This window comes from Rhodococcus sp. 11-3, assembly GCF_023704055.1.
Classification (GTDB): Bacteria; Actinomycetota; Actinomycetes; order Mycobacteriales; family Mycobacteriaceae; genus Rhodococcus; species Rhodococcus aetherivorans.
On record NZ_CP080406.1, the window covers coordinates 3,868,840 to 4,097,324 of the forward strand.

General features: G+C 72.0%; 218 protein-coding genes, 4 pseudogenes and 2 riboswitches (2 of these 224 only partly in view). Of the genes and pseudogenes, 87 read left to right on the forward strand and 135 right to left on the reverse strand.

Annotation, left to right across the window (positions count from 1 at the left end; translation table 11 throughout):
• Positions 1-197, reverse strand: the start of a protein-coding gene (locus KZJ41_RS18100) for an SDR family NAD(P)-dependent oxidoreductase (RefSeq protein ID WP_161996282.1). It extends 646 nt beyond the left edge of the window; 197 of the gene's 843 nt are visible here — the first part of the coding sequence; its start codon is at positions 195-197; its stop codon lies beyond the left edge, outside the window.
• Positions 198-300: 103 nt separating this feature from the next.
• Here KZJ41_RS18100 and KZJ41_RS18105 point away from each other — a divergent pair, with 103 nt between their 5' ends.
• Entirely contained in the window at positions 301-912 is a 612-nt protein-coding gene (locus KZJ41_RS18105; RefSeq protein ID WP_081705051.1) for a TetR/AcrR family transcriptional regulator, read from the forward strand.
• Between the two features lie 5 nt (positions 913-917).
• Here the strand turns inward: KZJ41_RS18105 and nudC are convergent, their stop codons facing one another.
• A complete protein-coding gene (nudC, locus tag KZJ41_RS18110; protein ID WP_050035451.1) occupies positions 918-1,820 on the reverse strand; it encodes an NAD(+) diphosphatase in 903 nt (300 codons plus the stop codon).
• A gap of 26 nt (positions 1,821-1,846) precedes the next feature.
• Positions 1,847-2,914 (reverse strand): TrkA family potassium uptake protein, encoded by a 1,068-nt coding sequence (locus tag KZJ41_RS18115; RefSeq protein WP_006942770.1) that lies wholly within the window; start codon positions 2,912-2,914, stop codon positions 1,847-1,849.
• Between the two features lie 103 nt (positions 2,915-3,017).
• On the opposite strand from KZJ41_RS18115, the gene KZJ41_RS18120 reads away from it, so the two are divergent.
• Positions 3,018-3,410 (forward strand): MauE/DoxX family redox-associated membrane protein, encoded by a 393-nt coding sequence (locus tag KZJ41_RS18120; RefSeq protein ID WP_029544562.1) that lies wholly within the window; start codon positions 3,018-3,020, stop codon positions 3,408-3,410.
• 6 nt (positions 3,411-3,416) lie between these two features.
• Here the strand turns inward: KZJ41_RS18120 and KZJ41_RS18125 are convergent, their stop codons facing one another.
• From KZJ41_RS18125 to KZJ41_RS18135, 3 genes are all read right to left on the reverse strand, one after another.
• The gene (locus KZJ41_RS18125) at positions 3,417-6,767 is read right to left on the reverse strand and encodes an ATP-dependent DNA helicase (RefSeq protein WP_043797081.1); all 3,351 of its coding nucleotides are present in this window, start codon (positions 6,765-6,767) and stop codon (positions 3,417-3,419) included.
• 14 nt (positions 6,768-6,781) lie between these two features.
• Positions 6,782-10,105: an ATP-dependent DNA helicase gene (locus tag KZJ41_RS18130; RefSeq protein WP_029544567.1), complete on the reverse strand. Its 3,324-nt coding sequence runs from the start codon at positions 10,103-10,105 to the stop codon at positions 6,782-6,784.
• A 146-nt stretch (positions 10,106-10,251) separates the two neighbouring features.
• Entirely contained in the window at positions 10,252-10,662 is a 411-nt protein-coding gene (locus KZJ41_RS18135) for a PaaI family thioesterase (RefSeq protein ID WP_029544569.1), read from the reverse strand.
• Positions 10,663-10,714: 52 nt separating this feature from the next.
• On the opposite strand from KZJ41_RS18135, the gene KZJ41_RS18140 reads away from it, so the two are divergent.
• The 3 genes from KZJ41_RS18140 to KZJ41_RS18150 are packed head-to-tail and all read left to right on the forward strand — an operon-like array spanning position 10,715 to position 12,327.
• Positions 10,715-11,257 carry a helix-turn-helix domain-containing protein gene (locus KZJ41_RS18140; RefSeq protein WP_185712830.1) on the forward strand — a complete coding sequence of 181 codons (543 nt, stop codon included), beginning with the start codon at positions 10,715-10,717 and terminating at the stop codon, positions 11,255-11,257.
• Positions 11,254-12,030, forward strand: a complete 777-nt coding sequence (locus tag KZJ41_RS18145) for an alpha/beta fold hydrolase (protein WP_161995522.1) — start codon at positions 11,254-11,256, stop codon at positions 12,028-12,030. Before KZJ41_RS18140 ends, KZJ41_RS18145 begins: the two co-directional genes overlap by 4 nt.
• Positions 12,031-12,327 carry an MGMT family protein gene (locus KZJ41_RS18150; RefSeq protein ID WP_006942757.1) on the forward strand — a complete coding sequence of 99 codons (297 nt, stop codon included), beginning with the start codon at positions 12,031-12,033 and terminating at the stop codon, positions 12,325-12,327. It abuts the gene before it with no gap.
• A gap of 6 nt (positions 12,328-12,333) precedes the next feature.
• On the opposite strand, the gene KZJ41_RS18155 is transcribed toward KZJ41_RS18150, so the two are convergent.
• Complete coding sequence (locus KZJ41_RS18155; protein WP_029544575.1) at positions 12,334-13,770, reverse strand: PLP-dependent aminotransferase family protein; 1,437 nt, start codon at positions 13,768-13,770, stop codon at positions 12,334-12,336.
• Positions 13,771-13,831: 61 nt separating this feature from the next.
• Here KZJ41_RS18155 and KZJ41_RS28470 point away from each other — a divergent pair, with 61 nt between their 5' ends.
• The gene (locus tag KZJ41_RS28470; protein WP_006942753.1) at positions 13,832-13,960 is read left to right on the forward strand and encodes a hypothetical protein; all 129 of its coding nucleotides are present in this window, start codon (positions 13,832-13,834) and stop codon (positions 13,958-13,960) included.
• Positions 13,961-14,005: 45 nt separating this feature from the next.
• Positions 14,006-15,742 (forward strand): NTP transferase domain-containing protein, encoded by a 1,737-nt coding sequence (locus tag KZJ41_RS18160; RefSeq protein ID WP_251549376.1) that lies wholly within the window; start codon positions 14,006-14,008, stop codon positions 15,740-15,742.
• A gap of 12 nt (positions 15,743-15,754) precedes the next feature.
• On the opposite strand, the gene KZJ41_RS18165 is transcribed toward KZJ41_RS18160, so the two are convergent.
• From KZJ41_RS18165 to KZJ41_RS18195, 7 genes are all read right to left on the reverse strand, one after another.
• Positions 15,755-17,257, reverse strand: a complete 1,503-nt coding sequence (locus KZJ41_RS18165; protein WP_210432840.1) for an FUSC family protein — start codon at positions 17,255-17,257, stop codon at positions 15,755-15,757.
• A gap of 152 nt (positions 17,258-17,409) precedes the next feature.
• Positions 17,410-18,114: a sirohydrochlorin chelatase gene (locus KZJ41_RS18170; protein ID WP_006942747.1), complete on the reverse strand. Its 705-nt coding sequence runs from the start codon at positions 18,112-18,114 to the stop codon at positions 17,410-17,412.
• A 46-nt stretch (positions 18,115-18,160) separates the two neighbouring features.
• Positions 18,161-19,318 carry a uroporphyrinogen-III synthase gene (locus tag KZJ41_RS18175; RefSeq protein ID WP_006942745.1) on the reverse strand — a complete coding sequence of 386 codons (1,158 nt, stop codon included), beginning with the start codon at positions 19,316-19,318 and terminating at the stop codon, positions 18,161-18,163.
• Positions 19,315-19,737, reverse strand: coding sequence for a nitrite reductase small subunit NirD (gene nirD, locus KZJ41_RS18180; protein ID WP_006942743.1), 423 nt, complete (start codon positions 19,735-19,737; stop codon positions 19,315-19,317). Before nirD ends, KZJ41_RS18175 begins: the two co-directional genes overlap by 4 nt.
• A 56-nt stretch (positions 19,738-19,793) precedes the next feature.
• The gene (nirB, locus tag KZJ41_RS18185; protein WP_065922412.1) at positions 19,794-22,307 is read right to left on the reverse strand and encodes a nitrite reductase large subunit NirB; all 2,514 of its coding nucleotides are present in this window, start codon (positions 22,305-22,307) and stop codon (positions 19,794-19,796) included.
• Between the two features lie 45 nt (positions 22,308-22,352).
• Positions 22,353-23,822, reverse strand: a complete 1,470-nt coding sequence (locus KZJ41_RS18190) for a NarK/NasA family nitrate transporter (RefSeq protein WP_029544583.1) — start codon at positions 23,820-23,822, stop codon at positions 22,353-22,355.
• 96 nt (positions 23,823-23,918) lie between these two features.
• Complete coding sequence (locus KZJ41_RS18195; RefSeq protein ID WP_251549379.1) at positions 23,919-25,220, reverse strand: MFS transporter; 1,302 nt, start codon at positions 25,218-25,220, stop codon at positions 23,919-23,921.
• Positions 25,221-25,275: 55 nt separating this feature from the next.
• On the opposite strand from KZJ41_RS18195, the gene KZJ41_RS18200 reads away from it, so the two are divergent.
• Positions 25,276-25,941 carry a FadR/GntR family transcriptional regulator gene (locus tag KZJ41_RS18200; RefSeq protein WP_006942737.1) on the forward strand — a complete coding sequence of 222 codons (666 nt, stop codon included), beginning with the start codon at positions 25,276-25,278 and terminating at the stop codon, positions 25,939-25,941.
• Here KZJ41_RS18200 and KZJ41_RS18205 read toward each other — a convergent pair.
• The 3 genes from KZJ41_RS18205 to KZJ41_RS18215 all read right to left on the reverse strand — a co-directional run bounded on the left by KZJ41_RS18205 (position 25,938) and on the right by KZJ41_RS18215 (position 29,160).
• Positions 25,938-26,792 (reverse strand): TIGR02569 family protein, encoded by an 855-nt coding sequence (locus KZJ41_RS18205; protein ID WP_006942736.1) that lies wholly within the window; start codon positions 26,790-26,792, stop codon positions 25,938-25,940. The genes KZJ41_RS18200 and KZJ41_RS18205 overlap by 4 nt on opposite strands.
• Before the next feature lie 96 nt (positions 26,793-26,888).
• Complete coding sequence (gene moeZ, locus KZJ41_RS18210) at positions 26,889-28,064, reverse strand: adenylyltransferase/sulfurtransferase MoeZ (protein ID WP_006942735.1); 1,176 nt, start codon at positions 28,062-28,064, stop codon at positions 26,889-26,891.
• 49 nt (positions 28,065-28,113) lie between these two features.
• Positions 28,114-29,160: a DUF3152 domain-containing protein gene (locus tag KZJ41_RS18215; RefSeq protein WP_373566439.1), complete on the reverse strand. Its 1,047-nt coding sequence runs from the start codon at positions 29,158-29,160 to the stop codon at positions 28,114-28,116.
• A 226-nt stretch (positions 29,161-29,386) separates the two neighbouring features.
• Between KZJ41_RS18215 and KZJ41_RS18220 the strand changes: the two genes are divergently transcribed.
• Positions 29,387-30,064 carry a TetR/AcrR family transcriptional regulator gene (locus KZJ41_RS18220; protein ID WP_006942732.1) on the forward strand — a complete coding sequence of 226 codons (678 nt, stop codon included), beginning with the start codon at positions 29,387-29,389 and terminating at the stop codon, positions 30,062-30,064.
• Between the two features lie 106 nt (positions 30,065-30,170).
• Here KZJ41_RS18220 and KZJ41_RS18225 read toward each other — a convergent pair whose 3' ends face one another.
• The gene (locus tag KZJ41_RS18225; protein ID WP_006942731.1) at positions 30,171-30,401 is read right to left on the reverse strand and encodes a DUF3107 domain-containing protein; all 231 of its coding nucleotides are present in this window, start codon (positions 30,399-30,401) and stop codon (positions 30,171-30,173) included.
• A 46-nt stretch (positions 30,402-30,447) separates the two neighbouring features.
• The gene (locus tag KZJ41_RS18230) at positions 30,448-31,152 is read right to left on the reverse strand and encodes a ferritin-like fold-containing protein (RefSeq protein ID WP_029544591.1); all 705 of its coding nucleotides are present in this window, start codon (positions 31,150-31,152) and stop codon (positions 30,448-30,450) included.
• 205 nt (positions 31,153-31,357) lie between these two features.
• On the opposite strand from KZJ41_RS18230, the gene KZJ41_RS18235 reads away from it, so the two are divergent.
• Positions 31,358-32,962 carry a DEAD/DEAH box helicase gene (locus KZJ41_RS18235; RefSeq protein WP_006942724.1) on the forward strand — a complete coding sequence of 535 codons (1,605 nt, stop codon included), beginning with the start codon at positions 31,358-31,360 and terminating at the stop codon, positions 32,960-32,962.
• Between the two features lie 9 nt (positions 32,963-32,971).
• On the forward strand, positions 32,972-34,189 hold the full coding sequence (locus KZJ41_RS18240) for a hypothetical protein (protein WP_006942723.1): 1,218 nt from the start codon (positions 32,972-32,974) through the stop codon (positions 34,187-34,189).
• A 25-nt stretch (positions 34,190-34,214) separates the two neighbouring features.
• Here KZJ41_RS18240 and KZJ41_RS18245 read toward each other — a convergent pair whose 3' ends face one another.
• The gene (locus KZJ41_RS18245; protein WP_006942721.1) at positions 34,215-35,003 is read right to left on the reverse strand and encodes a ParA family protein; all 789 of its coding nucleotides are present in this window, start codon (positions 35,001-35,003) and stop codon (positions 34,215-34,217) included.
• Positions 35,004-35,040: 37 nt separating this feature from the next.
• Here KZJ41_RS18245 and KZJ41_RS18250 point away from each other — a divergent pair, with 37 nt between their 5' ends.
• Entirely contained in the window at positions 35,041-35,598 is a 558-nt protein-coding gene (locus KZJ41_RS18250; RefSeq protein WP_256997144.1) for a GNAT family N-acetyltransferase, read from the forward strand.
• Here KZJ41_RS18250 and KZJ41_RS18255 read toward each other — a convergent pair.
• Complete coding sequence (locus KZJ41_RS18255) at positions 35,568-35,996, reverse strand: hypothetical protein (protein ID WP_006942719.1); 429 nt, start codon at positions 35,994-35,996, stop codon at positions 35,568-35,570. The two genes, KZJ41_RS18250 and KZJ41_RS18255, sit on opposite strands and share 31 nt — an antisense overlap.
• A gap of 47 nt (positions 35,997-36,043) precedes the next feature.
• On the opposite strand from KZJ41_RS18255, the gene KZJ41_RS18260 reads away from it, so the two are divergent.
• On the forward strand, positions 36,044-37,006 hold the full coding sequence (locus KZJ41_RS18260; protein ID WP_006942718.1) for a diacylglycerol kinase family protein: 963 nt from the start codon (positions 36,044-36,046) through the stop codon (positions 37,004-37,006).
• A 226-nt stretch (positions 37,007-37,232) separates the two neighbouring features.
• The gene (locus KZJ41_RS18265) at positions 37,233-37,487 is read left to right on the forward strand and encodes a WhiB family transcriptional regulator (RefSeq protein WP_006550236.1); all 255 of its coding nucleotides are present in this window, start codon (positions 37,233-37,235) and stop codon (positions 37,485-37,487) included.
• A gap of 211 nt (positions 37,488-37,698) precedes the next feature.
• Here the strand turns inward: KZJ41_RS18265 and KZJ41_RS18270 are convergent, their stop codons facing one another.
• Together KZJ41_RS18270 and KZJ41_RS18275 are read right to left on the reverse strand one after the other, a co-directional pair.
• The gene (locus tag KZJ41_RS18270; RefSeq protein WP_006942716.1) at positions 37,699-39,177 is read right to left on the reverse strand and encodes a sensor histidine kinase; all 1,479 of its coding nucleotides are present in this window, start codon (positions 39,175-39,177) and stop codon (positions 37,699-37,701) included.
• 17 nt (positions 39,178-39,194) lie between these two features.
• Complete coding sequence (locus KZJ41_RS18275) at positions 39,195-39,410, reverse strand: biotin/lipoyl-binding carrier protein (protein ID WP_003939128.1); 216 nt, start codon at positions 39,408-39,410, stop codon at positions 39,195-39,197.
• Positions 39,411-39,506: 96 nt separating this feature from the next.
• On the opposite strand from KZJ41_RS18275, the gene KZJ41_RS28610 reads away from it, so the two are divergent.
• Positions 39,507-39,581: a 50S ribosomal protein bL37 gene (locus tag KZJ41_RS28610; protein WP_022597109.1), complete on the forward strand. Its 75-nt coding sequence runs from the start codon at positions 39,507-39,509 to the stop codon at positions 39,579-39,581.
• Positions 39,582-39,645: 64 nt separating this feature from the next.
• Here KZJ41_RS28610 and rsrA read toward each other — a convergent pair whose 3' ends face one another.
• Positions 39,646-39,930, reverse strand: coding sequence for a mycothiol system anti-sigma-R factor (gene rsrA / locus KZJ41_RS18280; RefSeq protein ID WP_006942706.1), 285 nt, complete (start codon positions 39,928-39,930; stop codon positions 39,646-39,648).
• Entirely contained in the window at positions 39,927-40,556 is a 630-nt protein-coding gene (locus KZJ41_RS18285; RefSeq protein WP_037200997.1) for a sigma-70 family RNA polymerase sigma factor, read from the reverse strand. The genes rsrA and KZJ41_RS18285 overlap by 4 nt, the downstream gene beginning before the upstream one ends.
• A 162-nt stretch (positions 40,557-40,718) precedes the next feature.
• Between KZJ41_RS18285 and ybaK the strand changes: the two genes are divergently transcribed.
• On the forward strand, positions 40,719-41,216 hold the full coding sequence (gene ybaK, locus KZJ41_RS18290; RefSeq protein WP_231772686.1) for a Cys-tRNA(Pro) deacylase: 498 nt from the start codon (positions 40,719-40,721) through the stop codon (positions 41,214-41,216).
• 14 nt (positions 41,217-41,230) lie between these two features.
• Here ybaK and KZJ41_RS18295 read toward each other — a convergent pair whose 3' ends face one another.
• Entirely contained in the window at positions 41,231-41,506 is a 276-nt protein-coding gene (locus KZJ41_RS18295; protein ID WP_231385917.1) for an SOS response-associated peptidase, read from the reverse strand.
• Positions 41,507-41,550: 44 nt separating this feature from the next.
• Positions 41,551-41,658, reverse strand: a pseudogene (locus KZJ41_RS28615) (SOS response-associated peptidase); the annotation flags it as partial.
• 74 nt (positions 41,659-41,732) lie between these two features.
• Here KZJ41_RS28615 and aroA point away from each other — a divergent pair.
• Positions 41,733-43,019, forward strand: coding sequence for a 3-phosphoshikimate 1-carboxyvinyltransferase (aroA, locus tag KZJ41_RS18300; RefSeq protein WP_037200999.1), 1,287 nt, complete (start codon positions 41,733-41,735; stop codon positions 43,017-43,019).
• Positions 42,986-44,005: a ribosome small subunit-dependent GTPase A gene (gene rsgA, locus KZJ41_RS18305; protein ID WP_006942701.1), complete on the forward strand. Its 1,020-nt coding sequence runs from the start codon at positions 42,986-42,988 to the stop codon at positions 44,003-44,005. Before aroA ends, rsgA begins: the two co-directional genes overlap by 34 nt.
• 79 nt (positions 44,006-44,084) lie before the next feature.
• Here rsgA and KZJ41_RS18310 read toward each other — a convergent pair whose 3' ends face one another.
• From KZJ41_RS18310 to KZJ41_RS18335, 6 genes are all read right to left on the reverse strand, one after another.
• A complete protein-coding gene (locus KZJ41_RS18310) occupies positions 44,085-45,320 on the reverse strand; it encodes a fatty acid desaturase (protein WP_006942700.1) in 1,236 nt (411 codons plus the stop codon).
• Between the two features lie 61 nt (positions 45,321-45,381).
• Positions 45,382-46,614, reverse strand: coding sequence for an acyl-CoA desaturase (locus tag KZJ41_RS18315; RefSeq protein ID WP_006942699.1), 1,233 nt, complete (start codon positions 46,612-46,614; stop codon positions 45,382-45,384).
• A 35-nt stretch (positions 46,615-46,649) separates the two neighbouring features.
• Entirely contained in the window at positions 46,650-47,780 is a 1,131-nt protein-coding gene (locus KZJ41_RS18320) for a ferredoxin reductase (RefSeq protein ID WP_050035462.1), read from the reverse strand.
• A 106-nt stretch (positions 47,781-47,886) separates the two neighbouring features.
• The gene (locus tag KZJ41_RS18325) at positions 47,887-48,399 is read right to left on the reverse strand and encodes a hypothetical protein (RefSeq protein WP_006942694.1); all 513 of its coding nucleotides are present in this window, start codon (positions 48,397-48,399) and stop codon (positions 47,887-47,889) included.
• Between the two features lie 3 nt (positions 48,400-48,402).
• A complete protein-coding gene (locus tag KZJ41_RS18330; RefSeq protein WP_029544608.1) occupies positions 48,403-49,815 on the reverse strand; it encodes a wax ester/triacylglycerol synthase family O-acyltransferase in 1,413 nt (470 codons plus the stop codon).
• Positions 49,812-50,261, reverse strand: coding sequence for an HAD-IA family hydrolase (locus KZJ41_RS18335; RefSeq protein ID WP_006942692.1), 450 nt, complete (start codon positions 50,259-50,261; stop codon positions 49,812-49,814). Before KZJ41_RS18335 ends, KZJ41_RS18330 begins: the two co-directional genes overlap by 4 nt.
• Before the next feature lie 196 nt (positions 50,262-50,457).
• Here KZJ41_RS18335 and KZJ41_RS18340 point away from each other — a divergent pair, with 196 nt between their 5' ends.
• Positions 50,458-50,961, forward strand: coding sequence for an Rv3235 family protein (locus KZJ41_RS18340; RefSeq protein WP_037201793.1), 504 nt, complete (start codon positions 50,458-50,460; stop codon positions 50,959-50,961).
• A 38-nt stretch (positions 50,962-50,999) separates the two neighbouring features.
• Here the strand turns inward: KZJ41_RS18340 and secA are convergent, their stop codons facing one another.
• The 14 genes from secA to KZJ41_RS18410 all read right to left on the reverse strand — a co-directional run bounded on the left by secA (position 51,000) and on the right by KZJ41_RS18410 (position 68,740).
• Positions 51,000-53,831, reverse strand: a complete 2,832-nt coding sequence (gene secA, locus KZJ41_RS18345; protein ID WP_029544610.1) for a preprotein translocase subunit SecA — start codon at positions 53,829-53,831, stop codon at positions 51,000-51,002.
• 167 nt (positions 53,832-53,998) lie between these two features.
• Complete coding sequence (gene hpf / locus KZJ41_RS18350) at positions 53,999-54,673, reverse strand: ribosome hibernation-promoting factor, HPF/YfiA family (RefSeq protein WP_006942687.1); 675 nt, start codon at positions 54,671-54,673, stop codon at positions 53,999-54,001.
• 255 nt (positions 54,674-54,928) lie between these two features.
• Positions 54,929-55,576, reverse strand: a complete 648-nt coding sequence (locus KZJ41_RS18355; protein WP_006942685.1) for a ComF family protein — start codon at positions 55,574-55,576, stop codon at positions 54,929-54,931.
• A gap of 43 nt (positions 55,577-55,619) precedes the next feature.
• On the reverse strand, positions 55,620-57,392 hold the full coding sequence (gene lpqB, locus KZJ41_RS18360; protein ID WP_006942676.1) for an MtrAB system accessory lipoprotein LpqB: 1,773 nt from the start codon (positions 57,390-57,392) through the stop codon (positions 55,620-55,622).
• A complete protein-coding gene (mtrB, locus tag KZJ41_RS18365; RefSeq protein WP_251549381.1) occupies positions 57,389-59,140 on the reverse strand; it encodes an MtrAB system histidine kinase MtrB in 1,752 nt (583 codons plus the stop codon). The genes lpqB and mtrB overlap by 4 nt, the downstream gene beginning before the upstream one ends.
• Complete coding sequence (gene mtrA / locus KZJ41_RS18370; RefSeq protein WP_006942670.1) at positions 59,137-59,814, reverse strand: MtrAB system response regulator MtrA; 678 nt, start codon at positions 59,812-59,814, stop codon at positions 59,137-59,139. The genes mtrB and mtrA overlap by 4 nt, the downstream gene beginning before the upstream one ends.
• A 5-nt stretch (positions 59,815-59,819) precedes the next feature.
• Complete coding sequence (locus KZJ41_RS18375) at positions 59,820-60,485, reverse strand: dTMP kinase (RefSeq protein ID WP_006942663.1); 666 nt, start codon at positions 60,483-60,485, stop codon at positions 59,820-59,822.
• A 31-nt stretch (positions 60,486-60,516) separates the two neighbouring features.
• Positions 60,517-62,004, reverse strand: coding sequence for an adenosylhomocysteinase (gene ahcY / locus KZJ41_RS18380; RefSeq protein WP_006942661.1), 1,488 nt, complete (start codon positions 62,002-62,004; stop codon positions 60,517-60,519).
• A 58-nt stretch (positions 62,005-62,062) separates the two neighbouring features.
• Positions 62,063-62,725 carry a TetR/AcrR family transcriptional regulator gene (locus KZJ41_RS18385; protein WP_029544617.1) on the reverse strand — a complete coding sequence of 221 codons (663 nt, stop codon included), beginning with the start codon at positions 62,723-62,725 and terminating at the stop codon, positions 62,063-62,065.
• 46 nt (positions 62,726-62,771) lie between these two features.
• Positions 62,772-64,256, reverse strand: coding sequence for an amino acid permease (locus KZJ41_RS18390; RefSeq protein ID WP_006942659.1), 1,485 nt, complete (start codon positions 64,254-64,256; stop codon positions 62,772-62,774).
• A gap of 209 nt (positions 64,257-64,465) precedes the next feature.
• Entirely contained in the window at positions 64,466-65,737 is a 1,272-nt protein-coding gene (gene manA, locus KZJ41_RS18395; protein WP_050035464.1) for a mannose-6-phosphate isomerase, class I, read from the reverse strand.
• A complete protein-coding gene (locus tag KZJ41_RS18400; RefSeq protein WP_006942656.1) occupies positions 65,737-66,822 on the reverse strand; it encodes a hypothetical protein in 1,086 nt (361 codons plus the stop codon). Before KZJ41_RS18400 ends, manA begins: the two co-directional genes overlap by 1 nt.
• A gap of 82 nt (positions 66,823-66,904) precedes the next feature.
• On the reverse strand, positions 66,905-68,272 hold the full coding sequence (locus KZJ41_RS18405; protein WP_065922401.1) for a phosphomannomutase/phosphoglucomutase: 1,368 nt from the start codon (positions 68,270-68,272) through the stop codon (positions 66,905-66,907).
• 72 nt (positions 68,273-68,344) lie between these two features.
• Positions 68,345-68,740, reverse strand: coding sequence for a DUF3499 domain-containing protein (locus KZJ41_RS18410; RefSeq protein ID WP_170914101.1), 396 nt, complete (start codon positions 68,738-68,740; stop codon positions 68,345-68,347).
• A gap of 88 nt (positions 68,741-68,828) precedes the next feature.
• On the opposite strand from KZJ41_RS18410, the gene KZJ41_RS18415 reads away from it, so the two are divergent.
• Positions 68,829-69,323: a metallopeptidase family protein gene (locus KZJ41_RS18415; protein WP_037201001.1), complete on the forward strand. Its 495-nt coding sequence runs from the start codon at positions 68,829-68,831 to the stop codon at positions 69,321-69,323.
• A gap of 5 nt (positions 69,324-69,328) precedes the next feature.
• Here the strand turns inward: KZJ41_RS18415 and KZJ41_RS18420 are convergent, their stop codons facing one another.
• Complete coding sequence (locus KZJ41_RS18420) at positions 69,329-69,592, reverse strand: WhiB family transcriptional regulator (RefSeq protein ID WP_170914112.1); 264 nt, start codon at positions 69,590-69,592, stop codon at positions 69,329-69,331.
• 403 nt (positions 69,593-69,995) lie between these two features.
• On the opposite strand from KZJ41_RS18420, the gene cofD reads away from it, so the two are divergent.
• The 3 genes and pseudogenes from cofD to KZJ41_RS18435 form a co-directional block, all read left to right on the forward strand.
• The gene (gene cofD / locus KZJ41_RS18425) at positions 69,996-70,985 is read left to right on the forward strand and encodes a 2-phospho-L-lactate transferase (protein ID WP_029544620.1); all 990 of its coding nucleotides are present in this window, start codon (positions 69,996-69,998) and stop codon (positions 70,983-70,985) included.
• A gap of 2 nt (positions 70,986-70,987) precedes the next feature.
• Positions 70,988-72,364: a coenzyme F420-0:L-glutamate ligase gene (locus KZJ41_RS18430; RefSeq protein ID WP_037201795.1), complete on the forward strand. Its 1,377-nt coding sequence runs from the start codon at positions 70,988-70,990 to the stop codon at positions 72,362-72,364.
• Between the two features lies 1 nt (position 72,365).
• Positions 72,366-72,911: pseudogene (locus KZJ41_RS18435) on the forward strand (NUDIX hydrolase); the annotation flags it as partial.
• A 134-nt stretch (positions 72,912-73,045) separates the two neighbouring features.
• Here the strand turns inward: KZJ41_RS18435 and KZJ41_RS18440 are convergent.
• Genes KZJ41_RS18440 through rfbD form a run of 4 tightly spaced genes read right to left on the reverse strand, consistent with a single transcriptional unit; the run spans position 73,046 to position 76,703 of the window.
• Positions 73,046-73,801, reverse strand: a complete 756-nt coding sequence (locus KZJ41_RS18440) for an SGNH/GDSL hydrolase family protein (protein ID WP_006942636.1) — start codon at positions 73,799-73,801, stop codon at positions 73,046-73,048.
• A 17-nt stretch (positions 73,802-73,818) separates the two neighbouring features.
• A complete protein-coding gene (locus tag KZJ41_RS18445) occupies positions 73,819-74,904 on the reverse strand; it encodes a sugar phosphate nucleotidyltransferase (protein ID WP_006942634.1) in 1,086 nt (361 codons plus the stop codon).
• A complete protein-coding gene (locus KZJ41_RS18450) occupies positions 74,901-75,806 on the reverse strand; it encodes a glycosyltransferase family 2 protein (protein ID WP_006942633.1) in 906 nt (301 codons plus the stop codon). The genes KZJ41_RS18445 and KZJ41_RS18450 overlap by 4 nt, the downstream gene beginning before the upstream one ends.
• Before the next feature lie 36 nt (positions 75,807-75,842).
• Positions 75,843-76,703 (reverse strand): dTDP-4-dehydrorhamnose reductase, encoded by an 861-nt coding sequence (gene rfbD, locus KZJ41_RS18455; RefSeq protein WP_029544624.1) that lies wholly within the window; start codon positions 76,701-76,703, stop codon positions 75,843-75,845.
• A gap of 247 nt (positions 76,704-76,950) precedes the next feature.
• Between rfbD and KZJ41_RS18460 the strand changes: the two genes are divergently transcribed.
• Positions 76,951-78,486, forward strand: a complete 1,536-nt coding sequence (locus KZJ41_RS18460) for an LCP family protein (protein WP_081637050.1) — start codon at positions 76,951-76,953, stop codon at positions 78,484-78,486.
• Positions 78,487-78,500: 14 nt separating this feature from the next.
• On the forward strand, positions 78,501-79,208 hold the full coding sequence (locus KZJ41_RS18465; RefSeq protein WP_043801451.1) for a TIGR03089 family protein: 708 nt from the start codon (positions 78,501-78,503) through the stop codon (positions 79,206-79,208).
• A gap of 12 nt (positions 79,209-79,220) precedes the next feature.
• On the opposite strand, the gene KZJ41_RS18470 is transcribed toward KZJ41_RS18465, so the two are convergent.
• From KZJ41_RS18470 to KZJ41_RS18500, 7 genes are all read right to left on the reverse strand, one after another.
• Positions 79,221-79,607: a hypothetical protein gene (locus KZJ41_RS18470; protein ID WP_373566440.1), complete on the reverse strand. Its 387-nt coding sequence runs from the start codon at positions 79,605-79,607 to the stop codon at positions 79,221-79,223.
• 10 nt (positions 79,608-79,617) lie between these two features.
• Positions 79,618-82,086: an FtsX-like permease family protein gene (locus KZJ41_RS18475; protein ID WP_102799817.1), complete on the reverse strand. Its 2,469-nt coding sequence runs from the start codon at positions 82,084-82,086 to the stop codon at positions 79,618-79,620.
• Entirely contained in the window at positions 82,086-82,850 is a 765-nt protein-coding gene (locus tag KZJ41_RS18480) for an ABC transporter ATP-binding protein (RefSeq protein WP_006939554.1), read from the reverse strand. Before KZJ41_RS18480 ends, KZJ41_RS18475 begins: the two co-directional genes overlap by 1 nt.
• A gap of 142 nt (positions 82,851-82,992) precedes the next feature.
• Entirely contained in the window at positions 82,993-83,715 is a 723-nt protein-coding gene (locus KZJ41_RS18485; protein WP_029544636.1) for a response regulator transcription factor, read from the reverse strand.
• A 13-nt stretch (positions 83,716-83,728) separates the two neighbouring features.
• A complete protein-coding gene (locus KZJ41_RS18490; RefSeq protein WP_065922395.1) occupies positions 83,729-84,910 on the reverse strand; it encodes a sensor histidine kinase in 1,182 nt (393 codons plus the stop codon).
• A gap of 10 nt (positions 84,911-84,920) precedes the next feature.
• Positions 84,921-85,424, reverse strand: a complete 504-nt coding sequence (gene purE, locus KZJ41_RS18495) for a 5-(carboxyamino)imidazole ribonucleotide mutase (protein WP_006939559.1) — start codon at positions 85,422-85,424, stop codon at positions 84,921-84,923.
• Positions 85,417-86,619, reverse strand: a complete 1,203-nt coding sequence (locus KZJ41_RS18500) for a 5-(carboxyamino)imidazole ribonucleotide synthase (RefSeq protein ID WP_202917709.1) — start codon at positions 86,617-86,619, stop codon at positions 85,417-85,419. Before KZJ41_RS18500 ends, purE begins: the two co-directional genes overlap by 8 nt.
• 228 nt (positions 86,620-86,847) lie before the next feature.
• Between KZJ41_RS18500 and KZJ41_RS18505 the strand changes: the two genes are divergently transcribed.
• Positions 86,848-87,396, forward strand: a complete 549-nt coding sequence (locus tag KZJ41_RS18505; protein WP_044476112.1) for a GtrA family protein — start codon at positions 86,848-86,850, stop codon at positions 87,394-87,396.
• Between the two features lie 82 nt (positions 87,397-87,478).
• On the opposite strand, the gene KZJ41_RS18510 is transcribed toward KZJ41_RS18505, so the two are convergent.
• The 4 genes from KZJ41_RS18510 to KZJ41_RS18525 are packed head-to-tail and all read right to left on the reverse strand — an operon-like array spanning position 87,479 to position 90,973.
• Positions 87,479-88,783, reverse strand: coding sequence for a HAMP domain-containing sensor histidine kinase (locus KZJ41_RS18510; protein WP_006939562.1), 1,305 nt, complete (start codon positions 88,781-88,783; stop codon positions 87,479-87,481).
• Positions 88,784-88,793: 10 nt separating this feature from the next.
• A complete protein-coding gene (locus tag KZJ41_RS18515; RefSeq protein ID WP_006939563.1) occupies positions 88,794-89,477 on the reverse strand; it encodes a response regulator transcription factor in 684 nt (227 codons plus the stop codon).
• 38 nt (positions 89,478-89,515) lie between these two features.
• A complete protein-coding gene (locus KZJ41_RS18520; RefSeq protein ID WP_006939564.1) occupies positions 89,516-90,061 on the reverse strand; it encodes a PH domain-containing protein in 546 nt (181 codons plus the stop codon).
• Positions 90,062-90,106: 45 nt separating this feature from the next.
• Entirely contained in the window at positions 90,107-90,973 is an 867-nt protein-coding gene (locus KZJ41_RS18525; RefSeq protein WP_065922394.1) for a biotin--[acetyl-CoA-carboxylase] ligase, read from the reverse strand.
• 117 nt (positions 90,974-91,090) lie between these two features.
• Between KZJ41_RS18525 and KZJ41_RS18530 the strand changes: the two genes are divergently transcribed.
• From KZJ41_RS18530 to KZJ41_RS18550, 5 genes are all read left to right on the forward strand, one after another.
• A complete protein-coding gene (locus KZJ41_RS18530; protein WP_006939566.1) occupies positions 91,091-92,731 on the forward strand; it encodes an acyl-CoA carboxylase subunit beta in 1,641 nt (546 codons plus the stop codon).
• 152 nt (positions 92,732-92,883) lie between these two features.
• On the forward strand, positions 92,884-93,192 hold the full coding sequence (locus KZJ41_RS18535; RefSeq protein WP_065922393.1) for an acyl-CoA carboxylase subunit epsilon: 309 nt from the start codon (positions 92,884-92,886) through the stop codon (positions 93,190-93,192).
• A 2-nt stretch (positions 93,193-93,194) separates the two neighbouring features.
• Entirely contained in the window at positions 93,195-93,851 is a 657-nt protein-coding gene (locus tag KZJ41_RS18540; RefSeq protein WP_029544651.1) for a nucleoside triphosphate pyrophosphatase, read from the forward strand.
• 25 nt (positions 93,852-93,876) lie between these two features.
• Positions 93,877-94,674, forward strand: coding sequence for a class I SAM-dependent methyltransferase (locus KZJ41_RS18545; RefSeq protein WP_065922392.1), 798 nt, complete (start codon positions 93,877-93,879; stop codon positions 94,672-94,674).
• 9 nt (positions 94,675-94,683) lie between these two features.
• A complete protein-coding gene (locus tag KZJ41_RS18550) occupies positions 94,684-95,046 on the forward strand; it encodes a cupin domain-containing protein (RefSeq protein ID WP_006939570.1) in 363 nt (120 codons plus the stop codon).
• Here KZJ41_RS18550 and KZJ41_RS18555 read toward each other — a convergent pair.
• A complete protein-coding gene (locus tag KZJ41_RS18555; RefSeq protein WP_029544655.1) occupies positions 95,012-95,413 on the reverse strand; it encodes a group III truncated hemoglobin in 402 nt (133 codons plus the stop codon). The genes KZJ41_RS18550 and KZJ41_RS18555 overlap by 35 nt on opposite strands.
• Positions 95,414-95,506: 93 nt before the next feature.
• Between KZJ41_RS18555 and KZJ41_RS18560 the strand changes: the two genes are divergently transcribed.
• From KZJ41_RS18560 to KZJ41_RS18595, 8 genes are all read left to right on the forward strand, one after another.
• A complete protein-coding gene (locus tag KZJ41_RS18560; protein WP_029544657.1) occupies positions 95,507-96,400 on the forward strand; it encodes a sulfurtransferase in 894 nt (297 codons plus the stop codon).
• A complete protein-coding gene (locus KZJ41_RS18565; RefSeq protein ID WP_006939577.1) occupies positions 96,397-96,810 on the forward strand; it encodes a SufE family protein in 414 nt (137 codons plus the stop codon). The genes KZJ41_RS18560 and KZJ41_RS18565 overlap by 4 nt, the downstream gene beginning before the upstream one ends.
• 6 nt (positions 96,811-96,816) lie before the next feature.
• On the forward strand, positions 96,817-98,259 hold the full coding sequence (locus KZJ41_RS18570) for a condensation domain-containing protein (protein ID WP_231772678.1): 1,443 nt from the start codon (positions 96,817-96,819) through the stop codon (positions 98,257-98,259).
• Between the two features lie 120 nt (positions 98,260-98,379).
• Positions 98,380-100,176 (forward strand): acetyl/propionyl/methylcrotonyl-CoA carboxylase subunit alpha, encoded by a 1,797-nt coding sequence (locus KZJ41_RS18575; RefSeq protein WP_006939582.1) that lies wholly within the window; start codon positions 98,380-98,382, stop codon positions 100,174-100,176.
• Positions 100,177-100,259: 83 nt separating this feature from the next.
• The gene (locus KZJ41_RS18580) at positions 100,260-100,871 is read left to right on the forward strand and encodes a DUF1707 domain-containing protein (RefSeq protein WP_251549384.1); all 612 of its coding nucleotides are present in this window, start codon (positions 100,260-100,262) and stop codon (positions 100,869-100,871) included.
• A 20-nt stretch (positions 100,872-100,891) separates the two neighbouring features.
• The gene (locus KZJ41_RS18585; RefSeq protein WP_043801426.1) at positions 100,892-101,272 is read left to right on the forward strand and encodes a DUF1707 domain-containing protein; all 381 of its coding nucleotides are present in this window, start codon (positions 100,892-100,894) and stop codon (positions 101,270-101,272) included.
• On the forward strand, positions 101,273-101,533 hold the full coding sequence (locus KZJ41_RS18590) for a hypothetical protein (protein ID WP_006939587.1): 261 nt from the start codon (positions 101,273-101,275) through the stop codon (positions 101,531-101,533).
• Positions 101,530-101,871: a VanZ family protein gene (locus tag KZJ41_RS18595; protein ID WP_251549386.1), complete on the forward strand. Its 342-nt coding sequence runs from the start codon at positions 101,530-101,532 to the stop codon at positions 101,869-101,871. Before KZJ41_RS18590 ends, KZJ41_RS18595 begins: the two co-directional genes overlap by 4 nt.
• Positions 101,872-101,905: 34 nt before the next feature.
• On the opposite strand, the gene KZJ41_RS18600 is transcribed toward KZJ41_RS18595, so the two are convergent.
• On the reverse strand, positions 101,906-102,739 hold the full coding sequence (locus KZJ41_RS18600) for a tyrosine-protein phosphatase (protein WP_029544664.1): 834 nt from the start codon (positions 102,737-102,739) through the stop codon (positions 101,906-101,908).
• Positions 102,740-103,232: 493 nt separating this feature from the next.
• On the opposite strand from KZJ41_RS18600, the gene KZJ41_RS18605 reads away from it, so the two are divergent.
• A complete protein-coding gene (locus KZJ41_RS18605; RefSeq protein WP_251549388.1) occupies positions 103,233-105,062 on the forward strand; it encodes an ATP-binding protein in 1,830 nt (609 codons plus the stop codon).
• Between the two features lie 39 nt (positions 105,063-105,101).
• On the opposite strand, the gene lat is transcribed toward KZJ41_RS18605, so the two are convergent.
• Together lat and KZJ41_RS18615 are read right to left on the reverse strand one after the other, a co-directional pair.
• Positions 105,102-106,445, reverse strand: a complete 1,344-nt coding sequence (gene lat, locus KZJ41_RS18610) for an L-lysine 6-transaminase (protein WP_029544666.1) — start codon at positions 106,443-106,445, stop codon at positions 105,102-105,104.
• 66 nt (positions 106,446-106,511) lie between these two features.
• Positions 106,512-106,961 carry an Lrp/AsnC family transcriptional regulator gene (locus tag KZJ41_RS18615; RefSeq protein ID WP_006939604.1) on the reverse strand — a complete coding sequence of 150 codons (450 nt, stop codon included), beginning with the start codon at positions 106,959-106,961 and terminating at the stop codon, positions 106,512-106,514.
• A 36-nt stretch (positions 106,962-106,997) separates the two neighbouring features.
• Here KZJ41_RS18615 and KZJ41_RS18620 point away from each other — a divergent pair, with 36 nt between their 5' ends.
• Positions 106,998-108,503 carry an aldehyde dehydrogenase family protein gene (locus tag KZJ41_RS18620; RefSeq protein WP_161995057.1) on the forward strand — a complete coding sequence of 502 codons (1,506 nt, stop codon included), beginning with the start codon at positions 106,998-107,000 and terminating at the stop codon, positions 108,501-108,503.
• Complete coding sequence (locus tag KZJ41_RS18625) at positions 108,500-109,660, forward strand: hypothetical protein (RefSeq protein WP_251549390.1); 1,161 nt, start codon at positions 108,500-108,502, stop codon at positions 109,658-109,660. Before KZJ41_RS18620 ends, KZJ41_RS18625 begins: the two co-directional genes overlap by 4 nt.
• Positions 109,661-109,670: 10 nt before the next feature.
• Here KZJ41_RS18625 and KZJ41_RS18630 read toward each other — a convergent pair whose 3' ends face one another.
• From KZJ41_RS18630 to KZJ41_RS18640, 3 genes are read right to left on the reverse strand one after another with little or no spacing between them, the layout of a single operon-like run.
• Positions 109,671-110,105, reverse strand: a complete 435-nt coding sequence (locus tag KZJ41_RS18630) for a pyridoxamine 5'-phosphate oxidase family protein (RefSeq protein ID WP_251549392.1) — start codon at positions 110,103-110,105, stop codon at positions 109,671-109,673.
• Positions 110,102-110,479: a hypothetical protein gene (locus tag KZJ41_RS18635; RefSeq protein WP_006939610.1), complete on the reverse strand. Its 378-nt coding sequence runs from the start codon at positions 110,477-110,479 to the stop codon at positions 110,102-110,104. Before KZJ41_RS18635 ends, KZJ41_RS18630 begins: the two co-directional genes overlap by 4 nt.
• 22 nt (positions 110,480-110,501) lie before the next feature.
• Positions 110,502-111,470: a hypothetical protein gene (locus KZJ41_RS18640; protein ID WP_251549394.1), complete on the reverse strand. Its 969-nt coding sequence runs from the start codon at positions 111,468-111,470 to the stop codon at positions 110,502-110,504.
• Positions 111,471-111,609: 139 nt separating this feature from the next.
• Here KZJ41_RS18640 and KZJ41_RS18645 point away from each other — a divergent pair, with 139 nt between their 5' ends.
• From KZJ41_RS18645 to KZJ41_RS18665, 5 genes are all read left to right on the forward strand, one after another.
• Entirely contained in the window at positions 111,610-113,154 is a 1,545-nt protein-coding gene (locus KZJ41_RS18645) for an AMP-binding protein (RefSeq protein ID WP_251549396.1), read from the forward strand.
• Positions 113,151-114,521 (forward strand): FAD-binding oxidoreductase, encoded by a 1,371-nt coding sequence (locus tag KZJ41_RS18650; RefSeq protein ID WP_029547231.1) that lies wholly within the window; start codon positions 113,151-113,153, stop codon positions 114,519-114,521. The genes KZJ41_RS18645 and KZJ41_RS18650 overlap by 4 nt, the downstream gene beginning before the upstream one ends.
• A 44-nt stretch (positions 114,522-114,565) precedes the next feature.
• Positions 114,566-115,129 (forward strand): hypothetical protein, encoded by a 564-nt coding sequence (locus KZJ41_RS18655; RefSeq protein WP_102799826.1) that lies wholly within the window; start codon positions 114,566-114,568, stop codon positions 115,127-115,129.
• Positions 115,130-115,224: 95 nt separating this feature from the next.
• On the forward strand, positions 115,225-119,742 hold the full coding sequence (locus KZJ41_RS18660; RefSeq protein WP_251549398.1) for an ATP-dependent helicase: 4,518 nt from the start codon (positions 115,225-115,227) through the stop codon (positions 119,740-119,742).
• Positions 119,742-120,536, forward strand: a complete 795-nt coding sequence (locus tag KZJ41_RS18665) for a DNA-formamidopyrimidine glycosylase family protein (RefSeq protein WP_006939617.1) — start codon at positions 119,742-119,744, stop codon at positions 120,534-120,536. The genes KZJ41_RS18660 and KZJ41_RS18665 overlap by 1 nt, the downstream gene beginning before the upstream one ends.
• An 83-nt stretch (positions 120,537-120,619) precedes the next feature.
• Here the strand turns inward: KZJ41_RS18665 and KZJ41_RS18670 are convergent, their stop codons facing one another.
• Together KZJ41_RS18670 and KZJ41_RS18675 are read right to left on the reverse strand one after the other, a co-directional pair.
• Positions 120,620-120,877, reverse strand: coding sequence for a Rho termination factor N-terminal domain-containing protein (locus tag KZJ41_RS18670; RefSeq protein WP_029544682.1), 258 nt, complete (start codon positions 120,875-120,877; stop codon positions 120,620-120,622).
• A gap of 69 nt (positions 120,878-120,946) precedes the next feature.
• Positions 120,947-121,498 (reverse strand): annotated as a pseudogene (locus tag KZJ41_RS18675) (TetR/AcrR family transcriptional regulator); the annotation flags it as partial.
• 151 nt (positions 121,499-121,649) lie between these two features.
• Between KZJ41_RS18675 and KZJ41_RS18680 the strand changes: the two are divergent.
• A complete protein-coding gene (locus tag KZJ41_RS18680; RefSeq protein ID WP_006939619.1) occupies positions 121,650-122,186 on the forward strand; it encodes a hypothetical protein in 537 nt (178 codons plus the stop codon).
• A gap of 60 nt (positions 122,187-122,246) precedes the next feature.
• Here KZJ41_RS18680 and glpD read toward each other — a convergent pair whose 3' ends face one another.
• Complete coding sequence (glpD, locus tag KZJ41_RS18685; RefSeq protein ID WP_006939620.1) at positions 122,247-123,980, reverse strand: glycerol-3-phosphate dehydrogenase; 1,734 nt, start codon at positions 123,978-123,980, stop codon at positions 122,247-122,249.
• Between the two features lie 95 nt (positions 123,981-124,075).
• On the opposite strand from glpD, the gene glpK reads away from it, so the two are divergent.
• Positions 124,076-125,590: a glycerol kinase GlpK gene (gene glpK / locus KZJ41_RS18690; protein WP_006939621.1), complete on the forward strand. Its 1,515-nt coding sequence runs from the start codon at positions 124,076-124,078 to the stop codon at positions 125,588-125,590.
• Positions 125,591-125,596: 6 nt separating this feature from the next.
• On the opposite strand, the gene KZJ41_RS18695 is transcribed toward glpK, so the two are convergent.
• The 4 genes from KZJ41_RS18695 to KZJ41_RS18710 form a co-directional block, all read right to left on the reverse strand.
• Positions 125,597-126,802, reverse strand: a complete 1,206-nt coding sequence (locus KZJ41_RS18695; protein WP_251549400.1) for a PLP-dependent aminotransferase family protein — start codon at positions 126,800-126,802, stop codon at positions 125,597-125,599.
• 223 nt (positions 126,803-127,025) lie between these two features.
• A complete protein-coding gene (locus KZJ41_RS18700) occupies positions 127,026-127,826 on the reverse strand; it encodes a MerR family transcriptional regulator (protein WP_251549402.1) in 801 nt (266 codons plus the stop codon).
• Positions 127,823-128,242 carry a VOC family protein gene (locus KZJ41_RS18705; RefSeq protein ID WP_029544686.1) on the reverse strand — a complete coding sequence of 140 codons (420 nt, stop codon included), beginning with the start codon at positions 128,240-128,242 and terminating at the stop codon, positions 127,823-127,825. Before KZJ41_RS18705 ends, KZJ41_RS18700 begins: the two co-directional genes overlap by 4 nt.
• A 61-nt stretch (positions 128,243-128,303) precedes the next feature.
• A complete protein-coding gene (locus KZJ41_RS18710; RefSeq protein WP_006939626.1) occupies positions 128,304-129,704 on the reverse strand; it encodes an NAD(P)H-quinone dehydrogenase in 1,401 nt (466 codons plus the stop codon).
• Positions 129,705-129,881: 177 nt separating this feature from the next.
• On the opposite strand from KZJ41_RS18710, the gene KZJ41_RS18715 reads away from it, so the two are divergent.
• Entirely contained in the window at positions 129,882-130,352 is a 471-nt protein-coding gene (locus KZJ41_RS18715) for a gamma-glutamylcyclotransferase (protein WP_006939627.1), read from the forward strand.
• Here KZJ41_RS18715 and KZJ41_RS18720 read toward each other — a convergent pair.
• The 6 genes from KZJ41_RS18720 to KZJ41_RS18745 all read right to left on the reverse strand — a co-directional run bounded on the left by KZJ41_RS18720 (position 130,349) and on the right by KZJ41_RS18745 (position 137,090).
• The gene (locus tag KZJ41_RS18720) at positions 130,349-131,395 is read right to left on the reverse strand and encodes an ABC transporter ATP-binding protein (protein ID WP_043801417.1); all 1,047 of its coding nucleotides are present in this window, start codon (positions 131,393-131,395) and stop codon (positions 130,349-130,351) included. The two genes, KZJ41_RS18715 and KZJ41_RS18720, sit on opposite strands and share 4 nt — an antisense overlap.
• Entirely contained in the window at positions 131,392-132,879 is a 1,488-nt protein-coding gene (locus KZJ41_RS18725) for an iron ABC transporter permease (RefSeq protein WP_050035484.1), read from the reverse strand. Before KZJ41_RS18725 ends, KZJ41_RS18720 begins: the two co-directional genes overlap by 4 nt.
• Before the next feature lie 71 nt (positions 132,880-132,950).
• Complete coding sequence (locus KZJ41_RS18730) at positions 132,951-133,991, reverse strand: iron ABC transporter substrate-binding protein (protein ID WP_006939636.1); 1,041 nt, start codon at positions 133,989-133,991, stop codon at positions 132,951-132,953.
• A gap of 54 nt (positions 133,992-134,045) precedes the next feature.
• Complete coding sequence (locus tag KZJ41_RS18735) at positions 134,046-135,200, reverse strand: M20 family metallopeptidase (protein ID WP_006939637.1); 1,155 nt, start codon at positions 135,198-135,200, stop codon at positions 134,046-134,048.
• A complete protein-coding gene (locus KZJ41_RS18740; protein WP_065923430.1) occupies positions 135,197-136,357 on the reverse strand; it encodes a M20 family metallopeptidase in 1,161 nt (386 codons plus the stop codon). The genes KZJ41_RS18735 and KZJ41_RS18740 overlap by 4 nt, the downstream gene beginning before the upstream one ends.
• A 34-nt stretch (positions 136,358-136,391) precedes the next feature.
• Positions 136,392-137,090: an enoyl-CoA hydratase/isomerase family protein gene (locus KZJ41_RS18745; protein WP_029544693.1), complete on the reverse strand. Its 699-nt coding sequence runs from the start codon at positions 137,088-137,090 to the stop codon at positions 136,392-136,394.
• A gap of 65 nt (positions 137,091-137,155) precedes the next feature.
• Here KZJ41_RS18745 and KZJ41_RS18750 point away from each other — a divergent pair, with 65 nt between their 5' ends.
• Together KZJ41_RS18750 and KZJ41_RS18755 are read left to right on the forward strand one after the other, a co-directional pair.
• Positions 137,156-137,968: a purine-nucleoside phosphorylase gene (locus KZJ41_RS18750; protein WP_006939640.1), complete on the forward strand. Its 813-nt coding sequence runs from the start codon at positions 137,156-137,158 to the stop codon at positions 137,966-137,968.
• On the forward strand, positions 137,965-139,440 hold the full coding sequence (locus KZJ41_RS18755) for a phospho-sugar mutase (RefSeq protein WP_161995066.1): 1,476 nt from the start codon (positions 137,965-137,967) through the stop codon (positions 139,438-139,440). Before KZJ41_RS18750 ends, KZJ41_RS18755 begins: the two co-directional genes overlap by 4 nt.
• Positions 139,441-139,508: 68 nt before the next feature.
• Here KZJ41_RS18755 and KZJ41_RS18760 read toward each other — a convergent pair whose 3' ends face one another.
• Positions 139,509-140,204 carry an MspA family porin gene (locus tag KZJ41_RS18760; protein WP_006939646.1) on the reverse strand — a complete coding sequence of 232 codons (696 nt, stop codon included), beginning with the start codon at positions 140,202-140,204 and terminating at the stop codon, positions 139,509-139,511.
• A gap of 379 nt (positions 140,205-140,583) precedes the next feature.
• Positions 140,584-141,207 carry a uracil phosphoribosyltransferase gene (gene upp / locus KZJ41_RS18765; RefSeq protein WP_050035488.1) on the reverse strand — a complete coding sequence of 208 codons (624 nt, stop codon included), beginning with the start codon at positions 141,205-141,207 and terminating at the stop codon, positions 140,584-140,586.
• 188 nt (positions 141,208-141,395) lie between these two features.
• Between upp and KZJ41_RS18770 the strand changes: the two genes are divergently transcribed.
• The 5 genes from KZJ41_RS18770 to KZJ41_RS18790 are packed head-to-tail and all read left to right on the forward strand — an operon-like array spanning position 141,396 to position 146,576.
• A complete protein-coding gene (locus tag KZJ41_RS18770) occupies positions 141,396-142,040 on the forward strand; it encodes an ABC transporter permease (RefSeq protein WP_029544703.1) in 645 nt (214 codons plus the stop codon).
• A complete protein-coding gene (locus KZJ41_RS18775; RefSeq protein ID WP_251549404.1) occupies positions 142,037-143,227 on the forward strand; it encodes an ABC transporter ATP-binding protein in 1,191 nt (396 codons plus the stop codon). The genes KZJ41_RS18770 and KZJ41_RS18775 overlap by 4 nt, the downstream gene beginning before the upstream one ends.
• Entirely contained in the window at positions 143,224-144,030 is an 807-nt protein-coding gene (locus KZJ41_RS18780; protein WP_251549406.1) for an ABC transporter permease, read from the forward strand. The genes KZJ41_RS18775 and KZJ41_RS18780 overlap by 4 nt, the downstream gene beginning before the upstream one ends.
• Positions 144,027-145,004: a glycine betaine ABC transporter substrate-binding protein gene (locus KZJ41_RS18785; protein ID WP_006939655.1), complete on the forward strand. Its 978-nt coding sequence runs from the start codon at positions 144,027-144,029 to the stop codon at positions 145,002-145,004. The genes KZJ41_RS18780 and KZJ41_RS18785 overlap by 4 nt, the downstream gene beginning before the upstream one ends.
• 15 nt (positions 145,005-145,019) lie before the next feature.
• Positions 145,020-146,576, forward strand: a complete 1,557-nt coding sequence (locus KZJ41_RS18790) for an MFS transporter (protein ID WP_251549408.1) — start codon at positions 145,020-145,022, stop codon at positions 146,574-146,576.
• 102 nt (positions 146,577-146,678) lie between these two features.
• On the opposite strand, the gene KZJ41_RS18795 is transcribed toward KZJ41_RS18790, so the two are convergent.
• A complete protein-coding gene (locus tag KZJ41_RS18795) occupies positions 146,679-146,993 on the reverse strand; it encodes a multidrug efflux SMR transporter (RefSeq protein WP_006939659.1) in 315 nt (104 codons plus the stop codon).
• A 10-nt stretch (positions 146,994-147,003) separates the two neighbouring features.
• Positions 147,004-147,071: riboswitch (guanidine-III (ykkC-III) riboswitch) on the reverse strand.
• Positions 147,072-147,242: 171 nt separating this feature from the next.
• Here KZJ41_RS18795 and KZJ41_RS18800 point away from each other — a divergent pair.
• The 5 genes from KZJ41_RS18800 to KZJ41_RS18820 are packed head-to-tail and all read left to right on the forward strand — an operon-like array spanning position 147,243 to position 150,543.
• Complete coding sequence (locus KZJ41_RS18800; RefSeq protein WP_029544711.1) at positions 147,243-147,587, forward strand: hypothetical protein; 345 nt, start codon at positions 147,243-147,245, stop codon at positions 147,585-147,587.
• On the forward strand, positions 147,584-148,567 hold the full coding sequence (locus KZJ41_RS18805) for a C40 family peptidase (protein WP_029544713.1): 984 nt from the start codon (positions 147,584-147,586) through the stop codon (positions 148,565-148,567). Before KZJ41_RS18800 ends, KZJ41_RS18805 begins: the two co-directional genes overlap by 4 nt.
• A 39-nt stretch (positions 148,568-148,606) precedes the next feature.
• Complete coding sequence (locus KZJ41_RS18810; protein WP_006939671.1) at positions 148,607-148,939, forward strand: hypothetical protein; 333 nt, start codon at positions 148,607-148,609, stop codon at positions 148,937-148,939.
• A 5-nt stretch (positions 148,940-148,944) separates the two neighbouring features.
• The gene (locus KZJ41_RS18815; protein ID WP_006939673.1) at positions 148,945-149,250 is read left to right on the forward strand and encodes a YbaB/EbfC family nucleoid-associated protein; all 306 of its coding nucleotides are present in this window, start codon (positions 148,945-148,947) and stop codon (positions 149,248-149,250) included.
• Between the two features lie 60 nt (positions 149,251-149,310).
• Positions 149,311-150,543, forward strand: a complete 1,233-nt coding sequence (locus KZJ41_RS18820; protein ID WP_006939675.1) for a hypothetical protein — start codon at positions 149,311-149,313, stop codon at positions 150,541-150,543.
• On the opposite strand, the gene KZJ41_RS18825 is transcribed toward KZJ41_RS18820, so the two are convergent.
• The 5 genes from KZJ41_RS18825 to KZJ41_RS18845 form a co-directional block, all read right to left on the reverse strand.
• Complete coding sequence (locus KZJ41_RS18825) at positions 150,476-151,864, reverse strand: NAD(P)/FAD-dependent oxidoreductase (protein WP_029544717.1); 1,389 nt, start codon at positions 151,862-151,864, stop codon at positions 150,476-150,478. The genes KZJ41_RS18820 and KZJ41_RS18825 overlap by 68 nt on opposite strands.
• A gap of 82 nt (positions 151,865-151,946) precedes the next feature.
• On the reverse strand, positions 151,947-154,037 hold the full coding sequence (locus tag KZJ41_RS18830; protein ID WP_231772669.1) for an ATP-binding protein: 2,091 nt from the start codon (positions 154,035-154,037) through the stop codon (positions 151,947-151,949).
• 54 nt (positions 154,038-154,091) lie between these two features.
• Entirely contained in the window at positions 154,092-155,192 is a 1,101-nt protein-coding gene (locus KZJ41_RS18835) for an adenosine deaminase (protein WP_006939677.1), read from the reverse strand.
• A 17-nt stretch (positions 155,193-155,209) separates the two neighbouring features.
• On the reverse strand, positions 155,210-156,493 hold the full coding sequence (locus KZJ41_RS18840; protein WP_029544721.1) for a thymidine phosphorylase: 1,284 nt from the start codon (positions 156,491-156,493) through the stop codon (positions 155,210-155,212).
• Entirely contained in the window at positions 156,486-156,908 is a 423-nt protein-coding gene (locus tag KZJ41_RS18845) for a cytidine deaminase (protein WP_029544723.1), read from the reverse strand. Before KZJ41_RS18845 ends, KZJ41_RS18840 begins: the two co-directional genes overlap by 8 nt.
• Positions 156,909-157,161: 253 nt before the next feature.
• Between KZJ41_RS18845 and sdhC the strand changes: the two genes are divergently transcribed.
• Genes sdhC through KZJ41_RS18865 form a run of 4 tightly spaced genes read left to right on the forward strand, consistent with a single transcriptional unit; the run spans position 157,162 to position 160,583 of the window.
• Positions 157,162-157,566: a succinate dehydrogenase, cytochrome b556 subunit gene (gene sdhC / locus KZJ41_RS18850; RefSeq protein ID WP_072635622.1), complete on the forward strand. Its 405-nt coding sequence runs from the start codon at positions 157,162-157,164 to the stop codon at positions 157,564-157,566.
• Between the two features lie 33 nt (positions 157,567-157,599).
• Complete coding sequence (locus KZJ41_RS18855; protein ID WP_029544728.1) at positions 157,600-158,040, forward strand: succinate dehydrogenase hydrophobic membrane anchor subunit; 441 nt, start codon at positions 157,600-157,602, stop codon at positions 158,038-158,040.
• Between the two features lie 15 nt (positions 158,041-158,055).
• The gene (gene sdhA, locus KZJ41_RS18860; protein WP_006939688.1) at positions 158,056-159,807 is read left to right on the forward strand and encodes a succinate dehydrogenase flavoprotein subunit; all 1,752 of its coding nucleotides are present in this window, start codon (positions 158,056-158,058) and stop codon (positions 159,805-159,807) included.
• On the forward strand, positions 159,807-160,583 hold the full coding sequence (locus KZJ41_RS18865) for a succinate dehydrogenase iron-sulfur subunit (RefSeq protein ID WP_003935736.1): 777 nt from the start codon (positions 159,807-159,809) through the stop codon (positions 160,581-160,583). The genes sdhA and KZJ41_RS18865 overlap by 1 nt, the downstream gene beginning before the upstream one ends.
• A gap of 69 nt (positions 160,584-160,652) precedes the next feature.
• On the opposite strand, the gene KZJ41_RS18870 is transcribed toward KZJ41_RS18865, so the two are convergent.
• On the reverse strand, positions 160,653-161,690 hold the full coding sequence (locus tag KZJ41_RS18870) for an NAD(P)-dependent alcohol dehydrogenase (RefSeq protein WP_050035496.1): 1,038 nt from the start codon (positions 161,688-161,690) through the stop codon (positions 160,653-160,655).
• An 89-nt stretch (positions 161,691-161,779) separates the two neighbouring features.
• Positions 161,780-162,787: an NADP-dependent oxidoreductase gene (locus tag KZJ41_RS18875; RefSeq protein WP_072635623.1), complete on the reverse strand. Its 1,008-nt coding sequence runs from the start codon at positions 162,785-162,787 to the stop codon at positions 161,780-161,782.
• Between the two features lie 124 nt (positions 162,788-162,911).
• Between KZJ41_RS18875 and KZJ41_RS18880 the strand changes: the two genes are divergently transcribed.
• Complete coding sequence (locus KZJ41_RS18880) at positions 162,912-163,508, forward strand: TetR/AcrR family transcriptional regulator (RefSeq protein ID WP_231772668.1); 597 nt, start codon at positions 162,912-162,914, stop codon at positions 163,506-163,508.
• Here the strand turns inward: KZJ41_RS18880 and yhjD are convergent.
• The 4 genes from yhjD to KZJ41_RS18900 all read right to left on the reverse strand — a co-directional run bounded on the left by yhjD (position 163,453) and on the right by KZJ41_RS18900 (position 167,796).
• Entirely contained in the window at positions 163,453-164,517 is a 1,065-nt protein-coding gene (yhjD, locus tag KZJ41_RS18885) for an inner membrane protein YhjD (protein WP_043801408.1), read from the reverse strand. The genes KZJ41_RS18880 and yhjD overlap by 56 nt on opposite strands.
• Positions 164,518-164,576: 59 nt before the next feature.
• On the reverse strand, positions 164,577-165,617 hold the full coding sequence (gene trpS / locus KZJ41_RS18890; RefSeq protein ID WP_251549410.1) for a tryptophan--tRNA ligase: 1,041 nt from the start codon (positions 165,615-165,617) through the stop codon (positions 164,577-164,579).
• A 72-nt stretch (positions 165,618-165,689) separates the two neighbouring features.
• Entirely contained in the window at positions 165,690-166,493 is an 804-nt protein-coding gene (locus KZJ41_RS18895; RefSeq protein WP_251549412.1) for an exodeoxyribonuclease III, read from the reverse strand.
• An 85-nt stretch (positions 166,494-166,578) separates the two neighbouring features.
• On the reverse strand, positions 166,579-167,796 hold the full coding sequence (locus KZJ41_RS18900; RefSeq protein ID WP_006939696.1) for an NADP-dependent isocitrate dehydrogenase: 1,218 nt from the start codon (positions 167,794-167,796) through the stop codon (positions 166,579-166,581).
• A gap of 266 nt (positions 167,797-168,062) precedes the next feature.
• Positions 168,063-168,178: riboswitch (SAM riboswitch) on the forward strand.
• A gap of 85 nt (positions 168,179-168,263) precedes the next feature.
• Here KZJ41_RS18900 and KZJ41_RS18905 point away from each other — a divergent pair.
• The gene (locus KZJ41_RS18905) at positions 168,264-169,589 is read left to right on the forward strand and encodes a bifunctional o-acetylhomoserine/o-acetylserine sulfhydrylase (protein WP_231772666.1); all 1,326 of its coding nucleotides are present in this window, start codon (positions 168,264-168,266) and stop codon (positions 169,587-169,589) included.
• Positions 169,586-170,713 carry a homoserine O-acetyltransferase gene (locus KZJ41_RS18910; RefSeq protein WP_029544736.1) on the forward strand — a complete coding sequence of 376 codons (1,128 nt, stop codon included), beginning with the start codon at positions 169,586-169,588 and terminating at the stop codon, positions 170,711-170,713. The genes KZJ41_RS18905 and KZJ41_RS18910 overlap by 4 nt, the downstream gene beginning before the upstream one ends.
• Before the next feature lie 36 nt (positions 170,714-170,749).
• Here the strand turns inward: KZJ41_RS18910 and KZJ41_RS18915 are convergent, their stop codons facing one another.
• Both KZJ41_RS18915 and KZJ41_RS18920 read right to left on the reverse strand, forming a co-directional pair.
• The gene (locus KZJ41_RS18915; protein WP_029544738.1) at positions 170,750-171,052 is read right to left on the reverse strand and encodes a DUF3017 domain-containing protein; all 303 of its coding nucleotides are present in this window, start codon (positions 171,050-171,052) and stop codon (positions 170,750-170,752) included.
• A 4-nt stretch (positions 171,053-171,056) separates the two neighbouring features.
• Positions 171,057-171,911, reverse strand: a complete 855-nt coding sequence (locus KZJ41_RS18920; protein WP_198163403.1) for a bifunctional methylenetetrahydrofolate dehydrogenase/methenyltetrahydrofolate cyclohydrolase — start codon at positions 171,909-171,911, stop codon at positions 171,057-171,059.
• A 175-nt stretch (positions 171,912-172,086) separates the two neighbouring features.
• On the opposite strand from KZJ41_RS18920, the gene KZJ41_RS18925 reads away from it, so the two are divergent.
• Both KZJ41_RS18925 and idi read left to right on the forward strand, forming a co-directional pair.
• Positions 172,087-172,551, forward strand: coding sequence for a tRNA (cytidine(34)-2'-O)-methyltransferase (locus KZJ41_RS18925; RefSeq protein WP_050035501.1), 465 nt, complete (start codon positions 172,087-172,089; stop codon positions 172,549-172,551).
• A 125-nt stretch (positions 172,552-172,676) separates the two neighbouring features.
• Complete coding sequence (gene idi / locus KZJ41_RS18930; RefSeq protein WP_044476485.1) at positions 172,677-173,198, forward strand: isopentenyl-diphosphate Delta-isomerase; 522 nt, start codon at positions 172,677-172,679, stop codon at positions 173,196-173,198.
• Positions 173,199-173,202: 4 nt separating this feature from the next.
• On the opposite strand, the gene KZJ41_RS18935 is transcribed toward idi, so the two are convergent.
• A complete protein-coding gene (locus KZJ41_RS18935) occupies positions 173,203-173,757 on the reverse strand; it encodes a sigma factor (RefSeq protein WP_084648607.1) in 555 nt (184 codons plus the stop codon).
• Between the two features lie 225 nt (positions 173,758-173,982).
• On the opposite strand from KZJ41_RS18935, the gene KZJ41_RS18940 reads away from it, so the two are divergent.
• Positions 173,983-174,183 (forward strand): hypothetical protein, encoded by a 201-nt coding sequence (locus tag KZJ41_RS18940; protein WP_029544747.1) that lies wholly within the window; start codon positions 173,983-173,985, stop codon positions 174,181-174,183.
• A gap of 10 nt (positions 174,184-174,193) precedes the next feature.
• Positions 174,194-175,240, forward strand: coding sequence for a DICT sensory domain-containing protein (locus KZJ41_RS18945; protein ID WP_065922365.1), 1,047 nt, complete (start codon positions 174,194-174,196; stop codon positions 175,238-175,240).
• Between the two features lie 22 nt (positions 175,241-175,262).
• On the opposite strand, the gene KZJ41_RS18950 is transcribed toward KZJ41_RS18945, so the two are convergent.
• From KZJ41_RS18950 to KZJ41_RS18980, 7 genes and pseudogenes are all read right to left on the reverse strand, one after another.
• Positions 175,263-175,571, reverse strand: a complete 309-nt coding sequence (locus KZJ41_RS18950) for a rhodanese-like domain-containing protein (RefSeq protein WP_006945846.1) — start codon at positions 175,569-175,571, stop codon at positions 175,263-175,265.
• Positions 175,564-176,415 (reverse strand): DUF4349 domain-containing protein, encoded by an 852-nt coding sequence (locus tag KZJ41_RS18955; RefSeq protein ID WP_006945844.1) that lies wholly within the window; start codon positions 176,413-176,415, stop codon positions 175,564-175,566. Before KZJ41_RS18955 ends, KZJ41_RS18950 begins: the two co-directional genes overlap by 8 nt.
• A gap of 11 nt (positions 176,416-176,426) precedes the next feature.
• The gene (locus tag KZJ41_RS18960) at positions 176,427-179,687 is read right to left on the reverse strand and encodes an error-prone DNA polymerase (protein WP_065922364.1); all 3,261 of its coding nucleotides are present in this window, start codon (positions 179,685-179,687) and stop codon (positions 176,427-176,429) included.
• A 79-nt stretch (positions 179,688-179,766) separates the two neighbouring features.
• Positions 179,767-180,635, reverse strand: a pseudogene (locus KZJ41_RS18965) (RNA polymerase sigma-70 factor).
• Positions 180,632-181,210, reverse strand: coding sequence for a carboxymuconolactone decarboxylase family protein (locus KZJ41_RS18970; protein WP_029544755.1), 579 nt, complete (start codon positions 181,208-181,210; stop codon positions 180,632-180,634). Before KZJ41_RS18970 ends, KZJ41_RS18965 begins: the two are co-directional and overlap by 4 nt.
• A 265-nt stretch (positions 181,211-181,475) precedes the next feature.
• On the reverse strand, positions 181,476-182,525 hold the full coding sequence (locus tag KZJ41_RS18975) for a cation diffusion facilitator family transporter (RefSeq protein WP_050035505.1): 1,050 nt from the start codon (positions 182,523-182,525) through the stop codon (positions 181,476-181,478).
• A complete protein-coding gene (locus tag KZJ41_RS18980) occupies positions 182,522-182,944 on the reverse strand; it encodes a metalloregulator ArsR/SmtB family transcription factor (protein WP_029544759.1) in 423 nt (140 codons plus the stop codon). The genes KZJ41_RS18975 and KZJ41_RS18980 overlap by 4 nt, the downstream gene beginning before the upstream one ends.
• Positions 182,945-183,335: 391 nt before the next feature.
• Here KZJ41_RS18980 and KZJ41_RS18985 point away from each other — a divergent pair, with 391 nt between their 5' ends.
• The gene (locus tag KZJ41_RS18985) at positions 183,336-184,043 is read left to right on the forward strand and encodes a ScbR family autoregulator-binding transcription factor (RefSeq protein WP_251549414.1); all 708 of its coding nucleotides are present in this window, start codon (positions 183,336-183,338) and stop codon (positions 184,041-184,043) included.
• A gap of 10 nt (positions 184,044-184,053) precedes the next feature.
• Here KZJ41_RS18985 and KZJ41_RS18990 read toward each other — a convergent pair whose 3' ends face one another.
• Positions 184,054-184,650, reverse strand: coding sequence for a dihydrofolate reductase family protein (locus tag KZJ41_RS18990; protein ID WP_050035506.1), 597 nt, complete (start codon positions 184,648-184,650; stop codon positions 184,054-184,056).
• A 270-nt stretch (positions 184,651-184,920) separates the two neighbouring features.
• Between KZJ41_RS18990 and KZJ41_RS18995 the strand changes: the two genes are divergently transcribed.
• The 5 genes from KZJ41_RS18995 to KZJ41_RS19015 are packed head-to-tail and all read left to right on the forward strand — an operon-like array spanning position 184,921 to position 193,175.
• Complete coding sequence (locus tag KZJ41_RS18995; protein WP_203330115.1) at positions 184,921-186,462, forward strand: multicopper oxidase family protein; 1,542 nt, start codon at positions 184,921-184,923, stop codon at positions 186,460-186,462.
• Positions 186,463-186,472: 10 nt separating this feature from the next.
• Complete coding sequence (locus tag KZJ41_RS19000) at positions 186,473-187,390, forward strand: ABC transporter ATP-binding protein (RefSeq protein ID WP_203330114.1); 918 nt, start codon at positions 186,473-186,475, stop codon at positions 187,388-187,390.
• On the forward strand, positions 187,387-188,970 hold the full coding sequence (locus KZJ41_RS19005) for a multidrug ABC transporter permease (RefSeq protein ID WP_239010585.1): 1,584 nt from the start codon (positions 187,387-187,389) through the stop codon (positions 188,968-188,970). Before KZJ41_RS19000 ends, KZJ41_RS19005 begins: the two co-directional genes overlap by 4 nt.
• 60 nt (positions 188,971-189,030) lie before the next feature.
• On the forward strand, positions 189,031-191,154 hold the full coding sequence (locus KZJ41_RS19010; protein WP_006945823.1) for an MMPL family transporter: 2,124 nt from the start codon (positions 189,031-189,033) through the stop codon (positions 191,152-191,154).
• Between the two features lie 32 nt (positions 191,155-191,186).
• Positions 191,187-193,175 (forward strand): SDR family oxidoreductase, encoded by a 1,989-nt coding sequence (locus KZJ41_RS19015; RefSeq protein WP_203330113.1) that lies wholly within the window; start codon positions 191,187-191,189, stop codon positions 193,173-193,175.
• A gap of 60 nt (positions 193,176-193,235) precedes the next feature.
• On the opposite strand, the gene KZJ41_RS19020 is transcribed toward KZJ41_RS19015, so the two are convergent.
• The 5 genes from KZJ41_RS19020 to KZJ41_RS19040 all read right to left on the reverse strand — a co-directional run bounded on the left by KZJ41_RS19020 (position 193,236) and on the right by KZJ41_RS19040 (position 197,117).
• Complete coding sequence (locus KZJ41_RS19020) at positions 193,236-194,120, reverse strand: sucrase ferredoxin (RefSeq protein WP_006945819.1); 885 nt, start codon at positions 194,118-194,120, stop codon at positions 193,236-193,238.
• Between the two features lie 22 nt (positions 194,121-194,142).
• On the reverse strand, positions 194,143-194,718 hold the full coding sequence (locus tag KZJ41_RS19025) for a YdeI family protein (RefSeq protein ID WP_006945818.1): 576 nt from the start codon (positions 194,716-194,718) through the stop codon (positions 194,143-194,145).
• A 2-nt stretch (positions 194,719-194,720) separates the two neighbouring features.
• A complete protein-coding gene (locus KZJ41_RS19030; RefSeq protein ID WP_006945816.1) occupies positions 194,721-195,242 on the reverse strand; it encodes a hypothetical protein in 522 nt (173 codons plus the stop codon).
• 271 nt (positions 195,243-195,513) lie between these two features.
• Complete coding sequence (locus KZJ41_RS19035) at positions 195,514-195,981, reverse strand: DIP1984 family protein (protein WP_203330112.1); 468 nt, start codon at positions 195,979-195,981, stop codon at positions 195,514-195,516.
• A gap of 29 nt (positions 195,982-196,010) precedes the next feature.
• On the reverse strand, positions 196,011-197,117 hold the full coding sequence (locus KZJ41_RS19040) for an HNH endonuclease (protein WP_251549416.1): 1,107 nt from the start codon (positions 197,115-197,117) through the stop codon (positions 196,011-196,013).
• A 32-nt stretch (positions 197,118-197,149) separates the two neighbouring features.
• On the opposite strand from KZJ41_RS19040, the gene KZJ41_RS19045 reads away from it, so the two are divergent.
• Complete coding sequence (locus KZJ41_RS19045) at positions 197,150-197,452, forward strand: nucleoside triphosphate pyrophosphohydrolase (protein ID WP_006945808.1); 303 nt, start codon at positions 197,150-197,152, stop codon at positions 197,450-197,452.
• 89 nt (positions 197,453-197,541) lie between these two features.
• On the opposite strand, the gene KZJ41_RS19050 is transcribed toward KZJ41_RS19045, so the two are convergent.
• The 3 genes from KZJ41_RS19050 to KZJ41_RS19060 are packed head-to-tail and all read right to left on the reverse strand — an operon-like array spanning position 197,542 to position 200,669.
• Complete coding sequence (locus tag KZJ41_RS19050; protein ID WP_251549418.1) at positions 197,542-198,297, reverse strand: alpha/beta fold hydrolase; 756 nt, start codon at positions 198,295-198,297, stop codon at positions 197,542-197,544.
• Positions 198,298-198,312: 15 nt separating this feature from the next.
• Complete coding sequence (locus KZJ41_RS19055) at positions 198,313-199,884, reverse strand: DNA polymerase Y family protein (protein ID WP_065922359.1); 1,572 nt, start codon at positions 199,882-199,884, stop codon at positions 198,313-198,315.
• Positions 199,881-200,669, reverse strand: coding sequence for a hypothetical protein (locus KZJ41_RS19060; protein ID WP_065922358.1), 789 nt, complete (start codon positions 200,667-200,669; stop codon positions 199,881-199,883). Before KZJ41_RS19060 ends, KZJ41_RS19055 begins: the two co-directional genes overlap by 4 nt.
• 163 nt (positions 200,670-200,832) lie before the next feature.
• Between KZJ41_RS19060 and KZJ41_RS19065 the strand changes: the two genes are divergently transcribed.
• On the forward strand, positions 200,833-202,062 hold the full coding sequence (locus KZJ41_RS19065) for a serine/threonine-protein kinase (protein WP_256997114.1): 1,230 nt from the start codon (positions 200,833-200,835) through the stop codon (positions 202,060-202,062).
• A gap of 39 nt (positions 202,063-202,101) precedes the next feature.
• Positions 202,102-203,163, forward strand: coding sequence for a MerR family transcriptional regulator (locus KZJ41_RS19070; protein WP_065922357.1), 1,062 nt, complete (start codon positions 202,102-202,104; stop codon positions 203,161-203,163).
• Between the two features lie 95 nt (positions 203,164-203,258).
• Here KZJ41_RS19070 and KZJ41_RS19075 read toward each other — a convergent pair whose 3' ends face one another.
• Both KZJ41_RS19075 and KZJ41_RS19080 read right to left on the reverse strand, forming a co-directional pair.
• On the reverse strand, positions 203,259-203,921 hold the full coding sequence (locus tag KZJ41_RS19075) for a response regulator transcription factor (RefSeq protein ID WP_006934956.1): 663 nt from the start codon (positions 203,919-203,921) through the stop codon (positions 203,259-203,261).
• Positions 203,918-205,192, reverse strand: a complete 1,275-nt coding sequence (locus KZJ41_RS19080; RefSeq protein ID WP_006934957.1) for an ATP-binding protein — start codon at positions 205,190-205,192, stop codon at positions 203,918-203,920. Before KZJ41_RS19080 ends, KZJ41_RS19075 begins: the two co-directional genes overlap by 4 nt.
• A 133-nt stretch (positions 205,193-205,325) precedes the next feature.
• On the opposite strand from KZJ41_RS19080, the gene KZJ41_RS19085 reads away from it, so the two are divergent.
• Both KZJ41_RS19085 and KZJ41_RS19090 read left to right on the forward strand, forming a co-directional pair.
• A complete protein-coding gene (locus tag KZJ41_RS19085; RefSeq protein WP_050035515.1) occupies positions 205,326-206,645 on the forward strand; it encodes a PspC domain-containing protein in 1,320 nt (439 codons plus the stop codon).
• Positions 206,638-206,871 carry a hypothetical protein gene (locus tag KZJ41_RS19090; RefSeq protein WP_006934962.1) on the forward strand — a complete coding sequence of 78 codons (234 nt, stop codon included), beginning with the start codon at positions 206,638-206,640 and terminating at the stop codon, positions 206,869-206,871. The genes KZJ41_RS19085 and KZJ41_RS19090 overlap by 8 nt, the downstream gene beginning before the upstream one ends.
• A 54-nt stretch (positions 206,872-206,925) precedes the next feature.
• Here the strand turns inward: KZJ41_RS19090 and guaA are convergent, their stop codons facing one another.
• The 4 genes from guaA to guaB form a co-directional block, all read right to left on the reverse strand.
• Positions 206,926-208,497 carry a glutamine-hydrolyzing GMP synthase gene (gene guaA / locus KZJ41_RS19095; protein WP_006934964.1) on the reverse strand — a complete coding sequence of 524 codons (1,572 nt, stop codon included), beginning with the start codon at positions 208,495-208,497 and terminating at the stop codon, positions 206,926-206,928.
• Positions 208,498-208,545: 48 nt separating this feature from the next.
• Complete coding sequence (locus KZJ41_RS19100; RefSeq protein WP_029544781.1) at positions 208,546-210,279, reverse strand: FAD-dependent oxidoreductase; 1,734 nt, start codon at positions 210,277-210,279, stop codon at positions 208,546-208,548.
• Positions 210,280-210,478: 199 nt separating this feature from the next.
• Positions 210,479-211,618 carry a GuaB3 family IMP dehydrogenase-related protein gene (locus tag KZJ41_RS19105; RefSeq protein WP_050035516.1) on the reverse strand — a complete coding sequence of 380 codons (1,140 nt, stop codon included), beginning with the start codon at positions 211,616-211,618 and terminating at the stop codon, positions 210,479-210,481.
• A gap of 73 nt (positions 211,619-211,691) precedes the next feature.
• On the reverse strand, positions 211,692-213,215 hold the full coding sequence (gene guaB / locus KZJ41_RS19110; protein ID WP_029544783.1) for an IMP dehydrogenase: 1,524 nt from the start codon (positions 213,213-213,215) through the stop codon (positions 211,692-211,694).
• Positions 213,216-213,504: 289 nt separating this feature from the next.
• Here guaB and KZJ41_RS19115 point away from each other — a divergent pair, with 289 nt between their 5' ends.
• Positions 213,505-213,915: a DUF5319 domain-containing protein gene (locus tag KZJ41_RS19115; RefSeq protein ID WP_006934975.1), complete on the forward strand. Its 411-nt coding sequence runs from the start codon at positions 213,505-213,507 to the stop codon at positions 213,913-213,915.
• Positions 213,916-213,982: 67 nt separating this feature from the next.
• Here the strand turns inward: KZJ41_RS19115 and KZJ41_RS19120 are convergent, their stop codons facing one another.
• From KZJ41_RS19120 to KZJ41_RS19130, 3 genes are all read right to left on the reverse strand, one after another.
• The gene (locus tag KZJ41_RS19120) at positions 213,983-215,071 is read right to left on the reverse strand and encodes an anti-sigma-D factor RsdA (protein ID WP_043802547.1); all 1,089 of its coding nucleotides are present in this window, start codon (positions 215,069-215,071) and stop codon (positions 213,983-213,985) included.
• A complete protein-coding gene (locus KZJ41_RS19125; RefSeq protein WP_029544787.1) occupies positions 215,064-215,642 on the reverse strand; it encodes a sigma-70 family RNA polymerase sigma factor in 579 nt (192 codons plus the stop codon). Before KZJ41_RS19125 ends, KZJ41_RS19120 begins: the two co-directional genes overlap by 8 nt.
• 121 nt (positions 215,643-215,763) lie before the next feature.
• Complete coding sequence (locus KZJ41_RS19130) at positions 215,764-216,606, reverse strand: hypothetical protein (protein ID WP_006940032.1); 843 nt, start codon at positions 216,604-216,606, stop codon at positions 215,764-215,766.
• A 523-nt stretch (positions 216,607-217,129) separates the two neighbouring features.
• Between KZJ41_RS19130 and KZJ41_RS19135 the strand changes: the two genes are divergently transcribed.
• A complete protein-coding gene (locus KZJ41_RS19135; protein WP_029544792.1) occupies positions 217,130-217,423 on the forward strand; it encodes a WhiB family transcriptional regulator in 294 nt (97 codons plus the stop codon).
• A 106-nt stretch (positions 217,424-217,529) separates the two neighbouring features.
• Here the strand turns inward: KZJ41_RS19135 and groL are convergent, their stop codons facing one another.
• Positions 217,530-219,146 (reverse strand): chaperonin GroEL, encoded by a 1,617-nt coding sequence (gene groL / locus KZJ41_RS19140; RefSeq protein ID WP_006940029.1) that lies wholly within the window; start codon positions 219,144-219,146, stop codon positions 217,530-217,532.
• An 86-nt stretch (positions 219,147-219,232) separates the two neighbouring features.
• Positions 219,233-219,535: a co-chaperone GroES gene (gene groES, locus KZJ41_RS19145; protein ID WP_003938034.1), complete on the reverse strand. Its 303-nt coding sequence runs from the start codon at positions 219,533-219,535 to the stop codon at positions 219,233-219,235.
• A 697-nt stretch (positions 219,536-220,232) separates the two neighbouring features.
• Here groES and KZJ41_RS19150 point away from each other — a divergent pair.
• Positions 220,233-221,750 carry an Hsp70 family protein gene (locus tag KZJ41_RS19150; protein WP_029544794.1) on the forward strand — a complete coding sequence of 506 codons (1,518 nt, stop codon included), beginning with the start codon at positions 220,233-220,235 and terminating at the stop codon, positions 221,748-221,750.
• 31 nt (positions 221,751-221,781) lie between these two features.
• Here KZJ41_RS19150 and tsaD read toward each other — a convergent pair whose 3' ends face one another.
• The 8 genes in view from tsaD to glmS are tightly spaced (at most 59 nt apart) and all read right to left on the reverse strand, a layout consistent with a single transcriptional unit that may run on beyond the window.
• The gene (gene tsaD / locus KZJ41_RS19155; protein ID WP_006940025.1) at positions 221,782-222,822 is read right to left on the reverse strand and encodes a tRNA (adenosine(37)-N6)-threonylcarbamoyltransferase complex transferase subunit TsaD; all 1,041 of its coding nucleotides are present in this window, start codon (positions 222,820-222,822) and stop codon (positions 221,782-221,784) included.
• Positions 222,819-223,313, reverse strand: coding sequence for a ribosomal protein S18-alanine N-acetyltransferase (rimI, locus tag KZJ41_RS19160; RefSeq protein WP_006940023.1), 495 nt, complete (start codon positions 223,311-223,313; stop codon positions 222,819-222,821). Before rimI ends, tsaD begins: the two co-directional genes overlap by 4 nt.
• Entirely contained in the window at positions 223,310-223,984 is a 675-nt protein-coding gene (gene tsaB, locus KZJ41_RS19165; RefSeq protein ID WP_029544796.1) for a tRNA (adenosine(37)-N6)-threonylcarbamoyltransferase complex dimerization subunit type 1 TsaB, read from the reverse strand. The genes rimI and tsaB overlap by 4 nt, the downstream gene beginning before the upstream one ends.
• 30 nt (positions 223,985-224,014) lie before the next feature.
• Positions 224,015-224,500: a tRNA (adenosine(37)-N6)-threonylcarbamoyltransferase complex ATPase subunit type 1 TsaE gene (tsaE, locus tag KZJ41_RS19170; protein ID WP_006940019.1), complete on the reverse strand. Its 486-nt coding sequence runs from the start codon at positions 224,498-224,500 to the stop codon at positions 224,015-224,017.
• The gene (locus KZJ41_RS19175) at positions 224,493-225,551 is read right to left on the reverse strand and encodes an alpha/beta fold hydrolase (RefSeq protein WP_029544798.1); all 1,059 of its coding nucleotides are present in this window, start codon (positions 225,549-225,551) and stop codon (positions 224,493-224,495) included. The genes tsaE and KZJ41_RS19175 overlap by 8 nt, the downstream gene beginning before the upstream one ends.
• Complete coding sequence (alr, locus tag KZJ41_RS19180; RefSeq protein ID WP_029544801.1) at positions 225,548-226,732, reverse strand: alanine racemase; 1,185 nt, start codon at positions 226,730-226,732, stop codon at positions 225,548-225,550. The genes KZJ41_RS19175 and alr overlap by 4 nt, the downstream gene beginning before the upstream one ends.
• A gap of 59 nt (positions 226,733-226,791) precedes the next feature.
• On the reverse strand, positions 226,792-228,264 hold the full coding sequence (locus KZJ41_RS19185) for an NAD(P)H-hydrate dehydratase (RefSeq protein ID WP_251549420.1): 1,473 nt from the start codon (positions 228,262-228,264) through the stop codon (positions 226,792-226,794).
• A 20-nt stretch (positions 228,265-228,284) separates the two neighbouring features.
• Positions 228,285-228,485, reverse strand: the end of a protein-coding gene (gene glmS, locus KZJ41_RS19190; protein ID WP_029544805.1) for a glutamine--fructose-6-phosphate transaminase (isomerizing). 1,665 nt of this gene lie beyond the right edge of the window; 201 of the gene's 1,866 nt are visible here — the last part of the coding sequence; its start codon lies off the right edge, out of view — the gene reads right to left on this strand; its stop codon occupies positions 228,285-228,287.

The window sequence follows — 228,485 nt, forward strand, 5'->3', positions numbered from 1 at the left end:
GCCGCGAACACCGCCGACCGGTCGGTCACGTCGACGTCGACGGTGAGCACCCGCTCGTCGTCCCGGAACTCGGGCACGGCGGTTGCGGTGCAGGCAAGAGCGGCGACCCGGTCTCCTGCGGTGAGCGCCTCCCGGGTGAACGCTCGGCCTAGCCCTCGGCTTGCCCCCGTGACCAGCCATATCCGCTGCTCGACCATACCGGCGCCTCCTCGAATCTAGACGAGACGGATCGTCTCGCCATGTGAGTATGCGATCCTCGTTCCCTCTTGTCAAGACGGTCCGTCTCGTCTCGATTTGGCTATGCTGGGTTCCATGCCGCCGAGAACCACCCGCCGCAGCGACGCCGCCCGGACAGCGATCCTGACCGCCGCGGTGGAGTTGGTCGGTGAAGTGGGCTACAGCAAGTCGAGCATCGAGGCGATCGCTGCCCGAGCCGGCGTCGGGAAACAGACCATCTACCGGTGGTGGTCGTCGAAGGGATCGGTGCTGCTCGACGCCTACCTCAACGCAAACGTGGGCGGCGAACCGGAGGACCCGCAGGGCCTACCGAACACGGGCGATCTCGTCGCCGACATGAGGGCGGTGCTGCGCGCCACCGTCGACGAACTGAACGATCCCCGGTTCGAACGGCCGTTGCGCGCGCTGACCGTCGCCGTACTCGAGGACGAGTCCCTGGCCGCCGAATACTCCCGTCGTCTCGACGAGCCGACGCGGCAGATGAAGAAGGAGCGGCTGCGCGCGGCGCAGCGACAGGGTCAGCTGTCCCCCGATGTGGATCTCGACGCCGTCGTCGACACCCTCTTCGCCCCCGTCGCCCAGCGCTGGCTGCTGCGCTCCGGTCCGCTGACCTACGAATACACCGATCACCTCGTCGAGACCGTGCTCACCGGTCTGCCGAGGCCGGGGTCCTGACCGGTTCAGTTCCCCCGGACCCAGCCCTCCAGCATGCCCCGGGCGATCGAGATCGATCCCGGCAGCAACAACGGGGCGTCGGCCGGGGAGGCCCAGTCGCCGAGCGCCAGCGCGGCCCGCACCTCGTCGCGGGTGAACCAACGGGCCTCGGCGATCTCCCCGTCGAGGAAGGCCAGCGGATGCTCCGGATCGGCGACGGCGGAGAACCCGATCATCACCGACCGCGGGAACGGCCACGGCTGGCTGCCGAGGTACCGCACGTCTCGCACGTCGACGCCGACCTCCTCGCGGATCTCCCGCACGACGCAGGACTCGAGCGACTCCCCCGCCTCGACGAACCCGGCGAGCACGGAGAACCGTCGCTCCGGCCACACCGGCTGTCGCGCCAGCAGGACCCGGTCCGCGCCGTCGTGCACGAGACAGATGATCGCCGGGTCGGTACGCGGGAACTCCTCGTGACCGGTGCTGGTGCTGATCCTCGACCAGCCGGACAGGGTCGGCTCGGTCGGCGCTCCGTCCAGTGAACTGAAGCCCGCGTTGTCGTGCCAGTTGAGCAGGGCCACCGCGGTCACCATCAGACCCGCGTCGGCGTCGTCGAGCCGGTCGCCGATGCGGCGCAGGTCGGCGACCGTTCCGGTCTGGGCGAGCACCCGGATCGCCCACACGTGCCGGTCGCCGCGCACACCGAGGAACACCGCGCCGGGCACCGGCTCGGGTCCCAGCTCCACCGCCGCGGCGAACACCAGGGCGTCGCCGTCCACCGGCACCTGCCCGCGACGATCGACCCGCAGCAGATGGGCCCGGGACCAACCGTCGTGCAGGGCCGCGGCGTCGCCCCGCAACTCCTCGGCGCGGTCGACGACCGCACGGGAGAGCAGGGGGGTGTCGGACAGCTGGAAACGGCTCACGACTGCACCCTAGCGGCGGCGCGGGCTCAGCCCGACACCCGCCGGATGTAGAGCAGCTTGTCGTCCGCCTCCACGGCGTCGACCTCGGGGGACCCCACGCGCAGCAGGCGGCCGTCGCGCACGACTCCGAGCACGATGTCGGACAGGTGCCGGGGCGATCCACCCACTTCGTTCGGTTCGACGTCGCGTTCGGCGATCGCGAATCCCGCCTCCGGGGTGAGCAGATCCTCGATCATCTCCACGACGCTCGGCGTCGTGGTGGCGATGCCGAGCAACCGGCCCGCCGTCTCGGACGAGATGACCACCGAGTCCGCGCCCGATTGACGCAGCAGATGCGTGTTCTCCGATTCGCGGATGGCCGCGACGATCTTCGCCCTCGGGGCGATCTCGCGGGCGCTGAGCGTGACGAGCACCGCGGTGTCGTCGCGGTTGGCGGCGACGATGATCGCGGCGGCGTGCTGAACGCCCGCCAGGCGCAGCACATCCGACTTCGTCGCCGAGCCCTGTACCGTCACCAGCCCCTGCCCGGCGGCGGTCTCGAGTACCACCGGATCGGTGTCGACGACGACGATGTCCGACGGCGGAACCCCGTCGCCCAGCATCGCATCCACCGCGGTACGGCCCTTGGTGCCGTATCCGACGACGACGGTGTGATTACGCACGCGGCGCCTCCAACGCTGAATCTTGAACGCCTGGCGCGAACTCTCGGTCAGTGCCGAGAGCGTGGTACCGACCAGGACGATGAGGAAGAAAATCCGCAACGGCGTGACGACCAGGACGTTGATCAGTCTCGCCTCGGGTGTGAACGGGGTGATGTCGCCGTAGCCGGTGGTCGACAGCGAGACGGTCGCGTAGTAGATGCAGTCCAGCAGCGACAGTGCGTCGCCCTGGGCGTCGCGGTAGCCGTCCCGGTCGAGGTAGACCACCAGCACGGCGAATGTCAACGCCACCACCGCATATCCGACGCGGCGAGTGATGGCCCGGCTCGGGCTCGTCTGCAGCTGCGGCACCCGCAGGATGCCCACCAGCGCGAAGTCCGGGCGCTCGGTGAGCACGTCGGAACGGCTGAAGCGGGCACGCAACCTACCCGGCATGGCGGCGCTCCCGCGGTGTTCTCGGCTCCGGTGACGCGGTCACCGACGTTCTCGTTGCTGACATCGGCTCGCAGCCTACGCGTCGGCCGCTAGTGTGGCGCGCATGTCCACACTCCCGTCCCAGCGCGCGGCGCTGCGGCTGTCCGCGCTCCTCCTCGGAGCGGGCGCGGCGCACTTCGCCTCCCCCCGGCCGTTCGACCGGATCGTGCCGACGGCGCTGCCGGGCTCGCCACGCACCTATACCTACGTCTCCGGGGTGGCCGAGCTGACCGCCGGGACGGCGCTTGCGATTCCGCGGACCCGGCGGCTCGGCGGGACGCTGGCCGCGGCCCTGCTGATCGCGGTGTTCCCCGCCAACGTGCAGATGGCCGTGACATGGCTGCGCAGCGAGCGGCTCTCCCCGGCCGCGAAGGCGGTCGCGGTGGCCCGGCTGCCGCTGCAGGTGCCCCTGATCGCCCAGGCTCTCACGGCGCGGCGCAACGCCCCGCGCCGCTGACCGCCGCTACCGCTCGCCGGCCGACGGGCGGTCCGCGCCGGCGCTGCGCACCAACCGGTCCAGCCGCTCGGCGCCGGGCAGGTCCTCCGGCGCGATGGTCCGCCCGGTGCGCACGTAGTGGAATGCGGCCCGCACCTTGTCGAGAGGCGGCACGGCCGGTCGGCCCGTCGCGCGGAACGTGCGGGCGGCCATCAGCTGCGCCCAGGCCAGTCGGTACGCGGCCAGCTGCATCGCCACCGCCTCGAGCCGGTCCTCGTCGGGCTCGGCGCCGGTCTTCCAGTCGATGACCGTCCAGCCGCCGTCCGAGTCCTCGAACACCGCGTCGATCCGGCCACGGATCACCACCCCGGCCAGCGACGTCTCGAACGGAACCTCCACCTCCACCGGGCTGCGCTGCGCCCACCGCGAGCGCAGGAACGCCTCCTGGAGCCGGTCGAGTTCGGTCTCGTCGCCGCCGGCGTCGTCCGCGCCGGGCAGTTCGTCGAGGTCGAGCAGCCGCGTGGCGCCGTATCGCCGTTCGAGCCACGCGTGGAAGGCGGTGCCGCGGCGCGCCAGCGGATTCGGCCGGAACGGCAACGGACGGCGCAGCCGCGCCGCCAGCGCGGCCGGGTCCGCGGCCAGATCCACCAGCTGGCTGACCGACATCTGGGCGGGCAGCATCACCTCGGCACGCTGCTCGGCGCGCCGGGCCCGCTCGGCGAGCAGCGCGTCGACGTCCGCGGCCCAGTCGTCGGGGTCGTCGTCCGGGGTCGCCGGGGGCTCGGGTTCGGGCTCCTCGAGCATCGCGAGGACCAGGGCCGCGCCCTGCTCGACGAAGGGACGCCGCACCCCGAGGGGATCGCGCGGCCACACGGCGGTGTGCGGATCCGCGGTCATCGGGTTCTCGGTGCCCGGCTCCGGCGCCGGGGCCCAGGTCTCGATGCGGCCGAGCCCGGGTCGCGCCGCCACCAGCTCGTGCAGTTCGGACAGGAACGGGGACGGTCCCTTCGGGTCCGTTCCGGACTCGGCCCAGTGGTGCCCGGAGACGAACAGGGCCCGCTCCGTGCGGGTGAGCGCGACGTAGAACAGGCGCCGGTCCTCGTCCAGTTTCCGGCGCTTGAGGGCGTCCTTGTGCGTGTCGATGCAGTTCTCGAGCGATTTGCGGTCGTAGACCTCGTCGAGATCGAGGACGGGGACGCCGTCGCTGTTCTCGCCCGGCAGCGCCCGGTCGCCGCGCAGCGACGGCGGCAGTTCCCCGAGGGCGCCGAGCCATGTGCTGCCGGCCGTCGACGAGGGGAACACCCCGGCGGTCAGGTGCGGGACCGCCACCACCTCCCATTCGAGGCCCTTGGCCGAGTGCACGGTCAGCACCTGCACCCGTTCGGTGGCGACCTGCACCTCGCCCGGAGCGAGTCCGCCCTCGATCGCCTCGGCGGCGGAGAGGTAGGCGAGCAGGCCGGTCAGCGTCGCCGAACCGCGGCTCGCGTACCCGGCGACCACGTCCGCGAAGGCGTCGAGGTTCTCCCGGCCGACACCGCCGTCGCTGCCCGCGCGGGCCTGCGCCTCGATGCCGATGCCGAGAACCCGCTCCACCTCGGCGACGAGCTCCGTCAGCGGCTGGCCCAGCCGCTCCCGCAGGGACGCCAGCTCCTTGCCCAGCGCGACGATGCGCGCGTAACCGAACTCCGAATACCGATGCGGCGGACCGGGATCGGAGAGTGCGTCGGCGATCCCGGCCTGTTCGGACTGCTCGCCCGGCAGGGCGCTGTCGAGCGCCTCGGCGAGGGCGGCCGAGTCGGTGACCGTGCCGGCGACGCCGAAGCGGCCGCCGATGGCGAGTTCGCCGGCCCGGCGCCACAGCGCCTTCAGGTCGGCGGCGCCGAGCTGCCAGCGGGCACCGGTCAGCACCCGCACGGCCGCGCTGCCGGCCGTGGGGTCCGCGGCCAGCCGCAGCATCGCGATCACGTCCGCCACCTCGGGGGTGTGCAGCAGGCCGCCGAGACCGACCACCTCGACGGGCAGGCCGTGGGCTCGCAGCGCCTCCGCGATCGGCGCGGCGTCGGCGTTGCGGCGCACCAGCACCGCCGCTGTCGGCGGCGACGCCTCGGCGGCCCGGGCGGCCGCGTACTCGGCGGCGATCCGCCCGGCCACCCATTCCCGTTCGGCCTCCACGTCCGGATGCAGGGCGAGCCGGACGTCGCCGGGGGTCGGCTCCGGCTTCGCCCGCAGCGTGCTGACCTGGACACCCTTGTGCCGCAACGGTTCCGATGCCAGATTTGCCAGCTCCAGCGCCTCTGGGGGGTTGCGCCAGCTGGTGAGCAACTCGAGCCGGGGCGCGGGGCTGCCGTCCGGCAGCGGGAAGTCCGTCGAGAACCGGGGCAGGTTTGCCGCGGACGCGCCACGCCATCCGTAGATCGACTGCATCGGATCCCCCACCGCGGTCACCGCGGGCATCCGCTCCGAGGCGCCGCCGGACAGGGGACCGCCGAACAGCGACGACAGGAGGACACGCTGCGCGTGGCCGGTGTCCTGGTACTCGTCGAGCAGCACCACCCGGAAGCGGGCCCGCTCGGCGCGGCCGACCTCCGGGTGGTCGCGGGCCATCCGGGCGGCGAGCGACATCTGGCTGCCGAAATCCAGCGCGCCCTCGCGGCGCAGCGTCTGCGCCAAGCGCTCGACCAGGGGCAGCAACTCGATCCGGGCCTGCTGCGCGTCGAGGATGTTCAGCAGGGTCTTCGACGGTCCCCCACGCTGATTCGGGCCGGCGGGCAGCGTGTGCACGAGCTTGTCCAGCTCGGTGTGCGCGACGCGCAGGTCCTCCGGCTCGACGAGGTGCTCGGCGAGCTGCCCCGACAGGGCCAGCACGCACTCGGTGACCGACGCGGGATTGCGGTCGGTGTCGAGGTCGCCGTCCCAGGCGCTGACCACGCGGTACGCGAGCTGCCACAGCTCGGTCTCGGACAGCAGGGTCGCCGACGGTTCGATGGGCAGCAGCAGCCCGTGCTCACCGAGCAGGCGCCCGGCGTACGCGTGATAGGTGCCCACCTCCGGCTCGCCGGCGAGGATGCGGGCGCGCAGCCCGCCGGTCGGGTCGAGGTCGCGCACCAGCGCCGATCCGGCGAGCTTCGCCAGCCGCCGGCGGATCCGGGTGGTGAGCTGCTGGGCGGCCTTGCGGGTGAACGTCAGGCCCAGCACCTGTTCCGGGTCGACGAAGCCGTTCGCGACGAGCCAGACCACGCGCGCCGCCATCGTCTCGGTCTTGCCGGCGCCGGCGCCGGCGACGACGAGCGTGGGCTGCAGCGGCGCCTCGATCACCGCGGCCTGCTCGCCGGTCGGCGGGAACTGCCCGAGCGCGGCGGCCAGCTCGACCGCACTCACCGTCGGTGGTGCCACTATCCCGTCACCTGCCTGCCCTCGTCGTGCGCCGGGCAGCTCGACAGGACCGGGCAGTGCCGGCACCCGTCGTTGACCCGGGCCAGGAACTGCGGTCCGCGGGTGGCCGCGGCTGCTTCGTGGATCACGTCGCGCCAACGGTCGAGCGCCTCGGCGTCCAGCGGGGGCTGTACCCGCTGGGTGGCGCCCTCCTTGTTGTGCGGTTTGGCGACGAACACCAACCGTGCCCCGCCGGGTTCGCCGGCGGGCTGCCCGTCGATCGCGCCGGCCGCGGCGGCGACCTGGTAGGCGGCCAGCTGCGCGTGCTGCTGCGCCGCCTCCTTGGTGACCGGATGGCGCGCGGTCTTGACGTCGATGATCACGGGCCGCCCGTCGGGGTCGCGCTCGAGCCGGTCGATCCGGCCGCGCAGCCGCACCCGAGGCTCGTCCTCGGTCCGGGGTTCGAGGATGCCGTCGACGGCGATCTCGACCCCGACCTCGGTGAGCTCGCCGCGGGTGCCGCGCAGCCACGCCGAGAACGTGTCGAGCATGGCGCGGGTGCGTTCGAGCTCGCGACGGGCGTACCACTGGGAGCCGAGATCGACCGAGTCCCATGCCCGTTCGAGCGCCCGCTCCACCTGGTCGGGCGGGATCCGCCCGGCGAGCGCCTGCACCAGCGTATGCACCAGACTGCCCGCGACGGCGTGGGTGTTGTCGCCGTCGGAGCCGCCGTGCCGCTCGAACATCCACCGCAGCGGGCACGTGGTGAGCTGTTCGACCGTCGACGGCGACAACGGCACCGCGTCGGCCCCGGGGTCCCACAGTTCCTGTTGCGTGCTGGGCTCGGCGGTGCCGTACCACTGGTCCGGATGCGCGCCCCGCACACGGGCCCGGGCGAGCCGCGCGAGCTGTGCGGCCGCCCGGCGCTGCCGCTGCGGATCGTCCCGGGCCACCACGGGATCGCACACCACGCTGCGCAGCTCGGCGACGAGGGTGGGGAGGGCGAGCACCCGGGTGCGGGTCTCCTCGGGCAGCACCGAGACGTCCTCACCCGCCTCGTCGACGACGTCGTCGGAGTCCGCGCCCACCAGCTCGTCGACGAACCGGGACCGCACCATGTCGGTGTCGCCGCCCACCGATTCGACGGCGGTGACGAGCAGGGTGCGCCGCGCCCGGCTGCACGCGACAAGGAACAGGCGGCGCTCGTCGGCCAGTAGCGGCGCGGTGCGTGAGAGCCGCGTCGAGCCGTCGCCGCCGCCGTCGGCCCCGGACACCGCGTCGATCAGCGTCTCGATGCCCAGCAGGGTGCCGCGGGCGCGCAGGCTCGGCCACAGGCCCTCCTGCACGCCGGCGACCGCCACGACGTCCCACTCCCGGCCGGCCGCCGAGTGGGCACTGACGACGGTGACCGCCTCCGCCGGCGCGACCAGGCGGGTGCGGACGGTGCCCGGGATCTCCTGCTCGGTGAGGTAGTCGACGAATCCGGCGAGCTGGGCGCGCGGCAGCCGGTCGACGTAGTCGGCGGCGGCGTCGAACAGCGCCACGATGCCGTCGAGGTCGCGGTCGGCCTGCGCGCCGACCGGACCGCCGCGTTCGGACGCCGCGGCCCACTTGCGCTCGAGTCCGGTGGCCTGCCACGCCTCCCACAGCACGTCCTCGATGCCGCCGCCGCGGCGCGCGGCCTCCCGGGCCTTGCGCAGCACGGCCTGGGCCTTCTTCAGCGGCGCCGCCTCGACGTCGGTGAGTCCGCGCTCGAGCCGTTCGGCGTTTTCGCCCTCGTCGTCGACGAGCAGCAGTCGCAGCAGTTCGGCGGAGTCGCGGTCGCCCCCGGCGGCGAGCTCGACACGGCGCAGGCCGCGGCGCAGGCGGCGCAGGGCGACCGGTTCGGCTCCGCCGACGGGCCCGGACAGCAGGGCGAGCGCCTCCTCGCCGCCGAACGGCAGCCCGGACAGTGCCCGCAGTACGAGCAGCAGCCCGGCGACGCCGTGCTGGCGGGCCAGCGGCAGCTCGGAGGCGGCCGTGGTCACCGGCACGCCGGCCGCCAGCAGGGCGCGCCGCAGCGGGGCGAGCGAGCGCGGCACCGACCGCACCACGACGGCCATCCGGGACCACGGCACCCCGTCGACGAGGTGGGCGCGGCGCAGCGTGTCGGCGACGAGGGCGGCTTCCTTCGCCGGCGTCGGCAGCACCCGGACCCGCACGGTGCCCGGATCGTCCGACGGGACGGCGGGTGCGCCGCGGTGCGGCGGGAGGCCGGACAGCCGGCGGGTGATACGGCCGACGAGTTCGGCCACCTCGGGGGCGGCGCGGTGGTTGGTGCCGAGCACCACGCGGCGGCTCGGGTCGTCGTCGACCAACGCGGCGAGGAAGGCCGGGTCGGCGCCACGGAAGGTGAACACCGCCTGGTCCGGATCGCCGGCGACGGTGGTGGTGCGGGTGCCGAGCCCGACGACGCGCACCAGTTGCGCCGCCTGCGGGTCGAGATGCTGGGCGTCGTCGACGAGCAGGTGCCGGATTCGGGACCGTTCCCGTGCGAGCAGGTCGGGGTCGGTGACGAACGCGGCGAGGGCCGCCCCGACGAGTTCGGCGGCGTCGAGGGCGGGCGCGGTGGCCTCGGGCGCCTCGATGCCGACCGCGCCGCGCAGCAGCATGATCTGCTCGTACCGGGCGGCGAATTCGCCGACGGCGACCCACTCCGGCCGCGACCGCCGCTGCCCGAGCTCGATCAGGTCCTCGGGACCGAGGCCGCGTTCGTTGGCGCGCAGCATCAGGTCCCGCAGCTCCACCGCGAAGCCGGTCATGCCGAGCGCGGGCCGCAGCCGCTCGGGCCACATGCCCGCGCCGTCGTCGAGATCGCCGCGCAACAGCTCGCGCAGGACGGCGTCCTGCTCGGCGCCGGTGATCAGGCGCGGGGGCGGGTTGCCGTGCGTGGACGCCTGCAGCCGCAGCACCGCGAACGCGTACGAGTGGACGGTCCGCACCAGCGGTTCCCGCGTGGCCCGGGGACCACCGGGAACCGCCCCCACGCGGAGCAACCCGGCGGTGATCGCCTCTCGTACCTCGGTCGCGGCGCGCCGGGAATGGGTGAGCACCAGCACCGACTCCGGGTCGGCGCCGGCGGCGATCCGGGACACGGCCAGGTCCACGAGCAGCGCGGTCTTACCCGTCCCGGGGCCGCCCAGCACCTGCCACGGCCGCCACTGCGGCATGGGCGGCGAATCGGCGAACACCCGCTGCACGTCCTCGGGCCACTGTCGCTGCGGCGGCGCCTCGTCCGGCCTCGGCACCAGCCGCACCTCGGCCTGCCGGGGCCGGGCGTCGGGGCGGATGTCGGCGTCGGTCATGGGGCCATTCCAGCAGACGGGACCGACACCGCCGCGGAGCGGCGAATCCCGCACCGCCGCGGAGCGGCGAATCCCGCACCGCCGCGAAGCGGCGAATCCCGCACCGCCGCGAAGCGGCGAATCCCGCACCGCCGCGGAGCGGCGAGTCAGCCGGGCAACGGAACGTTCTGCAGCCGGACCTGACCGCGCGCCAGGGTCCTGCCGCTCTCGGTGCCGGTGACGGTGACGAGCCACAGCTGCTGGACGCGGCCCTGCTGAAGCGGTTCGGCGACGACGTCGACGCGCTCCCCCGTGCTCGAGCGCAGGAAGTCGGTGCTGTTGTGCACCCCGACCGCGAACTGGCCGCGGTCCTGGACAGCGGCGCTGGCCCCGACGCTGGCCGCGGATTCGACGGCGGTGGTGTAGACACCGCCGTGCACGACGCCCCACGGAGTGTGATGGTCCCGGCTCAGATCGATGTGTCCGGTGACCCGGGTGCCGGAGACCTCGTCGAGCACGAGGCCCGCCGCCTGCAGGAAGGCGCTGCCGGCGGGGAGATCGGTAGAGGTGGTGTCCATGGCGTCACGCTAACTTCTGAAATTACAGTTAGCAAGGGTTTAGCCTCGATGCATGCGCTGGTTGGAGACGGACACCGCGAACTGTTCCGTGCAGCGGACACTGGACGTGATCGGCGAGAAGTGGACCCTGCTCGTCCTGCGGGAGGCGTTCAACGGCGTGCGCCGGTTCGACGACATGCGGCGGCACGTCGGGGTGTCCGAGCCGATCCTGGCCGACCGCCTGCGCAAACTGGTAGCCGCGGGAATTCTGCGCCCGGTGCCGTACCGGCAGGCCGGACACCGCACCCGCAACGAGTACCGGCTCACCGACAAGGGTCTGGACCTCTTCCCCGTCCTCGTCGCCCTGCTCCAGTGGGGCGACCGCTACTGCGCCGACGAGGACGGGCCCCCCGTGGTGGTTCGCGACCGGGTGAGCGGCCGGCCCGTCGCCGCGGTGGTCGTTCCCGCCGGCACGGCCGGACTGACCGCCCGCGAGACCGAATCGACCCCGGGTCCGGGAGCCCGGCCTGTCCCCGCCGACCGGCCGCACCGGTCCCGCGCGAGCGCATCGGCTGCCACCGGAACCGGCCGCGGCCCTGACACAATCGACGGGTGAACGAACTGCACACCCATCTGTTCGGCCCCGCCGACGGTCCGCAGCTGCTCGCCCTGCACGGCCTCACCGGTCACGGCCGGCGCTGGGAGCACCTCGCGTCGGAGCACCTGCCCCAGGCCCGGGTCATCGCGCCGGACCTGCGCGGGCACGGCCGCTCCCCGTGGACGCCGCCGTGGAACTTCGAGACGCACGTGCGGGACCTGCTCGCCGTCCTCGACGCCCACGCCTCGGGTCCGGTGCTGGTGGTCGGGCATTCGTTCGGCGGCGCCCTCGCCGTGCATCTGGCGGCGACCGCCCCCGAGCGGGTGCGCGGGCTGGTGCTACTGGATCCGGCGATCGGGCTGCCGCCGGAACGCATGCTCGAGATCGCGGAGCTGACCGTGCAGCACCCCGACTACACCGACGCGGCCGAGGCCCGCGCCGACAAGACGAACGGCGCGTGGGGCGAGGTCGATCCCGCGCTGCTCGACGCCGAACTCGCCGAGCACCTGATCACCCTCGACTCGGGCCGGGTCAACTGGCGCCTGTGCGTTCCCGCCCTGGTGACGTCGTGGAGCGAGCTGGCGTGTGAGTTCGTCCTGCCACCGGCGCACCTGCCCACGATCGTCGCGCGGGCCGCGAAGGTGCAGCCGCCGTACGTGACCGACGAGTTCCGGGCCGCCCTCGCCGACCGCCTCGGCACGAACCTCACGGCGCTCGACATCGACTGCGACCACATGATCGATCAGGCACGACCGGAGGAGACCGCGGCCCTCGTCCGGAAGCTGCTGTAGATGCCGGCAACGAGCGAGGCGGACGTCGAACGCGTCCGGGAGCTGGTGGCCTCCGTCCCCGAGGGCCGCGTGACCACCTACGGCGACGTCGCCGCGGCGGCCGGCCTGTCCAGCCCGCGCACCGTGGGCTGGATCATGCGGACCGACAGCGCGGACCTGCCGTGGCACCGGGTGGTCCCGGCCTCCGGAAGGCCCGCCGCGCACCTGGCCCACCGGCAACTCGCCCGGCTCGAGCTCGAAGGCGTGCCGATCCGCGACGGCCGGGTCGATCTCGCGGCGGCGCGGCACCGCTTCTGAGCCGGCTCACACCAGCGGTGGTGCCGCTCGCCGCGGCTCGAGGACGGCCGCGCCGAGCCCGGCCAGCACGTCGACCGCGGCGAGCAGTTCCGCGACCGGCCGGGTGAACGGCAGGCGCTGATGGTCGTCGAACGCGTGGCCGGTGCCGAATCGGGTGCCCGGCAGCAGGACGAGTCCCTGCCGTTCCGCCGCGGCGACGAGGCGGGTGGAACCGATGCCGTCCGGCAGCCGGCACCACAGCGACAACCCGCCCGCGGGCGGGACGAACCGCCACCCGGGCAGGCGTGCGGCGACGGCCGCGGCGAGCGCCTCCTGACGGGCGCGCAGCCCGGCGCGGCGCTCGTCGAGGATCCGCTGCCACTGCGCGAACAACTCCACGGCGGCGAGCTGGTCGAGGATCGAGACGCCGAGCTGGCGTCGCAGCAGCACCTCCCGCACGCGCGCGACGGTCGCCCGGTCGCCGCGCACCCAGCCGATCCGGATGCCGCCCCAGACCACCTTGCTCAACGAGCCGACGTGCACGGTGGCCGCGTCCGGGACCGCCGCCCCGAACGGCTCGATGTCGTCGCCGGCGAACGACAGCTCCGCGGCGACCTCGTCGACGACGGTCAGGACGCGGTGCCGCCACAGGGTCGCGGCGAGGGACCGCCGCGCGGCCACGCTCAGGCTCGCACCGGTCGGATTGGCGTGGTCGGGCATCAGGTACGCGACGGTCGGGGCGTGCTGCCGCGCGGCGCGATCGGCCTCGTCGACGATCACGTCCGGATCGTCGACGTCGACGGGCACGGCGACGGACTGGGCTCCGGTCGCCGCGATCGTCTCGAGCGCGCCGGGATGGCTCGGATGCTGGTGCAGCACCCGTCGTCCCGCCCCGACGACGGTGTGCAGGACGGCGTCGAGTCCGTCCGCCGCGGCGGCGGTGATCAGCACCTGCTCGGGGTCGGTCGGCAGTCCGCGGGCGGTGTACCGCGCCGCGACGGCGGCACGCAGCTCGGGCAGGCCGCTCGGCGCGTACCCGTGACCGGCCAGCAGGTCGGGCAGCCGGGTCTGCGCGACCGCGTAGGCGGCGGTCAGCAGGGACGACGCCTCCGGGGCGGCGTTGCCCAGGTCCAGCACGCCGGGCACGGGGGCGCCGAGCGCGGTGCCCCACGGCTGCCGGCCGTCGGGAGCGGCAACGAACGTGCCCGCCCCGTGCCGGGTGAGCGCCCAGCCGTCGTCGCGCAGGTCGCCGTAGGCGGCGGCCACCGTGACGCGGCTGACGCCGAGCGCGTCGGCCAGCGCCCGCTCGGCGGGCAGGCGCGCGCCGACCGGGAGCCGGCCGTCGGCGATGCGGCGGCGCAGCGCGGCGGCGACGGCCCGGTACAGCGGACCGCGGTCGGCTCCGACGTCGCCGAGCAGCGCCGCGAGCCGGGCCGCGGACGGGGTGGCGGACACGTCCTTCATACAGTCCACTTTCGCACGGTGGACCGGGATCTCCGGTCCACCGGCCCGAGAGAATAGGACCATGATCTTCCTGGTCGTTCTCCTCACCGCGCTCAGCCTGGCGGCGGCCACCTGGACAGTGCTGGACACCGCGCAGGGCGGCCGGTGCGGGATCGGCGGGCCGCCGCGCAGTCACCACACGCCCGACTGACCGCCCCGGCACACCGCGCCGGCCCGCGTCGGGCAGCATGAGCTCATGAGTTCGCTGACCGACGTCGAGGCCGTCATCGTCGCGGGCGGACGCGCGACCCGCATGGGCGGCGTCGACAAGCCCGCACTCGTCGTCGGGGGCCGGCGCATGCTCGACATCGCGCTGGCCGCGGTGGCCGGGTGCCGCCGGATCACCGTCGTCGGACCACGGCGCGACGATCTCGACCCGGCGGTGGTCCAGGTCCAGGAGCAGCCCGCCGGGGCCGGGCCCGTCGCCGCCCTCGCCGCCGCGGGTCTTCACGCACCGGTGGTGCTGGTCCTCGCCGCCGACCTGCCGTTCCTCACCGCGGACACGGTCACCGCACTGGTGGAGACCCTGCGCGGCGCCCCCGGAGCCGACGCGGCGTTCGCTGTCGACGACTCGGGCCGGATCCAGTTCCTGCTCGCCGCGTGGCGTGGTCCCGCGCTCGCCGACCGCCTCGCCGCGCTGGGGACGGATCCGGCCAATCAGCCGATGAAGGCCCTGCTGCCGGAGCGCTACGTCACGGTCCCGGTGGCGGGGACCGCGGACTGCGACACCCCGCAGGAGCTCGCGCAGGCCCGCGCCGCGCGTCCCGGGCTCGTCGCGGCCGACCCCGCCGCCGCCCGCGCGGAGATCCGGCGGTCGTTGCCGCGGTTGCCGGTCCGCACCGTGGCGCCCCAGGCGGCGGAGGGTGCCACCCTCGCCGCGCCACTCGTCGCCGCCGAGGCCCTGCCGCGGGCCGCGGTGTCGGCGATGGACGGGTACGCCGTCGCCGGCGACGGTCCGTGGCTGCTGCGCGCCGAGGTCCACCGGGCCGGCGCGACCGAGCCGTTCACCCTGCACGACGGCCAGGCCGCGCGGATCGCCACCGGTGCCTACCTGCCGCCCGGCGCGACGACGGTGGTGCGCGACGAACACGTCGAGGTGACCGACGGCACCGTGACCCGGATGCCCGGCGCCCCGGTGCGCGACGACGCGCGCCGTCGCGGGGAGGACTGGGCGCCCGGTCACGTGCTCGCCGAGGCGGGCACCGCCCTGGGCCCGGCGGTGGTCTCCGCTGCGCTGAGCGGCGAGGTGACCGCCGTGCCGGTCCGCGGGCCCGTCCGGGTCCACGTGGTCGTCACCGGCGACGAGATCCGCCGCGACGGGCCGCTGCGCGACGGCCAGACCCGCGATTCTCTCGGCCCCGTCCTGCCGCGGTTCGTGCAGTGGTGCGGCGCCGCCGTCGCCGGCGAGGCGCACCTGCGCGACACCGTCGACGGGTTCGACCGGCTGCTCCGCGAAGCCACCGACGTCGACACGATCGTCGTCACCGGGGCGACCGGCGGCGGGGCCGCCGACCAGCTGCGGGCGGCGCTGGCCCGCGCCGGCGCGGCGATCGTCGTCGATCGGGTCCGGTGCAAGCCGGGCGGTTCCCAGGTGACAGCGGTGCTGCCGGACGGTCGTGTGGTGCTCGGCCTGCCCGGCAACCCGGTCGCGGCCGTCGCGACGCTGCTGGTGATGCTGCCCGCCGTCGTCGACGGGCTGACCGGACGACGGCCGGAGCCACCGTGGACCGCGCCGCTCGCCAACGCCTCGCAGGTGAGCGGCGACGTCACCCGGCTGCTGCCGGCGACACAGACCGACGACGGACTGTGGGTGTGCGACAACGCGATCCGCACCGCACACCTGGCGGGGCTGATCGGGCGACGGGCGATCGCGCTCGTGCCGCCCGGCGCGGCGGACGACGATCCGGTGGAACTGGTGCCGCTGCCACACTGACCGGCGCGCCGGTCAGGCCGGGTGCGCGAGGACCCGGTATCCGGTCTCGTGGAGCCGCCGGTGCTCCGGCCACCGGTCGCGGGTCCAGCCGGGTTCGGTGTGGGCCGCGACGATCGCGGCGGTCGTCGCGGCGTGCAGGTCGAACTCGAGGTCGCGGCGCAGTTCCGGCAGGACGGTCCGCTCCCCCGCCGTGCGCGCCTGCACGATGGTGGCGACCGTCTCCGCGACCCGCGCGTCGGCGCAGCGCAGCACGCGACGATGCGCGAACGGCAGCACGACCCACAGCACCGCGACGGCGACGAGCACGCCGATCACCGTCTCGAGCAGGCGGTCGCGGGCCACCACGGCGAAGTCGTGCGGCACCCCGGCGCCGCCGAGCAGCAGCGCGAGCGGAGTGATGAACACCATCGCCACGCCGTAGTTCCGGACCAGGTACTCCTCGGTTCCGGCGAGCAACACCGCGACCACCACGACGAGCGCGACGGCCGTCGGGGCGGCCCACACGACCGCGGCCAGCACGCCCAGACCCACGACGGTGCCGGCGAACCGGTGCAGGCCCCGGTAGCTGCCCAGCACCCGGTCGGGTCCCTGATGCAGCACCATCGCCGCCGTGATCACCGCCCAGTCCGGCCGCCCGACACCGCACGCGAGCGCCAGTGCGCCCGCGACGGGACCGGCCACGACGAGGCGGAGGACGATGGTCCAGGATCGGCTGCCGGGCCCGGCGGCCCGCGCCAGCCGGTATCGCGCCGACGGGCGCGGCAGCGGTGGTTGCGGCCGCAGATCGTCGGTCTCGGAGGCGGCACCCTCGTCGGTTCCTGCGACGACCGTCGCGAGCCGCAGGTGCGCCGCTCGGAGCGTCCGGGTCAGCGGATGCGCGCCCCCGCCCAGCCGCCCGTCGTGCAGGCACATCCACGCGGCGTGCAGCGCCCGGACCGCCTCGTGCCGCGGCCCGGTCTCCGCCGGGGCGCGCAGGCAGGCGTCGACGGCCTCCACGGCCGCCGCCACCGCGGCACGCTCGGGTGCGCGGGGCCGGGCCACCGCGCCCGACATCGACACCACCACTGCCGTGCCCGCGCCGGCCGCGGTCCACGACACGACCGCACCGACCGGCACGCCGGCGCTCGGCAGTGCCGCCGCGATCTCCAGGGTGAGCAGCGGCAGGAACGCACCGGGTGCACCGAAGCGCAGCGCGTCGACCAGGAAGGCGCCCACGGCGACGACCGCCGTCATCACCGCCACGAGCAGCAGCCACGTCCATTCCGAACCCGAATGCACGAGCGTGCCGACACCGGCGCCCAGACCGGCCAGCGCGACGAGCACCGCCGCGACGACCATCACCACCTGCCACCGCGCCCGGTAGGCGCGGCCCTCGCCGTAGACGACGGCGAACGCCCCGAGGGCGGCCGTCGCGGCGACGGGCCCGTGACCGAGCGCGAGGCCTGCCAGGCCGGGCAGCGCCACCGCGGCGGCCGCGCGCAGGGCACCGGGCCAGCGCCGGCCCCGCCGGGGCACCCCGAGCAGGAGCGTCCGCGCAGGCCCCGGCGCCGGGATCGGCGGGCTCGCCGCGTCACTCCGGGACCCGGCTCCCGGATCTGTCACCGCTTCGGACACGAGGATCGACGATACGGCGCGCACCCGCGGTCGGCGGCGCCGTGTCGGCAAGGTCACCCGCGCAGCGGGCCTCCGGCGAGCAGCGCCGTCGCCGCCGACCGGTACCGCTCGGCCACCAGGCGCACGATCGAGTCGTGCACCCCGAGCGGGGCCGCCACCCCGTCGGCGCCCGCATCGGCGAGACGCGCGTGGAACAGCCCGTCGGCGAGCAGGTACGAGGCGACGAACACCCGGCGCGCACCCGCGGCGCGCAGTCCGGCGACGACGTCCGGCACGCGCGGGGCACCCGTGGCGACGTACCCGACGCGCACGGCGACGCGCGCGAGGGCCGACAACATGTCCGCGGCCCGTCGCACGTCGCCGAGGGCGCGGGGGTCGGAGGAGCCCGCCGCGGCGAGCACCACCGCGTCACCGGGTTTCCAGCCGGCCGCGGAGAGCCGGTGCAGCAGCACCCGTGCGAGCACCGGGTCGGGTCCGAGCGCGCGGGTGACCGCCACGGCGGGATGCCCACTGTCGGCGACCTCGCGTGGCACGTCGGCGTGCACGTGGTAGCCGGAGGCGAGGAAGGCGGGCACCAGCACGGTGGGCCGGCCGGAATCGCGCAGCACCTCCGCCGGCGAGGGTCCGAGGACATCGACGAACGCGACGCGGGTGGCGCCCACGTCGCGGGAGACGGCGTCGGCGAGGGACGCGATCATCTCGACGCCGCGCGGATTGCGCGTGCCGTGAGCGACGAGCAGCAGGGCCGGGTCGATCATGGTCACAACTCCTGATCCGGAACGGGGTCGGCCGGAGACGATGCCCCTAGCCGAGCGGGTATTCCTTGTCGGCGCAGCCCACCGGGTCGACCGCGAGCCGGTAGCCACGCTTGACGACGGTCTGCACGATCGTGGGGGCGCCGAGCGCGGACCGCAGCCGCGCCACGGCGGTCTCCACGGCGTGGGTGTCGCCGCCGCCGCCGGGCAGCGCGGCGAGCAGTTCCTCACGCGAGACGACCCGGCCGGGCCGGGCGGCGAGGGTGCGCATCAGCGCCATCGCGGCGGGCGCCAGGCAGCGGATCTCGCCGTCGACCACGACGCAGCGGCCGCGGACGCTGAGGACGTGCCCCCCGGCCTCGATGCGGTGGGCGCGCCGCGGCAGCTCTTCGGCCAGGTGCCGGGCGAGGGATCCGAGCCGGGCCCGGGCCGGTGCCGAGACCGGCACCTCCAGCTCGACCAGCGGCGCGGCCGTCACGGGCCCCACGCACACCGCGGTGACCCCGGTGCGCAGCGCGCGCAGCATCAACTCGAGCATGCCGGTGGCCTTGGAACGCATCAGCAGCGACGCGACGGCCGGCGCGCTGGTGAAGCTCACCGCGTCGATGCTGTGGTCGGCGATCTGCTCGATGAGCCGGTCCAGCGCGGTGGGGTCGTCGGGCGGGGTCCACCGGTACACCGGGACCGCCACCACGTCGGCACCGGCGTCGCGCAGCACCTCGCACAGGTCCGCGCCGGGTTCCCACTCGGTGCGGGCGCCGTGCAGCTGCACCGCGATCCGCACCCCCTCCACACCCTCGGCCAGCAGGTGCTCGAGCACCTCCGCGGACGACTCCGACGCCGGCGACCACTCCTCCCGCAGGTCGGCGGCCCGGATCGCGCCGGTGACCTTCGGCCCGCGGGCCAGGATGCGGCTGCCGCCCAGGGCCTCGCCGAGCTGCTCGGCGAGGCCCCAGCCGTCCGCGGCCCCCATCCAGCCGCGGAAGCCGATCGCCGTGGTGGCCACGGTGATGTCCGGCGGGGTGTCGAGGATGTCGCGCGTCACGCGCTCGAGCTCGGCGTCGTCCGCGAGCGGGATGATGCGGATGGCGGGTGCGTGGACAACCTCCGCGCCGCGCCGGGTGAGCAGGGTGGCGAACTCGTCGGCGCGGCGTGCGGCGGTGATGCCGATCGTGAAGCCGTGCAGCGGCGCGTTGTCCTCGCTCACGAACGCTCGCCGTAACCGCGGTGCACGGGCACGAGGCTGTGGATCTGGACGACACCGGCCCACACCCGCACGTCGTACACGGGCAGGCGGACCGACGGATCGTCGAGGCAGCGTCCGTCGTCCAGCGAGAAGACCTGCTTGAGCAGCGGCGAGGCGACGGTGGGCTCGCCGCTGCGGTCGCCGACGATCCCGCGCGACATCACCGCGGCGCGGCCGAACGGGTCGAAGTTGCCCACCGCCCGCAGACTGCCGTCGTCGAGCCGGAACAGCGCGGCCTGCTCGCCGCCGCGCAACAGCACGGCGACGCCGCGGCCGGGGATGAGGTGACTGAGCGGGCACGCCGACGTCCACTCCAGACGCCCGTCGTACACGCTGGCACGCGACGCGCGCTCGGGGGTGTGCGTCTCGATGACGGTCATGAATGTCCTCCTTGGAACTACGGACGGAATTCTCCGGGGCCGGTGTTTCTCGGGCGTTAACCCGAGATTCCCTCACGGTAAGAGGGCATTCCGACCAGCACCGGCACCTTCCGCTTGCCCGAGTCGTCGAACCGCACGGTCGGGTCGGCCACCTCGGGCGCGTTGACGAACGACACGAACCGGGACAGCTTCTCGGGGTCCTCGAGCACTCCCTTCCACTCGTCCCGGTACCCGGCGACGTGCTTGGCCATCGCCGCCTCGAGCTCGTCGCCGATGCCGAGGCTGTCCTCGCACACCACCGCCCGGAGGTGCTCGAGCCCGCCCTCGAGGGACTCGAGCCAGGGCGCGGTGCGCTGCAGGCGATCGGCGGTGCGCACGTAGAACATCAGGAACCGGTCGATGTACTTGACGAGGGTCCCGTCGTCGAGACCACCGGCGAGCAGCTGCGCATGCTTGGGCGACTGGCCGCCGTTGCCGCACACGTACAGGTTCCAGCCGTTCTCCGTGGCGATCACCCCGACGTCCTTGCCGCGCGCCTCGGCGCACTCGCGGGCGCAGCCGGAAACGCCGAACTTGAGCTTGTGCGGTGAGCGCAGCCCGCGGTAGCGCAGTTCGAGGTCGACGGCCATGCCGACCGAGTCCTGCACGCCGTACCGGCACCACGTCGAGCCCACGCAGCTCTTCACGGTGCGCAGGGACTTGCCGTACGCCTGGCCGGATTCCATGCCGGCGTCGACGAGCCGCTGCCAGATGAGCGGCAGCTGCTCGACCCGCGCACCGAACAGGTCGATGCGCTGGCCGCCGGTCATCTTGACGTACAAGCCGAAGTCGCGGGCGATCTCGCCGATGACGATGAGCTGCTCGGGGGTGCACTCCCCGCCGGGCATCCGCGGCACCACCGAGTAGGTGCCGTTCTTCTGGATGTTGGCCAGGAAGTGGTCGTTGGTGTCCTGCAGCGCCGCCTGCTGCCGGCCCAGGATGTGGTCCGAGTCGGTCGAGGCGAGGATCGAGGCGACGACGGGCTTGCAGATGTCGCAGCCGGTCCCCTGGCCGTACTTGGAGATCAGTGCCGAGAACGTGCGGGTGTTCGTGGCCTGCACGATCTGGAACAGCTCGGCCCGGGACTGCTCGAAGTGCTCGCACAAGGACTTCGACATGACCACACCGGACGCCGCGAGGAGCTGCTTGACGGTGGGCAGGCAGCCGCCGCACGTGGTGCCGGCGCCGGTGCAGGCCTTGACCTGGGCGATGTCGCACGCGCCGTCCGCGATGGCACCGCAGATCGTCCCCTTGGTGACTCCGTTGCAGGAGCACACCTCGGCGTCGTCGGGCAGCGACCCGGCGCCCGGCTTCTCTCCCGCCGGGGAGATCAGCGCCGCGGGGTCGCCGGGCAGCTCCCGGCCGACGAGCGGCCGCAGCGACCCGTACGCGGAGGCGTCGCCGACGAGGATGCCGCCGAGCAGTGTCTTCGCGTCGTCCGAGACGACCAGCTTGGCGTAGGTGCCCTTCGCGGCGTCCGACAGCACGACCTCGAGGGCGCCCGGAGTGGTGGCGTGCGCGTCGCCGAAGCTCGCGACGTCGACGCCGAGCAGCTTGAGCTTCGTGGACAGGTCGGCGCCCGGGAACTCGGCGGCGCCGCCGAGGAGCCGGTCGGCCACCACCTCGGCCGTGCTGTAGCCGGGGGCGACGAGGCCGTAGCAGGTGCCCTCGACGGCCGCGCACTCGCCGATCGCGTAGACCGCGTCGTCGGTCGTGCTGCGGCAGCCGAGGTCGGTGCGGACACCGCCGCGCGGGCCCAGCTCGAGCCCCGCGTCGCGGGCCAGCCCGTCCTGGGGACGGACGCCTGCGGAGAACACGAGCAGCGCGGCGTCGATCACCGACCCGTCGGACAGTTCCACCCTCAACCCGCCGGGGCCCTCGGTGATGCCGGCGGTGCCGACGCCCGTGTGCACCGTCAGCCCGAGATCGGTGACGAGCCGGGCGAGGAGCGCACCGCCGCCCTCGTCGACCTGCAGCGGCATGAGCCGGGGGGCGAACTCGACGACGTGCGGCGTCATGCCCAGCATCCGCAGCGCGTTGGCCGCCTCGAGGCCGAGGAGCCCGCCGCCGACGACGACGCCGACCGCTCCCGGAGCGGCCCGCTCCGCGCCGGCCCGGATGCCGTCCAGGTCGTCGAGGGTCCGGTAGACGAAGCACCCGGCCAGATCCTTGCCGGGAATCGGCGGGACGAAGGGGTACGAGCCGGTGGCCAGGACGAGCGCGTCGTACCCGATCACCTCACCGGCGTCGGTGGTGACGGTGCGCCCGGCACGGTCGATCGCCGCGGCCCGGGTGCCGATCCTCAGCTCGACCAGGTCGTCGCCCTCGTACTCGTTGCCGGCGAGGGCGAGTTCCTTCGAATCCCACGAGCCGACATAGGAGGACAGTCCCACGCGGTCGTAGGCGGGCAGCGGTTCCTCGCACAGCACCGTCACCGACCAGAGGTTCTTCTCGTCGCGGGCGCGCAGCGCCTCGACGAAGCGGTGGCCCACCATGCCGTGTCCGACGACGACAACAGACTTGTGGCTCATACCGTTTCCTTCTTCCTTGCGTACGTGATGGGGGGCCGGCCGCGGTCAGACGCGGGTGGCCACCGTGTCGGCGGTGACGTCGCGCGGTGCGGGCGTCTCCGCGGGCGGGGCGGTGGGTCGGCGCAGGAACACGGCCCAGGTGACGACGATGCAGACCAGGTAGAAGGCGAGGAACACCCAGAACGCCATGGTCGCCGACTTGGCTTCGCTGCTGTAGGACGCGCGCAGCACCAGGTTGATCCCGACGCCGCCGAGTCCGCCGATGGCGCCGGCGAATCCGATCAGGGCGCCGGACATGCTGCGCGCCCATGCGGCCTTCCCGGCCCGGTCGAGCGAGTCGAGGCTCTGCGCCTTGGCCTCGAAGATGGACGGGATCATCTTGTAGACGGAGCCGTTGCCGATGCCCGAGAGCAGGAACAGGGCGATGAACCCGAGGACGAAGGTCACCATGATGCCGCCGGTGGCGGCGCCGGCGGTGGCGTCGTCGAGGGTGCCGGCGGTGACGAGCAGTCCCGCCGCGAGGGCCATTGCCGCGAACGTGTACAGCGTGATCCGGCCGCCCCCGATCCGGTCGGCCAGCTTGCCGCCGAGGGGCCGGGCGATCGAGCCGAGCAGCGGGCCGATGAACGCGATCTGCGCGGCGTGCAGGGAGGCCTCGGCGGCGGTCGCGCCCCCGGCCAGGAAGTTGATCTGCAGCACCTGCCCGAACGCGAAGCTGAAGCCGATGAAGGAGCCGAAGGTGCCGATGTAGAGGAAGCTGAGGATCCACGAGTCGCGGTACCTCAGGGATTCGCCCATCGCCCGCAGGTCGGCGCGCTGGTCACCGAGGTTGTCCATGAACAGGGCCGCGCCGAGCGCGGCGAAGGCACACAGCACCAGGTAGACGGCACACACGATCCACGGCTCGGTGTTGCCGACGGTGGCGATGACGAGCAGGCCGACGAGCTGGACCACCGGCACGCCGATGTTGCCGCCGCCCGCGTTCAGGCCCAGCGCCCAGCCCTTGAGCCGCTGCGGGTAGAAAGCGTTGATGTTGGTCATCGACGAGGCGAAGTTGCCGCCGCCGAGTCCGGCGACCGCGGCCACCACCAGGAAGGTGGTGTACGAGAAGCCGGGGTTGAGCATCAGGTACAGGGCCGCGACGGTGGGGATCAGCAGCACCAGCGCGCTGAACACCGTCCAGTTCCGACCGCCGAACCGGGCCGTGGCGACGGTGTAGGGAATGCGCAGCAGCGAGCCCACGAGGGTGGGCACCGCGACGAGGAAGAACTTGCCGGCGGGATCGATGCCGTAGACGTCGGCCGGCATGAACAGCACCATCACGGACCAGATGGACCAGACGGAGAAGCCGACGTGCTCGGCCAGGACGGACCAGATCAGGTTCCGCTTCGCGATCTCCTTGCCGCCGGCTTCCCATGCCGCCGTGTCCTCGGCGTCCCAGTGTTCGATGCGGTGCTTGCGCGCGAACTTCGCACGCAGGCCTTCGGTCGGTGATACTCCGGTCGTTGCGGCCACCCCATGCCCCTTCCTCGGGTCGGTATCGATGGACCCAAGGTAGGAAACGGGTGTTGCCGCGGTGCTGCCCTCGGTGACTGCCGCGTCAAGAGATGCTCACCTGCGGCAGGAGGCCTCCGTGAGGTCGGCGCCGCGGGTGCTCGCGGGCTGTGGACCGGCACCGGAACCGCCCCAGGTGTCCTCGACGTACCGGGGCCGGCAGGCGACCCGGCCGGCGATGAGCACCACGAGCGCCGCACACCCGAGGAACGCGAACGGCGCCGTCCAGCCGCCGGTGGCCTCGCGCAGCACACCGACCAGCACCGGGCCGAGACACGCGACGGTGTAGCCGAGACCCTGGGTGAAGCCGGACAGTGCGGCGGACGCTGCGTGGGTGCGGGTGCGCAGATTGATCAGGGTGAGCGCCATGGGGAACGTGGTCGGCCCGACGCCGATCGCCAGCACCCACAGCGCCGTGGCCGTCAGCGGCGCGAGCAGCAGACCGGTGAACCCCACCGCGTAGCACGCCACGCACACGACGACGAGCGGGAACGGATCCCGCATGCGGGCGCACGCGGCGGGAGCGACGAACGAGGCGGTCAGGCCGACGAACGAGAACAGGGCGATCATGGCGCCGCCGAGCGCCTCGCTGCCGCCGGCGTCGAGCAGCACCGCGGGGATCCAGGTGAACATCGAGTAGGTGATCAGCGAGGTCATGCCGAACATGCCGGCCATGCCCCACGCGACGGGCGAGCGCCACACCCGGCCGGGCGTGGGCTGGGAGTGCGGCGCGTCGCCGGCGGCCGGACGCGTGCCGCGGGCCCGGTACAGGACGCCGATCCACGGGATCGCCGCGGCGAACGCCCACGCCGCCCACAGCCCGATGGACCAGCGCCACCCGGCGGCCTCGGCGACGGGGACCGCCGCGAGGGCCGGCAGCACCGTCCCGATCTGGACGCCGACGATGTACACGGTGCTCACGACCGCGAGCCGGTCGGAGAAGTACCTCTTGACCAGTGGCGGGATCACCACGTTGCCGACCCCCATCCCGGCGAGCGCGAGCGCGGAGAACGCGAGCAGTGACCACGTCTCGTGGGTCAGCGCGCGCGCTGCCATGCCGAATCCGGCGGCCAGCATCGCGACGAGGGCCGTGGCCTCGAGTCCGGCCCGGCGCGCGATGACGGGGGTGAGCAGCCCGAACACCGCGAACATCGCGGTCGGCACCATGCCGAACACGCCCACCACGGCGGGCGCGAAACCGAGCTCGGCGCGGATCTGCTCGGCGAGCGGGCTGAACGAGGTCACGGCGAGGCGCAGCGTGAGCGCGGACATCACGATCGCAACGAAGACCAGGAGCCGTCCCCGCAGGAGGGACGGGGACGAGGATCCGGCACCGGTGACAGCCACGAGTGAAATCATAGGATGACCCGACGTCTATCGTCGAAGGCGTTTTCCGGATGCAGGAAGGATTCCCATGCGCACCGTGCGACGCACCAGCCTCATCGCCCAGGTCACCGAGCAGTTGCGCGACCAGATCCGCACCGGCGCCTGGGCGGTGGGCACCCGCATCCCTCCCGAACCCGCCCTGGCCGAGCTGACCGGGACGGGCCGCAACACCGTGCGCGAAGCCGTGCAGGCGCTCGTGCACTCGGGGCTGCTGGAGCGGCGGCAGGGCTCGGGCACCTACGTCGTCGCCACCTCGGAGGTGGGCAGCGCTCTCGGCACCTACTTCGCCGACGCCCACGAGCAGGACGTGCTCGAACTGCGGCAGGCGCTGGACGTCACCGCCGCAGCGCTCGCCGCCCGGCGCCGCACCGACGCGGACGCCGCGCACCTGACCGAACTGTTCGACGCGCGGATGCGCGCGTGGGCCGACCCGCGTTCGGCCGCCGCTCTCGCCGCCGACGTCGCCCTGCACCGCGCAATCGTCGAGGCCAGCCACAACGCCGTGTACCTCGAGTTCTACGACTCGCTGCTGCCCGTCATCGAGGAGACGATCCGGCGCCGCGTCGACGAGACGGGGGCGGGGTTCCACGACGAGCACCGCGAGCTGGTGCTCGCCGTCGTCGCGGGAGAGCCCGGCCGCGCCACCGCCGCCGCGCTCGCGATGTTCGGGGAGCTGCGCGGCGGCGAAGGCTAGAGGAGCAGCCGCACCAGATCCGAGGTGTGTGCCAGCCCCGGGAACGCCTCCTCCGTGGAGCGCGGATGCAGGGCGTGCACGGCGAGCCGGAACATCACCGCGCGCAACAGCATCTGCGGCCATTCCGGCAGGTCCTCCCACCGGCCGATGAGCTCGTCGTCGGCCCCGCCCCACGACAGCGCGTCGACGACGGCGACACCGGCCGCCCACGACGCGGGCCGCCAGTAGGGGGTGATGTCGGTCAGGCCCGGCGCGGCGCTGCCGGCGAAGAGCACGGTGCCGAACAGGTCACCGTGCACGAGCTGATCGGGCAGGTGGACCGGCTTGCGCAGCGTCGCGAGCTGGTTGATCAGGTCGATGCTCTTGCGTCCGTCGGGAGTGACGGTTTCCGGGGCGCCGGCGGCGCGGGCGGTGCGCAGGGGCACCGCCTCCCACGCCGCGCGGTCGGCGGCGACGAACACGTCGACGTCCTCCCACGGCGCCACGGGCGGCTGCATGAGGAAGCGCGGCCGCTCCAGCTGGGCGGTGGCCGCGTGCAGCCGCAGCGACAGGGCCACCACCTCGTCGTGCCGCGGTTCGGAGGTGCCCACGATGTAGGTGTCGGCGCGCCAACCGGAGACGACGTAGCGGCCGTCGGTGGAGCGGACGGGCCGCGCCAGTCGCACCCCGTCGACCCCGAGGGTCTCGCGCACCTTCGCCGACCACGCTGCGCGGGCATGGTCGGCGACCGGCGAGAGCACCACGTCGCCGCACCGCCAGCCACCGTCCCAGTCCGCCCCGAGCGGGACCGGTTCGACGTCGCGGAGGCCGAAGGTCGAGCGCACGTGCTGCGGGGGTTCGAGGGGACTCACGGGGCACACCGTACAGTCGGCGCCGCCCCGTTGAGGGGAAGGCACTCCGTTACCCGGGGACACCATTCCCGCATCGTTATCTTCCCCGTATTCCCCTCAGTACACGGGCAGCGAAGGGTCCACCTGCTGCGCCCACGCGAGCACCCCGCCCTGCAGATGCGTGGCGTCCGCGAAACCGGCCTCCTTCAGCACTGCGAGGGCCTCGGCCGAGCGGATCCCCGTCTTGCAGTGCAGCACGATCGGCCTGTGCTGCGGCAGCTCCGCCAGCGCCTCGCCGGAGAGGATGCGGTCCTTCGGGATCAGCCGCGCCCCCTCGATGTGGACGATGTCCCACTCGACCGGCTCGCGCACGTCGATCAGCTCGATCTCCCGGTCCGACTCGAGCAGCCGGCGCAGCTCGGTCGGGGTGATGGTGGACTCGGCGAGGGCGGCTGCGCCGTCGTCCGGCACCACACCGCAGAAGGACTCGTAGTCGACCAGCTCGGTCACCGGCACCCGGCCCGGGTCGCGGCGCAACGTCACCGTCCGGTAGCTCATCGCGAGAGCGTCATAGATCATCAGGCGTCCGAGCAGCGACTCGCCGATGCCGGTGATCAGCTTGATCGCCTCGGTGGCCATGATCGACCCGACGGACGCGCAGAGCACCCCGAGCACGCCGCCCTCGGCGCAGGACGGGACCATCCCGGGCGGCGGCGCCTCCGGGTACAGGTCCCGGTAGTTCAGCCCCCGCCCGTCCGGTGCGGCCTCCCAGAACACCGACACCTGTCCCTCGAACCGGAAGATCGACCCCCATACGTACGGCTTGCCGGCGAGGACCGCGGCGTCGTTGACGAGGTAACGGGTGGCGAAGTTGTCGGTGCCGTCGAGGATCAGGTCGTACTGCTCGAATAGTGCGACGGCGTTGCCGGGGTCCAGGCGCACCGGGTGCAGCCGCACCTCCACGTTGTCGTTGATCCCGCGGATCGTGTCGCGGGCGCTCTCCCCCTTGGGGCGGCCCACGTCGGCGATCCCGTGGATCACCTGCCGTTGCAGGTTGGACGATTCGACATCGTCGAACTCGACGATGCCGAGGGTGCCGACACCCGCCGCGGCGAGGTAGAGCAGCACCGGCGAACCCAGGCCGCCGGCGCCGATGCACAGCACCCGCGCGTTCTTCAGCCGCCGCTGCCCCACCACCCCCACCCCGGGGATGATCAGGTGCCGGCTGTAGCGGGCCACCTCCTCGCGCGTCAGGTCCGCAGCGGGTTCCACCAGAGGTGGTAATGGGCTCACGACAGCTCCTCGGCCGGCTCGATCGGGCGGTTACCCGATTGTCCCATCCTCACGCCCGCGGATACGGCCACGGGTTGAACCTGCAGGTGAGTCCGTCGCGGGGGACGAGGCCCTCGGGATCGAGGCCGGCGATGTCGTCGTTGGCGGTGCCGAAGGACTGCTGCATCATGATCGGCGCGAGGCCCCCGTCGCTGCCGCACCCCTCGTGGGCGGCGAAGCCGATGGCGTGCCCGACCTCGTGGTTGATCTGATACTGACGGTAGGAGCCGATGTCACCCTGGAATGCGACGGCGCCACGCACCCACCGCGGCTCGTTGAGCAGGACCCGGCCCAGGCCCGGGTTGTAGCACGACACCTCCAGCTCGATGTCGTACCCGCAGCCCTGCCGGATCGTCATCTGGGACGTCAGCGACACCCGGAAGTCGGGCACGCCCTGATCGACGCGACGGAACGCGAACGCCGGGTCCTGTGTCCAACTCTTCGGGTTGGCCAGGGTCTCGTCGACCATCCGGGCGAACGCCGCGTCGCCGCCGTAGCCGGTGGCGTCGACCCCGTCCTCGATCTCCACGGTGTAGGTGTAGACGCGGCCGGTGCCGACCTGACCGCTGGTCCCGGGCACCACCCGCCAGGTGCCGGCGCCGGCCACCGTGAACGGCCCGCCGTCCGGGAGCGCGCCGGACGGCAGATCGGCGGGGAACGTGCCGTCCGCGACCGGCGCGGGCACGCCCACCACGTCGCCGGATGCGGCCGCCGCGTCCCCGGCCGCCGTGGCCTCGGGCGTGCTGCCACCGGTGCGCAGCGCATCCACCAGGACGATCACCGTGAGGACCGCGAGGACGGGGATGGCGTAGGCCCGCCATCCGTAGGTCGCGACGAACCGGCCGAGCCGGGTCTGCCTGCGCACCCCGCGGTCCGGGCGCGGCGGACGAGGAACCTTCTCCCCGCCCGAGACGGGATCCCACTGAGCTCGCAGAGGCTGGTGGGAAGGGGCGCGGCTGCGTCGCCGGTCGGACGTCCGGTCCTCGGGTGTCCGGTGCGGACTGCGCACCGGGCGGCGCGGTGTGTCCGTCACGCCGGCTCCTGCTCGGTCGGTCACGGTTGCCAGACTCTCATACGGCCGTCGCCGGCCGTGCCGGGTCGCCGAGCGCGGGCGCCGACCGCCGCCACGCCGATGTGGCGCCGCGCACAGTGGGCCTTCGGCTGGGATACTCGTGGGTAGGGGTGCACGGCACCTCGAGGCCCCCCGGCCTGTAACGTGCAGAGACGATTGCACGTCGTAGTGGTAGGCATCACTTCGACGAATTTTTCGGATTGGGAGCGACATGACCGAACTCGCAGCCCGGACATCGTCCGGCCGCGCCACCAGCTCGGGCAACGGCACCGGCACTCGACGCGGCGCCCGGATGCCGCGGGACGAGCGCCGGGTCCAGCTCCTCGCTGCAGCCAGCGAAGTCTTCGTCACCCGCGGATACCACGCGGCCGGCATGGACGAGATCGCCGAGTGCGCCGGGGTCAGCAAGCCGGTGCTGTACCAGCACTTTCCCGGCAAGCTCGAACTGTACTGCGCTGTGCTGCAGAGCTACGTCGACAGCCTGATCGCCGGAGTCCGCCAGGCCCTGCGGTCGACGACCGACAACAGGCAGCGCGTCCGCGCCGCGGTGCAGGCGTTCTTCGACTTCGTCGACAACGACTCGCAGGGTTTCCGTCTGGTGTTCGAATCGGACCTGATGGGCGAGCCGCAGGTGGCCCACCGCGTGGAGCAGGCCACCGAGGCATGCGTCGACGCGGTGTTCGACCTGGTGAGCCACGACTCCGGTCTGGACCCCTACCGGGCGCGCATCCTGGCGGTCGGCCTCGTCGGCACCAGCCAGTTCACCGCCCGCTACTGGCTCGAGGCCGCCCGGCCGATTCCGAAGGAGGACGCCGTCGACACCACGGTCGCTCTCGCCTGGGGTGGACTCTCGCACGTGCCGCTGCAGCCGGAGCTGCGCAGGCGGTAACCGGAAGGCGCCGACCAGACGGCGCCGACCCCAGGGCCGGGGCCGCGCCCGCGACGACAGAAGGGCCGGGGCAGCAGCCCCGGCCCTTCGTCGTGATGCCGTCGTTCTAGGTCGCCGCGAACCCGACCTTGCGAATGTCGGCGGGGCCGATCTCGACGTAGGTGACCCGCGCCGCCTGCACGATGAGCTTGCGGCCCTTCTCGTCGACGAGTGTCAGCACGCCGTCCTTCTCGCCGGCCAGGGCTTGCGCCACGAGCGACTCGACCTCGTCGGGCGTCTGCTCGCTGATCACGGTGAGCTCGCGGGGACTGTCCGCAACACCGATCTTGACCTCCACGGTCGACCTCCGAACTCTCAGGGCTCTACAGCTGTCCCCGCCCAGGCTAGTGCAGTCCCAGCACCGCCATCCGCTCGGCGTGCTCGAGCTGCATCCGGTCGAACAACGCGGCAATGTCGGTGAGATCACCGGACGCGGCGATCACCAGATCGGTGAGGTCCTCACGCTGGGCCATCACGTACTGCGCCTGGGTGATGGCCTCGCCGAGCAGCCGCCGTCCCCACAGCATCAGCCGGTCCTTGTCGGCCGCGCTGCGCCGCACCGCCTCGCGCACCTCGTGCACCACGAACTCCGAGTGCCCGGTCTCGGCGAGGACCTCCCGCACGACCTCCGCCACCTCGGGGGCGAGGGTGCCGGCGATCTCGCGGTAGAAGTCGGCGGCGATGCCGTCGCCGACATACGCCTTGACCAGCGACTCGTGCCAGTTCGAGGGGTTCGTGGACGCGTGGTACGCGTCGAGGGCGCGCCGGTAGGGCTCCATCGCCGTGTAGATCTCCACGCCGCGCGCGGTGAGCGCGGCGTGCAGCGTCTCGAAGTGGCTCATCTCCGCGGCGGCCATGCTCGCGAACGCCACCCGCCCCTGCAGGCTCGGCGACATCCGTGCATCGTCGGCGAGGCGGTAGAAGGCCGAGATCTCACCGTAGGCGAGCACCGCGAACAACTCGGCGACGCCGGGATGATCGGCCGGGACGCGCGCCGGAGCGGCGGGTGGACGAGACTCTGCGGCGGACGGCGACGTTTCGGCTCCCATGACGACACAGCGTAGTACCCAGCCGGTGACCGCGCGGCTCACGGTACAATGGTCCTGGAAGGCCGCGCCTCGAGGCGCCGACCACCGGCCCCGCGGACTTCACCGATGATGTGCGCGCACCCGATCGCAGATCGCTGCCGCGCCTCGCAGAGCCCGTTCCGGTCGCTCTCGCTGAGGCGCAGGCCGGTCGCCTCTCCACTCGTGCGTGCGTGCCGAGACCAGGAAGGCCAGACCCCTGAGCAAGATCACTGTCGACCACGAAGACGACGCCACCGAAACCACGGTGTCGGCCCAACTCGACTCCACCCACACCCCGCCCACGTTCGGCGAGCTGGGCGTGCGGGACGAGATCGTCCGCGCTCTCGCCGAGATGGGCATCGAGCGCACCTTCGCCATCCAGGAGCTGACGCTCCCCCTCGCCCTCGCCGGCGACGACCTGATCGGACAGGCGCGCACCGGCATGGGCAAGACCTTCGGGTTCGGTGTCCCGCTGCTGCACCGCCTCACCACCACCGCGTCCGGCACCACCGCCCTCGACGGAACGCCCCGCGCCCTGGTGATCGTGCCGACGCGCGAGCTGTGCCTGCAGGTCACGCAGGACCTCGAGAACGCCGCCAAGTACCTCCGCGGCGCCGACGGACCGCTGAAGGTCCTGTCCGTCTACGGCGGGCGCCCGTACGAGACACAGGTCGACGTGCTGAAGAAGGGCGTCGACGTCGTTGTCGGGACCCCGGGCCGCCTGCTGGATCTCGCCAACCAGGGTCACCTGATCCTCGGCAAGATCGGCATCCTGGTGATGGACGAGGCGGACGAGATGCTCGACCTCGGCTTCCTCCCGGACATCGAGCGCATTCTCGGCATGGTGCCCGACCGCCGCCAGACGATGCTGTTCTCGGCGACGATGCCCGGCCCGATCATCACGCTCGCCCGCACCTTCCTCACGCGCCCGACGCACATCCGGGCCGAGGAGCCGGAGTCCTCCGCGGTGCACGAGCGCACCAACCAGCTCGTCTACCGCGCGCACGCACTCGACAAGGCGGAGCTGGTGGCGCGGGTGCTGCAGGCCGAGGGCCGGGGCGCCACGATGATCTTCACCCGCACCAAGCGCACCGCGCAGAAGGTCGCCGACGAGCTCGCCGAGCGCGGCTTCGCCGTCGGAGCCGTGCACGGCGACCTGGGGCAGATCGCCCGGGAGAAGGCCCTCGACAGGTTCCGCAAGGGCAAGATCGACGTGCTCGTCGCCACCGACGTGGCCGCCCGCGGCATCGACATCGACGACGTCACCCACGTCGTGAACTACCAGTGCCCCGAGGACGAGAAGACCTACGTCCACCGCATCGGCCGCACCGGCCGGGCGGGGCGCACCGGCATCGCCGTCACCCTGGTCGACTGGGACGACATCCCGCGCTGGCAGCTCATCGACAAGGCCCTCGACCTCGGCCTGTCCGACCCGGTCGAGACGTACTCGAGTTCGCCGCACCTGTTCGAGGAGCTGGGCATCCCCGAAGGCACGACCGGCACGGTCCGCAAGGCGCCGGCGGAGCGGCCCGCCCGCGAGGAGGCCGCCGAGGCCGCCGAGGACGCGGCACGACCCAAGCGCACCCGGGTCCGCCGGCGCACCCGCGGTGGCCGGCCCGACTCCGGAAGTGCCGAGAACACCGGACCCGAGAACACGAGCGCCGCGTCGGAGCAGGCCGAGGACTCCGGGGACGGGACGGCGGCGCCCGCACGCCGGCGCCGGCGCCGGCGCCGCGGCGGTTCCTCCGCGACGGCGAAGAGCGACACGGTCACGGCCTCGGCTGCCCAGTAGTCGGCCGCGATGCTCGCACCGGAGCGCAGAACCCGGGCGGACCTGATCGCAGCCCTCCTGCTCGCCGTCGCGGTCGTCGCGGCGGCGAGCGTCGTCTGGCTGCGGTCGGACGCACGCGGCACCGTGTCCGTCACGACCGACGCGGCACCCGAGGCGCCGGCGTCCGCGACGGCGGTGCCGTCGACGCTGACGGAGGCGTGGCGGGCCCCCAGCGGTGCGACGTCCCGTCCGATCGCGGTCGGAGGTGTCGTGGTCACCGGCGACGGCGGCACGGTCACCGGCCGCGCCCTCGACTCGGGCGCCGAGCTGTGGCGCTACGGCCGCGACATGCCGCTGTGCGGGGTCGTGGAGGACTGGCGCACCGCCGTGGCGGTGTACCGCGACCAGCGGGGATGCAGCCAGGTGACCCAGCTGGTCCCCGATTCGGGGATGCGCGGGGCGCAGCGTTCCAGCGACGCCGACGACGCAGTGACCCTCACCGCCGCCGACACCCACGTGATCTCGCGGGGCGACACCCGCCTCGAACTGTGGCGGTCGGATCTCGTGCGCACGCTCGAGTACGGGCGCGTGGACGCGCCCGTCGTGCCGGGGGCGCAACCCCGCAACGGGTGCACGCTGCGCTCGGCCGCGGCCAGCAGCACCCGGCTGGCGGTCGTCGAACGCTGCCCGGGCGAAGAGGCGGACCGGTTGACGCTGCTCGAGACGACCCCGGAGGCAGACTCCCAGCCGAAGGAGATCGCCTCGTCGGTGCTGCCGGAACTGGGGCCGGACGACATGGGTACGCGCGTCGTCGCGGTGAGCGGTGAGCGCACGGTGCTGTACCTGCCGCCCACCGCCTCGTCCGGGCCCGTTCTCGCCGGATACGACGCCGCCGGCACGCTGACCGCCCGGCACCCGCTGTCGGCCGCGGCGACGCCGGACGCGGTGTTCCCCGCCGCGGTGCAGGGTTCGTTCCTCACGTGGTGGTCGGGCACGGAGACCGTCGCCCTCGGCGGCGACGACCTGGTGCCGCGGTGGACGCTGCCCGGGACGACGGGCACCGGCGCCGCCATGGCCGGGGCCCTGCTGCTGCCGGTGCGCGACGCCCTCGCGGTGGTCGAGCCTGCCACCGGGGCGGTGCAGGGCCGGATTCCGGTCGTGCGCGACGAGGCGGGAGTGGTGAACGTGGCGGTCGCCGGGACTTCGGTGCTCGAGCAGCGCGGGCCGCAGGTCGTAGTGCTGCGATGAGCCCCCGAGGAACTCACCGCGCACCTCACGACGTGAAGGTGACCAGCTTCTTGCCGTCGCGCCAGTGGGCGAGCAGGTTCTCGGCCAGCTCGCGATAGGCCTCGGCGCCCTTGTTCTTCCGGCCGGCGAGCACCGACGCCCCCGACGCCGACGCCTCCGCGAAGCGCACGGTGCGCGGGATCGGCGGCGCGAGCACCGGCATGTCGTACCGGTCGGCGACGTCGGCGAGCACGTCGCGGCTGTGCGTCGTGCGAGCGTCGTAGAGCGTCGGCAGGGCACCGAGGAGCTCGAGGTCGGGGTTGGTGATCTGCTTGACCTCGGCGACGGTACGCAGCAGCTGCCCGACGCCGCGGTGCGCGAGGGTCTCGCACTGCAGGGGCACGAGCACGGACTGCGCGGCGGTCAGGCCGTTGAGCGTGAGCACGCCCAGCGACGGCGGGCAGTCGATCACGACGACGTCGAAACTGTCGAGCAGCGGGGCCAGCGCCCGCCGGAGGGTGAACTCCCGCCCCGGCCGCATCAGCAGCAGCGCCTCGGCCCCGGCGAGGTCGATCGTCGCGGGCAGCAACGTGAAGCCCTCGTCCGTGTCGAGCAGAACCTCCTTGGCCTCCGCCGCCCCGACCAGCACGTCGTGCACCGAGCGTTCGAGCCGGTCGGGGTTGTGCCCGAGCGAGAATGTCAGGCATCCCTGCGGGTCCAGGTCGACGACGAGCACCCGCTGCCCCAACCCGGCCAGGGCGGCCGCCAGAGACGCGACGGTGGTCGTCTTCGCGACGCCACCCTTCTGATTTGCCACCGCAAGTACCGTTGTCACGGAACGATCCTCGCCTAAAAGTCGTCCGAACGCGAGAATCGACCGCGACTTCCGCCGTCCGGCGGGTCGCCGATCCCCACGAAAGGCCCCGATCGTGATCCGCCGCGCCCGTCCCGCCGACGTCGACGCCCTCACCGCCCTCGTCTACGAGCTGGCCGAGTACGAGAAGGCCCGCGCCGAGTGCACCGTCGTGCCCGAGCAGCTGCACACGGCGTTGTTCGGCAGGGACGCCGCCGCGTTCGCCCACGTCGCAGAGGACGCACAGGGAACGGTGGTGGGCATGGCGCTGTGGTTCCGCAACTTCTCCACCTGGGACGGGGTGCACGGCATCTACCTCGAGGACCTGTACGTCCGGCCCGAGCACCGGGGCCACGGCCACGGCCGCGCTCTGCTCGCGGCACTGGCCCGCGAATGCGTCGACCGCGGCTACAGCCGCCTGAGCTGGTCGGTGCTGGACTGGAACACGCCGTCGATCGGGTTCTACCGCTCGCTCGGCGCCGTCCCGCAGGACGAGTGGACCACCTTCCGCCTCAGCGGGCAGGCACTCGCCGCGCTCGGCGGAGATCAGGCCACGTCGTCGGCGTCCGGGGCGTAGTCCTGCGCCAGCCAGCGCGTCGTCGGCGGGCTGAACAGCAGCACCAGCGCCGGCACCACGATCAGGGCGAGCAGGATGCCGAGCACGACCTGGTGGGAGTCCGTCAGCAGCGACCAGGCCACCGGCAGCAGCAACAGCTGGGCGACGATCGCCACGGCCCGCCCCCACCGCTTGCCCCGCAGCAGCGCGATCCCGGCCGCGAGCACGCCGCCGAACAGGATCCCCAGCCACAGTGCGAGGCCGTAGCCGTTGCCGACCGTCTGGTCGTGCCCGCCCGTGAGGGCCCGGACCACCGAGACCACAGCGAAGCCGATGGCGATCACGCCTTCGAGGACGACGAGACCACCCGCGGCTCGAACGGTCGACGGAACGGTGCTGCGTGGCGACTCGGTGGACACCCGGCCAGCGTAGTGGACCCGTACGAGACCACTTAGGCTGATGCTCCGTGCGCGCACTGCTGATCGTGAACCCCAACGCGACGACCACCACTCCGGCCGGTCGCGACCGGCTGGCCCGTGCGCTCGCCGACCGGGTCTCCCTCACCGTCGCCCACACCACCCATCGGGGGCACGCCGCCGAACTGGCCCGCTCGGCGCACGCCGACGGGATGGACGTCGTCGTCGCGCACGGCGGCGACGGCACCGTCAACGAGATCGTCAACGGCCTGCTCGGCACCCCGTCGGAACGGGTGGCCGACCCCACTCTCCCCCTGCTCGCGGTGGTCCCCGGCGGCTCGGCCAATGTCTTCGCCCGGTCGCTGGGCGTGGACGCCGATCCGGTGACGGCGACCGAGCAGTTGCTCGACCTGCTGGCCCAGCGCACCACCCGCCGGATCGGCCTCGGCCACTGCGACGGCCGGTGGTTCGTCTTCAATGCGGGACTCGGGCTCGACGCGCAGGTGTGCGAGGCCATCGACCTGAGCCGGCTGGGCGGGCGGAAGGTCACCACCGCGCGTTACGTCGCGCATTCGATCACGCAGTTCTTCAAGTCGAAGGGCGCCGAACCCGCGCTGACGTTGACGCTGCCCGGCCGGCCACCGATCCCGGGCGTGTACTACGCGTTCGTCTCCAATTCCAGCCCGTGGACCTACCTCGACAAGCGCCCGGTGCATACCAACCCGGGCACCTCGTTCGAGACCGGGCTCGGAGTCTTCGCGATGACGACGACGGCGGTGTTCGCGAGCCTGCGGGTGGTCCGCCAGCTGCTCGCGCGGCGCGGCGATCCGAACTCCCGTCGCCTGGTGCGCGTCGACGACGTCGCGCGGGTGCAGGCGGTGTCGTCCCGGCCGATCGGCCTGCAGGTCGACGGCGACTACCTGGGCCTTCGCACCGAAGTGGAGTTCGTGTCGGTGCCCGCCGTGCTCGACGTCGTGGCCCCGTGTCCCGGGCGCGCCGACGCCCGTACGTGATCCGGGTTACATTTTCGTTTCCCGAGGTGTACAAAGGAAGTTCGAACCCAAATACCCGGGACACCGTCGGCGTGAGCTTCCCCACGGTCGTGACGTTTTCTATTGACTTCACGCTGGTTCGTGAAAGCATTCACAAGTAACCGCGCGGAAACACTTGCCGACGCGCACATGAACTTGCCACCACGATCAGCCGGTGCGACGAGCACTATCGAAGGAGAGTAGAAGCATGGACTGGCGCCACAAGGCCATCTGCCGCGACGAGGATCCCGAGCTGTTCTTCCCCGTCGGCAACAGCGGTCCGGCCCTCGCGCAGATCGCCGACGCCAAGCTCGTGTGCAACCGCTGCCCCGTCACCGCCGAGTGCCTCTCGTGGGCCCTCGAGTCCGGCCAGGACGCGGGCGTCTGGGGCGGCATGAGCGAGGACGAGCGTCGCGCCCTCAAGCGCCGCAACGCCCGTACCCGGGCACGCACCGCGGTCTGACGCGACCTACGCCACAGAGCTCCGGGAAGGCCCGGCACCGTTTCGGTGCCGGGCCTTCCCGCGTCCGGAGGCCGCGCTCCCCCGTCCCGGCAGGGACACGGCGACACCGTCCCGGCAGGGACACGGCGACACCGTCCCGGCAGGGACACGGCGACACCGTCCCGGCAGGGACACGGCGACACCGTCCCGGCAGGGACACGGCGAGACCGTCTCAGCCGAGTGTCACCCGGCCCAGCGGAACCCGCAGCCGCGCGTCGGTGCCGGTCGGCGCAGCCCGTTCGAGCCGCAACGTCCCGCCGAGTTCCGCGGCGACGAGCGTGCGCACGATCTGCAGGCCCAGGCGGTCCGAGCTGCCGAGGTCGAACCCCTCCGGCAGACCCTTGCCCTCGTCGTGGACCACCACGTCGAGCCAGCGGGCCGACCGCTCGGCGCGCAGCGTCACGGTGCCGGAGGCACCCGGGTCGAAGGCGTGTTCCACGGAGTTCTGCACGAGTTCGGTGAGCACCATCACCAGCGGTGTCGCCCGCTCGGCGGGGAAGACCCCGAGGCTGCCCTCCCGGCGCACCCGGACCTGGCTGCCCACGGCCGCGACGTCGACGACGATGGGGATCAGCCGGTCGACGACGTCGTCGAGATCGACCTCCTCGTCCACCGACATCGACAGCGCTTCGTGCACGAGCGCGATCGACGTCACCCGGCGTACCGCCTCGGCGAGGGCCTGCCGGGCCTCGGTGTTGCCGGTGCGCCGTGCTTGCAGCCGCAGCAGGGCCGCGACCGTCTGCAGGTTGTTCTTCACCCGGTGGTGGATCTCCCGGATGGTGGCGTCCTTGCTCAGCAACGCCCGGTCGCGCCGCTTGACCTCGGTGACGTCGCGGATGACCACCGCAGCGCCCTCGAGCCGGCCGCCGGGCGCGAGCACCAGCGCGCGCAGCAGCACGGTGGCGCCGCGGGCCTCGATCTCCATGGGCCGTCCCAGCTTGCCGTGCACCGCTCCGCGCAGATAGGTCTCGACGTCCTCGCTCTCGAACGGATCGGTCACCAGCGCGCGCGTCGTCTCGATCAGGTTCTGGCCGAGCAGGTCGGAGTTCAGGCCCATCCGGTGGTAGGCGGACAGGGCGTTCGGGCTCGCGTACACCACCCGGCCGGACCGGTCGAGGCGGATGAAGCCGTCCCCGGCCCGCGGACTGGACTTGGTGTCGGATCGGGATTCCGGATTCGGGAAGGTGCCTTCGCAGATCATCGTGAACAAGGCGTCGGCGCATTCGAGGTAGGCGGTCTCGAGGGCGCTCTTGGTGCGCCGCGCCACGGTCGCCGCGTCGCGGCTCAGGACCGCGATGACCTGCCCGTCCCAGCGGACCGGCACGGCCTGACGGCGCAGGGGCGCGACGTGGCTGGGCCGTGAGTCCGCGGAGACGACCACTCCGGTCTCGAGGGCCCGCAGCACGTGTGGGTGCTCCCGTTCGGAGACCACCGAACCCACCATGTCCTCGGGCAGCACGGTCGAGGCGGTGGTGGGCCGGCACTGCGCCACGCACACCACCCCACCCGGCTCCGCGCTCACCCACAACAGGACGTCCGCGAAGGACAGGTCCGCGAGCAACTGCCATTCGCCGACGACCCGCTGGAGGTGATCGACCGCACCGCCCGGCAGGTCGGTGTGCTCGGCGAGGAGGGCACTGAGGGTGGACACGGGTGGCACGTGCGGACTCAGGAGATGACCGCGATGAGATCGCCCTGCTGGACGACGTCGCCGACGACCACGTCCAGCGATGTCACGGTGCCCGACGTCTCGGCGAGCACCGGGATCTCCATCTTCATGGACTCCAGGATGACCAGTGTGTCGCCTTCGGCGACGACGTCCCCCTCCTGCACGACCACCTCGAACACGGTGGAGACCATCTCGGCGCGCACGTCCTCGGCCATCGGGCACCTCATTCCACGAAGAAGACGGTGGCCCTGCTTTCAGGGCCACCGGACCACACGTGAAACACTGTAATGAACCAGAAAGGAGATCGGACCATGGGTAAGCGAGGCCGCAAGAAGCGCAGCCGCAAGGGCAACGCCGCCAACCACGGCAAGCGTCCCAACGCCTGAGGCGCGCGCACACGCGTGAGGGGGCCGGAAGCAGCTGCTTCCGGCCCCCTCACTCGTTGGTGGCTCAATCCCGGACGTCGGTGCGGGTCGTCACGACGACGGTCCGCCGGATCTCTATCAGCAGCCGCTCCCGGAGGCCCTCCGGAGCGTGCTCGCCGCCGCATTTGCGGCTCAGCAGGGACTTGAGCTGGGACTCGAGCCCGTACGCCTCGAGGCAGGACCCGCAGTCGTCGAGATGGCGCTGCAGGCGCTCACGCGACCGATCGTCGCACTCGCTGTCGAGCAGCAGGTAGACGTCCGCGATCACCGCGGAACAGTCGAGCTGATCGAAGTCGGCCGACTCGCTCACCTCGAGACCTCCTTCTTGTCCGCACCGTCTCCGACGGCCGCGTCGACGGCTCCGCTCCGGTTGAATCCCCGCTCCCGCGCGACATCGGCCAGCAGGCCGCGCAACTGCTTGCGGCCGCGGTGCAGCCGCGACATCACCGTGCCGATGGGGGTGCCCATGATCTCCGCGATCTCCTTGTACGGGAAGCCCTCGACGTCGGCGTAGTACACCGCCATCCGGAACTCCTCGGGCAGCTCCTGCAGCGCAGCCTTGACGTCGTCGTCGGGAAGCGCGTCGAGCGCCTCGACCTCGGCCGACCGCAGACCGGTGGAGCTGTGCTCGGCGGTCGCCGCGAGCTGCCAGTCGGTGATCTCCTCCGTCGGGTACTGCGCGGGCTGGCGCTGCTTCTTGCGGTAGGAGTTGATGTAGGTGTTCGTCAGGATGCGGTACAACCACGCCTTGAGGTTGGTGCCCTCCTTGAACGAGGAGAAGGCGGAGAACGCCTTGATATACGTCTCCTGAACCAGATCCTCCGCGTCCGCAGGGTTGCGGGTCATCCGCAGGGCCGCGCCGTAGAGCTGATCGAGCAGGGGCAGTGCATCCCGCTCGAACCGTTCGGCCAGTTCCGCACCAGACTCCTCGACCACACCGATCCCTTCACTTGCCGTATCCGTGAAGGCTACCGGTCGGGGCGGGCACAGCACAGGCACGCGGTACTCCCTCGCTCTCGGTCACCGGCCGCGCCCGATCGGGGCGGCCACCCGGAATCAACACGACAGCTCCGGCCCTTGTTCCCTACATTGGCGCGCATGGCCTCGACCTCCACTCCCGCGACGAAGCTGCTGCTGCGCGAGAACGTCACCCACCGCGTCCACGAGTACCCGCACGACCCGCGGGCCGGCTCCTTCGGCTCCGAGGCCGTCGAGATGCTCGGGCAGCGGCTCGGGGTGGTCCCCGCGCAGATCTTCAAGACCCTGGTGATCAAGCTCTCCGACGGCAAGCTCGCGGTGGCCGTGATCCCGGTCCCGGCGACCCTTTCGCTCAAGGCGGCGGCGGCCGCCCTCGGTGGCGGTAAGGCGGTCATGGCCGAGCGCAGCGACGCCGAGCGCGCCACCGGCTACGTCCTCGGGGGGATTTCACCGCTGGGCCAGCGCAGCCGGCTGCGCACCGCCGTCGACGCCTCCGCGCAACAGTGGGATCGGGTCCTGTGCAGCGCGGGACGCCGCGGCCTCGAGATCGAACTCGCGCCGGCGGACCTGGTGCGGCTCGCGGGCGCGGTGGTGGCGCCGATCACCACCGGGGCCTGATTCGGCGCCGGGCGTCAGAGCAGGGTGAGCTGCTCGGCGGCGGGCGAGGCCGGGGCGAGCAGTCCGAGACCGTGGTTGCGGACGCTGCCGACCACGGCCGACACACGCCGGATCGTGATCGAGGCCACCGCCTCGCGGCTCGACTTCGGATCGGACCACTGCGACCACAGCCCGGCCGTGCAGAGGCGCGAGCCGTCCCGCGGGGACATGCAGTACGGATCCGCCCGGCCCTGCCAGCCTTGCCGGCAGGGCCGGCCCTGCCGTCGGCCGACGACGGGTCGTGCTGCCACTCGTACCAGCCGTCCGTCGGCACCAGGCACCGCCGGTGCCGCACCGGCCGCGCGAAAGCGGGCTCGAGCTCGGCCGATTCGGAGCGGGCGTTGAAAAGCGTTGCGCTCCGGTCGATCTCGGCGGCGAACGACGGGACGGTCCCCCAGCGCATCCGCCGGATCCGCCGTCACCGCATGCCGGCCGCACACGGCTTCGAAGTGTGGCAGGTGTGGCCCTCGCGCGCGGATGGGCGAAGATGGACGGGTGAATCCGTGGAGTGCGCCCCGAGCCGAGTCACCCGTCGACAGTTCCGTCACGCTGCCCGGGTCCAAGTCGATCACCAACCGCGCCCTGATCCTCGCCGCCCTCGCGGACGGCCCGTCGACCGTGACCGGCGCGCTGCGCAGCCGCGACACCGACCTGATGATCGGCGCCCTGCGCGGACTCGGCGCGACGATCGACGAACGCGACGACGGCACCACCCTGCACGTCACCCCCGGCCGGCTGCACGGCGCCCGGGTGGACTGCGGCCTGGCCGGCACGGTGATGCGATTCGTGCCGCCCGTCGCGGCACTGGCCGACGGCGACGTCTTCTTCGACGGCGACGAGCAGGCGCGCACGCGGCCGATGGGCACGGTCCTCGAGGCCCTGCGCTCGCTCGGCGCCGACGTCGACGGCGACACCCTGCCCTTCACCGTGCACGGGCGCGGCCGCCTGCGCGGCGGTGTCGTCACCATCGACGCGTCCGGCTCGTCGCAGTTCGTCTCGGGGCTGCTGCTGTCCGCCGCGGCGTTCGATGAGGGCGTCACGGTCCGGCACGCCGGGGCGGCCGTGCCGTCCATGCCGCACATCGACATGACCGTCGACATGCTGCGCGAGTCCGCGGTGACGGTGGACACCACCGTGCCCGACACCTGGCGGGTCGCGCCGGGCCCGATCCGCGCGGTGGACCGCGTGGTCGAGCCGGATCTGTCCAATGCGACCCCGTTCCTGGCGGCCGCGGCCGTCACGGGCGGCACGGTGTCGGTGCCGCGGTGGCCGCAGCGCACCACCCAGGCCGGCGACGCGATCCGCGGCATCCTCCAGCAGATGGGCGCCGACGTCGCCCTGTCCGGCGGCACGCTCACCGTGCGCGGCCCGGAGCGCCTGCGCGGCCTCGACATCGACCTGCACGACGTGGGTGAGCTCGCCCCCACCGTCGCAGCGCTCGCGGCGCTGGCGACGACCCCGTCCACGCTGCGGGGCATCGCGCACCTGCGCGGGCACGAGACGGACCGCCTGGCCGCCCTGGCCACGGAGCTCGGCAAGCTCGGCGGCGCCGCGACCGAGACCGCCGACGGCCTGCACATCGTGCCCGCGCCGCTGCACGGCGGGCGCTGGCATTCGTACGCGGATCACCGGATGGCCACGGCGGGCGCGATCGTGGGCCTCGTGGTCGACGGCGTCGAGGTCGAGGACATCGGCACGACCGCCAAGACCCTGCCGAACTTCCCCGAGCTGTGGGCCGGGATGCTGACGGGAGCACGCTCCTGAGCCGGCGCACCTACGACGAGTCCGATGTCCGGATCCGTCCGGGCAAGGGCTCGCGTCCGCGCACGAAGGACCGGCCGGCTCATCTCGACGCCGCCGAGGCGATGGTGGTCTCGGTCGACCGCGGTCGGTGGGGCTGCGTGCTGGGCGGCGATCCGGCACGGCCGGTGGTGGCGATGCGGGCCCGTGAGCTCGGCCGCACCCCCGTCGTGGTCGGCGACCGGGTCGCCGTGGTCGGGGACCTGTCGGGACGGCCCGACACCCTGGCGCGGATCGTGCGGGTAGAGGAGCGCACCACGGTGCTGCGCCGCACCGCCGACGACACCGACCCGTTCGAGCGGATCGTCGTGGCCAACGCGGAGCAACTGCTGATCGTCGTCGCGCTGGCCGATCCGCCGCCGCGGACCGGGCTGGTCGAACGGTCCATGGTCGCCGCGTACGCGGGCGGTCTCGACCCGGTGCTGTGCCTGACCAAGAGCGATCTCGCCGATCCGGCCGAGTTCACCGCGCAGTTCGCCGACCTGGACGTCCGCGTGATGCTGGCCGGACAGGATCGGGACCTGACGGAACTCCGGGAGATGCTCACCGGCAAGGTGACGGCCCTGATCGGCCACTCCGGCGTCGGGAAGTCGACCCTGGTCAACAGACTCGTCCCGGATGCCGACCGGGCCATCGGGGCGGTCTCGGGCGTCGGGAAGGGCCGGCACACCTCCACGCAGTCGGTGGCGTTGCCGCTGCCGGGCGGTGGTTGGGTGATCGACACGCCCGGTATCAGGTCGTTCGGACTCGCGCACATCGGCGCCGACAACGTGATCGCCGCCTTCTCGGATCTTGCCGAGGCGGTGGAGGCCTGCCCCCGCGGCTGCACCCACCTGGGCCCGCCTGCGGATCCCGAGTGCGCGCTCGACGAACTCGAGGGCAAGTCCCGGCGCCGCGCGATGGCGGTGCGGGCTCTGTTGACCGCGATCGCCGCGAACGAGACCTGGTGACCGAGAGCCGGTGATACGGGCCCGCGACGCCGAGCGCCCGGCGTCACGGGGACGCCGGGCGCTCGATGCGGGCTCGGGATCAGCGCATGCCCAGGAGGCGGCGCACGCCGCGGACCCGGCGGTTCTCGCGGATCGCGGTCGCCAGACCGCGTCGCCGGCCGGTCGCGGGGTCCACCACGGCGGTGCCGCCGAAGCCGCGTTCGGACGCGGTTTCGGGTGCGGCGTCCGGGGTGTCGGCGAGGTACTTGTTCGGCAGCGACAGCTTGGCGATGGTGCGCCACGACTTGAAGTACTGCACCGCGAGGGGGCCGGTGGTGTACGGCAGGTCGTACTTGTCGCACAGCTGCCGGACCTTCACCGCGATCTCGGCGTACCGGTTGGACGGCAGGTCCGGGAACAGGTGGTGCTCGATCTGGTAGCTCAGGTTGCCGGTCATGAAGTCCATGACGGGGCCGCCGGAGATGTTGGCGCTGCCGAGCATCTGCCGCAGGTACCACTGCGCCTGCGACTCGTTGTCGACGTCGGCCTTGGTGAACTTCTCGGCGCCGTCGGGGAAGTGCCCGCAGAAGATGACCGCGTTGGTCCACAGGTTCCGGATGACGTTCGCCGTCATGTTCGCGGTCAGCGTGGACTTCCAGGCCTTGCCCGTCAGCGCCGGGTAGACCACGTAGTCCTTGACGATCTGGCGACCGATCTTGTCCCCGACCTCGCGCAGCTTGCGCTTGGTCTCGGCGCGGTCGTCGCGGCCCTTGGCCACCTTGCCGAGCTCGAGATGCTGGACCGCGACGCCGTACTGGAACAGCAGGGCGAGCAGCGCGTTGTAGACGATGTTGCCGTAGTTGAACGGCGACCAGCGCTGGTCCCGCGTGACCCGCAGCAGGCCGTATCCCACGTCGTCGTCCATGCCGAGGATGTTGGTGTACTTGTGGTGCAGGTAGTTGTGGGTCTGCTTCCAGTGCGCGGACGGGTCGGCGTTGTCCCACTCCCAGCTGGCGGAGTGGACCTCGGGATCGTTCATCCAGTCCCACTGCCCGTGCATCACGTTGTGCCCGAGCTCCATGTTCTCGATGATCTTCGAGACGCCGAGCAGGCCCGCACCGAGCAGCCACAGCGGACGCCGGCGGCTGCCGAACAGCGCCGCGCGCCCGCCGAGTTCCAGGCCGCGCTGCAGCCGGATCGTGTTGCGGATGTAGCGGGCGTCGCGTTCGCCGCGGGAGTCCTCGATGTCTCGCCGGATGGCGTCGAGTTCTCGGCCGAGGGCCTCGACGTCCGCCTCCGTGAGGTGCGCGTACTCCTTGATGTCCGAAATGGCCATGCGCCTACCGTACCGTAGGTTACGAGTCCGTAGGTTACGGAGATGTAGCTTGTGCGGCAGATCACTTCCGCCGGGCGGCGCGTTTGGCGGCGCGCAATGTCTGCAGCGCGGTCGCCAGCCCCTCGCGACGCTCCCCCACCGACCGCACCCGCGGCAGATCGGGACGCCGGAACTTGCGCTCGGAGGAGGTCTCCGGGGCGTCGTCCGACGTCGCCCGCAACCACGCGTCCGGCAACGCCAGCTTGTGGATCGTGCGCAGCGCCAGCAGGTACTGCTTGCCGAGCGGACCGCTCGTGTACGGCAGGTCGTACTTCGCACACAGCGTGCGCACCCGCTCCGCGATCTCCGGGTAGCGGTTGCTGGGCAGGTCCGGGAACAGGTGGTGCTCGATCTGGTAGCTCAGGTTGCCGGTCATGAAGGCCATCACCGGACCGGCATCGATGTTGGCGCTACCGAGCAGCTGCCGCAGGTACCACTGGCCCTGCGTCTCGTTCTCGTACTGCGCCACGGTGAACTTCTCGGCGCCGTCGGGGAAGTGACCGCAGAAGATCACCACGTACGCCCACAGGTTCCGCACCAGGTTGGCCGTGAGGTTCGCGGTGATCGTGCTGCGCCACGCCCGGCCCGTCATGGCCGGGAACAGCACCAGGTCCTTGCCCAGCTGCCGCGCGATCTTCCGGGCAAAGTCCTTGGTGGGCTGGGAGTTCCGCTGCCCCGGCGGCACACCGCACGCCTTCTTCTCGGCTCCGAGGTCGTGCAGGGCGATGCCCCACTCGAAGGTGGCCGCCAAGATCAGGTTGGCCACGGGCTGCAGCAGGTTGATCGGCCGCCACTTCTCGTCGCGCGTCATCCGCAGGATGCCGAATCCCACGTCGTCGTCCATGCCGACGATGTTCGTATAGGTGTGGTGCGCGTAGTTGTGGGCGCGCTTCCAGTGCTGCGACGGACCCGTCTGGTCCCACTCCCACGACGTCGAGTGGATCTCCGGGTCGTTCATCCAGTCCCACTGCCCGTGCATCACGTTGTGCCCGAGCTCCATGTTCTCGATGATCTTCGACAGGGAGAGCAAGCCCGTGCCGAGCAGCCACAGCGGACGCCGGCGGCTGCCGAACAGCGCCGCCCGGCCGCCGATCTCGAGCACGCGTTGCAGCCGGATCGTGTTGCGGATGTAGCGGGCGTCGCGCAGCCCCCGGGTGTCCTCGATGTCGCGACGGATCGCGTCGAACTCGCGGCCGAGTTCCTCGATGTCCGCGTCGGTGAGGTGCGCGAACTCGGTGATGTCGGTGATTGCCACCGGGGTCCTTCCCCCTGGTCCGGGTCGGTAGTGCGTCAGGCGCCGAGCGTGCAGTCTCCGGCAGCCGCGGAGATGCAGGTCTGAACCCGCTCCCCCTCGGCGTGTTCCTTGCCGGACCGGAGATCGACGACGTGCCCCTTCTCCAAGGGCACCACACAAGTCTGACAGATTCCCATCCGGCAGCCGAACGGCATCAGGGCGCCGGCGCTCTCACCCGCCTCGAGCAGGGTCGTCGCACCGTCGACGGTGACGGTCTTGCCCGACTTGGCGAAGGTCACCGTGCCGCCGGCGCCGGAGGTGTCCGCCCGGGTGACGGCGAAGCGTTCCAGATGGAGCCGCTCCGGCAGGCCCGCGGCATCCCAGAACCGCTCCATGTCGTCGAGCATCGCCTGCGGGCCACACGCCCACACCTGGCGCTCCCGCCAGTCCGGGCACACCGTGTCCAGCTCGGCGAGGGTGAACTTGCCCTGCTCCCGCGTCAGCCGCACGTACGGGCGGTACTGCTCGTGGTCCGCACCGAAGCGGGCGATCTCGTCGGCGAACATCACCTCGGGGGCGGTGGGCGCCGAGTGCACGTGCACGACGTCGGGCAGCTCGGCATGCGCCTGCAGCGACCGGCGGTCGAGGGTGCGCAGCATCGACATGATCGGGGTGATGCCGCTGCCCGCGGTGAGGAAGAGGATCTTCGGCGGCGGGGGGTCGGACAGGACGAACTCGCCCTTGGGCGCGGCGAGCCGCACGATCGTGCCCGCGGGCACGCCGCTCACGAGGTGACTCGACAGGAAACCGTCGGTCATGGCCTTGACGGTGATCGAGATGAGCTTGCGGTCCCAGGTGGGCGACGAGGTCAGCGAGTACGAACGCCAGTGCCAGCGGCCGTCGACGTGCAGCCCGATGCCGATGTACTGGCCCGGCGCGTACCCGAAGTCGAAGCCCCAGCCGGGCTTGATGACGAGCGTCGCGGAGTCGGCGGTCTCGCGGCGGACCTCGACGATGCGGCCGCGCAGCTCGCGCGCCGACCACAGCGGGTTGGCGAGGTGCAGGTAGTCGTCGGGCAGGAGCGGTGTCGTCAACCGCGCGGCCGCGCCGCGCAGGAGATTCGACACGGATCGGTCCCTCGTCGCGACATGCGCCGCCGGCCGCTCGATCCAGTCCTTCAGACCCATCCGATCACTTCTCCTCGTCCAGGGGCTACGCCTCCGTAGGTTACCAGCTCCCTACGGAGGCGTAGGTTGCGGCGAGACAGCCGTCACACTCGGGGCCGGGAGCAGCTCAGAGCAACTCGAGCAGGAACTGCAGTTCCTGGGCGGCGTACCAGGCGAGTTCGTGGTCCTCGGCGTCGCCCAGCACGAACTCCGCCTCCTCGTCGCCGAGGTCGGCCGCGTCCACGACCGGGAGGGCACGGGCGATGTCCGGCTCCGCGGCGGCGAGGTCCACGTGCACCGACGCGACCGCGGACAGCGGCACCGGTCCGGGCAGCCGGACCACCGCATCGTCGAGATCCGGGCGCAAAGTCACCCCGTCGACGTCCGCGGCCACGACCACCCGGCGCAGGCCGAACTCGGGAGCCGGGTCGTCGTCGGCCCGGCCGGCGAGCAACCGCAACGAGGCGCGGGCCGCCTCGGCCATCGCGACCTCGGCGAGTTCCTCGTCGTCGCCGGAGGTGTACGCCTCGCGCAACGCGGGGGTGACCGCGAACGCGGTGCGGCTCACCGCCTCGAACTCGCCGTCGGCGACCAACCGCTTCAACGTCTCGATCGTGGCCGGCACGTACACCCGTGTCACAACTCACCTACTGGCATCCAACAACTCCTCGAGCGACTCGTGCAGCAGCGACGTCAGCACCTCCACATCGGGCATCGCGTCGCGGTCCGCATTCAGACCGTAGTAGACGTTGCCGTCGTACGACGTCAACGCGACGCTCAGTGCCTGGTTCTTCAGGAGGGGCGAGATCGGGTACATCTCGAGCACCCGCGCCCCGGCGAGGTAGAGGGGATGCTGCGGACCCGGTGCGTTCGTGATCATCAGGTTGAACATGCGCTGGGAGAAACCACTCGCGACACGCGCCCCGACCGCGTGCATGGTCGCGGGCGCGAACCCGGACAGCCGCATCATCGACCGCGCCGGCACCCGCCGGCCCTGCCGCGAGTAGGCCTCCCCGGCGTGCGAGATGTGGGACAGGCGGACGACCGCGTTCGGTTCACCGACCGGAAGGTCCACCAGGAAGGTCGAGACCTCCCCGCGCGGCCCCGCCGCGGACACGTCCCCACCCTCGTCGGGCGCATCCGGGTCCTGCGTGTACACCGACATCGGCACCATCGCCCGCACCACCGTCGCCTCCGTCAGCGGCTCCCCGCGTGAGAGCAGCCAGTACCGCAGCGCCCCCGCGATCACCGCCAGCACGACGTCGTTGATGGTGCAGCCGTAGCGGGCCCGGATCTTCCGGTACAGCTCGAGATCGGCCTTGACCACCGCGAACCGGCGGTTGCGCGAGATCGAGGCATTCAGCGGGCTGCCGGGCGCGGACTGGGCGGCGGTGCGCGCCAACCGGCCCACGACATCCAGCGCCTCGCCGGCGGTGGCGGCCAGATCGCCGACGGCCGCCCGCAACCCCGACACGGCCTCGCCGGGGCGGGCCACCAGCTCCGCGAGCGCGCCGAACACCAGCGCCGAGTCGCTCGGCTCCGGTTCCGGCATCCACAGCTCCTCCGGATCCACCCGGGGAGTCTCGGTGGGCTCGAAGAGCACCTGCCCGATCTCGAGTGCCTCCTCGCCGTCCACCAGGGCCGAGTGGGTCTTGGTGAACAGGGCGCACCGGTCGCCGGCCAGGCCCTCGACGAGATACATCTCCCACAGCGGGCGCGAACGGTCGAGAGGACGGGAGATCAGCCGGGCCAACAGGTCGTGCAGCTGCGCTTCGGAGCCGGGCCGCGGCAATGCCGAGCGCCGCACGTGGTAGGTGATGTCGAAGTCGCGGTCGTCGACCCACACGGGCCGCGCCAGGCCGAGCGCGACCTCGCGGGCCTTCTGCCGGTACCGCGGCACCGCCGCGAGACGTCGCTCCACCAGCCGCAGCACGTCCTCGTAGTCGAGCCCACCGCGCGGCTGCTCCAGGATGGCGAGCGAGCCGATGTGCATCGGCGTATTGCTCGTCTCCAGAAAGTAGAACGACGCGTCCTGAGCCGACATCCGGTTGGTCATCGCCCGACATCCCCCTCGTCCCGCGGCGCCCCGGCCCGCGACGACTCGCCGAGGCCGAACAGCACCGTCAATTCCGCCACCACCTCGGCGGCATCGGCATGATGCACGCCGACCATCCCCGCCGCGACCGCGCCGTCCACGTTCACCCGCAGGTCGTCGACGAACACGCACGCCGACGGTTCGAGCCCGAGACGCCGGGCCACCAGCAGGTAGCTGCGCGGGTCCGGTTTGGCGGTGCCCACGTCTCCGGACAGCACCACCTCGTCCACCAGCCGGCCGCGCCCGAGATCGCGCAGCGGGCCGGCCGCGGGACCACCCGGATCGTTGCTGAGGATCGCGGTGCGCACGCCGCGCCGGCGCACCTCGGCGAGCACCCCACCGAGCGCGGCCGCGTCCGTGCCGGGGCCCGCGAGCACCCCACCGAAATCGAGCACCAGTCCACGCATCGCCTCACCCTAGTTCGCGAGCACCGGTTCGGCGATGCAACAGCCCGAACGACGCGGCGACACCGGACCCGCCATGCTCGCGCCTCCTCGGCGCGGATGTGGCACCATGACCGGCGACTCCGTCCTCTCCCGGGGTCCGCACACCGGGCGTCGGCCGTTCCGCGCCGACGTCGCCCCCCTGGATCCGGGAGAACCGATGACATCTCCGCACGGCGACGCCCACTACGTCCGGCGCATCGTTCCGTTCGAGCCGCCGGTGCAGCGCTGTTGCCCGGCCGGACCGCATCGCCGGCACGCGCGGCGCCGCCTCACCCCGCACGACGGCCGCTCGGTGCGCGCCTCGGCGCCGCCGGCCGGCCGGCCGCTGCCGGAGGTGGATCCGGCGGCGCGACGGTTCGCCGACCTCGCGGCCCGGTTGATCCTCGAGGTGGCCGACCGGCGCCGCCCGGAGACCCAACTCGCCGCGGTGCTGCATTCGTCGCTGCACGCGACCGTCGCCGCCGTGGCGAAGTCGGGCGACACGGGGACCGCGGTGCTCCTGCGGACCCGGCTGCGCGCGGTCGACGCCGACACCGCCGAGTTGTTCGGCTCCTACGGCCGCGGCCACCGCGTGTTCGCGCTGGCCGGCCGGGTCTCGCGCCATCCCACGACACGCCGGACGCCACACGGCTGGCTGATCACCACCGTGTGGCTGGGCTGACCGGACGACGCGGCCGGGCCGGCGCTCCGGCCGGGTCGTCAGCGGCGGCGCTGCGCCTTGGTCTGCTTGCGTGCCGCCTCCCGGCGCTGCCGGCGGGTGCCCGTCGTCCCGGGCGCGGACGCGGCCGGCGACGATGTCGCGGGGCTGCGCCGCACCTGGGCACTGCCGTCCTCGGCCGGCCCGGTGTAGGTGAGGTTGCGCTCCTCGTCCTCGTCGAGCCCCTTCGCGCGCAGCGCGGCCGGAGCGGGCGCGGGAGCAGGAGGTGCCGGGGCGGGAGCAGGCTTCGCCAGGGTGGGGGCGGCCTGCGCCGTGACGGCCGCGGACGCGGCGGTGACGCTGACGCCCGGGGCCGGCTGCGGCTGCGCCGCCTCGACCTGCAGGTTGAACAGGAATCCGACGGACTCCTCCTTCAGGCCCTCGAGCATGCCGATGAACATGTCGTAGCCCTCCCGCTGGTACTCGACGAGCGGGTCGCGCTGCGCCATCGCCCGCAGGCCGATGCCCTCCTTGAGGTAGTCCATCTCGTAGAGGTGCTCGCGCCACTTGCGGTCGAGCACCGACAGCAGGACGCGGCGCTCGAGCTCGCGCATGCCGCCCTCGCCGGCGACGGCGTCGATCTCCGCCTCGCGGCGGGCGTACGCGGCGCGCGCGTCCTCCAGCAGGGCCTCGCGCAGTTCCTCGCGGCTGAGGTCCGCGGGCTCGCCGTTCGTGGAGACGGTGAGTTCCTTGTGGTCGATGCCCACCGGGTAGAGGGTCTTCAGCGCCGTCCACAGCTGCTCGAGGTCCCAGTCCTCGACGTAGCCCTCGGCGGTGGCGCCGTCGACGTACGCGGTGACCACATCCGCGATCATGTGCTCGACCTGGCCCTCGAGGTCCTCCCCGCGGAGGATGCGGCGGCGCTCGTCGTAGATGACGGTGCGCTGCTGGTTCATCACCTCGTCGTACTTCAGGACGTTCTTGCGGATCTCGAAGTTCTGCTGCTCGACCTGCGTCTGCGCGCTCTTGATGGCCTTCGAGACCATCTTCGCCTCGATCGGCACGTCGTCGGGCAGGTTCAGGCGGGTCATGATCGACTCGAGCGCCGCGCCGTTGAAGCGGCGCATCAGCTCGTCGCCGAGCGAGAGGTAGAAGCGCGACTCACCCGGATCGCCCTGCCGGCCGGAACGGCCGCGCAGCTGGTTGTCGATACGGCGGGACTCGTGCCGCTCGGTGCCGAGGACGTACAGGCCGCCCGCCGCCCGGACCTTGTCGGCGTCGGCCTTGACCTCGGCGTTGATCCGCTCGATCACCTCGTCCCAGGCCGCCTCGTACTCCTCGGGCGTGTGGACCGGGTCGAGACCCCGCTTGCGCAGCTCCACGTCGGCCAGGATGTCCGGGTTGCCCCCGAGCACGATGTCGGTACCGCGACCGGCCATGTTGGTGGCGACGGTCACCGCGCCGGACCGGCCGGCCTCGGCGATGATCGTCGCCTCCTGCTCGTGGAACTTGGCGTTGAGCACGTTGTGCGGGATGCCGCGCTTGGTGAACTGCTTGGACAGGTATTCGGAGCGTTCGACGCTGGTGGTGCCGATCAGGACCGGCTGGCCCTTGGCGTGGCGCTCGGCGACGTCGTCGACGACGGCCGCGAACTTCGCCTCCTCCGTCTTGTAGATCAGGTCGCCCTGGTCCGCGCGGACCATCGGCTTGTTCGTCGGGATCGGGATCACGCCGAGCTCGTAGATCTGGTGCAGCTCCGCGGCCTCGGTCTCGGCGGTGCCCGTCATGCCGGAGAGCTTGTCGTAGAGGCGGAAGTAGTTCTGCAGCGTGATCGTGGCGAGCGTCTGGTTCTCCGCCTTGATCTCGACGCCTTCCTTGGCCTCGATGGCCTGGTGCATGCCCTCGTTGTAGCGCCGTCCGACGAGGATGCGGCCGGTGAACTCGTCGACGATGATCACCTCGCCGTTGCGGACGATGTAGTCCTTGTCGCGCTGGTACAGCTCCTTGGCCTTGATGGCGTTGTTGAGGTAGCTCACCAGCGGCGAGTTCGCCGCCTCGTACAGGTTGTCGATGCCGAGCTGGTCCTCGACGAGCTCCACCCCCGCCTCGTGCACGCCGATGGTGCGCTTCTTGATGTCCACCTCGTAGTGGACGTCCTTCTTCAGCAGCGGCGCGATCCGCGCGAACTCGGCGTACCACTTGCTCGACGCGTCGGCCGGGCCCGAGATGATCAGCGGCGTGCGGGCCTCGTCGATGAGGATCGAGTCGACCTCGTCGACGATCGCGAAGTTGTGGCCGCGCTGCACGAGATCGTCGAGCGAGTGCGTCATGTTGTCGCGCAGATAGTCGAAGCCGAACTCGTTGTTGGTGCCGTAGGTGATGTCCGCGGCGTACGCGGCGCGCCGCTCGGCGGGCGGGAGGCCGGACAGGATCACCGCGGTCTCGAGCCCGAGGGACCGGTGCACCCGGCCCATCCACTCGGAGTCGCGCTTGGCGAGGTAGTCGTTGACCGTCACCACGTGCACGCCCTCGTCGGCGATGGCGTTGAGGTAGGCGGGCAGCACACAGGTCAGGGTCTTGCCCTCACCGGTCTTCATCTCGGCGATGTTGCCGAAGTGCAGCGCCGCGCCGCCCATGATCTGAACCGGGTAGTGCTTCTGGCCCAGCACCCGCCACGACGCCTCGCGGGCCGTCGCGAACGCCTCGGGCAGCAGCTCGTCGAGGGTCTCGCCGTCCTGGTAACGCCGGCGGAACTCGTCCGTCTTGGCCCGCAACTGCTCGTCGGTGAGCGTCTCGAACTCGGGTGAGAGGGAATCGACGTGGTCGGCGATGTGCTTGAGCCGCTTGACCATGCGACCTTCACCGACTCGGAGCAGCTTCGACAGCGACAGCACGGGCGTGTTCGTCCTCAATCTCGGGTACAGCACGGGCAACGAAAATCCGGCCGAGGCCTGTATCGACCCCGGCCGGATTCCATGGTAGGCGGTCTTTCAGCGAGGTGACGACGGGCGACCGCTCGGCAGGGTGGCGCGCGAGGCGCCGCCGCTCCGCGGTGCGGTCGTCACACCAGCCGGATCAATCCGTAGTCGAACGCGTGCCGGCGGTAGACGACCGAGGGACTGTCGGTCTCCTTGTCGTGGAACAGGTAGAAGTCGTGCCCCACCAGCTCCATCTCGTACAGCGCGTCGTCGACGGTCATCGGCTCGGCCGTGTGCTCCTTCGTGCGCACGATCCGGCCCGGACCTGTGGGCTCGGGCTCGTGCTGTTCCAGCGAGATCTCCGGTGAGATGCCGAGGGAGTCGTCCTTGGCGAGTTGCGCGGTGGCCTCGGCGACCGAGACGGGGGTCTTCTCCCCGTGGTGCACCTTGCGGCGGTCCTTCGTGCGACGCAACCGCGACTCCAGCTTGTCCGTCACGGACTCGAAGGCGGCGTAGAAACTGTCCGCGGACGCCTCCGCGCGCACCACCGGTCCCTTGGCCCGAGCGGTGATCTCGACTCTCTGACAACTCTTCAGCTGCCGGCGATTGCGCTCGTGCTGCAACTCCACATCGAACAGGAAGATCGTCGGGTCGAAACGTTCGAGCCGAGCGAGCTTCTCGGACACGTAGACCCGGAAGTGATCCGGGACCTCGACGTTGCGCCCCTTGACGACGATGTCGGCGCGGGGACCGTTGGACTCCGCAGTACCGGCTTCGGCCTCTGCAGCGGGAACCTTGGACTTCGAAGGGATCGTCACTCGTACCTCCCGAGTACGGCCGGCGCAGCTCGCGCGCCGGCATGATCGACGAGCGCGAAACGCGCTCCGCCCGACACGACGGTCAGGGGCGTTTTGCGCCCGCTACCTGTGTTTTCGGGTCTGAGGGCGACGGTAGTACGGAACGGCGGGGAGTGCCACCGTTCCGTCGAATTTCACGCCGTGGTCACCTCGTGGCAGGACTGATGTCCCCTTTCTCGCGGACCCACGTCCCGCGGCGCAGGGCCCTCCGGCTCGCTACGCGGCGGCGATCACCAGCACCCCGCACGGGCGATGGCCCGCGGCCCGCAGGACCCGCACCGACTCCGCCGCGGTGGCGCCGGTGGTGACGACGTCGTCGACGAGCAGCACCGCCGCCCCGGGCGGCGGACCCGCCGCCGTCCGGATCCGCACCCGGCCGGCCAGGTTGCGCTGCCGCTGGGCGGCCGACAGCCCCACCGAATCCCGGACGCCGCGCCCGGTGCCGAGGAGGCCGCAGACCTCGAGCCGCCGGTCGTGGCCGGCGGCCACGCGCGCCGCGCGCGTCACCGGGTCGCCGCCGCGTGACCGCGCCGCCCGCGCCCTCGTCGGGGCGGGCACCACGACGACGGGTCCGGCGGGCAGCTCACCCCAGCGCCGCAACCGCGACACGGCGGTCGCCAGCGCGAGGCCGAGCGGGACGGCCAGATCGCGCCGGCCGTGTTCCTTGGCCGCGATCACCGCGCGACGGCGGGCGCCGCGGTACGGCCCCAGCGCCCACACCGGCACGCCGGGATCGACCCGGGGCCGGACCCGTGCAGGCACGTCCGCCAGTTCCCGGGCACAGCGCCGGCACCAGCCGACGCCGGCGAGTCCGCAACCGCCGCACTCGACGGGCAGCACCAGATCCAGCAGCGAGGTCAGCACCGCGCCAGTGTGGCCGCCGGCCCCGACATCCCGCGCCGGACCGTCAGCCCGGCAGGACGGGGACCGCCTGCAGCCCGGTCAGGCCGGGTACCTCGCGCCAGTACCGGTCGCCGGCCGGATCGGCGTTGTTCAGCTGGAACACCGCCCGCGAGTCGGCCACGAACTCCGAGGTCGTCGACGCCTCGACGGCGACCACGGGCGGGGTGAGGTTCCGGCTCGGCAGGGCGTCCATGCGGGAGCCGTCCACCGCGACCTGCACGACGGGCACGTCGGAGGCGGACCGTGCCACCACCACGGTGTCCGGGGTGCTCCAGTCCAGCGACAACGCCGGGCTGCCGAGGCCGATGGCGATCTCCCGCGGCGTCGTGAGCGAGAACTCGCCGTTCGACTTCTGCACGACCACCGCGACGTACACGCGGCCGTCCACGATCATCGCCGCGCGCACGCCGTCGCGGGAAAGCCGCAGATCGCTGATCACGTTGCCCACGGCCCGCACGGAGCCGGCGTCGACGGGGAGGACGGTGACCCGGCCGGTGCCCGGCTCGCGCACCACGCGCACCACGTTCGTGCCGTTGACCACGGCCCACACGGAGTTGTCGTCGAGCGCCCACGTCGGCCGCGTGATCGATTCGCCCTGCAGGGCACGTGCCGCCGTCCCGTCGCGGTAGGGGCCGATCAGCAGCTCGGCGGTGGCTTCGGGGGCGGGACGCCCGGTGTCTGCGACGGCGGCCGCGAGCTCGCCGTCGTGCGACAGCGCGACCGAGCGCAGGTTCGTCGCGGCGCCGAAGGCCCCGGGCACCGGAGTCACCCCGGTCTCGGCGACACTGACCAGCCCGCCGCCCCGCAGGGCGTGGAGGCCGATGGTGGCGCTCGAGGTGGCCAGCGGGTTCATCGACGCCACGTCCGCGGTGGTCCAGCCGTTCGGGAACCGCTCGTCCAGCGGCTGACCGTCCGCGAGCAGCACGTAGGGCCCGGTGATCTCGGCGTTGGCGAGGGTCCAGATCACCTGTGCCGCCAGCATCTCGCGGCTCTCCTTGCCCAGGGGCTTCAACCCCAGGAAGTCGATCCGGACGCCCCCGAGACCGACACCGACCTGGGTCGTGCGGCCGTCGGCCTTGGTGATCGGCCCCCGCACGGACACCCCGGAGCCGAGTTCCGTGCGCACGGCCGGTGCCAGGGCCGCCTTCGGGCCCTCGATGAGCAGGTCGATCAGCTGTGCCGCGGTCTGGTCCTGGGTCGCGGCGATCCAGCGGGGGTCGGGCACGACCGTGCGCCCGGACGGGTCGACGAAGTACAGCGAGCGTCGCTGGTAGCCGTTGAGGAACTGCGGGCGGTCCATGACGACGCCCGGTCCCATCTCGTCGATGCGCCACTCGCCGCCCGTGAGCACGAGCGTGATCCTGGTTTCGAACGGTCCCTCGTCGGCGCGGTAGACCCCGCCCTCCTCCAGGTGCCCGACCCGGTTGGCACGGATGACGTACGTCGCGCGCTCGGCGCTGCGCGACTCCGGCAGCACGTCGACCTTGTCCACGATCGTCGCGCTGGCGGCGTCGTCCCACCCGGCCGACATGTCGGCGGTGAGGAACTGCCGGGCCGCGAGGTGGCGGTTCGCCGGGTCGGTGCTGGCGCGCAGGAAGTCGCGCAGGAGCAGGTCCGGTTCCCGGCCCGGTGCCGGCGGGGGGACCGAGGTGGTGGTGGGCTCACGGGCGATGGTGCCGACCGCCTGCGGCGACGACGAGTCCGGCAGGCTGGCACACCCCGACACGGCGACGGTCAGGCCGAGCATCGCCGTGAGGATCGTCTTCGTGCCCCTCATGTGGCGGCTCCTTCGGGCGGGACCGGCACGTGCGCCGAATCCGCGGCCGTCCCGGCGTCGTCGCCGGTCCCGGCATCCGCCGACTCCGCCTCGGCCGGCGCGGCCGCTCCCGGCAGCGGGCGGCCCTGGACCGCACGGACCGTGCTGGGAACGAGCGGCAGCGGACTGCGGCCGACCTTGCGTCCCCGTTCCCGCGGGAGGGTCAGCCGGAAGCAGGACCCCTGGCCGGGCTCGCCCCACGCCTCGAGCTTGCCGTTGTGGAGGTTGGCGTCCTCGACGCTGATCGCCAGGCCGAGACCGGTTCCGCCGGACCGCCGGACCCGCGACGGGTCCGAGCGCCAGAACCGGTTGAAGACGAGTTTCTCCTCGCCCGGACGCAGGCCGACGCCCTGGTCCCGGACGATGAAGGCGGCGGCGTTGTCGTCGGCGCGCAGGCGCAACAGGATGGGTTTTCCCTCCCCGTGGTCGATGGCGTTGGCGAGCAGGTTCCGCAGGATGCGCTCGACGCGGCGCGGATCCACCTCGGCGGTGACGGGTTCGCCGGGCAGGTCGACGATCAGCTCGGTCCCGCTCTCGCGGGCGAGGTGCCGGACGGTGGAGACCGCGGCACGGGCGCACATCCGCAGGTCGAGCTGCTCGGCCGCGAGCTCGGCGACGCCGGCGTCGTGACGGCTGATCTCGAGCAGATCGCCCAGCAGGCTCTCGAACCGGTCGAGCTCGGTGACGAGCAGCTCCGAGGCCCGCTTCAGGGACGGGTCGAGTTCGTCGCTGCCGTCGTGGATCAGGTCGGCGGCCATCCGCACCGTCGTCAGCGGGGTCCGCAGCTCGTGACTGACGTCCGAGGTGAACCGCTTCTGCAGGTTGCCGAACTCCTCGAGCTGCGTGATCTGCCGCGACAGGCTTTCGGCCATCTCGTTGAAGGACATGGCCAGGCGCGCCATGTCGTCCTCACCGCGCACCGGCATGCGTTCCTTGAGGCGGCCGTCGGCGAACCGGACCGCGATGCGCGACGCCGAGCGGATCGGCAGCACGACCTGGCGCGCGACGATCATCGAGATCGCGGCGAGCAGCACGAGCAGCACGCCGGCGCCGACGAGCAGCGTGCCCCGCACCAGCGACAGCGTGTTCTCCTCGCCCGCCAGCGGGAACACCAGGTACAGCTCGAGGGTGGAGATGTCCGACGCCGTCGGGGTGCCCACGATCAGGGCCGGGCCGGAGTAACCGTCCGGATCCGACACGGTCGCGAACTGGTAGGAGATCTGGCCCTTCTGCACGAAGGCACGCAGGTTCTCGGGGATCTGGTCGGCAGGACCGCTCGACGTCGGGGCGCGCGGTCCGTCGCCCGGCACGATCAGCACCGGGTCGAAGGTGCCCGCGACGCCGGTGTCCTGGCCGGCGTGGCTGCCGCGGTTGGTCAATGCCGCGGCGGCCCCGTCGAGCCGTACCTGCAGCGAACCGGAGTCGTCGGCGCCGGCGAGCTGGCCCTCGACGAGTGCGCGGGAGCGCTCGACCTCCTCGGTGGCGGCGTTGATCTTCACCTCGAGCAGCCGCTCGGTGATCTGGCTGGTGAGCACGACACCGAGGACGAGCATCACGATCAGCGACAGCGACAGGGTCGAGACCACGACCCGGAGCTGCAACGATCGCCGCCACGTGTGGGCGAGCCGGTTGCTCACCGCACGTGACCACCTCAGCAGCGGCAGGGTCCTCCTCGTGATCCGCCGCCGCAGTCGGTACCCACCGATCACGGCGGTCCGGCCTTGTAGCCGACGCCACGCACCGTCAGCACCACCTCGGGATTCTCGGGATCCTTCTCGACCTTCGCGCGCAACCGCTGCACATGGACGTTCACCAGGCGGGTGTCGGCCGCGTGCCGGTAGCCCCAGACCTGCTCGAGCAGCACCTCACGGGTGAACACCTGCCGCGGCTTGCGCGCGAGCGCCACCAGCAGATCGAACTCGAGCGGCGTGAGAGAGATCAGTTCGTCCCCGCGGCTGACCTTGTGGGCGGGAACGTCGATGGCGATGTCGCCGATGGAGAGCACCTCGGCCGGTTCCTGCTCGGTGCGACGCAGCCGCGCCCGGACCCGGGCCACGAGTTCCTTGGGCTTGAACGGCTTGACGATGTAGTCGTCGGCGCCGGATTCGAGCCCGAGCACCACGTCCACGGTGTCCGACTTGGCGGTGAGCATCACGATGGGCACGCCCGAGTCGGCCCGCAGCACCCGGCACACGTCGATGCCGTTCATGCCCGGGAGCATGAGGTCGAGCAGGACGAGGTCGGGCCGGATCTCCCGGACCGCGTTCAGCGCCTGCGAACCGTCACCCACCACGTACGGCTCGAATCCCTCGCCCCGCAGGACGATCGTGAGCATCTCGGCGAGCGCGGTGTCGTCGTCGACAACCAGAATCCTCGGCTTCATGGCTTCTATCGTGTCACTCCTCGACCGTGGTGAAGCTGATTTGAGATCTCGGCGGCGAGTTGTCGCGGATCGGCGTCGGGTCCGGCAACCCGCCACGGCGACATCCACTGTCGGCGTGCGAGGTCGTCGTACACCTGCCCGGTCCGGGCCTGCAGACCCGAGTCCCGTTCGTACGCGTCCCGATCGCGGGCCGTGTCGGCAGCGGCGCGACTGCGGGCCCGCTGCGCAGCCAGTTCCACGGGTACCCGCAGCAGCAGCTGCAGATCCGGTACAGGCAGCGCGAACCGATCGAACTCGAGCTCGCGGACCCATTCCACCGACGGCCCCGAGCCGTCCTCGTGGTGCCGCGCGGCGGTGTAGGCGGCGTTGGACGCGACATACCGGTCGAGCAGCACGATGTCGTTGCCCGCCAGGAGCTTCCGCAACTCGTCGGCGGCGTCGCGCCGATCGAGGGCCCACAGCAGGGCCATCGCCTCGATGCTCGAGGCCGCGTCACCGTGCCGGCCCCGCAGGGCCTCGGCACCGAGGTCGGCGTGCACCGACACGCCGTAGCGCGGGAACGCGAGCGTCGCGACGACGAATCCCGCAGCGCGCCAAGCCTCGACGAGGCCCGCGGACAGTGTCCGCTTGCCGGCCCCGTCGAGCCCCTCCACGACGATCAACGCGCCCATCGGCGGTGTCCTGCGATCCTCGCTACCGTGCTCAGTACCGGTAGTGCTCGGGCTTGTACGGGCCCTCCACGTCGACCCCGATGTACTCGGCCTGGTCCTTGGACAGCTTGGTGAGCTCGCCGCCGAGGGCCTCGACGTGGATGCGGGCGACCTTCTCGTCCAGGTGCTTGGGCAGGCGGTAGACCTCGTTGTCGTACTCGTCCGGCTTGGTCCACAGCTCGATCTGGGCGATCACCTGGTTGGCGAACGAGTTGCTCATCACGAACGACGGATGGCCCGTGGCGTTGCCGAGGTTGAGCAGCCGGCCCTCGGACAGCACGAGGATGGAATGCCCGTCGGCGAAACGGAACTCGTCGACCTGCGGCTTGATGTTGATGCGGGTGACGTCCGCCGCCCGCTCGAGGCCGGCCATGTCGATCTCGTTGTCGAAGTGGCCGATGTTGCCCAGGATCGCCTGGTGCTTCATGCGGCGCATGTGGTCGAAGGTGATGATGTCCTTGTTGCCGGTCGCGGTGATCACGATGTCGGCCTGCTCGATGAAGCCCTCGACCGTGACGACATCGAAGCCGTCCATCAGCGCCTGCAGCGCGTTGATCGGGTCGATCTCGGTGACGGACACGCGCGCACCCTGCCCGCGCAGCGCCTCCGCGCAGCCCTTGCCGACGTCCCCGTAGCCGCACACCAGGGCGGCCTTGCCGCCGATGAGCACGTCGGTACCGCGGTTGATGCCGTCGAGCAGCGAGTGCCGGGTGCCGTACTTGTTGTCGAACTTGCTCTTGGTGACCGAGTCGTTGACGTTGATCGCGGGGAACGCCAGGTCGCCGCCGGCCGAGAGCTGGTACAGCCGCAGCACACCGGTGGTGGTCTCCTCGGTGACGCCGCGCACCGACTCGGCGATCGCCGTCCACTTCTTCGCGTCCTGCGCGAGGGACTCGCGCAGGAGCGCCAGGAACACCCGGTACTCGGCGGAGTCGTGCTCCTCGTCCACCGGCGGCACCACACCCGCCTTCTCGAACTGCGCGCCCTTGAGCACCAGCATGGTGGCGTCACCGCCGTCGTCGAGGATCATGTTGGCCGGCCGCGGTGTCCCGTCGGCGGCGGCGGGCCAGGTGAGCATCTGCTCGGCAGCCCACCAGTACTCCTCGAGGGTCTCGCCCTTCCACGCGAACACCGGCACACCGCGCGGGGCCTCCACGGTGCCGTGCGGGCCGACGACGACCGCAGCGGCGGCATGGTCCTGGGTCGAGAAGATGTTGCACGAGGCCCAGCGCACCTCGGCGCCGAGCGCGACGAGCGTCTCGATCAGCACGGCCGTCTGGACGGTCATGTGCAGCGAGCCGGAGATCCGCGCGCCCTTCAGCGGCAGCACCTCCGCGTACTCGCGGCGCAGCGCCATCAGGCCGGGCATCTCGTGCTCGGCCAGCCGGATCTCCTTGCGGCCGAATTCGGCGAGGGACAGATCGGCGACCTTGAAGTCGATCCCATTCAGCTGGTCGGCCACGAGCTTGGTGTCGGACACGTGAGAATGCCTCTCCTGTTGTCAGTCGGTTCTGCCAACAGGCTATACAACTCGCTGCTCAGTCGTGCCGGGCGGAGCGATCGATGAACGGCCCGAGCAGCTCCGCCAGGTCCGCGGCGACGTCCCGGTCGGACTCGGGCGGCATGGAGATGTAGCTCATCGCGATGCGCACGATCGCGCGGCCCAGGATGCCCGCATCCGACGCGGACGCCTGGACCCAGCTGCGCTGGAAGGTTTCCGACAGCCGGGCGGAGGCCCGCTCGATGAGCGGCGCCGAATCGGTGGTGATCAACCGCAACAGGTCGGGCTTGGCCTCGCCGCGCAGCAGCGACTGGATCAGCGGGTCGGCGCTGCTCTCGACGAAGAACGACGTGAACCCCTCGACGAGGGCGTCGCGCGCCTGCCCCACATGGCTGTAGATCGCGTCGTCGACGGCGTCGACGAACTGATCGACCAGGCGCAGGGCATACGCCTGGGCCAGGCCCTGCCGCGAGGCGAACTCGTTGTAGAGCGTCTGCCGGCTCACACCGGCGCCCCGGGCGACGTCCGTCATGGTGACGGCGGACCAGTCGCGGGCGGTGAGCAGGTCCCGCATGGCATCGAGCACCGAGTTGCGCAGCAGCATCCGGCTGGCCTCGTGGAACGGTACGCGTTGCCGGTCCTCGGGTTCCCCGGCTCGCGGGGGCTCCCCGGCGGGGGACGATTCGTGCACGATCGACATGCCGCGACGTTTTCACGCGGGGCGGGTCCCGTCAACACGAATGGAGCTAGCGGCGCGGCGCCGCCGGTTCCGCCAGTACCGAGTGCCGGCGACTGTAGGTGAAGTAGACGACCACGCCGATCACCATCCACACCACGAACCGCAACCACGTCTCCACCGACAGGTTGGCCATCAGCCACACGCACGCGAGTACCGCGAGAATCGGCACGAGCGGCACCGCGGGCACCCGGAATCCGCGCTCGAGATCCGGACGGGTCCGGCGCAGCACGATCACCCCGATCGAAACCAGGACGAACGCGAAGAGCGTCCCGATGTTGACCATCTCCTCGAGGGTGCCGAGCGGAATGAGGCCGGCGAGGACGGCAACCACGACCGTCACCAGCACGGTCGTCCGCACCGGGGTACCGTGCCGGCCGGTGTGCGACAACCGTCGCGGGACGAGGCCGTCGCGTGCCATCGCGAACAGCACCCGGGTCTGGCCCAGCATCAGGACCATCACGACGGTGGTCAGGCCGGCGAGGGCACCGACCGAGATGAGGTTCTTGGCCCAGTCCATCCCGTTCAGCGCGAACGCCGTCGCGAGCGTCGACTCGTCTCCGGCCAGTTCCTTGTAGTTCACCATCCCGGTGAGGACGAGGCTCACCGCCACGTACAGCACGGTGACGATCGCGAGGGAGCCCAGGATCCCGATGGGCACGGCCCGCTGGGGATGCCGCGTCTCCTCCGCGGTGGTGGCGACCACGTCGAACCCGATGAATGCGAAGAACACCAGGCTCGCCGCGGCGAGCAGGCCGTACCACCCGAACGTGCTGCCCCCGGCCCCGGTGAGGAACGAGAACAGCGACTGCCGCAGGCCCTCACCGGTCGAGGCAGATTCCGACGGCGGGACGTACGGGGTGTAGTTGTCGGTGTCGATGTAGAAGACGCCGAGCGCGACAACGAACAGGACGACGGCGATCTTGATCGAGGTGATCACCAGCGACACGCGCGAGGAGAGCTTCGTGCCCGTGGCTACGAGTACGCCGATCACCACGACGATCAGGATCGCACCCCAGTCCACCTTCACGGGCCCGAGAGAAGCCACCGGCGACAGGCCGCCGAGCACCTCGCCGAGATACAGCGACCAGCCCTTGCCGACCACGGCGGCGGCGAGAGCGAACTCGAGGATGAGGTCCCAGCCGATGATCCATGCGACGAACTCGCCGAACGTCGCGAAGGAGAAGGTGTAGGCGCTCCCGGCGACGGGCACGGTCGACGCGAACTCGGCGTAGCACAGCGCCGCGAGCGCGCAGGCCACAGCCGCGAGCACGAACGCGAGGGACACGGACGGGCCGGCGACGTTCCCGGCCGTCCGGGCCGTGAGGGTGAAGATGCCGGCGCCGATGACGACGGCCACGCCGAACACAATCAGGTCCCACGCTGTGAGGTCCTTGCGCAGACGGGAATCCGGTTCGTCGGTGTCGAGGATGGATCGCTCCACCGACTTGGTCCGGAACAGTCCGCTGCGGGATACGCCGCCGGTCTCGGTCATCGGGCACTCCCCTTTCTCCGGAGCGGAAGTACCCGGAGTGGCGCCTTCCCACGCCTAAGCCACGGGGGGTACGGAACAGGTCGGGCTCGAGGTGGATCAGCCGAACGGCGGGGACGACGGCCCCGACCCGGGCATCGGGTCGTCGATCGCGGACAACGAGCCGAGGGAGAACAGCACCCCCTCATCGATCGGAAACGAGCGTGTTTCCGCTAGTCGACGGGAGCGCCGGTGTCCGCCAACCGCGCGCGGAACAGTTGCGCCGGCTCGCCGGCCGCCCGCACCGTGACGGCCGGGTCGGAGGCCGACAGCCACACCGCCTGGCCGGCCGACAGCTGCAGGCTCCGCCCACCGCATTCCACCCCGGCCACCCCGGCGGTGCACAACAGGATCTGCGGGCCGCACGGCGGCAGGGTGACGGCGTCCGGTGCGGCATCGGAGCCGGCGGCGACGTCGACGCGTGACAGCGCGAACTCCGGGGCCGGAGTCCGGTAGCGCACCTCGCCCGGCCCGGACGGCTCCGGTTCGAGGATCGGCACATCCACGGGACGGAAATCGAGCACCCGCAGCAACTCCGGCACGTCGACGTGTTTCGGCGTGAGGCCGCCGCGCAGCACGTTGTCCGAGTTGGCCATGATCTCCACGGCCATGCCGTGCAGGTACGCGTGCAGGTTCCCGGCGGCGAGGAACAGGCCCTGTCCCGGCTCGAGGGTGATCCGGTTGAGCAGTACCGCAGCGAGCACCCCCGCGTCGCCCGGGTAGAACTCGGCCAGCTGCAGCACGGTCCGCACCTCCTCGGCGAACGAGGCCGTGCCGTTGCCGTTGTGCGTCGCCAGGTACGTCACGCAGCCGTCGAGCACCCGCGGCAGCAACGCCGACAGCACCGACTGCGGCAGGGTGATCCAGATGGTGAACAGCGCCCGCAGGCCGTCCGAGTCGGGCTGCCCGGCGAGCAACCCGATGTACGGGTCGAGCTCGGGAACCTCGAGGGCGCCGAGCAACTCGACGGTGCGGTGCGGATCCCGGAAACCGGCGAGCGCCTCGAAGCGGGTGAGCGCGACGACGAGTTCGGGCTTGTGGCTCGCATCGCGGTAGTTCCGCACCGGCGACTCGAGGGGCAGGCCCGCGGCCTCCTCCCGGGCGAAGCCCTCGGCGGCCTGTTCGGCGCTCGGATGGGCCTGCAACGACAGTGGCTCCTCGGCGGCGAGCAACTTGAGCAGGAACGGCAGCCGGGGTCCGAACCGGCTCAGTGTCGCCGGCCCCAGATGCCCGCCCGGATCGGCCTCGAGCACGTCGAGCAGCGATGCGCTCCCGCCCGGGCTGTCGCCGTTGGCGCTCACCACGCGCGCCGGGTCCGCGGGATGCGCACCGAGCCACAGTTCCGCCTCCGGATGTGCGGACGGCACGGTACGGCCGCACAGCGCCGCGATCGCGGTGCGCGAACCCCAGGCATACGAACGCAGCGCACCTTCGAGTCGGAGCACTAGCAACCACCGACCAACCGCAGATAGGCCGCGGCCATCTCGAATCGCACGGCCAGCACCGCCACCTGCTCCGGCACCGGCGGCACCGCCTTCGCCTCGAACTCCCCCACCACCGATACCAACTCCATGTCCGGCAGCGCTGCCGCGCGCCGCTCCGCCTGCCGCCGATCCTCCTCCACGCTCAGCACGAACACCCGCGCCGGGGGTGCGGGCACCGGCCCGTCGAGCTGTTCGTCGTGGAAGAACGGATCGTAGGGTTCCCCGCTCGCCGGCGGCCTCGCGATGAGCCGGTCCCGGGCGGCGAGGACGTCCGACAACGCCGACGCCGACGCGATCACCCCGGCCACCTGCAACAGGGACTCCCCGGCGTGCCGGGCCAGCGCGGCCGTCACCGCGGAGTCGCCGGCCAGCGCCACCCGACGCGACTGGATGCGGGCCGCGAGCGCCTTCGCCGGGTTGTGGAACACCTCGCTGCCCGGCTGGTCGCGACCGGCCTCCGCGTCCGCCGAATCGGCGAGGTCGGCCAGCGGGGGAACCGCGCCCGCCGTGCGGGTGGCCTCCATCGCGACCACCACCGCGAGGAACACGGCGAGGTGCCGCAGGAGTGAGTACGCCACCGGCACCCGGATCCGCGGGGGCAGCAGCGTCGCACGGCCGGCGGTCGCCGCCCGGATCGGCCCCTCGTCCGGGGCGTCGACGACGACCTCGGCCCCGCGCCGCAGGGCCGCGGCGACCGACTCGGCGAGCTGCGGGTCGCCCGCGTCGTCGCCCGCGACGACGACGACGTCGAGCGGGCCGACCCACGGCGGCGTGACGGGGGCCGTGACCAGCGGCACGGCCGAGCGGGCCGCAAGCATCGCGACGACCAGCTCGCCCGCGCGCGCGGCGCGCGCGTCGCCGCACACGAGCACCACGCTGCGGGGGTGCAGGCCGTGCAGGCGGTCGAGGATCTGCTCGTCGACGGCCGCTGCGGTGGCCCGGATCTGGGCCCCACCGAGCGCGGCGAACCGCAGAATCCCGTCGACGTCCGCGTCGATCAGGGCGTCTGTGTCGTCCAAGTCGAGGAACGAAGAGGGAGCCGTCATGGCTGCGCCACCATCCTTCCGACTCGAACCGTCCCGGCGCCGGGCCCCGGGAACTCGATTATCCCCGCCACGGATACTTCCGTCACGCGCGCACGATTGCCAGGATTTCCCTCACCAGCGCGTCGACCTGTTCGGCGGTGCGGGCCTCGACGTTGAGCCGCAGCAGCGGCTCGGTGTTGGAGGCGCGCAGGTTGAACCAGGCGCCGTCGGCGAGGTCGACGGTGACGCCGTCGAGCCGGTCGACCGATTCGGCACGATCGCCGAATGCCTCGAGCACGGCGGCGGTGCGCTCCGCGGCGTCGGCGACGGTGGAGTTGATCTCCCCGGACGCCGCGTACCGGTCGTAGCCGGCCATCAGCTCGGACAGCGGCCGGTCCTGCCCGGCGAGCGCGGCGAGCACGTGCAGCGCGGCGAGCATGCCCGAGTCCGCGCCCCAGAAGTCGCGGAAGTAGTAGTGCGCGGAGTGCTCCCCCCCGAACACGGCCCCGGTCTCGGCCATCTGCTGCTTGATGAACGAGTGCCCGACGCGGGTGCGGACGGGCTTGCCGCCGAGTTCGGCGACCAGTTCCGGCACGGCGCGCGAGGTGATGAGGTTGTGGATGATCGTCGACCCGGGTTCCTTGGCGAGTTCCCGCGCGGCCACCAGCGCGGTGACCGCCGACGGAGTGACCGGCTCGCCGCGCTCGTCGACGACGAAGCAGCGGTCGGCGTCGCCGTCGAAGGCGAGTCCGAGGTCGGCACCGGATTCGCGCACGAGCTTCTGCAGGTCCACCAGGTTGGCGGGATCGAGCGGGTTGGCCTCGTGGTTGGGGAAGGTGCCGTCGAGTTCGAAGTACAGCGGCACGAGGTCGATCGGGAGCGCGCCGAACACCGCCGGCACCGTGTGCCCGCCCATGCCGTTGCCGGCGTCGACGGCGACCTTCAGCGGGCGCATCGCCGACAGTTCCACCCGCGAGCGGACGAACGCGGCGTAGTCGGCGAGCACGTCCCGTTCGGAGACGGTGCCGGGGGCGCCGTCGAAGTCCGGGACGCCGGCGACGAGTTCGGCGGCGATGGTGGCGAGGCCGGTCTCCTGCCCGACCGGCTTCGCCCCGGCCCGGCACAGCTTGATGCCGTTGTAGCGCGCCGGGTTGTGGCTCGCGGTGAACATGGCGCCGGGGGCCTCGAGGATGCCGGAGGCGAAGTACAGCTGGTCGGTGGAGGCGAGTCCGATGTGCACGACGTCGAGTCCCTGGGCGGTGACGCCGGCGGCGAAGGCCTGCGACAGCTGCGGGGACGATTCGCGCATGTCGTGGCCGATCACGATGCGGGTGGCGCCGCCGTCGCGCATCAGGCGAGCGAAGGAGGCTCCGACATCACGGACGAACCCCGCATCGAGCTGTTCTCCCACCACGCCACGCACGTCGTATGCCTTGACCACGGCGGACACGGACTCGGCAGATCTCGCCACTGTTGCTGCTCCTGATCGTCGACTGGCACCGCCGCCTCCGCGGCGGGGCACGGTCAGCCTAGTGGGCGACGATCAGGACGTGGGATCGGGCAACACGCGCAGGTGGCCACGGCGGCCGGTGCGGGCCGTGGGCGGCGCGGCCAGCGCCGTGGGGACACCGGAATCGGTGTCGTCGGAGTCGGTTCGGGCACGCTCGCCGAGACCGGCCTCACGCACCGCCTCGGCCAGGGCGGTCAGGTCGTCCTCGTCCGGAGTGCCGGTGGTGAAGGCACCCTCGTACCGGACCAGCTCCCACCCCTTCGGCGCGGTGATCCGCGAGCCGTGCGATTCGCACAGATCCCACGAGTGCGGCTCGGCGACCGTCGCCAGCGGACCGACGACCGCGGTGGAGTCCGAGTACACGTAGGTCAGCGTCGCAACAGCAGGGTTCTTGCACCCAGGCCGGCAGCATCGACGCAGTGATCTCACAGTCGGAGAGTAGCGCGCCGTCCGCCCGGGGACTATCCGGACACACCGGAGAACCCGGTACGGATTTTCGTGTCGTACTGTCCAGAGCATGCACCGATCGCGCCGTTCCCGCCCCGTGACGTCCCGCTCGGTCGCGCGACGCGGCCGCGGCGTGCGCGGGCCGTTGTTCCCGCACGAGTTGCCGGCGTGGCGCTCACGGGCGGAGAAGTTCGACCTGCTCGTGCTGGGGGCGTTCGCCCCGATCGACGCGCAGTGGCACGACCGGCTGACCAAGCTCGATATCGCCGTCGACGAGGTGCCCAAGATCCGCGCCCTCGACCCCGACTCGGTGAACTGGCCGTCGGAGGTGGTCGCGGACGGTCCGGTGCCGCTGTCGCGACTCGTGCCCGCGGGGATCGACCGCCGCGGCGCCGCGACGCGGGCCCGGATCGTGCTCTTCCGCCGCCCGCTCGAACTGCGGGCGAAGGATCCCGAGGATCTCACCGATCTGGTCCACGACGTGCTCGTGCACCAGGTCGCCACCTACCTCGGCGTGGAACCCGAGGTCATCGACCCCGAGCTCGGCGGCTTCGACGAGGACTGACGTCCTCAGACGATGCCGCGCTTGAGGCGCCGGCGCTCCCGCTCCGACAGACCGCCCCAGATGCCGAAGCGCTCGTCGTTGGCCAGCGCGTATTCGAGACACTCGTCCCGGACCTCGCAGCCCAAGCAGATCCGCTTCGCCTCCCGGGTCGATCCGCCCTTCTCGGGGAAGAACGCCTCGGGATCCGTCTGCGCGCACAGCGCGCGTTCCTGCCACTGTTCGTCGCCACCGTCGGACGGGTCGCCGAAACCATCGATCAGGCTGAGCACGGGTCGCGCGGGCGCGTCCCCCCCGATGCCGTCGATGTCGTCCCGAACGTCCTCGCCTGCAGTGTCGATGCCTGCAGTGTCGATCCGAGAGCTCTCGAACCATTCGCGCTCGTCGGCCATCGTTCGCCTCCTCACCTGCAGCGCTGCAACTCTCGTCGAAACCGGCCCACTCCGCGCCATCCCCGGTCGAACATGCGTTCGAATGCAGTTCACCACAACCGATCTCGGCCCCGGTTCACTGGAAATGACACTTATGTGATTAGACACGTGGGGCGTGTCGCGGTCAAGCCGAGCGGCGCCGCTGCCTTACCATCCGGGGTTCTCCACCGTGCCGGTGCGCACCCGCCGCCCGGGCGCGCAGGCACCCCGGCAGCCCACCCGGCGCACCGCCTAGGCTTGCCCTGTGAACGTGACTGTATTGGTCGGCGGCGTCGGAGGTGCGCGTTTTCTCACCGGCGTGCGCCGGCTCCTCGGCATCGAACCCGGCCGCGACCTCGACCCCGACGCCGCACACCGGGTCACCGCGATCGTCAACATCGGCGACGACGTCTGGATGCACGGGCTGCGGATCTGCCCCGACCTGGACACGTGCATGTACACCCTCGGCGGCGGGATCGACACCGAACGCGGATGGGGCCGGGCCGACGAGACCTGGCACGCGAAGGAGGAGCTGGCGGCCTACGGCGCCACACCCGACTGGTTCGGTCTCGGCGACCGCGACATCGCGACCCACCTGCTGCGCACCCAGTTGCTGAGCGCCGGATACCCGCTCTCGGCCGTGACCGAGGCCCTGTGCGACCGGTGGAAGCCCGGCGTCACCCTGCTCCCGGTCTCCGACGACCGCAGCGAGACCCACGTGGTCATCACCGATCCGGCCGACGGCGAGCAGCGCGCCGTGCACTTCGAGGAATGGTGGGTCCGGCACCGCGCGCAGGTCCCCACGCACAGCTTCGCGCACATCGGCGCCGAGAAGGCCGCCCCCGCTCCCGGGGTGCTCGCGGCGATCGAATCGGCGGACGTGGTGATCCTCGCCCCGTCGAACCCGGTGGTGAGCATCGGCGCGCTCCTCGCGATCCCCGGCCTGCGCGGCGCGCTGCGCACCACGTCCGCGAAGATCGTCGGCCTCTCGCCGGTGATCGACGGAAAGCCGTTGCGCGGCATGGCCGATGCCTGCCTCGACGTGATCGGCGTCGAGTCGACCGCCCAGGGCGTCGGGCGGCACTACGGCGCCCGCAGCGGCGCGGGCCTGCTCGACGGGTGGCTGATCCATTCCACCGACACCGCCGATGTGCCCGGCGTCGAGGTGCGCAGCGTGCCGCTGCTCATGACCGATCCGGACGCGACAGCCGAGATGGCTCGCGCCGCATTAGAACTGGCAGGAGTGACCCCGTGACCATGCCCACCGACACGGCCACCGGGACCGCCGCCGGAGTGCGCGACCACTCCCCCGGGCGGCCGATCGAGATCCTCCCGGTGCCGGGCCTGCCCGAGTTCCGGCCCGGCGACGACCTCGCCGCCGCAGTGGCCACCGCCGCACCCTGGCTCGCCGACGGGGACGTCCTCGTCGTCACCAGCAAGGTCTTCTCCAAGGTCGAGGGCCGCATCGTCGACGCCCCCACCGATCCCGAGGCCCGCGACACGCTCCGGCGCCGCCTCGTCGACCAGGAGGCCGTACGCGTGCTCGCCCGCAAGGGCCGCACCCTCATCACCGAGAACCGGCTCGGGATCGTGCAGGCAGCCTCCGGGATCGACGGCTCCAACGTCGCCGCGTCCGAGCTCGCCCTGCTACCCGAGGACCCGGACGCGAGTGCCGCGGCGCTGCGGGAGCGCCTGGGGACCCTGCTCGGCGTGACGGTCGCGGTGGTCGTCACCGACACGATGGGCCGGGCCTGGCGCGTCGGCCAGACCGACGCCGCGATCGGTGCGGCCGGGATCCCGGTCCTGCACGAATATGCCGGATCCCGGGACGCGCAGGGCAACGAGCTGTTCGTCACCTCCGTCGCCGTCGCCGACGAGATCGCCGCCGCGGGCGATCTCGTCAAGGGCAAGCTGGGCGGGGTACCCGTCGCGGTGGTCCGCGGTCTCGACCTGCCCGACAACGGTTCCACCGCACAGGAACTGATCCGCGGCGGGGAGGACGACCTGTTCTGGCTCGGCACCGCCGAGGCACTCGAGCAGGGCCGCCGTGAGGCGCTGCTGTTGCGCCGGTCGGTGCGCGAATTCTCCTCGGAACCGGTCGATCCCGAGGATCTGCGGGACGCGGTCGCCGAGGCGCTCACCGCTCCGGCGCCGCACCACACCCACCCGGTGCGGTTCGTCTGGGTCCGCACCGAGCAGGTCCGCCGGCGGCTGCTCGACCGCATGCGCGAACGCTGGGCCGCCGACCTCGCCGGTGACGGGCTCGACCCGGCGGCGATCGACCGCCGGGTCGGCCGCGGCGCCATCCTCTACGGCGCCCCCGAAATGGTGATCCCGTTCTGGGTTCCCGACGGCGCACACAGCTACCCCGACGCCCGCCGCACCGCCGCCGAGGCCACGATGTTCACCGTCGCCGCCGGCGCTGCCGTGCAGGGCTTGCTGGTCTCGCTCGCCGTGCGCGGGCTCGGCAGCTGCTGGATCGGGTCGACGATCTTCGCCCCGGACGTCGTGCGGCGTGAACTCGGCCTGCCCGGGGACTGGTCGCCGCTCGGCGCGATCGCGGTCGGGCACCCCCTCGAGCCGGCGACGCCGCGCGTCGCCCCCGCGGCCGGCGACCTGCTGCTGGAGCTTTGAGGTGACCGCGTCCACGCTGCACGCCTCGGCCGTCGACCGGCTGCAGAACTGGCGGACCGACTCGGTGGACGCGGAGTCGCTGCGGCACACCATGCTCGCGTTCCTCGACGCCGCGCCCGAGGGGTGCCTCCGCAGGCACGTGCCCGGACACGTCACGGCGTCGTCGCTCGTGCTCGACGCCGACCGCCGGCACGTGCTGCTCACCCTGCATCCCCGGGTGGGGCGGTGGATCCAGCTCGGCGGGCACTGCGAGGAATCCGACGAGACGGTCGTCGGGGCGGCGCTGCGGGAGGCGACCGAGGAGTCCGGCATCGAGAACCTGGTCATCGATCCGGAACTGCTCTCGGCGCACACCCATCCGATCACCTGCTCGCTGGGCCGCCCGACCCGGCACCTGGACCTGCGGTTCCTCGTCGTCGCGCCGCCCGGGGCCGTGCCCGTCCGCAGCGCGGAATCGACCGACCTGCGCTGGTGGCCGGTCGACGCGCTGCCGCCGGAGGCCGAGCACGACACCCTCGGGCACCTGCTCGGCCTCGCCGCCGTACGCACCGGGGCGGGCCCCGCCGTACGCACCGGGGCGGGCCCCGCCGTGCGCACCGGGGCGGGCCCCGCCGTGCGCACCGGGGCGGGCCCCGCCGTACGCACCGGGGCGGGCCCCGCCGTACGCACCGGGGCGGGCCGTTAGACCGGTTGCAGCGTGGGGCGTTTCGGTTCGATGCCGTCGCCCGAGGAGGTGCCGCGCAGGCGCCGCCCGACCCAGGGAATCAGGAATTCGCGTGCCCACCGGCGGTCCTCGGCCCGCTTCGCCGCCGAGACCACCGGCGCGGCATCGAATTCGGCCGGGGTGAGCGTGTGCGACACACCGAGGAGATCGAGCACGCGGATCGCCATGTTCCGGTGCCCGGCCGGCGACATGTGGAGCCGGTCGAAATCCCACATCCGCAGGTCGCGGTACTCGTCGAACCGCCAGAAGTCGACGATCGCCGCACCGTGGCGGTCGGCGATCGCCCGGACCAGCTCGTTGTAGACGGCCCAGCGGCCGCGCAGCACCCCGAACACCGGCGCCCAGCTGCCGTCGTAGGCCGTCCACACGAGCACTCGCGCACCCGTGGCGGCAAGCTTGCCGATCGCGTCGTCGTACTCGGCCGCCAACGCGTCGAGGTCAAGCTTCGGGCGCATGAGGTTGTTGCCACCGGCGTAGATCGTCACCAGGTCGGGTCGCATCGCGATCGCCGCGTCGAGCTGCTCGTCGAGGATCGGGCGCAGCAGCCGTCCGCGCACGGCGAGGTTCGCATACCCGAACCCGGGGTTGTCGCGGGCGAGCTCCTCGGCGACGAGGTCCGCCCAGCCACGCAACCCGTTGGGCCGGGCCGGATCCGGGTCCCCGACGCCTTCGGTGAACGAATCACCCAGCGCCACATACCGTTCGAACTTCATTCGTGGACCCCCCGTGCTCACACGTCGGTGCTGAAACGGATCCCCCCGTCGGGGATCTGCACACCGGGCCAGACCCGGGCGCCGCGCAGCAGCTCGCAGCGCGCCCCGATGTCGGCGCCGTCGCCGATCACCCCGTCGCGGATCAGGGCGCGGGGACCGACCCGGACCCCGAATCCGATGATGGACCGCTCGATCACCGCACCGGCCTCCACCCTCGCGCCGTCGAAGATCACCGCGCCGTCCAGGCGTGCGCCGGCGCCGATCTCGGCGCCGCGGCCGACGACGGTGCCGCCGATCAGCAGGGCACCGGGCGCGACGGAGGCACCGGGATGGACGAGGGATTCGCCGCGCTGCCCACCGAGCGCGGGCGACGGTGCGATGCCGCGCACCAGGTCTGCCGAGCCGCGCACGAAGTCCTCCGGCGTGCCCATGTCCCGCCAGTAGGCGGCGTCGACGTGCCCGTACACGCGCTTGCCCTCCGCCAGCAGGGACGGAAAGACCTCACGTTCCACGGAGACCGGACGACCCTCGGGGATCGACTCGATGATCTCGCGCTTGAAGACGTAACAGCCGGCGTTGATCTGGTCCGTCGGCGGATCCTGCGTCTTCTCCAGGAACGCGGTGACCCGGCCCTCCTCGTCGGTGGGCACGCACCCGAACGCGCGGGGGTCGCCCACGCGCACCAGGTGCAGCGTCACGTCGGCGTCGGTGCGCAGGTGCGTGTCGAGCACCGCACCGAGATCCGTGCCGCCGAGGACGTCACCGTTGAAGACCATGACGTTGTCGGCGCGCAGCCTGGGCAGCACGTTGCGGATGCCGCCGCCGGTGCCCAGCGGCTCCGCCTCGGTGACGTACTCGATCTCGAGACCCAGTTCCGAGCCGTCACCGAAGTAGTCCTCGAACACCTCCGCCTTGAAGGATGTTCCGAGCACCACGTGCTTGATGCCGGCCGCACGGATACGCGTGAGCAGGTGCGTCAGGAACGGCACGCCGGCGGTGGGCAGCATCGGCTTCGGCGCGGACAGGGTCAGCGGCCGCAGCCGGGTCCCCTGCCCGCCCACCAGGATCACCGCATCGGTGTGCGGCGCAGCATCGTTCGTCATCGTGTCCCCTGTTCCGTGGTGTTGCCCGCCTCGGCCGCCCGCGCCCGTTCGCGTGCCGCCGCGGCCACCGACATCCTCGACCGGGCGGCGAGCCCGGCCCGCAGCGCCCACCGCAGCGGCGCCTGCCACGGATGCGGGTGCCGGTCCGCCTGGAACCGGTACGCGCTGTCGTGGTGGGCCGGCAGCATGAGTTCGGGATGCCGTCCTGCGGCGTGCCCCTTCGCGTGGGTGACCTCTGCCGAGGGCACGTACACGTTGAGCCAGCCCGCCCGGCCGAACCGGTCGCCGAGATCGACGTCCTCCATGTACATGAAGTAGCGCGAGTCGAAGCCGTCGACCGCGTCGAACGCCGCCCGCCGCACCAGCAGGCACGACCCGGACAGCCAGCCCACCGGGCGTTCGGACACGGTCTCGTTCTCCTGCCGGTACCGCTGCGTCCACGGGTTCTTCGGCCACACCGTGCCGAGCAGCGCGTGCCCGGCGCCGGAGACCAGCCCGGGCACCGAGCGCGCCGACGGATAGACGGTGCCGTCGGGTTCGTAGATCAGCGGGCCGAGGGACGCCGCGCGCGGCCAGCGACGCGCCGCCTCGAGCAGCCGGTCCAGCGACCCGGGTCCCCAGCGCACATCGGGATTGGCGACGACGACGAACTCCTCCGCCGGATCGACCTCCGCGACGGCCCGGTTGACGGCCCCGCCGTAGCCGATGTTGCCGCCGGTGTGCAGCAGCCGCACGTTCGGGTGCCGGGCCGCGGCGTCTTCGGGGGCGCCGTCGGTGGACCCGTTGTCCGCCAGGATCACCTGGGTGGGCAGGTTCGTCGCGCCGGTCAGCGAGGTCAGGAAGTGCTCCAGATGCTCACCGGGCGAGTAGGTCACCGTCACCACGGTCAGCTTCGAACTCACGCCGTCACCTTAGCCGCCGGGCGCGGTCCCGCCGAATCACGCCCTGGCCCGCAGGGCGCCGATCGCGGCGTGCAGCGCGGGCCGCCACGGCCGGAGCGGCGTCAGCCCGGCCGCGGCCCACGCGCTGCCGTCGAGGACGGAGTACGCCGGGCGGGGCGCGGGCCGCACGAACTCGTCGCTGCCGCAGGGCTGCACGCGGCCCGGGTCGGCGCCCGCCTCGGCGAACACCGCACGGGCGAGGTCGAACCAGCTGGCCTGCCCGGAGTTCGTCGCGTGCAGGACCCCGCCGGGCACCGCACCGGCGCGGGTGGCGAGTTCGAGGAGGCCGTCGGCGAGATCGGCGGCGTAGGTGGGGCAGCCGACCTGATCGTCGACGACGCGCACGGTGTCGCGTTCGCGTTCGAGCCGCAGCATCGTCGCGACGAAGTCGTTGCCCTCGCCGGTGTAGAGCCACGCGGTGCGCACCACGTGGGCGGTCGGCAACCGGTCGAGCACCGCGCGCTCCCCCGCGAGCTTGGTCCGGCCGTAGACGGTCCGGGGCCCGGTCGGATCGCCGACCCGGTACGGGCGGTCCCCGTCGCCGGCGAACACGTAGTCGGTGGACACGTGGATCAGGTGCGCTCCGGCGGCGGCGCACGCGGCGGCCAGATGGGCCGGTCCCCACTCGTTGACCGCGGCGGCGTCCTCCACATGGGTCTCGGCCGCGTCGACGGCGGTGTAGGCGGCGCAGTTGAGCACGACGGCGCCCGGTTCGACGAGCGCGGCGACGGCATCCGGATCGGTGATGTCCGCCTCCTCCGCGCCGACGCCCCGGATCGGGAGGCCGGCCGCGGCGCCGCGGGTGAGCAGGTGACGGCCCAGCTGTCCGCGGGCTCCGGTGACGAGAACGGTCTGCACGGGCACGAGTCTGGCACGCCGGGGCGGCTGTCACCCGGTAGCCGTCGCGGCTGTCACCCGGTAGCCGTCGCGGCTGTCACCCGGTAGCCGTCGCGGCTGTCACCCGGTAGCCGTCGCGGCTGTCACCCGGTAGCCGTCGCGGCTGTCACCCGGTACGAGCCGGGCACGCCGCGGCGGGTGCCACAAGGGCCGCGGTCTCGGCAGTAGCCTGGGTGCGACCGCCGACGCCCGACGAGAGGACCGCCAGGTGCCGCCAGAGCCGCCCACACGCCGAGTGCCGGCGCGCGACGCGGGGGGAGGATCGGGGGTCTTCCGCGGCCGCCCGCTGCGGATCGCCGTCAGCGTCGCCGCGGCGCTCACCCTGGTCGTCACCGGCGTCGCATGGCGCGGCATCGATTCGCTGCGCTCGTCGCTCGCCACGGTGGGCGGGCTCACCCTGGGCGACGGCCGGGACGGCGCCCTCGACATCCTCCTGGTGGGCACCGACAGCCGCACCGACGCGCACGGCAATCCGCTGTCCCAGCGCGAACTCGACGCGCTGCGGGCCGGCGAGGAAGTGGCCAACAACACCGACACGATCATCCTGGTCCGGGTGCCGCTCGACGGCACCTCGGCCACCGCCATCTCCATCCCACGCGACACCTACGTCGAGGTGCCCGACATCGGGATGTCGAAGATCAACGCCGCGTTCGGCGCCACCAAGGAGACCGAGCGGCTGCGGCTCGTCGAGGCCGGCGAGTCCGATGCGGCCGCCGAGAAGGCGGCCACGCAGGCGGGCCGGGAGGCACTGGTCGAGTCGGTCGCCGACCTGACCGGCGTCACCGTCGACCACTACGCCGAGGTCGGCCTGCTCGGGTTCGTGCTGCTCACCGATGCCGTCGGCGGCGTCGACGTGTGCCTGAACAACCCCGTCGACGAGCCGCTGTCCGGGGCGAACTTCCCCGCCGGCGAGCAGACCCTCGACGGCGCGGACGCCCTGAGCTTCGTCCGGCAGCGCCACGACCTGCCGCGCGGCGACCTGGACCGAATCGTGCGCCAGCAGGTGTTCATGGCCTCACTCGTACAGAAGGTGCTCAGCGCGAAGACGCTGAGCAACCCGTCCAAGCTGAACCAGCTCAGCGCGGCCGTGCAGAGGTCGGTGGTCCTGGACTCCGACTGGGACATCCTCGACCTGGCGACCCGGATGCAGGACCTCGCCGGCGGCGCCGTGCAGTTCTCCACGATCCCCGTCCAGGACCTCAACGCGATGACCGACTACGGCGAATCGGTGGTGCAGGTGGATCCGGAGGAGGTGCGCCGCTTCGTCGCCGACCTCGTCGATCCCGGCTCCGGCGACGACGGGTCGCAGCCGACGACGAGCGCGGCACCGGAGGTCGATGCCGGCACGATCACGGTGGACGTCGCCAACGCCGGTGGTGTCGGCGGCCTGGCCTCCCGCGTCGCGGCCGTGCTCGTCGGCGACGGCTTCGTCGAGGGCGGCGTCGGCAACCACACCGGCCGCGCGGTGGACGAGTCGACGGTCTTCGCCGCCGACCCCGAGTCCGACCAGGCGCGTGCCGTCGCGGAGGCGCTCGGCGGCCTGGCCACCGCCGCCGACCCGTCGCTCGACGCCGACACGGTGCGGGTGGTGCTCACCGCGGACTACGCGGGGCCGGGCACGGATGCGAACGTCACCTCCGTGGCCTCCGGATCGGATCTCGTGAGCGCCGGGGCCACCCCGACGTCCGTCCCGGCCGCCCCGCCGATCGACGCCGGCTCCGCCGGCCCCCGCTGCGTGAACTGAGGAACGAGGAAGCTGTGACCACCCTGACCGACACCCTGCTCGATCCGATCCTGGCCGCCGACCCGGCCGGCCCCCGCATCACGTGGTACGACGACGCGTCCGGCGCCCGGATCGAGCTGTCCGCGGTCACCCTGGCGAACTGGGCCGCCAAGACGGCGAACATGGTGCGCGACGAGTTCGGTCTGCTGCCCGGCGGCCGGGTGGCCGTCCTGCTCCCGGCTCACTGGCAGAGTGCCGCGGTCCTGCTCGGCGCATGGTGGGCCGGCGCCGAGGTGGTGCTCGAACCCGACGACGCGGACCTCGCGCTGGTCAGCGCGGACCGTCTCGACGATGTCGCGGACGTCGCCGAGGTCGCCGTCCTCTCGCTCGACGCGTTCGGCCGGCCCGTGCCGGACCTGCCGGTGGGGGTCACCGACTACGCGACGCACGTGCGGGTGCACGGTGACCAGTTCCGCTCCGCCGGGGACGGCGGACCGGTGCTCGACGGACGGACGGCCGGCGAGGTGATCGCGGCGGCCCGGGACGCGGCCGCGGCCGCCGGCATCACCGGCGCGGACCGGGTGCTGTCGAGCCGCGACTGGGGCACCCCGCAGGCGCTGATCGACGGCCTGCTCGCCGTCCTCGCCGTCGGCGCGTCGCTGGTGCAGGTGAGCAACCCGGATCCCGCCGCCACCGACCGACGGGTCGAGAGCGAGAAGGTCACCGCCCGGCTGAACGGCTGACGCGCGGCAGGCTCAGGCGACGTAGCCGCCGTCGGCGAGGCCGGCCTCGATCTCGAACCGGTTGCGAGCACCCGGGTGGCGCAGCTCCTCCCACACGTAGCGGACGGCGAATCCCGCCCCGTACCGCGCCCACTGATCGGCGTGGACCGCCTCGTGCCGCAGGATCCGGCGCGACGGTGTCCGGCCGGTGAGGAACACCCCGCCGATCGTCGTGCCCGAGCGGGCGTAGCCGCTGCGCATCCCGGTGCACACGTAGAGTCCGAACTCGTCGTCGAAGCCGACGCGGCCGCCCCATCCCCGAGCCCACAGCAGGGCCAGGGCCGTCACCGCCCGGGCCTGCGCGTCGCCCCGCGACGCGCGCGACCGTTGCAGGTCGGCACGCGCGTCGCGGGGGCTCACGGGCCCGAGCCTATCCGGCCGACAGTGCCTCCACCGGCGACACCGCCGCCGCGCGCCGCGCCGGAAGCAGCGCCGCGACCACACCGGCCACGCCGCCGGCGACGACGATCCCCAGCAGCTGCAGCCACGGCACCGACGGCAGGACGAGCTTGTCCACGCCGAACACCGACGCGGTCCCGGCGACACCGAGGATCAGTCCGAGCGCGACGCCGAGGCCCGAGGCCACCCCTGCCACGAGCAGCGCCTCCTGCACGAGCAGCGACCGGATGCCGCCGCGGCCGAGCCCGACGGCCCGCAGCAGTCCCGTTTCCCGGCGCCGCTCGAGCACCGACAGGGCCATGGTGTTGCCGACGCCGATCAGGGCGATGAGCACGGCGACCGACAGGAGGCCGCCCACCACGAGCAGCATCGTGTCGAGCACCTGCTCGATGGTGCGGCGCATCGCGACGGCGCCGCCGACCTCGCTGCCCGGGGCGGCCTCGGCCGCGGCGCTCGTGACGGCGCGCTGCGCGGCGGCGATCGCCGCGTCGTCGTCGATGTCGGCCAGCCGCAGCCACACCGCCTCGGTGCGCGTCGCCCCGGTCAGCGCGGGCAGGTCGGCGTCATCGACGAGGGCCGGGGCGCCCTCGGTGCCGTCGACCACGGTGAGGGTCCGACGCCCCCGCTCTCCGGCGACGTCGAGCCGGGAACCCGCGGACACGCCGCGTCCGGCACGCTCGTCGGGCGACAGGGCGATCTCCCCCGGTCCCGGCAGCGTGATGTCGGTGCGCAGGGTGCGGCCGACGTCGACCCGATCCACGCCGAGCACGCGCAGGTCCACTCCGCCGACGGCGAGGGTGACCGCCTGCAGGTCCGCGGTCTCCGCGACCCCGTCGATCGTGTGCAGGCGTTCGCCGAGGCCCGCCGGAAGGCCCTCGTCGCCGGCGGCCGTGACGGTCACGTCGACGGGGAACTGGCCGTCGATGGCCGCGGGCGCGCTCGCCTTCACCGTGGCCACGCCCACGACGATCGTCGCGGTGAGGGTGACGCCGAGGATCAGCGCGGTTGCCGTGGCGGCGGTGCGGCGCGGATTGCGGCCCGCGTTGCCGGCGGCGAGCTCGCCCACGGGCCCGCCGATCCGCGCCAGGGCACGCCCCGCACCCTGCACGACCGCCGGGACGATGCGCCGGGTCGCGGCGAGGAATCCGACGAATGCGAGCAGCCCGCCCGCACACGCGACGAGGACGTTGACTCCCAGGACGCCCGCGGTCAGCAGCACGGCCCCGGCGACGAGGCCGACCGTCGCGACGATGCGGCGCAACCAGGACGACCGTGCCGGCTCCGGCGTGCTCTCCATCGGATGGAGCGCGGCCAGCGGCGCGACGCGGGTGGCGGCCCGTCCGGGGCCGGTGGCGGCCAGGACCGTCACGACGATGCCGACGAGCAGGCCGACGACGACGGTGAGGGGCCCGACCGCGAGCGACCCGATGGGCAGCGGTGCGTCCCACGCCCGGGCCGCCGCGACCACCGCCGCGGCGAGCCCGATTCCGGCGAGGACGCCCGCAACCGAGGCCACGGCGCCGACGAGCAGCGCCTCGAGCAGGACACTGCGCCGTACCTGTGCGGCGGTGACCCCGACGCAGCGCATGAGGGCCAGTTCCCGGGTGCGGGCGGCGAGCACGACCGCGAAGGTGTTGGCGATCACGAGCGCGGACACCACGACGGCGATCGCCCCGAACGCGAGCAGCACGTTGCGCAGCAGGTCGGCGTCGCCGAAGTAGCGCGCGGCCACTGCGGCGGACCGTTCGGCGCCGGTCCGGACGGTCCATCCGGGCAGCGCCTCGGACACCCGGTCGACGAGGTCGGCGGCGGTGACGGTGCCGTCCCCCGCCAGGCGCAGTTCCCACCCCGGTGCGCCGCCGGCCCATCGGTCGACCTGCGCTCCGGTCCCGAACACCGCCGCGTCCGCGGCCTGCGGGGTTCCGGCCAGATCGACCTGCCCGACCACCGTCACGGTCGCGGGCTCGCCGCCCTCGGCATCCGTCACGGTCAGGACCGTGCCGAGCGGCACACCGGTGGTCGAACCGACCGCGATCTCGGAATCGGCGGCGGGCCATCGGCCGTCGGCCAGCCGCTGCCAGCGCAGGGCCTCGTCGCCCCCGACGGAGGTGACGTCGGCGTACGAGGGCACACCCTCGGGACCGGTGTAGCGCACCGGCGCGGTCAGGTCCACCGCGACGGCGCTCACGCCGGGCACCGCGGCCACCCGGGCCGCGAGCTCCTGCGGCCGCTCGACGGGCGCCGGCGGCGACTCGGGCGCGGTGACGACGGCCTCGGTGCCGCGGTACTGGGCCGCGAGCGAATCGGTCACCCCGGCGCGCACCGTGTCTCCGAGGACGAGAGTCGTCACGACGTAGGCGACCGCGACGAGGACGGCGAGGACCGAGGAGAGGTACCGGCCGGCGTGTGCCCGGGCCTGGGCGAGCGCCAGCCGTCGCATCAGCGCACCTCCTGGAGCGCGGCGGTGCCGAGGCGGCGCATCGTGTCGAGGACGGTGTCGGGCGTGGGCGCGGCGATCTCGCCGGCGGGCCGGCCGTCCGCGAGCAGCACGACGCGGTCGGCGTAGGACGCGGCCACCGGGTCGTGGGTGACCATGACGACGGTCTGACCGGTCTCGCGCACGCTCGCCCGCAGCAGGCCGAGCACCTCCGCCCCGGAGCGGGAGTCGAGGTTCCCGGTCGGTTCGTCGGCGAAGACCACATCGGGCTGGGGCAGCAGGGCCCGCGCGACGGCGACCCGCTGCTGCTGGCCGCCGGACAGTTCGTGCGGCAGGTGCCGCAGCCGCCCGTCGAGGCCGAGGCGGGTGACGACGTGGTCGCGCCATTCGTCGCTCGGTCGCCGCCCGGCCAGCCGCATCGGCAGCAGCATGTTCTCCTCGGCCGTGAGCACGGGCAGCAGGTTGAACGCCTGGAAGACGAATCCGATGCGGTCGCGCCGTAGTTCGGTCAGCCGCCGGTCCCCTGCCCCGCTGATCTCGTCGTCCCCCAGGAAGATCCGCCCCGAGGTCGCGGTGTCCAACCCGGCGAGACAGTGCATGAGGGTGGACTTCCCGGATCCCGACGGCCCCATGATCGCCGTGAAGGCTCCCTTCTCGAAGGCCACGCTCACCCCGTCGAGCGCACGCACCTCGGCGTCGCCCCGGCCGTACACCTTCACCAGCTCTTCCGCACGCACGGCGGCGGTTCCCACATCGTTGTCGTCCATGCCGTCGACGCTAGGAACCGCGCCGCACCGGCACATCGGAGCGCGGGCGGATCTTCCGGCCGCCGCGGGTCCTACCGTGGTATGACCGGCCGCGACCACGACGGGCGGACGGCCGGAGCCGCGCAGCCGTGCGCCCGCAGGTTCACGGTCCGTCCGCCGCGCCGAGCAGATCCTCCGGCCGGACCAGTCCCGCACGGAACGCGAACAGCACCGCCTGCACGCGGTCCCGCGACGCTGTCTTCGAAAGAACCCTCCCCACATGCGTTTTCACGGTGGCTTCCGACAGCACGAAGCGTTCGGCGAGTTCGGCGTTGGTGAGGCCGTGCGCCATCGCGACGAGCACCTCGAGCTCACGCGGGGTCAACTCCGGCGGAACCCGCACGGCCGGACGACGATCGGGCGCGCCGTCGCCCCCGAGCAGCGGACCGACGTGCCGCAGCAGACGGCGGGTGGCGCGGGGCGCGATCACCGCGTCGCCGCGGTGCACCGTGCGGACCGCGGCGAGCAGATCCTCCGGCGGCGCGTCCTTGAGCAGGAACCCGCTCGCGCCCGCGCCGAGCGCGGAGACGACGTACTCCTCGGTGTCGAAGGTGGTGAGCATCACCACCTTCGGCGCGTGCGGGCGGGTGAGCAGCCGGCGGGTGGTCTCGATCCCGTCCAGGCCGGGCATCTGCACGTCCATCAGCACCACGTCCGTCTCGGCCCGTGCGAGCGCGTCGAGGGCGGCGTGCCCGTCCGCCGCCTCGGCGACCACCGTCAGGTCCGGTTGCGAGTCGAGCACCATCCGGAAGCCGGCCCGCACGAGGTGCTGATCGTCGACGAGACCGACCCGGACGGGTCTCGGCTCCGGGCCCGAGTCCGGCACGGTCTCTCTCCTCTCAGTGGTACGGAAGCAGCGCATGGACACGGTAGCCGCCGCCCGGCGCCGGACCGGCGGACACGGCGCCGCCGTGCAGCCGGGCGCGTTCCGCCATGCCGATCAGTCCCTGCCCGCCCGGGCGGGGCTCGACGAGGGCCGCCGCGCCGCGACCGTTGTCGACGATCTCCACCTCCACGCGTTCGGGCAGCCATGCGAGGCGGACACGGGCGTGGGCGCGGGGGCCGGCGTGCCGCAGCACGTTGGTCAGCGCCTCCTGCACGATGCGGTACACGGTCAGGCCCGTGCCCGCGGGCAGGTCGCGCCGCGGACCGGTGACCGTGAACTCGACGTCGAGCCCGCCGCCCCGCAGATCGGCGATCAGCTCGTCGAGGTCGTCCGGCCCGGGTGCGACGCGGAACTCGCGGGGTCCGTCCTCGCGCAGCACCGCCAGCAGCGAGCGCATGTCGCTCAACGCGCGCCGGCCGGTGTCGGCGATGGCCGTCAGCGCGGACACGGCCTCCTCGGGGTGCTGCGGGGCGGCGTACCGGCCACCGTCGGCCTGGGCGATCACGACGGTCAGCGAATGCGCGACGATGTCGTGCATCTCCCGGGCTATGCGGGTGCGCTCGCCGAGCGCGGCGAGCTCGGTCTCCTTCTCCCGTTCGAGTTCGAGAAGGCGGTTGCGCTCGCTGAGGTTCGCCATCTCCTCCAGGCGCAGATTCCGGATACGCCCGAACGCCCATGCCCCGGCGAGGAATACGACCACGAACACCGCGGACACGGCCATGCCGAGGGCGGAGCGGTCTTCGATGTTCCCGAGGTAGCGGATGCCCGCGAGGGCACCGCCGGCGACCGCCGCGGCGAGGCCGAGGGTGCTCGCCCACCGCGGGCCGTAGGCGGCGAGGGCGTAGACCGCCGCCGGGACGGCCACCGGGGCGACGGGGCTGACCGTCGGCACGGTCGCCAGGTGCACGAACGCGGCGGCGGCGACCACGGCCGTGGCCGGCACCACCCGGGTGCGCCGCCACGCCAGCGGCACGCTCAGGACGAGCACGAGGACCGCGTCCCACCAGCCGGGCTCGGAGGTGGCGACGACGAGCAACCCGAAGGCGGTCAGCAGAGCGGCCAGGACCGCGTCGATGGTGCCGGTGTGGGTGCCGCTCCACCGGTACCACCGCTCGAGGCGAGTGGGGGCGGGCACGGCGCGGCCGTCAGCCCAGCAGCTTCCGCCGCAACGCGTCGTCCTTCTCGAGCACCATCTGCTCGAGGCCCGCCTGGAACTGCTCCATCCGGCCCCGCAGCGCGGGGTCGGCTGCGCCGAGGATACGGGCGGCGAGCAGGCCGGCGTTGCGGGCGCCGCCGATGGAGACGGTCGCGACAGGCACCCCGGCAGGCATCTGCACGATCGACAGCAGCGAGTCCATGCCGTCGAGGTACTTCAGGGGGACGGGCACGCCGATCACCGGGAGCGGGGTCGCGGAGGCGACCATGCCCGGAAGGTGGGCGGCACCACCGGCGCCGGCGATGATCACCTTGATGCCGCGTCCGGCGGCGTCGCGGGCGTAGTCGAGCATGCGCTGCGGGGTGCGGTGGGCCGAGACGACCCCCACCTCGAAGCGGATGCCGAACTCGACGAGCGCCTCGGCGGCGGCCTCCATCGTCGGCCAGTCCGAGTCGCTGCCCATGATCAGGCCGACCTGTGCTCCGTCAGTCACCGTGAGAATCCCATCCGTCGGTCCACACTCCGTGCGAGAGCCAGTGCGCCGCGCGTTCCGCGCGTTCGCGCACCGCCGCCACGTACTGCGGGTCGTCGATCGACCCGGACGCGTCCCCGAGCACGTTGACGTGCCCGATCTTGCGGTCCTTGCGCTCGCCCTTGCCGTAGAGGTGCACACGCACGTCGGGCATCCGGGCGAACAGGTGGTGCAGCCGCTCGTCCATGCTCATCGCGGGCGCCTCGGGGGCGCCGAGGACGTTCGCCATCACCGTCACCGGGGCGATCGGTGACGTGTCGCCGAGCGGGTAGTCCAGCACCGCGCGCAGGTGCTGCTCGAACTGCCCGGTGCGGGCGCCGTCCATGCCCCAGTGCCCGGAGTTGTGCGGCCGCATCGCGAGCTCGTTGACGATCAGCTCGCCGGTCTCGGTCTCGAACAGTTCGACCGCCATGACTCCGACCACACCGAGCTCGGCGGCGATGCGCAGGGCCAGCTGCTCGGCGCCGGCCTCGATGTCGGCCCGCAGGTTCGGGGCGGGCGCGATGACGACGGCGCACTGCCCGTTCAACTGCACGGTCTCGACCACGGGCCAGCTCGCGCCCTGCCCGAACGGCGAGCGCGCGACCATCGCGGACAGCTCCCGCCGCCACGAGACCTTCTCCTCGGCGATGAGCGGCACCCCGGCCGCGAGCTGCTCGGCGACGATCCGCTGCGCCTCGTCCACGTCGTCGGTGATCCACACACCGCGACCGTCGTAGCCGCCGCGCGCCGACTTGATCACGACGGGCCACCCGTGCTCGTCGCCGAACGCGGTGAGGTCGTCGACCGAGGTGAGCTCGGTGAACGGCGGCACCGGGGCACCGAGCTCCGCGAGGCGCCGGCGCATCGCGAGCTTGTCCTGCGCGTAGATCAGGGCCTGCGGCGGCGGCTGCACGCTGACGCCCTCGCGCTGGAGCACCTCGAGATGCTCGGTGGGCACGTGCTCGTGGTCGAAGGTCAAGGCGTGGACGCCGGTCGCGGCACTGCGCAACGCGTCGAGATCGGTGTGGCTGCCGAGCACCACGTCGGGGCTGACCCGCGCGGCCGGATCGTCCGGGCTCGCGGCCAGCACCCGCAGGGTCTGGCCGAGCGCGATCGCGGCCTGGTGGGTCATCCGGGCGAGCTGGCCGCCGCCGACCATCGCGACGACCGGCATACCGGTGGGCAGCGTGCGGGGAGGGTGCGAAGGGGCGTCGCCGGCCGCGGAGGCGGGAGTCGCGGCGGCCGAGTCCGGGGGTGTAGCGGTCACGGCTCTCCATGGTGTCACAGCGGGCGGCGGGCGCGGCGCCGCGCTCCCGCGCGACACCCCGTCGTTCCTGTGGTAAAGCTGATAAACCGCCCGCGGGTTCGTGTGTTCGGATCCCGGTTTCGTAGACTCGTCCGGGTGTCTTTCGTCGATGCTGCCGTGAACCGAGTCCCCGAGCCTCTGCGGGGCCTGTTGCTGCGGCACCACGAGTTGATCAAGTTCGCGATCGTCGGCGGCACCACCTTCGTCGTCGACTCGGTCATCTTCTACACCCTCAAGCTCACGGTGCTCGAGGAGAAGCCGGTGACCGCCAAGGTCATCGCCGGGGTGATCGCCGTGATCTGCTCGTACGTCCTCAACCGGGAATGGTCGTTCAAGAACCGGGGCGGCCGGGAGCGGCACCACGAGGCGCTGCTGTTCTTCGCCGTCAGCGGCATCGGCGTGGTCCTCAGCTTCATCCCGTTGTGGATCTCGAGCTACGTGTTCGACCTGCGGGTGCCGAACGTCAGCCTCACCATGGAGAACATCGCCGACTTCGTCAGCGCCTATCTCATCGGCAATCTGCTGCAGATGATCTTCCGGTTCTGGTGCTTCCGCCGTTTCGTGTTCCCGGAGGAGATGAACCCCGGCGGAGACGACGTTCCCGAGCACGAGGAACTCGCCGAGGAAGGCCTGGGACACTCCTGAGTCCGGTCCCCGCCGCCGCGGGTCAGCCGAATCCGGTCCCCGCCGCCGCGGGTCAGCCGAATCCGGTCCCCGCCGCCGCGGGTCAGCGTGGTTCCCGGATCCCCGCGGGGGCGGACTCGTCGCGGGTCGAGCCGAGGAACAGGGCGAACAGGGCGGGCCGCCGGCGTTGCAGTTCCAGGCGCCCGCCGTCGGCCTCGGTCAGGGCACGGGCGAGCGCGAGTCCCACCCCGGTCGAGCCGGTACCCGAGAAGCCGCGGTCGAAGATGTGCGGGGCCAGCTCGTCGCTGACGCCGTCACCCTCGTCGGTCACCTCCACGCACACGGTCGATCCGCCGCCGTGGGTCGATACCCGCCGCACGGACACCGTGCACGTTCCACCGCCGTGCATGAGGGCATTGTCGACCAGCACCGCGACGGCCTCGCGCAGCCGGGATCCGGTTACGCGGCTGCGCAGCGACGGATCCCCGCTCAGCAGCAGTTCCCGGCCCGCCTCCTTGTAGGGCCCCCGCCAGTCCGCGATCACCCCCGCCAGCTCCCCCACGACGGACACCTCGGTGCGCAGCTCGGAGCCGCTGTTACGGGACGCGCGCACCAGCTCGTCGATGGCGGTGGTGAGCCGGTCCACCTGGCGCATCGCCTCCTCCGCCTCCTCGACGACGGCCGGGTCGGCGTGGGTGGACAGCTCGTCGAGGCGCAGCCGCACCGCGGTCAGCCGGGACCGCAGCTGGTGCGAGACGTCGCCGACGAGGGCGTGCTCCCGCTGCAGGCGCCCGGCGATCTCCACGGTCGCGGCGTCGAGGACGTCCGAGACGCGGTCGAGTTCCGGGATGCCGTGCCGGCGTGGATCGGGCCGGAAGTCGCCCTCAGCCAGCCGGCGGGCCCGTGCCGCGACGTCGCGCAGAGGGTCGGCCAGCCGCCGCGCGGTGACGACGGCGACGACGGCGCCGACGGCCATGGACAACAGCACCAGCAGCGTCACCCCGACCAGGACCTGCCGCTGCAGCAGGCGCATGTCCTCGGACGGCGCCTCGAGCCGCAGGGATCCCGACGTTCCCATCGACAGGGACTCGACCAGGGGGTTCGGGACTGCGGCGGCGCCGATGTCGAGGCGGGCCGCGGCGTCCTCGGGGGTCGGGTAGACGACGAGGAGGCGGCCGCCGTCGGGAACGACGAGCCGCAGCGAACTGGTGTCGAGGCCGCCGACGACCAGGCCGTCGGCGCCCTCCTGGGCGATGATCTCCGCGGACATGCGGTCGAGCCGGTCCTGCAGGTCCCTGCGAGCGGTGTCCTCGACGAACAGCCAGGCGGTGTAGGCGAGCGGGACTCCGAGCAGCAGGGCCACGAGCAACGAGCCCGCGAGGACCGCGAACAGGATTCGGCGGCGCACTCCGGTCCCGTCAGTCGGTGTTCAGGCGGAAGCCGACGCCGCGGACGGTGGCGATGCGCCGCTCCCCGGCCGGGCCCTCGTCACCGATCTTGCGGCGCAGCCAGGACATGTGCATGTCGAGAGTCTTGGACCCGCGCAGGTCGGCGTCGCCCCACACCTCCTGCAGGATCACGTCCCGCGAGACCACCTGGCCGGCGTGCTCGAGCAGCACCCGCAACAGTTCGTACTCCTTGTTGGCGAGGGTGACCTCGGAGCCGTCGACGAGCACGCGCCGGGCCGCCCGCTCGAGCCGGATCCCCGCGACCTCGACGATGTCCTCGGGCTCGCCGCCGCCACGGCGGCGCAGCAGCGCCCGGACCCGGGCCATGAGTTCGGCGAGCCGGAAGGGCTTGCCGACGTAGTCGTCGGCGCCGGCATCGAGGCCGACGACGAAGTCGACCTCGTCGGTACGGGCGGTGAGCATCAGGACGGCGAGGTCGGAGCGGTGGGCCCGGATCTGCCGGCACACCTCGAGGCCGTCGATGCCGGGCAGCCCGAGGTCGAGGATGAGCAGTTCGTAGTCACCGGACAGGGCCCGTTCGAGCGCGGCGGGACCGGTCTGTTCGACGGTGACGTCGTATCCCTCCCGGCCCAGCGCCCGGGACAGGGGCGCGGCGATGGCTTCGTCGTCTTCGGCGAGCAGGACTGCGGTCACGGATCCAGCGTACGGATCGGCACCGGCCGTCCGGCGCGTTACCAGGCTTTGCGACTCGGCCCGTCGGGTCGGGGTTCCCGGTCCCGCGCCGGGTCGGCGTGGAACGCCTGCTGGTACAGCAGGGCATGCACGCGCTGCACGTCGGGGATGTCGTCGAACTCGAGCGGATCGTCGGCCGCGGAGACGATGACGAGGGTGCCGGTGCGCAGGATCCGGTCCAGCAGGCCGTGCCGGAACTGCACGTTGCTGATGCGGCCCATCGGGATGTCGATGCCGGAGTGGGTGAGCACGCCCTGCCGGACGAGCACCCGCCGGTCGGTGACGATGAAGTGGGTCGACAGCCAGCTCACGAGCGGCGCCAGGCACTGCCAAGCGACGATCGCCGCCCACAGCACCGCGAGCACGATCGTCAGCGTGCTCGCGGTGGAGCCGTCGAGCCGGGCCTGGCTCAGGCCGAGCAGGAATCCCGCGAGCGCGGTGGCGACCAGGAAGATCGCCGCCGGCACGATGAGCATCTTCCAGTGCGGGTGCCGGTGCAGCAGCAGCCGTTCCTCGGGGGCGAGGGCGTCCTCCGGGTATCCCATGCCGGACACGATGGCACAGCCGCGGCGCCGGGCGCCCGTGCCGGGTCAGGGCACCGGGCGCAGGTGGGTGATGTCCCCGGCCGACACCGCGATCGGCTCGCCACCGTCGTCCGGGGTGATGACGATGCGGCCCTGCTCGTCGATGTCGACCGCGACGCCGTGCAGTTCCGTGTCGCCCGGCAGGACCGCCCGCACCCGGCGGCCGAGCGTGCCGCACCGGTCGCGGTAGGCAGCGGCCAGCCCGGCGACGTCCCAGCCCGCGACGTACCACTGCTCCCACCGGCGGCCGAGTTCGCGCAGCAGGGCCTCGGCGAGTGCGGTGCGATCGAGTTCGGTCGCCCCGGCGAGCGCGAGCGACGTCGCGGTGGGAACCGGCAGCTCGTCCTCGGTGAGCGAGACGTTGAGGCCGATGCCCACCACCACGGCGGGCTCGGGGTGGGTGCCGGCGACCTCGGCGAGGATGCCGGCCACCTTGCGGCCCTCGACGAGCACGTCGTTGGGCCACTTCAGTTCGGCGTCCACTCCGGTGACCGAGCGGATCGCGTCGACGGTGGCGATGCCGGCCAGCAGCGGCAGCCAGCCCAGGTCGGCGAGGTCGATGCCGGGCATGCGCAGCAGCACCGAGACGATCACCTGGGCGCGGGGAACACCGGTCCATCCACGCGAGTGCCGGCCCCGGCCGCCGTGCTGGAACTCGGCGAGCAGGACGCGGCGGTCGGCTCCGGGTTCGCGGGCGGCCGCGAGCAGGTCGGCGTTGGTCGAGGCGGTCTCGGTGACGACGTCGAGGCGCCGGTAGAACGCGTCGGGGTCGGCGCCACGCACGAGCGCGGCGCGCAGCCGGGCGGCATCCAGCTCGCGCCGCACGGGCGCGGGGTCGACGGGCGGGCGCTGCGGTTCGGGTTCGGTGGGCATCCGCACAGCCTAGGATGGGCAGCGAAACGTACTCGCCGGTAGCTTCAGTTCAATGATTCAACACAAGCGGGGCCTCGGTGCGCGATCGCTGACTGACGCTCGCTAAGCTCATGGGCCATGACCACTGTCCAGGAGCCGTCCGCGCCCGAGGCGGCGAGTACGCCCGATATCCACACGACTGCCGGCAAGCTGGCGGACCTGCGCAATCGCCAGGCTCAGGCTCAGGCCCCGAGCGGTGAGGCCGCCGTCGAGAAGGTGCACGCGAAGGGCAAGCTGACCGCCCGCGAGCGCATCGAAGCGCTGCTCGACGAGGGCTCGTTCGTCGAGCTCGACCAGCTCGCCCGGCACCGCAGCACCAACTTCGGCCTGGCCGAGAACCGCCCGGTCGGCGACGGCGTCGTGACCGGCTACGGCACCATCGACGGCCGCGACGTGTGCGTGTTCTCGCAGGATGCGACCGTCTTCGGCGGCAGCCTCGGCGAGGTCTACGGCGAGAAGATCGTCAAGGTCATGGACCTGGCGCTCAAGACCGGCCGCCCGCTGATCGGCATCAACGAGGGGGCGGGCGCGCGCATCCAGGAGGGTGTCGTCTCGCTCGGCCTCTACGGCGAGATCTTCCACCGCAACGTGCAGGCCTCCGGGGTGATCCCGCAGATCTCGCTGATCATGGGCCCGGCCGCCGGTGGACACGTCTACTCCCCCGCCCTGACCGACTTCGTGGTGATGGTCGACCAGACCAGCCAGATGTTCGTCACCGGTCCCGACGTCATCAAGACCGTCACCGGTGAGGACGTCACCATGGAGGATCTCGGCGGCGCGCACACCCACATGGTCAAGTCCGGTGTCGCGCACTACGTCGCCGACGGCGAGCAGGACGCCCTGGACTACGTCAAGGACCTGCTGTCCTACCTGCCGAGCAACAACCAGGCCGCCGCGCCGCGCACCGAGCCGACCGACCCGATCCTCGGGTCGATCGAGGAGTCGCTGACCGAGGAGGACATCGAGCTCGACACGCTGATTCCCGACTCGGCGAACCAGCCGTACGACATGCACGAGGTGATCCGTCGCCTGCTCGACGACGACGAGTTCCTCGAGGTCCAGGCCGAGCGCGCCCAGAACATCATCGTCGGCTTCGGCCGCGTCGACGGCCGGTCCGTCGGCATCGTCGCCAACCAGCCGACCCAGTTCGCCGGCTGCCTGGACATCGACGCGTCGGAGAAGGCCGCGCGCTTCGTGCGCACCTGTGACGCGTTCAACGTCCCGATCGTCACGCTCGTCGACGTGCCGGGCTTCCTGCCGGGCACCGAGCAGGAGTACAACGGCATCATCCGCCGCGGCGCCAAGCTGCTGTACGCGTACGGCGAGGCCACTGTCGGCAAGATCACCGTCATCACCCGCAAGGCCTACGGCGGCGCGTACGACGTGATGGGCTCGAAGCACATGGGCGCGGACGTCAACCTGGCCTGGCCGACCGCGCAGATCGCCGTCATGGGCGCCTCCGGTGCCGTCGGCTTCGTCTACCGCAAGCGCCTGCTCGAGGCGGCCAAGAACGGCGAGGACGTCGACGCGCTGCGCCTCGAGCTGCAGAACGAGTACGAGGACACCCTGGTGAACCCGTACGTCGCCGCCGAGCGGGGCTACGTCGACGCAGTCATCCCGCCGTCGCACACCCGCGGGCAGATCGTGGCGGCCCTGCGGCTGCTCGAGCGCAAGATGGTCACGCTTCCGCCGAAGAAGCACGGGAACATCCCCCTCTGACGGCCGCACGGCCGAGACCATCCCGGCCGGCTCGGTCCTTCCGAGCCGGCCGGGCCACGACCCCACGAGAGGGACGACATGACTTCGAACGCGCAGCGATCCCGCTCCTGCGTCCTGCCCACCGGCTCCGGTAGCCTCCCGGGAGGTGTGTTGTGACTGCGGTAGCTGAGGAGAAGACCATCATCGACACCGAGGTGACCGAGGTCGCGGCGGCCGAGGAGGCCCCGGCGGCGGCGCCGGCGGCCGAGACCGCCGCTCCCGAGGCGGCCGCGGCGATCCGGATCGTCAAGGGCCGGCCCTCGGACGTCGAGATCGCCGCGCTGGTGGCGGTGCTCGCCGCGGCCTCCGGGTCCGCCGCCCCGGCAGGGGACGACCGCCCGCGCGAGACGTGGGGCGACCCCACCCGGATGCACCGCCGGACGGCGCCGTTCTCGCCGTACTCGTACCCGAACCTGGGCTGATCATGGCGAGGCTGGTGCTCGCGTCGGCGTCCCCGGCCCGGTTGTCAGTGCTGCGGTCGGCCGGCGTCGCGCCCATCGTGCGGGTGTCCGCGGTGGACGAGGATGCGCTCGCCGCCGCACTCGGTCCCGGGGCACCGCCCGCGGTGGTGGTCACCGAATTGGCTCGCGCGAAGGCGGCGGACGTGGTGCCCGGCCTGGTCCGGGACAGCCTCGGCGACGACACCCTCGTCGTGGGCTGCGACTCGATGCTGCTCGTCGACGGGCAGTTGCAGGGCAAACCGGGGACGGTCGAGGTGGCGCGCGAGCGCTGGCGGGCGATGGCGGGACGCAGCGCCGACCTGCTCACCGGGCACAGCGTCCTGCGCCTGCGGGACGGCGAGGTCGTCGCCCAGGCCGCCGACCACAGCAGCACCACCGTCCACTTCGGCCGCCCCACCGCGGACGACCTCGAGGCGTACCTGGCCAGCGGCGAGCCGCTGCAGGTGGCGGGGGCGTTCACGCTCGACAGCCTCGGCGGCTGGTTCGTGGAGCGCATCGAGGGCGATCCCTCCTCGGTGATCGGGATCGGCCTGCCGCTGGTGCGTCGGCTCCTGGCCGACGTGGGGGTGTCGGTGGCGCGGCTGTGGGCCGCGAACACGGCCGAAAGCCCTTCAGTTTAGGCTTGCCTTGCCTTACCATCGGGGCATGAGCGATTCCCGTGCCCTGCCCATGTCCGAGCGCGACTCCGCACACCTGCCCGGCCACTGGCTGCTCGCCCGGCTCGGCAAGCGCGTGCTGCGCCCCGGAGGCGCGGGGATGACCACCCGCCTGCTCGTCGATGCGGACATCGAGGGCAGCGACGTCGTCGAACTCGCGCCCGGCCTCGGCCGCACCGCGCGGGAGATCCTGGACCTGGCGCCGCTGTCGTACACCGGCGTCGAACACGACGAGGCCGCGGCCGAGCTGACCCGCGCCGCGATCGGCGACCGCGGCCGCTGCGTCGTCGCGGACGCCGCTGCCACCGGCCTCCCCGACGCCGGCGCCGACGTCGTCGTCGGGGAGGCCATGCTCACCATGCAGACCGACGCGGCCAAGGCGCGCATCGTCGCCGAGGCCGTGCGGACGCTGCGCCCGGGCGGCCGGTACGCGATCCACGAACTCGCCCTCGTCCCCGACGAGCTCGACGATGCGGTGAAGACGGAGATCCGGCAGGGCCTGGCCCGGTCCATCAAGGTCAATGCCCGGCCGCTCACCGTCGCCGAGTGGCGAACCGTGCTCACCGAGGCGGGCCTGAGCGTCGACGTCGTGCGGCTCGCCCCGATGGCGCTGCTGCAGCCCGCCCGGTTCGTCGCCGACGAGGGCGTCCTCGGCACCCTGCGCTTCGTGCGCAACGTGCTGCGCGACGGCGACGCCCGCACGCGGGTGCTGGGCATGCGCGCGACGTTCACGACGTACCGCAGGTCGATCGCGGCCGTGGCGATCGTCGCGACGAAGCCGCGGTAGCCTGCGGTCGTGAGCCCCGCCGCCGCGCCGCAGCCCGAACCCGCGACCCCCGCCCTGTCGTATCTCGCCGACGTCCGCGACGCCGTCGAGCCCTACCCCGACCGGCCGCGCCCACAGCGCGTCCTCGTGGCCGAGGGCGCCCGCGTGGTGATCTTCGCGTTCGACGCCGGGCAGGAACTGCGCGAGCACACGGCCGCGTTCCCGGTGCTGCTGCAGGCCCTCACGGGCCACCTGCAGGTCACCGCCGACGGGCGCACCGTGGATCTCGAGCCCGGCGGGGTGGTGCACATGACCACCCGCCTGCCGCACGCGGTGCGGGCCGTCGAGCCGTCCCGGCTCATGCTGACGATGCTCGATCCAGCTGCGCGCTGAGCGCCGCCGCGATCGCGGCCGCCTTCGCCTTGGCCCGGTCCGCGTTCGCGCCGGCGAACAGCGCGTCGACGCTGTCCGTCCACAACCGCACCCAGCGGTCGAAGCGCGCCGCGCCGAGACCGTGCTGCCGGTGCAGGGCCGTGTGCACCGGAACCAGCCGGCCCCGATAACGGCCGGTGCCGAACAGGACCTGCTCCCAGAAGTCCCCGACGACCGGCAGGTGCTCGTCGAGACCCACGACGGCCAGCGTCGCGAACGCCGCCTCGAGGTCCGGATCCGTCAGCGCCCGGTCGTAGAACCGGCGCAGCAGCCGATCGATGTCGGCGCGCGTCGCGAGGTCGGTCGGGGCGGACGGGGAGCGCAGCACGTGTCCCGACGGTACCGCCTAGAATCGACGGCGCACCTCGTCGTCACCGGATTGCCGATCACCGAACTGTCACCACTGCCTCAGGAGCCACCTGTGCCCGTCGCGCCCGACGCCAACCCGTCCTTCGCCGCCTACGCCGATCCGACCCGCCTGGTGTCGACGGAGTGGCTGTCCGCCCATCTGGGTGCGCCCGAGGTGAAGGTCGTCGAATCGGACGAGGACGTGTTGCTCTACGACGTCGGCCACATCCCCGGCGCCGTGAAGATCGACTGGCATCTCGACCTCAACGACCCGGTCACCCGCGACTACATCGACGGCACGCGGTTCGCCGCCCTCATGGACCGCAAGGGCATCCGCCGCACCGACACGGTCGTCGTCTACGGCGACAAGTCCAACTGGTGGGCCGCGTACGCGATGTGGGTGTTCACCCTGTTCGGCCACGAGGACGTGCGCCTGCTCGACGGCGGCCGCGACGCCTGGATCGCCGAGAACCGCGACACCACCCTCGACATCCCGGTGAGCACCACCACCGGCTACCCGGTGGTCGAGCGGGACGACGCCGCGATCCGGGCGTTCAAGGACGACGTGCTGGACCATCTCGGCAAGGGCCCGCTCGTGGACGTGCGTTCCCCGCAGGAGTACACCGGCGAGCGCACCCACATGCCGGACTACCCCGAGGAGGGCGCCCTGCGCGGCGGCCACATCCCCACGGCCGTGTCCATCCCGTGGGCCCGCGCGGCGGCGCCGGACGGCCGGTTCCGGTCGCGCCCCGAGCTCGAGGAGATCTACGCCGACATCGCGCCGGACTCCGACGTCATCGCCTACTGCCGCATCGGGGAACGGTCCAGCCACACCTGGTTCGTGCTGACCTACCTGCTCGGCTACCAGCACGTGCGCAACTACGACGGGTCGTGGACCGAGTGGGGCAACGCGGTGCGGGTGCCGATCGTCAAGGGCGAGGAGCCCGGAGAGGTGCCGGCCCGGTGACCCTGCCCGCTCCCCTCGCCGAGATCGTCGACGATTTCGCCGCCGTCGAGGGCCAGGACAAGCTGCAGCTGCTGCTCGAGTTCAGCCGGGAACTCCCGCCGATCCCGGCCGAGCTCGAGGAAGCGGCGATGGAGCCGGTCCCCGAATGTCAGTCGCCGCTGTTCCTGTCGGTCGATACGGCCGACCGGGAGCACGTGCGGCTGCACTTCAGCGCGCCCCCCGAGGCCCCGACCACCCGCGGATTCGCATCGATCCTGCATCAGGGGCTCGACGGTCTCAGCGCCGAGCAGATCCTCGAGGTGCCCGACGACTTCTACTCGGCCCTCGGGCTGGCCGACGCGGTCAGCCCGCTGCGCCTGCGGGGAATGAGCGCGATGCTGGCGCGCATCAAGCGGCATCTGCGTTCCTGAGATGCCATGGAGTTCACCGAACTCGAGGACTACCCCATCCCGGCGGGTGTACTGACCGAATGGCTGCCGTGCGTCGCAGCGGATGCCTGGAGCACCGATCCGCGACCGGTGTCGTACGTGCACGAGGCACATCTGCGGCGCACCGCGGGCAGCCGGTACGGCGACGTCCCGGACGCGTGGCTGGGCACCGCCTTCGAGGTCGCGGGACGCCTCGAGGAGGAGCCGTTCCGGCGCGCCCTGGAGCGGTGGATCGACCGGCACGAACCGCTGCGCAGCCAGGTCGTCCTGAGCGGTGACGGCGCCGTCGGCTCCGGCGGCGTGACCCGGCGGACCGCGCCGCCGGGCGCGGTGTCGGTCCGATTCGTCCGGCACCTGCCGTCCGCCCCGGACGACATCCGCGAGCACCTCGAGCAACTGCTGGCCGACTGCACCGAGCCGCACACGTGGCCGGCGTATGTCTTCGCCACCCTCGAGCCCGAGGACGGGGACGCGTCCGCGGCGTCGTTCACGGTGTTCTTCGCCGCCGACCACGCCGTCGCCGACGCCTACTCGGTCGTGCTGGTCGCCCACGAGATCACGGCCCTGTACGAGCAGGAGCGGTCCGGCCGGCCGGCCGGACTGTTCCCCGTGGGCAGCTACATCGACTTCGGTGCCGCGGAGCGGGCGGACGCCGCCGATCTGGCCGGCGAGCACGAGGCCGTGCGGATCTGGCGGGAGGCCCTGACCGCCGGCGGCGGCGCGATGCCCGAGTTCCCGTTGCCCCTCGGCCCCCGGCCGGCCGGTGCGGTGCCGCAGCGCCGTCTGTCGATGCGGATGCTCGACGACGACCGGGCCAACCGCTTCGCCGCCCGCTGCCGGGAGGCCGGGCACGGCTTCTTCGCCGGCACGCTCGCGTGCCTCGCCCGCGCCACGGTCGAGCTCGCCGGGGTCGACCGGTTCCGGACGATCGCGCCGTCCCACACCCGCAGCGGTCCGATGTGGGCCGGGGCCCTCGGCTGGTTCGTGGGACTGCGCCCGGTCGACATCGATGCGGCCGGGGCCACGGACTTCGCGACGCTCACGGCGCGCGCCGGCGCCGAGCTGCGCCGCACGCGGGCGAGCGCCCGGGTGCCGTTCGACCTGGTCGGCGAACTGCTCGAGGTACCCATGCGACCGCGATTCCTGGTGTCCTACATGGACGTTCGCTTCGTCCCCATGGCCGCGCAGTGGCCGCAGTGGAACGCCCGGACGCTGCGCAGCCGCAGCTACACGCACGACGTGTTCCTGTGGTTCAACCGCAGCCCGAAGGGAGTGAACCTGGCGGGCCGGTTTCCCGACACGCCGACCGCCGCGGCCAACGTGCCGTCGTTCGTCGAGCGGGTCCGGGAATTGATGCACGAGGCGAGCGAGGGCCGCGAGTGGGACACGCCGGAACACGGGAACGAGGGCGCTTCCGCTACCGGCCGGTAATGTTGCCGGGTTCCGGGCGACCCGTAGGGTGTAGGGGCTATCCGGTTACATCGTCTATCGGATTGGCGCCTACACTCCCAGAGACGGCAATAACCTAACGATCGATCAACAGGAGGCTCCGTGCCCAGTCATGCCAGCGCGCACATCACGAAGGTGCTCGTCGCCAACCGCGGCGAGATCGCTGTGCGGGTCATCCGAGCCGCCAAGGATGCCGGTTACGGGAGCGTGGCCGTCTACGCAGAACCCGACGCCGACGCCCAGTTCGTGAAGCTCGCCGACGAGGCATTCGCGCTCGGTGGCCAGACCTCCGCCGAGTCCTACCTGGTGTTCGACAAGATCCTCGACGCCGCCCGCAAGTCCGGTGCCGACGCGATCCACCCCGGCTACGGCTTCCTGTCCGAGAACGCCGACTTCGCGCAGGCCGTGATCGACGCCGGTCTGATCTGGATCGGCCCCTCCCCGCAGGCCATCCGCGACCTCGGCGACAAGGTCACCGCGCGGCACATCGCCGAGCGCGCCAAGGCACCCATGGCCGCCGGCACCAAGGATCCCGTCAAGAACGCCGACGAGGTCGTCGAGTTCGCGAAGCAGTACGGCGTGCCGGTCGCGATCAAGGCGGCCTTCGGTGGTGGCGGCCGCGGCATGAAGGTCGCGCACACCATCGAGGAGATCCCCGAGCTGTTCGAGTCCGCGACCCGCGAGGCCATCGCCGCCTTCGGCCGGGGCGAGTGCTTCGTCGAGCAGTACCTCGACAAGGCGCGCCACGTGGAGGCGCAGGTCATCGCCGACCAGCACGGCAACGTCATCGTCGCCGGCACCCGCGACTGCTCGCTGCAGCGCCGCTTCCAGAAGCTCGTCGAGGAGGCCCCCGCGCCGTTCCTGACCGACGAGCAGCGCCGCCGCATCCACGAGTCCGCCAAGGCCATCTGCCGCGAGGCCGGCTACTACGGCGCCGGCACGGTCGAGTACCTGGTCCAGGGCGACACGGTGTCCTTCCTCGAGGTCAACACCCGCCTGCAGGTCGAGCACCCGGTCACCGAGGAGACCGCCGGCATCGACCTGGTGCGCCAGCAGTTCCGCATCGCCAACGGCGAGAAGCTCGAGCTCACCGAGGACCCGGCCCCGCGCGGGCATGCGTTCGAGTTCCGCATCAACGGTGAGGACGCCGGCCGCGGCTTCCTGCCGGCCCCCGGTCCGATCAGCGTGTACCGCGAGCCCTCGGGCCCGGGCGTGCGCGTCGACTCCGGTGTGGTGCAGGGCGACGTCATCGGCGGCCAGTTCGACTCGATGCTCGCCAAGCTGATCGTCACGGGCGAGACCCGCACCCAGGCCCTCGAGCGTGCTCGCCGCGCCCTCGCCGAGTTCGAGGTCGACGGCCTGGCCACCGTGATCCCGTTCCACCGGCACATCGTCGAGCACCCCGCCTTCGTCGGGGACGGCGAGAAGTTCGACGTCTACACCAAGTGGATCGAGACCGAGTGGGAGAACACCGTCGAGCCGTACACCGGCGGTGGGGTCGCCCCCGAGGACGAGGACGAGGCGCTGCCGCGGCAGAACGTCGTCGTCGAGGTCGGCGGCCGCCGCGTCGAGGTGTCGCTGCCCGGCCAGTTCACCCTCGGCGCCGGCGGCGGTGCCGCCGGCGGGGCGCTCCGCAAGAAGCCGAAGCCGCGCAAGCGGGGCGGCGCCCACGGCGGCAAGGCCTCCGGTGACGCGGTGACCGCGCCGATGCAGGGCACCGTCGTCAAGGTCGCGGTCTCCGAGGGTCAGGAGGTCGCCGAGGGTGACCTGATCGTGGTGCTCGAGGCCATGAAGATGGAGAACCCGGTCAACGCGCACAAGGCCGGCGTCGTCACCGGCCTGTCGGTCGAGCCCGGCGCCGCCATCACCCAGGGCACGGTGCTCGCCGAGCTCAAGTAGCAGTTCCGCCTGCGACGGCGCGCCCCGCGAATCCTCGGATTCACGGGGCGCGCCGTCGTTCGTTCCGGGACTAGGGTGGTGATATGGCCGATTCACCGGAGGTCCGTATCGGCACGGCCGAGCGCGAACAGGCCCAGCGCCTGCTCGGCGAGCACTTCGGTGCCGGTCGCCTCACCCTCACCGAGTTCGAGGACCGCAGCGGCCGCATCGCCGCCGCCGTCACCCGCCGCGATCTCGCGGTCCTGTTCATCGACCTGCCCACCGTGACCGGCCGGGCCGACGGGCACCGGCGCGGATGGTGGCTTCTGGTACCGGTCGTGGCCCTCGGACTGGTCGCGTTCTACCAACTCCTGGAACCGAACGTGTGGATCATGACGGGCGCGACGGTCGCCGCCACCGTCGCCGTCCTTGCCGCCCGCGCCCGCGGCGGACGACCGCACACGGCCGAGCCGGCCTTTCTCCGCGACGTCCCGCCGCTCCCCGCCCCCGCCGCCCGGGACCCGCACTCCCGGGACCCACAGCCATCCGCGACGCGCGACGTCCCGGACCTGGTGTGGCTGCTGACGATGAGCATGTTCGCCGTCGCGCCGGCGCTGGTGCTGCGGCACCCCATCGCGCTGCTGATCTCCGCCGTCGCGCTGATCCTGATCATCTCCCGGGCATTCCGGACCGGGACCGGCGGGACCGGTCGCTGACGACCCATTAGTGTGGACCCATGGCCGACTCCCCCGAGGTCCGCATCGGCACCGTCGAACGCGAACAGGCACTGAACCTGCTCGGTGAGCACTTCGGTGCGGGCAGGCTCACCCTCGTCGAGTTCGACGAGCGCAGCGCGAAGGCGGCCGCCGCCACCACCCGCGCCGAACTCGACGCCCTGTTCACCGACCTTCCCCCGGCGACCCCGAACACGCCTGCGCCGGTGGACGACACCGCGAAGGCCGAGCAGCGGGAGAGGTGGCGCACCGCCGCCATGGGGCTGATCCCCCTCGTCGCCCTCCTGCTGTTCTTCGTCTCCGGCAGCTGGTTGTGGTTCCTTCTGATCCCGGCCGCAGGCATCCTGTACTCCGCGACCAAGGGCACGAAGGGCGGCTGCTGAGTGGACCCCGTCGAGATCAACGCCGGCAACTGGTACCTGCTCGCCGAACGCCCCGACGAGTGGGCCGCCGGCACGGGCTACCACTGGTCGGTGCGGGAGGCGACGACCGCCGATGTCGAAGCCACCGTGGAACTCCGGCCGGACGGGACGCTGACCGGGTCGGCCGAACCCGGTTGCGAGGATGCGCTGGCCGCCGCGTTGGCCGCCGTGCGCCGGTTCGCCGAGAGCGCCTGGAACATGGCGGTCACCGAATCTACATGACCGCCCGGTTCGTTCCGGTGGCGCTCACGCTCGTGGTCGTCACCGTGCTGCTCATGCTGCCGGGCGATACGACTCCGTCGGCGTTCCCGCACGCCGACAAGATCACGCACGCACTGATGTTCGCGGTGCTCGCGTACGCGTCCCGCTTCGCCCGGATCCCGCCCGCCGCGACCGTCGCGTGGCTCGCGGCGTACGGGGTGGTCACGGAGGTCCTGCAGGCGACCGTCGCGGTCCGGCGGTCGGGGTCGGTGTGGGACTGGTGCGCGGATCTGCTCGGCGTGGCGATCGGTGTCACGGTGTTCGCGGCCGTACGCCGACGGAGTCGCTCGGAACCGTAGGGCCCGGCGCCTGCGCCGTCCGCTCCCCCGGCCCTCATTCCAGGAGTCGTTGCCGTAGCAGCGCCCGACCGGAGTCCGTGAGCCCCAGGGCGTCGCTCAGGTAGCGGTCGAACGACCCGAACGCCTCCTCCGCCGCCGCGAGCGCCGTCGCGAGGTACTCGGCGCGGACACCGAGGACGGATTCGAGGTCCCCGCGGGGCACCCCCTTCGCCGTGAGCGCTTCGAGGACCGGGGCGAACACCGGCAGCAGCCGCTCGTTGGTGAGCAGGTAGTCCTCGAAGACGGTGTCCTCGTCCACGCCCAGCGCGAGCAGCAGGACGGCCGACGCCCACCCCGTGCGGTCCTTGCCGGTGGTGCAGTGCACGAGCACCGGGTCTGCGTCGCCGGTCAGCAGGGTCTGCAACAACGTCCGGTATGCGGCGCGGGCGCTCGGCAGCAGGACGAAGTCACGGTAACTGCCCCGCAGGTATTCGGCGCCGCGCCCGTCCCCGAGGACCTCGCGGGCGAACGCGGCGTCGGTCAGAAGCTCCTTCATGTGCGCGGCGATCGAACCGTGCTCGCGGTCGGCGAGCACGTCGAGGGCGAGGGTACGCACACCCTCCGGGAGCCGGTCCGGCGCCGCCTGCCGCTCCGGTTCGGTCCGCAGGTCCACGACAGTCGCCAGGCCGAGCCCGGACAGCACCCGCGCATCGGCGTCGGTCACCCGGCTCAGGTCGGTGGACCGGAAGACGATGCCCCGGCGCACCGACGCACCGTCGCGCGTGGCGTATCCACCGACATCGCGCAGGTTCGGTATCGAGGTCGCTTCGGGACCGGGCATCGGCCCTCGGGAGGTGGGGGTACCGGGACGACCGGCGGAGTCCGACATGCGCCCACCCTAACCGGGTCGGTTCACCCGTCCGGATCGGTGCACCCGGTCCGATCCGCCGGAGCGACGCCGGGCGCACGCGGAGATCCGGGCGATCGACGCGAGTGCCGGATTCGCCGGCAGCCGAGTGTCACAGGACCCACCCACTACCGCGTGAGGGCGCGGATCACGTCCTTGATGCTCGCGTCGTCGGGCAACACGAGCGGCAGCAGGTTCGTGAGGGCATTCACGATGATGGTGAACCGCATGACCTTCTCCTTCGGTTCTTGCGGCGCTCTCGCTACCGCTACCGCTTCCGTGCGGCCCGGCGGGTTCCGGACCCACCACAACTGTGCGGTTCGGCCCCCGTCGCTGCATCCGTGGTGACACCGGAATGCGGGACCGTGGTGACACCCGCACGCGGTCCGTGCCAGCACGGTGGTGCCGGCGACGGCGCGGGAGGAGACTGAGACGGTCCGGGAGGAGACCGAGACGGTCCGGGAGGAGGCCGGCCGTGCGGCACCGAGTCATCCAGCTGCTCGTCGTGGTCACCGCGGTGCTGGTCGCGGCGATCGCCGCGGCGGTGGACTGGTCGCCGGCGGCGCTGCGGGATCCGGCCCGCACGCTGCTCCTCGGGCCGCGGGAATCCTTCGCCGCCGCCGAGGGGCCGTTCCTGCCGGTGTTCGGGCCCACCGAACTCGCGCTGTTCCTCGGCACCGGAGTCGCATTCGTCGTCTCCGGAGCGATCGCATGGAACAACCGCCCGCACGACCTGAGCGGGCCCCTCATCCTCATGGCCGGCCTGTTGTGGTTCCTCGGCGGCCTGCGACGTTCCGGCGAGCCCGTGGCCTTCACCGTCGGCGTGGCGGCGACGAACCTGTATCTGCCCGTCCTGCTGCAGGCCCTGATCGGGTTCCCGACCGGCCGGCTGCACCGACGGTGGCAGCGTCTGTTCGTGGGCGCCGCGTGGCTTCTCGCCACGATCGGCATCGTGGCCGAGTGGCTGTTCTTTGATCCGCGGACCGCACCCGCGGCATCACCGTCGACGTCGACGAATCTTCTTCTGCTCCGGGATGATCCGTCCCTGGCACAGGCGGTGCAGCTCGTCGTCGGGTTCTGCGCGTTCCTGATCGTGGGCACGCTCGTGCTGGTGGTGATCGTTCGCTGGCGTTCGGGCTCACCGGCGTACCGGGCCGGCTTCGCGCCGCTCGGCGTCGCGTACGGCCTCTCGGCGGTGATCACGATCGTGGTGCTGTCGAGTGCGGTGAGCCTTCCCTGGTCGCCCCCGCCGTGGGTGCTCAACCTGCGCTACCCGACCACGGCGCTGTTTCCGCTGGCGGTGGCGGTCGGTCTCGTCCGGTACCGGCTGGCGCGTGCTGCGGTCAGCGACGCGATGGTGGAGATCGGTTCCGCCCCCATCGGTGTCGGATTCGTCGACGCGCTGCGGCGGGCCGTGCACGACCCGAGCCTGGTGCTGTGGACCTATGCGCCGGAGCGCGCGGCCTACGTCGATCCGGACGGGTCGGTCCACGCTCTTCCCCGCCCTTCCGATTCTCGCGCGGCGACCATCCTCGAACGCGGCGGCACTCCCGTGGGGGCCTTGGTGTACGACCCGTCCCTCGAGACCCAACCCGAGCTGCTCGCCGCGGTCCACAGCGCCACCGCGCTGGCTCTCGAGCACGAACGGTTGCAGGCGGACCTGCAGCTCCGGCTCGACGAGGTACGGCGCTCCCGCAAACGGATCGTCGCGGCCGGCGACATCCAGCGGCGACGCCTCGAGCGCGACCTGCACGACGGTGCGCAGCAACGGCTCGTCGCCGCGTCGCTGTTGTTGCGCCGCGCCCAGCGCGCCGGGGAGGAGGCCGATCTGCGCCGGCTGCTCGCGGACGGTGCCGCCGAACTCGACACCGCCCTGACGGAACTGCGGGAGCTCGCCCGGGGTGTCTACCCGGCGGTGCTCACCGAGCGCGGGCTCGCGGCTGCGCTGCGCTCGCTGGCCGAGCGGGCACCCGTGCCCGTCGGCATCGACGACGGCCTCCCCGGCCGGCCCTCGCCTCCCGTCGAGCTCGCCGCGTACCTCATCGGGGCGGAGGCCGTCACCAATGCCGGAAAGCACTCCGGGGCCACTGCCGTCCGCATCTGCCTGCACCGGGCGGGTGATGCGCTGCGCATGACGATCCGTGACGACGGATGCGGTGGCGCGCGGCCGACGCCCGGCGGGGGGCTGGACGGGCTGCGGGATCGGACCGAGGCTCTCGGCGGCGACCTCGTGCTCGACAGTCCCGAGGGCCGCGGCACGACCGTCGACGTCACGCTCCCGTTCCACCTCGACGTCGAGTCCTGACCGGGTCCGACTCTGCCGGACGGTTCCCGGCCCGGCGGATCAGTGCCGTGCCACCTCGCCCAGAACGCGGTCCAGCGCGTCGAGCGCCTCGTCCAGTTCGGCGGTGGTGACCGTCAGCGGCGGCCGGAACCGGATGCCGCGCTGCCCGGTTCCGATCATCAGCACGTGCTCGTCGACCCGCAGGCGGGTGAGCACGGCGTCGCGGACGGTGGGCGTGGGCAGGGTGAACGCGCACATCAGGCCGCGTCCGCGCGGCTCGCCGACCAGCCGGTGGCGGCCGGCGAGCTGGTTCAGCCCGGACAGCAGATGCGCCCCGGTCATGCGCGCCCGGTCGACGAGCCGGTCCCGCTCGATCACCTCCAGAATGCGCCGGGCGCGGACCATGTCGGTCAGGCTGCCACCCCAGGTGGAGTTGAGCCGCGACGAGACCATGAAGACGTTGTCGGGGATCTCGTCGATCCGGCCGCCGGCCATGATGCCGCAGACCTGGGTCTTCTTACCGAAGGCGACGATGTCGGGTGCGACGCCGAACTGCTGGTACGCCCAGGTGGTTCCCGTCAGCCCGACGCCGGTCTGCACCTCGTCGAAGATCAGCAGCGCATCGTGACGGCGGCACAGTTCCGCCATGGCCTGGAAGAACTGCGGCCGGAAGTGATGGTCGCCGCCCTCGCCCTGGATGGGTTCGGCGATGAAACACGCGATGTCGTGCGGATTCTCGGCGAACGCCCGGCGCGCCTGCTGCAGCGCATGCGCCTCCGCGGCCTCGACGTCGCGGTCGTCGGCGAGGTAGGGCGCGTCGATGCGCGGCCAGCGGAACTTGGGGTACCGGGCCGTCTTGATCGGGTCCGTGTTGGTGAGGGACATCGTGTAGCCGGTGCGACCGTGGAATGCCTCGGTCAGGTGGAGAACGCTGCCCCCGAGGTCGGAGCCGAGTCCGCGCGCCTCATTGAGCCGGCTCTTCCAGTCGAAGGCCGCCTTGAGTGCGTTCTCCACCGCGAGCCCGCCGCCGTCGACGAAGAACAGGTGCGGCAGGGCCGGGTCGCCGAGCACCCGCGCGAAGGTGTCGACGAACCGGGCCATCGCCACCGTGTAGATGTCGGAGTTGCTGGGCTTGTTCGCGGCGGCCGTAGCGAGTTCGGCGGCGAACGCCGGGTCGTCGACGATGTCGGGCGGGTTCATCCCGAGCGCGGAGGATGCGAAGAACCCGAACATGTCGAGGTAGGTCGTGCCGTCCCGTTGATCGACGAGCCGCACGCCCCGCGATCGGTCGAGGTCGAGGACGAGGTCGAACCCGTCCACCAGCAGATGTTCGCGCAGAACGGCGTGTACCCGGCTCGGGGGCAGCTCGCGGGCACCGTCCGGGTGTCGGAATGCAGTGCTCATGCCCAGAGAGTACGTCAAAGTTCCGCCAAGATCGGCGCGATAAAGGAAGATCACCCCTTCCTTCGACTATCGTTCGTAAAATGTTTGGAGGATGACGGTGCTGCGGGTGGCCACATTCGCCGTCGCGCGGATCTCCTGGAGCAGTTGTTCGAGCGCCCGAGGCGAGGCGACGCGCACGAGCAGGATGTAGCTCTCGTCCCCCGCCACGGAGTGGCAGGATTCGATGGCGTCGATGTGCCGCAACCGCGCCGGCGCGTCATCGGGTTGGGACGGGTCGAGAGGGGTGATCGCGACGAACGCCGACAGCATCAACCCGAGCGCTTCGGGATCGACCTTCGCCGCGTATCCGCGGATCACCTGCCGGGCTTCGAGGCGGCGAACCCGGGACTGCACCGCGGAGATCGACAATCCGGCCTTCTCGGCGAGAGTGGCCAGCGTCGCCCGGCCGTCCACCACCAGTTCGCGCATGAGCAGCCGGTCGATCTCGTCCAGGGACTCCTTCGAGTTTTCCGCCATCAGCGCAGGCTAATCGAACCGGAAAGGACATCGACGATGAATCCGACTGGCAATCTGCACGATCGCGCCGCGGCCGCGCTGCGTCGCTGCGGGGCGAGCGCCCCCGCCCTCGACGGCGCCCACACGGTCACCAGCCCGATCGACGGCTCGGAGCTCGCGCGGTTGCACCCCGCCCGCGGCGCGGACGTCGACGCCACGGTCGCCGCGGCGAGCGCGGCCTTCGGGCACTGGCGGCAGGTCCCGGCGCCGATGCGGGGACGGCTGGTCCGCAGGCTCGGGGACCTGCTCGGCGAGCACAAGTCCGATCTCGCCGAGCTCGTCACGCTCGAGGCCGGGAAGATCCCCTCCGAAGCGCTCGGCGAGGTGCAGGAGATGATCGACATCTGCGAGTTCGCGGTCGGCCTCTCGCGCCAGCTCTACGGCCGCACGATGCCCTCCGAGCGACCCGGCCACCGGCTGATGGAGACGTGGCATCCGCTGGGGGTGGTCGCGGTGATCTCTGCGTTCAACTTCCCCGTCGCCGTGTGGTCCTGGAACACCGCGATCGCGCTCGTGTGCGGCGATCCGGTGGTGTGGAAGCCCTCCGAGAAGACCCCGCTCACGGCGCTGGCCTGCCACGCGCTGCTCGAGCGGGCCGCGGGCGACGTGGGCGCCCCCGCCGGCCTGCACCACGTCCTGGTCGGCGACGCTGCCGTCGGCGAGGCGCTGGTCGACGATCCGCGCGTCGCGCTGGTCAGCGCGACGGGCTCGATCCGGATGGGCCGCATCGTCGCGCCCCGGGTGGCGGCGCGGTTCGGGCGCTGCCTGCTCGAACTCGGCGGCAACAACGGCGCGATCGTCGGCCCCTCCGCCGACCTCGACCTCGCCGTGCGGGCCGTGGTGTTCGCCGCGGCCGGCACCGCCGGGCAGCGCTGCACCACCCTGCGACGGCTGATCGCCCACCGCTCCGTCGTCGACGAGCTGACCGAGCGGATCGCCAAGGCCTACTCGGGGCTGCGGGTGGGCGATCCGTTCGACGACGGGGTGCTCGTCGGACCGCTGATCGACGGCCGTGCCCACGCCGCGATGCGGACCGCGCTCGAGCGCGCCGAACTCGACGGCGGCATTCTCGTCACCGGCGGCGACGCGGTCGAGGTCCCCGGTGACGGGGTGTACGTCCGGCCCGCGGTCGTGCGGATGCCGGCGCAGACGGACGTGGTGCGGGAGGAGACGTTCGCCCCGATCCTCTACGTGCTGACCTACGACGGCTTCGACGAGGCGATCGCCCTGCACAACGGGGTACCCCAAGGACTTTCGTCGTCGATCTTCACCACCGACCAGCGTGAGGCCGAGCGCTTCCTCGCCGCCTCGGACTGCGGCATCGCCAATGTCAACATCGGCACCTCCGGCGCGGAGATCGGGGGCGCGTTCGGCGGCGAGAAGGAGACCGGCGGCGGCCGCGAGTCGGGTTCGGACTCGTGGAAGGCGTACATGCGCCGCGCCACCAACACGATCAACTACTCCGACGATCTGCCGCTGGCGCAGGGTGTGGAGTTCGGTTGAGCGACAAGCTGGTTCCGTACCGACTGTGGGGGTGCCGACCGGACCGGTTCGACACCGAGATCGAGGGCGAGTTCGCGTGGACCGACCACATCGTGCGGACCCTCGGCGCGGCGTTCGAGCCGGCCGGCGCCGAGATCCGGAGGGAGGTGTCCCTGCTGCCGGAGACACACGGCGTCAGCGTGCGCGCGGACGGGCTGACGCTGGGCATCCTCGGCGACGGCGACGCGCTGCGCTACGGGCCGGTGCTCCGCCGTGTCGTCGCAGGCGGGTATCTGCCGACCGTGCCGGGCCGCATCTGGGCCGCCGATGCGGGCGCCTACAACGACGACCCGGCCCGCAGCGGCCGCGTCATCGCCCGCGTCTCGGTCAGCCTCGGCGCCCCGGCCCGACTGGTGCCCCGCAACGATCCTCCGGACGTGCCCTACACGCTGCTGCCCCCGGGCCGGACCCTCCAGGTCACCGGGGAGGAACGACACTTCGACCTGCTGCACCCCTACGCCGACCCGCCCGGCAAGTACGCCCTGCTCGTCACCCTCCACGAGGCGGACGGCGCGCTGGTGGAGGTGCGGGTGGCCGACCGGGCGTGCGGATACCTGGGCCGGCGGTCCAGTGCGCGTCTGCTGCCGATCGTGACGCACCTGTCCGCGCGTGGACTCCGCACCGCCGCGCGGGCCGCGGTGAGCGGATCCCGGCTGGCGGCCGAGGTGACGGTGTCGGTGACGCCGGCCGACGAGATCGACGAGCGCGTCCTGGACGGACCGCCGGTGGTCGTGCCGCGGCTGGCGCACGGCCCGGTCGCCGACCCGCCCGACCCGGTGCTGCCGATGCACCGGTACCACGGGTGGGGCGGGCAGATCGTCGTGCAGGGCGACCGGCTGTGGATCCTGCGGGAGGGCCCCGTGGCGCGGGCGTTGGGTCCGGTTCCGTTGACGCCCAAGCGGATCCGTCTGCGGGACGTGGTGGACGTGCAGTTCCGCCCGGCGCTGCCCCAGACCGACGGCATGCTCCGGATCGTGACGGGCAGCGGCCGGGACGGCGCGCCGGCGTCGGCGGATCCCGACACGGTGGTGTTCCACCATCCCGACCGGCAGCGATTCCAGGCGCTCGCCGAGTGGCTGCGGCACGTCGCAGCCGTGAACGCCGGACCGCCGTCGTGAGAGGCACCCCTCAGGGCCGCCGCAGCAGCTCGGCCTCCCCCGGTTCGACGACGATCGTGGCCGGTTCGGTCCGGCCGTAGTACCGCGTACGCAGGAGCCAGCTCCGCGCGTGGGACAGTTCCGAGCGCCACCCGGCCAGGTAGTACTTCCGGCCGAAGCGGGCTATGACGGTCGCCGGTGGCCCGCCCGGCCGCACGGTGGCCCGGCCGTGCAGCCGCAGGACGGGTCCCCGCTCGCCGTCGTCGAGCAGCACCACGACGTCGGGATTCGCGGCCGCGTTGCGCGCCGCCACGGTGCTGCGACCGGTGCCGAAGTACAACCGGCCGTCGACCTGCACGAACCACAGCGGGGACAGGGCCGCCGCGCCCTTCGGGGAGCGGGTTGCCAGGCGCGCGACGAGGGCACGGTCGAGGAAGTCGCGCACGACGGCGTCGTCGGCCTTCACGCGTCCCGCTCCTCGTGCAGGGTCGCGTAGTCCCACGCGGTGGCCCGCCGGGGCGTGAACACGAACCAGGCGAGGTCCTCGCGACCGTCGGGGGCGGGGGCATCCGCCGCGGCGAGGCGTCCGCGCCAGTTCACCGCCCGCAGCTCGAACCAGAATTCGCCGTCGTCGAGCAGGACGGTGACCCGGTCGAGACCGGCCGACGGCGGCACCGACTCCCGCGGCACACCGACCCACAACTCGCCGTCGCGTCGCCGGACCCGCGCGGGCAGCGCAGTGACCGCACCGGCGTCGTCGAACGCGACCGCCGCCCGACCGTGCTCGAGCAGCCTGCCGGCAAGCGGTTCCGGTTCGACGCGCTGGGTGATCCGCCCCATGCCGACAGACGATACCGCCGGATCATCCGCGGCGGCCGGGATCGCGCGGGGCCGGCCGGATCCGGATCGGTTCGGGCACCGTGACGGTCTCGTTGCCGGGCAACGGCTCCCCGCGGCGCCGCCCGACGTCGGCGACCGTGTCGACGTCCGCGAGCGGCTGCGCCCCCTGCCGCGCGACGGCCTCGTCGTAGAGCTCGAACCACGGGAATCCGCGCCCGGTGTAGTCGGCGGCGGCCAGGGGCCGGGTCGGTGGGTCCTCCCCGGTGACCGTGCGCCACTGCTCGCTGTTCACCAGGTGCACGTCGACGACCGAGCGGTGGTCGAGGTCCCACGCGTCGTGCGGTTCGACCGGGGTGGCGACGCCCTGCTCGACGGACCCGCCGGCACCGAGCCCCATGGCCGCGGCCGGCGCGAAGGAGTGCATCGGACGGCGGGCGTCGAACTCGGCACGTTCCTCCCATCGTCGCGCCCGCATGGGGTACGCCGCGATGCGGACCCCGCCCTGCGCCGGCCCGGACCGCAGCTGCTCCTCGACGCTGTAGCCGGAACCGAGTGGCATCGCGACGAACTGGCGCACCCGCCCCTGCGCCACGACGAAGCCGTCGAGCCACGGTTGCGCCGGCACCTCGAGGTAGTCCTCGCGTTCGAAGTCCGGCACCGGCGACCAGGTTTCGCCGGTGAGCGCGTCGACGTCCCCGGCGGCGACCTTCGCCAGGAACGGGTACCGGGACTCGAACCCGAGCCAGCACGCCTCCGACTGCCACATCGGCATCACCAGTCCGCCGCGGGACCGCCACGAGTCCGGTATCCGGGCGTCCTCGAGTCCGGCGACGGTCCGCAGCGGGAACCGTCCCAGGCCGGGCGGCAACGGGTAGGTGTTGCCGTCGTCCGGCACCCGCAGGGTGCGGTGGAACGAGACGGCCATGCGGGCGGCGGCGTGCACCTCGGGGAACTCGACCACCAGGCGGTCCTTCTCGAGAGCGAGCGCCACGTCGTCCCTCCTGTCCGCATGCTCCGGTGCCGTTCACGTGCGGGTGAGGGTACGCCGAGCGGACGGGCCGGTCGAGCAGTTGCGCCGAGCGCCTCTCGGCTCACGTGACCCGGGCCACAGCTGTGGTAGACCAAGGGGCATGTTTCCTGGGAACTTCGTCGCCACGACCCCCGACAAGCCCGCCATCGTGCGGCCCGCCACCGGGGAGTCGCTCACCTACCGGCAGCTCGACGAGAGCTCCGTCCGCCTCGCGAAATACCTGCGCGCCGCCGGCCTCGAGCGGGGCGACCACATCGCGCTGATCTCGGACAACGACCTGCGGGTGATGGAGGTCTACTGGGCGGCGCTGCGTTCCGGCCTGTACGTCACGGTGGTCAACTGGCACCTCACCCCCGCCGAGGCCGCCTACGTGGTCAACGACTGCGGCGCGAAGGTGCTCCTCGCCTCGGCGGGCGCGGCGACCGCGATCGACACCCGTTCCGGGGCCTACCCGAACGTGATCCGCCGGCTCGTGTACGGCGGTGCACTGCCCGGCTTCGACGACTACGCCCACGCGCTCGCGGCATTCGATGCCTCGCCGCTGGAGTCGCAGCCGCGTGGTCAGGACATGCTCTACTCCTCGGGTACCACCGGCCGGCCCAAGGGCATCAAGCCGAAGCTGCCCGAGGGGCAGGTCCAGGACGTCCCGGACCCCTACACGGCGGTGTTCGCCCCGATGTACGGCTTCGATGCCGAGTCGGTGTACCTGTGCCCGGCCCCGCTGTATCACGCTGCGCCGCTTCGCTTCTGCGGAGTGGTGCAGTCCGTCGGGGGCACGGTGGTCCTCATGGACCGGTTCGAGCCGGAGGAGGCGCTCGCCCTGATCGAGCGTTACCGCGTCACCCACAGCCAGTGGGTGCCGACGATGTTCGTGCGGATGCTCAAGCTCCCCGAGGAGGTGCGCGGCAAGTACGACATGTCGAGCCTGAAGGTCGCCATCCACGCGGCGGCGCCGTGCCCGCCGGAGATCAAGCGCGCCATGATCGAGTGGTGGGGCCCGATCGTGTACGAGTACTACGCCTCCACCGAGGGCGCGGGCGCCACGTTCATCGACTCGGAGCAGGCGCTTGCACACCCGGGATCCGTGGGTCGCGACGGCGTGATGGGCGTCGTCCACATCTGCGACGACAGCGGCGCCGAGCTGCCGGTCGGTGCCACCGGCACGGTGTGGTGGGAGCGCGACGAGCGGCCGTTCGAGTACCACAACGACCCGGAGAAGACCGAGGAGGCGACGCACCCCGATCATCCGACCTGGACCACCAGCGGCGACATCGGATACCTCGACGAGGAGCGCTACCTGTACCTCACCGACCGGGCCGCGTTCACGATCATCTCCGGCGGCGTGAACATCTACCCGCAGGAATCGGAGAACGTCCTCACCCTGCACCCCAAGGTGTACGACGTCGCGGTGATCGGGGTCCCCAACGAGGAGATGGGCGAGGAGGTCAAGGCCGTCGTCCAGCTCGCCGACGGCGTCGAGCCCGGACCCGAGGTCGAGCGCGAGCTCCTCGACTTCGTCCGCGAGCGCGTCTCCCACTTCAAGGCGCCGCGCAGCATCGACTTCTCCGACGACCTGCCGCGCACGCCCACCGGCAAGCTCGTCAAACACAAGCTGCGCGCCCGCTACCTCACCCCGGCAGGCTGACCGTGTCCGCCGATCTCGCCGAACTCGCCGACCAGCTCCCGGCCGGCGCGCTGATCACCGATCCGGACCTGCTCGCCGGGTACCGGCAGGACTGGGCGCGCGATCCGGACGCGGCGGTGCCGCGCGCGGTCGTGCGGGCCACGCGCACGGCGGACGTGCAAGCCACACTGCGATGGGCGAGCGCCCACCGGGTGCCCGTGGTGCCGCGCGGCGCGGGCACCAGCCTGTCCGGCGGGGCGGGCGGGGTGCCGGGCGGGATCGTGCTGAGCACCGAGCGGATGCGGGCGATCACCGTGGACCCGGTCACCCGCACGGCGGTCGTCCAGCCGGGACTGCTCAACGCCGAGGTCAAGCGGGCCGCGGCCGAGCACGGGCTGTGGTATCCGCCCGACCCGTCCTCGTTCGAGATGTGCACGATCGGCGGCAACGCGGCGACCAACGCCGGGGGGCTGTGCTGCGTGAAGTACGGCGTCACCACGGACTACGTCCTCGGCCTCGAGGTGGTGCTCGCCGACGGCACCGCGGTGCGGCTCGGCGGACCCCGCCTCAAGGACGTGGCGGGCCTGTCGCTGACCAAGCTGTTCGTCGGCAGCGAGGGCACCCTCGGCATCATCACCGAGGTGACCCTGCGGCTCCTCCCGCCGCAACCGCCGGCATCGACGATGGTCGCCACGTTCGGCTCGGTCCAGGCCGCGGCCGACGCGGTGCTGGCCGTGACGGCCACGTTGCGCCCGGCGATGCTCGAGTTCATGGACCGCGCCTCGATCAATGCGGTCGAGGACGCGCTGCACATGGGACTGGACCGCGACACCGAGGCGATGCTCATCGCCCGGTCCGACGCGCCCGGCACGGCCTCGGCGCAGGAGATCGCGACGATGGTGCGGGCGTGCGAGGACGCCGGTGCCGAGGAGGTGTTCTCGACCGACGACCCCGAGGAGGGCGAGGCGTTCGCGGCGGCGCGGCGGATGGCCATCCCGGCGGTCGAACGGACCGGCAGCCTGCTGCTCGAGGATGTCGGCGTGCCCCTGCCGGCCCTGCCGGCACTGGTCGGGGGTGTCGCCGAGATCGCCGACCGCAATGCGGTGACGGTGGCGGTGATCGCGCACGCCGGCGACGGCAACACCCATCCGCTGATCGTGTACGACCCCGCCGACGCCGACCAGACGGCCCGCGCGCACGTGGCCTTCGGGCAGATCATGGACCTGGCGATCGCGCTGGGCGGCACCATCACCGGGGAGCACGGGGTGGGCCGGCTGAAGAAGGCGTGGCTGCCGGATCAGGTGGGTCCCGACGTGATGGCCCTGACCCGGCGGATCAAGGCGGCGCTCGACCCGGAATCCATCCTCAATCCGGGCGTCATCCTCTGAAGCAAGATCGAGTACGGTGGCCGCGTGCGTGAGGACCGAATCCAGTGAACGCCCGTACGCCCTTGTCGCCGGCGGGCCTGCCGCTGCGCGACACCCGCTACCGGACGTTCGAGCAGTACCCGGAGTTCGCCGCGGCGACAGCCTGGCTGCGCGACTACGTGCGCGCCGCGGTGCCCAACCCGAGGATGAGTGAACGCGAGTACTGGTCGGTGGTGTGCCTGCCGCCGCACGACGGCTCCATCGAGGCGGAACCGCTGGTGAGCGTGCACGTCGGCGCGATCGAGGCCGCGGGGCTGTACGTGGAGGCCCCGGCGGCGCAGCCCCGCCGGATCGGCGGCCGGGTCACCGTGGCCGTCGACGACCTCGAGGCGGCCGCCGGAACGAGCGTGGACGTGCTCGCGGCGGCCCACTCGGACCTGCGGTTCCGCCCCGACGGGCCGGTCGTGTCGATCGGCTGGTCCGACGGACCCGCCAGCCGCGCGCAGTTCGCCGCCGTGCCGTGGGAGCCCGCCGCCGCCGCACTCGTCGGACGCGTGATGCGCAACGGCAAGTGCCGATGGTCGGCTCACCACTGCGCGCAGCTCGCTCGGTTCGCGCTGGCCGACTGACGTCCGGCCCCCGACCCGCCGGCCGGGGGCCACCGGCACGAGCGCGGCGTCCGGGAAACCTCCGGCGTGTCGTACCGGCGGTGCACCATGGAACGGTGACCGACGTCCTGACCCGTTTCTCCGAGCCCACCCGGCAGTGGTTCGCGGGCGCGTTCGAGGCCCCGACCGCCGCGCAGCTCGGGGCCTGGGAGTCGATCTCGTCCGGCGCGCACACCCTGGTGGTGGCCCCCACCGGGTCGGGTAAGACACTCTCGGCGTTCCTGTGGTCGCTCGACCGCCTCGCGGCCACCCCGACCGAGCACTCCGGCACCCGCGTGCTCTACGTCTCCCCGCTCAAGGCCCTCGCGGTGGACGTGGAACGGAACCTGCGCTCGCCGCTGGTCGGCATTACCCAGACCGCGCGGCGGCTCGGCCTCGAGCCGCCGGAGATCACCGTCGGCGTACGCTCGGGCGACACGTCGGCGGCGGACCGGCGCGCCCTGATCCGCACCCCGCCGGACATCCTCATCACCACCCCCGAGTCGCTGTTCCTCATGCTCACCTCCGCGGCGCGCGAGACGCTCGCCGGCGTGGAGACCGTCATCGTCGACGAGGTGCACGCCGTCGCCGGAACGAAACGCGGTGCGCACCTTGCTCTTTCTCTCGAACGGCTCGATCTGCTGCTCGGGCGGCCGGCGCAGCGGATCGGCCTGTCGGCGACGGTGCGCCCGCACGAGGAGGTGGGCCGGTTCCTCGCCGGGACCGCGCCGATCCGCATCGTCGCCCCGCCGTCCGCCAAGACGTGGGATCTCACGGTGCGGGTGCCCGTCGAGGACATGACCGAACTGGGCGTGCAGCCGGAACCCTCGGACGACGGGATGCCGGGGGTTCCGCAGGCCGGGTCGATCTGGCCGCACGTCGAGGAGCAGATCGTCGACCTCATCGTCGCGCACCGTTCCACCATCGTGTTCGCCAACTCCCGCCGCCTCGCCGAGCGGTTGACGGCCCGGCTCAACGAGATCCACGCCGAACGCGAGGGGGAGGCGGTGGACCGCCGGCCCCCGCCCCCGGCGCAGATCGGGGCGCCCACCGAGGTCGCGTTCGGCGCGCAGCCGCTGCTGGCGCGGGCGCACCACGGCTCGGTGAGCAAGGACCAGCGGGCGCTGATCGAGGACGACCTGAAGTCCGGGCGGCTGCGCTGCGTCGTCGCCACCTCGAGCCTCGAACTCGGCATCGACATGGGTGCGGTCGACCTCGTGATCCAGGTGTCGGCACCACCGTCGGTGGCGAGCGGACTGCAGCGCGTCGGGCGGGCGGGCCACCAGGTGGGCGAGGTCTCCCGCGGGGTGCTGTTCCCCAAGCACCGCACCGACCTGGTGCACTGCGCGGTCACGGTCGAACGGATGGTGGGCGGGCACATCGAGGCCCTGCAGGTGCCGGCCAACCCGCTGGACGTGCTCGCCCAGCAGACCGTCGCCGCGGTCGCCCTCGAGCCGCTCGACGTGGACGAGTGGTTCGACACGGTGCGGCGCAGCGGCTCCTTCGCGACGCTGCCCCGCTCGGCGTACGAGTCGACGCTGGACCTGCTGGCCGGGCGGTACCCGTCGGACGAGTTCGCCGAGCTGCGGCCCCGGGTGGTGTGGGATCGCACCGCCGGCACCCTCACCGGCCGGCCGGGCGCGCAGCGGCTGGCCGTCACCTCGGGCGGCACGATCCCCGACCGCGGCCTGTTCACCGTGTACATGGTCGGCGAGAAGGCCACCCGGGTCGGAGAACTCGACGAGGAGATGGTGTACGAGTCCCGGGTGGGCGACGTGTTCGCGCTCGGCGCGACGAGCTGGCGCATCGAGGAGATCACCTTCGACCGGGTGCTGGTCTCCCCCGCCTACGGGCAGCCCGGCAGGCTGCCGTTCTGGCACGGTGACGGAGTCGGCCGCCCGGCCGAACTCGGCGCCGCCCTGGGGGCGTTCGTGCGCGAACTGGGGCACGCCGATCCGGAGGACGCCGCCGCCCGGTGCCGTCGCGGCGGCCTCGACGACAACGCGACCGCCAACCTGACACGGCTGCTCGAGGAGCAGCGCAACGCCACCGGCCACCTGCCCACCGACCGGACCCTGGTGGTCGAGCGGTTCCGCGACGAACTCGGCGACTGGCGCCTCGTGCTGCACTCCCCGTACGGGATGCGCGTGCACGCGCCGTGGGCGCTCGCCGTGGGCGCACGGCTGCTCGACCGGTACGGCGTCGAGGCCGCGCCCACGGCCTCGGACGACGGCATCATCGTCCGGCTCCCCGACACCGAGGACGCCCCGCCCGGCGCGGAGGTGTTCGCCTTCGACACCGACGAGATCGAGGACCTGGTCACCGAGCAGGTGGGCGGCTCGGCGCTGTTCGCCTCCCGCTTCCGGGAGTGCGCGGCGCGGGCACTGCTGCTGCCGCGGCGCACGCCCGGCAAGCGGGCGCCGCTGTGGCAGCAGCGGCAGCGCTCGGCGCAGCTGCTCGACGTGGCCCGTCGCTACCCCACCTTCCCGATCCTGCTCGAGACGGTGCGGGAATGCCTGCAGGACGTCTACGACCTGCCCGCCCTGCGGGACCTGCTCGGCCGCGTCGCCCGGCGGCAGGTCCGCATCGTGGAGGTCGAGACGGCCACCGCGTCACCGTTCGCGACCTCACTGCTGTTCGACTACGTCGGCGCGTTCATGTACGAGGGCGACAGCCCCCTGGCAGAACGGCGTGCCGCGGCCCTGTCGCTGGACTCGACACTGCTCGCCGAACTGCTCGGGCGTGTGGAGCTGCGGGAACTGCTCGACGCCGACGTCGTTGCCCGGGCCGAACTGGAGCTGCAGCACCTGGCCCCGGACCGCAAGGCCCGCGACGCCGAAGGTGTCGCGGACCTGCTCCGGCTGCTCGGCCCGCTGACCGAGACCGAGATCGCCGAGCGCACCACGGCCGATCCCGCCGCATGGCTCGACGAGCTGGATGCGCAGCGACGGGTGCTGAAGGTGTCCTTCGCCGGCCACGAGCGGTGGTCGGCCATCGAGGACGCCTCGCGTCTCCGGGACGCGCTCGGGGTGCCGTTGCCGATCGGCGTGCCGACGGCGTTCGTCGAGCCGGTGCCCGATCCGCTGGGCGACCTGATCGGCCGGTACGCCCGCACCCACGGCCCGTTCACCGCGGCGGAGGCGGCGGCCCGGTTCGGGCTCGGCACCGCGGTGGTGCAGGACGTGCTGCACCGGCTGGCCGCCGAGAAGCGGGTCAGCGCAGGTGAATTCCGGCCCGGCACGACGGGCGCCGAGTGGTGCGACACCGAGGTGCTGCGGCGGCTGCGGCGACGGTCGCTCGCGGCGGCACGACACGAGGTGGAGCCGGTCGGCACCGCCACCCTCGGCCGGTTCCTGCCGGCGTGGCAGCACGTGGGCGGCGGCCTGCGCGGGGTGGACGGGGTGGCCGCGGTCGTCGAGCAACTGGCCGGGGTGCCGGTGCCGGCGAGCGCTCTCGAGCCGCTGATCCTCGCGCCGCGGGTGCGGGACTACTCCCCCGCGATGCTCGACGAACTCACCACGACGGGCGAGGTGCTGTGGGCGGGGTCGGGGCAGATCTCCGGCAAGGACGGCTGGGTGTCGCTGCACCTGACCGACACCGCCCCCCTGACCCTCGCGCCGGCGGCCGAGATCGAACAGACCGACGTCCACCGCGGCATCATGGACACGCTCGCGGGCGGCGGGGCGTTCTTCTTCCGTCAGCTCACCGAGGCCCTCGGCACCACCGACACGGAAACCGCCTCGGCACTGTGGGATCTCGTGTGGGCCGGCCTCGTCTCGGGGGACACGCCGGCCGCGCTGCGCGCCCTCGTCGGCGACACCTCCCGCGCGACCCCCGCGCACCGCACGCCCCGACGCGCCCCGCGCGCCCGGATGTACCGCGGCCGTCCGGCGCTGCCGAGCCGGACCGGGCCACCGACGGTCGGTGGGCGGTGGTCGCTGCTGCCCGACCGGGAAACCGATCCGACGGTGCGCGCCCACGCCGCCGCGGACCTGCTGCTCGAGCGCTACGGTGTGGTCACCCGCGGCGCGGTCGTCGCCGAGGGCGTGCCGGGCGGCTTCGCTCTGATGTACAAGGTACTGAGCCGGTTCGAGGAGACGGGGCGGTGCCGCCGCGGCTACTTCGTCGACACGCTCGGCGGTGCGCAGTTCTCCACCCCGGAGGTCGTGGACCGGTTGCGGTCCTACGGCGAGTCGCTCGAGGGCCGCCACACCGGCACACCCGCGGTGACGCTGGCCGCGTGCGACCCGGCGAACCCGTACGGCGCGGCACTGCCTTGGCCGAAGTCGGCGGCGCCCGAGGACTCGCCGCGGCACCGCCCCGGCCGCAAGGCCGGGGGGCTGGTGGTGCTCGTCGACGGCGAGCTGGGTCTGTTCGTCGAACGCGGCGGCCGCACGGTACTGACGTTCACCGAGGACCCGGGGACACTCCGCGGTGCGTGCGCGTCACTGGCCGGGTCGGTCAAGGGCGGGGGCCTCGACACGCTCGTCGTCGAGAAGGTCGACGGCAGTTCCATTCACGGTCACCTGTTCGCGGAATTCCTCGCCGAGGCCGGCTTCTCGGCCACCCCCCGCGGTTTCCGGTTGAGGGCCTGATGCCCGAGGGCGACACCGTCTTCCAGGCGGCCACCCGGCTGCGCCGCGCCCTCGCGGGAAAGCCGTTGACGCGCTGCGACATCCGCGTGCCCCGGTACGCGACGGTCGATCTGACCGGCACCGTGGTCGACGAGGTGCTCGCCCGGGGCAAGCATCTTCTGATCCGCGTCGGTGCGCACACCCTCCACACCCACCTGAAGATGGAGGGGGTGTGGGACGTCCACGCGCCCGGGACCCGCTGGCGCCGTCAGGGATATCACGCCAGGATCGTGCTCGCGGTCGCGGACGCCGAGGCCGTGGGCTTCGACCTCGGGATCGTCGAGGTGCTGGACCGCGACCGCGAGGAGGAGGCCGTGGGACACCTGGGACCCGATCTGCTCGGCCCGGACTGGGACCCGGCAGCCGCCGCCGCGAACCTGATGCGCGATCCGGGCCGACCCGTCGGTCTGGCGCTGCTCGATCAACGGGTGATGGCCGGGGTGGGCAACGTGTACCGGTGCGAGCTGTGCTTCCTGCGGGGCGTGCACCCGTCGACACCGGTCGCGGACGCGGGAGATGCGGCCGCCTGGGTCGATCTGGCGCACCGCCTGCTGGTGTTCAACCGGGACCGCGTCAGCCGGATCACTACCGGCGACCGCCGGCCCGGCCGGGGCACATGGGTATACGGACGCGCGGGCAAGCCGTGCCGCCGGTGCGGAACCACGATCCGGACCGGCATGCTGGGGTCGGCGAGCGACCCGGATCGCAAGATCGACTGGTGCCCGCACTGTCAGCCGCGCGACGGGGGCGGCTGAGCCGGCGCGTCCCGCCGGCTCGGTCGTCCCGCAGCTCGGTGGTTGCGCAGCTCGGTGGTTGCGCAGCTCAGTGGTTGCGCAGCTCAGTGGTTGCGCAGCGCGTCGATGAGCTCGCCCTTGCGCTTGGACGAGTAGCCCGAGATCCCGAGCTCCTTGGCCCTCTTCTTCAACTCGTCGACGGTCCAGTCCTCGTAGGACCCCGACGTACCGCCCTTGTGGCCGACGGAGGACCGGCCGCGCTTCGCCGCCGCGTTCGAGATCCGGGCGGCCTTCTCCTTGGAGGCGCCGTCGTCGCGCAGTTCCTGATACAGCTTCTCGTCCTTGATCGACGACCTGGGCATGATGCCCCTCCCTTCGTCGAGCGTGCCGTCGTCTCGCGAATACCCCTCCGCCTGCGGCTCTACACTTCCGGCCTGGACGAGCAGGCCCACGCAGTGCCGCACCAACCGCTCCGGCGACACCGCGACGGTGCCGTCCAGATAGCCGATGAACAGGCTCGTCAGCGCCCCGACGAGCCCGACCGCCACCATGTGCCGCTCCTCGCGGTCGGCGATCGCCGTGAGCTGCTGCTGGACGAGCAGCACGAACGTGGGAGCGAGGTCGAGTCCCTGACCACCGAGCGACGGCTCCCGCAGCGGGCCGAGCAGCAGCACCCGGCCCAGGGCCGGGCGGTCGACGATCAGCTCGACGAAGGCCCGGACCGCCGCCTCGGGAAGATCCCCCGGTCGCGGGGCCGTACCGACCGCGGCCTCCAGCGCCGTGCGCACCCGTTCGCCGACGGCGGCATACACGGCGCGCACGAACGCGTCCCGGTCGTCGAAGCTTTCGTAGAAGTACCGTTCCGTCAGTCCGGCCGCCCGGCACACGGCGCGCACGTTGACCGCCGGCCCCTCGGGCGCGCCGAGCAGATCGATGCCCACCGAGAGCAGCGCGTCGCGGCGTGCCCGCCGGCGTTCCGCCATGTCGGTGCCGCCCCAGCGCCGTCGCACCCTCTCCACCACCGCGATCCCGTCGTCGACCACCTGCGTCGTCGGATCCTACGCCGCGGCCCGGACGCAGCGGATGTGTGCGGTCGCAGGCTCCGTGCGACCGCCGTCTGTCACCCTTGTCGGCATGGACTCCGATGCCCACGCGCTCCTGCACGGTCCGTTGTTCTCCCGGCGCACACCTCTGGACCGGGACAACGCCGCCAGCCGTATCAGCGCCTACATCTACGGCAACGTCCTGGTGCTCGCGGCGCTGGTACCGATCATCACCGGCCCGAAGTACGTCGGCATCGCGATCGTGCTCGGTACGGCGCTGTCGACGTTCGTCGCCCACGCATTCGCCGAGGCGGTCGGGCACACCGTGCGCCAGGGGACCCCGCTGACCCGGGCGGAGAAGATCGCCGAACTGCGCAATTCGGTGCCGATCCTGAGTTCGGCGGTCCTGCCGTGCGTGATCCTGGGACTCGGCTGGCTGGGCTGGCTCGAGCCGCGCACGGCCCAGCTGCTCGCCGAGGTCGCCGTGCTGCTGCGGATCGGTGGCATCGTCTTCGTCATCGGCCGGCTCAACGGGGAGCGGCCGGGGCGGACCTCACTGGTGAGTGCCGTCGCACTCACCGCGGTTGCCGCGACCGTGGTGCTCGTCAAGGTCATCCTGACCCACTGACCTTCCCGGCCACTGACCTTCCCGGCCACCGACAGGGCTGGGACGCGCGCCGGTGGCGCCTCAGACGCCCGTCGGGACCGGCTCGAGGATCTCCGCGCGGGCCTCCGGGGCGGCGGCCCGCAGCGCATCGGCGGACTCGTCGTCGGGCCGGCTCTGCGAGCGGATCTCCGCTTCGACCCGGGCCCGGTAGGTCGCAATCTCCTGCTCCACCGTCGCGGCATCCCAGCCGAGGACGGGGGCGACCAGGCGGGCCGTCTGCTCGGCGCAGTGCACGCCGCGGTGCGGGTACTCGATGGAGATGCGGGTGCGGCGGGCGAGGATGTCCTCGAGATGCAGCGCTCCCTCCGCGGCCGCCGCGTACACGACCTCCACCTGCAGGTACTGCGGCGCATCCGTGAGCGGCTCGAGCAGCTCGGGACGGTCGGCCGCCAGTTCCAGCATCTCGTCGATCAGCGACCCGTACCGGTCGAGCAGATGCTTGACCCGGTACGGGTGCAGGCCGTACCGCTCGGCGAGCTGCATCGTCTGGTTCACGAGCGCGAAATAGCCGTCGGCACCCACCAGCGGCACCCGCTCGGTGATGGACGGGGCGATCCGCGCGGGGATGTCCTCGGCCGCCAGGTCGACGGCGTCCTCGGCCATCACGCGGTAGGTGGTGTACTTGCCGCCGGCGATCGCCACGAGGCCGGGTGCGACCCGGGCGACGGCATGCTCGCGCGACAGCTTCGACGTCTCGTCGCTCTCCCCGGCCAGCAGCGGCCGCAGGCCCGCGTACACGCCGTCGATGTCGTCGTCGGTCAGCGGGACGACCAGGACCCGGTTCACGTGGTCGAGGATGTAGTCGATGTCGGCCTTCGTCGCGGCCGGGTGGGCGAGGTCGAGGTTCCAATCGGTGTCGGTGGTGCCGATGATCCAATGGCTGCCCCACGGGATCACGAACAGCACCGACTTCTCGGTGCGCAGGATGATCGCCGAGTCGCTGACGATCCGGTCGCGCGGCACCACGATGTGCACGCCTTTCGAGGCGCGCACCCGGAACCGGCCGCGCTGCCGGGACAGGGCCTGGATCTCGTCGGTCCACACCCCCGTGGCGTTGATCACCACGTGCCCCTTCACCTCGGTGACCGACCCGTCCTCCGAGTCGCGCACCCGCACGCCGGAGACGCGGTCGGCCTCGCGCAGGAACCCGACCACCTGGGTCGAGGTCCGCACCACGGCGCCGTAGTGCGCGGCCGTGCGGGCCACGGTCATGGTGTGACGGGCGTCGTCGACGACGGTGTCGTAGTACCGGATCCCGCCCACGAGCGAGTCGCGCTTGAGCCCGGGCGCCATGCGCAACGCCGCGGAGCGGGTCAGGTGTTTCTGCGCGGGCACGGACTTGGCGCCGCCCATCCGGTCGTACAGGAAGATGCCCGCGGCAATGTACGGGCGCTCCCACACCCGGTGGGTGAGGGGGAAGAGGAACTTCAACGGCTTGACCAGGTGCGGAGCCAGCGTCGAGAGCGACAGCTCGCGTTCCCGCAGCGCCTCGCGGACGAGCCCGAACTCGAGCTGCTCGAGATACCGCAGCCCACCGTGGAACATCTTCGACGAGCGGCTCGACGTGCCGGAGGCGAAGTCCCGTGCCTCCACGAGGGCGACCTTCAACCCGCGGGTGGCGGCGTCCAGGGCGGCACCGGCGCCGACGACGCCGCCGCCGATGACAACCACGTCGAACTGCTCCGAACCGAGCCGTCGCCACGCGTCACGGCGCTGCTGCGGCCCGAGAATCTGGACGCCTGGTTGGTTGGTCACCGCATCGCTCCCGTGAGTCGCCGACGTTTCCGCACTCAGGCTAGTAGGTTCGTCCGCAGACTGCCGTCCCGAACCATACGCCCGGAGAGGTTGCCGTGACCCGATACATCGCCGCGATCGATCAGGGGACCACGTCGAGCCGCTGCATCATCTTCGACCACGACGGCCGCATCGTGGCCTGGGCCCAGACCGAGCACGAGCAGATCCTCCCCCGCGCCGGCTGGGTGGAACACGATCCGGAAACGCTGTGGCTCAACACCCGCGAAGTCGCCGCCCTGGCCCTGGCGAAGGCGGATCTGACACGCGCCGACATCGCCGCGATCGGCATCACCAACCAGCGCGAGACGACGGTCGTGTGGGAACGCTCCACCGGCCGGCCCGTCCACAACGCGATCGTGTGGCAGGACACCCGCACCGATCGCCTGGTCGAGCAGCTCGCCGGCGACGCGGGCGTGGACCGGTATCGCAAGGCCACGGGCCTGCCGCTGTCGACGTACTTCGCGGGCCCGAAGGTGCGGTGGATCCTCGACAACGTCGAGGGCGCCCGGGAGAAGGCGGAGGCCGGCGAGCTCGCGTTCGGGACGGTGGACAGCTGGATCCTGTGGAACCTCACCGGCGGCACCGGCGCGGGCAACCGGCAGCCGGGAGTGCATCTCACCGACGTCACCAACGCCTCTCGCACGATGCTCATGAATCTCGAGACGCTGCAATGGGATCCGGACATCTGCGCGGACTTCGGGATCCCGATGTCGATGCTGCCGGAGATCCGCAGCTCGTCGGAGATCTACGGGTACGCCCGCGAACGCGGGCCGCTCGCCGGCGTCCCGGTGGCGGGCATCCTCGGCGACCAGCAGGCCGCGACGTTCGGCCAGGCGTGCCTGTCGCCGGGCGAGGCGAAGAACACCTACGGGACCGGGAACTTCCTGCTCCTCAACACCGGGACGACGCCGGTCCGGAGCGAGCACGGGCTGCTGACCACCGTCTGCTACCGCGTCGGCGACGCCCCGGCGGTGTATGCCCTCGAGGGTTCGATCGCGGTCACGGGGTCGCTCGTGCAGTGGATGCGCGACAATCTCGGGCTCATCCGCACGGCCGCGGAGATCGAGGATCTCGCCGCGACCGTCCCCGACAACGGCGGCGCGTACTTCGTGCCGGCGTTCTCCGGCCTGTTCGCGCCGCGGTGGCGCCCCGACGCGCGCGGCGTGATCGCCGGGCTCACCCGCTTCGTCAACCGGGGGCACCTGGCGCGCGCCGCGCTCGAGGCGACCGCCTACCAGACCCGCGAGGTGATCGAGGCGATGCACGCCGACTCCGGCGTCGAGTTGCACACCCTGAAGGTGGACGGCGGGATGGTCGTCAACGAAACCCTGATGCAGTTCCAATCGGACATCCTCGGCGCCCCGGTGGTCCGGCCCGTGGTCGCCGAGACCACCGCGCTCGGCGCGGCCTACGCGGCGGGCCTGGCGGTCGGCTTCTGGGACGGCGAGGACGACATCCGGCGCAACTGGGCGGCCGGCCGCACCTGGGAACCGAAGATGGACGCCGCCGAGCGGGAGCGGCTCTACGCCGAGTGGAACAAGGCGGTCGAGCGGACCTACGGCTGGGCCTGAGCCGCGTTACGCACGGGCCGTCCTGTGCTGCAGGGCGCGCACGGCGCGGCCGAGCCGGCGCGCCGCCTCGGCGAGGTCGGCCTCCCCGGCGGTGGCGAAGCACAGCCGTGCAGTGCGACCGTGGTCCCCGGACACCGCGAAGGCGGTCCCCGGCACGAACGCGACACCGTGCTCGGCCGCGACGGGCAGCAACTCGGCCGTGTCGAGCTCACCGGCGAACCGCACCCAGGTGAACATGCCGCCGCGCACGGCGGAGGAGACGACCGCGTCGCCGAACTCCGCGGCGAGGGCGGTCGACAGCGCCGTGGCCCGGGCGCCGTAGGTGCCCCGGAGCCGGTCGAGATGCCCGGCGTACCAGGGCCCGTCGGCGAGGAGCGCGGCGGCGATCGCCTGGGTCAGGGACGAGCCGCACAGATCGGCGCCCTGTTTCAGCAGCTCCACGGCCGCGCACAGCCGCCGGTCGCCGTGCAGCCAGCCCACCCGTAATGCCGGGGCGAGGGTCTTCGAGGCACTCGAGAGCCGGACGACGCGGTCCGACCAGGACGCGACGGGCGCCGGAGGTGCCTGTCCGAACCACAGCTCGCCGTACGGATCGTCCTCGACGACGCGGAATCCGTACCGGTCGGCGAGGGCCGCGAGGTGCCGGCGCCGAGCCGCGGACAACACGACCCCGCGCGGGTTGTGGAACGTGGCGACGGTGTGCACGAGCACCGGCCGCTCCCCCGCCGCCAGGAGGCGTTCGAGCGCCTCCGTGTCCATGCCGTCGTCGTCGAGCGGTACCGGGACCACGCGGGCCTCGGCGGCGTGGAAGACCTGCAGCGCACCGGTGTACGCGGGCTCCTCGACGATCACCGTGTCACCCGGGTCGAGCAGCACCTGAGCGAGCAGGCTCAGCGCCTGCTGGGAGCCGTGGGTGACGACGACCTCGTCCGGGTGGACGGCGCGGCCGAGCCGCTCGCCCTCCCGCTCGGCGAGCACGGCGCGCAGGTCCCCGCGACCGGAGGTCGCGGCGTACTGGGCGGCAGCCGGGTCACGGAGCACGGTGGCGGCCGCGTCGGCGATCTCCGCGGTGGGCAGCAGCTCGGGCGCCGGGAGCCCACCCGCGAGGCTGAGGACGTCCGGTCGGGCGGTCAGGGCGAGCAGATCACGGATGGCGGAGCTGCGCAGGCCGCGCAACCTGCGGGCGGTGCGGATACTGCCGTCGACGGACACGGGAACTCCTGGACGGGTTGAGAGAAGACCTCTTTCGTCCCGGGTCCGCGGTCGGCGCGAGGCTGTCGATGACGGACCGGATCCGGTCCTCGCCCCACCGTAGCACCACCTGCCCATAGCGTGGAATGCGGATCCCACACTATGGAACCCTGATCCGGTGGGGCGAAGCCGGCGCGGGAGCCGCGGCGCGCCGGCCTCGGGGAACCCTCATCCCGGAACGTGCTCACCCCGGCAGGGGGTGCAGCACCCGCGTACGCATCGCATCGGCAGCGACGTCACGCGGGTCGGTGAGGTAGTACTCCCGGAACGGCCCCTCGGCCGCGAGACCGCGCTCGTCGAGCCACCCGAACAGTGCGTGGTAGGCGACCGGCAGCAGCGCGACCGGACCGACGAAGTCCACGCCCGCGAAAGTCCCGCCCGGCAGCGTCGTCGTGGCAGTTTCCGCACGTCCGAGCGGGGACCGCAACTCGAGACCGACGCCGAACTGCACCACGCCGTCGAGGGTGGCCGGGTACTGCCCCACCACCGGCGCGTCGGTGGGCAGCCCGGCGCTCGACGCGTCGGCCAGCAGCGCCGTCACGAGGTTCGTCACATCCGAATCCAGAGATTCGGCGGTCGATTCCCCATTGCGCCACAAGACCGTTCGATCCTCGATCCAGTGCCGGCGCACGGCGAGGCCGCCGGCTTCGGCCTCGGCGAGGGAGGCGACGAGGGCGAGCGCCCGGTGCTTACGGGCGGCCTCGCGCTCGATCCGTTCCCGCTCCGCGGCGAGGACGACCTCGGTGTGTCCGGGGTCCTGCAGGAGGAGACGGATCGCGGGGACGGATACCTCGGCTCTGCGCAATACCGCGATGCGCAGAGCCGAGGCGAGCTGCTCGCGCGAGTAGTACCGGTATCCGGTACGCGGATCGACCCGGCCTGGAGCGAGCAGCCGTTCGCGGTCGTAGTGGCGCAGCGTCCTGACGCTCAACCGGGACATCCGCGCGAACTCGCCGATGCTCAGCCATCCGTCGGCCGGGCTCACCCGGTCACCACCGCCCCGCTTCCGGCAACCTCCGGCGCGTACGGGATCACCGTGATGACGTCGACGAGCAGGCCGTCGGGATCGACGGTCATGAAGTGCCGCTGCCCGAAGTCCTCGTCGCGCAGTTCCAACGCGACCGGGAGTGCGAGGTCGCCGGCGCGCGCATACACGGCGTCCACGTCGTCGACCTCCACCGAGATCAGCACGCCGGCGGGAGCGGAGAGGTGGGCTCGGGGAATCGTCTCGTGGCCGCGTGCCACGAGACCGAGCTGCACGGTCTCGTCGGTCGCCGCCTGCAGCTGCGCATACCAGCCGCTGTCGAAAACCACACGCAGACCGAGCAGCCCGGCATAGAAGTCGCGGCTGCGGGCGACGTCGTGAGCGGGGACCACGGGGAAGATGCTGTTCGTTCGCATGCGTCCACCGTCGACCCTCCCCCAGCGAGAGAGTCAAGAACGTCGACGCCGGTCATCCCGCTCAGTCCAGGTGGTCGTCGTGCCGCATCAGCTGGCGCGCCGCCTCGGTGATCGACCCGGTCAGCGACGGGTACACCGAGAAGGTGTGGGCGAGATCGTCGACGCTGAGATTGTTCTGCACCGCGATCGCGATGGGCAGGATCAGCTCCGAGGCGGTGGGGGCGACCACCACGCCACCGATCACGACGCCGGTGGCGGGACGGCAGAAGATCTTCACGAAGCCGCGGCGCAGCCCCGACATCTTCGCACGGGGATTGGTGTGCAGCGGCAGCATCACGGTGCGGGCCGGCACCTCGCCGTTGTCGATCGCGGCCTGGCTGACGCCGACCGTGGCGATCTCGGGCCGCGTGAACACCGCCGAGGCGACGGTCTTGAGCCGGATCGGGCTCACCCCCTCGCCGAGGGCGTGGTACATCGCGATGCGGCCCTGCATCGCGGCCACCGACGCCAGCGGCAGCAGCCCGGTGCAGTCGCCGGCGGCGTAGATACCCGAGACGGACGTGCGCGAGACCCGGTCGACCTGGAGGTAACCGCCCCGGTCGAGTTGCAGGCCGACCTTCTCGAGCCCGAGGTCGGAGGTGTTCGGCACCGAGCCGACCGTCATCAGGGCATGGCTGCCCTCGACGATGCGCCCGTCGGCCAGCTTGACCCGGATCCCGTTCGCGGTGCGCTCGACGGCGTCGGCACGGGCGTGCTTGACCAGGTTCACGCCCCGCTCGGCGAAGGCGTCCTCGAGCACGAGGGCGGCGTCCTCGTCCTCGTGCGGCAGCACCCGGTCGCGGCTCGAGACCAGCGTCACCTGGACACCGACCTCCGTGTAGGCGGAGACGAACTCGGCGCCGGTGACACCGGAACCGACGACCACGAGGTGCTCGGGCAGCGCGTCGAGGTCGTAGAGCTGACGCCAGTTGAGGATGCGGTCGCCGTCCGGCTCCGCGCCGGGCAGCACCCGCGGGCTCGCGCCGGTCGCGATGAGCACGACGTCGGCGTCGAGGATCCGCTCCTCGCCCGTGAAGAGGTTGGCGCGCACCTGGTGCGCCGCCATCCCGACCTGGCTGTCGATGAGCTCGCCGCGGCCGCTGAGCAACTGCACGCCGGCCGCCTCGAGCTTGGTGCGGATGTCCGCGGACTGCGCGCGGGCGAGGCTCTTGACCCGGGCGTTGACCTCGGGCAGCGCCACCCCGGAGCTTTCGAGCTGGACGCCGAGGTCGGCGGCTCGGCGCATGTCGGTGCGGATGCCGGTGGACGCGATGAACGTCTTGGACGGCACGCAGTCGAAGAGCACGCAGGCACCGCCGACCCCGTCCGAATCGATCAGTGACACGGTCGCGCCGTACTGAGCCGCCACCAGCGCCGCCTCGTAGCCCGCAGGGCCGCCGCCGATGATCACGATCCGGGTCATTGTTCTCCTCTGTATCGATTCCGAGATGGTCCTCGGTCCGGGTGTGCGGGCGCCGGGGTTGCCGAACGTCCGCAGACACGCTATGCCACCGGCCCCGTCCTGCGCACGCGGACTCGGCCACGCAGCGGCCAGCGCCCCGTGTCCTGCGCCGGACGGTCAGCCATTAGCCTGTACCCCGTGCCGATCTACGCCGCCTACGGCTCCAACATGCATCCCGAGCAGATGCTGCAGCGCTGCCCGCATTCGCCGATGGCCGGAACCGGCTGGCTCCACGGCTGGCGGCTGACGTTCAGCGGCGGCGACATCGGCTGGGAGGGTGCGCTCGCCACCGTCGTCGAGGATCCCGACTCGAAGGTGTTCGTGGTGCTGTACGACGTACCCGACGAGGACGAACGCAGCCTCGACCGGTGGGAGGGCTCCGAACTCGGCATCCACCGCAAGATCCGGCTGCGCGTGGACACCGACGACGGTCCCGTGCTCGCCTGGCTGTACGTCCTCGACGCGTACGAGGGCGGCCTGCCGTCGGCCCGCTACCTGGGCGTGATGGCCGACGCCGCCGAGATCGCGGGAGCCCCCGCCGACTACGTGCGCGACCTGCGCACCCGCAACAGCCGCAACGTCGGGCCGGGCCGGCCCGACAGCTTCTAGTCCCCGGCCGGGCGGTCCGGGTAGAACGGCACGGGGACGCCGACCCGCAGCGTCACCGGATCCCCGGCCTGCACGTCGTGCGATGCGGCCCGCTGCGCCCGGATCGTCTGCCCGGCTCCGGTCACCCGCACCTCCGTCAGTGCCCCGCCGAAGGCGATGTCGAGCACGGTGAACTTCGACGGCTCGTCGGCCGCGGCGACCTGCACCTGTTCCGGGCGCACGAGCACGTGACCCTTGCCGTGGGCCGGGGCGGCGAGCGGGACCGCACCGATCACCGTGTGCGCGCGGTCGCCGTCCGCATCGGCGTCGAGCACGACCGAATCCCCCACGAATGCGCCCACCTCGAGCGTCGCGGGCCACCGATAGACCTCCTCCGGGGTGCCCACCTGGGCGACACGCCCGCCGAGCATCACCGCGACCGTGTCCGCGATGGCCAGGGCCTCGGCCTGGTCGTGGGTGACCAGCACGGAGGCGACCTCCTGGTCCCGCAGCAGGGTGCGGACCTCGGCGCGCAGACTGGCCCGCAGCCCGGCGTCGAGGGCGCTGAACGGCTCGTCGAGCAGTACGACGGACGGGTTCGGGGCCAGCGCCCGCGCCAGCGCGATGCGCTGCTGCTGGCCGCCGGACAGCTGCGACGGCTTGCGCTGACCGGTGCCGGCCAGGCCGACCAGGTCGAGCAGTTCCGCCACGCGGCGGTGCCGGACGGACTTCTGCCGCACCATCGATCGCCACGTCGGCTGCACCAGCCCGTAGCCGACGTTGCGCGCCACGCTCAGATGCGGGAAGAGCGCACCCTCCTGCGGCACCAGCCCCACCCCCCGGCGCTCCGGCGGCAGAGCCGTGAGGTCGCGTCCGTCCGCGACGACGCGCCCCGCGCTCGCCGGGTGCAGACCCGCGACGACGCGCAGCAGCGTGGTCTTGCCCCCGCCCGAGGGCCCGAGTACGGCCAGCAACGCGCCTCGCTCCACCGTCAGCGAGACGTCGCTGACGACCTCGGTCCGCCCGTACCGGGCGCATACGCCCTCGATGGAGAGCCCGCTCATTCCTCACCGCCACTTTCCGCATCGACCCGGCCCCGCAACAGTCGGCCCAGCACCAGCGACGGCAGCGCGGCGATGAGCACCAGGATCGCGGCGTACGGGGCCGCCGAACCGTATTCGAGGGTCTCGGTGTACTTCCACATCCGTGACGCCAGGGTGTCCTCCCCGATCGGCACGAGCAACAACGTCGCGGGCAGTTCCTTCGCGATGGTGAGGAACGCCAGCGCCGCGCCCGCCACGACACCGGGCGCGGCCAGCGGGATCATCACCCGGACGCCGGTCCGCAGCCGTCCGCTGCCGAGGGTCGCGGACGCGTCCTCGAGGCCGAGCGGGATCGAGGCGACGGCCGCGCGGATCGACCCGACGGCGAGCGGCAGGAACAACACCGCGTAGCCGATCACGAGCATCGGGGTGTGCTGGTACCACTGCGGCAGCAGCCGGATACCGAAGAAGACCAGAGCCAGACCCACGGTGATGCCGGGCAGCGCGAACCCGACGTAGGAGGCGCTCTCGGTGAACCGCGCCACCGGCGAGGTCGAACGCGCCGCCAGGGTGCCCACCGGCAGGGCCAGCGCCGTCGTCAGCAACGCCCCCAGGGCCGCCACCCACAGCGTGTACGTCGTCGCCGTCCAGATCCCCGCCCAGTCGATCGCCGCCTGCTGCGAGAACCACAGCCAGCGCGCAAGTCCGGCCAGCGGCACGCCGACGCTCACCACCAGCACGACGGCGAGGAACGTCAGGGCCGTCCACCGCTGCCCGCCCAGCGGCACGGCCGCGGCGGCTCGTGGGGCGCCGGAACCGACGCGCGCGGTGGCCCCGCGGCGCACCCGGCGCTCGGAGACCGTCAGCGCGACGGCGAGAACGACGAGCACCAAGCCGAACACCGCGGCCGGGGTGCGGTCGAGCAGCCCCCGGTAGCTGCCGTAGATGGCGAGGGTGAAGGCCTCGTACCGCATCAGCGCGACGGCGCCGAAGTCGCTGAGGGTGTACAGCGCCACCAGCAGGCCGCCGGCCGCCGCGGTCGGCCACACCTGACGCAGGGTCACGGTGAGCGTGGTGCGCAGCCGGGACCGGCCGAGGGTGCGGGCCACCTCCTCGAGTCCCGGATCGACCGAGGCCAGCGCGGCGGACACCGGCAGGTACACGTACGGGAAGCTCGCCGCGGTGAGGACCAGCGCGGCCCCCGCGAAACCCGCGAGGCCGGGGAACTGGGCGATGTAGACGAAGCCGGACACGTACGACGGGATGGCGAGCGGAACACTCAGCGCCAGGGCGAACCACCGCCGGCCGGGCAGGTCGGTGCGTGCCGTGAGCCACGCGGCGGTGACGCCGATCACGAGGCAGGCGACGGTGACGGTGAGCGCGAGAATGCCGCTGCGCCACACCAGATCGAGGGTGCGCTGCCGGAACACCAGCGACCACACGCGGTCGGGGCCGTCTGCGAACGCACGCATGACCAGGTGTGCCACCGGGGCGAGCGCGAACACCGAGACACCCAGCGCAGCCAGCGTGAGAACGGGCCGGCTGCGCCGGGTGGGACGGAGAGCGGCGAGCTGGATCAGATGAATCCCAGCTCCTGCAGCAACGCCTGGGTCTGCTCGAGCGAGGCGAGTTCGGCGAGTTCGATGTCGGAGTTGCCGATCTCCGACAGCGGACGCAGCTGGTCCTTGGTCTCGACGCCCTCGACGACCGGGTACTCGGCCGTCTCGTCGGCGAAGTAGGCCTGGGCCTCGGGCGAGAGCAGCGCGGCGACGAACTGCTCCGCCTGCTCCTTCTGGTCCGTGGTCTTCAGCACGCCGGCCCCGGCGATGTTCACCAGCGCGCCCGGATCACCGGCCTGGAAGTAGTAGACCTGCACGTTCAGGTTCTCGGCACCGCGCTCGTCCGCGAGGCCGTACCAGTAGTAGTGGTTGGTCAGGCCGAGGGTGACCTGGCCGGTGTCCACACCCTCCATCAGCGGGCCGTTGCCCTCGAAGGCCACCGGCTCGTTGGCCTTGAAGGCCTCGAGCCAGGCGCGGGCCCCGTCCTCGCCGCGCGCGACGCGCAGCCCGGTGACGAACGCCTGGAACGACGCGTTGGTCGGGGCGAAGCCGATCTGGCCCTTCCACTTCGGGTCCAGCAGGCCGTCGATGCCGGTGGGCAGATCCTGCGGCTGCACCTTCTCGTCGTTGTAGACGAGCACGCGGGCGCGCGCGGAGGTCGCCACCCAGGTGCCGTCGGCGGCGCGGTAGTCGGCGGGAACCAGCTCGGTCACCGACGCCGGCAGCGTCTCGAGCAGCCCCGCCTGGTCCAGCAGGCCGAGCGCACCGGCGTCCTGGGTGAACACCACGTCGGCCGGCGAGGAGCCGCCCTCCTCGACCAGCTTTCCGGTGATCTCGGGGGTGCTGCCGTAGACGACGTCGACCTCGAAGCCGAGGGTGCCCTCGAGCTGGTCGATCAGCGGCCCGACCAGGTTCTCGCTGCGCCCGGAGTACAGGGTGAGCGCACCGGTGGAGCCGCCCTCGGACTCACCCGATCCCGAGTCGCTGCCGCACGCGGCCAACACGGCGGCGACGACCCCGGCCGACAGTACGGCGACAGCTCTGCGTCGAAAATGCATCCGGACCTCCTGGCGTGAGCGACGACTCACAGGCAACGTACAGGTTGTGCAAGCCTAACCTGATCCCAGGACCAGGTTCGTCATCACCCGTACGCCGACGGCCAGGGCCCGCTCGTCGAGATCGAAGTCGGGCTGGTGGATGTCGAGCTTCGGCCCGGTCCCCCGCCACACACCCAGCCGGGCCATCGCCCCCGGAACCTGCTCGAGGTACCAGGAGAAGTCCTCGCCGCCCCCGGACTGCGGGGTGTCCGCCAGCGCGTCCGGGTCGATCGCGCGCACCGCGTCCTCGACCATCCGGGCCGACACCTCGTCGTTGACGACGGGCGGCACACCGCGCCGGTAGTCCAGCTCGTAGCTCAGGCCGGTCGGCGCGAGCAGACCGTGCACGATCTCGCGCACCATCGGCTCGAGCAGCTCCCAGGTCTCGTGGTCGCCGGTGCGGACGGTGCCGGTCAGCATGCCGGTGCGGGGAATCGCATTCGCGGCCTTGCCCGCCGTCACCGCGCCCCACACCATCACCGTGCTCGTGCGCGGGTCGATGCGCCGGCTGAGCATGCCCGGCAGCCCGGTGATCACGGTGCCGAGCCCGTACACCAGATCGCCCGTCAGGTGCGGGCGGGAGGTGTGCCCGCCCGGCGAGTCGAGGACCAGCTCGACCGTGTCGGCGGCCGAGGTGATCGCCCCGACCCGCACCCCGACCCGGCCCGCCTCGAGCCGCGGATCGCAGTGCAACGCGAAGATCCGGGCCACCCCCTCGAGCGCGCCCGCGGCGACCACGTCGAGCGCACCGCCCGGCATCACCTCTTCGGCCGGCTGGAAGATCAGCCGCACACCCACCGGCAGCTCGGGCACCGAGTGCAGCGCCAGCGCCGTGCCGAGCAGGACGGTGGTGTGGGCGTCGTGCCCGCAGGCGTGTGTCACGCCCGGCACGGTGGAGGCGAACGGCAGGCCCGTCAGCTCCTGCATGGGCAACGCGTCCATGTCGGCACGCAGGGCGATCCGCGGGCCCTCGGGGCCGAGATCGCAGATCAGGCCCGTGCCGCGCGGCAGCACCTTCGGTTCGAGCCCGGCGGCGGCGAGCGTGCTCCCGACGAACTCGGTGGTGGCGTACTCCTGACGGGCCAGTTCGGGATTGGCGTGGATGTGCCGGCGCCACGCCGACAGGTCGTCGGTGTGCTCGCCCAGCCACTTCTCGATGTACGGGTTCATCGGCGCGCCACGTTCTCGAGCAGCCGTGCACGCTGCGTGGGATCGGTCGCCGCCCGGGCCGCCGTCGCGGCGAGCGCGCGGGCGCCGTCGAGGACGGCGAGGTCCGCCGAGGCGGTGACGCACGCGGCGGCGAACGCCGCCTGGTGGGTCACCGCCCCACCCGAGTCGAGACCGATCACCGGGTGGATACCCGGCACCACGTTCGTCACGTTTCCCATGTCCGTGCTGCCCAGCGGGCGCGATCCTTCCTCCTCGACGGGCAGCGGCGTGCGCCCGAGACCGATGATCTCCTCACGATAAGCCCGGACCAGCCACGGGTCGGGAGTCAGTTCGGTATAGGTCGGCGACACGGTGCGGATCTCGTGCGTGCAGCCGGCGGCGAGAGCCCCGGCGGCGAAGCAGTTCCCGGCGCGCTCGGACAGGTCGGCGAGGGAGTCCGCGGTCGTCGCCCGCAGGTAGTACAGCAGTTCGGTGTGCGCGGGCACGATGTTCGGGGCGGTGCCGCCGTCGCTGACGATGCCGTGGATCTGCTGGCCGGGCAGCAGATGCTGACGCAGCAGGCCGACGGCGACCTGCGCGACGGTCGCGGCGTCGGCGGCGTTGCGGCCGTATTCGGGGGCGGCGGAGGCGTGCGCCTCGCGACCGGTGTAGGTGACGGCGATGTCGGCGAGGGCCAGCGACGTCGCCCCGGTGATGTCGAACGGGCCCGGGTGCACCATCAGGGCCATGCCGACGTCGGCGAACACGCCGCGCTCGAGCATGAGCACCTTGCCGCCGCCGGTCTCCTCGGCGGGCGTGCCGATGACGCGGACGGTGATGCCGAGGGCGTCGGCGACCGCGGCGAGACCCAGGCCCGCGCCGGCGGCGGCGGCGGCGATGATGTTGTGCCCGCACGCGTGCCCGATTCCGGGCAGGGCGTCGTATTCGGCGCAGATGCCGACGACGAGTTCCCCGCTGCCGAACCGGGCGTCGAACGCGGTGGGCAGATCGGCGATCCCGGTGCGGACCTCGAATCCGCCGCCGCGCAGCAGTTCGACGATCTTCGCGGCGCTGCGGTGTTCGTCGAAGGCCAGCTCCGGCTCGGCATGGATCGAATGCGACAGGGCGATCAGGCCGTCCGACGCAGCCTCGATCGCCCTGTCCGCATCGCTCGTCACCCGCTCAGTCTGGCACGGGCGGAACGAGGGCACCTCACCCGAGGCGGAAGTTCGACTCGTCCGTCTTCGTCTCGAGCGCCGCGATCAGCGGCGCGTGCAGACCGCGCTTGATGCCCGCCAGGTTGGCGCCCCGGGTGCCGGTCAGGGCGGCGGCCCGCTCGACGGCGGCGGCCAGCACGGTGTCGCCGTCGACGGCGCGATCGACGATGCCCGCCGCGAGGGCGTCACCACCGCCGAACCGGCGGCCGGTCGTGGTCGCCTCGACCGCGGCCTGGATCGGCAGCCGCTCGCGCAGCAGTGCGGACATGCCCACGGTGAACGGCATGTTCAGCGACACCTCGGGCAGGCACCAGAAGCCGCGATCGGCCCGCATCACGCGGAAGTCGTGGGTCAGCGCGAGCATCGCACCGGCACCGAACGCATGGCCCTGCACCGCCGCGACGGTGGCCGCGGGGAAGGTGAGGATCCGCGCGTACAACTCGTGGACGGAATCGAGGTAACCCGGCAGCCCGGGGAGGTTCCCGAAGATCCAGTCGGTGTCGAGGCCGTTGCTCCAGAACTTCCCGGTGGCCGCGGTGACGAGCGCCGCGGGGCCGTCGTGCGCGACGACCTCGTCGAGCAGCGCGTGGACGGCGGAGAGCCAGTCGGGGTGGAAGCGGTTCTCGGTGTCGCCGCCGGAGCGGTCGCCGAGGTGGAGGACGAAGACGTCGCCGTCGCGTTCGAGGTATGGCATGCGGAGAGGATAGCGCCAGAACCTACCGGTGAGTAACAACACGGTTGGCGCTAGGGTCGACCGACATGGGAGCACCCGACGCCATCGCCGACCCCCCTGCCGAGGCCGCCCGCGCCGCCGCGGCACTCGCCGAGCGCACCGGCGTGCCCGAGCACTCCGTCGCGGTGGTGCTCGGCTCCGGCTGGCGCGCCGCGGTGGAGCGCTTCGGCACGGCGGTCGCCGACGTTCCGATGAGCGAACTGCCGGGATTCGCCCCGCCCACCGCCGAAGGACATTCGGGCACCGTGCATTCGGTGCGGGTCGGCGAGACCCCGGTGCTGCTCCTCGCGGGCCGCACCCACGCCTACGAAGGGCACGACCTGAGCCGCGTCGTGCATCCGGTGCGCACCGCCGTCGCCGCCGGCGCGCGCACCGTCGTGCTCACCAACGCCGCCGGCGGCATCCGGCCCGATCACGCGGTCGGTCAGCCGGTCCTGATCTCGGACCACCTCAACCTCACCGGACGCTCGCCGCTCGTCGGCGCCCAGTTCGTCGACCTCGTCGACGCCTACTGCCCGAGGTTGCGCGCCCTCGCCCGCGAGATCGACCCCACCCTCGGCGAGGGCGTGTACGCCGGCCTGCCCGGCCCGCACTACGAGACCCCCGCCGAGATCCGCATGTTGCGCACCCTCGGCGCGGACCTGGTGGGCATGTCCACCGTCCACGAGACCATCGCCGCGCGTGCCGCCGGCGCCCGGGTCCTCGGCATCTCCCTGGTCACCAACGCCGCGGCGGGGATCACCGGCGAGCACCTCGACCACCACGAGGTCCTTGCGGCGGGACGGGCCGCCGCCACCCGCATGGGCGACCTGCTGCGTGAGCTGGCGGGCCGGCTGTGACCCTGCGCTTCGGCACCGCCGGGCTGCGCGGCCCCGTCGGCGACGGCCCGGACTGCATGAACGAGGACGTGGTCGTCCGCACCACCGCGGGCCTGGCCCGCTGGCTCGACGCGCGCGGCTCCGGCGGCGGCACCGTGGTCGTCGGCCGCGACGCGCGCACCGGATCGGCCGAGTTCTTCGCCGCCGCCACAGAGGTTCTCGCGGCCGCCGGTTTCGACGTCGTGGCGTTGCCGCGCCCGCTCCCGACCCCGGTGACGGCGTACGCCGTGCGGACGCTCGACGCGGTCGCGGGTGTGCAGATCACCGCGTCGCACAACCCGGCCACGGACAACGGCTACAAGGTCTACACCCGCGGCGGCGCACAACTGGTCGAGCCGGACGACCGGGAGATCGAGGCGGCGATCGACGCCGTCGGCGACGCGGCGTCGGTGCCGCGCGTCACCGTCGCACCCGCGGGGGACGAACTGGTGGCACGGTATCTCGCGCGCGTCGCGTCGCTGCCGCGCTCCGCGGCGCGGGAACTCCGCGTCGCGCTGACGCCGCTGCACGGCGTCGGCGGGGAGACCGCGGTGGCAGCCCTGCGCGCGGCCGGCTTCGGCGACGTGCACGTCGTCGACGCACAGTTCGCGCCCGACCCGCGCTTTCCCACCGTCGAGTTCCCCAACCCGGAGGAGCCGGGGTCCGCCGACGCCCTGCTCGCGCTCGCTGCCGAGGTCGGCGCCGACATCGCCGTCGCCCTCGATCCCGATGCCGACCGGTGTGCCGTGGGCGTCCCCACGCCCGACGGCTGGCGGATGCTGCGTGGCGACGAGACCGGGGTGCTGCTGGGCGACCGGATTCTCGCGGGGGCCCCGCGCGGTGCACTGGTGGCGACGACGATCGTCTCCTCGTCCCTGCTCGGCAAGCTCGCCGCCGCGCGGGGCGCCCGCTACGCGCAGACCCTCACGGGCTTCAAGTGGCTCGCCCGCGCGGGCGACGGGCTGGTGTACGCGTACGAAGAGGCCCTCGGACACTGCGTCGACCCGGATGCGGTGCGCGACAAGGACGGCATCGCCACGGCGATCGTCGTCGCGGACTACGCCGCGGAGCTGAAGGCCCGGCGGCGCACGCTCGTCGACGCTCTCGACGCCCTGTACCGCGAATTCGGGCTGCATCTCGGCGATCAGGTCTCGATCCGGGTGACCGACCTCGCGCGGATCGGGGCGATCATGAGCCGGCTGCGGTCCGCGCTGCCGGCCGAACTCGCCGGGGAGCCGGTCACGGCCACCGACCTCGCGACGGCGGCCGGCCCGCTGCGCACGGACGCGGTGGTACTCGAGGGGGCGTCGGTGCGCGTCGTGGTGCGGCCCTCGGGCACCGAGCCGAAGCTCAAGTGCTATCTCGAGGCGGTCGCCCCGGACGGTGACCGCGGCGGCGCGACGGCGCGCCTACGGGCGTTGCGCGCGTGGGCATCCGCGCTGAGCGACGGGTAACCACGCACGTCGGTGCCGGCGGTGCCCGCGTGTCGCGGTCACAGCCGGCACCGGAGCGACGACGATTCTCAAAGGCGGTGCGGCACCCCGTATGTGATGACGGTGTCGTTGTTCGAGGTGACAGCCCTGGCGTACGGGCGGATCGTGACCGGGCCGAGCGCTCCCGAGACCGAGCCGTGGACTCCCGCGAGCCGGACGGTCGCCGCCCTGCCGTCGAACTCCATGTCCTGGACGAATGCCACGTCGGTGATGCCGCCGGGCGCAAGATCGACCTCGATCTCCTGGGAGGGGATGATCGAACCGCCGATCGTCGCGCCGGTGCTCGCGTCGAGCCCGAGCGCGAACTCGGGGGCGAGCTCGACGCCGATGCCGAACTCGTTGCCAACCTCCCAGTCGAGGCTGGGGGTGTTGATGTGCACGATGGCACCGTTGAGGGCGACGGGATAGCCGATCTGGTATCCGATGGTCAGTTTGGTGTCCTGGAAGGAATCCGCGTCCGGCCCGGTGATGTTGACCGATACGACCTCGTCGTGGAAGAACTCGAAGCTGACGGGCGAGCTGTCGAGCGGCGGATAGGACTGGATCGACGTGTCGGCCTGGAGCACTTCGATGGCGTTGTTGTTGCCGAGGGGCAGCGTCCGGGCATTGTCGACAGCGGCTCCGGCACTGCCGGACCCCACCACCATGCCCAGCACTGCGGCCGCACCGAGTGCGGTGGCCCGGGCGCACTGTCGAAACCTGTTGCCGGAGAAGGTGTTGATCATCGAGCGGACCTCATTTTCGTGGACGGTCGAGGGCAGTGGACGAACCAACCGATCTGGGCGAGCGTAACCACAGAAGCCCCGTCCGGAAGGCGAGTTGATCATCTTCGCCGAAACGAGACGGAATCGGCCGGACACACCGCCGCTCCGGACCGGACCCCCTCACGTCCGGCACCGCGACCGGAATCTCTTCCTGTCCTGCGGTTTCGCGGGTTCCGGGCCGGATGCCGGCGAGGCGCGCAATGCCGCGGAGCCGACCCGCACCAGATCCCAAAAGAAACTCTATTGTAATCCTGTCACACAACAGACAAAGAGGACATACAAGACTATCTCGGCGCCGATGCGGATCGCTGGTGCGGCGCAAGCAGATCCGCGAGCCGCCTCAGCGAGGTCCGAACTGGCGGTCGCCGGCGTCCCCGAGTCCCGGGACGATGTACCTGTCCTCGTTGAGTCCCTCGTCGATCGTCGCGGTCACCAACCGGACCGGATGACCGGAGTCGGCGAGCGCCGCCACCCCCTCCGGGGCCGCGACCACGCACACCGCGGTGACGTCGGTTGCTCCGCGCGTGACCAGCAGCTCGATCGTGTGGACCATGGAGCCGCCGGTGGCGAGCATCGGGTCGAGCACGTAGACCGGCAGGCCGGACAGGTCGTCCGGGAGCGACTCGAGGTACGGCACCGGCTCGAACGTCTTCTCGTCCCGGGCCAACCCCACGAAGCCCACGCGCGCCTGCGGGATCAGCGCGTGCGCCTGCTCCACCATGCCGAGCCCCGCGCGCAGCACCGGCACCAGCAGCGGGGGCTGCTGCAGGCGCACACCGGTCGTGCTCGCGACGGGCGTGCGCACCTCGAACTGCTCCACCGGGGCGTCCCGGATCGCCTCGTAGATCAGCATCTGGGTAAGCCGGCGCAGCGCGTACCGGAAGGCGGCGTTGTCGCTGCGCTCGTCACGCAGGGTCGTGAGGAGAGCGGCGGCGAGCGGATGGTCGACGACGAGCGAATCCATGCCGGAAGGATAGAACGCGGCCACCGTGTGCCTGCCGCCGAGTGGGGCCGCGGACCACCCGCCCTCGGGCGGCGATCGACGGTCCGTGCCTGCCGGGTTCTCCGTCGCGGTTCTCCGTCTCGGCGCGAAGCCCACCGCAGGTGTGCCATCGTGACAGTCGGGCGTGCGGGGAGACGGGACGGGTGCGCATGTGGGAATTCGTCGACGAGCGGAAGGCGCAGATCGCCTTCAGCGCCTACCAGCACGTGAGCCTGGTCGTGCAGGCCGTCCTCCTCGCCACGATCGTCGCCGTCGTGATCGCGGTGATCGTCACGCGCGTCCCGCGGCTCGAACCGGTGGCGAACGCGCTCAGCGCCATCGGTCTGACGATCCCGTCGTTCGCCCTGCTCGGCATCCTGATCCCGCTCGTCGGAATCGGCGTCACCCCGGCTTTCATCGCCGTGGCGTTCTACGCGGCGCTGCCCGTGCTGCGTAATGCGGTCGTCGGCCTGCAGGGCGTCGACCGGGCGCTCGTCGAGTCGGCGCGAGGCCTCGGCATGGGCGAGGTCGGCACCCTCACCCGCGTACGGCTCCCCCTGGCCTGGCCGGTCATCCTCGCCGGGGTACGGGTCTCCACCCAGATGTCCATGGGGGTCGCCGCCATCGCCGCCTACGTCCTCGGCCCCGGCCTGGGCTCGTTCATCTTCACGGGCCTGTCCCAGATCGGTGGCGCCAACGCCCTGAATTCCGCGCTCGTGGGCACGGTGGGCGTGGTCGTGCTCGCCCTCGCTCTCGACGCACTGCTCCTCGCGATCGGCAAGGTCACCGTCTCGAAGGGAATCCGAGCCCGATGAACACGCCAGCACATTCCGCCGGGGGCATCAGCGGCACCGACATCGACCTGGTCGACGTGGTGAAGACCTTCCCCGGTCAGGCCCGGCCCGCCGTCGACGGACTGAGCCTGCACATCCCGGCGGGCGAGATCGTGATGTTCGTCGGTCCGTCCGGTTGCGGCAAGACCACGTCGCTGAAGATGATCAACCGGCTCGTCGAACCCACCTCCGGCACCATCCTGATCGGGGGTGAGGACGTCCGTTCCGCGGACGTCGACGACCTGCGCCGGCGGATCGGGTACGTGATCCAGGGCGGCAGCCTCTTCCCGCACATGACGGTCGCCCAGAACATCTCGATCGTGCCCCGGCTGCTGGGCTGGGACAAGCGACGGACCGCGGACCGGGTCGTGGAGCTGCTCGAACTGGTCAACCTGGATCCCGGCAAGTACTGCGACCGGTACCCGCGGGAGCTCTCCGGCGGCCAGCAGCAGCGGGTCGGCGTCGCGCGGGGCCTGGCCGCCGACCCGCCCGTGGTGCTGATGGACGAGCCGTTCGGGGCGGTCGATCCGATCACCCGGCACCGGCTGCAGGACGAGCTGCTGCGCATCCACGAGGAACTGCGCAAGACGATCGTGTGCGTCACCCACGACATCGACGAGGCCGTGAAGCTGGGCAACCGCATCCTGATCATGGAGGAGGGCGCGCACGTCGCCCAGTACGACACCCCCGAGGTGATCCTCTCGGCACCGGCGAACCGGTTCGTCGAGAAGTTCGTCGGCGCCGGGTCCACCCTCAAGCAGCTGTCCCTCAGCCGGGTCGACGACCTCGACCTCGTCGACGGCACCACTGCCACCGTGGGAAGCCCCGCCGCCGAAGCGGTCTCCCGCGCCGCGGCGAACGACGACGACACCGTCGTGGTCCTCGACCAGCGACGGCGGCCGGTGGCGTGGCTGTGGGTGCACGAGCTCGACGGCGCCGAGTCCGTCCCGGCCGGCGAACCGCAAGGCATGATCACGCTCGATCGGCACGCCACGTTGAACGATGCGCTCGACGCGATGCTCACCTCGGCGCACGGGGCCGCGATCGTGACCGGCCGGCACGACGAATTCCTCGGATTGGTGAACTTCGAGTCCGTCACCAACCGGATCCGCCCCACCGGTCCACGCTCGGCGGGGCCCGGCGCCGACGACACCGGGAGCCGCATATGAGCCTCGACGCCGAGCCGGCCGCGCCGTCGCGCGCCGCGGGAACCGAGACACGCCCGCGCGACGCCGGCGCGGGGCGTGAGAACACGGGGCTGCTCGTCGTCATCCCCGTCCTGGTGGCAGTGGTGTTCGCCGCGTGGGCACTGTGGCGGGGCAACGCCGACCTCGACTCGATCGAGGCCCGGCAACTCGACTGGACCACGATCACGACCCTGCTCTGGCAACACGTCGGGCTCACCGTGGTCTCGGCGATCCTCGTCGTGGCGGTGGCCGTCCCGCTCGGCATCGCCCTGACCCGGCCGAGGTCACGCGCACTCGCACCCGTGGCGGTGGGGATCGCCAACGCGGGCCAGGCGGCCCCGGCCATCGGCCTGATCGTGTTGCTCGCGATCTGGCTCGGCTTCGGATTCGGCACGGCGGTCGTCGCCCTGACCCTGTACGCCGTCCTTCCGGTGCTGCGGAACACGATCACCGGGATCGAGGGCATCGACCCCACGCTCGTCGAGGCCGGCCGCGGAATCGGCATGTCCGGCGCCGGGGTGCTGCTGCGCGTCGAACTGCCGCTCGCCGTACCGGTGATCATGACCGGCGTGCGCACCGCCCTCGTCCTGCTCGTGGGCACCGCCACCTTGGCCACGTTCATCAACGCCGGCGGCCTCGGTTCCCTCATCGTCACCGGCATCACCCTCTTCCGGTATCCGGTGCTCGTCAGCGGGGCCCTGCTCGTGGCGCTGCTCGCCCTGCTCATCGACTGGGCGGGCCGGGTCCTCGAACTCACGGTGCAACCGAAGGGGCTGCGCCGGTGACCCGGATCCTGCTGCCCCGCATCGTCGGATCCCTGCTCGTCGCGGCGACCCTGACCGCCTGCGGACTCGGAACCGCCGGCGGCTTCGTCCCCACCGGCGAGCTCGCCGGTCCCCTGCAGTCCGTCCAACGGCTCGACGGGGCGAGCGTCGCGGTCGGGTCGAAGAACTTCTCGGAAGGAGTCCTGCTCGGGAAGATGGCGGTGATCCTTCTTCGCTCGGCCGGTGCGGACGTCACGGATCTGACCAACATCCCCGGCAGCGCCAGTTCCCGCCAGGCGCAGCTCGAGGGACAGGTCGACCTCCAGTGGGAGTACACCGGAACGGCCTGGATCGCCTACCTCGGACACGAGGAGGCCATCCCGGACGAGCAGGCCCAGTACCAGGCCGTACGCGACGAGGACCTGCGCGAGAACGATCTGGCGTGGCTGCCGCCCGCCCCCATGAACAACACCTACGGCTTCGCGGCCACCAGCCGCAACGCCCAGCGCCTCGGCGTGGACTCCCTCTCCGACATCGCGAACATCCCGGTCGCCGAACGCACCTTCTGCGTGGAATCCGAGTTCGCCAACCGCAACGACGGCCTGCAGCCGATGCTCGAGACGTACGGGATCCCCCTCGGCTCCGGGGTCCCGCGGGAGAACATCAAGACCCTGGACACCGGGGCGATCTACGAGGCGACGGCCCGGGGCGAATGCAACTTCGGGGAGGTGTTCACCACGGACGGACGGATCGAGGCGCTCGATCTCGCGGTGCTCGAGGACGACCGCACGTTCTTCCCCATCTACAACGTGGCCGTCGTCGTCCGCGAGGAGACCCTCACCGAGAATCCGCAGATCGCCGACCTGTTCGCACCCGTCACCCGGGAGCTGACCGACGAGACCCTCATCGAGCTGAACGGGCAGATCGACGTCGACGGACGGGAGCCGGCCGAGGTGGCCTACGACTGGCTCGTGGAGAAGGGCTTCATCGAGTAGGACGGGGTGTGCGTGATGGCCGAACGCGCCGAGGCCGCGCCGCGCCTCACCGGCCGGATCCTCCTGACCGTTCTCGGTCCCGCGATCGCCTACGCGATCGCGGCCGTCGACCCGCTGATGCTGACCCTCAATCTGTCCACCGTGGGCCGCGGTCTCGACGTTCCCGCCGACCGGATCGGGATGCTCGCCGCCGCCTCCACCCTCATGGTGGCCGCATCCGTCCTCGCGGTCGGGACTCTCGGCGACCGGTTCGGGCTCGCGCGCATGCTCGTGTGGGCCCTCGTCGCCAACATCGCCGTCGGGTTGCTGTCGTCGCTGGCGCCGAACTATCCGGTGCTGCTGCTGATGCGCTTCCTGGACGGCCTGGCGCTGACCGCGCTGCTGGGACTGTCGCTGGCGCTCGTCACCGCCTCCGTCCCGGCCGAACTGCGGTCGACGGCTCTCGGCGTCCTCATGGCCGTCGACACGGTCCTGTACGGCATCACTCCGGCGGTCGGCGGGTGGGTCGTGGAGACGTTCGGCTGGCGATCGCTGTTCCTCGTCACCCCGCCGCTCGCGCTGATCGCGCTGACACTGATCGTCCGGCTCGTCGACGAACCACCGCGCCGGGCCGCGGGCGGAGTCGACGTCCTCGGTGTGAGTCTGTTCGGGGTGGCGCTGCTCGGCCTGGTGGCGGGGATCGGAGCGGTGCCCGACGGGCTCACCGAACCGCGCGCCTGGGTGCCCCTGAGCGTCAGCGTCGCCGCCGCCGCGACGTTCGTGTGGCACGAACGCAGGACGCCGGAGCCGGCCCTGAACCTGTCGCTGTTCGGGCGCCGCGCCTTCGTCCTCGCGGTGCTCGCGGTCCTGACCGTGAACCTGCTCGCGGCCGGTCTGGGAACCGTGCTCGGCCAGCTCGGCGACTACGTGCTGGGCATGTCCTCGCAGGCCGTCGGACTGCTGTACCTTCCCGGCACGCTCGTGATCGCCGCGGCGAGCGTGCTGGCCGGCCGGATGATCGCCGCGCACACCGCGCGCCCGGTGCTGGTGACCGGACTGTTGGTCATCGTGCTGAGCGGCCTCGTGACGGCGGCGACGGTCGCCCCGACGATGACGGTCGCGGCGCTCGTCGTGGCGACGTGGACCAGCAATCTGGGCGGATTCGTGGCCGGAACCGCGACCGCCGACACGATCCTCTCGCAGGCCGAGACCGGCAACACCGGGTCGATCGCCGCCGTCCAGCCGGCGTTCGGAATGATGGGCTACGCCCTCGGCCCGACCGTCTACATCCTGCTGCTCGACGCGTTCTACCGGCGAGAAGTGCTCGAGGACGCCGAAACTCGCGGCATCTCGGTCCAGGAGGCGGAGCAGGCCGAGCACGCCGTCACGATGACGATGTCCCACAGCGGCGGCCCCACCGGGTACGACCCCAACCTGGTGCAGCTCGCCCACGGGCTGACCCTCGGCGTCGACTTCACCGAGGGCGTCGCGACCACCATGCTGATCGTCTCGGCGCTGCCGCTCGTCGTCGCGGTGCTGGTCTTCTTCCTCATGCCGCGACGACCCGACGGCGCCGGCGCGCGCACGCCGTGACGGCCGATCCGCCACTGCCGTGCGCGGATTCGTGCGCCCGGTTCCGGGGCCGGTGCTCCTCGCGGCCGGCCCCGACGGTTGCGGTGTCCCTCCGGAACGGGTTCAGTGCACCAGCTTCAGCCCGATCACGCCCCCGACGATCATGCCCAGGAACACGACTTTCGACGCCGACACCGCCTCCTCGCCCGTGGCCATCGCGAACGCCACGGTGAGCACCGCACCGATCCCCACCCACACCGCGTAGGACGTCCCCACCGGCAGCCGGCGCATGGCATACGCCAGTCCCGCCATGCTCGCGACCAACGCCGCGACGAACACCACCGACGGGCCGAGCCGGCTGAGTCCCCGGGACCGATCCAACGCGGTGGCCCACACCGCCTCCAGCACCCCGGACACCACCAGAACCAACCACGACATCACAGCCTCCGACGGGCCGTCTTGTCGCACACCGGGTACGGCGCCCCTCGTCCGGGAGCCCGGTGAGGCAGGCTCGCGTCCACGGTCCCACACCCCGTGACGGGGAACAAGTTCGCCCTCTGCGTGGCGGGACAGCGGGACGCGCTCGCCCGTGGCGTCCGTACCGCGGGGCCGCAGGGAACCGGGCCGCCGCCCGCTGCGTCCAAGCGGTGGAAGGACGATCCGTTTCCACGGAGGGGAGCAGGCCGAATGGACGCAGGCACCGGCAACGGCAACCACGAGGTGGTACGCGCCCGGCCCGGGACGATCGCGGCGTTCGGGCACACCGCCGCGGCCCTGGGCGAGCGGCTGCACGACGCCGCCGCCGACGCACGCGCGGCCGATCCGGCACCGCTCGCGACGGTGTTCGGCCCGGTCGGCGCCGAGTTCCTCGCCGCGTTCGCGGCCACCCACCGCGGCCACGGAGCGGAACTGACCCGTCTCGGTGACACCTTCGACGCCATGGGCGCCATCGCGGGTGCCACCGCGGCCGCCTACGAACGCGTCGTCGCCGCCCAGGCGGCACGGCTGAACGCCGCCGGGGCCCCGCGGTGACCGCGGCGCCGGGGGCGGATCTGCTCACCGCTCCCCTGGCCGAGCTGTTGTCGGCGTTCGGCGCCGGAGCGGTCGGCACCGACCCGGCCGCCGTGCTGCGGTCGTGCGCCGAACTGGTCGACGGCGTGCACTCGGTGGGCCGGGTTGCGCTGGGCGAACTCGCGTGGGACTGGGCGGGGGCCGCGGCGGAGACGGCCGTGCGCAGCGGCGAGCGGGCGCTCGCCGACCTCGTCGCCGCCGCCGACCGCGGGACGGCCATCGCCGACGTCGCGGCGGACGCGACCACGACCGTCCTGACCGGTGCAGCCGAAATCGCCCGGCTGATCGAATCGTTCACGACGCTGGCCGAGCGCTCCGCTCCCCTGGCGGCGCTACCGCAGGGGCAGATGATGTTGCTGGTCGCGGCGATCGAGCACATCGCGGCCGGGCTCGACGTGCTTACCCGGGTCACCTCGTCGCTCGCCGAGCAGACGACCAGGATGGCGGAGCTGATGCCCTCGGAGCCCGCACCGGCAGCACCGACGGCCGGCGATCCGGCCGCCTCACCGGCCGGCGAGCTGCGGGCCTTCGGCGGCAACGGCACCGAGGTGCGGCTGCCCGACGGCAGCGTTGCCGTGGCACCCAATCGGGCGGCGGCCGAGGCGGTGCGTCACGCGCTCTCCCAGCAGGGCACGCCCTACGTGTGGGGTGGCACCGCACCGGGGCAGGGCCTCGACTGCAGCGGCCTGACCCAGTGGGCGTACGGGCAGGCCGGGGTGCAGATTCCGCGCCTTGCGCAGGAGCAGGACGTCGGCACCCCCGTCGAGGCGAGCGCGGTGCAGCCCGGCGACCTCGCGGTGTGGGACGGGCACGTCGCGATGATCGTCGGAAACGGCCTCATGGTCGAGGCCGGCGACCCGGTGCAGCTGTCGCCGATCCGGACCACGAACAGCGGGATGGGGTTCCAGGGCTTCTTCCGTCCCACCGGCCCCACCGGCTAGGCCGGGAACCGAGGGGCGCGGCGTCGCGTCCAACCGGGTATGGACACCGCGGAGACGACCATCACGACGGCGACCGCCCGGAACCGGTCCGGCACCGTCTCGGTGCGCACCACCGAACAGGGCCTGCCCGTCGACCTGCACATCGATAAGAGCGAACTACGTTACGGGGCAGCACAACTGGCCGAACAGATCGTGTCGCTGTGCCGTCGCGCGACACTCGAGGCCGCCGCGCTGCACCGAGAGGAGCTGGCGGGCAGGGGAATGCCGGAGGGACTGCTGAACCGGCTGGGACTGCCCACCCACGACGACGTGCAGCGCGCACGCCGCGACGACGCGCGGACGGCCGGCTCTCCGTCGGCGACCGGGTGGTGAGCGCGATGTCGGCGAGCGATCAGCGGATCACGGAGATCGTGGACGGTGTGCGCACGCGGCTCGGGGCCCTGCAGGACTGTGTGGCCGCACTCGGCGTGGTGTCGGGCGCCGCGACGAGCCCGGACGGCCTCGTGCGGGCCGAGGTGGACGGCAACGGCGCCCTGACCCGGCTGTGGCTCGACGAGGCGCTGAGCGGGCTCCACGCGCGCGACGTGGCGGCATCGATCCTGGCCACGACGCACGAGGCGGCACGGGCCGCCGCCGCCGAACGAGCTCGTCTGCTCGGGGAACTCCGCGGTGCACTCGGGTGACGGTCGTCTCATCGGCGCCCAGCTATGTCTTCGGCCGGGACATGGCTAGGCTTGGCGACCATGGCTGGAGACATCGTCCCGATCGAGCTCGGTCTCACCGACGGCGACGTCGTGACCCTCTGGGCGCCGCGGTGGCGCGAGGGCGACGACGAATGGGAGGCGTTCCTCGGCCACGGTGACGATCTGTACGCGTTCGGTGCGGTGGCCGAGCTCGTCGCGTTCGTCCGCTCCGGCGCCGACAACGACCTCGTCGAGCATCCGGCCTGGCCGGTGGTCGCGAAACTCTCCGCGGAGGAGTTCGAGCCGGACGAGAGCCATTCGTACGACCTGATCGGCGTGCCGGAACTGGTGGCGGACGACGCGGACCCGGAGTCCGTCGCCGAATTGCAGAACACGTTCGACATCGTCTCCGTCCTCGGCGACGTGTGCGAGCTCGAGTCGGTGACGAAGTTCTTCGAACGGGCGGAGATCGAGGCGCTGCTGAGCCACGGTGTCGCGGCGTTCGAGGGCCGCGAGGGCGGGGAGCTGTGGAACCGGGTCGGCTCCGCCGTCGCCGAGGACTGGGACGGGGTGATCGACGCGCTCGACGCCGTCGTGACGTCCCCCGAGGTCGACGCCGGGCTCGTCGCCGAGGCCGAGGCGGAACTCGTCGCGGCCGAGGAGAACATCGTCGAGGCCGAGGACGCCGCCGAGGAGGCGGAGGACGAGGAATACGAGTTCGTCGACGGGGACGAGAACGAGGACACGAGCTTCTGGACGGCGGTCGGAATCGACCCGGTCAAGATCATCGCCTCCGACGGCACGTGGTTCACCCTGCGCTGCTACCTCGACGACGACGCGCTGTTCCTCGGCCGCGACGGGACGATCCTCGTGTTCCCCACGGAGCGGGCGCTGGCGCGCTACCTGGCCGACCACCACGACCACGATCTGGCGGCGCTCAGCACCTACGACGACATCCGGCACGCGGCGACGGACGGTTCCCTCGAGGTCGAGGTGACGGACGAGAACGTGTACGTGCTGCCCGGGATCGCGGACGACATCGAGCACGGTACGGAGGCGGTGGACGCCGATCAGCTGGATCTGGCGGTCGAACTGTTCACCGACGCCGCGAACTACGCCGAGGACGACAGCACCGACGCCGCGCTGGCCGGGTCGACGGAGCTGGGCTGGTTCGTCAACTACGTGCTCGAGCCGGATCCGACGCGGCTCGCGCCCAGCGCGCCGTTCACCGCGGAGGCCGAGGCGTGGCGGGCTCTCGAGCGGGAGTTCGAGACCCGGCTGCACAAGCACTGATCGTCCGGCGGAGCACCCGCCCGACCACCGGCGCGGCGAACAGCGTCCCGGGCGGATCCACCATCGCCGCGACGCGGAAGAATGCGCGGACCACCTCGGGATCCTGCGCGGCGGCGGCGTGGACGAGCGGCAGGTAGCGGTTGGCCAGGCGCACTTTCGCGCTGCGCCGGCCCTCGACCTGCGGCCAGGCGAGGTCGCCGCCGGTGGCCATGTCCCAGGGCACGTCGACGACCTTCGCCATATCCCGGAACCATCGATGCGGGTCCGGCTCCCGGCCGCCCTTCAGGTGTTCGGCGAGCAGCCCGGCTTCGAACGCCGCGACGCTCATTCCCTGCGCGTAGATCGGGTTGAAACTGCATGCGGCGTCGCCGGTCACCAGCAGTCCCTCCGGCAGCCGCCGGCACCGTTCGTAGCGCTGCCGCCGACTCGCCGGAAAGTGGTACGACCGGGGCGCGTCGAGCGGCTCGGCGTCCCGGATCGCGTCGTACACGTCCGGGCGGGGCAGGGACCGCAGGAAGTCCACCCAGCCGTCCGGCGAGGACGGGGGCCGGTGCCCGAGCATGCCCACCGCCGTCACGAGGCAGCGACCGTTCTCGATCGTCTGGATGGCGGCACCGCGCGGGTACGGCGGCGACGGCGCGAGCAGAATCCCCAGGTCGCCGCCCATGAGTGCCGGATCGGAGGCGTAGGTGCGCGTGACGTACGTGAGGTCGACGCGCACCTCCTCCCGCTCGGGCGGGTGGTATCCGAGCCGCTCGAGCCACGCCGGGGTTCGCGAACCACGGCCGGTGGCGTCGACGACGAGATCGGCGTCGAGAACCTCCTCGACGCTGCCGTCCGCCCGGCGGAGCACGCGCACGCCGGTGACCTTTCGGCCGTCCCGGCTCACGGTCAATCCCAGCGCGTCGCAACGATCGACGATCCGCACTCCGGGACGTGCGGCGACGCGGGACCGCACCCGATGTTCGAGATTCGGCCGGCTCGCGCTCACCGCCGTCAGGTCGCTCTCCGCCTGCCGGAGGCGGTGGCCACCCAGATACCAGCGCACGTCGCCGCACTGGTCCACCATCGGTGCACCGTCGCCGACGAGATCGGCGGTGAGCCCGGGCAGCAGTTCCTCCATCGCGCGCATCCCGCCGGCCACCAGCACATGGATGTGCCGACCCTGCGGTACGCAGCGCCGTGCCGCGGCACCGTCCGGCAGTCTGTCGTGATCGATCACCACCACGTCCGAGTACGCATCCGACAACACCCGCGCGGCGAGCAGACCGGCCGTTCCCGCGCCGAGGACCACGGCGCGATCACCGATACGTGTCACCATTTCCGGCACCTCCTCGTTCGAGTGCGAGAAGCATGCGTCCGGAATCTGCTCGGTCACCAGTCCGTTCGGTGCTCGGTTGTGCTCACTGCCGGCGGCCGTACACCTCCTGGTCCCACAGCCACGACACGATCCGCTCCACCCCGGTGGCCAGGTGCCTCCGATAGGTGCTGAACGGCAGTCCGAGCGCTGCCGCGGCCGACTCCTGGGTCGCCGCCGGCCGCAGATACGTCCGGTCCACGGCCCGCAGCAGTTTGTCGTCGCGGGGATGGTCGGCGAGGGTGGCGACCGCGTCGCGCAGCACCTGCTCGAGCAGCGCGACGTCGGGTTCACCGGCGCCGGCCCGGTCGTGGAGCAACCGGGTGCGCAGCAGGGGATTGCGGGCGAGCAGAGCGTGCTGCCGCAGGTCGTGCAGGCCCTGCTTGACCGACTGCGCGAACTCGGGTTGGGAGAGTACGAGCAGCACGGGTGCGCTGGGCACCGGCGGCGACGGACCGCGGGCCAGCGCCCGTTCCGTCACCCGTTCGAGCCAGGCGCCGACCGGGACGCGCCGGAAATCGTGGGCGAACAGGCCGAATCGGCGGGGACCGACGACGAAGTCGCCGCCGTCGACCCGTGGGAGGTCGGCGACGGCGAAGTAGTCGTCCCACCGGTCCGGCTCGGCCAGGACGAGCACGTCGTAGGCGAGGCCCCGGGTGGTGAGGTATCGCTGCATCGTGAGGATCGGGACCGCGTTGAGCGTCGGCGAGGGATCCTGGTACGTCTCCCGGTCCACGACGAATCGGGTCTGGGTGACGACGTCGCCCTCGCGCACCGGCGTGCCTCGCCGCGCGGCCCGCCATGCCGCCGCGGCCCCGGGGTCGCGGTCCCGGTCCTCTTCGGAGGCGCGGGTGAGGTCCAGCAGCCCGATCACTCCGCGGACGGTTCCGTCCGGGCAGCGCAGAACGAAGAAGCCGTCCGGTTGCCGGTCGAGCCACCGCTGCGCGAGCCGGGCGGACTCGGCTCCCTCCGCGGTCCGGATCAGCTCGACGACCGCCGCGTGCTCGGCGGCGGTGGCGGGTTCCGGATAGTACCGGCCCCAGCTCTCCCACTGCACCGGCGAGAGCACGCCGGCGAGGTGACGGAACACGAACTTCAGGTCGAAGATCGCCTGCTGCTGCCGTCGGCCGGTCGCCGAGTCGAGGGTTCGGTGGATGTGCCGCCACACCCGGCGGAAGACGTCGGCATAGCTGTCGGCGTCCCGCCACCACAGGTCGGCGTCGATGACGTCCCGGGCCAGGTCGTGGGGATGGAGGCCGTCGGCCCCGGTCTCGACGAACGAGAGGCCCCGAAGCCACCGGAATGCGTCGTGGGCGCAGTCGTCGCCGGTGCCCAGCGCGTCCCGCAGGAGCGATTCGGTGGTCACGCGTGCGAGTGCGCACACTTCCAGGGCCCGGCGATGCACGGTGCCCGGTTCCTCGTCGACGAACCGGCGCAGCAGCGTCCCCACGAGGTCGGGACTCAGCGGATCCGCGTCGGCACGTCCGCCGCGGAGCACCGCGTCGGCGAGCAACGACAGCGTCAGCGGATGGCCGTGTGCCACGCGGCAGAGGCGGTCGTGCAGGTCGTCCCGGACCCCGACGGCGCGCAGGTAGTCGACGCTCTCCCGGGGTGCGAGATTGCGCATCGACACCACCCGCAGCAGATCGCCCCATGCGAGGTCCGAGCGCCACTGCGGCGACGGCGGACTCCGCCCCGCGATCACGGTCACCGCGCTGTCCGGCAACCGCGGCAACAGATCCCGGCGGATCCAGCCGTCGATCGGTGCGAGTGCCTCGTACGTGTCGATCACCATCACCAGCCGTTGCCCGGAGGCGGTGGCGATTCGATCCGCGTCCAGGTCGAGATGCTCCGCCAACGAGGCGAGCACGGCGGCCGGGGCGGGAACGAGGTCCCGCCCGTCGAGACGCACGAGGACCGAACCGGCCCCGACGGCGAGATCGGCCACCTCGTCGAGCAGGCTCGTCTTACCGATCCCTCCGGGCCCGTACAGGTACAGCACCGAGAACGGGGGCCGGGGCGAGTCGAGGGCGGCACGTACGAGTTCGAGCTCGGCCGAACGACCGACGAACCGGCGCCGCCGGCGCGCGGCGAGCACGTCGCCGAGAGTTGCCGAGGGCGGGACGCGATCGCCCATACCTCGACCCTACGAGGTGAGGTCCGCCGAGGGTACTGTCCGACGAGGGGACTGTCAGCCGATCAGGACGGCGTAGCCGGGCTTGATCACGTCGTCGATGAGCTCGAGCCGCTGGTCGAACGGCAGGAACGCGGACTTCATCGCGTTGATCGTGAACCGCTCCAGGTCGGACCACCCGTACCCGAACGTCTCGACCAGCCGCATCATCTCCTTGCTCATCGTCGTGTCGCTCATCAGGCGGTTGTCGGTGTTGACGGTGACCCGGAACCGCAGGCGCGCCAGCAGGTCGAACGGATGCTGCTCGAGGGTGTCCACGGCGCCGGTCTGCACGTTCGAACTCGGGCACAGCTCGAGCGGGATCCGCTTGTCGCGCACGTAGTTCGCCAGCAGGCCGAGGGTGGCGGTGCCGTCCGCGGCGACGGTGATGTCGTCGACGATGCGCACGCCGTGGCCGAGGCGGTCGGTGCCGCAGAACGCGATGGCCTCGTGGATGGACGGCAGCCCGAAGGCCTCCCCCGCGTGGATCGTGAAGTGCGCGTTGGCGGCGCGCATGTACTCGAAGGCGTCGAGATGCCGGCTCGGTGGGTAGCCGGCCTCGGCACCGGCGATGTCGAACCCGACGACGCCGCGGTCGCGGAACCGCACCGCGAGTTCGGCGATCTCCCGGGACCGGGCCGCGTGCCGCATCGCGGTGAGCAGCAGCCGCACCCGGATCGGCTGGGCGCCGGAGGCCTCCACCGCGGACTCCCCCGACCGGAACCCCTCGAGCACGTGCTCGACCACGGAGTCCAGGTCCAGCCCCCGCTCGAGATGCTGCTCGGGAGCGAAGCGGACCTCGGCGTAGACGACGCCGTCGGCGGCGAGGTCGAGCACGCATTCGCGGGCGACCCGCTCGAGGCCGTCCGGGGTCTGCATGACGGCCACGGTGTGCGCGAACGTCTCGAGGTACCGCTCGAGCGAGCCGCTGTCGGCCGAGTCCCGGAACCAGCGCGCCAGCTCGGGTTCCGTGCCGGCCGGCAGCCGGTAGCCGCAGGCATCGGCCAACTCGAGTACGGTTCCCGGCCGCAGACCGCCGTCGAGGTGGTCGTGCAGAAGCACTTTCGGCGCGGTCCGCAGCGCGGATTCGGTCAGTGTCGTCGTCGCCGGCTCCGTCATGCCCCGACGGTAGTCGGCTAGGCGGTGATCCGCTCGACGACGAGCGGCCGTGTCGCCGGCGTGGAGTCGGAGATGTGCACGCCCTCACCGAGCGTCGCCATCGCGGCGGGGAACTTCGCCGGGGTGTCGGTGTGCAGGGTGGCGATCACGTCCCCGGCGCGGACCCGGTCCCCCGGCTTGACGTGCAGCTCGATCCCCGCCGCGGCCTGCACGGGTTCGCCCTGCCGTTCGCGGCCGGCGCCGAGCCGCCACGCGGCCACACCCACCGCCATCGCGTCGAGTTCGGCGAGCACGCCGTCGCCGGGTGCGCGCAGCACCTCGGTGTGCCGGGCGACCGGCAGGGGCGCGTCGGGGTCGCCGCCCTGCGCGGCGATCATCGCGCGCCACCGGTCCATGGCGGTGCCGTCGCGCAACTTGTCCGCGGGGTCGACGTCGTCCCGGCCGACGGCGGCGAGCATCTCGCGGGCGAGGGCGAGGGTCAGCTCGACCACGTCGGGCGGGCCGTCGCCGGCGAGCACCTCGACGGCCTCCCGCACCTCGAGGGCGTTGCCCGCGGTCCGGCCGAGCGGGACGTCCATCCGGGTGAGGAGCGCGACGGTGTGCAGCCCTTCGTCCTCGCCCAGCTCGACCATGGTGCGGGCGAGTTCCCGGGCGTCGCCGAGGTCCTTCATGAAGGCCCCGGAACCGACCTTGACGTCGAGGACGAGGGCGCCGGTGCCCTCGGCGATCTTCTTGCTCATGATCGAGCTGGCGATCAGGGGGATGGACTCGACGGTGCCGGTGACGTCGCGCAGGGCGTAGAGCCGGCGGTCGGCCGGGGCGAGGTCGGCGCCGGCCGCGCAGACGACGGCGCCGACCGCCGGGTCGGCGAGGATTTCGGCGATCTCGGCGATGCTCAGCTCGGCGCGCCAGCCCGGGATCGATTCGAGCTTGTCGAGGGTGCCGCCGGTGTGGCCGAGTCCGCGGCCGGAGAGCTGCGGCACGGCGACGCCACAGGCGGCGACGAGCGGGGCCAGCGGAAGGGTGATCTTGTCGCCCACACCGCCGGTGGAGTGTTTGTCGACGGTGGGCAGGCCCAGGCCGGTGAAGTCCAGCCGCCGGCCCGAGTCGATCATGGCGGTGGTCCAGCGGGCCGTCTCGGCGCGCGTCATGCCCCGGAAGTAGACGGCCATCGCGAGGGCGGCCATCTGCTCGTCGGCGACGACACCACGCGTGAACGCCTCGACGATCCAGTCGATCTCGGCTCCGCTGAGCTCCTTGCCGTCCCGTTTGCGGGTGATGATGGACAGGGCGTCAGGCACGGTCGGCACCTCCCGCCTCGCGCACCGCGTCCAGGTCACCGGGGCCGAACGCGTCGGGCAGCAGCTCGGCGATGGGGCGCGGACCGCGGCGCGTGTCGACCTCGAGCTCGGGGCCGCCGTGTTCGAGGAGGATCTGCCGGCAGCGTCCGCACGGGCTCAGGACGGCCCCGCGGGCATCGCAGACGGCGACGGCCCGCAACCGCCCGCCACCACCGGAAATCAAGTTACCGACCAGTACACATTCGGCGCACAGACCCACTCCGTGTGAGACATTTTCCACATTGCATCCGACGACGATCCGTCCGTCGTCCACCAGTGCCGCGGCCCCCACAGGGAATCGGGAGTAGGGCGCGTACGCGCGGCCCATCACCTCATGTGCTTTGGCGCGCAAGGTTTTCCAGTCTACGTCCGGCATGGTTGTCCATCCTGTCACGGTGGCCGATTCCACGGTTCACCGGCCCGGCCGGGCCAGATCACAGTTGGAAAGGCAAACCTAACTTGTTATTTGGAGGCCGTACGAACCGCTACTCGAATTAGTTCCCGACTTTCGGATAGGACTAAAGTCGGTCCAAGTCGGTTCAGGTTCACGTCGAGCCCGTGCTGCGGAATCCCCCAGAGGCTGGAGAGGCTCGACGCGTCCACCATTGACGTTGGAGGCACAGCACTCGATGAGCAGCACGACTGAAGCCGCTCCCGCACCGGGGCGCACACGGTCGCTTTACCGGGGAGACCCGGGCATGTGGTCCTGGGTTCTGCACCGGATCACAGGCGTGGCGACATTCTTCTTCCTTTTCGTTCACGTCCTGGACACGGCACTCGTCCGGGTCAATCCCGAGACCTACGACAGTGTCATCGAGACCTACAAGAATCCCGTCGTCGGTCTCATGGAGCTCGGGTTGGTGGCGATGGTGCTCTACCACGCCCTCAACGGCCTGCGCGTGATGCTCGTGGACTTCTGGTCCAAGGGCCCGCAGTACCAGCGGGTGATGCTCTGGACGATCCTGGCGATCTGGTTCGTGGTGATGATCCCCGCCGCCGGTCGCATCTTCTACAACATGTTTGCGGGGCACTGACATGAGCGCAGCGACGAAGAATTGGGCACTGACATGACTGAAGCGAAGACTCTGGGCACGGCGTACGACCGCCCGGCCAGCCTGGACAACCCGCGCTCCCCGCGCCGCGCCGCGAAGAACAACTTCGAGCTCTACGCGTGGCTGTTCATGCGCCTGTCCGGCCTTGCACTGATCATCCTGGTGCTCGGCCACCTGTTCATCATGCTGATGCTGGACGAGGGCGTGCACCGCATCAACTTCGCGTTCGTCGCCGGCCGCTGGTCCAGCCCGTTCTGGCAGTTCTGGGACCTGACGATGCTCTGGCTCGCCCAGCTGCACGGCGGCAACGGCCTGCGCACGGTCATCGCGGACTACTCCCGCAAGGACTCGACCCGATTCTGGCTCAACACGATCCTGGTCGTGTCGATGATCCTGATCATGGGCCTGGGCACCTATGTGATCTTCACCTTCGACCCCAACATCGTTGCGAGCTAGGGGAGCTACGACTTCATGCAGGAACATCGTTATGACGTGGTCATCGTCGGTGCCGGCGGCGCCGGCATGCGTGCGGCCATCGAGGCCGGCCCCCGCGCCCGCACCGCAGTTCTGACCAAGCTCTACCCCACCCGCAGCCACACCGGCGCCGCCCAGGGCGGCATGTGCGCCGCCCTCGCGAACGTCGAGGAGGACAACTGGGAGTGGCACACCTTCGACACCGTCAAGGGTGGCGACTACCTGGTCGACCAGGACGCGGCGGAGATCATGGCCAAGGAGGCCATCGATGCGGTGCTGGACCTCGAGAAGATGGGGCTTCCGTTCAACCGCACGCCCGAGGGCAAGATCGACCAGCGCCGGTTCGGTGGCCACACCCGTGACCACGGCAAGGCCCCGGTGCGTCGCGCCTGCTACGCGGCCGACCGCACCGGCCACATGATCCTGCAGACGCTCTACCAGAACTGCGTCAAGCACGACGTGGAGTTCTTCAACGAGTTCTACGCGCTCGACATCGCGCTGACGGAAACCCCCGAAGGCCCCGTCGCGACCGGCGTCATCGCGTACGAGCTCGCCACCGGCGAGATTCACGTCTTCCATGCCAAGTCGATCGTGTTCGCGACCGGCGGCTCGGGCCGCATGTACAAGACGACGTCCAACGCGCACACCCTCACCGGTGACGGCATGGGCATCATCTTCCGCAAGGGCCTGCCGCTCGAGGACATGGAGTTCCACCAGTTCCATCCGACGGGACTCGCGGGCCTGGGCATCCTGATCTCCGAGGCCGTGCGCGGCGAGGGCGGCATCCTCCGCAACGCCGACGGCGAGCGCTTCATGGAGCGCTACGCCCCCACCATCAAGGACCTCGCGCCCCGCGACATCGTCGCCCGTTCGATGGTGCTCGAGGTGCTCGAGGGCCGCGGCGCCGGCCCGAACAAGGACTACGTCTACATCGACGTGACCCACCTCGGTGAGGACGTCCTCGAGGAGAAGCTCCCGGACATCACCGAGTTCGCCCGCACCTACCTCGGCGTCGACCCCGTCACCGAGCTCGTGCCGGTGTACCCGACCTGCCACTACGTGATGGGCGGCATCCCCACCAAGATCAACGGTGAGGTGCTGCGCAACAACGAGGACGAGGTCCCGGGCCTCTACGCCGCCGGCGAGTGCGCCTGCGTCTCCGTCCACGGCGCCAACCGCCTCGGCACCAACTCGCTGCTCGACATCAACGTGTTCGGCCGCCGCGCCGGCATCGCGGCCGCCGAGTACGCGAACACCCACGACCACGTGGACCTGCCGGAGGACCCGGCCCGCAACGTCGTGGAGTGGCTCGAGCGGATCCTGGGTGCCGGTGGCAAGGAGCGCGTGGCGGACATCCGCAGCGAGCTGCAGCAGTCCATGGACAACAACGCCTCGGTGTTCCGCACCGAGGAGACGCTCAGCAAGGCGCTCGAGGACATCCACGCCCTGAAGGAGCGGTACAAGAACATCACCGTCCAGGACAAGGGCAAGCGCTACAACAGCGACCTGCTCGAGGCCGTCGAGCTGGGCTTCCTGCTCGAAATGGCCGAGGTCACCGTCGCCGGTGCGCTCAACCGGAAGGAGTCGCGCGGCGGCCATGCCCGCGAGGACTACCCGACGCGCGACGACGAGAACTTCCTCAAGCACACCATGGCCTACAAGGAGGGGACGGAGCTGATCTCCCCCATCCGCCTGGACTACAAGCCGGTGGTGCAGACCCGCTACGAGCCGATGGAGCGGAAGTACTGATGACAACCCTCGAGAAGAACGAAGCCGACGTCTCGAACCTGCCTCCCGTGCCCGAGGGTGCCACCATGGTCACCCTCAAGATCGCGCGGTTCAACCCCGAGGACGGCAAGGGTCAGCACTGGGACAGCTTCCAGGTTCCGGCGCTGCCGTCGGACCGCATGCTCAACCTGCTGCTGTACGTGAAGGGCTACCTCGACGGCACCCTCACGTTCCGCCGCAGCTGCGCGCACGGCGTGTGCGGCTCGGACGCCATGCGGATCAACGGCGTCAACCGCCTGGCCTGCAAGATCCTGATGAAGGACATGCTGCCCAAGGACGGCAAGCCGGTGACCATCACCGTCGAGCCGATCCGCGGCCTGCCGGTCGAGAAGGACCTCGTCGTCGACATGGAACCCTTCTTCGACGCGTTCCGCGCGGTGAAGCCGTTCCTCATCGCCACCGGCAACGAGCCGACCCGCGAGCGGATCCAGTCGCAGGCCGACCGGGCCCGCTTCGACGACACCACCAAGTGCATCCTGTGCGCGTGCTGCACCACCTCGTGCCCGGTGTACTGGAACGACGGCAGCTACTTCGGCCCCGCCGCGATCGTCAACGCGCACCGGTTCATCTTCGACAGCCGTGACGAGGGTGCCGCCGAGCGCCTCGACATCCTCAACGACGTCGAGGGCGTGTGGCGCTGCCGCACCACCTTCAACTGCACCGACGCGTGCCCCCGTGGCATCCAGGTGACGAAGGCGATCCAGGAGGTCAAGCGCGCGCTGCTGTTCGCCCGCTGATCTGCTTGTGCTCCACGGTGAAGGTTCCCGTCACCCGGTTCCACCGGGCGACGGGGACCTTCACCCGTTTCAGGGAACCACCACGCCGCGGCCGCGGATGCTGCCCTCGCGCAGCCGCCGGTACGCCGCCGGCCCCTCGTCGAGGGTGAACGTCTCGGTGTGGATGTCCAGCCGGCCGGCGCGGGCCAGCGCGACGACCTCCATCAGTTCCGCCCGGGTGCCCCAGTACGGGGTCACGACGGAGGCGCCGAACGGGATCATGAAGAACCCGACCTTGGCGTGTGCGCCGGCGTGGATGCCCACGACCGAGATGTGCCCGTCGACCGCGACCACCTGCTGCGCCGTGTCGATCGTCGACTGGGCGCCGACGAAGTCGAACACCGCCGTCGCGCCCTGACCGCCGGTCAGTTCCCGGATCGCGTCCGCCGCACCGGCGCCCGACATCACCGCCGCGTCGGCGCCGACCTCGCGGGCGAGGGCGAGACGGTCGTCGTCGAGGTCGACGGCGATCACGCGGGCCGCGCTGACGGCGCGCAGGATCTGGATGCCGACGTGGCCGAGCCCACCGACACCGATGACGACGGCCGTCGAGCCCGGCCCCAGCAGCGGCAGGACCCGGGAGATCGCGTGGTACGGCGTCAGACCGGCGTCGGTGAGCGGCGCCGCGGCGACCGGGTCGAGGTCTCCGATCGGGACGAGGTGGCGCGCCGAATCGACGATCATGTACTCGGCCATCGATCCGGGCGAGCCGAGACCGGGTGGCGTGATGCCCAGGTCGGCGGCGCGGGTGCAGTAGTTCTCCCGGCCGCGCGCGCAGGCGTGGCACGCACCGCAGCCCCACGGCCCGTACACGGCGACGGCGTCCCCCACCCCGAATCCCGTGACGCCCTCGCCGAGTTCGGCGACGGTGCCGACACCCTCGTGGCCGAGGGTGAGCGGCAGGCCGTAGGCGTACTGCGCCGCCGGCATGTCCATCACGAAGATGTCCGAGTGGCACAGCCCGGCCGCGGTGACCTTCAGCAGGATCTCACCCGGCCCGGGCGTCGGGGTGGGGATGTCGACAACGACCGGCTCGGAGCCGATCTCGGTGTACTGGACGGCTTTCATGCGCCCGACTCTACGGCCGGGGGTGCGTGCCCGCCCGATACTGCAGCGAATCTTCCGCTGCGCGACGCCGGCCGTTCCGGCCCCGGACGTCAGGCGACACGGACGAGCATCTTGCCGACGTTGCGCCCGCGCATCAGGTCGAGGAAGGCATCGACCGAGTTGTCGATCCCGTCGACGATCGTCTCGTCGAACACCACGTCGCCGGCGGCGAGCCACGGCCCCATCTTCGCCGCGAATTCGGGGAAGAGGTGGGTGTAGTGGCCGAGGGTGAAGCCCTGCAGGGTCAGGCCGCGGGTGATGATGTTGGCCATGTTGTCCGGCCCGGGCGTGCGCTCGGTGTTGTTGTACAGGGCGATCGCGCCGCACAGGGCGGCCCGGCCACCGTCGCGCAGGACGTCGAGCGCGGCTTCGAGGTGGTCGCCACCGACGTTGTCGAAGTACACGTCGATGCCGTCGGGTGCCGCACGGCGGAGCTGGCGCCGCACGGGCGCCGACTTGTAGTCGAACGCGTCGTCGTAGCCGTAGCGCTCGGTGAGCATCGCGACCTTGTCCGCGGATCCGGCGGAGCCGAGCACGCGGGTCGCGCCCTCGAGCCGGGCGATCTGTCCGACGGCGGTGCCCACGGCGCCCGCGGCCCCGGAGACGAAGACGGTGTCGCCCGGCTGCATGCGGGCGATGTGCATCAGGCCGACGTAGGCGGTCAGTCCCGTCAGGCCGAGGATGCCGAGGTACGCGGAGTTCGGGACGCCCGGAAGCTCGTCCACCACGCGGAAGGCCGCGGCGTCGCCCTGCGCGACGTCGCGCCAGCCGAGGTCGTGCAGCACGACCGAGTCGACCGGGTGGGCCGGCGACGTCGACTCCACGACGCGGCCGACCGCGCCGCCGGTCATGGTCTCCCCCAGCGCGAACGGCGGGATGTAGGACTTGACGTCGTTCATCCGCCCCCGCATGTAGGGATCGACCGAGACGAACTCGTTGACGACGCGGACCTGGTTGGGTCCGAGGTCGGGCAGATCGACCGTCACGGTGCGGAAATCGTCGTGTGTCGGCCAGCCGACGGGGCGTCGGACCAGCTGGATCTGGGTACTCGAGGTCACAGGGCGTGAACCTTCCTCACGTGCCGAGCCGCCGGGAGCTGTCCCCGGGCGCCTCCGAAGTATTGAACTGACCGTTCCAATATATACTGGAACGGTCTTTGCACAACGGGGAACGGAAGGGCACATGGGACGGCCACCGGAGTTCGACACCGCAGACGTCGTGGAACGGGCACGGGATCTGTTCTGGGACAAAGGCTTCGAGGCCACCTCCGTCCCCGAGCTCGAGCGGGCGACGGGGCTGAACCGGTCGAGCCTCTACAACGCCTTCACCAGCAAGCGCGGATTGTTCGACGCCGCCGTCCGCGACTACCTCGACCGCGTGGTGCGACCCCGGCTGCGCGTCCTCACCGACGAGCCCACCGCGCCCGATGCCGCGGCACACTACTTCCGGGCACTGGCCCGCACCGTGGCCGCCCTGCCGGACGACTCGCCGCGCCGCGGCTGCCTGCTGCTGAACAGCACCGCCGGCCTTGCGGCCCACGACGAGACGCAACGCGCGGTCGTCACCGCCTACCGCGCCGAACTGACCACCGCGTTCACGCACGCGCTGCGCGCCCTCGACCCCGCCGCCGACGACGAGGCGCTGGCCCGCCGGGTACGGGTGCTGGCGTCGCTGTCGCTGAGCACGCTGCTGCTCGCCCGCGTCGACCGCGACGAGGCGGTCGCTACCGCCGAAGCCGCGATCGCACAGCTCGACGAATGGCGCGCGAGCGCTCGCTGAGCAGGACCCCGCCGAGGGCCCCGGCACCGACGAGCGCCAGACCGCCGCGCAGGCCGGGCCCCTCGTGCACCTCCACCCGCGGCGTGATCCGAGCCAGCTCCGGCGGCGGCACGTGGGCCATGACCAGATTCTCCTTGGACGATGCCGCCCACGCCGTGGCGAACAACACCATCCGGGCGGTCAGGTTCGCGAAGACCAGCACGCCGAGGATCGGGCCGAACGCCACCCCGGCGGGGCCGCTGGTGACCCGGGAAAGGTAGATCGAGCCGACCTGCTTGAACACCTCGAACGCCACGGCGGCGAGCAGGCCGGCCCGCATCGCGCTGCGGAAGGTGACGGGCTCCCGGGGCAGCCGGGCGATCACCCAGGTGAACAGCAACCACGTGGCGCACACGGCGATGGCGATCGTCGCCACCGTCAGCGCCACCCCGATGCCGGGCACGTTCTCGAGCCGCAGCACCCCGACGAAGAGGTCCATGACGGGGCCGCTGCTCGCGGCCGACAGGGCCAGCGACGCCACGATGGCGAGGCCCAGGCCGAGGAGGGTCAGCGCGTCGTTGACCTTGGTGCGCACGAACCCGTCCTTGACATGCGGATGGTCCCACATCGCCGTGAGCGCGTCCCGCAGGTTGGTGATCCAGCCGATCCCCGCATACGCGGCGGTGAGCAGGCCCAGTGTTCCGACGGCGCTGCGGGAGGCGATCGCGGAGTCCACCAGACCCTGCACCGTCGCACCGAGTTCGCCGGGGATGTTCTGGGCGATCGCGGTCTGCAGCTGCTCGAGGGTCTCGGGCCGGCCCGCGAGCACGAAACCGGCCACCGAGAACGACAGCATCAGGATGGGAATCAGGGACAGCACACTGAAATACGTGATCCCCGCGGCGTAGTAGTCGCCCTTCTGCTCCTGGTACCGCAGGCCGGCCCGCACCAGGTGGTCGAGCGACGGATGCGCTGCTCGTTGCCGGTCGACGAATCCCGGTTTCGACGGTTCGGTGGAATCGTCGGCCATCGGTGGGCAACTCCTTCCGCGTTCCGTCGCCCCGGGCTGTGTGCGGGGCACGCCCCCGGCTACCTGCGGGGCAGGAATCCCACCCTGTCATAGACCTGCCCGAGTGTCCGGGAAGCCACCTCGCGGGCCTGGTCGGCGCCGGTCGACAGGATGCGCAGCAGTTCCGCCTCGTCGGCGAGGTACTCGTCGACCTTCGCCTGCAGCGGCACGACGAACTCGGTGAGCACCTCCGCGGTGTCGGCCTTGAGGTCGCCGTACCCCTTGCCCGCGTAGCCGGCGACGAGTTCGTCGACCGGCCGGCCGGACAGGGCGGCCTGGATGGTGAGCAGGTTGCTCACGCCGGGCTTGTTCTCGAGGTCGAAACGGATCTCGCGCTCGTTGTCCGTCACCGCCGACTTGATCTTCTTCGCCGACACCTTCGGATCGTCGAGCAGGTTGATCAGACCGGCCGGGGTGGCCGCGGACTTGCTCATCTTCGCAGTGGGGTTCTGCAGGTCGTAGATCTTGGCGGTGCCCTTGATGATCTGCGGCTCGGGAACGACGAACGTCTTGCCGAACCGGGTGTTGAACCGCTGCGCGAGATCACGGGTCAGCTCGAGGTGCTGGCGCTGGTCCTCCCCCACCGGCACGCGCTGCGGGCGGTACAGCAGGATGTCCGCCGCCATCAGCACCGGATAGGTGAACAGGCCGACGCTGGCGTGCTCGGTCCCCTCCTTGGCGGACTTGTCCTTGAACTGCGTCATCCGGCCGGCCTCGCCGAATCCGGTGATGCAGCTCAGAACCCACGCCAGCTCGGCGTGCTCGGGCACCTGGCTCTGGACGAACAGCACCGACCGGTCCGGGTCGATGCCGACGGCGAGCAGCTGAGCGGCAGCGCGGAGGGTGCGCCGGCGCAGCCCCTTCGGATCCTGCGGCACGGTGATCGCGTGCAGATCGGGGATGAAGTAGTAGGCGTCGAACTCGTCCTGCAACGGAACCCACTGTTGCAGCGCGCCGAGGAAGTTCCCGAGGTGGAACGAGTCGGAGGTCGGCTGGATACCCGACAGCACCCGGGGCCGGGCGGTCGGCGCGGTGGTGTTCTGTTCTGCAGTGCTCGCCATGGTTGTCGATACTTTCACGTGCGCGGAGAGCCGCTCGCGGGAGGTCGGCTCCGATCGGCGGATCCGCCCGGATCAGCGGAACTGCACGGTGACCGGGGCGTGGTCCGACCACCGCTCGGCATAGGTGGCGGCACGCTCGACGCGGGCCTCCTTCGCCCGCTCGGCCAGTTCCGCCGTCACGAGGTGGTAGTCGATCCGCCAGCCGGCGTCGGTGTCGAACGCCTTGCCCCGGTAGGACCACCACGAGTACGGGCCGTCGACGTCCGGGTGCAGGGCGCGCACCACGTCGACCCAGCGGCCGTCGGCGAGCAGCGTGTCGAGCCACGCGCGCTCGCTCGGCAGGAATCCGGACTTCTTGACGTTGCCCTTCCAGTTCTTGATGTCGCGTTCGGTGTGGGCGATGTTCCAGTCCCCGCACACCACCATGTGCCGGGCCGCGGCCCCGGCCTCGGCGGCGCGGTGGTTCAGGTGCGTGGCGAACGACGCCATGAACCGCTCCTTCTCCTCCTGCTTCGGGGTGCCGGCCTCGCCGGTGGGCAGGTACAGGCTGCCGACGGTCACCTCCCCGAAGTCGGCCTCGACGTACCGGCCGGAGGCCGCGAACTCGTCCTCGTCGAACCCGATGCGCGAGGCGTCGGCCGGGCGCCGCGACAGGATCGCGACCCCGGCACGGCCCTTGGCCTCCGATTCGGCGGACACCACGTACCACCCGGCGTCGAGGGCGGGCGCGATCGCCGCGTGGAACTGCTGCTCGGTGGCGCGCACCTCCTGCAGGCACACGATGTCGGCCTGCGCGGTGGCCAGCCACGCGAGCAGGCCCTTGCCGGCGGCGGCACGGACGCCGTTGACGTTGACGGTGGTGATGACGTGAGGCACGACGGTCACGGTAGCCGACGGGCCGGACCCGAAACGACGACGGGACGCCCCGGTGGGGGGCGTCCCGTCGTGTGCGGTCCGTGCGTCAGGCGCGGGCCTTCTGGAGGTTCTCGTCGAGCGCGGCGAGGAACTCCTCGGTGGTCAGCCATGCCTGCTCGGGGCCGATGAGCAGGGCGAGGTCCTTGGTCATCTGTCCCGCTTCGACGGTCTTGATGACGACGTCCTCGAGCTGCTGCGCGAAGTCGATGACCTCGGGGGTGTTGTCGAGCTTGCCGCGGTGCTCGAGGCCACGGGTCCAGGCGAAGATCGACGCGATCGGGTTGGTCGACGTCGGCTTGCCCGCCTGATGCTGCCGGAAGTGCCGGGTGACGGTTCCGTGCGCGGCCTCGGCCTCGACGGTCCTGCCGTCCGGGGTCATGAGCACGGACGTCATCAGGCCCAGCGAGCCGTAGCCCTGCGCGACGGTGTCGGACTGGACGTCGCCGTCGTAGTTCTTGCAGGCCCAGACGTAGCCACCCTCCCACTTGAGCGAGGAGGCGACCATGTCGTCGATGAGGCGGTGCTCGTAGGTCAGGCCCGCGGCATCGAACTCGGCCTTGAACTCTTCCTCGAAGATCCGCTGGAACTCGTCCTTGAACATGCCGTCGTAGGCCTTGAGGATCGTGTTCTTGGTGGAGAGGTAGACCGGGTAGTTCTGCTGCAGACCGTAGGACAGCGAGGCCCGCGCGAAGTCCTGGATGGACTTCTTGTAGTTGTACATCCCCATGACGACGCCGCCGTCCTCGGGGATATGGCACACCTCGTGCTGGATCGGCTCGCTGCCGTCCTCCGGCGTGAAGGTGATGGTGACGGTGCCCGGGCGGTCGACCTTGAAGTCGGTGGCGCGGTACTGGTCACCGAAGGCGTGACGGCCGACGATGACCGGCTTGGTCCAGCCGGGCACCAGGCGGGGCACGTTGGAGATGATGATCGGGGCACGGAAGATGGTGCCGCCCAGGATGTTACGGATCGTGCCGTTGGGCGAGCGCCACATCTTCTTCAGGCCGAACTCCTCGACCCGGGCCTCGTCGGGAGTGATTGTGGCGCACTTGACGCCGACGCCGTGCTTCTTGATGGCGTTGGCTGCGTCGACGGTGACCTGGTCGTCGGTTGCATCGCGGTGCTCGATGCCGAGGTCGTAGTACTCGAGATTCACATCCAGGTAGGGATGGATCAGCTTGTCTTTGATGAACTGCCAGATGATGCGGGTCATCTCGTCGCCGTCGAGTTCGACGACCGTTCCTTCAACCTTGATCTTGGACATGTGCGCTTCGCGTCCTCCTAGGAAGTGTCCCTGGTCCCAAGTCGATCGCACTTTGTGGGTGCGATCGTGGTCGGCTCAATGAACCATTTATGGCGTGCTCACACGTGCGGAACACGATCCAAACAAGACGAGCGTACTGCTATCGACCCGGTCCGCCAAGCGGGCCCCGGGCTACCGGCGGGTAACTTTCGCCTGCTCAGGCGCCTCCCGCCGGGAGGTATGGGTCGCCTACCGAAGCATCCGTTCGAGCCGCTAGACTCGCGCCAGGTCATGAGTACCAGCGTGAAGCCCCGGCTTGCTGGTCGGCAACCCTCCGGCCAGGGTGGGGTGCTCCGGGTGATGACCCGGTCGTCCGGCGCCACGCCGCACGACAAGCCGGTCCGATGGAGGTATTCGTCATGAGGGTTGTGATCATGAGCTGTCGCCCCTAGCCGCCCCGACCTCCCGACCACGGCCAGAAGGACATCATGACCGACAGCGAGAACACCCGGCGCGAAGACGGCTGGAGCTTCGAGACCAAGCAGATCCACGTGGGCCAGCCCGGCGGCGGCGACACCCGCGCCCGCGCCCTGCCGATCTACCAGACCACCAGCTACACCTTCGACAGCACCGACCACGCCGCCGCCCTGTTCGGCCTCACCGAACCGGGCAACATCTACACCCGCATCATGAACCCCACCCAGGACGCGGTCGAACAACGCATCGCCGCCCTCGAAGGCGGCGCCGCCGCCCTGCTGCTGTCCTCCGGCCAGGCCGCCGAAACCTTCGCCGTGCTCAACCTCGCCGCCGCCGGCGACCACCTCGTCTCCAGCCCCTACCTCTACGGCGGCACCTACAACCTGTTCCACTACACCCTGCCCCGACTCGGCATCGAGGTCACCTTCGTCGACGACCCCGACGACCTCGACCAGTGGCGCGCCGCGATCCGCCCCACCACCCGCGCCTTCTACGGCGAAACCATCGCCAACCCCAAGAACCACCTCCTCGACCTGCCGGGCATCTCCGGGGTGGCCCACGAGCACCACCTGCCGCTGATCGTCGACAACACCGTCGCCACCCCCTACCTGATCCGCCCCCTCGAGCACGGCGCCGACATCGTCGTGCACTCGGCCACCAAATACCTCGGCGGCCACGGCACCGCCATCGCCGGCGTCCTCGTCGACGGCGGCACCTTCGACTGGACCGCCACCGGCCCCGACGGCACCGCGCGGCACCCCCAGTTCGTCACCCCCGACCCCAGCTACCACGGCGTGGTCTACGCCGACCTCGGCGCCCCCGCCTACGCCCTCAAGGCCCGCGTGCAACTGCTGCGCGACCTCGGCGCCGCGGTCTCCCCGTTCAACGCCTTCCTCATCGCCCAGGGCCTGGAAACCCTGTCGCTGCGCATGGAACGGCACGTCGCCAACGCCGCCCGCGTCGCCGAATTCCTCACCACCCGCCCCGAGGTCACCGCGGTCGCCTACGCCGGCCTGCCCTCCTCCCCCTGGTACCGGCGCGGCCGGCAGCTCGCCCCCCGCGGCACCGGCGCCATCGTCACCTTCGAACTCGCCGGCGGCGTCGACGCCGGCAAGAAGTTCGTCGACGCACTGACCCTGCACAGCCACGTCGCCAACATCGGCGACGTCCGCTCGCTGGTCATCCACCCCGCCTCCACCACCCACTCCCAGCTCACCGCCACCGAGCAACTCGCCGCCGGCGTCACCCCCGGCCAGGTCCGCCTCGCCGTGGGCATCGAAGGCATCGACGACATCCTCGCCGACATCACCACCGGCCTCGAGGCGGTCGCGTCTTGACGGCGCGCGTCGACCGGCGCCACGTGGAGCTGCCGCCGGAGGACGGCCGTCTGGGCACGGTCGACATCGGGCCGCTGGCGCTGGAGAGCGGCGCGACCCTGCCCGACGTGACGGTGGCGGTGCAACGGTGGGGCAGGCTGTCGCCGACCCGCGACAACGTCGTCCTCGTCGAACACGCCCTCACCGGGGACTCGCACGTGACCGGCCCCGCCGGGCCCGAGCACCCGTCGCCGGGCTGGTGGTCCGGGATGGTCGGTCCCGGTGCGCCGATCGACACCGACCGGTGGTGCGTCGTGGCGACGAACGTGCTGGGCGGCTGCCGCGGCACCACCGGGCCCGGTTCGACCGCCCCGGACGGCAAGGCGTGGGGCTCCCGGTTCCCCGGCATCACGGTGCGCGACCAGGTCGCCGCCGAGGTCGCCCTCGCCGACGCGCTCGGCATCGACAGGTTCGCCGCCGTGACCGGAGGGTCCATGGGCGGCATGCGGACGCTCGAATGGATCGTCGGATATCCGGAACGGGTGCGGGCGGCCCTGGTCCTGGCGGTGGGCGCCCGCGCCACCGCCGACCAGATCGGCACCCAGACCACGCAGATCGCCGCAATCACCGCCGACCCGGACTGGCAAGGCGGGGACTACTACGGAACCGGACGGGTGCCGCGGGCCGGACTGGGCATCGCACGGCGGATCGCGCACCTGACGTACCGGACCGAGGGCGAGCTCGACACCCGCTTCGCCAACTCCCCCCAGGGGAGTGAAAACCCTTGGAACGGTGGCCGATACGCGGTGCAGAGCTACCTGGAGCACCAGGCCGACAAGCTCGTCGCCCGCTTCGATCCCGGTACCTACGTGGCGCTCACCCAGGCGATGAACCGGCACGACGTCGGGCACGGCCGGGGCGGCGTGGCCGCCGCGCTCGGATCCACCCCGGTGCCGACGATCGTCGCCGGCGTGGACTCCGACCGCCTGTACCCGCTGCGGCTGCAGCAGGAGATCGCCGACGGGCTGCCCGGCTGCGACGGGCTGCGTGTCCTCGAGTCCCGGGACGGTCACGACGGCTTCCTCACCGAGGCCGACGCCGTCGCCAAGCTCCTGTCCGAGCTCGTCACCCTCGCGCGGGGCTGAGAAGCGCGTGCCGCCGGGCCGCCGAGGCCCGGCGGTTCAGCCGGTGCCGAGAGGATCGATCGAGACCGCCAGGGCGATGATGAGACCGCCTACCACGAGGAGCGCGGACACGTCGAAGGTCCGGCTGCGCACGGCGAGCACGCCGACCAGGTCCTCGGGCACCCACAGGCGCAGCAGGCCGGCGAGCAGGGTGGCGCTGCCGAAGACGAACGCACCGCGGCGCCACCGATCCGCCACGACGAGGATCACCGCCGCGGCGATGACGACCGTCACCGCCAGCAGCGGCAGATTCCGCCGGGCCAGACGCACCCAGCGCTCCGCGCCGGCCAGTTGCACCACCGGGTCAGCGGCCGGCGAGCTGTTCGGCTCGCTCGACCACGTTCGCCAGCAGGAACGCACGGGTCAGGGGGCCGACGCCGCCGGGATTGGGCGAGAGGAACCCGGCGACCTCGCGGACGTCGTCGGCGACGTCGCCGCGCAGGCCCTCCGGCGTCCGGCTCACACCCACGTCCAGGACCGCCGCACCCGGCTTGACCATGTCGGCGGTGATCAGTCCCGGCACACCGGCGGCGGCGACGACGATGTCCGCGCGCCGCACCTCCGCGGCGAGATTTTTCGTGCCGGTGTGGCAGAGGGTCACGGTGGCGTTCTCGCTGCGCCGGGTGAGCAGCAGCCCGATCGGCCGGCCGACGGTGACGCCGCGGCCCACGACGGCCACGTGGGCACCCGCGATCGGGACCTCGTAGCGGCGCAGCAGGTGCACGATGCCGCGCGGGGTGCACGGCAGCGCCGCCTCCTTGCCGAGGACGAGGCGCCCGAGGTTGATCGGGTGCAGCCCGTCGGCGTCCTTGTCAGGGTCGATCCGCTCGAGCGCGGCGTTCTCGTCGAGGTGCTTCGGGAGCGGCAGCTGCACGATGTAGCCGGTGCAGGCGGGGTCGGCGTTCAGCTCGTCGATGACCGCCTCGAGCTCCTCCTGCGTCGTGGCGGCGGGCAGGTCGCGGCGGATGGAGGTGATGCCGACCTTGGCGCAGTCGTTGTGCTTGCCGCGCACATACGCCGCGGATCCCGGGTCGTCGCCGACGAGAACGGTGCCGAGGCCGGGGGTGATGCCCTTCGCCTTCAGCGCGGCCACGCGGGCCTTCAGGTCCTCGAAAATCTCGTCGCGGGTCGCTTTGCCGTCCAGGATCGTCGCAGTCACGACCGCCATTGTCTCAGGTCGTCCAGCCGGGGCGGAGACAGCCTCACCACAGCCGGTCCCGCCCCGGGCCGGGCACGCCGCGTCGGCGACTCGGCCGGACGGCCGCGCACGACGGTCCGACCCGGGAGCGGCTGCCGGCGAACGACCCGGAGACACCGACTGGCAAGCTGGATCGGTGTTCCGAGTGATGTTCCACGAGCCGTGTATCCCGCCCAACACAGGCAATGCGATCCGCATGGTCGCCGGGACCGGATGCGAGCTGCATCTGGTGGAGCCGCTCGGATTCGATCTCTCCGAACCCAAGTTGCGGCGCGCCGGCCTGGACTACCACGATCTGGCGTCGGTGTCCGTGCACAAGAACCTCGAGGCCGCCTGGGCCGCGCTGCGGCCGGAGCGGGTATACGCGTTCACCGCGCACGCGAGCGTGTCGTACGCCGCGCTCGAGTACCGGCCCGGTGACGTGTTCCTCTTCGGGCCGGAACCGACCGGACTGTCCGACGAGGTGCTCGCCGACCCGCACGTCACCGCCACGGTGCGGATTCCGATGCTGCCGGGCCGGCGCTCGCTGAACCTGTCGAACGCGGCGGCGGTGGTCACGTACGAGGCGTGGCGCCAGCACGGCTTCGCGGGCGCGGTCTGAGCCGGTCCGGCAGCGAACCCATCCACTCCGGTGGCCGCTCCGAATGCCCACCGACGCCGCGTGCGGAGCCTCGTCGTGGGGAAACGCCGCAACTGTGGGAACGTGGAACGGGGAGGTGAGACGTCGTGACTCTAGTCGTGCTGGTCGACCGCGACGGTCGGGAAGTCGGGACGGCCGAGAAGGTGGCGGCGCACCGCCCCCCGGCCCCGCTGCATCGCGCATTCTCGGCATTCCTGCTCGATGCCGACGACAACGTGCTGCTGCAGCGCAGAAGCCTGGACAAGTACCACTTCGCCGGCCTGTGGGCCAACAGCTGCTGCGGACATCCGCTGCCGGGCGAGAGCGTGCTCGACGCCGCGGCCCGGCGCAGCTGGGACGAACTGGGCGTGCGCCCGTCGGACCTGCAGGAGGTGGCCTCGGTCGTCTACTCCGCCCACGATCCGGACTCGTCGCTGATGGAGCACGAGTTCGACCACGTGGTCGTCGGACGCGTCACCACGGCTCCTCGTCCCGTTCCGAGCGAAGTGGCCGAGGTGCGGTTCCAGTCCCTGGCCGAGGTGGTACGCGAGGTGGAACAGACCCCGCAGGTGTTCGCGCCCTGGATGCCGCATGTCCTCGGCGCGGTGCTGCCGGCGCTGACCCGATAGGCCGTCAGCCGGCGGGCACGTCCGTGGCGGTGGCCCGCATCCGGGCCACACCGGCCCGGATGCGGGCCCGGACCGTCGCGACGGGCAGATCGAGGCGCTCGGCGATCTGCCCGCAGGTCATTCCCTCGTAGTAGGCGAGATACAGCGGCTCACCGTGCCCGCACCCGGGCGGCGTCGCCTCGGCCGCGGCCGGGACCCCGGCGTGCGGCCGGCCGGCCCGTGAGCGGATCCGGTCGGCGGCCCGGCGGTGCGCGAGCGCCGACAGCCAGGCCAGGGGGGACCCGACCTGTGGGGCATAGCGGTCGGCCGTGTGCCACACCTGCTCGAACACATCGCGGGTGACGTCCTCGGCGTCGGTGCCGCCGCGCACGACTCGGAGGACGATGCCGTGCACCTGTGCGACGGTGAGGTCGTAGAGCGCCGCGAAGGCGGCACGGTCCTTTCCCGCGACCCGGACCAGGAGGGGCCGGAGGCGGTCGTCCCCGACCGGGCCGGACCCCTCGGTCCCCGCGTCCGGCGCGCGCTTCGGGGGCGTCGGCGAGCCCGTCGTCGCAGTCATACGAACGACTGTAGACATCGCACCCTCCCGTCGCCGGGTTCGTTTTTCCTTGCGTTGCAGGAAGATCGGACTTCGTATCAATTCGTTATACATCGTTACACTTCCGTGATCTTCCTGCGTCGGGCTCGACACCGGCGACGGGGATGCTCGGGACTCGCACCGCTCCGGTACACCCGGCGACACGCTCGCCGACCGGCTGTCGGGCGAACGACTCGGAGAACAGAGATGACGGCACCACGGATCCCCCACCGCCCGAAGGGCCCCTCGGCGCTGCTCGACGGCCCGCACGCAGGCATGATCCTCGCCGGCGGCGTCACGGTCGTGGGTGCGCTCGCCGCCGTGGCGGTGGCCGGCTCCGCGCTGCTGGCCGTCGCCCTCACGGCCATCGTCGCAGGTGCGGTGGCGGTCGTCGCCGCCGCGATCTGACGGCGACGAGGTGGAAACGCTCGACGCCGTCGAAGTACCGATCCGGCGCCTCGACGACGGACTGCTCGCGGCATCACTGGTACGCGCGTCCGGGCCGTCCCCCCGCCGCCGGCCGCCCCACCGCGCGGTTCCGGCCGCCGACGTCTCCGTACTCGTCCCCGTCCACCTCGGACCGGACTCCGGCGCGCGCGACGCCCTCGGCCACGCCGTGCGCGCGGCCGCCGAATCCCGCCGCGCCGGGCGGCTCGTGGCGGTCGACGAGGTGGGGGCCGATCCGCGGGCCTCGGCGCTGCTCGCGCTGCTCGAACCGGAGATCGTGATCCTCGCGTCCGGGATGCTGACGCGGCGGGCGGACAGCGACGTCGCGCCCACTCTCCATGCCGTGGCCGCGCACGTCGAACGTACGGGCGCCGTCCTGGTGGCCGACGGGGTCGACTCACTCCGGCACCGGCGGCGGGCACTCGAACTCGGGGCCACCCACGGCCTCGGCCGGCTGTATCCGCCGGCGCTGCGAGCCGAGCCCGCCGAGCGTTTCCCGCCGAGCCCGACGTGGAGCACACCCGACGTGGAGACGCCGACCCCCTACGCCACCGTGGCGTCCGGCCGCGTCCCGGTGCGCAGCACCGAGCATCTGCTGGCCCGGATGACCGCCACCCTGGAAGCTCACGCCGCCACCGCCGGTCCGGACACCCTGGTGCTCGGCACGTTCCGGCACCTCGACCACTTCTGCGCCTCCACCCGATCCCGCTGGTCGGGCATGGCCGGGGGCGTCGCCCACGCCGGCGCCTATGCAGTGGGAATGAAGGCCGGTGTGGAGTCCGGCGTCGTCCACACGCCCCTCGACCCGGCGGACCCGCTGGCCGAGGAGTGGAACGTCGTGGTCCTCGGGGCCCACTTCGCGGGCGTGCTCTCCGCGGTGAGCACCCACCATCGGCATCCCGCCGGGGACCGTGAGTTCGACTACGTCGTGTCCTACGACCGTCCGACCGTGGTGCGCTGCGCCCGCTCGATCCTGCGACGCGGCCCCTCCCCCGCCGCTCGGCGCGGGACCGGGTGACCGCCTCCGGGGCGACGGCCGGTCAGACCCCGGCTTCGATGTCGCGGCCGGACTGCTGCCACGCCACGGTGCCGCCGGCCACCGACACGGCGTTGATGCCGCGTCCGGCGAGATAGCTGGCCGCCTGCGAACTGCGCCCTCCGACCGCACAGATCACATAGACGGTGTCGGCGTCCGGGATCTCGTCGGCGCGGGCGACGAACTCGCTGAGCGGGATGAGCGTCACGCCGGGCACCCGCACCTGCAGGTACTCGTCGCGCTCACGGACGTCGATGACGGGTGCACCGGCGGCGAGCGCGGTGTCCAATGCGGCCAGGCCGACCTCACGCATCCTGGTCGTTCCTCTCCGGGTTCGGGGCTGGTTCCGGTTTGCCGCGCCGTGCGAGGAGCCGGACTACCACGTAGACGACGGCCGCGCACACGGCGAGAAACCCCACCCACGGTAGCGCCACCCCCAAAGCGACCACCGACCCGGCCAGCGCCGAGCGCAACGCGTCCCATCCGGCGAGGACTCCGTCCCAGAAGCTGTCCCGGTCCGCGCGGCGCTCTGCCGAGATGTCCACGGTCAGGGTGGACAGCTCGATCTGGTCGGCGAGGTAGCGCTGCTGGGCGACGAGGCCGTCGAGTTCGCCCTGGCGCTGCGCCAGCGCGTTCTCGGCCTCGATGAGGTCGGCGGTGCTCGCGGCCGAGGCCATCAGTGCGCGCAGCCGGTCCACCGACGACTGCAGGGCCGCGATCCGCGCCTCGAGATCGGTGTACTGGAGCGTGACGTCCTCGCGGGTGGTCGTCAGGCTGGTCACCTCGCCGAGACCGCGGATGTCCTCGATCGTTCCGGTGAGCCGGTCCGCCGGCACCCGGACGGTCAGCATGCTGCCGGCGCCCGGCTGCTCGGTGACCGAATCCACCCGGCCGCCCGCGGCCTCGACGAGCGTCACCACCTGTCGTCCGGCCGCGATCGGATCGTCGGCACGCAGAACCAGGTGCCCGGTGACGATCTCCTTGCGCGCGGTGGCCTGCGCGTCCGCGGGCGCGGATTCGCGGGTGCCGTCGGACAGGGAGGGCTGCGGCGGCGCCCCGTCACCTGGCCCACCGTCAGCCGGCCCCTCGCCGCCTCCGGCGCATCCGGCCAGGAACCACGCGAGCAGGGCGAGCAGGAGCACCAGGGGGCGTCGCATGCCGCAGGATGCTAACGGAAGTCGCGGGACTTTCCGATGATGCGCAGATCCATGCGCTGCAACCGGTCCGCCACCACCGTCACCGCTCCCTCCGCGTTCTGCACCCGCCCGCGCACGAGCAGCGCCGGTGCGGTGTGCGCGAGCGTGCGGTACCGCGCCCACAAGCCGACGGAGCACACCACGTTCACCATCCCGGTCTCGTCCTCGAGATTGAGGAACGTCACGCCCTCGGCGGTCGCGGGACGCTGCCGGTGCGTGACCGCGCCGCCCACGAGCACCCGGGCCCCGTCGGGGACCTGCAGCAGCCGCGCCGCCGGCACGACGCCGAGCGCGTCGAGCTGCGGCCGCAGGAACTGGGTGGGGTAGCTGTCCGGGGAGACTCCCGTCGCCCACACGTCCGCGGCGGACAGTTCGACATCGCTCATGCCGGGCAGCGCGGGGGCCTGCGTCGAAGCGCCGACGCCGGGTAGCCGGTCGGGCCGCTGCGCCGCTGCGGCGCTCGCCGACCACAGCGCCTCCCGGCGGGTGATGCCGAAGCACCCGAGGGCGCCGGCCGTGGCGAGGGCCTCGGCCTGGGCGGTGCTCAGCTCGACGCGCCGGGACAGGTCCGGGAACGACGTGTACGGGCCGTGCGCCGTGCGCTCGGCGACGATCCGTTCGGCGAGCGCGTCACCGAGGTGGCGGACCGCGCCGAGGCCGAGACGCACCTCCCGGCCCCGGTTCTCGGTGGTGGCGTGGGCGAGGCCCACGTTCACGTCGGGCCCGTGGACCACGACACCGTGACGGCGGGCGTCGGCGACGAGGGACTGCGGCGAGTAGAACCCCATCGGCTGCGCGCGCAGCAGGCCCGCGCAGAACGCCGCCGGATGATGCAGCTTGAACCATGCGGAATAGAACACCAGGGCGGCGAAACTCTGCGAATGACTTTCGGGGAAACCGAAATTTGCGAAGGCATAGAGCTTCTCGTAGATGCGGTCGGCAACGTCGCCGGTGATGCCGTGCCGCTCGCGCATGCCGTCGTAGAGCCGGCCGCGCAGCCGTTCCATCTTCGCGGTGGAACGCTTGGCCCCCATCGCGCGCCGTAACCGGTCGGCCTCGGCGGCCGTGAACCCGGCGGCGTCGACAGCCATCTGCATCAGCTGTTCCTGGAACAGCGGGACCCCGAGGGTGCGTTTCAGGGCCTTCTCGAGGCAGGGGTGGTCGTAGGTGACGGGCTCGAGCCCGTTGCGGCGCCGGATGTACGGGTGCACGGACCCGCCCTGGATGGGACCGGGCCGGATGAGCGCCACCTCGACCACCAGGTCGTAGAAGACGCGCGGCTTCAGGCGCGGGAGGGTGGCCATCTGCGCGCGGGACTCGACCTGGAACACCCCGACGGCGTCGGCACGGCGCAGCATCTCGTACACCCCCTCCTCGGCGAGGTCGAGACGAGCGAGATCCACCGTGATCCCCTCGTGCTCGGCGACGAGGTCGATCATGTAGTGCAGCGCGGAGAGCATGCCCAGTCCGAGCAGGTCGAACTTGACCAGTCCCGCGGCCGCGCAGTCGTCCTTGTCCCACTGCAGCACGGTGCGGCCCGCCATGCGGGCCCATTCGACGGGGCACACGTCGGCGACGGGACGGTCGCAGATCACCATCCCGCCGGAGTGGATGCCGAGATGGCGCGGCAGGCCCTCGACCTGGGCGGCGAGCTCGAGGACGGGCGGGGGGATGTCGGTGTCGGTCTCCTGTTCCACGCCGTGCCACCGGGTGACCTGCCGGCTCCAGGCGTCCTGCTGGCCCTGCGCATAGCCGAGGGCCCGCGCCATGTCGCGGACGGCGGACTTGCCGCGGTAGGTGACGACGTTGGCGACCTGGGCGGCGTGCATGCGCCCGTACTTGGCGTAGACGTGCTGGATGGCTTCCTCGCGGCGGTCGGATTCGATGTCGATGTCGATGTCGGGGGGGCCGTCGCGCTCCGGGGAGAGGAATCGTTCGAAGAGCAGCTCGTTGCGGACCGGGTCGACGTTGGTGATGCCGATGGCGTAGCAGACGGCGGAGTTGGCGGCCGAACCTCGCCCCTGGCAGAGGATGTCGTTGTCCTTGCAGAAGGTGACGATGTCGTGCACCACGAGGAAGTAGCCGGGGAAGTTCAGCCGGCCGATGACGTCGAGTTCGTGCTCGATCTGCCGGTAGGCCGCCGGGTTGTCCTCGGGGGCGCCGTAGCGGTGCCGCGCCCCGCTCAGGGCGAGTTCGCGCAGCCGGCTGAGTTCGGTGTGCCCCTCGGGTACGTCGAACGGGGGCAGGTTCGGGGCGATGAGCCGCAGGTCGAAGGCACAGTCGCGGGCGAGTTCGGCGGCACGACGGACGGCGCCGGGGTGGGCGGCGAACAGTCGTGCCATCTCGGCGCCGGAACGCAGGTGGGCGCCACCGGTCGGGAGGAGCCGCCCCGCGGCCTCGTCGAGACTCTGCCGGTCGTGGATGGCGGCCAGAGCCGTCGCCAGACGCCGGCGGTGCGGCGTGGCGTAGTGGGCCGCCGTGCTGGCGATACACGAAAGGCCTTGATTGTCGGCAAGTTCCGCGAGCAGCGCGTTGCGCTCGTCGTCCTCGGGGAGGCCGTGGTGAGTGAGCTCGACCGTGACACGATCGGCGCCGAAGCGCTCGACGAGGTCGCGCAGTGCCGTCCCCGCCGCCTCGGGCCCCCCGACCTCGAGTGCCCGGCGGACGTGTCCGCGGCGGCAGCCGGTGAGAATCTGCCAGTGCCCGCCGGCCGCACCGGTGAGCGCGTCGTAGTCGTAGCGGGGCCTGCCCTTCTCCCCGCCCGCCAGGTGCGCGGCGGCAATCTCGCGGGACAACCGCCGATACCCCTCCTGCCCCCGCGCAAGGACCAGCAGGTGCGTCTCGTCCGCCGATCCGGCATCGAGGGAGAGCTCGGCACCGAACACGGTACGCATCCCCAGCTCGCGGGCGGCCTCGGCGAAGCGCACGACGCCGTAGAGGCCGTCGTGATCGGTGAGCGCAACGGCTTCGAGGCCGAGACGCACCGCCTCCTCCACGAATTCCTCGGGGCCGGAAGCGCCGTCGAGGAAGCTGAACGCCGAGTGGGCGTGCAGTTCGGCGTAGGGCACGGTAGGCCCGTCGGGCGGCCGGACACGCGGTTCGTACTCCCCCCGGGTGCGCGACCAGGCGGGACTGTCGCTGCCGTCACCGGGGAACTCCGCGTCGCGCCGGGGCCGGCCCGACAGCACGCGTTCGAGCTCCGACCAGGTCGGCGGGCCACTCCCCCACCCCATCCGTCACCGCCTTCGGGTCGACCTCCTGCGCTCATCGTACATATGTTCGATTGGCCGGCCGACCACCCGCGGACGACGGTCACCGCCGCAGTTCCGCCGACGTCTCCAGCCGCCCCAGTTTGTGTGGGTTGTTGATCGCGTAGAGGCGGGTGATCCGGCCGCCCTCGACCACCAGACTCACTGCAGCGGCAGCGCCCTCGACCTCGAATCGTGCGCCCGGCATCCCGTTGAGCCAGGTGCCGGCCGCCACGAAGCCCGGGGCCTTGGCCAAGCGGATCAGCAACGCCGCCAGTTTCTCGGCTCCGGCGATCGGCTTCCGGGCAGCCGGCACCACCCCGCCGCCGTCGGCGATCGCCACCACGTCCGGGGCGAGCACCTCCATCAGAGCCTGCATGTCCCCCGTCGAGAGGGCAGTCATGAACGTCTCGACGACTGCCAGCTGCTCGGCCGGGTCCACCCGCATCCGCGGCCGCCGCGCCGTGACATGCCGGCGGGCACGGTGCGCGATCTGCCGGACCGCGGCCGGGGTCTTACCCACCCCACCACCTCGGCGATCTCGTCGTACGGCGTATCGAACACCTCACGCAGCACGAACACTGCCCGCTCGACCGGACCGAGGGTCTCCAGCACGGTGAGCATCGCGATCGAGACGCTCTCGGCGAGCTCGGCGTCCTCGGCCACATCGGGACTGGTGAGCAGCGGCTCGGGCAGCCATTCCCCGACGTACTCCTCGCGTTGCCGCGCCAGTGCCCGCAGCCGGTTGAGCGCCAGCCGAGTGACGATCCGGACCAGATAGGCCCGTGCGTCCCGCACCTCCGTCCGGTCCACGTCGGCCCACCGCAGCCACGTCTCCTGGACGACGTCCTCGGCGTCGGCAGCAGAGCCGAGCATCTCGTAGGCGACGGTGAAGAGCAGGTTGCGGTGGGCGACGAACGGGTCGTCGGTCATGCCTTCGACGCTACGGCGAGCGGCGCGAGGTTGCAGGCGGCGGAAAACCCCTGCGACTCGATGCCGAGTGCAGTGTTGGAGCGGGTCATGAAGTTCGTCAGCGCGATGTACGCGGTCAGCTCCACCATCGCGGCCGGACCGAGCGCCTCCAGCAGCCGGGCCGACAACTCGTCGGTGACCGTCGGCGGGGTCTGCGTCATCGCCTCGGCGTACTCCATGACGTCGCGCTCCAGCGGCGTGAAGACATCCGACTCGCGCCACCGCGGCACCTCACGCGCCTTCGCCACGTCCAGCCCCTTGTTGTGGGCATGGAAGTAGCCGAGGTCCAGACAGAAGCTGCATCCGACCAGGCTGGCCACCGCCATGTGGGCGAACGACTTCAGGTTCTCGTCACACCGGTCCCACTTCTGAATCCGGCGACCGACCCCGAAGCTGAAGTTCAGCACTTTCCGGTTGTGCCACATCACCCCCACCGCCTCGGGCACGTCGCCGAGCATCCTTCGGGACATCCGCTTGACGAGCGCGCCGTAGATGCCGGTCAGCTCCGCCTTCGGGATCCTGGTGCTGCTGGTCATGATTCCTCCTTCGGTTATGTGCTCTCGGCATGGAGACACCGGCCACGAATCGAATGTGACATCCGAGCCGGAAATCGTTGCCGCGGGCGGCCGAACCGAGGAGGACGAATATGCACGCGGCCGGCGGCAAGCCGATCGAACCACCGCGAAGAGGACACCATCGAGCACCTCATCGCCCGGGTTCGCGCCGGACAGGGCCGCCAGGCCGTCGAGGACTCGCCGAAGGAAGCCGCCGAACCCCACCGCTTGTTCCCTGGGTGGTCCGTCACCGCCGATGCGGTGAGGACTTGCCGGCGGCGACGGGGTTGTGCGCCGGATAGGCGTGGACGAGCGCAGTGGACAGTTTCGGCACCGCATGGGTGAGGGTGTGTTCGGCCTCGTGCGCCAACCGGTGCGCGTCGGCCAGGCTCGTGTCGGCATCGATGTCGAGTTCGACGTCGGCATGCAACCGGTGCCCGATCCACCGCATCCGCACACTGCGCACGCTGCGCACGCCGGGCTCTTCGGACAACGATCTTTCGGCGGCATCGACGAGTTCGGGATCGATCCCGTCCATCAACCGCCGGAACACATCCCGCACCGCGGTGCGCAGGACCACGAGGATCGCGACGGTGATGACCAGTCCGACGATCGGGTCGGCCAGCGGGAACCCGAGGGCCACGCCGCCGGCGCCGAGCAACACGGCAAGGGAGGTGAAACCGTCGGTGCGAGCATGCAGCCCGTCGGCGACCAGAGCGGCGGAGCCGATCCGGCGGCCGACGCGAATGCGGTAGAGCGCGACGAGTTCGTTGCCGACGAATCCGACGAGCCCGGCCAGGGCGACCCATCCGAGTTGCTGGATCGGGACGGGGTTGATCAGCCGACGCACCGCCTCGACCCCGGCGACCACCGCGGACAGGGTGATCATCGCGACCACGAACAGCCCGGCCAGGTCCTCGGCCCGCCCGAACCCGTAGGTGTAGCGACGGGTGGCGGCCCGGCGGCCGAGCGCGAACGCGATCCACAGCGGAATCGCCGTCAACGCGTCGGAGAAGTTGTGCACCGTGTCCGCGAACAGCGCGACCGACCCGGAGACGGCGACGACAGCCAACTGCGCGACCGCGGTGACAACCAGCGCGACCAGGCTGATCTTGACCGCCCGGATACCGATTTCGCTGGACTCGAGCGCGTCGTCGACACTGTCCGCCGCGTCGTGACTGTGCGGAGCGAACACCTCCCGCACCGCGGCACCCCACCGGCCACCGCGTTCGTGCCCATGCCCACGACCGTGGGTGTGGCTGTGGGTGTGAGTTGGCGGTTTCGGCGCGTGGCTCATGCTCGGCCACCTTCCGTGCGTGCCGGTGCGGGATCGACGCCTCGCTCGGCATGCAGAATCCGCAGATCGTCGCCGGTGCGGTGATGACCGGGAACGCCGGGCCCGGCATGCTCGGCATTGAACACCGCGTCGGTCACCAGTTGGCGGACGTGATCGTTCTCCAACCGGTAAATCACCTGGGTGCCCTCCTTCCGAGTGCGCACCAGCCGCGCCATCCGCAGCTTCGCCAGATGTTGCGACACCGACGGGGCGGGCTTCCCCACATGCTCGGCAAGGTCGTTGACCGACAACTCTCGATCCACCAACGCCCACAACACCTGGACTCGAGTGGAATCGGCCAGCATACGGAAGACCTCGACCACGAGATCGACCTGATCGCTCGGCAACCGCCGCCGACATGAATCATTATCTGCATTCATACGCAGATAATATCCAATACGGGTGATGGACTCCACGGAAGCGCAAGACGCCTCTTGACAACTACCCTGCACAAGCGGACATCAACGGGCGCCGACAGATCGAGACCGACCAGCACCGAGGGCGCCGATCACGAGGTCGACCGCCCACCGACGCAGATGCACTAACGAAACCGGACGATTGGTTTTTCGATGGTACGCTGAGAGCGCCTCCAGGGACAGACCTCCGGGACGTGGCGTGCGCCGCGGCACGGACGGGCCTCTGGTTGCACCGCAGGGAGCGGAGGGTGAGGTTCCGTTCGGGCAGGCTCGGGGGGCCGGCCCGAACGGAACACCCCCGTCCGCACCTAGGTCACGCATGCTGTGGGGGCGGACAACGAAGCGAGGAGTGGTGATGCGCCGGGACTCCGTCGGTGCACCGACCGTCGAATCGGCAGCGGCCCCGGCCGACGCGAACGAGCCGGCCGCGGCTTCCCCTGCCGGGCGCCCGGCCCAGCAGCGCGCGATCCGGACACGACAACAGATCCTCCTCGCCGCCGCGCAGTTGTTCGCCGACAACGGCATCCACGGCACGGCCCTGGCAGAGGCCGCAGCCTCGGCCGAAGTGACCAAGGGCGCACTGACCTTCCACTTCCCCACCAAGGACGCCTTGGTCCAGGCGTTGATCACCGAACAGGAACAGCGCACCCTCGCCACGATCGGCGCGGTCCTGCACACCGACGCCCCGGCGCTCGAGCAGCTGGTCGCGCTCACCCATGCGCTGGGCCGGTTGTTCACCGAGGACCTGATCGTCCAGGCCGGATTGCGGCTGACCGGCGAATACGAACGCGCCGATCCCGAGGCGTACCGAGGCTGGATCACAGTGTTCGAGAGCCTGTTCCGACGCGCCGCAGCCGAAGGCGAGCTGAGCACCCGACTGAACCCGACAGCGCACGCCCGGTTCCTCGTCTCCGCCGTCGCCGGGGTGTATCTCCTGTCGATGGTCCTCGCCGGCCGCGCGGACCTCGAGGTCCGCCTCGACCAGATGTGGGAGCTGTTGCTGCCCGGCATCGTCCGTGCCGACCGGCACGACCGGATCCCGGTGATCCGCACAGCACGCTGACGCTTTTCTCCTACCCGTCGGCGACGGGGCGGTAGGTGCAGACGTGCACGCCCGTCCCGCTGGTGACCGTGGAGACCAGCGCGAGCGTGCGCTGCACACCGTCGCCCGGGAAGATGGACTTTCCGCCGCCGAGGATCACCGGCTCGATCATGAGCCGCAGCTCGTCGACCAGCCCTTCGTGGAGCAGGGTCCGGACGAGAGTGGGGCTTCCCATGACCATCAGGTCGCCGCCGTCGGTCTCGTGCAGCTTCCGCACGGCTGCGACGACCTCATCGCCGGGGATCAGCGTGGTGTTGTTCCACGTCAGATCCGCGTCCCGCAACGTCCGGGACACGACGTACTTCGGGACGGCGTTCATCCGATCCGCGAACGGGTCGCCGGCCCGATCGGGCCACGCCGCGGCCATCGTCTGCCACGTGCGCCGCCCGAACAGCAGTGCCCCGGTACGGCCCATCGCCTCGTCGATGGCCGCCCCCATCACCTCCTCGTCGAAGAACGGGAACGACCAGCCGCCGTGGGCGAAGCCCCCGTCGGTGTCCTCCTCCGGTCCACCCGGCGCCTGCACGACGCCGTCCAGGCTCATGAACTCACTGACCACGATGCGCACGGGACTCGCTCCTGTTCCTCGACGGGGTGTACAGCGATACAGACCATCGCGTCACCCCGAAATCATCGCCTCTCCCGTCCCTCGTGCGCACCTTCGGCCTCGAACCGGGAGGAACTCGCGACGAGAAGGCGGTTCCCGCGGCATCGGCCGAGTAGCACGCCCGGCAACCGCCCGCTCGTCGCAGGAACCTCCCGTTCGGTCCGCCGAGTACCCAGGCGCGCCGGTCCCCTTCGGGGTTGTCCCCCATTCCGATTTCCGGTGTGCGCCCGGATGTGCCGCCGCGCCCGCCCCAGCAGTATCGATCTCGTGAAGCGGGTACTGCTGCAACTGTCCGGCGCCGTCGTCGCCGTGATCGTCCTCGTCACCGCGATTGCTGCCGGCGTCGTCGTGCACGCCTGGAACTCGACGGTGGTCGACACCACCGGGCAGGTCACCTTCGACCGTCCGCTGAACATCCCACCGCTCGCGGACAGCACGGTCACGCCCGACGGGGTCCGCGTGTTCGATCTGACCATGCAGCGCGGCACCACGGACATCGGTCGCGGTCCCGGTACCCGGACCTGGGGTGTCAACGGGTCGTACCTCGGGCCGACGCTGCGTGCCGGGCGCGGCGAGCAGGTGCGGGTGAACGTCACCAACGATCTCGGCGAGACCGGCACCCTGCACTGGCACGGCATGCACCTGCCGGCCGCGATGGACGGCGGCCCGCACCAGCCGATCGCCCCGGGGGCGACGTGGAGTCCGCAGTGGACGATCGACCAACCCGCCGCAACGCTGTGGTATCACCCGCACCCGCACGGCGCCACCGCCGACCACGTCTACCGCGGGGTCGCCGGGATGTTCCTGCTCGACGACCCGGCCGGCGGCCCGTCCCTCCCCGATCGATACGGGATCGACGACATCCCACTCGTGGTGCAGGACAAGCGGTTCGACGGCGACCAGCTCGACACCGGCGGGCCGATGTTCGCCGCCGTCGGTCTCCTCGGCGACGAGATCGTCGTCAACGGCACCCCGCGGCCCTACCTCGACGTCGCCACCGAGCGGATCCGACTGCGGCTGCTGAACGCCTCCAACGCCCGCGTCTACAACTTCTCCTTCGACGCCGGCCTGCCGTTCCTGCTCATCGGCACCGAGGGCGGCCTGCTCGAACGTCCGGCGCCGATGCGCCGCATCCAGCTCTCCCCCGGCGAGCGCGCCGAGATCGTCGTCGCGTTGCCCGCGGGCACGACGACCGTGCTCCGCAGCACGGCGCCGGACCTGGGCGCGGACTTCTGGCAGACCCGGTTCTCCGGCGGTGACGACGAGTTCGACGTCCTCGAACTGCGTGCCGCGCGGACCCTCGCGCCCAGCGCGCCGGTGCCCGGGGAACCGACCACCCCCGAGGATCTCGGCACACCCACCGTCACGCGACGCATCGATCTCACCGGCTCCGGCACCATCGACGGCCGCGAAATGGACATGGCGCGCCTCGACCAGACCGTCGCCGCCGGCGCCACGGAGGTGTGGGAGGTCCGCAACAGCAGCGGCGCGATCCACAACTTCCACATCCACGGCACGAGCTTCCGCGTCCTCGGCGACGGCCATCCCGCGCTGTCCGGCCCGAAGGACACCGTATACATCGCGCCGGGGCACACCGTCCGGCTGCTGATGCGGTTCGCCGGCCGCCCCGGCCCGGCGACGCCGTACATGTACCACTGTCACCTGCTCCGGCACGAGGACAACGGCATGATGGGACAGTTCGTCGTCGTTGCCCCGGGCGAGGAGCCGAACGTGCCGCACGAACCGGCCGCCCACACCGCAGTCCACGAGTAGCGTGCGTCCCATGACGTCCGCGATCCGGATCGAGGGACTGGTCAAGCGATTCGGACGATTCACCGCGCTCGACGACCTCGATCTCGAGGTCGCCACCGGCGAGGTGCACGGCTTCCTCGGCCCCAACGGCGCCGGCAAGTCCACCACGCTGCGGGTCCTGCTGGGACTGCTCCGCCCGGACGCCGGACACGTCGAACTGCTCGGCGGCGACCCCTGGCGCGACGTGGTGAGCCTGCACCGGCGGCTCGCCTACGTGCCCGGCGACGTGAGCCTGTGGCCCGGCATGACCGGCGGCGAGGCTGTCGACCTGCTCGGCCGGTTACGCGGCGGGCTCGACCGGCGCCGCCGCGCGGACCTGCTCGACCGGTTCGAACTCGATCCGACCAAGCGCGGCCGCACCTATTCGAAGGGCAACCGGCAGAAGGTCGCGCTCGTCGCGGCGCTGGCCTCGGACGTGGAGTTGTTGCTGCTCGACGAGCCGACCGCGGGGCTCGATCCGCTCATGTCCGCGGTGTTCCACGACGAGATCGCCCGGGAGAAGCAGCGCGGGCGGACGGTCCTGCTGTCGAGCCACATTCTCAGCGAGGTCGAGGCGCTCGCCGACCGGATGAGCATCATCCGCGACGGCCGGGTCGTCGAGACCGGCACCCTCGAGGACATGCGCGCGGACCTGCGGTCCACGATCGACGCGGTCCTCGCCGCGCCCGTGGCCGACCCGACGGCGCTGACGGCGCTGTCCGGGATCCACGACGTGCGGATCGACGGCCCGCGCGTGCACTGCGCGGTCGAGCACGGCCGCGCCGGCCCGGTGCTCGCCGCGCTGGGCCGCTACGACATCCGCAGCGTCACCGTCTCGCCGCCGTCGCTCGAGGAGCTGTTCCTGCGGCACTATCACCGGCACGGCCGGGACGGGCAGGCCCCGACGTGACGGCATCGTTGACGGGGATGCGGCCGCTGCTGCGGGCCACCGCCGAGCAGGACCGCGGCAACGTCGCGCCGTGGATCGTTCTCATCACGGCGCTGTCGGTGTCGTCGGTCCTCGCCTACGGCTGGGTGTTCCCGGACGCGGCGAGCCGGCGCACCCTCGATGCCACGCTCGGCGCGAACCCGGCTCTGCGGGTCGTGTTCGGTCCGGCTCGCGACCTGACGTACGCGGACGGGTTCAACGCGTGGCGGGCCGGGGCGCTCGGCGCGTTCTTCGCGGCCCTGATGGCGATCCTGGCCGTCACCCGCAACAGCCGCGCGCACGAGGATTCGGGCCAGGCCGAGCTCATCGCCTCCGGCGTCGTCGGCCGCCAGGCCCGGCTGGCGACGGCCGTCGCCTGGGCGGCGCTGGCCTCCGTCGCGCTCGGTGTCGTCTGCGCGGGCGCGACGATCCTCGTCGGCGGCGGTGTCGCCAACTCGATCACGCTGGCCGCGACGTTCACCGCGTCCGGGCTGGTGTTCGGCGCCCTCGCGGCGGTCACCGCCCAGCTCGGCTCCTACGCCCCCACTGCCAATACCCTCGCGATCGGGATCCTCGGAGCCTGCCTGCTGATCCGCGCCTACGTCGACGTGACCACTCCGGACGGATGGGCGATCTGGACGACCCCGCTCGGCTGGATGCAGCAGGTCCGTCCCGCGTCGGGAAACGACTGGTGGCCGCTGGCGGCCTGCCTGACGCTGACGGCGGTGCTGCTGCTGGTCGCGTTCGTCGTACAGGCGCGACGGGACTTCGGAGTCGGCGTGATCGCGCCGTCACCCGGGCCTGCGGAGGGCGGCGCGGGGACGAGCGTGTGGGGCCTGGCGCTGCGGCTGCACCGCGGTGCAGCCGCAGCGTGGGCGACGGTGTTCGTGGCGCTCGGGGTGGTGTTCGGATTCATGTCCACCACGTTCGCCGATGTCTTCGCCGACAATCCGGCGCTCGGATCGTTGCTCGGGAGCGGCCGCGGCTCGCTCGTGTTCGGTTTCGTGGTGACGATGCTGCAGCTGATGGGCATCGTCGCCGCGGTGTTCGGGGTCCAGGTGATGATGCGGCTGCGCGCCGAGGAACTGGCGCTGCGGGTCGAACCGGTGCTGGCCGGGGCGCTGACCCGGACCCGGTACTTCGCGTCGCACGCCGGGATCGCGCTGCTCGCCCCCGCGGCGGCGCTGCTCGTGGGCGCGACGCTGTTCGCGTACGTCTCGTCGGCGCGGGGTGGACAGATTCCGGCCGGGGATCTGATCCGGCAGGCGCTCGTGACGATTCCGGCGGTGTGGGTGCTGGTCGGGCTGGCGGTCGCGGTGATCGGCGCCCGGCCCCAGGCGCGGATGCTCGGCTGGCTCGGTGTGGTCGCCGCATTCGCGCTGACGATCCTGGGGCCGCTGTTCCGGTTGTGGAACTGGATCCTGGGGATCAGTCCGTTCCGGCACGTGCCGGTGGTGACGGCGGCGCCGCCGCAGTGGCTCGGGTTCGCCGTGCTCACCGCCGTGGCCGCGCTGTTCGTCGCGGCGGGGTTCGCGGGGTTCCGGCGCCGGGACGTCGGCTGAGGACCGGACGCCACTACAGTCGCGGAGCATCGGGTCGTCACCGCGAACGGAGCACACCACATGAACCGTTGGTCCACATTCGTCGTCGACCGGCGCTGGTGGGTGCTCGGCTTGGCCGTCCTCGTCGTCGTGCTCGCCGGGGTCTGGGGCACCGGGGTGTTCGGCCGGCTCTCGCAGGGCGGGTTCTACGACCCCGGCAGCGAATCGGCCGAGGTGCAGCGCATCGTGGACGACAACTTCGGTCCGCAGACCGCCGACATCATCGCGATCTACACCCCGCCGCCCGGGCGCACCGTCGCCGACATCGGACCCGAGGTGACCGCGGTGCTCGACCGGTTCGCCGCCGAGGTTCCCACCCATGCGGTCGACTCCTACTGGTCGGCCGCGCCGCCGGCGAAGCAGCTGCTGCTGGCGAAGGACGGCGGCAGCGCGGCGGCGGCCGTCACCCTCGAGCCCGGCTCGGAGATCACCGTCACCACGTTCCAGGGCCTGCTGCCGAAGCTCGAGGTCCCCGGCGTCGACGCGCAGTTCGCGGGGAACTCGGTCGTCGGCGTCGCATTCACCACCCGGCTCGAGCGCGACCTGTTGTTCGCGGAGGCGATTGCGCTGCCGGTGACGCTGGTGCTGCTGGTGTTCATCTTCGGCGGTCTCGTCGCGGCGGCGGTCCCGGTGTTCGTCGGGGTCCTCGCCGTCCTCAGTGCCCTCGCCACGCTGCGCCTGCTCACGATGTACACCGACGTGAGCTCCTTCGCGCTGAACGTCACGTCCCTCATCGGGCTGGGCCTGGCGATCGACTACGGGCTGTTCATCGTCAGCCGCTTCCGGGAGGAACTCGACTCGGGTGCCGACCCGGCGACCGCGACCCGTCGCACCGTGCTCACCGCGGGCCGCACGGTGCTGTTCTCGGGGCTGCTGCTGATGTGCGCGTTCGCCGGAATGCTCGTCTTCCCGCAGGCGCTGCTGCGCTCGCTGGGCCTCGGCGCGATCGCCGCGGTGCTCAGCGCGGCGGTGCTCTCACTCACCGCGATCCCCGCGCTGCTGGCGATACTCGGGCACCGCATCAACGCACTGACGTGGCGGGAGGGCGCGGCGCGGCGGGGCGAGGCCCGGGCCCGGCGCTTCTGGGGGGCGGTGGTGACGAAGGTGATGCGCCGGCCGGCGCTGGTCGCGGTGACCATCACCGCCGGCCTGCTGCTGCTCGCCACGCCGCTGTTGCGCGCCTCCTTCGGGGAGATCGAGTACACGGCCTTGCCGGCGGGCGACCCGGCGCGTGCCGCCACCCAGACGCTGCTCGACGAATTCCCCTCCACCGGCAACGGCGTCACGCTCGTGCTGAGGGGTGACGAGGGCTCCGGGCCCGCCCCGGCCGTGGTCACGTCGGTGTCCCGCGCGGCGGCGGACGTGGACGGCGTCGCGCAGACCGTCACCGTCGCCTCGCGGAACGATGTCGTGGTGCTGCAGGCGCTGTACGCACAGGGCGTGGAGGAGACGCCGCGGGCCGGCGAGATCGTCCGGGAACTGCGGGATCTGCCGCCCCCGCCGGGCACCGACCTGCTCGTCGGTGGCGGCCGGGCGATGGTCGACGACAGCAACGCCGCGATAGCGCGGTCGATGCCGGCAATGATCGCGATCATGGTGCTCTCGACCCTCGTGCTGCTGTTCCTGGCATTCGGGTCCGTGGTGCTGCCGCTCAAGGCGGTGGCGATGGCGGGCCTGAGCCTGGCGGCCACGTTCGGCGTGCTCACCTGGGTGTTCCAGCTCGGGAACGGAGCGGAGTTGCTCGGCGTGACCCCCAGCCCGCTGGAGCCGAGCTTCGTGGTGCTGATCCTGGCGGTGGTGTTCGGCCTGTCCACCGACTACGAGGTGTTCCTCATGTCGCGCATGGTGGAGGCACGGGCCGCCGGGGCGAGCACGGAGGAGGCGGTGCGGTTCGGCACCGAACGCACCGGCCGGGTGGTGACCTCGGCGGCGCTGCTGCTGATCGTGGTGACCGGCGCCTTCACGATCTCGGGCCTGTCGATCATGCGGTTCCTGGGTGTGGGGATGATCCTCGCGCTGATCATCGACGCGACGGTGGTGCGGATGCTGCTGGTGCCGTCGCTGGTCAAGCTGATGGGCGAGGCGAACTGGTGGGCGCCGGCGTGGATGAAGCGGGTGCACGCGAAGGTCGGCATCGGACACTAGAATCCGTTCTTACCTTGCAGTAGGTTCGGGCCATGGCCACGTACCTCGTCACGGGCGGCACCGGCTTCCTCGGCACGCACGTGCTCGGGCGACTGCTCGCGACCCACCCGGACGCCGACGTCCATGTGCTGGTCCGGCCGGCGTCGCTGCCGAAGTTCGAGGCCCTCTCCGCGCGCCTGGAGGGTGGGACCCGGCTGCACCCGCTGCTCGGCGATCTCACCGAGCCGGGACTCGGACTCGAGGCCGCGACGATTCCGCCGGCCGAGCACGTCCTGCACGTCGGCGCCATCTACGACCTCACCGCCGGAGAGGAGCAGGCCGCCACGAACGTGGCGGGCACCCGCGCGGTGATCGCCCTCGCGGAGAAGCTGGGCGCGACTCTGCACCACGTCTCGTCCGTGGCCGTCGCCGGTGATCACCGCGGCACGTTCGCCGAGGACGACCTCGACCTGGGCCAGCACTTCCCGTCGCCCTACCACCGCACCAAGTTCGAGGCCGAGAAGGCGGTCCGGGCGAGCCGGGTGCGCCGGCGCATCTACCGGCCGTCCGCGATCGTGGGCAGCTCCACCACCGGCGAGATCGACAAGATCGACGGCCCCTACTACTTCTTTCCCGCCCTGGCCGCGCTGGCGGCGCTGCCGGCGCGGCTGCCGCTGGTCCTGCCCGACCTCGGCGACACCAACCTGGTGCCGGTCGACTACGTCGCGGCCGCGATCGTCGAACTGATGCATCGTCCCGGACTGGACGGGCGCACCTTCCACCTCGTCTCCCGCCCGCAACCGGTCCGCGAGGTGTTCGCGGCGCTGGCCGCGGCGGCCGGTGCCCCCGTTCCCGTCGCCGGCGTGCCCGGCGCGCTGGTACGTCCGCTGTTGTCGATCACCGCGCTTCCCGGCCTGAAGACCGCCCGACGCCTCGCACTGCGACGGACGGGCATCCCACCGGTCGTGTTCGGCCAGCTGACCTTCCCGAGCCGGTTCGCCGACCGCAGCACCCGGGAAGCCCTGCGCGGCAGCGGCATCACGCTGCCCGAGTTCGCCGGCTACGCCCCCGTGCTGTGGCGCTACTGGCGCGAGCACCTCGACCCCGGCCGTGCCCGCCGCGACGATCCGCGTGGACCGCTCGTGGGACGGCACGTGCTGATCACCGGTGCCTCCTCGGGGATCGGACGGGCGAGCGCGATCGCCGCGGCCCGCGAGGGTGCCGTGGTCTTCGCCCTCGCCCGTCGCGCCGAGGCACTCGACGCAGTCGTCGCCGTGATCCGGGCGGGCGGCGGCAGCGCGTACGCGTATCCGTGTGACCTCACCGACCCGGCGGCGGTGGAGCGCACCGTGCAGGCGGTCCTCGCCGAGCACGACCACGTCGACATGCTCGTCAACAACGCGGGACGCTCCATCCGGCGCGGGCTGTACCACTCGACGGACCGGCTGCACGACTTCGAACGCACCATGGCGGTCAACTACTTCGGTGCGGTGCGGTTGACCCTGGCCTTGGTGCCGCACATGCGCGCACGGCGGTTCGGGCACATCGTGAACATCAGCACCGCCGGGGTGCAGGCCCGCACCCCGCGATACGCCGCGTACATCGCCTCGAAGTCCGCGCTCGAGGGGTTCGCCGACGTCGCCGCCTCCGAAACCCGGGACGACGGAATCACTTTCACCACCATTCACATGCCGCTCGTGCGCACCCCCATGATCGAACCCAGCGGGGCGTACAACCCGGGTCCGGCGATCAGCCCGGAGGACGCCGCGCGGATGGTGGTCCGAGCCCTCGTCGAACGGCCCAAGCGCATCGACGTGCCGATCGGCACCCTCGGCGAGCTCGGCGGCATCTTCGCGCCGGGCCTGCGGGACCGGATGTTCTCGCTCTACTACCACGCCTACCCCGACGCGCCCGCCGCGCGCGGCGAGCAGTGCGCCTCCGCCGACGCACCCCCGCAGCCGCGGACGCTGCCCCGTCCGGTGCTGCCGAACCCTGCGGTGCTGCGCCGGATCGGCCGGCTACTGCCCGGCGTGCACTGGTGAGGCGGCTGCGCCGCCGGTGTGTCCTTCGGGCGGTCCCGGCCGCCCGAAGGACACACCGCACTAGAGCGCAGTTGTCTCCGTCGCCATCAGCGGTCGCACCGGCTTCGGATCGGCGCCGCAGCTGACCGGACGCGGCGGCAACTGCCGGGTCTCGACCTGCACGCGCCAGCGGCGACCGTCGCGGTGCCGCACCACCGTTCCGGCGTCGCCCTCGTCGACGACGAGCGCGTCCGCATCCGCGGGCACCTGCCCCCGCACCGCGATCTCGGCGACCTGCCCGGCCGCGGACCAGCTGCTGCGCCCCCGCAACCCCGGCAGATACACCTCGCCGCGAGCGGCGGCCGCCACGGCGTCCCGGCTCTGCGCGACGTCGAGCCGGCCGTAGGTGTAGCCCGTGGGCAACAGGATCAGCGACGGGGCGAAGCGGTGCCCGCCGGTGTGCGAACACTCCCACACGTCGTCGCCGAACTCCGCAGCCAGCGCCGCCGCCACGGGGCGCCCCAGCACGGCACAGCACCGGTCCCGTTTGCCGTGGGCGCACACCAGCGCGACGGGCCGGTCCTGCGCACGGCCGAGGCCGGGCGCCGGGCCGGCGACGATGCGCGGGATCAGGTCGAGCAGTTCCTTCGGCTCCCCGACCTCCAGCCGCTCGCACCAGCTGCCGCCCGGATCGGAGCGGGCCAGGAGCACGGTGCGGCCGTCGCCGCGGCGGGCGGTGTCACGACCGGGCCGCCGGACGAACAGGAACCGCACTCCGACGGCGTCGGCCGCGGCCGAGATCTCGCCGGCGAGGCCGGGGCCGAGAGCGGTGCCGTCGAGGACGTCGCGCCCCCAGCCGGACGGCATCTCGAGGCACACCCAGCCGGGGGCGGTCGCCGCGGTGCCGGGCAGGGGCTCGTCCAGCGCGGAGGCCGCCGAGCAGGCAGGAGGAAAGGCGAGGCTCACCCGCCCATTGTGTCCGTTCGGGCTAGTCGTGGAAGCGACGGCCCTCCGCGAGCTGCTGCACGAAGGCCTCGATGCGGCGTGCCCGGGTCTCCGGGCGCTTCGCGGCCTGCAGCCGGTACACGATCGCGTACCGGTTGCGGCCGTCGAGCGTGTCGTAGAAGGCCTGCGCCGCGGGATTGCCCGCGAGGGCGTCGAGGAAGTCCTGCGGCACCTGCGCGGTCGCCTGGCCGGCGTAGGCGCGCTCCCAGCGGCCGTCGGCGCGGGCGCGGGCGACCTCGGCGGCCCCGGCCGGCGCGAGCCGGCCCTCTGCCTCGAACCGTTCGGCGAGCGCCCGGTTACGCTGCGACCAGGGGCTGCGGGCCCGGCGCGGAGTGATGCGCTGCAGCCGGAAGTCGTCGTCGAGCCTGCGTGCCTGACTGTCGATCCAGCCGTGGCACAGCAGTTCCTCGACCACCTCGGCGTAGGTCACCGACGGATGCGCCGATCCCTTCTTGGCGAGCTTGACCCAGATGCCGGGCGAGTCCGTGTGGTGCTCACGCAGCCAGGCGGCGAAGGACTCCCGGTCCGGGAAGTACTCGACGGGCAGCTCGTCGGCCATGATCATCTCCCCAGCCGGCGCAGGCCCGCCCGCGTCCCCAGGCCCAGGAAGCCCTGGGACAGGTAGGCGAGAGAGCCGAGCGCGAGCACCCACTTGACGGTGCTGACCGTCGTCGCCACCCGGACGGTGGTGTCGGTGATGCGGTCACGGTGGTCGAGCAGATACAGGCCCGCGGCGTTCTCGACGTAGTCCGCCGCCGCGGCCACCGCCGGAGCGACGGCGAGGACCCGGCGGGTGTGCGCGGGCACGGGCCGGTGCTCGGCGAGCGATCGCGCACCGGCCTGCAGTGCGATGGCAAAGATCAAGGGATGCACCAGATCCCAGTAATAGTGCCGGCGATACCGCGGGGCGGTGTCCGCGTCGAGTCCGTCGAGAACGTTGCGGTATGTCGCCGCGGAGAAGGCGGCCTGGATCCGTCCCACCGCCGGCGCGGCGGGGCCGAGCACGCGGGCGATGTTCGCCTGCGACACCACGAATACCGCGGCGGCGGCCAACAGTCGACGGTCGGACGCGGTCCATGTCATGCGGCGATCCTAGCGGCTGCGCCGCAGCGCGAGCGCCCTGTCGGGCCGACGGCTCGTGGGTGCCCCGTTCCCGCCCTCCCCGATCCGGATCAGCACGTGGTGATGAACTGTGCCGGCGTGCACCGTGCCCTCGTGCGTCGTGCAGGGCTGCCCTGTGTGCGGGAGTCGAACCCGCGGCGCTGCCCTCCGCGCGCCTGAGGATACAAAAAGGTCGATTCACCGCGACCCACGGCGTGTGCTCGCTTCCGATTCGGGTACCCGCTGCCCACGATCACTCGCCGATCAGATCAACCTCCCAGTTCACGCGCTGGATCTCCATGTCCACCTGCCGGATCCGGCGGGCCAGGTCGTCGGTGGTGCGCCGCAGGTCCCGGACCGACAGCGCCGAGACGTATGCCAGTTCGGACCGGAGTTGTCGCCCGTATCGGTCCCTGCTGCCCGAGGCCGCGTCCGCGGCCGCGGTCAGCGCACGGTGCCGGGCCTGCAAGGCGTCTCGTTCGGCCAGCGCGTCGGTGAGCGTGCGGTCGCCGACGCGGGTGGCGGTGTTCGTCTTGTTGATCCGAGCGATCAGCAGCGCATGCCGATCCATGGCGTCGGTGAGTTGGTCGAGGAGCTCGCCGGCATTCTCGGCGGGCTCCTCACCCTCCTGGTACCGGGCGTTGGCCACGATCCGGGTGCCGAGCTGCTCGATCCGCCGTTTCAGCTCGCCTCGCTCGGCGAGTGCCTCTGCCAACCGCATGGCGTCGAATCGTAGACGACCGGTCGTGTTCATGTGAACCCGGTTTCCGGCACCGTCGAGACCACCCAGCCGGGCGGAAATACCGTGTCCCACGTTCCGGTCCGCGAACGGCCCTGCCACGTCGGCGTGCCCGGGGGTGAGCTGCGGTACAGGCCGCGCGCGGCGGCAAGAGTGCGGTCGTACTGAGTCGGCCAACCGATGTCGGCGGCGAGCTGCTCGAGGACGGTGCGATCTCGGCTCAACGCCCGCTCGGTGTGCGCCAGCGCGGGCAGCGAATCCCGCTTGTCGGTGTTGCAACCTCCGCAGGCGAGTACGAGATTGGCCAGCCCGTCGAGAGGCACCCGGGACCACGGTAGCACGTGGTCAACCGGATTTCCATCGGAAAGGCTTGTCGCACAATAGAAACACTGCGTTCCGAAGGCCTCGCGCAGCGCCACGCGCGGCTTCGCGAGCGAGACGCGGTCGCGGCCGAACAGGTGCCCCGCGATGTCGGGAACGTCCTCGTCGAGAAAGGCGTTGTAGCGGCGCACGTCCTGAACCCACAGGATCTCCAGTGTCGGGGTGAGCAGACCGGACAGGCGGGCCAGCGCCGCCGCGCCCCCCGGAAACAGGCGGATTACGCCACCGTGCCGGGCAATCGCCGCTCGGGTGATTCCGGAGTGCAACCAGGAGTCGTCGTAGAGGAACGGTTCGCCACGTCCGCCCGGTAGCCGCTGCAGCCGGTACAGCGGTTGCTGCGCCAGTGTGAGCGCGACCTCCACGACAGCCTCGCGGTACAAGTCGGGCATCCGCAGCCTCGCGATGGACAGGCCGACCACCCCGCCGGCGTTCGCCGCACCGCGCAGCACCTCCACCGCCGTCAGGATCCGAGCCTTCGGCTGCGAGGACTGGCGCAACCGGTGCCCGTCGAACGGACGGACCTGGGGCCAGTACAGGTCGATCACCCGCTCGGCCAGGGCGTCGATCGGCACGTCGAGTGCCGCAGCCGGGTCCGCCGGCAGATGTTCGACGCAGAAGCCGACAAGTGCCGAAAGGGTCGCAAGCTTGTAAGTGGCGGTCCGGGCACCGGTCTCGAGGACGGCGACGACGCGCTGACCGAGCGCGAGGGCGTCCGTGGGTGGTCCGGTACCGTCCACCCCGCCACGGTAGCGCAGCGGGAGGAATCATGATGGGCAAGCTGGTCCGCGACCGGATTCCCGACATCATCGAGGCCGACGGCCGGGTGGCGCGCACCCGTGTACTCGATCGGGACGAGTACCGCAGCGCCCTGCTCGACAAGCTGGTCGAGGAAGCACACGAGCTGCGGGAAGCGCACAACGGCGACGAGCGGCTCGGCGAACTCGCCGACGTGCACGAGGTGTTCACGTCCCTGCTCGCCGCGTTCGGGATCGCCGCCGAGGAGGTGGCTGCCGCGGCCACCGCCAAGCGCGCCGAGCGCGGCGGCTTCGATCGCCGCATCTGGCTGGAATAGCGTCGGTACACCGGCAACAGGTTCCGGACGGCGACAACCGTCTCGACGGTTGTCGCTGTCCGGAAGCTCTGTCGTGGCGGAACGAGTGCTCAGGTGAGGAAGGGCAGCACGGCGGCCTCGAACTCGCGGTGCCGATCGCGGTGGATGCTGTGGCCGCAGGTGAAGTCGTGGACCGCGACGTCGCCGAGGACGTCCACAGCGGCCTCGAGCCGGGCCGGATCGACCATGCTGCCCGGCCCGCCCCGCAGGATCATCGTCGGTGCGGTGATCCGCGGAAGATGTTCCCACCACCGCGGATTCGGCGCGCGGAACTGGGTGAGCGCCGAGCTGGTCATGGAGCGGTCGAAGGCGAACGTCGCGCGCGGATTGCGCAGCAGGCTCGTCGAGGCGTGCCACAGCTCGGCCGGCGACGGCAGGCGCCCGCCGAGCACCTGCGGCGGATCGCCCGGGCGCAGCGGCAGCGGCGCCTCCTCGAGCACCAGGCGCCGCACCAGGCCCGGGCGCTGCTGCGCGACGAGGGATCCGGTGTGCCCGCCGAGGGAATGCCCGACGAGGTCGACCGTCTCGAGGCCCAGGTGTTCGCAGAGCCCGAGCACGTCGGCGCCGAACTCGTCGAAGCGGTAGGACGCGGCGCGGGCGCTGCGCCCGTGGCCGCGCAGGTCCACCGCGACGACCCGCCGACCGGCCGCGAGCAGGGACCGGGCGAACCGGTCCCACGTGCGTCCGTCGCCGCCCATCCCGTGCACCAGCATCACCGGCACCGGGTGGTGGCCCGTCCTGGGAGCCGAATCCCGGTAGGCGATCGCCACACCGTTCGGCGCGGCCGTCAGCACACTGGTCTCCACGTCAACCGAGGGTACTCACTCGTAGACGCCCTCCACATGCCAGCGGTCGTCGACGTGGATCACCAGCAGGGCCCGGGACTCCTCGAGCCGCACCTGCAGCCGCGCCGCCGCCCGCGCCGCGGCCGGGTCCCACCAGTACTCGTCCACCGGCCACGGCCCGGCCCAGGCGTGCACCCGCCAGCTGCGGCTGCCCCAGCTCAGCCGGGTGGGATCGCCGCTGAGCAGACCGCGCTCGGTCACCGTCACCGGGGTGCCCGACGCGTCCTCGAGCGCGATCGGGGGCAGGGTGGTGAGCACCACCGCCGGGGCGGGCGGGGGCAGCCGACCCGGCCACGGCGCCGACGGATCCGTCGCCGGCACCCGCTCCTCCCCCAGCGGCACGAGGGTCACCCGTTCCAGCGGGCCACGTCCGCCGCTGAGCACCCCCACCAGCACGGCTTCGCCACCGAGCAGTCCCTGCACCCGCACCAGGGCGCGCCGGGCCCGTTCGTCCTCGTCGCCGGCCCCGCCCCACAGGCCCAGCTGCAGCGCCCCCGCCGCCACCACCTCCACCGGTTCGAGCCGCAGCAGCACGATCCCGGCGGTGGGGCGGGTCGCGCTGTGCCCGGTGAGCCAGCCGTCGAGCTGCCAGCGCACCCGGTCGGCGGTGCCGTCCGGGGTCAGCGGTTCGGCGCAGCGCCACGTCCGGGCCAGCTCCTCACCGTTGCCGGTGCGGGCGGCCACCAGCAGCCGGGTGCAGGCCACCCCCGCCGCGGCCAGCCGGGTGTGCAGCAGCGCGGCGAGCGCCCGGCCGGCGAAAGCGGCCGAGTCGACCCGTTCGAGCGGCGGATCGCAGGGGCGCTCCACCACCAGATCGGGCGGCAGGGCACGACCGGACGGCGGGCGCTGCGGCCGTGCCCGTGCGCTGCGGTGCGCGGCGACGGCGTCCGCACCGAAGCGGGAGGCGACGTCGGTCGGCGACAGCGCGGCGAACGCCCCGATCGTGCGCAGACCGAGCCGTTTCAGCAGGTCCACCAGGTCGACGCGGTCCGGCGCGGTCAGGGACGGCTCCACGCAGATCTCCGAAATATTCAGGGGTGCAAGGAATTCCTCGTCCTCTCCGGGCGGGACGAGGCGGGCGTGGCGGGCGGCGAGCACCGCGGTGAACAGCTCGTCGGCGATGCCGACCTGGCATTCGACGCCGGTGGCGGCCACCTCGTCGACCAACCGCTCGGCCGCCGCCTCCTCGGAACCGAACCAGCGCACGACGCCGCGTGCAGCGAGCACCACCAGACCGGGGCGCAGCACCTCCACGCCGGGCGCCGCCGCGTCGATCGCCGCCACCACCGGCTCGAACAACCGCGCATCGCGGCCCGGATCATCCTGGGCGACATACAAATCCGGACACCGAGCCTGAGCCTCCCGTCGCCGCAGGCCCCGTCGCACGCCGGCGGCCCGGGCCGGTGCGGAACAGGCCGCCACGCGGTTGGCCGAGATCACCGCCACCGGCGCCGTGGGCGGCAGGTCGGCAGCCGCGGCGGCGGCGATCGCCGGCCAGTCCGGACACCACAGGGCCACCACCCGGGCCGGGCAGCCGGATTCGCTCACCGCGCCACCTCGGCCGGGCGGGGCACACTCCCCACCCGCGCCGGTTCTCCGGGGCGCCACTCCACTCCGGTTCGACCGGCACACAAGTCTATTCGCGCCACACGGGGCTGGAAGGCACGGCCCTGCGCGCGCACGGAAAGCCCGGTGCCGCACAGCCTGCCCCGAGCCGAGGCCGACAGTCCCCGGTAGCCGTGCACCGCGGCCTCGAGCCGCACGTGCGCTCCGTCCCACCGGCCGTCGGTGACCATCAGGGCCGCGCCCTTGCTGCGGGCCCGCGCAACCACCGCCCGGGTCCGCGCCGGCGGCACCACGGCGCCCCCGAGGCCGAGGACGACGAGGTCCATGCCGTCGAGCAGGACGGCGGCCACCTCCACCGGATCCGGTCCGGGCTCGGGGATCAGCGCGATCCGGCTCAGTTCGGCCCCCATCTCGGCGGCGGCGAGCAGGCCGAGGCGGCGATGCCCGACGACGGCGGCGTGCCCACCGGCGGCGGTGGCCGAGGCCAGCACACCGATCAGCAAAGACATTGCCCCGGAGAAACTTACGACGGATCCGCGGACCAGGCCACCGTCCGGGAGCAGCCGTGCGAGCGGCTCGGGTACCGGAAGCAGCCGGTCGACCGGCACCGGGGACGTCGCGGGCTCGGCGGGGCGGGGACGAGCACTCTCCCCCCTCACAGGAATCGCGGCGATCTGCCGCCGCAACGCCTCGAGCCGTTCCTGCCGGGGGAGCCCCGCCGGATCCTGCGACCCGCCCTCGACCGGAAACTCGGCCACCTCACCCACACGAACTCCCCTCGCCCTGCGCCGGCCGCGTATAGCACGGCCCACCGACAAACCGCGGGGAAGACGCGATTGTTCGAACACGTATTCGAACAGGTTCAGTAGACCCGACGGCGGGGCGCCCGTCAAGCGATGGCCCACCGCGGCATCCACTACCCTCGTCAAGGTGGCGGAACAGGAGCGAGCGGCAAGCGTCGTCGGCCCGGATCAGCTGGTGGCCGGACGTTATCGACTCGTCTCCAAGCTCGGCGGCGGTGGTATGGGCGCGGTCTGGCTCGCGCACGACACCCTGCTCGACCGGGACGTGGCCGTCAAGCAGGTCACCTCGACCGTGGGCCTGCCCACGGAGGCCGCCGAGGAGATCCGCCGCCGTACGCTGCGCGAGGGCCGGATCGCCGCCCGCCTCACCCACGAGCACGCCATCTCCATGTACGACGTCGCCCTCCACTCCGGCGAGCCGTGGCTCGTCATGGAGCATCTGCCCTCCCGCAGCCTCGCCCAGGTGATGAACATCGCCGACACCCTGCCGCCGCTCGAGGTGGCGCAGATCGGCACACACATCGCCGACGCGCTCGCCGCCGCCCACGCCGCCGGGATCGTGCACCGCGACATCAAGCCGGGCAACATCCTCGTCGCCGAGCGCGGCCGCGAGCTGGGCACCGTGAAGATCAGCGACTTCGGCATCGCCCGCGCCAAGGGCGACCACGACCGTTCCGGTGTGATCACCGGTACCCCCGCCTTCTTCGCACCCGAGGTCGCCCGCGGCAGCGATCCCACCGAGGCCAGCGACGTCTTCTCCCTCGGCGCGACCCTCTACACCGCAATCGAGGGCCAGCCACCGTTCGGCATCGACCCCGACTCGATCGCCCTGCTGCACCGCGTCGCCCGCGCCGAGATCATCCCGCCGACCCGGACGGGCCCGCTGACCGACGTCCTCCTCGCGATGCTGGAACCGGACCCCGCCCGCCGCCCGACGATGGAGCAGGCCCGGGACCGTCTCGCCGCGGTCGCCTTCGGGCCCGACGCCGATCCGGCACTGCTCCGCGGCCGGCCGATCCTGTCCGCCGACGGCACCGTCCCCGTGTGGGCGCGGCGCGCCACGACCCTCGTCGGTTCCCGGCGCACCGCGGGCACCGGGGGCACCCTCACCGGGTTGCCCGCAGCTCCCCACAGCGCGCCCCGCTCGATGTCACCGCGGGGCGTGCCCCGCTCGATGTCACCGCGGGGCGTGCCCCGCCCTGCGGAGCTGCTGCACCGGCTGCGGCCCACCGGTCCCCCGCCGCGCACCACGCAGGAGAAGATCGTGGCGTTCGCACCGATGGCGATGGCGATCATGGTGGCCGTGCTCGTTCTCGCGCTGATCGTGGCCCTGATCATCGCGGTCGTCGTGAGCTGAGCTTGACCTTCGGGTCGGCCGAAACTCGATGATGGGGCCGTGACCACCTCCCCAGACCTGATCACGATCGGCACCATGGCCCGGCTCAGCGGGCTCACCCCGGGAGCGCTGCGGTTCTACGGCGACTGCCGGCTGCTCGTGCCCGCCGTGGTCGATCCCGTCACCGGCTACCGGTACTACACGGTCGACCAGCGCGAGCGAGCGGTGACGATCCGTCAGCTCCGCGAACTCGACGTCCCGCTCGACGACGTCGGCCGGATCCTCGACGGCGATGCCGAGTCCGGTGCCGCGCTGCTCGACGAATACGTCGCCGAGCTGCATCGCCGGGCCGAGCGCGCGACCCGGCTGGCCTCCGCCGTCAAGGCCCGCCTCGTGGCGCCGCCGACGGTCGTCGTACCGGGCCGGCTCCTCGCCGACACCGTCGAACGCGTCTTTCCGTCCGTCGCCACGGATTCGGAAATCCCTTGCCTGACAGGCATTCTCGTTGAGGTCGACGCCGGGGCGGTGGTCCTGACGGCGACGAACCGTTACCGGCTGACCACCGGCTCCGTGACGGCCGCGGCCCGCACCGGGAACCCGTTCCGCACCGTCGCCGACGGCTCCGCGCTCCGCGGGACCGCCGCCTGGCTGCGGGAACACGAGAACGTCGGCCTGGCCCTCGACGACGACTCGGGCGCGCTCACCCTCACCGGCGCGGACGGCGAGCGGCACCGCTGCCCGGCCGTCGGGGGCACCTTCCCCGACTACGGCAGCATGCTCGCCGCCCTCGACCCACCGGTCACGCGGGTGATCGTGCACCGCGACGCCCTGGCCGGGGCCGTGCGCGACGCCGCGGCCGGCACGATCGACCTGTGCGTGCGGGCGGCGGCACTCACCGTCGGCCACCGGGGGCACGACCGCGTGCTGCCCGCCGACATCACCGGCGCCGACCTGGATCTCTCCTTCGACCGGGACGGGCTGGGAGCCGCCCTCGACACTGCCGTCGGCCCGGAGGTGCTGCTGGACATCGCCTCCTACGACCGGCCCGTCGTGATCCGTTCCGCTGCCGCCGGCGACCTGACCACCCTGGCCATGCCCGTCCGCCGAGAAGAACACCCGTGACCGCGACCCGACCATGACCGCCGTCGCCGGGGCGATGATCGCGGCGGCGCTCGCGGCCGGATCGACCGAGCGGCTGCCCACGCACGGAACTCCGGTCAGTCGATCCGCCGCCGGTGCGCCCACCGGGTGAGCGCATTGCGGTTGGACTGCTGGGTCTTGCGCAGCACGTTCGACGCGTGCGTCTCGACGGTCTTGACCGAGATCACCAGTTCCTCGGCGATCTCGCGGTAGGTGTAGCCGCGCGCCAGCAGGCGCAGCACCTCGAGCTCCCGGGGGGTGAGCGAATCGAGTTCGGGGTCGAGCGGCGGCTCGGGGACGCTCGAGCGGCCGGTGAACGAGTCCAGGACGAACCCGGCCAGGCGCGGGCTGAACACCGCGTCCCCGCCGGCGACGCGGCGCACCGCGTCGGCCAGCTCGGCCCCCGAGATGGTCTTGGTGACGTAGCCGCGGGCGCCGGCCCGGATCACCGCGATGACGTCCTCGGCGGCGTCGGAAACGCTCAGCGCCAGGCACACCGGGCCCTCGGTGATCCGCCCGAGCACCGCCACCCCGCCCCCGTCGGGCATGTGGACGTCGAGCAGGACCACGTCGGGGCGGGTGGCATCGATTCCCGCGACCGCTTCCGCGACGGTGCCGGCCTCGCCGACGACCTCCATGTCGCTCTCCCGGCCGAGTTCGGCGCGCACCCCCGACCGGAACACGGCATGGTCGTCGACCAGGAACACACGGAAACGGCGGGAGGCGTCGAGTGACGTCAAGTGGGCTGCTCCTCTGGATGGGCGTCGGTGCCCTCCCACTCTAGGGTCGTCGTCCGCTCCGGTCCGGCACCGGCACGGGGCATATGGATGCGGATCTCCGTGCCCTTGCCCGGGTTCGAGCGCACACCGACCCGGCCGCCGCGACGCTCCACGCGACCCCGGATCGAACGGGCCAGGCCCTGCCGGTCCTCCGGCACCGCGGATTCGTCGAAGCCGACGCCACGGTCCCGGACGAAGACGCTCACCTGTTCGGGTTCGACCTCGACGAACAGGTCCACGCTGTCCACCCGCGCGTGCTTGGCCGCGTTGACCAGTGCCTCCCGGGTGGCGCCCAGCAGCGCGGTGAACGACTCGGCGGTCAGGTCCTCGTCGTCGCCGGGCACCACGTCGCCGACGATCACCGGCGCCACCGAGACCCCGTACTGGTCCTCCACCTCGCCGGCGATGGTGCGCAGCGCCTCGGCCAGGCTGGTGTGCGGGGTCTCGCCGCCGCCGAACAGCCAGCGGCGCAGCTCGCGTTCCTGGCTGCGCGCCAGGCGCAGCACCTCCTGCGAGTTGTCGGCCTGCTTCTGGATCAGGGCGAGCGTCTGCAGCACCGAATCGTGCAGGTGCGACGCGATCTCCTCGCGTTCCTCGTTGCGGACGCGGGCGGCGCGTTCCTCCTCGAGCGCGCGCCACATCCGCACCCACAGCGGCACCGACAGCAGGCCGGCCCCGACCAGCGTCACCAGCACCGCCAGCACCGACGAGCGCAGGGCCGCCACGTCGACCTGGGCGAGGATCACGACACCGAGCCCGAGCACGATGAGCGAGGCGCCGCCGACCACCCGCGCCCAGGTCAGCACCGTCGGGCGGGCGGGCAGGCCCAGCACCGAACGCGGTCCCTCGGCGTCGAACTCGCGCCAGACCAGCGCGGCGCCCACCGCCACCACGACGACAGGCGCGATCACCGAGCCCACACCGCCGTTGAGCAGCCACGAAAGCCCTACGGCCAGGCCCAGTCCGATGACCGCCAGGCCCAGCGCCCGGCGCCGCTCGGTGGGCGACGGCGGTTCGGTGTCCGAGCCCTGCGGCGTGAGCGCCCACAGCAACCCGTAGGCGACGATGCCGAGGCCGGCGAGCGCCGCCAGGACCGTGAACGCCACCCGCACCTTGAGCACGTCGACCCCGAGGTGGTCGGCGAGACCACCGGCCACGCCGCCCACGACCCGGCCGCCGACCCGGCGCTCGAGGCGGGGGGTGGGCAGGTGCGGGTAGGGAACCGGCTGCATACCTTCGATACTGGCACGCGCACCCCGCCCCGGGCATCGGGGACGAACCCTGAGCCGGCGGCCGCGCGCAGCGGCAGAATTCAGGGTCGGTCCCTGATGTGCGGCGGGGCGGCGGTCGAGAAGGATGTGCAGCATGAACACGCGAAGCTTCCCCGAGCAGCTCTCGGACATGTGGCGCACCCGTCCGGTCCGGCTGCCACGGCAGGGCCATGTCGCCGGGGTGTGCGCGGGCATCGGCGTGCGGTACGACGTGGATCCGGTGCTGATCCGCGTGGCGTTCGTGGTGTCCACGTTCTTCGGCGGCGCCGGCCTGGTGCTGTATCTGGCGTGCTGGCTGCTGCTGCCGCGCTACGGCGATCAGGTCTCCCCCGCCGAGTCCCTCGTCGGCCGGGGGCACAGCTCCGAATCGAGCACCAAGGCCGTGGTGCTCCTGGTGGTGCTGGCGGTCGCGGCCAGCGCCTTCGGCCCGATGGGCCCCGGGGTCGGCGGTTCCGGGTTCGTGAGCATGGTGCTGATGCTCGGCGGCCTGTGGCTGCTGTACCAGCGCCGGCCCGAACCCCCGGCGCTGCCCGGGGCGCCGCAGCTGTTCCCACAGAACCCCTTCCAGGCCCCGTTCCAGCAGAGCCAGTACCAGCAGGCGCCCTTCGCGCAGCACACCGCCGCCACCGGGCCCGCGCCGGCGGATCCGAACTTCTGGACGAAGCCGGAACCGGACTCGCCCCGGGCCGCCGGCGCGGAGTCCCCCGAGGCGAACCCGGAGCCCCCGCAGGATCCGTTGCTGCAGCGCCCGACGCCGCCGTCCTGGGATCCGCTCGGCGTCGCACCGTTCGCCTGGGACCTGCCCGAGCCGGCGCCCGCGCCGTCGGTCGTGCCGGCGAAACAGCCCCGCTCACGGCTCACCACGACGGTGCTGGGCCTGGCGGTGCTCGCCGCGGCGGCCGCCGGCGCGGTGGCCTCCGCGGGTGAGGTCGCCTGGCTCACACCGGCGCGGATCGGCGCGATCGCGCTCGCGGTGATCGGACTCGGCCTGCTGTTCGGGGCGTTCCTGCACCGCGGCTACGGACTGCTGGTGGTGACGGGCCCGCTGCTCGGGTTCGTGGTGCTGGCCTCGCTCGTCGGGCCGATCGACACCTCGTCGTGGGGGGAACAGCTGTACTCGCCCCGCACCGCCGCGGAACTGCAGCCGGCGTACTCGGTGCAGATGGGTGCCCTGCAACTGGACCTGCGCGGGCTCGAACTCACCGAGGACGAGACCGTCACCGTCGAGACCCGCTTCGGTGCCACCGAGATCATGCTGCCGAAGAACCTCGACGTCGACGTCGTCTGCACCGAGCGGGCCTCGAACCCGTGCATGATGCAAGGCCTCGACGGCGGCGACGACGGCGTCGGCGGACCGGTCCTGACCCTGAACCTCGACACCGCATTCGGCAACTCGGAGGTGCGCCGTGGCTGACTTCGACACCGACCCCACCGACCCCACGACCGGCACCCGCCGGCGGGGCCCGTCGATCCTGATGCTGCTGTCCGCGATCGCGGCGCTGGCGGTCAGCGGGTGGGCGCTGATCGGGCCGTTCTCCCTCGAGCCGCTCGCGAACGTCGAATTCCGCTGGCTGCTCGTCGCGCTCGCCGTCGTCGTCGGCGCGGCCCTGGTGTTCGCGCCGGGCAAGAAGAAGCGCTGACACCCCGGAACGCACTGCGCCCTTCGGATCGGATCCGAAGGGCGCAGCCGCGTCTCACTCCCACTCGATGGTGCCCGGCGGCTTGCTCGTGACGTCGAGGACGACGCGGTTGACGTCGGGGACCTCGTTGGTGATGCGGGTGGAGATCCGCTCGAGGGTCTCGTACGGCAGCCGGGTCCAGTCCGCGGTCATCGCGTCCTCGCTGGAGACCGGGCGCAGCACGATCGGGTGGCCGTAGGTGCGGCCGTCGCCCTGCACGCCCACGCTGCGCACGTCGGCGAGCAGCACCACCGGGCACTGCCAGATCTGTCCGTCGAGGCCGGCCGCCGTGAGTTCCTCGCGGGCGATGGAGTCGGCGCGGCGCAGGATCGCGAGGCGTTCGCCTGTGACCTCACCGATGATGCGGATGCCCAGGCCCGGTCCGGGGAAGGGCTGGCGGCCGACGATCTCCTCGGGCAGGCCGAGTTCGCGGCCCACCGCCCGCACCTCGTCCTTGAACAGCAGGCGCAGCGGCTCGACCAGCGCGAACTGCAGATCCTCGGGGAGACCACCGACGTTGTGGTGGCTCTTGATGTTGGCGGTGCCGGTGCCGCCGCCGGACTCGACGACGTCCGGGTACAGGGTGCCCTGGACCAGGAACTCGACGGTCTCGCCGTGGGCGGCGTTCTCGCCGAGCACCTCCGACACGGCGCCCTCGAAGCTGCGGATGAACTCGCGGCCGATGATCTTGCGCTTGGTCTCCGGATCCGTCACGCCGGCCAATTCCCGCAGGAAGGTCTCGGCGGCGTCCACCGTGACGAGCCGGGCCCCCGTCGCGGCGACGAAGTCCTTCTCGACCTGCTGCCGCTCGCCCTCACGCATCAGGCCGTGGTCGACGAACACGCAGGTCAGGCGGTCGCCGATGGCGCGCTGCACCAGGGCCGCGGCCACGGCGGAATCCACCCCGCCGGACAGGCCGCAGATGGCACGGCCGTCACCGACCTGCTCGCGGATCTGCTCGATCAGGGCCTCGGCGATGTTCGCGGCCGTCCAGGCGGCGGGGATTCCGGCGATGTCGTGCAGGAACCGGCTGAGCACCTGCTGGCCGTGCGGGGAATGCAGCACCTCGGGGTGGTACTGGACGCCGGCGAGACGGCGCGCGCGGTCCTCGAACGCGGCGACGGGGGCGCCGGCGCTGCTGGCGGTCACTTCGAAGCCGGCCGGCGCGGCGGTGACCCCGTCGCCGTGGCTCATCCACACCGGCTGCGTCGCGGGCAGGCCGTCGTGCAGGACACCGCCGGTGACGGACATCTCGGTGCGCCCGTACTCGCGGTTGCCGGTGTGCGCGACGGTGCCGCCGAGCGCCTGGGCCATGGCCTGGAAGCCGTAGCAGATGCCGAACACCGGGACGTCCAGATCGAACAGCTTCGGGTCGAGTTGCGGCGCCCCGTCGGCGTAGACGCTGGAGGGGCCGCCGGAGAGCACCACGGCGAGCGGCTCACGGGCCGCGATCTCCTCCACCGTCGTGGTGTGCGGCACGACCTCGGAGTAGACCTTCGCTTCGCGGACGCGGCGGGCGATCAGCTGCGCGTACTGGGCTCCGAAGTCGACGACGAGGACCGGCCTGGACTGCTGGGTTTGCGACACCCGAACAGTCTAGAGGCCCGGTCCTCGCCCAACGAACGGCGGTTCGGGTCAGGCGACGCCGGAGGTGGAGCCGCTGCGGACCTCGACGATCGGCAGCGACAACGCGCCCGGAGCGCCCGCGGGCACCACCGGCTTCTTCGGGGCGATCGGGTCCAGCCGGCGGTAGCCCTCGCCCTGGGCGGGGCGCAGGTCCTGCTCCCCCTTGTTCGGCCACAGCGCCGCCGCGCGCTCGGCCTGCGCGGCGATCGTCAGCGACGGGTTGACCCCGAGATTCGCCGAGACCGCGGCTCCGTCGACGACGCTCAGCGTCGGATATCCGTACACGCGGTGGTACGGGTCGATGACGCCGTGCTCGGGGTCGGTCCCGATCACGCAGCCGCCGAGGAAGTGCGCGGTGAGCGGGATGTTGAAGATCTCCCCCCAGGTGCCGCCGGGGACGCCGTCGATCTTCTCGGCGATGCGGCGGGTGGCCTCGTTGCCGACGGGAATCCACGTCGGGTTGGGGTGCCCGTGGCCCTGCCGGCTGGTGACCTTACGGCGGCCGAGCAGGCCCTTCTTGGTGTAGGTGACGATCGAGTTGTCCAGGTTCTGCATGACCAGGGCGATGATGGTGCGCTCGCTCCAGTCCTTGACGCTGAGCATCCTCCCCATCTGGACCGGGTTCCGCGCGGCCTGGCCGAGGAACTTCAGCCACCGCGGGACACGGCCGCCGCCGTCGGTCATCAGGGTCTGCAGCAGACCCATCGCGTTGGAGCCCTTGCCGTAGCGGACGGGTTCGATGTGGGTGTCCGCGGTGGGATGGAACGACGAGGTGATCGCCACCCCGCGGGTGAGGTCGAGTTCCGGATCGACGCGCATCTTGCCGGCACCGACGATCGATTCGGAGTTGGTGCGGGTCAGGTGCCCGAGCCGGTCGGACAGCTGCGGCAGGCCGCCGGTGTCCTTGAGGTGGTGCAGCAGGTGCTGGGTGCCCCAGGTGCCGGCGGCCAGCACCACGTGCCCGGCGGTGTAGGTGCGACGGTTCTTCCGCTTCCATGCGCCGGTGCGCTCGGTGTCGACGTCCCATGTGCCGTCGGCGGCCCGGCGCAGGCCGGTGACCGTGGTGAGGGGGACGATCTCGGCGCCGGCGCGCTCGGCGAGCCCGAGGTAGTTCTTCAGCAGCGTGTTCTTGGCACCGTGCCGGCAACCGGTCATGCACTCGCCGCATTCGATGCAGCCCGTGCGGTCGGGGCCGACACCACCGAAGTACGGGTCGGCGACGGTGCGGCCGGGCTCACCGAAGAACACGCCCACCGGGGTCTGGATGAAGGTGTCCCCGACGCCCATGTCCTCGGCGACGGACTTGACGATCTCGTCGGCGGGGGTCATGTGGGGGTTCTGCACCACGCCGAGCATGCGACGGGCCTGGTCGTAGAACGGGCTGAGCTCGTCGTTCCAGTCGGTGATGTGCGCCCACTGGCTGTCCTGGAAGAACGGGGCAGGCGGCTTGTAGAGGGTGTTGGCGTAGTTGAGGGATCCGCCGCCGACGCCGGCGCCGGCGAGAATGAGGACGTCGTGCAGCAGATGGATCCGCTGGATGCCGAAGCACCCCAGCTTGGGCGCCCACAGGAAGCGCTTGAGATCCCAGCTGGTCTTGGCGAAGTCCGCGTCGGCGAAGCGCCGGCCGGCCTCGAGAATGCCGACCTTGTACCCCTTCTCCACGAGCCGCAGGGCCGTCACACTTCCGCCGAACCCCGATCCGACGATGAGGACGTCGTAGTCCGTCGCGCGCTGCTCACCCACCGAAACACCTCCATGACGCTGGTTGTTACTCACCAGTATGCACAGACTCGCTGTGACCACTGCCACAAGGGTGCCCTAACTGTAACCTCGAGTTCTAGAAACCGCAGGTGGGCGCCGAAAACGGCTGTGGCCGAATGTCACATCACGTCGATCGGATCGAAGCGATGTGACATTCGGCCACAGCGGAAGAGGGGGACGGCTACGCGCGGACGGTCAGGCCCACCTTCTGGAACTCCTTGAGATCCGAGTAGCCCGACTTCGCCATCGCGCGGCGCAGGCCGCCGACCAGGTTCAGCGAGCCGAACGGGTCGTCGGACGGACCGGCGAGCACCCGGTCCAGGCCCGGGCGCTCGTCGTAGGCGACCTGCAGCAGCGCGCCCCGCGGCACGGACGGGTGCGCACTCGCCGACGGCCAGTACCAGCCGCGGCCCGGCGCCTCGGCCGAGACCGCGAGCGGGGCCCCGAGCACGGCGGCGTCGGCACCGCAGGCGATGGCCTTGGCCAGATCGCCCGAGGTCTCGATGTCGCCGTCAGCGATGACGTGCACGTACCGGCCACCGGTTTCGTCCAGGTAGTCGCGACGGGCGGCGGCGGCATCGGCGATCGCGGTCGCCATGGGCACGCCGATGCCCAGCACCTCGCTCGTGGTGGTGGCCCCGGCCGTCGAGCCGTAGCCGACGATGACGCCCGCCGCGCCCGTGCGCATCAGGTGCAGCGCGGTGCGGTGGTCGCTCACACCGCCCGCGACGACGGGCACGTCCAGCTCGGAAATGAACGTCTTGAGGTTCAGCGGCTCGCTCTCGCCGTGGGCGACGTGCTCCGCGGAGATGATGGTCCCGTGGATGACCAACAGGTCGATGCCCGCCTTCACCAGGTGCGGGGTCAGCGCCCGCGCGTTCTGCGGGCTGACCCGCACGGCCGCGGTCACGCCCGCGTCGCGCACCTGCGCGACGGCGGCGGCCAGCAGGTCGGGCTGCAGCGGGGCCGCGTGGAGCTTCTGCAGGTGGGCGATCGCCGCAGCCGGGTCCGCGTCGGACTCGGCGATGCCGACGAGCCTCTCGATCTCGGCGTCGACGTCGGCGTGCCGGCCCCACAGGCCCTCACCGTTGATGACGCCGAGACCGCCGGCCCTGCCCAGCTGCACCGCGAAGGACGGCGAGACCAGCGCGTCGGTGGGATGGGCGAGCAGCGGGATGTCGAATCGGTACGCGTCGAGCTGCCAGGCCGTCGACACCTCCTTCGAGGAGCGCGTCCGGCGGGACGGCACGATGTTGATGTCGTCCAGCTCGTAGGTGCGTCGGGCGGTCCGCCCCATGCCGATTTCAACCAGGTCGCGCACGCGCGTCCCTTTCTTCTCAGGTAGATGCCCCCGCCGGACACTCCGGCGGGGGCCCGATCGCGGACTCGGTGCTCTAGCGAACCACGTAGTTCGGTGCTTCGGCCGTGATCGTGATGTCGTGCGGGTGGCTCTCCTTGAGACCCGCCGCCGTGATCTGCACGAACTGTGCCTCCTGCAGCTGTTCGATGCTGGCGGCACCGGCGTAGCCCATCGCGGCGCGCAGACCACCGATCAGCTGGTGCGTCACCTGCTGCAGCGGACCGCGGAACGGCACGCGGCCCTCGATGCCCTCGGGCACCAGCTTGTCCTCGGAGAGCACGTCGTCCTGGAAGTAGCGGTCCTTCGAGTACGACTTGGCCGCGCCCCGGCTCTGCATCGCGCCGAGCGAACCCATCCCGCGGTAGCTCTTGAACTGCTTGCCGTTGACGAGGATCAACTCGCCGGGCGACTCGGCGGTGCCGGCCAGCAGGGAGCCGAGCATGGCCGTGGAGGCGCCGGCGGCGAGAGCCTTGGCGACGTCGCCGGAGAACTGCAGGCCGCCGTCGGCGATGACCGGGACGCCCGCGGGCTTGGCGACCGCGACGGCCTCGAGGATGGCGGTGATCTGCGGGGCGCCGACACCCGCGATGACGCGGGTGGTGCAGATGGAGCCGGGTCCGACGCCCACCTTCACGGCGTCCACGCCGGCCTCGATGAGCGCCGCGGCGCCCGCCCGGGTCGCGACGTTGCCGCCGATGATCTGGACTCGGTCGCCGACCTCGGCCTTGAGCTTGGCGATCATGCCGAGCACACCCGCCGAGTGACCGTGGGCGCTGTCGACCACGAGCACGTCCACCCCGGCGTCGGCCAAGGTCATGCCACGGGTCCACGCGTCGTCGCCCACGCCGACCGCGGCGCCGACGAGCAGGCGACCGTCACGGTCCTTGGTGGCGTTGGGGTGCTGCTCGGTCTTGACGAAGTCCTTGACGGTGATCAGGCCGGTCAGGCGGCCCTGTCCGTCGACGATCGGCAGCTTCTCGATCTTGTGGCGGCGCAGCAGCCCGAGGGCGGCCTCGGCGGTGACCCCCTCCTGCGCGGTCACCAGCGGCGCCTTGGTCATGACCTCCGAGACCGGGCGGTTCTGGTCGACCTCGAAGCGCATGTCCCGGTTGGTGATGATGCCGACGAGCTGGCCGTCGTCGTCGGTGACGGGCAGCCCCGAGATGCGGAAGCGCGCGCACATGGCGTCGACCTCGGCGAGCGTGGCGGTCGGCTTGCAGGTGACCGGATCGGTGACCATGCCGGCCTCGGACCTCTTGACGGTCTCGACCTGCGCAGCCTGCGCCTCGGCGGAGAGATTGCGGTGCAGGACGCCCATGCCGCCGACGCGGGCCATGGCGATGGCCATGCGCGACTCGGTGACGGTGTCCATCGCGGAACTGACCAGCGGAACGCGGAGGCGGATGTCCCGGGTCAGCTGGCTCGACGTGTCCACCTGGCTCGGGATCACGTCCGACGCGGCCGGAAGCAGCAGCACGTCGTCGAAGGTCAGACCCAGCATGGCGACCTTGTTGGGGTCGTCACCGCCGGTATGCACGTGCCCTCCGGTACTACTCATGCGGTTCGGACCCTCCATGACGCGTCGATACGGTGCGGGCGGGTGGGCCCCGGCCCGGCAACGGTGATTACGGAACACAATGTCGTGAAAGACAATGGCGTGAGCGGTGCGCACATTCCCCGGACGCTCCGAGCAACGATGCCCTGCTCGTGGACTATCGTATCGGTTTACCGGAACAGGCACACACGCGCATCCGCACGCGTGGATCCGCCCGCGTACACGAAGCCCCGCGGGAAGTCCACGGTGTGACGGCTGGCGCAGACCCCGTCGGACTGCGTACCGTGGAGTCGTGCGTGATCAGTTGCCTCCCGGTCTGCCACCGGACCCATTCGCTGGAGATCCCGACGATCCGTCCGCCGCACTGGACGCGATCGAGCCGGGTCAGCCACTCGACCCTGCCGAACGGCTGGCCGTCGAGGAGGATCTCGCCGACCTCGCGGTCTACGAAGCGCTGCTGTCGCCGCGCGGCATCCGCGGTCTGGTGGTGTGCTGCGAGGACTGCCACCAGGACCACTACCACGACTGGGACATGCTGCGGGCGAACCTGCTGCAGCTGCTCGTCGACGGTACGGTCCGGCCGCACGAGCCGGCCTACGATCCCTCCCCCGACGCCTACGTGACGTGGGACTACTGCCGCGGCTACGCGGACGCCTCGATGAACGAGGCGCTGCCGGTCGACCCATACGGCCTCGACTCCTAGAAGAAGCCTCCGCACGACGGGAAGGGCCCGCCGGGACGAATGTCCTGGCGGGCCCTTCCCGTCGTGCCTACGGCGAAGGCGGGGGAACGACGGTGGAGGGCGGGGGAACGACCGTGGAAGGCGGGGGAACGACGGTGATCGTCTGGCTGATCGACTGCTGTTCGAGTGAACTCGACGGCGCCGGCGCCGAGGCCGACGCGGTCGTCGTCGGCGAGGCCGTCGGCACGGTGGTCGGCTCCGTCGTCACCGGAGCGCTCGTCGGTCCGGTTGTCGGCTCTGTCGTGACCGGCAGCGGTTCCTGGGTGGGCACCGGCTGCGACGACGTCGGCGGCGGCAGGAGATCGACGCTGGGCTCCTCGGTGGACGTCGGCGGCACGGTTCCCGTCCCGGGCGTCGTGCCGGCGATCGTGGGATCCACCGTCGACGGGGTGGTCGCAGTGGTCGGCACCGGCGCGGGAACCACCGGCGCCGACTGGGCCGGGGGGATGGGCAGCACGGGCGGGGGCGGCGGCGGAAGGAGCTGGCTCAGCTCGGTGGTGAGCCGCTGCATCCAGTCGCCCAGCTGGTCCCGCTGGCCGGCGTCGGTGACCGACCCGGAACGCTCCTGTGCCGACTGGAGCAGTTCCTGGGCGCCTTCGGTGTCGCCGACGGCGAGCCGCTGCTCGGCCTCCTGCAGTGTCGAGGCGGTGTCGATCCGGGCGACCGTCGACTCTGCCTGCTCGCTGAAGACGACCTGCTTGACGCTCCACAGCGGGTCGCCGGGTTCGGCCTGGTAGGAGACGGCGGTCGCGCCGCCCACGGCGATGGCGATCAGGGCGGCGGCACCGGCGATGGGACGGATCAGGCGAAGCTGGGTGCGGGAGCGGGACCGGCGCTCGGCGAGCGCGTCGCGGGCACCGATCTCTCGGTTGACCGCGGCGACGATCTCGTCCAGGTCCGGTTCGGAAGGAAGAGGGTCGGCGAGGATCTCGGCACGCCAGCCCGCGAGGAGCGTGGCCAGCTCGTATTCCTCGGTCGTCTCGGTGGGCACCGGTCCGTCCCCGGAGATCGCGTCGATGAGGGCATCGTCACGGCGCACTGCCGCAATGTCCACGGGGGTGCCGTCGTCGGCGAGATCGGCGAAGAAATCGTCATCCGCGCCGTGCTTCCTACCCATTTCTCTCACCTGCTCTCGTCACTTCCTTCTTCAGTCGGGCGATGGCACGGTGCTGCGCCACTCGAATGGCCCCTGCCGTACTTCCCACCGCTGCTGCCGTTTCTTCCGCGGACAGGCCCATCACGAGCCGCAGGATCAAGATCTCCCGCTGCTTCTCCGGAAGCGTGCCCAGCAGCTTCTTCATCTGCCGGCTCGTCTCCGAGTTGAGTGCCTGCTCCTCCGGACTGTCGTCCAGCGACATCGACTCGGGTACCTCCGCGACCGGGTCCGCCCGGTTGCGGGCGGCGCTGCGGTGCGCGTCGGCGACCTTGTGTGCCGCGATCCCGTACACGAATGCCATGAAGGGGCGTCCCTGGTCCTGATACCGCGGCAACGCCGTCATCACGGCCAGGCACACCTCCTGCGCTACGTCGTCCGCGGAGAGCTGGCCACGCTCCGCGGATCCGACCCGCGCCCGGCAGTACCGGACGACCAAGGGCCGGATGGTCCTCAGAACCTGAGCGAGAGCCGTCCGATCCCCCTGCGCAGCCGCAGCGACAGCGGAGTCCAACTCCTCACCCATGACAGTCATCGATTGCGCAAGTCCTGGCGTTACAAAGTGACACGACCCCCCGGCCGGGTGTGCTTCCACTCGCAGTGGAACACCCCCAGACTAACGACACGACCGGACGGAACGGACGCACGGATGACTTCTAGGCCCGGATCGTTGCGAATCTCCCGCCGCGCCGGACGATGAGGGCGGCCGACTCGTCGCGCACGCGCCGGGCCGCATCACCGCCCCCCAGTCCGTCCCACAGCATCGAAGCAGCCCAGCGGAGCGGGACCAGACCGTGCGCGGTGCTGCGATCGAGCACGTCCAGGCACAGGTCGCGGGCGGGGGTCGGATCGGACTCGCCGGTCCACGAGGCGGCCTGCAACAGGTCGGACTTGATCAGGTGCCGGACCGAACCGCTGCGCTCGGCACCTGCCGCTGCGGCAGCGGAATGACGGCGGGCGGTGGCGAAGTCCCCGGAGGCGAGCGCGGTCTCGGCGGTGACCCAGTGCAGGCGCACGCGCTGGCGCCGGAACGCCTCGGGGTGGACGCCCCCCGCTTCGTCGAGACGTGCGGCGCAGCGGTCCAGCAGCCGGGCGGCGAGCCGGAGCCGGCCGCACCCGAGCGCGTCCGCCGCCAGGCCCGTGAGGGCGTCGCAGTGAGCCTCGACGGCCCACGGGCAGTCCGCCGGCGCGCCGGCGAGCGCCGCGACCGCCCGGCCGTCGAGGACGGATGCCTCACGATGCCGGCCGAGCTGACGCAACAGCGACGCCTCGGTGCTCGTCGCGAGGGACGCGAGCGCTCCGCCGGGGCCCGTGGCGCGGCGGAGCCGGGTCAGTTCCGCCCGGGCCGCGCTGTAGCGGCCCTGCCCGCCCAGCGCGACGGCCCGGTGCCACGACGCGACGGGATCGCCGGTGAGGGGCAGGGGGAACAGGCCGGGCCGGGCGCCGAATGCCGCCGAGGCGAGTGCGGACGCGTCGGACGGAAGGGCGATGTCGGGCACGCGCTCATGATCGCACCGCATCTCCCCCTCCCGACGCGGAGGTGGTCCGCATTCCGGGAAATATGCACCGGGGGCGCATGAATTACTCCGCACGACACTTGTGCTGCATCCGGTTGAACATTGGGTTTACGGCCTGTTAATTGCGGACATGGCGCCTGTACGCAAACCCGCGCACGCCGGGCCCGCCGACCCCGGCATTCTTGCCCCCGAGGCCCGGACGGGTGCCCTTCCGCGCCGACTGCAGGGCATATAGTCCCTGATCCGGGCTGTTCCGGGCACCGGACGGAGCCTCGAGCGGTCGAGGCGCACAACATCAAGACACAATCACGAATCGACCCCGATGTAAATATTTCGGTGGTTAATTCTCGCGGATCGGGATATGGAAATTGCCACTCCGCGAAACTGTTGACTCCATTTCGGCGGCCCCTTTACGGTTACGAAGCCTGAATAATTGCTTTGGGGGGAAAGACCTTCCGCCCACGGTCCGCTCGCCCCAGGCGAGCACGCTGCAAAGGAGTGCCCCATGCCTGCACCGAACCACTTGCCCGGACCCAACGCGGACGTCTGGGATTGGCAGATGCACGGACTGTGCCGTGGGGTGGACTCCTCGATGTTCTTCCACCCGGACGGGGAGCGTGGCCGGGCCAGGGCGCAGCGCGAGAGCCGGGCCAAGGAGATGTGCCGGCAGTGCCCGGTGATCGTGCAGTGCCGGGAACACGCTCTGGCCGTGTCCGAGCCGTACGGCATCTGGGGCGGCATGTCCGAGACGGAGCGGGAGATGTACGCGCGGCACCGACGACGGAGGGTCGCGGTCTGACCGGCCGCGACCCCCGGGACGACGAAGCCCCGCACGGGAAGTTCCGTGCGGGGCTTCGTGCCACCCGGGCCACCGTTACGCGCGGCCGGCCCGGGCGTTCGGATCCCTAGTGCGCGTGGCCGTGGCCGTGACCGGCCTCGGCCTCCTCCTCCGGCTTCTCGACGACCGCGCTCTCGGTGGTCAGCACCATCCGTGCCACCGAGGAGGCGTTGACGACCGCGGACCGGGTCACCTTCACCGGGTCCACGACACCGTCGGCGATCAGGTCGCCGTAGGTGAGGGTGGCCGCGTTGAAGCCGGATCCGGCCGGAGCCTCGCCGACCTTGTTCACCACGACCGCCCCGTCGAGGCCGGCGTTGCTGGCGATCCAGTACAGCGGGGCCGTGAGGGCCGCGCGCAGCACGGCGACACCGGTGGCCTCGTCGCCCGAGAGCGAGTTCTCGAGCGCGTCCAGCTCACGGGCGGCCTGCACCAGCGCCGAACCGCCGCCGGGCACGATGCCCTCCTCGACCGCTGCCTTGGCCGCGTTGACGGCGTCCTCGACACGGAACTTGCGCTCCTTGAGGTCGGTCTCGGTGGCAGCGCCGACCTTGATCACCGCGATGCCGCCGGAGAGCTTGGCGAGCCGCTCCTCGAGCTTCTCGCGATCCCAGTCGGAATCGGTGGCCTCGATCTCGCGGCGCAGCTGCGCGACGCGGTTCTGGATGTCCTCCTGCGTGCCGGCACCGTCCACGATGGTGGTGCTGTCCTTGGTGACCACCACGCGTCGGGCCGAACCGAGCAGGTCGAGACCGGCATCCTTCAGGGTCAACCCGATGTCGGCGTTGATGACGGTGCCGGCGGTGACGACGGCGAGATCGTCGAGGAACGCCTTGCGGCGGTCACCGAAGAACGGCGCCTTGACCGCGACGGCCTTGAGGGTCTTGCGGATGGAGTTGACCACCAGGGTGGACAGCACCTCGCCCTCGACGTCCTCGGCGATGATCAGGACCGGCTTGCCGTTCTCGGCGATCTTCTCGAGCAGCGGCAGGAAGTCGGGCAGGGAGCCGATCTTGTCGCGGTAGATCAGGATGACGGCATCCTCGAGCACCGCCTGCTGTGCGTCGATGTCGGTGATGAAGTACGGCGAGAGGAAACCCTTGTCGAACTGGACGCCCTCGGTGACGACAAGCTCGGTCTGCAGCGTCGAGGACTCCTCGACGGTGACGACGCCGTCCTTGCCGACGGTGCTCAGGGCCTCGCCGACCATGGTGCCGATCTCCTCGTCGCGCGAGGAGACGGTGGCGACCTGGGCGATGGCTTCCTTGCCCTCGACCGGGGTGGCGGCGGCGAGGAGCGCCTCCGACACCTTCTCGGCGGCCTGGGCGATGCCGCTGCCGAGCGCGATGGGGTTGGCGCCGGCCGCGACGTTCTTCAGGCCGGCCTTGATGATGGCCTGAGCGAGCACCGTGGCGGTGGTGGTGCCGTCACCGGCGACATCGTTGGTCTTGGTGGCAACGCTCTTGACCAGCTGGGCGCCGAGGTTCTCGAACGGGTCCTCCAGCTCGATCTCCCGGGCGATGCTGACACCGTCGTTGGTGACGGTCGGACCGCCGAACGCCTTGGCGAGCACCACGTGCCGCCCACGCGGGCCGAGGGTGACCTTGACGGCGTCGGCGAGCTGATCGACGCCACGCTCGAGTGCCCGCCGCGCGGTCTCGTTGAACTCGATTTGCTTGGACATGTTCTCCGACTACTCCTGGAACGAAGGATCCGGAACGGATTCCGCCCCGGGTCCGAGACGGAACTCCGGGGCGGAATGCGTGCGGCTTACTTGGCGACGACGGCCAGCACGTCGCGAGCCGACAGGATCAGGTACTCCTGGCCGGCGTACTTGATCTCGGTTCCGCCGTACTTGCTGTAGATGACGACGTCGCCTTCCTTGACATCGAGGGGGATGCGCTTCTCACCCTCGTCGTCCCAGCGGCCGGGGCCGACGGCGACGACGGTGCCCTCCTGGGGCTTCTCCTTCGCCGTGTCCGGGATGACCAGGCCGGAGGCAGTCGTCGTCTCGGCCTCGTTGGCCTGGACGAGGATCTTGTCCTCGAGCGGCTTGATGTTCACGCTCGCCACGATGAGCCCTCCACTTTCAGGGGTTCGATGGTCCGAGGCCTCTTGTCGTCCTCGGACAGGGTTTGTTCAGTCACCACGGTGACTCCGCGCGCAGTCCCGTCGTCGCGGGTGCCGGAACTCGCTCGGCGTCGACTAGCACTCTATACACGCGAGTGCCAGCGCTCAAGGGCAGCGGGTGCTGAATGTCCCCGTGTCGCCCCGGGCGCCCCATGCTGCCATCGAAGGCCCCTCGGCCCCGGGCGGCCCTCCGGTCGACCGCGCCCGCCCGGCAACGACGGCCGGAGGCCGGCCCCCGTCCGCCCATGAGCCGGGCCCGTCCGCAACCGAGGAGACCGAATCGTGACCATTCGTATCCGGGAGATGCCCGGTCGGCCACCCCGCCGGGCAGCGGTCCCCTCACAGCCCACTCCCCCGCCACTGTGCTCGCCCTGCGAGCCGGAAGAACGCCTCCGAGCTGGCACAACAGCGGAGCTGCCGGACTCGGCCCGCCTCCGCCACCGACGTCCGGCGGCCTGTCCACGGGCGGGGTAGCCGGGCCTGCGGCGCGGCCGGAAGGACGGGGATCGCCGGTTTTCGACGAGCGCTCGCGGCCACCCGTCTGTTACGTTCGGATAACGGAGACCGAACGCGTGACCATTCGGTGACATTGCGGCCTCGTCCGCGTCACTGTCCGCCGGTCACGCACGGGAGGGGAACTATGCGCACGTCGCTGGGGATTTCCACCGGCGCTTCCGGAGTGGGCTCAGCCCTCGTCGTCGAGGGGTCCGGGGATCGCACCACCGAGTACCGATTTCTCGCCGCCGATCCCGACGCAGCCGGGGATCTGGGCGACCTCGTCATCGATGCCCTCTCCCTCATGAGCACCCAGATCGACGGCCACGCCGTCCCCGACGCCGTGGCGGTGGCCTACCGCACGCCCGAGCACGCGGAGGCGATCCGCTCCGCGGCGGTGCGCGACGGCCACATCGTCCACCTGGTTCCGGAGACGACCGCCGTCTTCGCCTACCTGCACGGCACCGGCCTCGTCGACACCGCCGACACCCTCGCCGTCGCCGACCTCGGGGCATCGGGATTCACCGTCTCCGTTTTCGACCGACGGTCCGGATCGGTGCTGCGCTCGGCCCGGACCGGGGACGTCGGGGGCGACGCCGTCCGTGGCCGCGTCTACGACCACGTGCGCCGCCAGATCGGCCGCACCCGCGGCCGCATTCCGATCGACACCGCCCTGTTGACGGTGCGCTGCCAGGGCGCCCTCGAGGCCCTCGGCTCCGCGTCGGCCACCAGGGTCGAACTCGGTGACGCCGGCCCCGCGGTGCCCCTGACCCGCGCCGAACTCGACGAGATGGTGGCCGATCTCGCCGACACCGCCGCGGCGTTCACGCGACGGATCTGCGGCGGCACCGAGCCGCGGCCGCAGATGCTCGCCCTCGTCGGCGGCGCCGCGGCCATGCCGGCTCTCGCCGGAGCCGTGACCTCCGCGTTCGCGGGGACCGCCGTGACGGTGCCGGAACCGGCCACGGCAGCGGCCCACGGTGCCGCGCTGCTCGCCGCGTCGTCACGCCTCGCGTCGTATCCGCCGGTGGGCGCCTCGGCGCCGACGCCGAGCACCCCCGGGGGCAAGGTATCCGGCGCACTCGCCGGGGCGCTGGTCGTCGGTGCGCTCGTCGCCGGCTACGCGACCGACCGGATCGCGTCCGACGACACGCCCGTCTCCCCCGCCGGCACCAGCGACCAGGCCACCACCCAGCCTGCGGCGGCGGTTCCCGACACCGGACACACGCAGATCCCCTCCGAGGATCCTCACGCCACCGTCACCACGACGGCTCCGGACAACGGTTACGCACGCACGCCCGCGCCGGACCCCTACCCCACCGGGTCGCTACCCCCGACGAGCACCTCGGCGACGACCACGCCGCCCAGCACGCCGGAGTCGACCACCACCGACCGGCCCGAGTCGCCCCCGGAGGCCCCGGGCACCGACCGGCCGTGGCAGTTCCCGGGAACCCTGCCGAGCGTTTCGTTGCCGACCGTCCCGCTGCCGACACCGCCCGGTACGACACCGCCCGAGAGCACGACACCGAGCCCGACGACGTCCGCGCCGACGACCGAGTCCGCACCCGCCGAGACGACGACCGACACCTCCTCGACCGCCGCCCCGGCGGAGGGAACGACGAGTTCGTCCCCGTTGCGCATCGAACCGTCGCCGGTCGGCTGAGCCGCACCGGCCGATCCCCCGCAGCGGACGGTCAGGCCGGCACCTGGGCGATCTCGACCGGCAGCCCGGGGTCGGTCCCGACGGTGAGCGCGGACGGCTGCGCACCTCCGGCGATCAGGTGCGCCCCCAGCGCCGCGATCATCACCCCGTTGTCGGTGCACAACCGCGGCCGCGGCACCCGCAGCGTGATCCCCGCGGCGGCGCAGCGCTCCTCGGCGAGTTCCCGCAAGCGGGAATTGGCGGTGGCCCCACCCCCGAGGACCAGGGTGTCCACGCCCACATCCTGCGCGGCCCGCACCGCCTTCATCGTCAGCACGTCGGCCACCGACTCCTGGAAACCGGCCGCCACGTCCGCGAGCGGGACGGGCTCGCCGGCGCGCTCACGCGCCTCGACGAACCGCGCGACGGCCGTCTTGAGCCCGGAGAAGGAGAAGTCGTGCCGGGCGTCGCGCGGCCCCGTCATCCCCCGCGGGAACACCACCGCGGTGCGGTCGCCGTCCTGCGCGGCCCGGTCCAGCGCCGGACCGCCCGGAAAACCCAGCCCGAGCAAACGCGCCACCTTGTCGAAGGCCTCCCCGGCCGCGTCGTCGACCGTGGTGCCGAGCTCGACGATCGGCGTGCGGCCGAGGTCCTCGACGTGTAGCAGGTGCGTGTGCCCGCCGGAGACCAGCAGCGCCACGCACGGCGGCATCGGCCCGTGCTCGATCGTGTCCACCGCGACGTGCCCGCCGAGGTGGTTGATCGCGTAGAACGGCACGTCCCACGCCGCCGCGTAGGCCTTGGCTGCGGCGACACCGACGAGCAGCGCACCGGCGAGGCCGGGACCGATCGTCACGCACACGGCGTCGGGCTTGGCGATCCCGGCCGCGGCGAGCGCCCGTCGCATGGTCGGGACGATCGCCTCGAGGTGTGCGCGGGACGCGATCTCCGGGACGACGCCGCCGAACCGGGCGTGTTCGTCGACGCTGGAGGCCACCTCGTCGGCGAGCAGTTCGAGGGTGCCGTCGCCGACCCACCGGACGATGCCGACGCCCGTCTCGTCGCACGAGCTCTCGATGCCCATCACGATCACGACTGTGACTCCTTCCGCCGGTCCGGCCGGCACATGGTGTACGCGTCGGCGCCGCTCGGCTGGTAGTACCGCTTTCTGGTCCCGACGATCTCGAAACCCTCCCGGCGGTACAGCGCGATCGCCGCGTCGTTGTCGGTGCGCACCTCCAGGAACACGGGGCCGCCCCAGGCGTCGGCCGCCCGCAACAGCTCGGCGAGCAGCGCGCCACCGACGCCGCGGCGCCGCTGCTGCGGGTCCACACCGATGGTGTGGACCTCGGACTCCGGATGGATTCCGGTGCCGAGACGGGCGAGACCGGCGTAGCCGATCAGCCGGCCTTCGTCGTCGCGGGCGGCGACGTAGTGGTTCTGCGGCGCCGCCAGCTCGGCGCGGAAGGCGCCGGCGCTCCACGGGTCGTCGCCGGGGAACAGGATCCGTTCCAGCTCGGCGCACCGTGCGACGTCGGACGGCTGCAGCGCGTCGACGAGGGGAAGCGGGTCGTGGGGGCTCATTTCTTCTTCCGGTCCGCCGTCTCCACCGCATCGGGCCGGCGCAGGTAGAGGGGCACCAGGGGCTCGGGCTCCACCCCGGCGAGCAGGTCCGCGACGGCGACGGCGACCAGGCCCGCCGGAGACGGTGTGGCCACCGGATGTGCGGGCAGCGCGAACAGGTCGGTGTGCGGGCGGGACCCGGCGATCCGCAGCGACGGCTCCGCCTTCAGCTCCGCCGGCTTGCACACGCCCGGCCCCTCGACGCGGTGGCCACCGGAGTACCGCGCCCAGTACACCTCGCGGCGACGGGCGTCGGTGACGACGAGCAGATCACCGTCGCCGTCCGTGCCGTGGACGTCGGCCGCGATCGCGTCGAGGCTGCACACGCCGTGCACCGGCACGCCGAGGGCGTCGCCGAAGGCCGCGGCGGTCGCCATACCGACACGCAGGCCCGTGAACGGGCCGGGGCCGACACCGACGACGACGGCGTCGAGGTCGGCCGGCGTGTGGCCGGTGGACGACAGGCAGTCGAGGATCTGCGGAGTCAGCACCTCGGCGTGGGCGCGTGGATTGTCCGTGACCCGCACGGCCAACGTCTCGATGTCGACGCCCCCGCGTTCACCGCCGTCGTCTACCCGGACGAGACCTGCGGTGACAGCGGGGGTGGCGGTATCCACGGCGAGAACGAGCACGAGTATCCAGAGTACCGCCGAGCGCGACGGTCACCCCACCCAGGACCAGGTGGCGGTGCGCACGTCCGAGTCCGGTTCGCGGCGCAGCCGCACCCGCAGGTGCCGCTCGGTCAGTGTCTCGACCAGCCCCTCACCCCATTCCACGACGACCACGGCGGCGGTCAGGTCGGTGTCGAGGTCCAGGGCATCGAGTTCGTCGAGGGCGTTCGGACCGTCCCCGAGGCGGTAGGCGTCGACGTGGATCATCCCCACGGGTTCGCCACCGGCGCGATCGCCGGGGCGATGCTCGCGCGCGATGACGAAGGTCGGCGAGGTGACCCGGCCCTGCACCCCCAGGCCCGCGGCGATTCCGCGGGTCAGGGCGGTCTTCCCGGCACCGAGCGGACCGTCCAGGACGACGAGATCACCCGCGTGCAGTTCGCGTGCCAGGCGGCGGCCCAACGCCTCGGTGTCCTCGACCGTGGGCAGCTCGGCATACTGCTCGGTGCGTGTGCCGGTGGAGCGATCGTCACCCAATTGCGGCGCGCCTCCTGCCGGCGTCGTGGGCGAACCCGCGCTGGATGAGCCGGTCCAGCGCACCGACGACGACCTCGGGGAACTCGAGCTGGACCAGGTGCCCGGCCCCGCGGACCCGCTTGAGCTCGACGTCCGGCAACGCCGCCGCGAGCTCTTCGGAGCCGGAGAACGGGATGATCATGTCGGCGTCCCCGCACAGCACCAGCACGGGCACCTGTCCGAGCACCGGCAACGCCGCCGACTCGTCGTGCAGTTCGAGGGTGCGCAGGAAGTTCACGATGGTCAGCACCGAGGTTTCCGCCAGCATCCGGTCGGAGAACTCCACCAGCTTCGGGCTGACCACCGTCCCGTAGGACGCGGCGCGCAGGATCGGCGCGATGATCGCCTTGGCGGCCCCACGGGCGTACTGCACGAACCCCGGCGCGGTGCGGGCCAGATGCCGGAACGCGTCGATCACCGGGTTCTCGAGGTTACGGCCGATGCCGGTCTTGGTCAGCCCGGCGGCGGTGGTGGCGAGCAGGCCCACCCCGACGATGCGTTCGTCGAACAACTCCGGGCGCTGGGCGGCCAGGGCGATGGTCGTCATCCCGCCCATCGAGTGCCCGACCACGACCACCGGGCCGGTGGGGACGACGGTGTCGATGACGGTGCCCAGATCGCGGCCGAGCTGAGCGATGGTGCAGGACTTCGACGTCGACACGGCGGATTCCCCGTGGCCGCGCTGGTCGTAGAAGACCATCCGCACGTCCTTGCCCCACCGCTCCTGCAGGTGGCGCATCTGCAGATGCCAGGACTGCATGCGCAGGCAGTACCCGTGCACGAACACGATCGTCAGCGGCGCCAGGGCCGAACCCACCTCCCGGACGGCGAGGTCGACGCCGTCCTCGGTACGCACGGTGCGCTTGGGCAGCGCGAGCATCGCGTCGAAGTCTTCCTCGCCGTAGATCTCGTGCGCGGGCAGGCCCGCGGTGCGCACCGCGTACAGCCCCGCGTTCGAGCCGAGCGTGGCCAGGCTCGCACCCAACAGCCCCAAACTGCCCAACAGCGTCATCGCTGCTCGCCTCCTCCGCCACCGACGTAGGTGCGGACGGTGCGCCCGCCCACGCCGGTGACCACCTCGTAATTGATGGTGTCCAGTAGGTCGGCCCAGTCCTGCGCGGCGGGCTCGCCATGGCTACCGTCACCGAAGAAGAACGCGGTATCGCCTTCTTTTACTCCGTCCCCGTCCGGTCCGAGATCGACCACGACCTGGTCCATGCACACGCGGCCGAGCTGCGGTCGGCGGCGTCCGCCGAGCTGCACCTCGAACCGGCCGCTGAGATTACGCCGGATTCCGTCGGCGTATCCCATCGGCAGCAGGGCCACGGTGGTGTCGGCGGGCGCCACCCAGCGATGCCCGTAGGACACTCCGGACCCTGCAGTCACCTTCTTCACCAGCGCCACCCTCGTTCGCAACGTCATCGCGGGCCGGAACCCGAAGTCCCCGACCTCGGGGATCGGGGACAACCCGTACATCGCTATACCCGGTCTGACCATGTCAAAACGCAGGTCGGGGCGGGTAACGGTCGCTGCCGAGTTCGACAGGTGCACCACCTCGGGCTTCATGCCGTGGCGGCTCAGGTCGGCGACGGCCTCGCGCAGCCGGTCCCGCTGGCAGTCGATCTCGGGGTGGTCGAGTTCGTCCGCGTGTGCGAGATGGGAGAAGGCGCCGCGCAGCCGGATCGCCCCCTCCGCCCGGGCCCGGCCCAGATCCCGCAGGAACGCCGGCCACTCGTCCCGTGCCACGCCGTTGCGGTTGAGGCCGGTGTCGATCTTCGCGGTGAGCACCGCGGTCACACCCGTCTCCCGAGCCGCGGCGACGATCGACGCGAGATGCCGCGTCGACGACACCCCCAGCTCGACGCCGGCGGCGATGGCGGGGGCGAAGTCGGCGTCGACGGTGTGCAGCCACGACAGCACGGGCGCGTCGATCCCCGCGCGGCGCAGCTCGAGCGCCTCGGTCAGGGTCGTCACCCCCAGCTCCCGCGCGCCGGCGGCGAGCGCGGCCCGGGCCACCGGGACGGCACCGTGGTTGTACGCGTCGGCCTTGACCACGGCCATCACCGCCGCCTCCCCTGCGTACTCCCGCAGCCGCCGCACGTTCTCGGCCACGGCGTCGAGGTCGATCAGCGCCTCGGCCTGCGGCAGGTCGTGGTGGAGGTGGTTGCGGGGTCGGGGTTCGGCCGTGGTCATGAATCTCGATCCTGCCACTGCGGACGAAGTGGCCCGCAGCACGGTGGCAGGTGTCGGGATCACGATTCGGCCATGCCCCGCAGGCTCCGCACCGCCGCGGGCACCCGATCCAGGATCGCGCTCGCCGAAGTGGGGGCGGCCCAACCGGGTTCACCGCCGCGAGCGGCGAGATCGCGACCGCCGCGCGCGGCGAGATCCGCGGCGGTGGAGTGGGCGCGCGCGCCCGCCGCGGCCGCGAGATCCGGGGCCATCCCCGCGGACATCAGTGCCCCGATCATCCCGGACAGCACGTCGCCCGCGCCGGCGGTGGCCGCCCACGACCCGCCCGCCTCGTTGACGAACACGTGCCCGTCCGGGTTCGCGATCAGCGTCGACCGGCCCTTGAGCAGTACGTGCACCCGCCAGTCGGCGGCCAGTGCCCGCACCGCCGCCACCCGGTCCGGCTCGGGCCGGCGTCCGGTGAGCCGCGCGAACTCCCCGGCATGCGGTGTCAGCAGGGTCGGAGCCCGCCGGCCGCGGACCAGGTCCGGCTGCCGCGACAGCAGCGTCAGCCCGTCGGCGTCGACGAGGACGGGAAGATCGGTGGCCAGCACGTCGCGCAACGTGTCGGCCGCCTGGTGATCGGTGCCGCCGCCCGGCCCGATCACCCATGCCTGGACGCGGCCCGCCTCGGCGAACGACGGCGCGGCCACCACCTCGGGGAACCGGGCCAGCACGACGGGGGCGGCGCTGCCGGCGTAGCGGACCATGCCGGACGTCGCGGCCACCGCTGCGCCGGCGCAGAGCACGCCGGCGCCCGGGAACCGGGCGCTGCCCGCGACGATGCCCACGACGCCCTGGCTGTACTTGTCGTCGTCGGCGCCCGGGACCGGCCAGATTGCTCCGATCTCGGCGGGCTCGGCCGCCACCATGCACGGCGGCGGCAGCTCGAGACCGATGTCGACGAGCTCGACCCGCCCGCACCGGGTGGGCGCGAGGGCGTGGACCGGCTTGTAGGCGCCGAATGTGACGGTCACGGCCGCGGTCACGGCCGGCCCGTCGACGGCGCCGGTGTCCGGGTCGACGCCGCTCGGGGTGTCCACGGCCACGATCGGGGCGGTGATCTGCTCGACCACCGCGGCCGCGGCCGGGCGCAGCGGGCCCCGGCCGGAGATGCCGACAACGCCGTCGAGCACGAGGTCCGGGTCACCGATCCGGTCCGGATCCGCCGGTACGGCGCGCCCGCCGGCGGCGCGCAGCGCCGCCAGTCCCGCCCGGTGCGCCCGCTCGGGGTCGAGGAGCAGCGCCGTGACCGCGACCCCGCGGCGGCGCAGGAACGCGCCCGCCCACAGGGCGTCGCCGCCGTTGTCGCCCGATCCGACGAGCAGGGTCACGCGACGACCGGCGACGGCGCCGGTGCGCGAGCGCAGTTCCGCCGCCGCGACCCGGGCGAGCCCGAACGCGGCGCGGCGCATCAGGGTGCCCTCGGGCAGGGCGGCGAGCAGCGGCGCCTCCGCCGCCCGCACCTGCTCGCACGGGTAGTAGCTGCGCATCGGGCCTCCCGCCGGGGTCGCTATTCCACCGTCACGGACTTGGCGAGGTTGCGTGGCTTGTCGACGTCGTAGCCGCGCGCCTGGGCGACCTCGGCGGCGAAGACCTGCAGCGGCACGGTCGACAGCAGCGGCTGCAGCAACGTCGGCGCGGCGGGGATCTCGATGAGGTGGTCGGCGAACGGCCGCACCGCCTCGTCGCCCTCCTCCGCGATCACCACGGT

Bases quoted from the DNA above. Each gene is read 5' to 3' on its own strand.
- KZJ41_RS18105 (WP_081705051.1), top strand. From the start codon at position 301: ATGCTGGGTTCCATGCCGCCGAGAACCACCCGCCGCAGCGACGCCGCC.
- KZJ41_RS18115 (WP_006942770.1), bottom strand. From the start codon at position 2,914: ATGCCGGGTAGGTTGCGTGCCCGCTTCAGCCGTTCCGACGTGCTCACC.
- KZJ41_RS18120 (WP_029544562.1), top strand. From the start codon at position 3,018: ATGTCCACACTCCCGTCCCAGCGCGCGGCGCTGCGGCTGTCCGCGCTC.
- KZJ41_RS18130 (WP_029544567.1), bottom strand. From the start codon at position 10,105: ATGACCGACGCCGACATCCGCCCCGACGCCCGGCCCCGGCAGGCCGAG.
- KZJ41_RS18135 (WP_029544569.1), bottom strand. From the start codon at position 10,662: ATGGACACCACCTCTACCGATCTCCCCGCCGGCAGCGCCTTCCTGCAG.
- KZJ41_RS18140 (WP_185712830.1), top strand. From the start codon at position 10,715: ATGCGCTGGTTGGAGACGGACACCGCGAACTGTTCCGTGCAGCGGACA.
- KZJ41_RS18150 (WP_006942757.1), top strand. From the start codon at position 12,031: ATGCCGGCAACGAGCGAGGCGGACGTCGAACGCGTCCGGGAGCTGGTG.
- KZJ41_RS18155 (WP_029544575.1), bottom strand. From the start codon at position 13,770: ATGAAGGACGTGTCCGCCACCCCGTCCGCGGCCCGGCTCGCGGCGCTG.
- KZJ41_RS28470 (WP_006942753.1), top strand. From the start codon at position 13,832: ATGATCTTCCTGGTCGTTCTCCTCACCGCGCTCAGCCTGGCGGCGGCC.
- KZJ41_RS18160 (WP_251549376.1), top strand. From the start codon at position 14,006: ATGAGTTCGCTGACCGACGTCGAGGCCGTCATCGTCGCGGGCGGACGC.
- KZJ41_RS18170 (WP_006942747.1), bottom strand. From the start codon at position 18,114: ATGATCGACCCGGCCCTGCTGCTCGTCGCTCACGGCACGCGCAATCCG.
- nirD (WP_006942743.1), bottom strand. From the start codon at position 19,737: ATGACCGTCATCGAGACGCACACCCCCGAGCGCGCGTCGCGTGCCAGC.
- nirB (WP_065922412.1), bottom strand. From the start codon at position 22,307: ATGAGCCACAAGTCTGTTGTCGTCGTCGGACACGGCATGGTGGGCCAC.
- KZJ41_RS18195 (WP_251549379.1), bottom strand. From the start codon at position 25,220: ATGATTTCACTCGTGGCTGTCACCGGTGCCGGATCCTCGTCCCCGTCC.
- KZJ41_RS18200 (WP_006942737.1), top strand. From the start codon at position 25,276: ATGCGCACCGTGCGACGCACCAGCCTCATCGCCCAGGTCACCGAGCAG.
- KZJ41_RS18220 (WP_006942732.1), top strand. From the start codon at position 29,387: ATGACCGAACTCGCAGCCCGGACATCGTCCGGCCGCGCCACCAGCTCG.
- KZJ41_RS18230 (WP_029544591.1), bottom strand. From the start codon at position 31,152: ATGGGAGCCGAAACGTCGCCGTCCGCCGCAGAGTCTCGTCCACCCGCC.
- KZJ41_RS18240 (WP_006942723.1), top strand. From the start codon at position 32,972: ATGCTCGCACCGGAGCGCAGAACCCGGGCGGACCTGATCGCAGCCCTC.
- KZJ41_RS18265 (WP_006550236.1), top strand. From the start codon at position 37,233: ATGGACTGGCGCCACAAGGCCATCTGCCGCGACGAGGATCCCGAGCTG.
- KZJ41_RS18275 (WP_003939128.1), bottom strand. From the start codon at position 39,410: ATGGCCGAGGACGTGCGCGCCGAGATGGTCTCCACCGTGTTCGAGGTG.
- ybaK (WP_231772686.1), top strand. From the start codon at position 40,719: ATGGCCTCGACCTCCACTCCCGCGACGAAGCTGCTGCTGCGCGAGAAC.
- aroA (WP_037200999.1), top strand. From the start codon at position 41,733: ATGGGCGAAGATGGACGGGTGAATCCGTGGAGTGCGCCCCGAGCCGAG.
- KZJ41_RS18310 (WP_006942700.1), bottom strand. From the start codon at position 45,320: ATGGCCATTTCGGACATCAAGGAGTACGCGCACCTCACGGAGGCGGAC.
- KZJ41_RS18320 (WP_050035462.1), bottom strand. From the start codon at position 47,780: ATGGGTCTGAAGGACTGGATCGAGCGGCCGGCGGCGCATGTCGCGACG.
- KZJ41_RS18330 (WP_029544608.1), bottom strand. From the start codon at position 49,815: ATGACCAACCGGATGTCGGCTCAGGACGCGTCGTTCTACTTTCTGGAG.
- KZJ41_RS18335 (WP_006942692.1), bottom strand. From the start codon at position 50,261: ATGCGTGGACTGGTGCTCGATTTCGGTGGGGTGCTCGCGGGCCCCGGC.
- KZJ41_RS18340 (WP_037201793.1), top strand. From the start codon at position 50,458: ATGACATCTCCGCACGGCGACGCCCACTACGTCCGGCGCATCGTTCCG.
- lpqB (WP_006942676.1), bottom strand. From the start codon at position 57,392: ATGAGGGGCACGAAGACGATCCTCACGGCGATGCTCGGCCTGACCGTC.
- mtrA (WP_006942670.1), bottom strand. From the start codon at position 59,814: ATGAAGCCGAGGATTCTGGTTGTCGACGACGACACCGCGCTCGCCGAG.
- KZJ41_RS18375 (WP_006942663.1), bottom strand. From the start codon at position 60,485: ATGGGCGCGTTGATCGTCGTGGAGGGGCTCGACGGGGCCGGCAAGCGG.
- KZJ41_RS18385 (WP_029544617.1), bottom strand. From the start codon at position 62,725: ATGTCGATCGTGCACGAATCGTCCCCCGCCGGGGAGCCCCCGCGAGCC.
- KZJ41_RS18390 (WP_006942659.1), bottom strand. From the start codon at position 64,256: ATGACCGAGACCGGCGGCGTATCCCGCAGCGGACTGTTCCGGACCAAG.
- KZJ41_RS18400 (WP_006942656.1), bottom strand. From the start codon at position 66,822: ATGACGGCTCCCTCTTCGTTCCTCGACTTGGACGACACAGACGCCCTG.
- KZJ41_RS18415 (WP_037201001.1), top strand. From the start codon at position 68,829: ATGCACCGATCGCGCCGTTCCCGCCCCGTGACGTCCCGCTCGGTCGCG.
- KZJ41_RS18430 (WP_037201795.1), top strand. From the start codon at position 70,988: ATGCCCACCGACACGGCCACCGGGACCGCCGCCGGAGTGCGCGACCAC.
- KZJ41_RS18440 (WP_006942636.1), bottom strand. From the start codon at position 73,801: ATGAAGTTCGAACGGTATGTGGCGCTGGGTGATTCGTTCACCGAAGGC.
- KZJ41_RS18445 (WP_006942634.1), bottom strand. From the start codon at position 74,904: ATGACGAACGATGCTGCGCCGCACACCGATGCGGTGATCCTGGTGGGC.
- KZJ41_RS18475 (WP_102799817.1), bottom strand. From the start codon at position 82,086: ATGCGACGGCTGGCGCTCGCCCAGGCCCGGGCACACGCCGGCCGGTAC.
- KZJ41_RS18480 (WP_006939554.1), bottom strand. From the start codon at position 82,850: ATGGACGACAACGATGTGGGAACCGCCGCCGTGCGTGCGGAAGAGCTG.
- KZJ41_RS18500 (WP_202917709.1), bottom strand. From the start codon at position 86,619: ATGCCGGTCGTCGCGATGGTCGGCGGCGGCCAGCTCGCCCGGATGACC.
- KZJ41_RS18520 (WP_006939564.1), bottom strand. From the start codon at position 90,061: ATGGGATACCCGGAGGACGCCCTCGCCCCCGAGGAACGGCTGCTGCTG.
- KZJ41_RS18525 (WP_065922394.1), bottom strand. From the start codon at position 90,973: ATGCCCACCGAACCCGAACCGCAGCGCCCGCCCGTCGACCCCGCGCCC.
- KZJ41_RS18530 (WP_006939566.1), top strand. From the start codon at position 91,091: ATGACCACTGTCCAGGAGCCGTCCGCGCCCGAGGCGGCGAGTACGCCC.
- KZJ41_RS18540 (WP_029544651.1), top strand. From the start codon at position 93,195: ATGGCGAGGCTGGTGCTCGCGTCGGCGTCCCCGGCCCGGTTGTCAGTG.
- KZJ41_RS18545 (WP_065922392.1), top strand. From the start codon at position 93,877: ATGAGCGATTCCCGTGCCCTGCCCATGTCCGAGCGCGACTCCGCACAC.
- KZJ41_RS18570 (WP_231772678.1), top strand. From the start codon at position 96,817: ATGGAGTTCACCGAACTCGAGGACTACCCCATCCCGGCGGGTGTACTG.
- KZJ41_RS18580 (WP_251549384.1), top strand. From the start codon at position 100,260: ATGGCCGATTCACCGGAGGTCCGTATCGGCACGGCCGAGCGCGAACAG.
- KZJ41_RS18585 (WP_043801426.1), top strand. From the start codon at position 100,892: ATGGCCGACTCCCCCGAGGTCCGCATCGGCACCGTCGAACGCGAACAG.
- KZJ41_RS18595 (WP_251549386.1), top strand. From the start codon at position 101,530: ATGACCGCCCGGTTCGTTCCGGTGGCGCTCACGCTCGTGGTCGTCACC.
- KZJ41_RS18600 (WP_029544664.1), bottom strand. From the start codon at position 102,739: ATGTCGGACTCCGCCGGTCGTCCCGGTACCCCCACCTCCCGAGGGCCG.
- lat (WP_029544666.1), bottom strand. From the start codon at position 106,445: ATGAGCACTGCATTCCGACACCCGGACGGTGCCCGCGAGCTGCCCCCG.
- KZJ41_RS18615 (WP_006939604.1), bottom strand. From the start codon at position 106,961: ATGGCGGAAAACTCGAAGGAGTCCCTGGACGAGATCGACCGGCTGCTC.
- KZJ41_RS18620 (WP_161995057.1), top strand. From the start codon at position 106,998: ATGAATCCGACTGGCAATCTGCACGATCGCGCCGCGGCCGCGCTGCGT.
- KZJ41_RS18635 (WP_006939610.1), bottom strand. From the start codon at position 110,479: ATGGGGCGGATCACCCAGCGCGTCGAACCGGAACCGCTTGCCGGCAGG.
- KZJ41_RS18645 (WP_251549396.1), top strand. From the start codon at position 111,610: ATGTTTCCTGGGAACTTCGTCGCCACGACCCCCGACAAGCCCGCCATC.
- KZJ41_RS18665 (WP_006939617.1), top strand. From the start codon at position 119,742: ATGCCCGAGGGCGACACCGTCTTCCAGGCGGCCACCCGGCTGCGCCGC.
- KZJ41_RS18670 (WP_029544682.1), bottom strand. From the start codon at position 120,877: ATGCCCAGGTCGTCGATCAAGGACGAGAAGCTGTATCAGGAACTGCGC.
- KZJ41_RS18680 (WP_006939619.1), top strand. From the start codon at position 121,650: ATGGACTCCGATGCCCACGCGCTCCTGCACGGTCCGTTGTTCTCCCGG.
- KZJ41_RS18705 (WP_029544686.1), bottom strand. From the start codon at position 128,242: ATGCGAACGAACAGCATCTTCCCCGTGGTCCCCGCTCACGACGTCGCC.
- KZJ41_RS18710 (WP_006939626.1), bottom strand. From the start codon at position 129,704: ATGACCCGGATCGTGATCATCGGCGGCGGCCCTGCGGGCTACGAGGCG.
- KZJ41_RS18720 (WP_043801417.1), bottom strand. From the start codon at position 131,395: ATGAGCGGGCTCTCCATCGAGGGCGTATGCGCCCGGTACGGGCGGACC.
- KZJ41_RS18730 (WP_006939636.1), bottom strand. From the start codon at position 133,991: ATGCATTTTCGACGCAGAGCTGTCGCCGTACTGTCGGCCGGGGTCGTC.
- KZJ41_RS18735 (WP_006939637.1), bottom strand. From the start codon at position 135,200: ATGAACCCGTACATCGAGAAGTGGCTGGGCGAGCACACCGACGACCTG.
- KZJ41_RS18745 (WP_029544693.1), bottom strand. From the start codon at position 137,090: ATGCCATACCTCGAACGCGACGGCGACGTCTTCGTCCTCCACCTCGGC.
- KZJ41_RS18750 (WP_006939640.1), top strand. From the start codon at position 137,156: ATGGGAGCACCCGACGCCATCGCCGACCCCCCTGCCGAGGCCGCCCGC.
- KZJ41_RS18760 (WP_006939646.1), bottom strand. From the start codon at position 140,204: ATGATCAACACCTTCTCCGGCAACAGGTTTCGACAGTGCGCCCGGGCC.
- upp (WP_050035488.1), bottom strand. From the start codon at position 141,207: ATGGATTCGCTCGTCGTCGACCATCCGCTCGCCGCCGCTCTCCTCACG.
- KZJ41_RS18770 (WP_029544703.1), top strand. From the start codon at position 141,396: ATGTGGGAATTCGTCGACGAGCGGAAGGCGCAGATCGCCTTCAGCGCC.
- KZJ41_RS18775 (WP_251549404.1), top strand. From the start codon at position 142,037: ATGAACACGCCAGCACATTCCGCCGGGGGCATCAGCGGCACCGACATC.
- KZJ41_RS18780 (WP_251549406.1), top strand. From the start codon at position 143,224: ATGAGCCTCGACGCCGAGCCGGCCGCGCCGTCGCGCGCCGCGGGAACC.
- KZJ41_RS18790 (WP_251549408.1), top strand. From the start codon at position 145,020: ATGGCCGAACGCGCCGAGGCCGCGCCGCGCCTCACCGGCCGGATCCTC.
- KZJ41_RS18795 (WP_006939659.1), bottom strand. From the start codon at position 146,993: ATGTCGTGGTTGGTTCTGGTGGTGTCCGGGGTGCTGGAGGCGGTGTGG.
- KZJ41_RS18800 (WP_029544711.1), top strand. From the start codon at position 147,243: ATGGACGCAGGCACCGGCAACGGCAACCACGAGGTGGTACGCGCCCGG.
- KZJ41_RS18810 (WP_006939671.1), top strand. From the start codon at position 148,607: ATGGACACCGCGGAGACGACCATCACGACGGCGACCGCCCGGAACCGG.
- KZJ41_RS18815 (WP_006939673.1), top strand. From the start codon at position 148,945: ATGTCGGCGAGCGATCAGCGGATCACGGAGATCGTGGACGGTGTGCGC.
- KZJ41_RS18820 (WP_006939675.1), top strand. From the start codon at position 149,311: ATGGCTGGAGACATCGTCCCGATCGAGCTCGGTCTCACCGACGGCGAC.
- KZJ41_RS18825 (WP_029544717.1), bottom strand. From the start codon at position 151,864: ATGGTGACACGTATCGGTGATCGCGCCGTGGTCCTCGGCGCGGGAACG.
- KZJ41_RS18830 (WP_231772669.1), bottom strand. From the start codon at position 154,037: ATGGGCGATCGCGTCCCGCCCTCGGCAACTCTCGGCGACGTGCTCGCC.
- KZJ41_RS18835 (WP_006939677.1), bottom strand. From the start codon at position 155,192: ATGACGGAGCCGGCGACGACGACACTGACCGAATCCGCGCTGCGGACC.
- KZJ41_RS18845 (WP_029544723.1), bottom strand. From the start codon at position 156,908: ATGCCGGACGTAGACTGGAAAACCTTGCGCGCCAAAGCACATGAGGTG.
- sdhC (WP_072635622.1), top strand. From the start codon at position 157,162: ATGAGCAGCACGACTGAAGCCGCTCCCGCACCGGGGCGCACACGGTCG.
- KZJ41_RS18855 (WP_029544728.1), top strand. From the start codon at position 157,600: ATGACTGAAGCGAAGACTCTGGGCACGGCGTACGACCGCCCGGCCAGC.
- sdhA (WP_006939688.1), top strand. From the start codon at position 158,056: ATGCAGGAACATCGTTATGACGTGGTCATCGTCGGTGCCGGCGGCGCC.
- KZJ41_RS18865 (WP_003935736.1), top strand. From the start codon at position 159,807: ATGACAACCCTCGAGAAGAACGAAGCCGACGTCTCGAACCTGCCTCCC.
- KZJ41_RS18870 (WP_050035496.1), bottom strand. From the start codon at position 161,690: ATGAAAGCCGTCCAGTACACCGAGATCGGCTCCGAGCCGGTCGTTGTC.
- KZJ41_RS18880 (WP_231772668.1), top strand. From the start codon at position 162,912: ATGGGACGGCCACCGGAGTTCGACACCGCAGACGTCGTGGAACGGGCA.
- yhjD (WP_043801408.1), bottom strand. From the start codon at position 164,517: ATGGCCGACGATTCCACCGAACCGTCGAAACCGGGATTCGTCGACCGG.
- trpS (WP_251549410.1), bottom strand. From the start codon at position 165,617: ATGGCGAGCACTGCAGAACAGAACACCACCGCGCCGACCGCCCGGCCC.
- KZJ41_RS18900 (WP_006939696.1), bottom strand. From the start codon at position 167,796: ATGTCCAAGATCAAGGTTGAAGGAACGGTCGTCGAACTCGACGGCGAC.
- KZJ41_RS18905 (WP_231772666.1), top strand. From the start codon at position 168,264: ATGACCGACAGCGAGAACACCCGGCGCGAAGACGGCTGGAGCTTCGAG.
- KZJ41_RS18935 (WP_084648607.1), bottom strand. From the start codon at position 173,757: ATGACTGCGACGACGGGCTCGCCGACGCCCCCGAAGCGCGCGCCGGAC.
- KZJ41_RS18940 (WP_029544747.1), top strand. From the start codon at position 173,983: ATGACGGCACCACGGATCCCCCACCGCCCGAAGGGCCCCTCGGCGCTG.
- KZJ41_RS18950 (WP_006945846.1), bottom strand. From the start codon at position 175,571: ATGCGTGAGGTCGGCCTGGCCGCATTGGACACCGCGCTCGCCGCCGGT.
- KZJ41_RS18955 (WP_006945844.1), bottom strand. From the start codon at position 176,415: ATGCGACGCCCCCTGGTGCTCCTGCTCGCCCTGCTCGCGTGGTTCCTG.
- KZJ41_RS18960 (WP_065922364.1), bottom strand. From the start codon at position 179,687: ATGGGGTGGGGGAGTGGCCCGCCGACCTGGTCGGAGCTCGAACGCGTG.
- KZJ41_RS18970 (WP_029544755.1), bottom strand. From the start codon at position 181,210: ATGACCAGCAGCACCAGGATCCCGAAGGCGGAGCTGACCGGCATCTAC.
- KZJ41_RS18975 (WP_050035505.1), bottom strand. From the start codon at position 182,525: ATGAGCCACGCGCCGAAACCGCCAACTCACACCCACAGCCACACCCAC.
- KZJ41_RS18980 (WP_029544759.1), bottom strand. From the start codon at position 182,944: ATGAATGCAGATAATGATTCATGTCGGCGGCGGTTGCCGAGCGATCAG.
- KZJ41_RS18985 (WP_251549414.1), top strand. From the start codon at position 183,336: ATGCGCCGGGACTCCGTCGGTGCACCGACCGTCGAATCGGCAGCGGCC.
- KZJ41_RS18995 (WP_203330115.1), top strand. From the start codon at position 184,921: ATGTGCCGCCGCGCCCGCCCCAGCAGTATCGATCTCGTGAAGCGGGTA.
- KZJ41_RS19000 (WP_203330114.1), top strand. From the start codon at position 186,473: ATGACGTCCGCGATCCGGATCGAGGGACTGGTCAAGCGATTCGGACGA.
- KZJ41_RS19010 (WP_006945823.1), top strand. From the start codon at position 189,031: ATGAACCGTTGGTCCACATTCGTCGTCGACCGGCGCTGGTGGGTGCTC.
- KZJ41_RS19015 (WP_203330113.1), top strand. From the start codon at position 191,187: ATGGCCACGTACCTCGTCACGGGCGGCACCGGCTTCCTCGGCACGCAC.
- KZJ41_RS19025 (WP_006945818.1), bottom strand. From the start codon at position 194,718: ATGGCCGACGAGCTGCCCGTCGAGTACTTCCCGGACCGGGAGTCCTTC.
- KZJ41_RS19030 (WP_006945816.1), bottom strand. From the start codon at position 195,242: ATGACATGGACCGCGTCCGACCGTCGACTGTTGGCCGCCGCCGCGGTA.
- KZJ41_RS19035 (WP_203330112.1), bottom strand. From the start codon at position 195,981: ATGCGGTTGGCAGAGGCACTCGCCGAGCGAGGCGAGCTGAAACGGCGG.
- KZJ41_RS19045 (WP_006945808.1), top strand. From the start codon at position 197,150: ATGGGCAAGCTGGTCCGCGACCGGATTCCCGACATCATCGAGGCCGAC.
- KZJ41_RS19080 (WP_006934957.1), bottom strand. From the start codon at position 205,192: ATGCAGCCGGTTCCCTACCCGCACCTGCCCACCCCCCGCCTCGAGCGC.
- KZJ41_RS19085 (WP_050035515.1), top strand. From the start codon at position 205,326: ATGAACACGCGAAGCTTCCCCGAGCAGCTCTCGGACATGTGGCGCACC.
- guaB (WP_029544783.1), bottom strand. From the start codon at position 213,215: ATGAGTAGTACCGGAGGGCACGTGCATACCGGCGGTGACGACCCCAAC.
- KZJ41_RS19120 (WP_043802547.1), bottom strand. From the start codon at position 215,071: ATGGGTAGGAAGCACGGCGCGGATGACGATTTCTTCGCCGATCTCGCC.
- KZJ41_RS19125 (WP_029544787.1), bottom strand. From the start codon at position 215,642: ATGACTGTCATGGGTGAGGAGTTGGACTCCGCTGTCGCTGCGGCTGCG.
- KZJ41_RS19135 (WP_029544792.1), top strand. From the start codon at position 217,130: ATGCCTGCACCGAACCACTTGCCCGGACCCAACGCGGACGTCTGGGAT.
- groL (WP_006940029.1), bottom strand. From the start codon at position 219,146: ATGTCCAAGCAAATCGAGTTCAACGAGACCGCGCGGCGGGCACTCGAG.
- KZJ41_RS19150 (WP_029544794.1), top strand. From the start codon at position 220,233: ATGCGCACGTCGCTGGGGATTTCCACCGGCGCTTCCGGAGTGGGCTCA.
- rimI (WP_006940023.1), bottom strand. From the start codon at position 223,313: ATGAGCCCCCACGACCCGCTTCCCCTCGTCGACGCGCTGCAGCCGTCC.
- KZJ41_RS19175 (WP_029544798.1), bottom strand. From the start codon at position 225,551: ATGACGCTGTTGGGCAGTTTGGGGCTGTTGGGTGCGAGCCTGGCCACG.
- alr (WP_029544801.1), bottom strand. From the start codon at position 226,732: ATGACCACGGCCGAACCCCGACCCCGCAACCACCTCCACCACGACCTG.
- KZJ41_RS19185 (WP_251549420.1), bottom strand. From the start codon at position 228,264: ATGCGCAGCTACTACCCGTGCGAGCAGGTGCGGGCGGCGGAGGCGCCG.